Raw genomic sequence first — 230,686 nt, 5'->3', positions numbered from 1 at the left:
GGGGCCGATTTCCGCGTGGGTCAGCGGCTTGTTATGGGAGCAGGTTCAAGCGGCGGCACAGCCGGAACAAATAGTAGGATCCGCGAAGCTGTTCCTGATTGAGCCGGTTCAAGTATTGCAGCGATTCATGGGCGATGTCCCGGGCGCGTTCGGCGTCATTGTCCTCCAGCTTCCGAATGGCTTGCTTCAGCCGGACCGAATCCGCCGAATAGAGGACGGTCCGCAGCGTGCGGAGCAGCCAGATTTTGCGAAGCTGGGACGGGTTGAACCGGCGGTATCCGTTCTGTTCGTCCCGGGACGAGGCGATTAACCCCTCCTTCTCCCAGTAGCGGAGGGTGGAGCGGGGGACATCCGTCTCGGCCGCCGCTTCTCCGATCGTCATCCCTGCGCTGTCCGCGTCCTGCTCGGAAGCGCCGCGTTCTTCCCGCTCGAAGCGGCGAATCGCCTCTTCGGCCAGGCAGCGGTCCCGGTGAAGCAGCGCTTGCGCTTCATTCACCAGCCACAGGGCGGATGCGGTATCCTTGGCTCGAAGCAGCCGCATCGCCCCGGAAGTTACCTCCATTCCGTATCCGGCCGCCATGGCGGCTATGCATTCCAGATAGGCGAGGTGCTCCTCCGTATACTTCCGGTATCCGTTCGGTTCGCGCAGCGCAGGGGGGATGATGCCCTGGGCCTCGTAGTTGCGGAGGGCGCTGGTGCTGAGGTTCAATCGTCTCGCGATATCGATCGGTTTCATCTTGTCACGTCCTCCCCGGCATGTTTTCTTCGGCACTAAAGATTAAAGCTTACTTATAACGTTCTGGCAAGCTGAAGCAATATTGACAGATCATTTTTCGGCAAAGCTTATAATTAGCTTCTATGTTGTACGATGGATTTGTAGATGGATAGCGAGAGAGACATGGAGGAGGAGACCGGATGAGTAGACCGGAAATGAATGAATTCGATCGTCAGGCAGGGAACTTGATTCAGGCAGGTTATCCCGCATTCGTCGGGTTGGATGAGGAGGCGTTCCAGGAGCGGCTTGCGCCCCTGAGGGAGCGCGTTCAGTCGCTGCCCATGCCGGAAGGGATCGAACCTCGGCAAGGGCATGTTCCATACATTATCGTCGTGAGAAGCGATGGCGTGGCCGGGGATAAGGCCATGGAGCAGGTCGAGCGGCAGGGCAAGCGGGGCTTCAGCATTATGGAGGCCGAAGAGCTCCGCCGCTTTCAACCCATCGAGGGCGTTGAGCTTCCTGCCGGCATCGCGTATGTGGCGGCGGACATCGATAGGGGGATGGAGACGCTCAATGTGACGCCGAATGAGGCGCTCAAGACGATAGCGCAGCAGGGCCGCTCTCCGCTTACGATCGAGGAGGGCATTGCGCTTCTTACCCATTACCCGGACATATTGCAGAAAAATAACGGGTTCTCCCTGCTCGCCTCCCGCTGCGGAGACCGCAGGGTCACCGCGCTGTGGATAAGCGGCGGCCGGCCGAAGCTGGGCTGGTGCTGGGCGGGCAATCCGCATACGTGGCTTGGCTCTGCTTCATGCGCCCGCCGAATCGGGGGCTAGAGGCCAGGCGTCTCGGCCCGCCTTTATCCCACTGGCGCGAGGCGTCCCGCCTGAGCAAGCCCGGCCAGTTCGGAGAGCCCGGCAGGACTGGCGCGAGGTGCAGGCCGCGCCGCTTGCGGGTCGGTCCTGAGCCGCAACCGTTCGGGCAGGTAACGTGCGCCCGGCGCAAGGACAGCCGCGGGCAGCTATGGCGCGGGCGGCTTGGGCAGGGACAGCCGGAGCACGGCGCCGGCCTCCGAGGTGGCATGGAGGACGAGATCCCCGCCATTGGCGCGAGCAGCCGGCTGAGGGGCAAGCCCAGCCCGAGGCCTTGCTTTTTCTTGCGCCGGCTGCTGCCGCGGTAATAGCGTTCGAAGATGAACGGGACCTCAGATTCCCGGCTGCCGCCGCCGTTATCCCGGACCTCGATAATGATGTCCACTCCGGCCACCGCGGCATCCACGGCAATCTCAGTCGCCCCGGCTGCCGAGCTGTTCATGATCAAATTCGTCAATATCTGCTTGAGCTGCCCCTGATCTCCCTCACATTCGATATCTTCGTCAGGCAGGACGGCATGCAATGGTATCGAGGCGAACGACGGCAAGGATCGCAACTGCTGAATGATGCTGCGGATGAGCGGGGAGAGCGGTGATGGCCCCTGCTTCCAGAGAAGAGAACTCGAGCAGATCGTCGACCATCGACTGCATCCGCTTCGCTTCTTCGAGCGAGATCTGCAGGAATTCATCGGCTTCGTTCCCCGCGACGACTCGTCCATGCACGGGCTGAACCATGCCGCGAATCGAGGTGAGCGGCGTCCGCAGCTCATGCGACACCCCAGCCAGCAGATCGGTGCGGATCTGTTCCAATTGCTTCAGGCGCGAGGTCATGTCGCCGAAGGAGGAGCTAAGCTCCTTAGCTCCTGCTCCTTGATCCCGTGGATGGCAGGCAGCGCCGGGGAATACTGCCCGTCAATTCCCCATATGTTGTCCAGCAGCTGCTCGCGGCTGAAGCATTGATTGGGATGACGGAGAGGAAAGCGAGCACGCTCCAATCGCGGGGGATAAGCGGCACCGCCTGCTCGTTCAAATAAGCGGCGCAAGCGGTGAAGTCGATGACCAGACTTCCCAGGCGCACGGTCTCGTGATCGGCCATATAGGCGGATCGCCGCAGAACCGCTTGGACGCGGGCGACAACCTCTTCCGGGTCGAACGGCTTCGGAATATAGTCATCGGCCCCTTCCTGCAGTCCCCGCAGCCGGTCCGGCACGGCGCCGCGCGCGGTCACAATGATGACCGGACAGCTTCCATACTGTCTTAGCTGCTTCAGGATCTCCATCCCGTCCTGATCGGGCAGGGTCAAATCGAGAAGCACCAGGTCCGGCCTCCAGGACAAAAAAAGTCCCTCCAGATATCCCAGCGCACTTCATATCGTTCACGCGCCAGATACGCCTGCAGCAAGCGGGCGATGGGCGCTTCATCTTCAAGCAGCAATATTTTTTTCATTACATGACATCCTTTCAAGCTTCATACGTACAGGCTATTGTATGAGCAGACAGGGGAGCGATGCCTTAGGAAAAATGAATCTGGCGGCATCGGTTCCCCTCCCCGACAGCGTACAGGATGAAGGTGTCGGGAAGATGCCAGCGCGCCCGGGCACAAGCAAAACATCCACCCCGCCAGGCAGGGTGGATGTAGAGTCAGGCTTTATTTTTTCTTGCCGTACAAGATCGTGAAGTCGGCGGTAATCTCGGCGTTCTCCATGCGCAGCGCCTGGCGGATCCGCTCTTCCGGCGCGCCCCAGGTCAAGGGCGTCATGCGGATCACATCCTCCAGGAATGCGGGGGCTGCCGGGAGACGATACTGCACCGACTCGGTCCCCAACAGATGAAAATGCCGTAAAAATAGCGCGGCCGTGCGCTCATTATCGTAATGCTGCCTGTCCGTCTGCCGGTACAGCACCTCTCTTAGCTCGCGCAAATAGGCGCTTCCCGGAATGACCTTCGTGATCATCCCGTCATCGGCGAGCAGCCGCCGGAACTCGGAATAATTCGATGGAGACAACAGATTCAAGATATAGCCGAACGTCCGAGCGGCGAACGGGCAGCGGGCCAAATCCGCCACGCACCAGATCGCCCGCGATGATTCTCTCGCTGCGATGCGGATCGCTTCCTTGGAAATGTCGACCCCTGCGCCCAGCAGCGTGACCGCTGTCCGTTCCTCGACTTGGTGCATAATCCGGGCTAAAGCGGATCCTTCTCCGCAGCCTGCATCCAACAGATGCGGCGGTTCCGTGCAGGAGACGAGCTCCCGGGAGATCCGGCCGCCGATCCGCTCCAGCAGCGGTTCAAAAAAGCCGCTGGCGCTTACTCTCCTCCGGGCTTCGAACATCGACTTGCCGTAAGCGCCGCGCGGAGGATGCGGAAGCAGGTTCACATACCCCTGCTTGGCGATATCGAAGCAATGGCCGCGAGAGCAGCGCAAGCTGCCCGTGTTCGCCGTCTGCATCACTTGTATCGGGCCGGAGCAGATCGGGCAGGCCATTATCGCTTCATATTCGGTTAGGAGACGGATGCTCATCTGTTTTTTGCCATAGATAGACATGCCAAAACACCCCATTCATTCGGATTGGTGAATGAAAAAAGGCGCAGAAAAATAAACCCGGGCCATTCGTCAAAAAAATGGCTGAGCCTTCATCCGCACCTCTCATTAACGCAACCGAATGTAGTGGATCATGAATGGGAGCACCCTCTCTGAACATGTTCATAGCCAGGGGCAGGCAGGCTCCTGACAAGAATTTATTATAACATAAGGCTTGGCGCCTCTGCTCGGGCATTCTTCACGGGCGAACGCACGCAAGGGATGGCTTGACACGGCGGGCCTGCTCGAGGATAATAATCTATGTTTAAAAATTTAAACCTAAAACGAAAAGGAGATTAGGTATGGAATCGGCCGGATGCAGCAACAAAGAGCTCGTGTTAGAGAAGTTCCGCTTGGCGACGCCGATTTTTCAGGCGCTGGGAGACGAGAACCGCCAGCAGATCATTATGCTGCTGCTGGAGCAGGGACGCTTGAATGTGAACCAGATTACCGAGAGAATGGAGCTGTCGCGGCCCGCCGTGTCCCATCATCTGAAAATATTGAGACAGGCCGGACTGATCGGGTTCGAGAAGCAGGGCAATGAAAAATATTATGCATTGAGCTCGCGGGAATTCCTGAAGCAAATTAAAGATCTGTGCTTGGCGATCGAGTCGGATTGTTAATTTGTTCTTTTTTGACTATTAGGTTTAAATTTTTAAACATATAAACTTATAACGAGAATGAATTGAACATGGGAGATGTGAAACCAGGATGGGAAAAGAGGATGGAACGAAAACGAAAGCGATGTATTGGCTGATGCTGCTCGTACCTTTCTTTTGGGGAGGCGCGTTCGCGGCGGCCAAGCATGTGATTGCGGAGATTCCCCCGCTTGTCGCGGCGGCGATCCGCTTCGGCATCGCCGGGCTTCTCCTTGCGCTCGTCGTGACGGTGCGGAAGGAATGGCGTTGGTCCGAGATCGCAAGCCGCTGGAAGGGGCTGCTTTTTATCGGCACGGTCGGCATATTTGGCTATAACGCCTTGTTCTTCACCGCGTTGAAATATACGTCTGCGACCAATGGGGCGCTCATTATTGCGGCGATGCCGGCCTTCATCCTGCTCGGTTCCGTCCTCCTGCGCAAAGAGGCGTGGAATCCGCGTGCCGCAATCGGGGTGGCGCTGTCGCTTGCCGGCGTCATTGCCGTCATCGTGAACGGATCCGTCGCGGCGCTCCTCTCGCTGCGCTTGAATTACGGGGATCTGCTGTTCGTGGCGGCGCTGGCGTGCGGGGTTCTGTATGGGCTGACGGGCAAAGCGATCCTGCAAGGCGTACCCGCGCTGCCGGCCAATGCGGTCATGATGCTGTCAGGCTCGCTCCTGCTTGCGGCCGGGACGGTATTCGAAGGAGGCTGGGAACGGGCCGCGGCGATGTCGGCCCAGAGCTGGGTGGAGATGATCTATATGATTGTCGGCGGGACGCTGGTCGGTTATCTTATTTTTAATAAAGGGGTGGAGGTGTTGGGCGGGAATACAGCCAGCATGTACTTGAACCTGACGCCGATCGTGGCGACGCTGACGTCCGTGGCCGTCTATGGCAGCACCGTTACCTGGGAGCAAGCCGCGGGGATGGCCGTCGTCCTGGCCGGGGTATACCTGGCCACCTCCGCTCCCCGCAGACCGGGCGGCAAGCCGGCTGCGAGGCAGGCGGAGATGCAGTGAAATTCTCCAGCATATGGTACAATGCCAGTGAGTCTTTATTTTGGACTGTCCGTCTGGGGCATGCACCTTCACGGCCGTTGCCAGCCGGCATGGGGTGGATGTGACGGCAGCCGATATCGCTTACTATTATGCGGCGGAAGAGCTGGAACGCAAAGGACTGCAGGATATTGAGCATGCTGTGGAGCATATGGAGAAGGCGCAGGCGAACTACATCTGGGACGAATATCAATCGGTAGCCGGATTGAAGCGGACTCGAATGCAGGCGCTGCGCGATTGCGCGGCAGACATGAAGCAGCACCGGAGCGCTATGTGCCGGCCGTGCTGCCCGAGCTGCCGTTCCCGGACGCGGCTTTCGACATGACCTTGTCGGCCCATTTCCTGTTCATGTATGCGGATCGGCTGGATTATGATTTTCACGTGCGGACCATACACGAACTGATGCGCGTAACACGCGAGGAGATTCGCATTTTCCCGCTGGCGGACTTGTGGAACCGCAGGTATGAGCATGCCGAAGCGCTGCTCGACTATATGGACACCCAAGGGTGGGACGCGGAAGAGGCGCGCGTTCCGTATCGCTTCCAGAAGAATGCGGATACGATGCTGAAGCTGTCCCGGAGAGGGTAAGCGGGCAGGGGATCGTCTTTGGCGGCAGGAGGAAGAGGAATGAAGAGAACGGAAATCGCTTTTGACATCGGAACGGTGCCGAGCGCCCTGCGTCCGTATATTGAGCAGGCAACGATCTATGACAGCAGCTGTTCGGAAACGGCGAAGACCTTGTTCATCGAGGGGGCCGAGCAAGCGTTCCTGAAAATATGCGCCGGAGGGAGTCTGGAACGGGAGTGCCGGATGACGCGGTTCATGCATGGTCTTGGCATTGCGCCGAATGTCATCGCGTATGAATCGGACGGGGAGCGGGATTATCTGCTCACCGAGGCCGTGGCCGGGCAGGATGGGGCCGAGGCGGTGCATCTCGAACAGCCGGACAGATTGGCAGCGGTCTTCGGCGACTCGCTGCGCATGCTGCATTCGCTTCCGGCGGACGGCTGCCCTTACCCGCAGCGGACGGCAGAGATGCTGGCGGAGGCGGCAGGGAAGGAGATCGATCCCGGACTTATCCATCGCTTAGCGAATTGCGCCAGCGATAATGTCCTGATTCACGGAGATTATTGCCTGCCGAATGTGATTCTGGATCGCTTCTCGCTTCGGTCGTTTATCGATGTAGGGAATGGGGGAGTCGGCGACAGGCATTTCGATCTGTATTGGGGGTTGTGGACGCTGCGCTACAATCTGAAGACGGACCGCTATCATGAGCGGTTTCTGGACGCGTATGGAAGACAGGATGTGGATGCGGACCGTCTGTCGGATTTCACGAATTTCATTGAGCAGTCAACGTAACAGGGGGTGCTGCCGCTCGGTTTCTCCGTTCGGGTGAGAGCGTGAACATAGGGGGGTTAACGGAATGATGACGCGTAAGCTGGCGAGAGCTTGCGCGTCATTTTTTTACCTGGAAAATGTTATCTTGTAGATGTAATGTTATGAATATAGCAATGGTTAGAAAAACTTCTATCCAACACGAAAGGAGCTGGCACATTGAACATTCGTAAGGTTAGCGCGTCGGACTATGCGGAAGTGATTGCGGTCTTGAATGATTGGTGGGGAGGCAGGCAGATGTCCGATATGCTGCCGAAGCTGTTTTTCATCCATTTCCAGCCCACCAGCTTCATCGCGGAGCAGGATGGCGCCATGATCGGATTCCTCATCGGGTTTCAGTCCCAGACTTATCCGAAGGAAGCGTACATCCATTTTATCGGCGTTCATCCTGAACAGCGCCAAAACGGTGTGGCGAGAAGCTTGTATGAGACATTTATAGGTAAAGCATGTCAACTCGGGTGCGATACGGTCCGCTGCGTCACTTCTCCCGTCAATACCGCCTCGATTGCGTTCCATGCGCGAATGGGGTTCCGCATCGAGCCGGGCGACAGCGAAGCGGGCGGCGTGTCCGTTCATTCCGATTATGACGGGCGGGGAGAAAGCAGAGTCTTGTTTTTCAAAGAAATAGGCAGTCAGTGATGCGGACGGACCGGTGATGGCTCCAGGGGGCGAATCATGGTACGATATGGATATCTTTGTCGAAGGTGGAGTTGGGCTGATGAATAATGTGGCCAAGATTATGGGGATATCGTTCCCCAAGATGACGATGGATGAGACGCTGCACACGCTAGGAAGAAGCGAAAATTGTGGAAGAGATTCGCTCTTGAACGCCTGACTTCTTGATCGTCGCTTTGGGAGCGCCTTATGCCGAGCATGGGATACATCAGCATCGGGAGATGCTGCAAGCCAAGGTCGCGATTGGCGTTGGCGGCAGTCTCGATATGATCGCCGGGAAAGTGAAGCGGGCGCCGCGGTTATGGCCACGGCTCCACGCCGAATGGCTGTATCGCCTCATTCAACAGCCATCGAGATGGCGAAGACAACTGATCTTGCCTCGCTTTGCGGTGAGGGCGCTGTTTTACAAGGAAAAGTTATAATACCTGCCTTTATCTGAATGAGAAGCCTCTGTCGGTGACAGGGGTTTTTGGCGTATATCGGCATGTATAGGTTCGGTATAGGTGCGGTTGTTAATCTATTAACACCGGGAAACATGTGGAAAAAACCTGGGTTTTCGGGAAGGATTGATTTTATTCATTAATTTCTCAACTATCGTGTAAAGGAAGGGGACTCCGATGCGAGCCGTATTGGTTGATGATGAGCACTTGGCACTAAGGGGGCTCAAGGAAATGCTGGAAAGCGATATCGGCGGCATTGAGATTGTCGATATGTGCTCGGAGCCGCGGCAGGTGGTGGAGTTGATGACGAGACACCGCCCCGATGTTGTCTTCCTTGATATCCATATGCCGGAGATAAATGGGCTGAAGCTGGGAGAGGAACTGAAGGCGGCCGTGCCCGGCATCGAGATTGTGTTCGTGACGGGATATGATCGGTATGCCGTGAAGGCATTTGAGCTCTATGCGCTGGATTATATAATGAAGCCCATTGAATCGGAGCGCCTCCGGCGAACCGTCCAGCGGTTGCGAGACCGGCTGCATACAAGTCAAAAGAAGAGATTGGAGATAAATCGTCCCTGCATCTTCTGCTTCAATCAGCTCCGCTTCCAACTCCCGGGCAAGGAGCCTCAGATGTTCAAGTGGCGCACGAGCAAAGCGCAGGAGCTTTTTGCCTATTTGCTGCATCATCGCGGGCGCATGATCGAACGAAGTACACTTATTGAACTGCTGTGGCCGGACTTCGAAATGTCAAGGGCCGTCCAACAGTTGTATGCGACAGTGTACCAAATCCGGCAAACCCTGAAGAATAGCGGAATGGATTCGATATCGATCCAAAACGGAGATTTGGAGGTCGGGTACCGGCTGGAGGTTGGCGATGTCCAGATCGACGTGGAGGAATGGGAACGGCAGCTTAAGCAATTAGATGCGCCCGATCTTGCCCGGATTGAGGGATACGAGCATGTATTGAAGCAATTCGAGGGCAATTATCTTGGAGATTATGAGTACCTATGGGCGGAATACGAAAGGGAACGGCTTCGACAGCTATGGCTGCAGCATGCGAGAAATTTGAGCAGGTTTTATGTGGAGCAAGGAAGGCTGCAGGCGGCTGTTCAGGTCAACCAGCGCATTCAGCAGCAGCTTCCCGATGAGGAAGAGACGTATTTCACCCTAATGATGCTGTACGATGAATTAGGGGACACGGGCGGAGTGGAAGAGCAGTATTGGCTGCTCACGGCTCGAATCGAGGGGGACCTGGAATCCGCCGTCCCGCGCAGCATTTACGCCTGGTACGAACAATGGAGGCAAAAGAACTATGCAATCTAACCCTGTGCATGGCAAGAAATCGGATGCATGCACTCCGTCAAAAGAAAAACCGCCGGACGGGCGGTTCCAGATGAAGACAAACTCCCGCGAAATATAGTAGCTGCGGGAGTTCTTTGTGTTGTTTATCCATATTTCAAATATGAAAATGAAAAATGCCAGATGGGACACCGCTCCTCCACAACCAGTGCATCATCTTTTGAGATTACACAGCAAGAACCAAAGTTTAATTTGGCCAGTCGAACCATTTTACTATCTTATTGTGTAAACTTGCTCTTTTTTTATGCTGGTTTCAGGCAGAGTAAAATTTCATAACATGTAAAAGAATCTATTCATGTTTCTATTATTAAATCCGATTAAGATTATCTATGGAGGTGATAAAATTGAGAATTCCTCTAAAGATATTGTTATCTCAACATTGCGTGTCTGATTGATTATTCACTGTAATACCATATTATCCAATTCAAGCGTATATGCTTCTGTCCGAAGTATAAATGTTGGGCAGATAACAAAAAGGTGGGATTTGGAAAAAATAAAAATTTATTATAGATTTGATGGTGAACCACATCCTGTTAGAATTAACGTATATCGAAATGGGGCACACCCTCGCCACATGCCGCAGCTGATCCTGAACATCGGCATGCAGGCCTCCTTGGCTTTTCTGATCGTGATCAACGGCTTCCACCTATGCCGGATCGGCTTGCCGGGGACGGAGTGGTCCACTTCTCCCGCCGCGAGAAATATCATCATCCGCTGCACCAAGTGATTGGCTGCGCTGCAAATACGGATTGATTTTCCTCAGCGCTCTGGATGGATTGAACGCCAAATCGGTAGCCGATGGCATTTTCATCTGCTGCACCAAAGAGAGAGCTGCGTTAATCCCGCCGCTCTAGTCATCCCACTCCAGTAGCTGTATTATCTCCTGACACTCTAGTAATCTGCTCCACTAAAGCTGCATTATCTCCCGCCACTCTAGTAATCTGGTCACTAAAGCTGTATATTATCTCCCGCCACTCTAGTCATTTGCTCCACCAATACTGCAAAAATGCAGCAATTTCATTGATACGAGGTGGCGAAAATAAGATTGCTGCAAAAATACAGCAATTCGCACACGGCAAGGCATAAATAGTGTTCAACATGGTGAAATAATGTAATTTTGCAGGATTTTCTCGGAATTTAGCCTCTTGAGGTTAAAAATGCTGCGCCTGTGCAGCAATTTCATACGCGGATTAGCTTGCTTCATTCTCAGACTATCTAGCTTCATCCGGAGACTATCTCGCTTCATGCGGACCCATCTTGCTTCATGCGTAGAGCATCTAGCTTCACGCAGGGACCAGCTTGCGCTCTAACCTAACCTGTCCCGCCTTCCCCGGCCTCGCCCTTCCCAAGAAAAAAAGACTGTCGACCGGACTTTGTCGACAGTCTGAAACCGCCCGGACGGGCGGTGAATTATTTTCTGCGATTCCGTAAGCCTCGCGCATTTTTCTTCGGCATCCTCGGCCAGCGACAAGGCTCCACATGCCGAAGCATGGCGTGGAACAGCTCTCCCCATTGCCGCTCCTGCAGATGGCTGATCGGCATCGTCCGGTCGGTTCTCAGCGTTCGCGCCAGCCTCGCAAGCTGAGGGGACGTGAATATCTCCGATAGCGCTGCACCGAACGGCAGAAGCGGATACCGCAGCGCATGCGACGCCAACGCGAGAAACCTCGCATGATGCTTCAGGGGAACCGCAGGGGCGGGTTTCTTGCAGATCGTCACCACCGCCGAATCAACGCGCGGAGGCGGCGCAAAATGGTGCGGCGACACCGTTCGCACCAGCCGGATATCATGCCACATTCTCCAGACGAGAATGCGCGGATCGGTAATCGGAGCGGCGGTAAAGCGTTTGGCCGCTCCTTTTTCGATAATGAGCACGGCCCGCTGCAGCGGCACGGCCGGCTGGTCAAGCAGCTTGCCTAAGATCGGCGTCGTGATCGAATAAGGAATATTCGCTACGACGGAGAACGGAGCCTTAGGCAAGGACGTCCGCAAAATATCCGCCTGTCTGACGCGGATATTGGTTCCTTTCCCCATCTTCTTCTCGATTTTGCCGGCGAGGACAGGATCGCTTTCAATGGCCAGCACCTGTCCCGCTTTCTCCGCAGCCGGGAAGGTAATGGCTCCCGCTCCTGCGCCAATATCCAATATCGTATCGGTTGGCCGAATCCGGGCCAGGTCGATTAATTCGTTGATCACGCGCTTGCTGATTAATAGATGTTGGGCGGAAAAGTTGGAGATCCCGGACTTTTCACGCGGGGAATAGTTGTTTTTGGACACAAAAAAGCACCTCATTCATTCGGATTAGGCAATGAAAAAGGCACAGCACAAATAAACCCGGACCATTTCTTCAAAAAATGGACGAGCTTACCGTTCTGTACCTTTTACTTGCGTAGCCGAATAAATGCGATGCCGTGCATGTGCATGGAAGCAGGGCCTCCCAACTTGAAATATGGTCATAGTATAGCAGGTGCAGATTGACGAATGCAAACGATCGAACCGTGCAGTAAGGAAAGAAGAGGGGGGCGCCCCTCTTCTACATTTTCCTCGTATCACGCTCGGCTTCCTAGAGCTCTTTCCCGAAGCAGGACGAATCTTCATCCAAGTGTTCTATCAAGTTCTCTCTCAACTCAACGAGCCAATCCGGCTCGTTCGCCCATTGTTCCGCCATGGCTCGCCATACGCGGGCATATCCGTACAGAGCGGCGAACCGCCGGCAGGCCGGGAGGAGCGTCTCCAAATCATCCGGGATGGCAAATTCCGAGCGGTAACCGTCTAAAAAGCATTGTTTTGTCGAATTGAAGCTGTCCGGGGACACACAGCCCTGCAAGCTGGCCAACGCTTGTTCGATGTCCATCGCATACCAATGGTACATCGCGTCATCGAAGTCGATGACATGGCAGGAATGCGTTGTCTCATCATAGAAAACGTTATCGTATTCAAAATCATAATGAACGAGTCCAAAATTGCTCTTGGTGACAGGAAGAGAAGCGAAGTACTTCCGCAGCAATTCCGCCTCCGCCAACGCGGCGGCCTCTTCCTGTGCAGAATCGCTGAATAGCTCCTCTATCCAAGTCAATACATCGAGGCAGGACCAGCGCTTGGCCGTTGAGGGAACGTACTCGCTCGATAATTGATGAAGCTTCCCTAACGCTTGACCATAGCAGAACATAATCTCGTCGCTGCAATCGGTCTGGCTGATCTGCACGCCGGGTACACGCTTAAAGACAGAGGCATAGAAGTCTCCCCACGGAGTGCGTGCTTCGACAAGCTCCTCCCCGCCTAACGAGGCGACCGGTTCCAATGCTCCGTAGCCTTTGCCGCGCAAGTATGCAATAAATTCAAGCTCTGCTGCGATGTTCGCCCTGCATTTCTCTGTCGTCGGAGCAAAGCGCAAAAGCCGGGTCTGTTCTTCATATTCGAAGGGATAAATGGCATTGGATGAGATGCGGTAATACTCAAACATATCTAGCGATTCCGGATCGTACTCCCAATTTTTGACGAGCATTTCCGCCAAGTTCACATCATGGAATAAATATTTCAGCTTCAACATTCGTTTGCAGCTCCTTTTAATATTCACGTTTATTTTTCTTGCCTTGCCTCCGTGCGTACTCTCTTGCTCCTCCGGCTATTTCCTTGACCTGTGCCGCATAGCGGTCAGGCTGTTGGATGAGATCAATCTTGTTGAGAAGGATAACGGCTTCCAGCTTCTGATGTCTGGCAATCGTCAGATACCGTTCAATTCGAGGAATGTTGAAATTGCCGTCTACTCCGCACATGATGAACAGGGTATCGAGGTTCGATGCAATGACCTGTTCCTCGGTGACTCCGCCTTCTATCACGCCGTTCTTCATCTTCCGTCCGCCTGATATCGGCATTTTTCGCGAGAAACTATTTTTTCGGCGCATCACCTGATGAATTCGTGCATGGTCTCCATTCGGCTCTAGCCATATAAAATCTCCAACAACGGGGTAATCTGCATGGCTGTGGGCCGTATGCCGGAATTTACCCGTCACCTGGGCGGCCCATTCGCCATGCTCCGACATCACGTGGTATCTGTCATTGTGTTGAGCGATAACCCTCGCCGGAATCAAACCGGGATTTTTTTGCGCGCAAAAAGACCGCAAGGCTAACGCCTGCGGTCTGCATTATCCATATGAGAGGGTAAAAATAAGCATAAGCAAACAAACCCTCGATGTTGTCAGGAAAAATGGGCAGCGATATCCTTAAGTGGCGGCAGACCGACTGCGTCTGCCTTCCATATTCAGTTCAGGATCACCATATAAGCAACACTAGTCGATATAGTCCGGCGTGTCATGCCGATCACTCCCTTCAATAGTAAGGTATTTCCATCATACACCAGAGACGGGGTGGAAGCAATTGCTAGATTCATTTTTGCAAGAGAGCGAATGAAAAAGGAATGGAAAATAAAACCGATAGAAAGTATGATAGGAAAGACAAACCTAAGGGAAGGGTGAGCGGGTTGCACCGAATTAGTAAAATAGCGCGGACAGCGGTCGTAGTGACTGCAGCTTCATGTCTGTTGGCTTCGCCTGTCGATGTGCGCGGAGCCGGAAATCTGGCCTTTGCGGAGGATGCGTCCGGATTTACACGTTTAGCGGCAGGCACCGATGAGATTGATATCGGCTTGCGGACCACTTTCAATACCGGTTTTACAGCTCTCGGAGGCTTCGGGGTCTATCAGGATATTACCTCCCTCGCGACGTATTCGATCGACGATCCTTCCGTTGCCTTGGCGGGGCCGGACGGCAGCGTATACTCCGTCTCCGTAGGGAGGACGGTGCTGCGCGTCTCTTACCAGAATCTATCGCTCGAAATTCCGGTCACCGTATCGGAGAAGGTGCAATGGAAAACGGATCCGCCGAAAAGCCCGCAATCCACGCTTGATGTCTATGCCGGCGTAGATCGGGCACGTCTCGAAGCGCATCGGAAAGCGTCGTTGGACTTAATCAATTCGCTGCGCTCGGCAGCGAACTTATCTGTGCTCAAATTCGACGAGAGTCTCCAAAAAGCGGCGCAAGCTCATGCGAATTATGCGACGGCCCATCGCTCGATGACCCATATCGAGGGGAAGGAGAAGGCGGGCTTCTCCGGAGCTCTGCCTTCCCAGCGCGCGGAAGCGTTCGGTTATCCGAATATCAGCGTGGGCGAGGTCATCGCTCCGACCTTCGATGAGCCTGCCAGAGGAACGCAGTTTCTAATCGATGCGCCATTTCATCGCGTCACGCTCTTGTCGCCGAATCTGGATGAAGTGGGTATCGGAGTAGCGGATGACTATACCGTCATCAATCCCGGAACGAAGAAGTTCGGGGAAATGCTGAAAGATCGGGATATTGTCTACTATCCTTATAACGGTCAGATGGAGATACCAACCTTCTGGCTCGCCAATGAATCGCCGAATCCGCTGTCTTACTACAACCAGCAAGGCGCCAAGGTAGGCTATCCGATCTCGATTAGTACCTCCTATGGAAATAAGCTGATCCATCATTCGGCTGCCATAACCGATGCTTCCGGGAAATCTGTCGATTATTATTTGGTGGATGTGAATAGACAGGGAGCGGATGAGGTCATTCTTCTGATTCCAAAAAAGCCTTTGCAAGGCAATACGACCTATACCGTTACGGCGAGCTTCAGCGAGACGAACAGCTTCAATGAGGAGAAGGGCATTCCGGCAACGGAGTTCACGAAGACATGGACCTTTACGACGACGAAAGCGGCAGCGGTTCCGAACAACCCGAAATCTAAGCAGACGCATTCCTCAAAGTAGGAGAGAGATTTGGAGAGAGATACAGTTGAATTCCATTCCGTGAGAAGCCATTCTTGTCAGACAGCCCTTTCCCGGCCAGCAGCCTCATCTCCTGCGCAAGCATGTTCCGCAAATCATCCGGATTCGGAACCGATCCCCATGAACTCCTCCACTATTTGGAGGTACGGATGGACCGGGAGCCGCAGCGGAGCGGCCGCTTCGGCGTGAAGCACCTCTTCGTATGGTCATGCGGGTAGAAATGAAGCGGGATGAAGTCCGGCAAAAGACGGATTGCTGCGGTTCTGCTCCGCCACTACTGCAAGAATGCGGCAATTTCATTGACACGAGGATGCGGAAATAGGATTGCTGCAAAAGTACAGCAATTACCCTACGGAAAGGCATAAATGGCATTCGAAATGGAGAAATAACGTAATTTCGCAGGATTTTCTCAGAATTTGGCCTCTTGAGGTTAAAAATGCTGCGCCTGTGCAGCATTTTCATGCGGGGACCCGCTTGCTTCATGCGCGGACCAGCTGGCCCTCAACCTGTTCTGCCTTCATCGGCCCCGCCCATCCTAAGAAAAATAACTGCCGACGGGATTTTGTCGACTGTCTGAGGCGGCTTAAGATAGCCGCCCCTCTTTATTTCAGGAGCGTGTATTTATCTTTTCTCTATAATGCGAGTATAGAAGGCCTAATCGTTATCAATTCAACTCGCTGTGCTTCGGTTGATGTCAGAGAGCTTTTTCCGAAGGTCGGGGTTAACTGTTGCCTGCAGTATGCGGACGTTATGCTCAGCTTCTGATTGCAATCTCCAGCAATGGCAGCTTGCGGCCCGGAAAAACCGTCGATTCGATGTCCCCAATCCGTCTGGCTCCCATGCGGAGATAAAAGTTTTCGGCATGCGGGTCGCTATGGAGCGTGACGGCATGAATCCCTAAATCTTTAGCTTTTTCTATGATATGTTGAAGCAACGCTCTGCCGTATCCTTTTCCAATCGCATCAGGCTCAATAAACAGATCGGTAAGCAAGCATTCGCCATTCTCCATTTCCAGACCAACAAAACCTTTCATGCGGCAATCCTCTTCCACCACATATATCAATGAAGAAGCAATTCGTTCGGGTGAGATCGTTAAATCATCGCGGCAGGCTTCCATGAAGTCATCGCTGTATCCCCAGTAAGCCTTGGAACGAAAGGCCAGACCGCTTAAATTACCGGCTTCATCCGGGGTTGCCTTGCGAATCAGCATAAAATCCCTCCTTACTGCAGCAGTAGGCTCATCGTTGTGTTTAATACAGCTTCGTATTCAATTCGTAGCTCTCCAGATTTTCTTTTACCCTTTGCAAAAAACGTCCGCATATGACGCCGTCGAGAATGCGTTGGTCAATCGATAAACATAGGTTCACCATCGAGCGTACCGCAATCATCTCGCCGATGACGACGGGCTTCTTCACGATGGACTCCAATGTTAAGATCGCGGCTTGCGGATAAATAATGGTTGGGCTGGAGGACACGGAACCGAACGAGCCGGTATTGTTGACCGTGAATGTCCCCCCTTGCATATCTTTCAGGACCAGTTTGCCGGAACGGGTTTTTTTGGTTAGGGAGTCGATCGCCAGGGCGAGACCGGCTATGCTTTTCTGATCGGCATGATGGATGACAGGCGCGAGTACGGAATCCTCGGTCCCAATGAGCAGGGACAGGTTGATGTCGCGTTTGACAATAATTTTGTCTGCCGCCCAGGCAGCGTTCATCATGGGATAATCTTTGATCGCGCTAACCACCGCTTGGATAAAGAAGGGCAAATACGTAAGATTAACCCCTTCCTGGCGCAAGAATTCGTCTTTGCGCTTGTCCCGCAGCAATACAAGGTTGGTAACATCCGCTTCGATCATCATCCCGGCATGAGGGATTTCCGCTTTGCTCAGCTTCGTACGCGCAGCGATAGTATGCCGAATAGGGGTGACATCGATAACATAATCGCCGCCTCCGGTGACCTGGGTGCTGTCTTCTGCCCATGGAGTTGGCGGTTGATGAGCGGTCTCATGGTTATCAGCGCGGCGTTGTGGAGCAGTCAAGTCCTCCAAAAATTATCCCTCCATTGTATACCCTGCAAACTAAAAAACAAATTTAGTGTATGCTATTAGTATCAGATACTAAATATGATAACCCAATAATTGGAATGCTTCAACTGCCGAATGCTGCTTGAATCGAAAGCAGATATTACCTTTACGGCAGAAGAAATGATTTTTATGAAGGCGAAAGAAAAGATTGCGCTGGAATGCGGGGACAGCCTGCTTGAGCTGACTCCGGAAGAGATCAAAGTAAAGGGCACCGATATCAAAATGAATCAGTGAGGAGTGAGGGGCCTGTTAGTCACAGGGGCACAACGGCAGTGCGGGGAGCATGGATCTGTCGGCCAAAAATGTGCCGATCAATCCCGGCATGGTAGGAGCGGAAGAAACCGTCCCCAGCGAGGGGGTCAATGTTAGTCTATCCGCTGACGACACCATCGTGCTTCTATGTGAAGGCAGCAGCATCATGATGAGAGGAAAAAATCAGGAAGTTCATATGCGTTCAGACAACGTGCGTCTGGAAAGCCCGGAGAATCCGCTGGATCTCCAGGTGATGGACGCGGATGCCCGGGAGCGGCTCGAAGCCTATGAACAGGCGAAGCTCAACCACTTGCCCATCTTCTCGCCCGATGGCACCTTGATTACCGGCCTAAATATGGACGAACAGTTGCTGTTCGACTACTATATGAAATAAATCCACAAGCCGAATCCGTATGGAACACCGCCCCTCGCGATGTTCGACAGCTGGCGGAAGGAAACCTATGGAAAGAACAAGATGGAGCAGTTCTGGGAATACGTGGGGGCGAGCAGGGAAAATCCATATGACCATGCATGGGCCATAATAATCCCATTTCAGACAAAAAGCTCCTTTTTCTTTATGGCTCTTTATCTGTCATGAGGTGCTTTCCACTGTGAACCGACTAAGGAAGCGAGTTGGTTTCATGCTTAAAGCTTAGAGCTTCAGGGAGCGAACCGGTCTACAATACGTTCCATTGGAGGGAACAGCGACAGGGGAGTATCGCCTGTCACGCGCGGATCGTGAGTATAGATGGTAACCGGATTTCCCTTGTCTGCACGTTTATAAATTTCATGCGCCGGAAAGCCGTCATGGCGTCCCTTAACGGTTACTTTTCCTGTATGGTCAACCGTTACGTCATACTCCCAATCCAGTGGAGAAGCGTCAGGGTTCAAAGGATTGGCCGCACTGCCTTGTATGGAAAACGACGCTGATGTGATCGATATACTCTCATTTGAGATAGTGAGTCCGGAATCAGAGGCATGGCCGAATACTTCTTGTAAAACTTCACCGCTGTTAATATCAATCGTTCTTTGGATGGTCGGACCAGTTGAGCCAAAATGTTTGATTTCTCTGTTATCGAAATCCACGACAATATGCTGTGCCATTTTCGAGAGCTCGGGTTGCTCTTCCGTGAAATAAGTAAAGCTTCTGTTATTGCCATTGAATTGAATGATCGCATTCGCGGTTCGCTTATGCTCTATCCACGCTTCAGGGATGAATCCTGCGAAGCGTATCTCGACAAGGTGTGCCAATTCAACAACCTCCTCTTATTGATTCATTGATAAAACGCCACCCATGCTGTACGGACTCATTATGGATATATTTATGCGGAATGGAAGAGCGGAAGTCGCCTTGTTTTGTCTCCATAATAATCATGTTTCAATCACTCCTTTTCATTCGGGTTATTAAAAATGGAACCAATTTATTTTGTAACGATGCGTTTTACATAAGCCTGCCTTCTCGGCTGTTTTTTGAGAAGCGATATTGCTCTCCATGCAGTCCCACCAGGCAATAATCTGTTTTTCATTGAACTTATGTAATAATAATTTCACGAGTGAGCTCGATAATCCTTGCCGTTGGTAATCTTCAAGCGTTTCCACTCCAATGGCGTGCGTGGAACCATACATGGCTGAGGAAATGGCCAGGCTTGCGACTTCTTTGTTAGCTGTGAGTGCAGCATATCCATAGCCTTTTTCTAAAAAGTTATCGAGGGTCCCCCAATATTGTCCAATGTAAGTCAGCAAAAAGTCGGCATTTTTCATTTCGCCATTCATCAGCTCAAGAGCGAAGGCTTGATCGATTTCCACAGCCTGATAAGGGACGACGTGATTTAGACAGAGGGACTCATGATTGTTCAAATTCGATTTATAAACATACTGAAAGCTTTCATCTATCTTTCGGTTACCGATGAATTGATATATAGCAGGATACCAGTCATCCGTATCCACCGAGAATTCAAAACTGTCTATCTTCTTGTCTCGTAAAAAAGGAATGATGTCATGATCGATGAACGATGCGATGGATTGATTAAAAAAAGTGTTATTAGCGCTCCCCATGAAGTTGAAGCCTTCCAATCCGCTGGACCATACGATGGCGGTTGACGGATTTATTGCGTTGTCTGCCCACACATGTCCCGGATTATTCCCGGCCACGACTCCGGCAAACATCATATCACTGTCCGCAGCAACCAGTTTCGTTGCCAACCATTCGTTTCTTTCCTTTAGAAGAATTATTTTCATCACATCCTATCGGACATTTCATATTTGTTTAGCGGAATCATCGGTAATCGTTTTCAGCTAACGCCCGTCTCTTTGCATTTTGATTCACTCATCATTTGGCAACCTCAACCATTTTTATTATAACAAAAAACCCTTTCCGAATTTGAGGAAGGGTCTAAACACCGATGCATCTTATTTTTAATCCATTCTCACAAGTAGTGAGCAGCTCTCCACATGCACCGTATGCGGAGTGCAGACACTAGAGTTTAACACCTTACATGTTTGCGTTTGAAACTAAGCTGCCCTTTATCTACAGCCTTTTGAATATTTTCGAAAGCGTGTATGAGCTTGCTTTTGGTCTTGTCCCGTTTGACTTCTACCGGGCCTACTGCCTTAGCGGTCTCGACGGCCTTATCATGGAGCGGCAAATAAGATACGGCGACGGTGTACATAAAATTGTTCATCGCGTATTTCGCTCGTTCGGGAGCATCGTGAATCGTGCGTTCTGCCAGATCAAGCATACCGGCAATTTTGTCTTCGGAAAATTCACTATCCGGACGATTCCCCAACAGCCAGCAGTAACAGCTCCAGCCCGCCGACATTCTCAACTCTTCGCCGCTTGCGATCCATTTATCGGCGACCTTTTGCGCGATATCTGCTTCCGCCAGGGTTACGGCAACCACATAATCAGACAGCATGTAAAAATAAGCCCCATCCATCCAACGGTCATAATCCGCTTCCGTCATCGCATTGGGGTCTGCAATGATGCCGGCAAAGTACATAGCGTCGTAGTTCCCTGTCGCGTAAAGCTGCTCGGCCAGAGGCTGATTGATTTTTGTTTTCCTGAAGAGCGGTTTCATCTCGCCTGTCGCCACGCCAAAAAGCGGTTCACGTGCGCCGTTGGCGATGTACATTTTCTTGAGTCGTTCCTTGCCGAGAGCTTCAAGCTCTTGCATCACCATTTCTAAATTCATTGTTGAACACTCCCTTCCTCGGCTGCCGTTAAGATTATGACAATCAATCATTCACTTTTGTCAGCAACACACAACACTCCACATGCGCCGTCTGCGGGAACATGTCCACCGGCTGCACGGAGGCCAGCCCGTAGCCGCCGGCCAGCAGCGTTTTGCAATCCTTCGCCAAGGTGGACGGATTGCAGGAGACGTAGACGAGCCGCTTCGGCTTGGCGGCGAGGATGGCCCGCAGCAGACGCTCGTCGCAGCCGGTGCGCGGCGGGTCGACGACGATGACGTCGGGGCGGTAGCCGTCCTTCACCCAGCGGGGAAGCAGCGCTTCGGCTTCTCCGGCATAGAAGGCGGCGTTCGTGCGGCCGCTGCGCTCGGCGTTCTGGCGGGCGTTGGCGACGGCTTCCGGGATGATCTCGATGCCGCGCACCTCGGCCGCATACGGCGCGAGCCAGAGGGCGATCGTGCCCGTCCCGCAATAGGCGTCGACGACCCGCTCCCGCCCGCTCAAGGCGGCGGCCACCCGCACCGCCTCGTACAGCTTCAGCGTCTGCTGCGGGTTGAGCTGGAAGAAGGCGCGCGGCGACAGCGAGAACTTCACGTCGCCGAGCGAGTCCTCCATCGTCGGCTTGCCCCAGAGGATGCGCGTCTTGTCGCCGAACACGAGCGACGTCTTGCGCGTGTTGATATTGTGCGCGATGGTGGTCAGGCCGGGCACCTTCCGCAGCAGCTCGCTGACGAGCTGGTCGCTCTTCGGCAGCGTCTCCGTTCCGGTGACGAGCGTCAATTGCAGGTCTTCGGACTGGAAGCCGGTCCGCACGATGATCGTGCGGACGACGCCGGTGCGGCGCTTGGCGTCATACGGCGCAATGCGAAGCCGCTCCAGAATCGCCTTGACCTCCTCGACCGTCTGATTGATGCGGTCATGCTGGATCGTGCAGCCCGTAATATCGACGAGCTGGTGGGATTGGGCCTCGTACAGGCCGGCCACAATGCGGCCGTCCCGTCCGGCGCCGAGCTGCAGCTGGGCTTTGTTCCGGTAGTGCCACGGATCGTCCATGCCCAGCATCGGCTTCAGCGGCAGCGCATCCCCTTCGATGCCGGCATAGCGGCGGAACGCCTCCCGCACCAGCTCCTCCTTCGCCCGCAGCTGGCCTTCGTAAGCGAGATGCTGCAGCTGGCAGCCGCCGCAGCGCTCGTACACCGGACAAGGCGGCTGGCGCCGGTCCGGCGATTCTTTCTCGTACGCCGTCACGGCGGCGACGATATGCTTGTCGTGCACCGCGGTCACCTTCGCCCGCACGACCTCGCCCGGAAGAGCGCCGTCGAGAAAGACGGCTTTTTTCCGATAATAGCCGACGCCCTCTCCGTTAATGCCGATCCGCTTGATCGTGACGACGATGCGGTCGCCCGCCTTCACCTGCTCCGCCGAGGCATCGCTCACTCGCGGCCGCGCTCCGGACGCGCCGGGGCGCGGCCCCTTTTTCCAAGCTGTCCGCTCCTTAGGGTTGCTTCCTCTATGACTCCGGTCCGTGCCGGTTCTTCGTTCGTTCATGTCTGGTCCTCGCTCCTGCCTTCAGATTCAACTGCTCTCACTATAGCAAAAAGAACGAAGCAGCGCCAACCGCGGCTTCCAGGCCTGGGCAGCGCGGATGAATCCCGGCAGCGAGCACGAAGGCCCAACGTCTTAGGCTTAGGTTCGATGCCGAACCTGTCCGATGCTGCGGCCGCTAAATGAGGATCGAAAAGCAGGCGAGAATTCAACCTTGCCCTAAGAGAATCCGGCCTGGCCCTCCCAACCGGCTTCCCGTTGGGTTATACTAGAACAATAGCAGGGAGAGCGAGAAGGAGTTCGAGGATATGATAGCAATGGACCTGGACCAAGCGCGGAGCACATTGAAGCGGGTGTTCGGCTACGATGACTTCCGCGAGGGACAGAAGCGAATAATTGAATATATATTGGAAGGAAAAAATACGGTGGGCATTATGCCGACCGGCGGCGGGAAGTCGATCTGCTACCAGATTCCGGCGTTGATGCTGCCGGGCGTGACGCTGGTGGTCTCGCCGCTTATCTCGCTGATGAAGGATCAGGTCGATGCGCTGCACAGCTTGGGCGTGGAGGCCGCGTTCATCAACAGCACCCAGGAGATGGGGGAGGCGGGACGGATTGTGCGCCGGGCGGAGGAAGGGCGGCTGAAGCTGCTCTATGTCGCGCCGGAGCGGCTGGAGAGCGAATGGTTCCGGGAGCGGGCGAAGTCGCTGCCGATCGCGTTCATTGCGGTGGACGAAGCCCACTGCGTGTCGCAGTGGGGGCATGATTTCCGCCCGAGCTACCGCGCGATCGCGCCTTTTCTGAAGGAGCTGGAGGAAGCGGGACGCCCGCGCCCGCTTATGGCGGCCTTTACGGCCACCGCGACGCCGGAGGTGACGGAGGACTTGATCCGGCTGCTCGAGCTTGGGGAGCCGGAGCGGGTGGTCACCGGCTTCAAGCGGGACAACCTGGCGTTCGCCGTGCTGCGCGGCGAGGAGCGCCGGTCGTTCACGCTGCAATATGTGCGGGAGCGGACGCATCAGCCGGGGATCATCTACGCCTCGACGCGGAAGGAAGTCGAGGATCTGTGCGAGATGCTGCGGAAGGCGGGCCTTGCCGCCGGCCGGTACCATGCGGGCATGTCGGACGAGGAGCGCGCGCATATGCAGGAGGCGTTCCTGTATGATGACCTGCGCGTCATCGTGGCGACGAACGCCTTCGGCATGGGCATCGACAAATCGAACGTGCGCTATGTGCTGCACTACAATATGCCGAAGCATATGGAGGCGTATGTGCAGGAGGCCGGGCGCGCGGGGCGGGACGGCGAGCCGAGCGAATGCGTGCTGCTGTTCCATCCGCAGGATATTTTGACGCAGAAATTTTTTATTGAACAAAGCGAAGCCGCGCCGGAGCGGAAGATGCACGAATATAAAAAGCTGCAGGCGATGATCGATTACTGCTACACGACCGGCTGCCTGCAGACGTACATGCTGCGCTACTTCGGCGAAATGTCGGACGAGACCTGCGGCATGTGCGGGAATTGCAAGGATGAGCGCGAGTCGATTGACATTACGACGGAAGCACAGAAAATATTCTCCTGCATCTTCCGGATGCGCGAACGGTTCGGCGTCTCGATGGTCGCCTCCGTGCTGAAGGGATCGCGGAACAAAAAGGTGATCCAATACGGCTTCGAGAAGCTGCCGACGCACGGAGAGATGCGGCATTTGACCGAGAAGGCGATTGCCGACCTGATTTATGTGCTCATTGCGGAAGGCTACTTGCAGTTGAGCGAAGGACAGTATCCGGTCGTCCGTCTGCTGCCGCCCGCGGCCGAGGTGCTGAAGGGGCAGCGCCAAGTGACGCAGCGGGTGGCGACCTCGCTCAAGCCGAAGGCTGCCGGCGCGGTCGACGAGACGATCTTCGAGCAGCTGCGGTTGATTCGCCGCGAGCTGGCGAACAAGGCGGGCGTGCCGCCTTATATCGTGTTCAACGACAGCACGCTGCGGGAGATGGCGGAGCGGATGCCGACGACGGAGGCCGAGATGATGCTCGTCAAGGGCGTCGGGGAAGCGAAGCTACAACAATTCGGCGAGCCGTTCATGGCCTTCTTCCGTCAACGGGAAGAAGAGTCGGCCCGGCTTGATGCACAGGAGGAATGGGCATGATGGATGCTGACAAGCATAACCATGGCGCCGGTACGGGCAGCGTGAATGCGGGGGAAGCAACGCAGCCGCAAGCTGCCCAGGCGACCATCGAAGATTTCATGAAGCTGGATATCCGGATTGGCACGATCGTGGAGGCGTCTTCATTCGACAAGGCGCGCAAGCCCGCGATGAAGCTGCTGATCGATTTCGGTCCGCTCGGCCTGAAGCGCTCGAGCGCGCAGATTACGGTCCGCTATACGCCTGAAGCGTTGATCGGACGCCAGGTTGCCGCTGTGGTCAATTTCCCGCCGCGGAAGATTGCGGGCTTCTCCTCGGAGGTGCTCGTGCTCGGCGGCGTGCCGGAAGAAGGGGATGTCGTGCTGCTGCGGACAGACGATGAGGTGCCGAACGGAACGCCGATTGCCTAGGCCATGGCGCGAGGAGAGCCGGACAGGATAAGGTCTGGCTGAGCTTGCGCGACGATAGAAGGGAGTCAACATGAAAGTCGTACTATCCACATTGAACGCGAAATATATTCATACTTCGCTTGCCATCCGCTGCCTGAAGGCGCACTGCGGGGACGAATTCGATGTCGAGCTGGCGGAGTATACGATCAAGGATCCGGCGATGAATATCGTCTCCGATCTGTTCCGCCGCAAGCCCGATGTCATCGGCTTCTCCTGCTATATCTGGAACATCGAGGAGACGATCCGGGTCATCGGCATGCTGCGGAAGGTAAGGCCGGATCTGCGGATCGTCCTCGGCGGGCCCGAAGTCTCCTATGACACCCAATACTGGATGAATCGGCTGCCCGAGGTGGACTTCATCGTGATGGGGGAAGGGGAGGAGACCTTCCTGCATCTGCTGCGCGAGCTTCGCGGCGACCAGAAGTACCACTTCGTCTTCGGCCTTGCGTACCGCAAAGGGGACGAGGTCCGCATCAATCCGGGCCGACCGAAGCTCGATCTGAACACGGTCCCGTCTCCGCACCGGTTCGCGGAGGATCTGCCGCATCTGGGCAAGCGGGTCGTCTACTTCGAGACCAGCCGCGGCTGTCCGTTCAGCTGCCAATTCTGCCTCTCGAGCATCGAGGTCGGGGTCCGTTATTTCGATATCGAGCGGACGAAGGCGGATCTGCTGTTCCTGATTGACAACGGGGCGAAGCTGATCAAGTTCGTCGACCGGACATTCAACATCAAGCGGGATTACGCGATGGAGATGTTCCGGTTCCTGATCGAGAATCATCGCGGCTGCGTATTCCAGTTCGAGATTACGGCCGACATTATGCGGCCGGAGGTGCTTGACTTCCTGGCGGAGAACGCGCCGCCCGGCATTTTCCGCTTCGAGATCGGCGTCCAGTCGACCAATGATCCGACGAACGAGCTCGTGAAGCGCCGCCAGAACTTCGCCAAGCTGACCCGCACCGTGACGAAGGTGAAGGAGAGCGGCAAAATCGATCAGCATCTCGATCTGATCGCCGGTCTGCCGCTCGAGGACTACGGGACGTTCCGCAAAACGTTCAATGACGTGTTCGCGCTCCGGCCGGAGGAACTGCAGCTCGGCTTCCTGAAGATGCTGCGGGGGACCGGGCTGCGGAACGACGCGGACAAGTACGGGTATGTATACATGGATCAAGCGCCCTATGAAATGCTGGGCAATGACGTGCTGCCCTTCAGCGACGTGGTGCGCCTGAAGCGGCTGGAGGATGTGCTCGAGAAATATTGGAACGCCCACCGGATGGACTATACGATGGAGCATCTGATGCAGGAGGAATTCGATTCCCCGTTCGATTTCTTCCAGGCGTTCGGCGACTTCTGGGAAGAGAACGGGTGGCAGAAGATCGGGCATCAATTGGAGGATCTGTTCGTGCGCCTGCAGGCCTTCCTGGAGGCGCACGGCCTGCGGCGGCCCGACGTGGCGCGCGGGCTGATGAAGCTGGACTACTTCCGCAACCACAAGTACAAGCCGCGCAAGACGTGGTGGGAGACGACCGTGGCGAAGGAAGAAGCGGCCCGCGTCATGCGTCGGGCGGCCGAGCGGCCGGAGGCCGTGTCCTCCGCCTTCGCGGCGCTGGGCTTGAGCGAGAAGGAGCTGCACAAGCATGCCGTCGTCGAGCGGCTTCCCTTTGCATGGAAGGCGGATGCCGTCCACAGGGACGGAAGGCTGGAGATGGAGGACGCCCCGGGCTATCTGCTCGTCGTCTATCAGCAGACGGAAGACGAGAAGCCGCTGCTGTTTTCTATCGGAACGGATGCAGTGAAATGATAAGGATTGGAAGCGCCGGAGGAGTTGCGTCCCCGGCGTTTTTGTGCAATATTATAGAATTTATGAATTCGCAAACTCTATTCGGTAGGCGAAACTGCACGATTTCTTCAGACACGTCTATCCGGTAGGCGAAAATACTGCGCAAATACAGCAATTCGATATGGACGGCTTCACCAAAAAGGGAATCCTGCAAATCTGCAGGAATTTCACCCGTTTCGCTTCGGTTTGAAGCAAAAGGACCTAAAATGATGTAGATTCGCAGCAATTCCTCGGGATGTGGACTCATTGCGCCGAAATTCCTGTAAAATTGCAGCAATTGCCTCTACACGTTCAAGCCCCAGGAGGCCACGATGCCTCCTAAAGGCGATGATGCCTCCTGAAGGCAATGATGCTTCCTGAAGGCAATGATGCTTCCTGAAGGCAATGATGCTTCCAGAAGGCAATGATGCCCCCAGAAGGCAACGATGCCTCCAGAAGGCAACGATCCCCGAGGATCCGGCGCGTCTCTTGGGTCCCGTAAATCAGGCTGTTGAGAAAGTCCAAGGTTTTTTTAAGTGCCGTGAACCGGCCTGAGGCTTGGGGATAGGGCGGTTCCTAGCGAGCGGCGAGCGGCCGCAATCGCCGCTATCTCCCCGGTGAGGACCGCGGCGGACGGGCACGAGCAAAAGCCCGCGAAGGCCCTCTGCAGCATCGCAGAGGAACCTTCCGGGCTTCTTTTTCCCCGGAACCAAGCCATGAGAGCGAGATCAGGCCAAGGTCCTTGCTTATTTCTTCAAATGTTCGTCGAGGAACTTGATCATCGCGTTATAGAACTCGATCCGGTTCTCCTCGTTGTTGAATCCGTGTCCTTCGTTGTCCTTCAGCATGTACTGGACATCGACGCCCCGCTTCTTCAGCGCTTCGACGATCTGATCCGATTCCGCCTGATTGACGCGCGGGTCGTTGGCGCCCTGAGCGACGAAGAGCGGCGTCTTGATGCGGTCGGTATGGAAGACCGGCGAGACGGCCTTCAGCAGCTCCTTGTCTTTCTCCGGATGGCCGACCCGTTCATAGAACATATTGCGGAACGTCTCCCAGTACGGCGGCAGCGTCTCCAGCAGCGTAAAGATATTCGAGACCCCGACATAGTCGACGGCGGCGGCATACAGATCCGGGGTGAAGGTAATGCCGGCCAAGGTGGCGTATCCGCCGAAGGATGCGCCGTAAATGCCGATGCGATCCGGATCGGCGATGCCTTGCTTGATCGCCCACTGCACGCCGTCGGTAATGTCATTTTGAATGTTCCGTCCCCACTGCTTGTTGCCGGCATTCAGGAATTCCTTGCCATAGCCAGTAGACGAGCGGAAGTTCACCTGCAGCACCGCATAGCCGCGGTTCGCCAGCAGCTGCACCTCCGGATTGAAGCCCCACATGTCCCGCGCCCATGGCCCGCCATGCGGATTGACAATAAGCGGCAGGTTCTCCGGCCTTTTATTCTTCGGCAGCGTCAAATATCCGTGAATCGTCAGACCGTCCCGGCTCTTGTAAGAGATCGGATGCATATCGGCCATCAGCTCCGGCTTCAGCCACGGGCTCAGATTGGCCAGCTCCGTCAGTTGATCGGTCGTGGAATCGTAATAGTAATACCGGCCGTAAGTCTTGTCATTCGACACGCTGACGATGAACTTGTTCATGTCCTGGTTGTAATCGTTGATGCCGATCTCGCTTTCGCTCACCTTCAGCTTCGCCATCAGCTTGCGGTACAGCCCTTCGAATTCGCTATCGAAAAAGTGCGGATGAGCCTTGTCTGTCACATAAGCCGCATAGAGCAGCCGGTCCCGCTTCGAATCATACAGCGCATTGGCAATATCGACTTCGGGATGCTCGAAGAGCACCTTCTCGTTCGCTTGCAGATCGAAGCGGACGAGGGCCGCCTTATCCCGTCCTTGATTCGATACGGCGAGGACCGATTGATTGTCCTGCGTGAAGCCAAGCAGGCCCACTTCATCTCCGGCATTCAGCTTCAGGAAGGAGCGGAACTCCTCCTTATCTGAATCGCGGTACATAATTTCGCCCACGACCCCGTCCGATACGACGGCCATCCGGATATTGCCGTTGCGATCCGCAAGCCAGCCCTGGACGTTGCCCGGATTTTTGGCGACGAGCTGGAGCGCTCCTGTCTTGATGTTGAGCTTGTAGACATCGAAGACGGTTTTATTCTCTTTGTTCAGGGTGACGAGAATCTCGTCCTTGACTCCCGACAGCAGGCTGACCAGGCCGGCCTTCACCCCGGAATACGGCGTCAGGTCCTTCTCCTGCGCTCCATTGAAGCTGGACGAGTAAATGTGGAAGTTTTCATCTCCGCCGTTATCTTTGACATACAAGAGCGTGTCGCCTTTCCAGAAAAAGGCCGCGATATCCCGATCCTTGGAGCTGGTGACCCGCTCCGGTTCGCCGCTGCCTCCCATGTTCTTCACGAATACGTTGGCCCGGTTCTCCCACGGCGCCATAAATGTCAAATAATTGCCGTCCGATGAGATCTGGTAGGCGAGACTGCCCGGATTGCGCATGAAGTCTTCGACCGGAATCGGAGCGACGCCCTTATCGCCGATCGAGGCCAGGCGCAGCTTCTTCACGTTGTTCAGCGCGGCGGCCGCTTCTCGCAAGCTGATCGCCTCATCGGCGCGGAGACTGCCGTCGCGATAGCCGTGCAGCAGGCCGAGCGACTTCGCCCGCTCCGCATAGGCGGTCAGGCTGCCCTCTCCGCTGTCCTGCCCGTAGGCGCGCACCAAAATGCGGGCGGCCTCGCCGCGCGTAATCGCGTCTTCCGGGGATGCGAGCTCGCCCTCCCGGATCCAGCCCTCCTCCTGCCCGACCTTCATCGGATCGGCGCCATGCTGGTACGTGAGCGCCGTCACCGCATAGCGGATGAAATCATTGGCCGTAACCTTGGCGGCCAGATCGGCCTTGGCGTCGACAACTCCTGCCGTGACAAGCGAATTCACGCCATGGGCATACCAAGGCGCGGCGGAGCCTTTGTCTGCCCCCATGACAGTCAACGGCATGGAGCATGCCATGACTGCGGCCAGCACAGCCGCTACGATTCTTTTCTTCAACTTGACCCTTCCCCCTTCATGACTATGGAAGATATGCGAACATGCCGCTTTCCTCTTCCATGTTCCATCGGCTTTCCTCCTTCAACGTCAGGCGAGCGTATTGCGCAGCAGCGATTATGTAGAATGGGCTTGACGATGGTATTCCGAAGTCTGCATGCGTCAACACCCAGCAATGAGTATTTTTTCTATTATATCCATCACATCGACCTCGGCGTTGTCAGACTGGGCCGCTCATCTTACTAATACGGGAGACCGGGAGAAAAGTTGAGGGAAATTTTTTCCTGCCGCCTAAACAGCAGCGGCACCGAGCCGTCTGGCCCGGTGCCTCCAACATTATTGCACCGCGATATAAATGTCCACCTGCGCGTCTTCCGGATTGGCGCTTCGCTCGTCATACCGTTCGAAATCTCCGGTGAACGTGCGCGTCATCTCCGAGGCCGACGACCACTTCCAGATGGCCGCCCATGCTTCCGTCACGACTTGGGCCAGGGGCCCGCGTGCCGTCGTAAATACCGCATACTTCGCGGCGGGAACCGTCACCGCCTTGAATCCTTCCGGCAGTGCGGCATCGGTAATGACGCTCGTGCCGATGAGCATCGAATACTCTCCGGACGCCCCGTTCTCGTAGTCATGATAACAGCCGTAAATGACGCCCGGCTCAGCCGCATTGGGGATGCGCGCCAACAGGCCTTCTGTCCAGAATCGCTCCCACATCTGCGGAATGACCGCTTCCGGCGTGTATTCGCGCATATTCGAGGTGCGGGCCGAGATGCCGGCCAGCGTCATCTCTCCGCGCTCGATGATCTTCACCGGCTGCAGATCCGGAACGGTCATCCCCGCTTGATCGGCCCATCGCTTTAGCGTAGGAAGATAGTTTTTGAGCATGGCCCGCGCAGCTTGCTCTTCCATACCGTTCTCGACGACGAAGGGGACGCATGTCTCAATCATCTCTTCCATCGTCATATCCGGCTGCTTGAAGGCTCCGTCTTCATAGCAATAGATGCAGTAATCCTGCACTTTGCCGTTCCCCTTGTCCGTTCCAAGCTGTTCCTCGCTGTGCAGCGGCATTCCGCAGCTTTGACATTCGCGTTGCAAGGTTTGTTCCATGAACACTCACTCCTCATCCTGTGATGGCTGTAGTATACGCCAAGGAACTTGACAACCCTGTGTCAGGTTCGGAAAGAAGAGTAAGATAATCAAGAAGAGAACATGGTAAAATAATGACAGGTATCGTTACGGCAAGAGGACGAGAACGAAGGGAAGAAGGAGGAGCCATGCTTCAGAAATTCGGATTTTCCCAATATGAAAGCAAAGTATACGAGGCGCTCGTCTCCAGCGGCGAGCCGATGGATGCGACGACGGTCGTGAAATATTCGGGCGTCCCCAAAGCGAAAATCTATGAGGTGCTGGCCCGGCTCATCGACAAGGGCGTCGCGTCCGACACGATCTCCGGGAAGAAGAAGCTGTATGCGGCGCTGCCGCTCCAGGTCGTCATCGACAAGCTGGCCCAGGAATTCGAGAACAGCATTGCCCAGCTCAGACGAAGCAGCGAACGCAGGGCTTACGTCGACGATCAGGTGTGGACCATCAAATCGGACACGAGCATTCAGGCTTACGGCAAGCATCTGATCGAGGGAGCGGAGCGATCGATTCTGATCTCGATGTGGAAGGACGACTTCGCGGCCTATGTGCCGCTGTTGGAACGGAAGGAGCGGGAGGGGGTCCGCGTCGAGGCGATGGTGACCGGGTACCATGTGCCGCAGGCCCGGCTGTCGAAGCTGCATACCCTTACGCCGACGGACGAGCATCAGCGGCTGGAGCGGTTCGCGATCATCGTCGTCGACGGCGAGAGGCTGATGTTCGGCGGACTCGACCACGGGAACTGGCAGGCGATGCAGACGGGGTCGCAGCCGTTCGTCACCTTCTTCACGGAGTTTTTCTATCATGATGTCGCGCTGGCGGCCATCTCGCAAAAATATTATGACGAGCTGATGCGGGACGAGGAGATGAAGGCCCTGCTGATGCAGCTTCGGTATTAGAAATGTCGAAAACACTCTTGCACGGCGATGCCGCGGCGGGAGTGTTTTTAGGTTGCATCCTCCCTTCCGCTCAGAAAAGCGGATCATGCTATAATGGAATTATTTGACGACAGAATAGCTCAAAACTAATGATTTCAATTTTTGGGGAGTACTAGAATGGGCCGATTACTGAATCTGAAATGCAATTTACGGCTGAAGATGATTCTGCTCATCAGCCTCTTGATTATTGGAATCTGCGCGATTTTCGGGGTGTTTCTGGAACGGTTTATATGGAAGATGGCCGAGGATCAGACGGGAAAAAGAGCGTTGAATCTGGCGCAAAGCGTCGCGAATATCCCGGAAATTCAAAGCGCTTTCCGCTTGGACAACCCTTCCGTCGTGATTCAACCGATCGTGCAGCCGATTCAGCGGGAGACGGGCGCGGAATTCATTGTGGTCGGGGATACGCGGGAAATCCGGCAGTCCCATCCCAATGCGAGCATTATCGGAGCGAAAATGGTCGGAAGCGATAATGACAGGGCCCTGCTTCACGGCGAGTCGTACATATCCAAGAAGGAAGGAACGCTCGGGTTGTCGATTCGGGGGAAGGTGCCCATTTTCGATGAAGGGAAAATCGTGGGGGTCGTGTCGGTCGGTTTTCTCAATAATGATGTGCACCGCATCGTGGCCGACCACAGCAAATCCCTCTGGCTCGCCTTAAGTCTCATCATTTTGTTCGGGATCGCGGGGGCCGTCTTCATTGCTTCCTATATCAAAAAATTGTTGCATAATATGGAGCCGGAGGAAATCTCTCATCTGTATCTTCAGAAGGAAGCGATTCTGCAGTCCACGCATGAAGGCATTATCGCGGTCGACAATGAGGGGGCCATTACGGCGATGAATAAAGCGGCCAAGGAGATTCTGTTCACGGATATGGCGCGGCAGCAAAGAAATTATGCGGGCGCATCCATTCAACAGATTGTTCCTTCCTTGAACCGGGATGCGCAGGGCAAGCAGAGAAGCCGCTTGGTGAACCGGGAGATGGTGCTGGGCGAAGATGCCGTGCTCGTCAACCAGACTCCGATTGTCAGTGAAAACGCAGTCACGGGGAGCGTCTATACGTTCCGCAAAAAGACGGAGCTGGAAACGGTGACGGAGGAGCTGTCCCGCATTAAGCAATATGCGAACGCGCAGCGGGCGCAGACGCATGAGTATTCGAACAAGCTGCATATCATCCTTGGGCTGTTGCAGAACCGGCGGCATAAGGAAGCGATCGATTTTATTAAAAAGGAAAGCAATATGCAGCAGGCCAGGTTAACGTTTTTAGCGGAAAAGGTAGCGGACCCTCTGCTTCAGGCCTTATTTCAAGGAAAATTCAATCAAGCCAATGAGCTGGGCATCTCCATGGTCATCCATCCGGACAGCCGTCTGGAATGCTTCTTATCGGAGGAGAAGCAGGATGCGCTGTTAACCGCGCTCGGCAACGTCATCGAAAACGCGCTGGAGTCGGTCAGGCACAAGGAGAACGGCCAGCGCAAGGTGGCCATCTTTTTTACGGATATCGGGGAGGATTGTATTTTTGAAATTGAAGATTCCGGTCCGGGGGTGGCCGAGGCGGAGATCCCCCGTATTTTTGAGCAAGGATTTTCGACGAAGCAGGGCAGCCATCGGGGCACGGGCCTGGCGCTATCGAAGCTGATGCTCCATGGCGTTGGCGGCGAGATTTTGTTGGAAACCGGGGAAGGAGAGCTCGGAGGAGCTTGCTTTATGATCATGATGCCAAAGGATGAAAGGGGATTTCGGTGAAGGACTTGTTTTCGGTGCTGATTATCGAGGATGACTTTCGAGTAGCGGATATTCATCGGCAATATGTCGAAAAAACAGCCGGCTTTGCCGTTCCATACATCGCCAAGAGCCGCAAAGAAGCGCTGGCTTATATGGAACGCGGCGAAGCGGCTCCGGATCTCGTTTTATTGGATGTATATATCCCGGATGTCGAAGGGATGAACCTGTTGCGGGAGCTTCGCCAGTCCTGTCATGAGACCGATATCATTATCGTCACGGCGGAGAAGGAAGCCCGGTCGGTTCAGGAAGCGCTTCGCGCCGGCGTGTTCGATTATATTGTCAAGCCGGTGGACGAGGAACGCTTCAGCCTTGCCTTGACAAAATATAAGGAGTACCGTAGCTTGCTGCGCTCCAAGAAAGAAATGGAACAGAGCGATATCGACGCGGTATTCGGACTGCATCGCGCTTCGGGCTCCTCCGCCAGAGCGGATGGGGCGCTCCCGAAGGGGATTGACTCGATCACGCTGGATAAAATTCTCCGCGTCTTCACGCACAAGGAGATAGGCGGAATTACGGCTGTGGAATTAAGCGCCGAGCTCGGCATCAGCCGATCGACGGCGCGGCGTTATTTAGAATATTTAGTGTCCTTGAAGCTGGTACGGACGAAGCTCATCTATGGCACGGTGGGAAGGCCGGAACGAAGATATATCCTCTGTGAAACTTATGAACAAAATCGGTAAAATGAAACCTATCGTTTTTATGGCTGCAATATTTATCGTCCGCTTTATCCGTGATAAATTTCATACTAATCTAAACGGAAGTTTCGTTTACAGCCGATTGTAAACGCATTCATCCGTTGCGGAAGTGCAAGCAGCGCCGCGATCACGGAAAGGGGATGTCATATTGAGTCTGAGCTTGATTGGTCTGATTACGATTTTAATTATTGTCGCCTTGCTTATCAGCGGCAAAGTGACCCCGATTGTCGCCATGGTTATCCCACCAATCCTTGGCGCATTACTCGCGGGGTACAGTTTCACGGAAATCGGCGGCTTTTTTGGCAACGGCGTGAGCTCGGTTATCCAGGTCGCGATTATGTTTATTTTCGCGATTATCTTTTTCGGCATTATGCAGGATGTGGGACTATTTGATCCATTAATCAATAAGATGGTCGCTTTTTCGCGCGGGAGCGTCATTACGGTAAGTGTCGGAACGGTATTGGTGGCCGCGATTGCCCATTTGGACGGCTCGGGCGCCTCGACCTTTTTAATTACGATTCCCGCGCTGCTGCCCGTGTATCAACGCCTGCACATGAATCCGTATCTGCTGCTTCTCTTGGTCGGGGGAAGCGCAAGCATTATGAATATGATTCCGTGGGCCGGCCCGCTGGGCCGAACGGCTACCGTCCTGGAAGCGGATGTTACGGAACTATGGCAGCCGCTCATTCCGATCCAGATCATCGGCATGGCGCTCATGCTTGGATTGGCCGTGCTTCTCGGCATCCGGGAGAAGCGGAGAATCATTCGGAAGTACGGCTCGTTGGAGGTTGCAGCCACGCTTGAAGCGCCGGCCGCAGCCGCGCCGGATGCTTCCGCTTCTGTCCGGACCGGGCAGGCGAACGGCCTCGCTCGCCCCGGGCTGCTGTGGGTCAACGCTTGCCTCGCCATCGCAGTCGTGGGCGTCCTCGTGGCCGGTATTATCCCGGCAGGCCTGGCCTTCATGATTGGGGTAAGCATCGCCCTGCCGCTCAACTTCATCAAGGTGAATGATCAGATGGAACGGCTGCGCGCCCATGCGCCCAATGCGCTCACGATGGCCTCGATTATTCTGGCGGCCGGCTTATTTTTGGGAATACTTAACGGAACCGGCATGCTGACGGCTATCGCGAATGATGCCGTGACGATACTTCCGGGAAGCATTGCGCCTTACCTGCATATTATTGTCGGCTTGCTGGGCGTGCCGTTCGATTTAATCTTGAGCACGGATGCGTACTACTTCGCCCTGCTGCCCGTCGTCGATCAGATTGCTTCCGGCTTCGGCGTCGCTTCGCTGTCCACGGCGTACGCGATGGTAATCGGCAATATCGTCGGCACGTTCGTGAGCCCGCTGTCCCCGGCCTTGTGGCTGGCGCTCGGGTTGGCGGGCCTGGAGATGGGCCGCCATATCCGGTATTCGCTGTTCTGGATATGGGGCATCAGTATTGTTCTTGTCGTTATTGCTCTATTTATAGGAATTATTTAAAGATGAATAGCAGGACTTAATTGTTACTTTTCCATGGACCTTGATTGGCTTGGCGCCGATCAAGGTTTTTGTTTTGGGCCCCCTCAATCCCCAGCAGGCAAACCCGCAACCATTTTCGCTATGTTGCGAAAAAAATCATCCGTTGGCTTCATTCCCAATCCGACAACATCGAGATGATCCCAGGAATCCATCAGGCCCATATCGTTCCATTTTCCGCGCTGCGGCTTTCCGCGGTAAGTCACGATTTGATCGGTTGACCCATTTTTGGGCCCGTTCATGGAAATCGTGCTGACCAGGCCATCATTCGGCCACCAGTTCTGATCGATGGTGACGTGCCCAGGAGCATGATAGGTAAAGGAACCGACAAAAAAGCTGGACGGCAGCAATAACGGGTTCATGAACGCTTTCGGCACATGCCAGCCCAAGAGCGGAACCCGATAGGAATTGTTGGCCGCGATCGAGAAGTAGTAGACGCGGGGCTGCGCCTGTACCCGCTCGTTCAATTCCTTGGCCCCGTCAGGGCTTAAATCCCACTGCGAGCTGTCCTTCGACAGCGTCCAGAATTCGCTGCTTAGGACGCGTTTGGAATAACTGAGCCATGATTCGTCGGGCAGTCGCTTCAACCCCCATTGATCCAATTTGAAATCATATGGAGGGTGTTCAAAGTGACCGACCGCGGCGGCAACCACGCCTATCAACTGGTGGGTATAGGGAGCGACTCCCTCGACGAAATGCGTGAAGCTGGTGCCGTCATGCGGCGTGGCGATGGACACGAGGCTGCTTACATGCGGCAGCGGCCGATCGCTAAATAGCGGCGACAGATCCGATGGGGCGGTCCCATCGCGCTCGGCGGCGTCTCCGTTCTCCAGCAGATGGATCAGCATCCGTGCGGTTTGTCCGCCCATGCTATGCCCGATCAGATGAATCTTCCTCGTCTGTCCCGTATCCGGGTCGATCTCTCCCCATTCCGGATACAGACCTTCATAGGTTCTTCCATACCGGGCGTGCCCGTACATTTCCGAGTGGGCTTTGCCGTAATCCACGGTTCCGCCCTTAATCTGCGCATACAATTCGCAGGCTCGATCCCAATTGCTCGATACCGTTCCTACCGTGGCCGTGAAGACGGAATGCCCGTTTTTACGCAGCTTCTCTTGGATATCGCCGAATCCGCCCCAGTATTTAAAACCAAACATCTCGTCTCTGCCCCAGCCTCCAAATCCATGGACGAGCACGATGGGGTAATCATTGTTGGCATGTGCGGCCTGCGCGCGGGCAGACGGCAAGTCGGCATGAAAAAGAATAGAGTAGAAAAGAAGAAAGAAGAGCGCCACATAAAGTGACAGTTTGCGGTTCATAAACAGCCTCCTTTAATTTGCAATCGCTTTCACTGAGGTTGTTCGCAAATTTCCGTCTTATTTTCGCGGCAATGCTGCTGGATTCATGAAGAAGAACTAGAACTCCTGACGCGAGTATGCATGGGGGACGTGTAACGTGGTGTGGCGGCAACTAGGGTTATGTTCTACATACATATTTACCATATGAACCCAATAATTACAACTATATATAATCATAGCTTCATATCTGATTACGGCAACGCCCCGAGGCTCACTGCCCCGGGGCGGCTTCTGGTTACGATTCGGCTAATGGCGCGGAGGCGCCGGCGCTTGCTTGGCGAGCGGCGGCCGCCTTGCCGCGGAACGGGCGGGTCAAGGAATAGACCGCCACGGCTAATGCTAGGAGGACGATGGAGCAGCCGACCCAGGCGTTGTAGGTGACGGCGCTCTTCTCGATCACCATCCCGCCGACGACCGAGCCGGTCGCGATGCCCAGATGCAGCACCGAGGAGCTCAGGCTCAGCTGGATGTCTGCGGTATCGGGGGCGCACTGCATCAAGTAGCTCTGCTGTCCCGGAGTCAGCGCCCAGCTTAGTGCGCTCCATATCATGACCACGGCCATGAACAGGTAGAACGGCAGATGAGCCGCGAAGGGCAGGATGAACATGATGCAGGCGAAGCTGGCTACGACAGTCAGGATGGAGCGCTTCGTGCCCCATTTGTCCGCAATCCAGCCCCCGAGTCCCCCGCCGGCGACGGCGGCGATGCCGAACAGGAAGTAGGCGACGCTCGTCATCTCCGGGCTCAATTGATAGGTCGCTTGGAGGTACGGGGTCAAATACGCATACAAGGTCAAATGACCGGTCAGCATGAAATAGGCCAGCAAATGCCCGCTTACCAGCTTGGCATTCTTCAGCGAGGCGAACTGGGCGCGAAGCGGCGCCGCCGGCGCCGGCGCGACGGGCTGCAGCGAGAAGAAAATCGCAATCATGGCCACGACCGTGAGCAGCGCGACGAACAGGAACGGCGCTCTCCAGCCGTAAGCATGGCCGATCACCATGCCAATCGGGACGCCCAGCACGAGCGAGCCGCTGACGCCCATATAGATAATTCCGATCGCCCGGCCCTTATACTCGGGCTTCACCAGCTTCGACGCGATCGTAACCGACAGGACGATAATGAGCGAACCGCTCGCGGCGGACAGCGCCCGGGCGGCCATCAACGCCCCGTAATCGGAGCTGAAGGAGACGATCAGATTAGACAGCAGAAAGACGAGCAAAAAGAATAAGTACAGCTTCTTCCGTTCGAACCGCGCGGTCACGTTCATCAATATCGGCGCGGATACGGCGAAGGCGACGGAGAAGATCGTGATCAATTGGCCTGCGGCACTGACCGTAATGCCGAGGTCGGATGCGATCTGGTCAAGCAGCCCTCCGATAATCAGCTCCACCGTGCCGACGACGAAGGCGGCGACCGCCAACATGTATACCCGGAAATTCAAAGGAAACAACTCCAATCTGCATAAATCAAAAAGTTACTACCATTATAGTAACCATGAACAAAGAACACAACAATTAATTTTTTTCCACAGGCGAATTAGGGGCCTTCCGCCGCTGTTGTCAATGACAACGCGCACACGAAGGACTGCCAATCACAAAAAAAGCCGACGAAGAAATTATTGCAGATAGACACGTGCAGGGCTCCTTTCTACAATTAGCGATAACACGGCTGCGACAAATCTAAAACGCTTACATGGCAAGGCTGCGCGACTTTGAACAGATGGAGGCTGCTGCATGGCAAAAATATTTCGCAAGCATTGGCAGATGTATTTGCTCCTTGCGCCCGTTGCGGTTTATTTCATTGTATTTCATTACGTTCCGATGTACGGGGTCCAGATCGCGTTCAAGGATTTTATCGCGACGAAGGGCATTGCCGGAAGTCCCTGGGTCGGGATGAAGCATTTCGAGCGCTTTTATCAGAGCTATTATTTCTGGCGCCTAATCAAGAATACGCTGGGCATTGGATTGTACCAATTGCTGGTCGGCTTCCCGGTCCCGATCCTGCTGGCCTTGATGATGAATGAGATTCGGGGCAAATGGTTCAAGAAGACGGTGCAGACCGTCACGTATGCCCCGCATTTTTTATCGACCGTCGTGATGGTCGGAATTCTCGTCATTTTCCTGTCGCCGGATACGGGGATGATCAATCATCTTATCCGCGCCTTCGGCGGGGAGCCGGTTTCCTTCTTGACAGAGCCGGGCTGGTTCAAATCATTATATGTCTTTTCGGGCGTCTGGCAGCAGATGGGATGGAGCTCCATCATTTATTTGGCCGCGCTGTCCGGGGTCGACCCGCAGCTTCACGAGGCGGCCCGCGTCGACGGGGCGAGCCGGCTGCAGCGCATCCGGCACGTCAATCTTCCGTGCATCATGCCGACTATCGTCATCCTTTTGATTCTGAATACCGGATCGATTCTCAGCGTCGGCTTCGAGAAAGTGTTCCTGATGCAGAATGACATGAACCTGGAGAGCTCGGACGTCTTTGCCACGTACGTCTACCGCAGCGGCCTGCTGGGCGCGCAGTACAGCTTCTCCGCCGCCGTCGGCTTATTCAGCAACATCGTCAACTTCATTCTGCTCGTCAGCGTCAATTTCATCGCGAGAAAAGCCGGGAACACGAGCCTATGGTGAGGAAAGGAGGAGGATTTCAGTGGGGGAGACCCGTGGAGATAAGATGTTCGGCTTCATCAACAGTTTGCTGCTCGTTATGATTTTGTTGATTGTCCTGTATCCGCTCGTGTTCGTGCTGAGCGCGTCCATCAGCAATCCCGCCGCCGTATCGCGGGGCGAACTGTGGCTGTTCCCGAAGGAGATTACGTTTGTCGGTTATCAGAAGGTGTTTCAGAACCGGGAAATATTGACGGGGTACGGCAATACCATCCTCTATACAGTCATCGGAACATCGGTCAACCTGCTGATGACCATATTGGCGGCGTTCCCCTTGTCACGAACCAATCTTCCCGGCCGCAATATTATTATGTTCGCCCTCGTGTTCACGATGTTCTTCAGCGGCGGCCTCATTCCTTCCTATCTCGTCGTGAAGAAGCTCGGCCTGCTGAACAGCATGTGGGCGCTCGTGCTGCCGGGCGCCGTCTCCGTCTATAACATCATCATCATGCGGACTTTTTTCCGCACGAGCGTGCCGTATGAAGTGCAGGAGGCGGCGATGATCGACGGCTGCACGACGCTCCAGATTCTGTACCGCATCATGCTTCCGCTGTCGATGCCGATTATAGCGGTCATGGTGCTGTTCTACAGCGTCGATCATTGGAACTCGTACTTCAGCGCGCTCATTTATTTGACCGATCGGGACAAATTCCCGCTGCAGCTCATCCTGCGCGAAATTCTGATACAGAACCAGATGGATAAAATGGCCGGAGGCGCTTCGGCATTGTCCGAACAGATTATGTACGGCCAGGCGATTAAATATGCGGTCGTCATTGTCGCGAATCTGCCGGTCTTCCTGCTGTATCCGTTCCTGCAGCGCTACTTCGTCAAAGGGATGACGATCGGCGCAATCAAAGGGTAACACGACATATTTGAATATAGGGGGTTGCGTGATGAAAAATCGACGTTATACTGTGCTGCTCCTTGTCTTGATGCTGGCGTGGGCCGCCGCGCTCGCGGGCTGCGGCAGCCCGAGCGGAGGAGGGGGAGAAGACGGCGGCGCCAAGGAATCCGCCGGCGTGAACAAGGAAGGGATGCCGATCGTGCAGGACAGGATCGAGCTGGAGTTCTTCGCGCCGAAGCGGTTCGCGGCCTCGGACTGGAACAACCTGCTGCTCTGGCAGGAATTCGAGAAGATGACCCATATCCATATCACATGGAACACGGTCGATCGCGACAATCTGGTCGAGAAGCGGAACATTTTGCTCGCCGGCGGCGATTATCCGGATGCATTTTACGGGAACCGGTTCACTCCTTCGGACCTGATGCTGTACGGCGAACAGGGCGTCTTTATCCCGCTGAACCAACTGATTGAGGAGTATGCCCCGAATTTCAAAAAGCTGCTGGACGAGAATCCGGAAGTTCGCAAGGCGATTACGATGCCGGACGGCCATATTTATTCCTTCCCTACCATAACCGATCCGGGCTTCACCTCGATGCTGACGGGGGCCTTCATGTGGTACAGCCAGGAATGGCTGGACCGGATCGGGAAGCCGGAGCCTCAGACGACCGAGGAATTTTATGAGTTCCTGAAGGCAATCAAGCAGGCCGATCCGAGCATCATCCCGCTTGGCGGCGGCCCGGGCTGGAATTACCTGGGGAATTACTTGTACGGTGCATGGGGGCTGGGCAATCGCGGCGTATCCCATCCTTATGTGGATGTCGATCCGGCGAACAACGAGTTGCGTTTTTTTCCGGCAGACGGCCGTTACAAGGAGATGCTCCAGTATGTGAACAAGATCTACAGCGAAGGGTTGATTGACAAAGATTTTTTCACCGCCAATGCCGATCAGATTATCGCCAAGGGCTCCCAGGGCGTATACGCCGTGATTGCCGATTACAATCCGGAGGCCGTCTACAGCAATCTGAAGGGCTATGTCGGCGCCTCGGCGCTGGCCGGGCCGCATGGCGACAAAATCTATTCCTATATCGGATCGCCGGTCGGAAGTCCGGGACAGTTCGTCATTACCGACAAGAACAAGCACCCGGAAGCGACCGTGCGCTGGGTGGATCATTTATACAGCGAGGAAGGCATCAAAATGTTCTTCATGGGCTTCAAGGATAAGACGTTCGTGGAAAAAGCCAACGGCGAGATCGATTATACGGACGAGATCAAGCATAACCCGGACGGCTTGACCCAGGATCAGGCGGTGTCGCAATATCTCGTCTGGCCGGGGGTCGGTTATCCGAGCATGCTGAAGCAGGCGTATTTCAAGGGAGCCGAAGGAATGCCCGGATCGATTGAGGCGGCCAAGAAGGTGGAGCCGTACCTCATCAAGGAGATCTGGCCGCCGTTCAACTATACGAAGGAAGAGACCGAGCGCATGACGGTGCTCAAGACCGATATCGAGACGTATGTCAAGGAGATGACGACCAAATTCATTACCGGCGGAGCCTCCTTCGACGAATGGGACAAATACGTGGATACGCTCAACAAGATGGGACTGAAGGAATATATGGACATTTATAAGGCGGGGTATGAGCGCTATCAACAATAACCGATCGGAGGGAAGCTTGGAGCTTGCCGGCTTTTGTCGGCGCCGGTGCGGAAATCTCCGATTGCCAAGAGCCGGCAGCGTGTGTAAGCTGTACTCACGGAATCGCGGGGAAGCGTCAAGTGAGCAGCCTGCACTCTATCACGAAGGGTCTGATGTCAGACGAAAATGCCGCAGATCAGATAACATGGGTGCATGATGGACTGTCAAAGGGGAAGACGTCTCCGTCTTCCTCTGGCGGCCGCTGCCTGAACCGGATGCGGGCGGTCCCGGATGACAAGAGCTGGAGGAGGGCGCGGGCATGAGGATGTGGAGCCGGAGAGTCAAGTCCAGATTTTATAAATATTTCTTTTCTTATATGCTGCTCGTCGTCATAGTGCTGATCATTATGGGCGGGATCGTCTATCAGGGCTTCGTCGCGACGCTGGGAGACGAGATCCGGGACAGCACGGTCGCCCGGCTGACACAGATAAAGGACATTATGGATTCCAAAGTGAATGAGATGAACCGGATGGCGCTCCAGATCTCCTTCAACTCCGTGCTGACACCGTTCATGGTGGAGGAGAACGGCTACGCCCTGTACCGGACCGTGTCCGAGCTCAAAAAATATAAATCCACCAACGCCTTCATCGATGACGTGATGCTGTACTATCCTTCCCAGCACCCCGGCCGGCTGTATGCGGCCAGCGGTACGTACGATGCGGACGAATTTTTTGAATCCGTTTACAAATTCGACGGCTACCGGCTGAAGGACCTGGACAAAACGCTGGAGAGCATGGAAATTCCCGTGCTGCAAGCGCTGCAGACGACGGTTATGAAGGGCGTGCCGCCGCTGCGAAAATATGTCTATATCGAACCGCTGTCGCATAACCGGGACGAGCGCTACGGGGCGGTGCTGTTCTTCATCGAGGAGAGCGGCATCCGGACGATTATGCAGCAGGCGCTTCAGGATTACTATGGCTTCACCTACATCGTCAGCGAACGGCAGGAGCCGCTCTACCGGCTCGAGAACGCCGGAACGAAGGCGGCGGAATCCGCCGTGTGGACCGCGGTTCGGGACGCGTCCGCGAAGGAGGCGGAGGACACGGTTCAGAGCGTGTCCATCGAGGGGCATCCGTATTCTATCGTGCGCATGCAATCGGACCATAACTATTGGTCCTATATTACAGTCATGCCGACCGGCCAGTTCATGAACCGGGTTCAGCAGAGCAAGCGGTGGTTCGAATATACGGTCGCGGCCGTATTTGTCATCGGTCTGATCATTGCCTTCGCCTTCTCGGCGACTAATTACCGGCCGCTGCACCGGCTGGTGAAGAAGCTGGAGCCGCATCATTCGCTGGAGGCGGCGTCCGCGGGAACCGATGAATATGATTTCATCTCCCGCGCGGTCGGGGAGATGGAGGCGCAGAAGGAAGGCCTGCTCCATCGCTTGAAGAGCCAGGCGAGCGAACTGAAGGAGCAGATCATTCTCTCGCTGCTGCATGGCCGCATGATGAGCGGCCCGTGGGAGGAGCGGCTGGCACTCGCATCGATGCGCTTCGAGCACGAGCAGGCGGTCGTCCTCCTGTTCCATATCGATGACTATGCCGGGTTCCAGCGCCTACACTCGACCTCGACCCAGCATTTGCTCAAGTACAGTCTGGGGAAGATGCTGGAGGAGCTCTCGGAGGAAATAGGAATTGGCTATAGCGTGGAGCTGCCGGATAACCGGACCTTCGCCCTGCTGCTCAATCTGGACGAGGCGGCGATGGAGAGCGGGCAGCCGGTCAGGCTGGCCGAGAAGCTGCGGCAGTTCCTCCGCCATTACTGGCATCTGTCGGTCACGGTCGGCATTGGCTCCTGCTGCGAGGATATCGCCCTCGCGCACGGCTCCTTCCTTGAAGCGAGCCAGGCGGTTCGCTACCGCTTCATCAAGGGCGGGGGACGGATTATCCGCTATGAAGATGTTCGTCCGAACCGTCAGAGCCCGTACTGGCAGCCGCTTGAGCAGGAGCGGGAGCTGGTGCTGGCGCTGAGGCAGGCGCGGGGCGACGACGCGCGGCATATCGTCGCCGCCATGCTGCAGGATATCGCGGAGCGGCATATTCCGCTTCGCGCGGCCGAGCTGATCTGCTTCAATCTGGTGAACACGCTGATTAAGACGCTGATGGAGCTCGGCATCGAATCGGATGACCGCTTCCGCGACCTGATTAACGCCCTGGCGACGGAAGAGGTTGAGACGATGGAGGCGCTGGAGGCCTCGATCGCCCGCTTGTGCCGGGAGCTGTGCTTCTATATGGAAGAGCAGACCGCGGTCAAGGGCGCCGGCCTCGCCGACAAGCTCCGCGGCTACGTCGCCGAGCATTACCGGGACAGCGGCCTCTCGCTGGAGAGCATCGCGCAGCAATTCTCGCTCTCGCCGTCCTATGTCACGCGCGTGTTCAAGGGCAGCACCGGCCTGCCGCTGATGCGCTATATCGATACGCTGCGGATGGAGAAGGCGAAGGAGCTGCTGAGGCATACCGATGCTCCCCTGCGTAAGATCATGAGCGAGGTCGGCTACAACGATCCGACGAATTTCATCCGCAAATTCAAGAAAAGCGAGGGCCTGACCCCGATCCAGTACCGGAACGCGGTTCGGGAAGGATGACCGGCGAAAGACGACCAGCTTCCCTTAGCGGAAGCTTTTTTTTGGAGCCGGAGGCCTATTCGGCGGTTGACCGACATGTATATACATGATATCATTTTACTGTAATTTGTATATACAAGTTGTCTGGAGAAAAGAGATTGTAAGCGTTACTAGGGGGATAGATGAGATGATGTAGGTGAAAAATGGAGGACAGGGCGAGGCAATGGAAGTGAAATGATTCACGATCTGATGGTGGAATGGGATAACCTGTGAAAAACAATGCTCCAATTGGGCAGTTGGATAATATTCAGCAAGATCTATACCGCATCAAGAGTTTTGGAGGAGCTAGCGATGGCAATAAAGAGAGAGTCCGTGGAACAGATACTTGAGGCTGTTGGAGGCTCGGACAATATTTCAGATGTTATACACTGCATTACGAGACTGCGATTTTCCTTGCGGGACGAGGGGAAAGTCAATAAAGAAGCGCTCGATCGGAATGACTTAGTGAAAGGCAGCTTTTCGACGAATGGTCAGTTCCAGGTGGTCATTGGCCAAGGAGTCGTGGATAAAGTGCATAAGGAATTGGTGCACATCGCCGGAATGACAGGGACTTCCGCTTCCGCCCCCGCTCCGGCGCGGGGAACGGCGCCTGCCGCCGAAGCGAAAAAGATCAACCCGCTGCAACGGTTCGTGAAGGTGCTGGGAGATATTTTTATTCCGCTCCTTCCGGCCATTGTCACATCCGGCTTGCTGCTTGGGCTTAATAATTTGCTTGTCGGACCGGGCATTTTTTACGCGCAAAAGTCGTTGATCGAAGTGCATCCGGCCTGGGAAGGATTTGCCGACATTGTCAGTTTGATTGCGAGCACCGCATTTACGTTTTTGCCGGGTTTGATTGGTTGGTCTGCGGTGAAACGCTTCGGGGGGAGCCCGCTCCTCGGTATTGTGCTAGGGTTGATGCTCATTCACCCGAGTCTCGCTCCTGCAAGCGACGCGTTAAGCAGCGGAGACATTCCCAGCTGGGATCTGTTCGGATGGTCTATCAATAAAATCGGCTATCAGGGACAAGTCATCCCTGTCTTGCTCTCATCCTTTTTGCTTGCCCGAATCGAACTTTTTTTAAGAAAACGCATTCCCGATTCGATTCAATTGCTGCTGGTGGCGCCCATCGCGCTGCTGATCACCGGCTTTATTACATTTGCGGTTATCGGGCCGGTTACGTTTCATATCGGCAATGCCATTAGCGATGGCGTCGTCTCGATGTTCCATCACTTCGGCTGGCTGGCCGGGTTTATCTATGCCGGAATCGGGGCGCTGCTTGTCATGACGGGGATGCACCATACGTTCCTGGCGCTTGATTTGCAGTTGATTTCGAGCATCGGCACTACCTACCTGTGGCCGGTGATTGTCATGTCCAATATCGCGCAAGGAGCGGCGGCGCTTGCGATGATGTTCGCCAGCAAGGACGACAAATTGCGAGGAACGGCGCTCACCTCGGGCATTTCCGCCTTTCTGGGCGTGACGGAACCTGCGATGTTCGGCGTGAATATACGCTTTAAGTTTCCATTCATCAGCGCCATGATCGGCGCGGCTTGCGCGGGCATGCTGGTGGCCTGGAGACATGTGACGGCTTCTTCGATCGGAATTGGCGGAATACCGGCATTTTTGTCTATCTTCACTGACTTTTGGGGCATTTATTTTATAGCTATGGGCATCGCCGTTGCCGTGCCGTTTGTGCTGACCCTTATCTTTGCCACAGTAAAAGGAACCGGTAAATAAAGAGCAGACAATGGGCAGGCGGACATTGATGCAGGGATTAGGGCGGATTTAAGTAGAGGAGTGTAACCATGCAAGAACCTTGGTGGAAAAGAGCGGCCGTCTATCAAATCTATCCGAAAAGTTTTCTGGATACGACAGGCAGCGGCATTGGAGATATTAACGGGATCATCGCCAAATTGGATTATCTTCGCGACCTGGGCGTGGACGTGATCTGGTTAACCCCGATTTATGCGTCGCCTGAAAAAGACAATGGCTACGATATTAGCGATTATTATGCGATTAACCCGCAGTATGGCACGATGGAGGAGTTCGACAAGCTGTTATCCGAAGCTCACCGCAGAGGGATGAAGGTCATTATGGACATTGTGGTGAACCATACCTCGACGGAGCATCCGTGGTTTCAACAGTCTTGCTCCTCCCTCGATAATCCATACCGGGACTACTATATATGGAGAGAACCGAGCAGCGGACGGGAACCGAACAATTGGCAGTCGAAATTCGGCGGAAGCGCTTGGAACTATGATGAGAAGACGAAGCAGTACTATTTGCATCTCTTTGACGTCACGCAGGCGGATCTCAATTGGGAAAACGCAGGTTTGCGCCGGGAAGTCTATCAAATGATGAAATTTTGGCTCGCCAAAGGAGTCGACGGCTTCCGTTTGGATGTCATTAATTTAATTTCGAAAGATCAGAAGTTCCCGAATGACAGCGGCGAGGATCCGCAGGCGGACGGCCGCAAATTTTATACGGACGGCCCCCGCATTCATGAGTATTTGCATGAGATGAACCAGGAAGTGTTTTCCGTTCATGACACGATGACGGTCGGGGAGATGTCCTCCACTTCGATCGAGGAATGCATCAAGTACACGAATCCCGAGCGGCAGGAATTAAGCATGGCGTTTAACTTCCATCATCTCAAAGTCGATTATCCCGGCGGAGAGAAATGGACGCAAGCCGCGTTTGATTTTATCAAGCTGAAGCAAATCCTGTCGGAATGGCAAACGCGAATGCATGCGGGGCGCGGCTGGAACGCGCTGTTTTGGTGCAATCATGATCAGCCGCGCATCGTATCGCGATTCGGCGACACCGGCAAGTACCGGGTGGAAGCCGCCAAAATGCTGGGCACAACGATTCACATGATGCAGGGGACGCCTTTTATCTACCAGGGCGAAGAAATCGGAATGACGAATCCGGAATTCGATCGTCTCGCGGATTACCGTGATGTCGAGTCGCTAAATATGTACAGCATTTTAAGACAGCAAGGAAAAAGCCATGATACGGTAATGGGCATTCTCAAACAAAAGTCCCGCGATAATTCGCGGACTCCGATGCAATGGAACCGCAGCGCTCACGGAGGATTCACGAAGGGCACGCCTTGGATTCAAGCGGCTCCGAACTATCCGGACATCAACGTAGAAGCTGCGCTGCAAGATCGGGATTCGATTTTTTATCATTATCAAAAGCTAATCCAACTGCGCAAACAATACGACATCATCACCTATGGAGATTACCGGTTGCTGCTTGCGGATCATAAACAGGTCTTCGCTTATGCGCGACAATGGCAAAATGAAACGCTTCTCGTTGTCAGCAACTTTTACCGCGAACCGGTTTCTCTTGCAGCCGGCGAGATCGGGATTTCACCTGCGCATGGGAAATACGGCATGTTGCTGTCGAATTATGCCGATTCACCGGAGGAGTTCCAGACTCTTCAATTAAGGCCTTACGAATCCATCGTGTATTATTGGAGGGGAGAGTAAGACCAACCGGAAGCCAGCTGTGGCTTATACAGGATGTAGGCAGAGCGCCCCGGCACGTCATCCGTTGATTCATGGAATAAAAGGATATATGCTTATAATAATGATATTGCTATTGGAGAAATGGTGAGAAATGGAATGAGAAACAATAAATTTTCCGGGATTTATTACGATCTCGCCACAAAAATTCAATCAGGCGAAATGAAATCCAATAGTTTGCTGCCTTCCGAGCATGAATTAGCCAAGATGTACGACGCTTCCCGCGAGACGATTCGCAAGGCGCTGAACCAATTGGCGCAGAACGGTTATATCCACAAGGTAAGAGGCAAAGGCTCTGTCGTCCTGGATATCGAGAAATTCAATTTTCCCATTTCGGGGTTGGTCAGCTTCAAAGAGATCGCCAACCGGTCAAGGAAGGAATGGCGTACGATTGTGCATGAATTGGTCCTTGCCAAGCCGGACAGCTTTATTCAGAAGGAGCTGAAAATCAACCATAAAACGGATGTGTGGAAGATTGTCCGTTCGCGGGAAATCGCCGGCGAGCGGATTATTTTAGATATCGATTATGTGAATAAGGAATTTGTCCCCACGATTACGAAAGATATTGTGGAGCATTCGCTTTACGCGTATTTCGAGTCGCAGCTGGGGTTGGTCATCAGCTTCGCCAAAAAAGAAATCACGGTGGAGCAGGCGACCGAGGCGGATCGCGAATACATGGATTTAGGCGAGCACACGTATGTCGTTGTCGTCAGGAACCATGTTTATCTGAATGATGCCGCCTTGCTGCAGTATACCGAGTCGCGGCACCGGCCCGACAAATTCCGGTTTGTCGATTTCGCCAGACGCGAAAACATCGGTTTGCCGTTCAAGTGATCGGCAGCCAGCTCTAAGCATGCAGGGGTTGTCCAATGGTCGCGTTTAGCTGCACGGAGACAACCCCGCTTGCTTCTCGCAGCTCGACTTGCCAAAAAACTGCGAACTTACAGTTTTCCTTTGGGAAGTTTCCCCCGTTAAAGGCATTCCTGCAATACCCAGGCTGGTGGAAACTCCCTGGCATCGTTCCCTTCAGGGGCGTGTTGAGGGAATTGCTGCTATTTTACAGGAATTTCAGCTAAATGAGTCCACATCCCGAGGAATTGCTGCAAATCTACATCATTTTAGGCCCTTTTGCTTCAAGCCGAAGCGAAACGGGTGAAATTCCTGCAGTTTTGCAGGATTCCCTTTCTGGGAAAGTCGTCCATATCGAATTGCTGTATTTATGCAGGATTTCGCTTACCGAATAGGCGTATCTGAAAGAAATCGTGCAGTTTTGCGGATTTCGCCTGCCGGATAGGCGTGTCTAGAGAAATGGTACAGTTTTCAGGCCGTTGAACCCCCCCTGTTTTTTGCGAAGGGGTGGAGAAGGTCCATTTTCCTCATCCAAACTTTGGCTCTTAGAGCGTTTTAAATCGATTTTTTCTACCGGGAGAAGAGATCCCCATCACAGGTGAAAAGTCCCATAGACTACTCAATGGCCTGATTTTACGGGATCCAACCGACCGCGTCGGATGCTGGGGGCATCATCGCCTTCCTGAAGCATTATCAGCCTGCTGGAAGCACTATCGGCCTGCTGGAAGCATTATCCGGCCTGCTGGAAGCATCGTTGCCTCCTGGGGCTTGGACGTGCGGAGGAAATTGCTGCTATTTTACAGGAATTTCGGCTTAATGAGTCCCCATCCCGAGGAATTGCTGCAAATCTACATCATTTTAGGCCCTTTTGCTTCAAACCGAAGCGAAACGGGGGAAATTCCTGTAATTTTGCAGGATTCCCTTTCTGGAATAGTCGTCCATATCGAATTGCTGTATTTCTGCAGGATTTCGCTTACCGAATCGGCGTGCCTGGAAAAATCGTGGAGTTTGCAGGATTTCGCCTGCCGGATGGGCGTGTCTAGGGAAATGGTGCAGTTTTCAGGATGGTGGAAATATCCATTTTCCTACTCAAAACTTCTTTCTCAACAGCCTGATATATGCAGGATTCGATGCAATCCCCTCTTCCGCCGCCCGTCTGCGGCCGTCTCTACGCCCCGCATTCGTCACATCTCCCCGTTGTCCCGCCTCCGCCATTCGCCGCTGTCCCGTCTTGCCCCTCCTCATTTTTCATCCCTTTTACTGGTTAGATAACGAAGCTGGCATCAGGTATTCGGATCGGATTATTGAATCACCCGATTAGGTTCATACAGGGAGGAAGTTGGTCATGCATACATTCAAAATCAAACGGATCTATGAGCAGGCAGACGGCAGCGACGGCATCCGCGTCCTGGTGGATCGGATCTGGCCGCGGGGAATGTCGCAAGAAAACGCACAGCTGACGGCTTGGATGAAAGACATTGCTCCAAGCGCCGAGCTGCGCAAATGGTTCAACCATGCTCCTTCGAAATTCCCGGAATTCCAGCGGCGGTATGAAGCCGAATTGACAAGCGCCGCGATACAGGCCGATATCCGGCAATTGATCTCCTGGGTGCGGGAGAGCGATGTGACCCTGCTGTACGCCGCCAAAGACGAGCAGCACAATCAGGCTGTCGTCCTGCAGCGTTTTTTGACCAACCGGTGGCGGGAGATGAGTTAAAGCGGTTGTATCCGGAAGCCGGCGAGCTCCCTGCTTGCGGTATCGGGCCCTCCTTTTTCCGTGGTTACATCGTGAGCTGCTGCCCCCGGTTCAGCCTCCGATCCGTATACAGCACCTTGATCATCAGTCCCATCGAGGCGGCGATAAGCAGCGACGGAATCCAGAAAATCGTTGGCGAGACTCCTTCGATCAGGAGCGGCAGAAAATATCCGATCAAGGAAGCGGTTTGCGAGATGAACACATAGAGACTGGCCCCGAAGCCTGCCCGATGGATGAACATGCGCTGCACATAGCCCATCCCGACGCCGTACAGCACCGAGACAAAGAAGGAATAGAGCGGCTGCACCAGGAAAAAGACAGGCAGCGATCCGCTCATGCTGTACGTCAGATACGTCATCAGCGCGAAGCCGCTGCCGAGCAGCAGTATCCGCTTGCTCCCGTATGTGGCCGCCCAGTATCCGGCCATCGTCATGAACAGCAGCTCGAAGACGGCTTGCGTGCTCCAGATGTAGGACATGAGCCGGGGATCGCGGAACAGCTCGTGCACGACGAGCGGGAGATACAAGCCCCGGATCGCGTCCGCGCAGGAGAGCAGCAGGATGGCGAACAGCATAATGAGGGAGAACGGCTCCCCTGCCCCGGACTTCTTGGCGGTCAGCGGCGAGGCCGTGATCTCCCGGTAGAACAGCAGCAGCAGGAACAAGGCGGCATAGCCCGCCAGATTGCCCCACAGGACGCCCTGGAACGTGGCGGCCAGATACAGATTGGCGCCGAGCAGCAGGCCGGTGAAGAAGCCGACGCTGTACGTGGCGCGGAGCCAGATCTGCGCGATCTCGACGACGCCGGGCGCGAGGCGCGTGAAATGATTGCGCGCCATCGCGAACAATTGCCCCATAATCATGCCCGAAGGCGCGGTAGCGAGCGCCATTCCGACGAGGGCCGTGGCGTAGCCGTCCGCCTTCATATAGATGAGCAGGCCGCCGATGCACAGCAGGGAAGCGATCATCGGAATCGTCTTCTTCCGCTTGATGCGGTCGCTTACGATGCCGACCGTAATCGTCAGCACCATATTGGAGAAGAGCGAGATGGCGAAAATCGAGACGATCTCGATTTTGCCCAGATGCACCGATTCCTGCAAATAGACCGCGTTCATCGGAGCGAGAATCCCGGTACCGATTCCGTACAGGAAAAGGGTGAGCACGAGCAGCCAAGCTCCCGGAATTTTGACAAACACATTGAAATCATGCCATATCCGCATGGAGAGAAACTCCTTCCTGGAAGCGCTTTTAGGTAGTTCAAAAAGTCCGCTTTTGATCGCGAAGCGAGTCAGGAAGTAACTCGGCATCGAATCTTGGATTCACTCTCGAAGAGCTTATGCTTCCGAAGTATGTTTCCTGCGGAAACATTTTAGCTGCTCATGTAGTCTTGCTACACTGCGCTGCTCCTACTCCTTACAAGGTTTGCGCAGCAAAAGCCGCTTCGGAAGCATAAGCCTCAGGTTCAAGCAACCTTCTCGGTGATGAAAGCCGACCCATTTGAACATGAATTGAGACTTTACCTACCATTATGCGGCCAATCTTGCGCGAACGACAAGGATTTATTTTACAGGGCTGTATACGAATTCGGTTATATTGGGAATCGCCTTAACGCCCTTATATGTGTTATACTGGAAATATAAACCGGATAAGACAACGGCGTTTGAAATAAACATCATAGCCCGAACGACAATCGCGAAGCACGCGTTGTCCGCGTCTCCTCATAACCAGGAGATGTGGATAGCGCGTGCTTTTTACATGTTTGGATTTGCATGGAAAGAGCAGTCAAATATGATACAATGAGGAGGAAATCAGGTGAGAGTCGCCAATAGACGGCAAACGGAAAGACTTAATCCGAAAAACGATTTTTTGTTCAAACGGTTGTTTGGCGAGGAGGAAGGGAAGCCGCTTCTAATAAGCTTGCTCAATGCGATACTCCGCCGTGAAGGCGCTCCCCAGATCACCGATGTGTCGATACTGGAGGATACGAAGCTCGCCCGGGAGATAATAGAAGATAAGGAAGCCGTTCTCGATATATTATGCGAAGTCGATGGCCGCGAAAAAGTGAATGTCGAAATGCAAGTGCGCCGCTTTGTGCGTATGGATTACCGGAGCCTGTTCTATGTGGGCAAGCTGCTGACCGAGTCGCTTCACTATGGCGAACCTTATGATCGCATGCAGCGCTCCATTGGAATCAATATTCTCGACCACTACTATCTTCCGCTAGAAAAATATCACAGCACCTTTCATTTATATGAAGACGATGATCGCCACTATATGCTGACAGATATTTTGGAGCTCCATTTTATCGAATGCCCGAAATTCCGGCAGTTGCCCTTTGACCTCCATGATCCGCTGCATCGCTGGCTGCGGTTTTTGGAACAGAAGGCCACTGCCGAACAATTGGAGGAGTTGATGATGTTGGATAAGGTATTCAAGGAAGCCGAGGACCGTCTAGCCCGCTTGGCTAGCGACGCGGAGACGCGCCGGCGCTATGCCCTGCGGGAAAAGGCCTTGCATGATCGCGCCAGCCTCCTGCAGGATGCGCATACGGCCGGGTTCCAGGAAGGGATCGAGCAGGGTATTGAACAAGGAATATATCAAACGGCACGAAACATGCTGAAGGAAGGGCTGGAGACGACCTTCATTAGCCGCATCACAGGACTTGATGCCGCACAGCTTGAATGTGTGAAGGAAACGATGCTGCTTGAGCCTAAGTCGAACGGAACATCGGTGAATTGATCATCAGGCAGCTTGGAGATTTTCAATGGCAGCGCATACCTTTTTACGATATGATATAGGAATGCCGCTTGGCGGCGGAACTATGAAGGAACAGGAGACTGGGTGATAACGTGGTGTCAATTAAAGATGTGGCAAGGCATGCGAACGTATCGGTGACCGTCGTATCGAAAACATTGAACGGATATTCCGACGTTAGCGAGGAAACGAAGAAGAAAGTGATGAAGGCCGTGGAGGAATTGAACTATTCCCCGAATATGGTGGCCAAAAATTTAAAGCAAAAGGTAACGAAATCGATTGCACTGATCTTCTCCAACTTCGAGCGCTCCAGCGGCAAGGACGGCGTCATTTTTCAAATTATGAGCGGTATCTACGAAGCAGCGATGAACTATAAGTATGAGGTCGTCATCTATACGCGCAGTTTATCGGAGCAGCAGGACAAGTCATATTGGCAATTTTGCAAGGAGCATAAGCTGTCCGGCGCGATCATTACCGGTCTGAAGACGACAGACCCCTACTTCCTTGAAATTGTGGACAGCAATTTCCCTTGTGTCGTCATCGATGCGGATATCGTGGGAGAGTATACGGGCTCGATAATGACGGATAATGTGAAGGCGGCCCGGCATGCGGTACAGCATTTGATCGATTGCGGGCACCGGCGGATCGGCATGATCAACGGCCATGACTTCGCTGTCGTCAGCAAGCAGCGGCATGAAGGCTACGTCCAGGCACTGGAGGCCAAGGCAATCCCGTACGATCCGGCATCGGTAGTCCATGCGGATTATTCCGAGGGCATGGCTTACGATATCGCCGATCGTTACGTGAAGGAGAATCCGGAGATGACGGCGGTATTTTGCGCGAGCGACTTGATGGCTATCGGATTTATGAAGCGCTGCCGCGAATTGGGCATCCGCATTCCGGAAGATCTGTCCGTCATTGGCTTCGATGATATTGTGCTGTCGGACTATACGACACCGCGGCTGACGACAATCCGCCAAAATTTCAAAGGCATTGCGATGGCAGCCTTCGACCACGCCGTGCAAATTATCGAACACAAGGAGCGGGGAAAACATATCACCATTTCATATGAGCGAATTGACAGAGAATCGGTAAGGATGCTATAATCGACCCGAAAGCGCTTTCTGCAAGCTTATTATTTTTCACGAAATCGAAAACGATTTCGATTTTTTTATCTGCTATCGAAAACGATTTCGGCTGCAATCTGACACCGACATAATAGAGATTACAACGAGGAGAGAAGACAATGCTTGCGTACCGCAACACATCGCAACCGGACATGAAGCAATGGAGCTTCACCGAGATGGAATTCAACCCGCTGGCTCAAGGCAAGTGCGAATCGATTATGTCGCTGGGGAACGGCTATATGGGGCTGCGTTCCGCGACGGAGGAAGCATACATCGGCCAGACCCGCAATCTGTTCGTCAACGGAACATTCAACCGGTTCGACGAGTTCGAGGTGACCGAGCTCCCGAATGCGGCCGACGTTACCCGGCTCGATATCTATATCGATGGCGAGCGCTTCAGCCTCGACACGGGCAAGACGGCGGAATACGCCCGCAGCCTGAATATGCGCGATGCCGAGCTGACCCGTTCGTTCGTCTGGGAGAACCGGGCAGGCAAGCGGGTGCGCTTTGCCTTTCGCCGCTTCGTCTCGCTCGACAACCTTCACCTTATCGGGATGAAGCTGGAATTGACGCCGCTTGATGAGGATATTTCGCTCCGCATCGCATCCGGCATCGACGCCCAGCTCGGCAATTCGGGCAGTCAGCATTTCCATGAAGGGGAGAAGCGCATCTTCGATAAGACGGTAATGCAATTGATCCAGACGACGACCGAATCGAAGGTGGACTTCGTCCTCCATGCGGCTCACCGCTTCAGCCTGGAGGGCCGGCCGCTCCCTATCGAGCCCAAGATGGAGATCGAACGCCGCAAAATGGCGATGGAGTACGCATGCGAAATCCCTGCCGGCCTCACCTTCGAACTGCAGAAGCTGGCGAGCGTTCACACGAGCAGAGATGCCGGGCATGCGGCGGGTTATGATTTGTCCGTCATGCGGGAGCAAGCCCGCGAAGAGATCGGGCAGGCGCTTGCCGCGGGGTATGACGCCTTGTTCGAGCGCCACCGGCAAGCCTGGGCCGAGGTGTGGGACAAGTACCGATTCCGGATTGAATCGAAGCATGAGTTCGACCTGCTGGCGCTCCGCTTCGCGGTCTATCATCTCGTAGCCATGACTCCGGCGCACGACAACCGGATGGGCATCGGGGCGAAGGGATTGAGCGGCGAAGGGTATAAGGGGCATTCGTTCTGGGACACGGAGATTTTCATTCTGCCGTTCTATATTTACAGCGATCCGGATGTGGCGCGCAAGCTGCTCGAATACCGTTATCAGGGGCTGGAGGGCGCACGGCGCAAAGCGAAGGAGAACGGCTACGAAGGCGCAATGTATCCATGGGAGGCCGCGTGGCCGACCGACGGGGAGGTGACGCCGGTATGGGGCGCCGTGGACATCGTGACCGGGAAGCAGACGAAGATATGGTCCGGCTTCATCGAGCAGCATATCACCTCGGATATCGCATACGCCGTCTGGCATTATTACCAGGCGACCGGCGACCGGGACTTTATGGAACGCTGCGGCTACGAGATGATTTTGGATACGGCGAAATTCTGGGCCAGCCGTCTGGAATGGAATGAAGCGCTCGCCCGCTATGAGATAAATGAAGTGATAGGGCCGGATGAGTACAAGGAGCATGTCAACAACAACGCGTTTACGAACTATATGGCTCACTTCAATATGGAATTGGCGATACGATACTGCGAACTCGTGAAGCGGGAGCATCCGGAGTTGTTCCGGGGCCTGAATGAGCGGCTCGATCTGGATAGCGCCTATGCGGACTGGAAGCAGAAGATCGGGCGAATCTATTTGCCGCAGCCGAACGAAGACGGCGTCATTCCGCAGGACGATACGTATTTGCAGAAGCAAGTCATCGATCTGGCGAAATACAAGGCGCAGCAGAAGGTCGGCACGCTGTTCGAAGATTACAATCTGGATCAGGTCAATGAGATTCAAGTGTCGAAGCAGGCGGACATCATGATGCTGTTCTACTTGCTGGAACATAGATTTTCCGCCCATTTGAAGCGCGCCAATTACAATTATTATGAGCCGAAGACGCTGCACGACTCTTCGCTCTCGTATTCCACGCACTGCATTTTGGCTAACGATTTCGAGGACAGCCGGCTTGCCTATAAGCTGTTCCGCAAGGCGGCCGAGATTGACCTGGGCCCCCATATGCACTCCTCCGATGCGGGCATTCATTCCGCTTCGCTGGGCGGGGTGTGGCAATGCGTCGTGATGGGCTTCGCCGGCATTCGGATGCTCGACGGCGCGCTCCATCTGAATCCGAGGCTGCCGCAGGAGTGGGAGCGCCTAACCTTCCCGCTGTACTGGAAGAATGCGCGCTTGAATGTGGACATTACGCATGATGCGCTGCGGGTCTCCACCGACGCAAATGAGGAACTGACACTGGTCATCCGCGGCATGGAAAAGAGCTTTCTCAACCGGCTTGAAATTCATTTATAAGGTTGCATCATCAACATATTCCTTGTCATGACTAGGGAGGTCACAGAAATGAAAAAATGGTCTGCAGCTCTCGTACTTACTCTGATTGTAAGCCTGTTGGCAAGCGCCTGCTCGTCAGGCGGGAATTCCACCCAAGGAGCGGACGGAGGCAAGGCCGCGGATGTCGTCGAACTGAAGTTCACGACCTGGGGCGAATTAAGCGGCGATTCGGTGGAAGCGAAGCTTGCCGAGGAATTCAACAACACCCATCCGAACATCAAGGTTACGTTCGAGCCGGTGCCGGGCGACGGCTATGCCACCAAACTAACGACCTCGCTGGCTTCGGGGCAAGCGCCGGACGTATTTCTGATTGGGGAAGGCGATTACTTCAAATATGTGGACAAGGGCGTCGTTGAGCCGCTGGACGAGTACATCCAGAGTGACAGCGCCTTCAATGCGGATATCTTCCAGCCGGATTTGTTGAGCATGGGGAAGATCGACGGCAAGCTGTACTATTTGCCGAAGGATTTCAACCCGCTGGCGCTCTGGTACAACAAGCGCATGTTCGACGAAGCGAACATTCCATACCCGACGAACGACTGGACATGGGATGACATGATCAATGCCGCGAAGCAGTTAACGAAAAAAGACGATAAAGGCAAAATCAAAGAATTCGGCTTCAATGCGACCAAATGGGAATATCCGATCTACATCTATCTGTGGCTGCATGGTGCGGACATCGGGAACGAGGATGGAACGAAGGCGGAAGGCTACATGAACAGCGACAAGACGATCGCCGCGATGGAGAGCTATATCGCCCTATCCAAGGGCGATGATCGCGTGTCGCCGACGCCGCAGGATACCGAGACGATGGGCGGAGACTCCTCTATGTTCATGACGGACAAGCTGGCGATGATGATTACCGGCCGCTGGGTGAAGACCGACCTGGACAAATCAGACGTGCAGTATGGATCGGCCTTGATTCCGGCAGGTCCTGACGGCGAGCGCGCAAGCATCATTGCCGCGGCGGGCTGGGCGATGAATGCGAACGGCAAGCATAAGAAGGAAGCGTACGAGCTGATGAAGTGGCTGTCCGGAACGGAAGCGCAGAAGGCGCGTTCGGAGGGCGGCAAGGTTCTTCCGGCGACCGTCGCGGAATTGGATGAAGTGAAAAAGACGGAAGTGGTGGACAAGCCGGTTATCGAAATGATGGATTTCGCCAAAAAGCCAATCTCCATGCGTTCCGCCAACGCGCCGATCTTCACGGAGCAGTTCAACAAAGCCGTCGAGCGGATCCTGCTGGGCGACGCGACGGTCAAGGTAGCGCTGGATCAGGCCGCCAAGGAAGTGGACAGCAAGATCGGCAAATAATCAACGCGGGTGAGGCTTGGCAACAACGCCTCACCCTCCCTTTCATGAGTAAGCCATAAGGATGAACATTCATGAAAAGACTGCGCTTATTCATTACGGAAATGGCCACTCCCGGCAGCGCGTCCATTTCTGATCGCCAAGGAGGTCGCTATGCGCAACTTACGCTCGGAGAAGGCAGGGTATTTATTTATTCTCCCCTGGTTTTTGGGTTTGCTCTTGTTTACATTGGGGCCGATGCTATTTTCATTTGTCCTTTCCTTCAGCAAGTGGGACATCATTACCGGGATCCAGTCGATCGAATTTGTGGGGCTGGATAATTTCGCGGCCATCTTCCAGGATGAGCTGTTCTATCAGTCCTTAAAAGTCACGTTTATCTTTGCCCTCGTCTCGGTGCCGTTATATCAGATGATGTCGCTATTGATTGCGATGCTGCTCAATATGAGAGCGCGCGGCATGAAGTTTTTCCGCTTGATCTTTTTCATGCCGTCCGTCATCCCGGCGGTGGCGGTATCGATGATGTGGATTATGATCTTCAACCCGGAATACGGAATCCTGAACCGGGCGCTGGCCTGGTTCGGCATCGAGGGACCGGCCTGGCTGCAGGATCCGAAGTATGCCCTCGGCGCCTTGATCGTGATGGGCATCTGGGGCATCGGCAATACGATCATCATTTATTTGTCCGGCCTGCAGGGGGTGCCCGAGGAACTGTACGAAGCGGCCGAGCTGGATGGGGCCGGGCGGCTCCGCCGGTTTGCCAGCGTTACGATCCCGATGATTTCCCCGACGATCTTCTTCAACCTGATTATGGGCATCATCGGCGGGTTCCAATACTTTACTCAGGCCTTCGTGATGACGAACGGCGGCCCGCTCAACTCGACGCTGTTCTATAACTTGTATTTGTATAACAAAGCATTCGTCAGCTATGAGATGGGATACGCCTCCGCATTATCGTGGATCTTGTTCGCCATCATCCTCATATTTACATTGATTGTCATTCGAAGCTCTTCCATGTGGGTGTACTACCACGGCGACGACGAGCGGGATTAAGGAGGGAAATCAGAATATGCAAGCCTCACGCCACAAAACCGACATCTCGCGTCTTCTATCCTTATTTCTGCTCATCGTCGGGGCGGCGATCGTATTGGCGCCGCTTCTCTGGACGGTGTCCACTTCCTTGAAGACGCCCGCCGAAGTGTTTATGGATTCGTTTTTGCCGAAGCGATGGAGATGGGACAATTATGCCAATGCGGTTACCGCCATCCCCTTTTTCCTGTTCTTGAAAAACACACTCATCATTTTGATCCCGGTCATGATCGGAACGGTCTTTTCCGCGGCGTTGTGCGCTTACGGATTCGCCCGCTTCCGGTTCAAGGGGAAGAAGCTTCTCTTCCTCATCCTGCTGGCGACGATGATGCTGCCGGGCCAGGTCACGATGATCCCGATGTTTATCCTATTCAAAGAGCTGGGCTGGGTCGATACCTTTCTGCCCCTCATTGTCCCGGCCTTTTTCGGCGGCGGCGCCTTCAACATCTTCCTCATCCGCCAGTTCATGCGCGGCATCCCCCGGGATCTGGATGAGGCCGCCTTCGTGGACGGGGCATCGCGCTGGACGATCTTCACGCGCGTGATGCTGCCGCTGTGCAAGCCGCCGCTGATCGCCGTGTCCATTTTCACGTTTATGGGAGTATGGAACGACTTTCAGGGGCCGCTGATTTACTTGAATACGACGGAAAAATATACGCTGGCGTTGGGCTTGTCCATGTTCAAGGGCTTGTATAACGTCGAGTGGAATATGCTGATGGCCGCGACCGTGCTCATTATGCTGCCGGCCCTTATCGTATTTTTCTTCGCGCAGAAATATTTCATCGAAGGCATCTCCCTCTCTTCTGCGATGAAAGGATGATGCCGAATTTTATGGAGAACCGAGGCGAGCTAACATGACCAAAAGCGTGGGCAACCAGCGTCCTTATCCTATCTATGTGACCGCTGGGGAATACATTAAGGCGATCGGAACGCAGGACGGGCATTTTCCCGATTTCGGCCATCATGTCGCGAATGAGATGGGCGGCATATGGCTGCACCCGATCAAGCTGCTGGACGGCTTCTGGCTGCGCGTGACGGATGCGCGGCGCGGCATTGCCGTATGGGCCAAGGCCGATGAATTCATTACCCATCCATGGGGGAACGAGTTCCGTTACGATCACGGCCTCGGCCATATTCCGGTCTCGATTCGCCGGATCCAGTTCGCGCCGGAGCAGGAAAAAGGCCTCGTCGTCAGCTATGAAATCTGCAATTACGCCAGGGAAGACACCGAACTGGAACTGGAACTGGTCGCGCGTTCCGATTTGCGGCCGGTCTGGTTCTCGGATGAGATCGGCATTCATGACGGGGAACGGGACGCATGGCAGCAAGTGTCGGCGTCCGCCTGTCTGGCCAAGGACAGCGAGCATGAATGGTACGCCATGGTCGGCACCGATTGGGCGAAGCCGGACGTCCGGATCGATCCCGGTCTGATCGGCCCGGAATGGACGAGCGGCAGCGGGGCGGGAATGGCGATGAAGACCGAGGTCGTCCTCCAGCCGGAAGAGCGGCTGCGCTTCCAGGTATACGTGGCGGGCTCCTATTCGTCACGGTCGGAGTGCGTGGCGACGTACGAACGGTTGGTCTCATCGCACCCGGAGCTGCTGGCGGCCAAGCAGCGCCTGTACGCGCGCATCGAGGAACAGGCGCAGCTTCAGATTGAGGGCGAGTCCCGCCTCAACGATATTTTTGCGTGGACGAAATGGAACAATCAATGGCTCGTGCAGCGGGTCGACGGCATCGGCAGAGGGCTGACGGCGGGATCGCCCCATTATCCGTGGTGGTTCGGCTGCGACAACTCCTACGCCCTGCAGGGCGTGGCCGCGATCGGCGACTTCGAGCTGGTGCGCGACACGCTGAAGCTGATCCGCGACACTTCGCTGCAGACGAACGGCAACGGGCGAATTATCCATGAGGTGACGACGATGGGGGCGGTGTCCAATCCGGGGAATACGCAGGAGACCGCCCATTATATTGCGCTTATCTGGGATATGTTCCGCTGGATTGGGGACAAGCAATGGCTGGCGGAGCATTATCCGTTATGCGCGCTGGGGCTGGAATGGCTGCTCGGCGAGATGGATCCGGACGGCGACGGGTTCCCGTCCGGCTACGGGATCATCGAGATCGCCGGCTTGAATATGGAGCTGATCGATTCGGCCGTCTATACGGCGCAGGCGGCCGGGGCCCTGGCTCGGATGAGCCGGGTGCTCGGCTGGGAAGCGGAGGCGGAGCGCTATGAAGCCAAGGCGGCGCAATTGGCGGAAGCAATCAACCGGGTCTATTGGTGCGAGCAGGAGGGACTGTATGCCGATGCGGTGGCGCCGAAGAAGGATGTCGAGCCGAAGGCCGGCTTCATGGCGGCGATGGCGGCCAAGCACGGTGCCGAAGATTACCGGGAGTATATCGACAAGCTGCTTCAGGCGGCCGGGGATGATCAGGAAGACCGCGGCTGGCTGCTGAACAAGAACTGGGTCATCGTCACGCCGATGGAAGCGGGCATTGCCGACCGGGAGAAGGGGAAGCAGGCCCTTGAGCGCATGCGGACCCCTGAATTCATTGGGCCTTACGGGACTTACTTGTCCGGAATGTTCCGGCAGGGCACGATGACGATCTCGACCGGGGCGCATGCGGTGGCGGAAGCGGCGTACGGCAATCCGGACGCGGCGCTCGATCTGCTGGATCGCATGATGAGCACGTTCTCGATGGCCTTGCCGGGCTCGATGAGCGAGATGTCGCCGGATTACGGCTGCGCGGTGCAGGCATGGACCATTTACGCCCTGGCCGTGCCGATTGTGAAGCATTTGATCGGCATTCAGCCGGATGCTCACCGGAACGAGGTGCGGATCGCGCCGGATCTGCCGCAGGCCTGGCAAGGCAAATGCATCACCCTGAAGCGAATTCGCATCGGCGCAGCATGGCTCGATGTAGAGCTGCGCCAAGAGGCGGACGAACTGCGGGCCGGCGTGAATAATGAGCACGGGCTGCGCGTGACCGTGGAATGGAGGGGCAAGGCGATTACGTCCACGGAGCGCGCCATTCAGGTTACGATCTGACGAGACGACCGGGCAGTTGGAGGAGCCATGCATGCGCTTGCGCAGCGAAGTTCCGCGGCAGGCTGTTTGTGCAAATATTTCGGAAGATAATTATAGTACCGATCCGGATCATTTGTTATGGTAGAGATACTTCAACCGAAGTTCCATACCAATTGACAACGCAGATAGCCTGCAAAGAGGTGTTGACGCAATGAGTATCAAGGCAATCTTGCTCGGGGCAGGAATCCGGGGCGCCGAAGTATATGCCAAGCATGCGCTGCAGTACCCGGAAGAACTGGAATTCGTCGCCGTCGCGGAGCCGGATGTGGAGAAACGAGAGGCGTTTGCGCGCTTGCATCAGATCGATGCCGGGCAAACGTATGGAGATTGGCGGGAAGTGTTCGCACGTCCGCGCTTTGCCGATGCGGTATTGATTTGCATGCAGGATCGGATGCACTACGAAGCCGCCATGGCAGCTCTGGAGCAAGGTTACCATGTGCTGCTGGAGAAGCCGATGTCGCCTTCTCCGACCGAATGCATAGAGATTGAAGCCGCCGCCCGCCGCAACCAGCGGGTGCTGACCATATGCTATGTCCTGCGGTATACGCCGTTCTGGTCGGGAATCCGTCAAGTCATCGAGGGGGGCGGGATCGGGAAGGTCGTGAATATCCAGCTGCGCGAAAATATCGGCTTCGGCCATATGGCGCACAGCTATGTGCGGGGGCCATGGCGCAGTACGGCAGAATCGAGTCCGCTTGTGCTCGCGAAGTCATGCCATGATCTGGATATCATCCTGTGGCTGATGAACCAGGATTGCAGAAGACTGACGTCATTCGGTTCCCTCTTTCATTTCAAAAAGGAGAACATGCCGGAGGGCGCGGCCGAATATTGCACGGACGGCTGCATTCACGTGGACAATTGCTGCTACTCGGATTTGAGGTTTTATTTGGGAGAAGGACGCCGCCGCGCGCTGCACTTTACGCGGGACGGATCGGACGAGAGCATTCGGGAGACGATCCGGAGCACGCCTTTTGGCCGCTGCGTCTATCAATGCGATAACGATGTTGTGGACCATCAAGTCATTAACATGGAGTTCGTCAACGGAGCGACGGCTTCGTTCACGCTGTCGGCCTTCACGCATGACAGCACGCGCACCGTCCATATTTCGGGCACGCGCGGGGAGATTCGGGGCAATATGACCGATCAGGCGTTTACCGTCTACGATTTTGTCAGCGGGACGGCGCGGGAAGTTCAGGTTCATGATGAGGGCGGCGAAGGCTGCACACAGATGATGCGGGAGTTCTGCCGGCTTGCCGCCGAACCGGACAACCCCCATGCGATCGAAGCGCTGCGCGGCTCCCTGCAGAGTCATATGATGGCGTTCGCGGCGGAGGAGTCCCGGTTGAGCCAGGGCATGCCGATCGAGATTCAGGAGATGATCATGCGTTATCGGTTATCCTCGGCCAAAACGCTGGCTTCCGCGGGAGTATAGCGGCCTGCACGGGCCTTACTCGAACAGTCCGAGTTCCTTATAGACTCTAAGCGTTACGACACCGTCCTCGGGCAATTTCCGTTCTCGCTGGAACCGCTTGACCGCATAGGTGGTATCCGCGCGGAACTTCCCGTTGCATACGCCCTTGAAGTAGCCCGCGCTTTTTAACCGTGATTGCACCAGCTGCACATCTCCGCCCACGTCGCCTTCGGCTACGACTCTTGGATCATGGTTCAGCCCGCCCAACACATGCCCGTGAATCGTCACCTTCGTGCCGATTGGAACGAGCTCGAACAGCTCGATGACATCCCGGTTGCGCATCCGGACGCAGCCGTGGCTCAGATGCTGTCCGATGGAATATGGCTTGTTCGTCCCGTGAATGCCGTAATTTCCCCATGGGACATTTAAGCCGAGCCAGCGGGGACCGAAGGAGGGCCCCCAATCCTTTCCTTTATATATAATTTTGTACTCCCCGACGGGAGTAGGAGTGGCCGGATTGCCGACGGCAACGGTATAGGTCTTGAATTTTTCACCCTGTGCCCGTACGATCAGCTTATGACGTTCCGGATAAATGTCTATCGAATACAAGCCCTGGTCGGCGACCATCGGAAGCGGATCCTCCGGCAAGGAGGCATCCGCATATGCAGAGAGAGAAGATATTCCCCGAGTCAGACTCAGCAGGACGACCGCCATGGCAAGCATAAGGGCACGGTATCGATAGCTTGGTGTAAAATGCTTCATTTCTGCCTCCGCCGCATCAACTGATCCAAGTAGTTGGAGGTAGTGTGTCCAGATGCTGTAGTTTCATTCAAGGGTCAACCATTCTATAGGCAGGAGGTCTTCTATGAATACGATTCCGGTTGCCGTACCGGCGCAGCCAAGCCTGTTCCTGATTACAGGCATTATGGCATCAGGCAAATCCACGGTCGCACAGCTGCTTGCCGAACGGTTCGAGCGAGGCGTTCATGTCCGCGGCGACGTCTTCCGCCGCATGATCGTCAGCGGCCGGGAAGAGATGCTGCCCGAGCCGTCGGACGAGGCGATCCGCCAGCTTCATCTTCGCTACCGCTTGGCGGCTGCGGCTGCCGATGCCTACGTAGAGGCGGGATTCCACACCGTCGTGCAGGATGTCATCGTCGGCCCGGAATTAAGCACATTCATTGACTTCGTCAAAACGCGCCCGTTATATGTAATCGTCCTCTGCCCGCGGGCGGAAGCCGTGGCGGCCAGGGAGTCGTCCCGCTCCAAGCAAGGCTACGGGATTTGGACCGTGGACGCTCTCGATCGCATTTTGCGCCACGATTCGCCTCGGCTCGGCATGTGGCTTGATACGTCTGATCTTACGCCGGAAGAGACGGTCCGGGAGATCGAGCGCCGGGCATGGACAGAAGCGATCGTCCGGGCGTAGAATAGAGTAGCATGCAAATGGGGAAGCGCAAGGGGGATACATGATGGAACAGTGGGAATATAAGACGCTCAAGATCAAAACGGGAGGTTTTCTGGGAGGAAAGGTTGACGAGCAGGAGTTCGAGGAGGAACTGAACCGGCTCGGACTGGACGGATGGGAGCTGGTGTCCTGCTTCGATACGAATGTGCAGGGCCAGTCCCGGGACGTGATCGCGGTCTGCAAGCGGAGGAAGGCGAGATGACCCGTGTTGAAGAACGGTAAGCTTGCGGTTCGAACGCTTCTGGCTGCCGATGCCCCCCTCCTCGTCCGTTGGCTGTCCGATCCGGAGGTGCTTCGCTATTACGAAGGCCGGGATCGTCCGCATGACATGGACATGGTAAGGAAGCATTTCTATGAGGATCAGGAAGAGATAACGCGGTGCATCATTCTGTACGAAGGACTAGCAATCGGTTATCTCCAGTTCTATCCGCTGTCGAAGGAGAATCAAGCCGAATACGGCATCAAGGAACCGATGAACGGTGTGTTCGGCATGGATCAATTTATCGGAGAGACCGCCTATTGGGGCAAGGGCATCGGCACGAAGCTGATAACGGCGATGGTCAATTACTTGATCGCGCAGCATCAAGCGGTCCGGATCTTGATGGATCCGCAGACGTGGAATGAGCGCGCGCTCCATGTGTATGAGAAATGCGGCTTCCGCAAGCTGGACCTGCTGCCGAAGCATGAATACCATGAGGGCGAGATGCGCGATTGCTGGCTGATCGCTTATGATGCGGCGGATGTAGTCCTGCCCGCTGTGCAATCGGGCGAGCCGGGAGGCATAGAGTATATCGACACGTTCACGGACGCGATGGAGCCCGCAGGCATAAGGACCAGAGACGAGGTCCATGCCGAAGGGCTGTGGCATCAGACGTTCCATTGCTGGATATGGACGCAGGAGAAGGATACGGCCTATCTCCTGTTGCAGCGCAGACATGTACATAAAAAGGATTTTCCCGGCATGGCGGATATTTCGTCGGCAGGCCATCTGGAAGCAGGCGAGACGCCGCAGGACGGCGTCCGGGAGCTGCGCGAGGAACTGGGCATCGAGCCGGAGCCGGGCAAGCTGGTCTATGCCGGCATCATCGCCGACTCCATCCTGCAGCCGGGTCTCATCGACAATGAGTTTTGCCATGTTTTTTTCCATCGCTATCATGGAGCAATCTCCGAGTTCCGCCTGCAGGAAGACGAGGTCGACTCCATCGTCCGGGTCGAAGCGGAAGCGTTCCGCAAGCTCTGCCTCGGCGAGGCGGACGTCATTCCCGCTGAGGAGTTCATCCGGGGAGATGGTGAGCGCGGCGCACAGATCCAGCTGACCATGGGCGATATCGTTCCCCATGAACCGGGTTATTTTACGTTTGTGCTTGATCATTTACAGCGCCTTATTGAATAGCATCGGCTTATCCAGCGGCGGCATGAAGCTTGCTGTCCTTACACGGACTGTCTATACGGCGGTCTGTTTTTTTATAGGGAGAAGCTGCATAATTGAATGGACAGGAACATCAAATGTAAATGATTACATACATTTACAATGATAAAAAATATGTTATGGTTAGAGTGTATTTACCTAAAAAAAGGGGATGATTGGAGTTATGAAGAGGTTGGTAACGATGTTATCCATAGTAGCTCTATGCATTGCCTCGCTCTCCACGATTGCTTCCGCGAACAGTAAATACACCTGGCCCGTACCCGACTCCACGCGAATAACCCAAGGCTTCAAAAGCAACACCCACAAAGGCATCGACATTGGGGCGAAGAAGGCCGGCGCCGCCGGCGATCGAATCGTCGCCTTCTATGGCGGCACCGTAGCCCGATCAGGCTGGTCCAGCAGCTATGGCTGGGTCGTCTATGTTCATCATGTCATCAACAGCACCAACTATCAATCCCGCTATGCTCATATGCATAAGACGCCTGCCGTATCCGCCAATCAGAACGTTGGAAAAGGGGCCACGCTCGGGTATATGGGGAAGACGGGAGATGCGACGGGAGTTCATCTTCATTTCGAGACAAGGAAATGTACGGGCGCCTGCAAAACAGATAATTCCTCCACTCCGGTTAATCCTATCACGAATTTCTTTCCCGAACATGCGGGAAAAGTGCCGAAATCGCTTGTTTATGGGGAGACAGACTCGGAACAAGTGGATGACTTGTTCGATGAGATCTTCTACAGCGTAGAGGAAATTCTGAATATGACCGGGGAGGAGCGGTTATCGAAGGGGATTCCGTTAGAATAGCAATACTTATGAGAATATATTATAGACAGAGGAGTTAACCGATGAAAAAATCGATACTCGTACTCGTTTCCGTCATCTTGCTGCTCACCGCATGCGGCACTGCGCCTTCATCCGCGGGGAAGGAGGGCAAGAAGGTCACGGTTCAGACCGTGCTGCAGGTGATGGAAGAGACCGCGCCCCCGCCGTTGACGAAGGAAATGCTGGAACAGACCCCCGCTATCCCGCTATTTCTATGGCTGCGCGATGTGGAGTCGTGGACGAACGGGCTGCTTCGCTACTCGCAGCGCCTGACCTTGAACGAAGAGGACAAAAAAGCTTTCTTGACTGCGCTGGGCCGCTACTACAGCGAAGAACAAGCCAAGCGCCTGTTCGATTCGTACTTCCAGGCCGGCCCCGAAGGAACCTACTCCTTCAAGGAGCAGGAGACGTTCGGCGTTCTGTCCTCGATTCATTTCGGCTTGAAGTCGAGCAAATCGGAGGCGGACGGTCGCTATCAGATTCAGATATCCGGACAGTATAGCGACAGCCTGGAAGAGCTGGTAGAAGTACAGGTGGAGGAGTCGGTAACGATTCTGGCGGATAAGCTTCTCATCGATCAAGTGGAGGCAGTCCGACCGTAGCAAGGAATGAAGACAAGGGCATGACACGACAACCCAGTGCCGCGGCACTGGGTTTGTTGGCTTCGGGAACCTAGATATACATAATCTAGCAGGCGGGGAAGGATACCTGTTTTTTAATGAATGGAGGATGCCGAATTCGTCACAAGGCAGTTGGAACTGCACCTCGCGCATATGCATCCGGTGTTGTTCCAGCCGGTGCCCGAAGGGTTTCCCGCGGAGATGAGGCTTGAGACTGCCTGATCCTTTCTGCTTGAGATTGCTCCTTTCTTCACAAATGGACCTAAAGACATAGTTATATAGTCGCTGTTCGTCGAAAGAACGTGTAATAACACCTGCGCCAATAGGAACAATTTGCGAACAGAGGATATTCACGGATTGTACAATCCTGTATAGTATGTTTTGGAAAAATACATAATACCATGTTCTGGGAGGTAAACAATTTGAAACGATCGATTCATAAAGGAGCGGCGGCCCTGATTGCCCTCGTGCTGCTCCTCTGCGGAGCTATGCCCGCAGCGGCAGAGGAAGACATTCAATGGGTCGAAGGCAAGGGTCAACAGGTACAGCTCGATAACGGAATCGCTTCCTTTAAGCTCGAAGAGGGCTTGATTTTTCTGGACGGGAAAAATACGAAGGCTTGGAAAAAACAGATCAAGTCGGTTCCGAGCGAGGAAGAAATCGGTGCAGTCATTCCGGATGAGGAGGACTCGACTTGGATTGCGCTCTTCGAATATACCGATTCCGGTTATATCGAAGACAGCGAGAAAGACGACATTGACGCGGATGCTCTACTTGACAGTTATAAGGAAGGAACGGCCGAAGATAATAAGGAGAAGGATCCGAGCATGCATCTGTTCGTCGATGATTGGGATGTGAAGCCGACCTATGATGCGGACACTAACAGACTCGTCTGGTCTTTGCTAGCGCATAATGCGCAGAATGAGAAAATAATTAATTATAATATGCGCGTGTTGACGCGGACCGGTTATATATCGATTATCCTCGTCTCCGATCCCGAGCATCTGCAGGCTGATCGGAAGGAGCTGGAGCAGCGGGTGATGTCTACCTTCCAGGTCACGCAAGGCAAGCGGTATGAGGACTTCGATAAATCAACGGACAAAAAAGCGGAATACGGATTGACCGGACTCGTGCTGGGCGGAGCCGGATTGGCGGTCGCCAAGAAGCTCGGATTTCTGGCCGTGCTGAAGAAGTTCTGGATCGTTATTGTGGCGGCTATAGTCGGCGTGTGGCGTCTCGTCACCGGCAAGAAAAAGAAACAGGAAGAGTCCGCCGAAGCGCAAAATGAGATGCCAAACGATCAGAGCGAATCCGTGCGGGACAACAATACGCCGCCTCCGCCGGCCACCTGACCGAACCGGGAGTGTCCCCAACAATCATGACCGCTTAAAACTTGAATAGAAGAAGGAGCAATGTCCATGACCTCCATGATGAACTACCCGCCGCAAACCGACCTGGACAGCCATGAGCAAAGCGCAAAGCAATTATTCAACAAGGTATGGGAATGGATGGAGAAGACGGATCGCACCCCGGAGGAAACCGATATGATGATCCATGCGGCGCATGCATCGCGGTATCATTGGGGCGTCGTTGGGCGCGAGCTCCAGTTCGCCCGCGGGGAGTGGCAGATCTCCCGCGTCTATGCCGTCGCGGGGATGGCGGAACCGTCCATGTATCATGCCAGACGCTGCATAGATATTTGCCGCAAGTACAGCCTGGGGGCATTCGACACCGCCTATGCTTATGAAGCGCTGGCGCGGGCGGCCAGTCTGATGAACAAGGCCGAAGACGCGGCCGGATACAAAATGAGGGCGGAGGAGCTTGCCCGTCATGTGGACGAGGAAGAGAGGCTGAAGCACCTTCTCGCCGATTTGCAGACGATCTAAAAGAAAGCAAGGAAATACAGCGCCCCTGCGTGCGGGCGGCCGGAGAATGTCTCCAGGCCGCCCGGCGCAGGGGCGCTGTTCCGTGATTCCCTCGCTTCACGGAGCGATTAGATGGCCCAGTTGCCGTTGCGGAACACCGGAACCACGGTGCCATCCTTCAGGATGCCGTCGATGTCCATCTCGGCGGAGCCGATCATGAAGTCAACATGCGTGATGCTGTTGTTGACGCCGTTCGCATCCAGCTCTTCGCGGGACATTTTTTTGCCGCCTTCGATGTTGAAGGCATAGCCGCTGCCGATGGCCAGGTGGTTGGAGGCATTTTCGTCGAACAGCGTATTGTAGAACAAAATATTGGACTCCGAGATCGGAGAATGATGCGGCACGAGCGCCACCTCGCCCAAGTAATGCGAGCCTTCGTCCGTGTCGACCAGATGCTGCAAAATCTCCTGGCCCTGCTCGGCCTCGACATTGACGATGCGACCGTTCTCGAAGGTAAGCTTGAAGTTGTCGATCAGATTGCCGCCGTAGCTGAGCGGCTTCGTGCTGGACACATATCCGTTCACGCCGTCCTTCTTCGGCACGGTGAACACTTCCTCCGTCGGCATGTTCGCCATGAACGGAATCTCCTTCTCGTTCGTGCTGCCGGCTCCTACCCATACATGCTTCTCCGGAAGCTCAATGGTCAGGTCGGTTCCCGGAGCGCGGTAATGCAGCTTGTGGAAATGATGCCCGTTCAAGATATCGACTTTCTTATGTAAGTTGGCGTTATGCTCTTCCCAGGCTTGAACCGGATCGTCCGCATAGAGACGCACGGAAGCGAAAATCGCGTCCCACAGCTTCTCTACCGCTTCTTCGCGTCCCGCGTCCGGAAACACCTTGGCAGCCCAGTCTGCGCTGGCTGCGCCGACGACCGTCCAGCTTACCTTGTCCGCTTGCACCGCCTTGCGGTAATGGTCCAGCGCCTGGCCGGACGCCTTCTGGAAGTTGCCGATGCGCTTCGGATCGATTCCTTTGAGCAGATCCGGGTTGGACGAGACGATGGCGATGAAGGCGGCCCGCTTATCGACGAACGTATTCCGCTTCAATGCTTCGTATTCCGGATATTCCGTGAACATTTCGTCAGCCGCCTTTTCATACTTCAAGCGGGACAGTTCCTCGTCGATCCAATCGACATGGACGTTGGATGCGCCGGCTTCATACGCTTCGCGGGCCACCAGGCGGGCCAGCGGGGCGACCTCGGTGGTGGCCGTCACATACACTTCCTGTCCCGGCTGCACGTTGACGCCGACCTTGACGATGAGGTTGGCATATTTTTTCAAATTCTGTTCGAATGTTGCTGCAGTCATCGGAATCCTCCTCAATATAAAATGGACCTATGTTTTCAATATAACTCATTTCCGCGATGCAATCAAAAGCCGGCGGGACGATAAGCTTGCGATGAATTGAGCCATTTGAAAATATCCTCTCCGCCGCCGCCTTCATCCCATACAGGAACGGAATCTGCTCGAAGCGGTGCTTAGACAGATAGTCGTCTACCGATCATGGAAAAAACGCGATTCCGCATGTCCCCAATAAGCGCCGCGCATCGTTCAATGATGGCCTGATTCCGCGGTATCCTGGCTCGTCGCCCCGGCGTATGGCGGCAGCTTGTCGGCGTATACGGGACGGGAGTTAGCGCGGCCCGCTTGCTGGTCTGAAGCCGTGAATAGGCCAAGAAGCCGGGGAATCCCCCGGCTTCTTGGCTTCGAGCACATATCTATGGTCCGCTCCGCTCGCAAGAGAAGAGCGCTCTGATTGTATCGAATTAAGGGGCAACGGAACGCAATACCGTACAGTCGCCTTCCAGCGCGTAGGCGCCGAGGTTCGCGGGGAGAAGGAAGCATTCTCCGGCCGCCAGCGGCAGCTCCTGATCGGCCCAGCGCAGCGTGCCCGTGCCTTCGCATACGACGAGGATGACGAAGCTGTCCGGCGTCGTGGACAAGCTCCACGGCTGCTTGACGATGCCTTTTTCCACGCGGAAGTAAGGCGATTCCGCCAGCGTCAGCCACTCATTCGGCTTCGCGTTGTCGGTCTTCATCCGGGTCGCGCCTGCGCCTTCGTACGCGATGACATTCAAGGAGTCGTCGATATGGAGCTCGCGCGGCTTGCCGTCCAGGCCCGGACGGTTATAGTCATACAGGCGGTACGTCGTATCGGAGTTCTGCTGTACCTCGGCGACGACGACGCCGGCGCACAGCGCATGCACCGTCCCGGCCGGAATGTAGAAAGAATCGCCGGCCTGGACGGGAACCTCCTGCAGCGCCTCCATGATGCGGCCTTCCGCGATCGCCGCGGCCAAGGCCTCGCGGTCGGTTCCTTCCTTCAGGCCATAGATGATTTTGGCCCCTGGCTTGGCATCGAGCACGTACCACATCTCGGTCTTGCCCAGCTCGCCTTCCGGCAGCCCTTCATAATCGTCGGTCGGATGCACCTGCACCGACAGATCGTCATTGCAGTCAAGCAGCTTGATGAGCAGCGGGAAGCGGCCGTTTTTCTCGGAGAAGCCTTTCTTGCCGAACCATTCTTTGCCGTATTGCTCGCGCACGTGATCGAGGCCTTGGCCGGCGAGCTCGCCATTGATGACCTTCGTCGTTCCGTTCGGATGGTCTCCGATCATCCAGCCCTCGCCGATATGTCCTTCCGGCAGCTCCAGGCCGAATTGCGTCAGCGCGCGGCCGCCCCAGACGCGTTCCTTGAACTCAGGTTGAAATTTCAGTGGGTATGGTGTTGTCATGTTGTCTCTCACTCCCGTTGTCTCTATTTGGTGGTCTTATGGAAAAATTCAAGCCACTCGCCGTCCGGCCCCTTGAAAAAGAAGTAGCGGCTGCCGTCCGGCAGGGTGACGATTTCCTGATCGATAAGCCCGACAGAGCCGAGCGATTCAATGCGGGCGAATTCGGCCTCGATATCGTCGACGGTGAAGGCGATATGGTGAACGATCCCTTCGGCAGGGAGCCTGTCGCTGTACCCTTCGATCAATTCGATCTCCGATTCGTCCGCTCCCGGGAAGCCGAGAAAAGCGAGACGAAGGACGCCGTTCGTATGTGTCAGCGCATGTTTTAGCTTCATGCCGATCACTTCTTCATAGAAGCGGATTGAGGTCTCCAGCTGCTTGACCATGATGCCGGTATGTTCGATCTTGCGGACAGCCGTATCGTTCATCTCCTTGCCGCGGGTTCGGCGCATGCTCTGCGTCCGGAACCGCCCTGTCTTATTTTACCGCTCCGCGCTTCGGGAGCGTGCCTTCTCGACCGCGATGACGTAAGGCGCCTCCGGCCGCTGGAGCATGCGGTAGACGACCGCCTGGCCTCTGGCGGCGGGCAGTCCCTCCGCCCAGGAGCGGACGGCGTCCGCTTCGCGGTCGCCCCCCGCATGGCCCGGGTACACGACGGCGGTCAGCACCCCGCCCGGACGGAGCAGCGTCAGAGCGTCCTCCAGCGCCGTCAGCGTCGTGGACGGCTCCGTCATGACGCGCTTGTCCGCGTCAACCGCCGGCAGATAGCCGAGGTTGAACATGACGGCTGCCGTCGTCCCGTGCCATGCCGGGGGCAAGGCACGGGTCATCGCTGCATGGCTGTGCTGCCGCAGCTCGACCCGCCCGCCGCCGTCCGCGCCGAAGGCGTCCTCCAGACGGCGGCGGGTCAGCTCGAGCGCCGCCGCCTGGATATCGAAGGCCGCCACAGATCCGCGCGGCCCGACAAGCCGGGCGAGGAAGAGCGTGTCCACGCCGGTGCCCATCGTCGCGTCCACGGCGCGATCGCCCGGCTGCACGCGCTCCTTCACGGCCTGCTGCGCGAAGCTGAGTACGGAGAGGAATCCCATGTCAACTCTCCCTCCACAGCTTGCCCTGCCACGTGCCGCGGCGGCGAAGTTCGGCGTCGATCGCGTTCAGCACTTCCCACTTGCGCAGGCTCCACATCGGCCCGATCAAGAGGTCGCGCGGGGCATCGCCCGTCACGCGGTGCACGATCATCTCGGGCGGCAGCATCTCCAGCGTGTCGACGATCAGCTTCACATATTCATCCATCTCGAGGAAGCGGAGCAGGCCCGCTTCATATTGCTTCACCATCGGCGTTTTGCGCATCAGATGAAGCAGATGGAGCTTGATGCCCTGCACATCCATACGGGCAACCGCCGCTGCGGTCTCCATCATCATCTCATGCGTCTCCTGCGGCAGTCCATATATAATATGGGTGCAGATGCGGATATTGTGCTTGCGCAGCTTCGCGACCGCCTCCTCGTAGCAAGCGGTGTCATGCGCCCGGTTAATAAGGTTCGAGGTCGATTCGTGAACCGTCTGCAGGCCCATCTCCAGCCACAGATAGGTGCGTTCGTTCAGCTCGGCCAAATACTCGACGACATCATCCGGCAAGCAATCGGGACGGGTCGCGATGGACAGGCCGACGACCCCGGGCTGCTCGAGGATGACCTCGAAATAGTCGCGGAGCGTATCGACCGGCGCATACGTATTCGTGTAGGCCTGGAAATAGCCGATATAGCGGGCGTTCGGCCATTTCGCGTGCTGCCGGCCGCGAATCGTATTGAATTGAGTCACGAGATCGTTGCGGCGGGAGCCCGCGAAATCGCCGGAGCCCCGCGAGCTGCAAAAGGTGCAGCCGCCGATAGCGATGCGTCCGTCCCGGTTCGGGCAGGTGAAGCCGGCATCCAGCATCACCTTGAATACTTTGCCCCCGAACTGGCGGCGCATCTCGGCGTTCCATGTATGGAACCGCTTGTCTCCCCAATCGAGGGGGACAGGCGGACGTTCAAGCTTCGGATATTTCAATGATGACAAGCCCTTTCTTGATCGAAGTCGCCCTAGGACGGAAGCGGCTGCTTCCGGTTCCGGGAGCGTGCGGCCGCGCCAGGGCGCAAGCCGCCGCCGGCCTGCCGCAGCGCGCTTCGCGGGCGGCAGGCGGCCGTGGTTTTATTGTAGCAGATATCGCCGGAAAAGCGAAGATAAGGACCGTGCGGGCGAGGGGAGGGACGGCACGCACGCTGGTGACGATTATCCGTCTCGCCGGCATGGACGGCATTGGAGAGAGGGAGCCGATCGCGGAGAGAACCGCCATGCCCCGGCCCGCCGCCGTTCCCGCCCGGTTGGCGCCGGAGGCGCGGGGATTGGAAGTGCCGAACCTCCTTTCTGCCTGGGCGGTGCTATGCCATTCCTGCTATGCCATTCGTGCCTCGGGGGAGAGGACAGGCTTCGGGCCGCTTAGCCGCTCTTGCTTCTCGCTTCTCTGATCTTCATCTCGGATTCCTCCTTCAAGACCCGCAGGAACTCGGCGATGTCCATATTCGATTGCGAGAATTTGAGCATGCTGCTTCCGATGTCGACATATTTGTCCCAGGGGCTGATCTTGGCCGGCGGCAGGGCGGGCTTGCGCTTATAGAAGGCGGAGACGTTTTTGCCGTTGAAGATTTCCACGCTCTCGCCGAAACGGCTGACTACGTCAGGGTTGTTGAACAACGGCGGCGCATCGCCGATCTTGGCCAGCTCCGTCTGATGCTCTGGCGACAAATACGCCATCAGCACCCGGAACGCTTCGTCCTTGTGCGGGCTGTACTTGTTGATGACGAGCAGGTTGCTGCCCGCAGGCGGAGCGGCGTCAGGGGCATCCGGCCATACCGGAAGCGGGGCCGCCTCCATGTTGGCGGCGACCTCCGGATCGCCGACGCCCCAGCGAAGATATTCGATCCAGGTGACGATCATGGCGACGTTCTTCTTCGGAAATTCATAATCTGTGCGGGCTTCCGGATCCGGACTCACGATGCCCGGGATGCTGTAAATGCGCTTCATAAGATCCAGGTACTTCGCTACGGCCGGTTCCTTGTCGATCCGCACTTCACCTGTATCCGGATCGGTCAGATTGACCGCCAGCTGCTGCAGCGGCACGGTCACCTCGCCCGAGGCCATGCCCGGCCCCATTTCGAGACCGCGATACGGGATCCCGTCCCGCTCGGCGGTCATCTGCTTCGCCATCTCGATGACTTCGTCCCAGGTCATCCGCTCCCCAGGATATTCGACTCCGAATTTATCGAAGACTTCTTTGTTGTACCAGATGCCGTAAGGGCTGTATTGGATCGGAATGCCCATCATGCGGCCCTGGCCCTCCTTGTCCATGGCGCGAATCGACGCGACGAGCGAATCATCCAGCGTACGGAGGTCGAATCGATGCTTGGCGATCAGAGCGTCCAGCGGTTCGATCATGTCGAGCTCGTAGAGCGGGGCCAGCCCCCAGTTGGCGAAGATGATGTCCGGCACGATCTGCTGCGCGTTCAGCTCCTGCAGCGGCTCCAATTCCGCCCGGGAATCGACGAGCTCCAGCTTCACATTCGGCAGCAGCGATTCAATGCCGCGGTACCGTTCCTCGAAGGCGCCTTCTCCCCAGGGGTACAAAATTTTGATCGTAACCGGTTCCCCGCCCGTCTCTTCGGCAGGGTGGGAGGTCTCCGGCTCATCGGTGGCCGGAGATTCGGCAGCGGCGGGAGCGGTTCCGGCCGCCGGAGGAGGGCTGCCGGAACCGGAAGAGCTGCAGCCCGCGGCGGCAAGCAGGAGGATGAGAAGGACGGGCAGCATCGGTTGGAAGCGCTTTCGCTTATTCATTCACGATGGCTCCTTTTACAGTGGAGGATAAGTGTGGCGGGTCGTGACCGCTACCTTCATTATAGGAAGGGCGCTGTTAATTTAGTGTTAACGTTTGACGGAACCGATGCTTTGCAGATGTCCAGGGAAGCGCAGACAGAGAGACGGCAGCCCGCTCTTTACAATTGCGTGCCCGTCATGCAGAATAGAAGATTAGAGCATACTGAGGTTGGAGGAAAACAGATGCGTTTACGAGGTAAAAAAGGGGCTCCGGAGCTGCTTCAGCAATCGAAGATTGCGATCCTGGACCCTCAATCGGCACGAGGCCGCTGGCATGAGATCTTCGGGAACGGCCGTCCGATCCATGTGGAACTGGGCATGGGCAAAGGCCAGTTCATCAGCACGATGAGCAAGCTGCACCCGGATGTGAACTTCATCGGGATCGATATGTACGATGAATTAATCGCGCGCGCTTGCGAGAAGGCCGAGGCGCTCCGGGGAGAGCTCGGCGTGGACACCGGGGCCAACTTGAGGCTGGTGCGGGCGAATATCGAATATCTGGAATCCATTTTTGCGGAGGGCGAGATCGAGCGCATTTTTCTCAATTTCAGCGATCCGTGGCCGAAGAAGCGCCATGCGCGCCGGCGCCTGACTCACCCCCGTTTTATCGAGAAATATAAGCACGTCCTGAATGAACGCGGAGAGATCCACCAAAAGACGGACTCGGTGGCGCTGTTCGAGTACTCCTTGAATTCCTACGCCGAGGTCGGTCTTCAGATGCGGAACATCTCGCTCGATCTGCACCGGGACGGTCCTCATCCGGAACATGTCATGACGGAATACGAAGAGAAATTCTCGAGCAGAGGCATGAACATTCATCGCGTGGAAGTTCTGGTGGGACGCGAGGCTTACGAGCAGTACCGGGCTTCGCTGCCCTACGGCAACGAAGGACGGAGCGTCCCGCAGCGATAATGCGACAGGTTAGCCGCCGGCCCGGGCGATGCCCGGAAGCCGGCGGCTTTGTCCTGTGCGGCCGCAGCAAAACGCCCGGCCCTGGAGCGAGTCCAGACCCGGGCGGGGGATTAAAATGGATAAGTCAGGCGGAGGAACTGCCGGAAGGCGGCTGCTCGTAAAGCATGCTCAAAATCGCGTCGGCACACGCCTTCGGGTGATAACGCGAGGCATTCAGCTCGAATTCGCGCCGCCGCGAGGCGACTTCCTCATAGCGGTACGCCAGCTTGTTCATCCAATTCGTTATCGTATGAGCGTTCTCGATTCGCTCGCCATATCCTTTTTCCGTAAAGTAATGCAGGTTCTCTTCTTCCTGGCCCGGCAGCGGTTCGTAGAACAGCATCGGAATGCCCTTCGCCATCGCTTCGGTGCAGGTTATTCCGCCCGGCTTCGTCACCAGCAGGTCGGATACGTCCATCAGCTGATCGATCTGCTTCGTATAGCCGAACAGGCGGATATTCTCATGCCGGAATCTCGGGTTGTCCAGCAGGCGCTGGCGGAGCTTCTCATTGTCTCCGATACAGAACAAGAACTGGATATCATTGCGCCAGCGGGTCAGCAGCTCGCTGGAACGGGTCGGGTCAATGAGTCCCCAGCCGCCGCCCATGACGAGGACGGTCGGGAGCTCCTTCAGCCCGAAGCGCCGGCGGATGGCGGCCTTCGTCTTGCGGTCATGGGTCTCCCAGAACTTCGGATGAACGGGGATGCCGGTCACCAGGATGCGATCGGAAGGAACGCCATGGGACTCCAGCTTTGCCTGCACTTCAGGCGTCGAGACCAGATAGCGGCTAACGCCGGGGCTGACCCAGGTCGCATGCGCGTCGTAATCGGTAATGACCGTGCAGAGCGGCACATCCAAGCCCAGCCGCCGCAGCCGCGAGATAACGGCATTCGGAATCGGATGCGTGCATACGATCATGTCCGGCCTCAACTGGCGCATAACCGTCATCGCCTGCGTATAAAAGACGCGATGCAGAGCCATCGTAGTCAGCCTGTTCAACGATTTGTTATATTGGGTCCTGTACATGAAGCCGACCAGCTTGGGCTGCACGCTGACGGTCTTCCGGTAGGCCTCGATAATGAGCGGCGCCGTCCGCGGATTCAAAAAGCTGCCCAGCTCAATCACGCGCGTCTGCACATGCGGGGACAGCTTGCGGAGGCTGACGGCCAGAGCATGCGCAGCTTGGGTATGCCCGGCCCCGAAGCGCTCCGACAGGATGAGAACCCGCTTCTTGCCTTCCTTATCGTTCGTAAAAGCGAAGCCTGCCGGTACTGACCATGTGACAGGTTCCTGCATATAGGTCACCCTTCTATCCTAAGTAATGTTACTTCCTGGTTGGCGAATCCGCGGCCTCATTATGTCCAGAAGGAGACCGTGCCTACGGCCGCCCCGGTTCCGATCAAGGCCCCTGCCAGGCAGTCGGAAGGATAATGAAGGCCGAGATACATGCGCGACATCGCCACGATCAAGGCGACGGGAAGCAGCGCCCAGGTCAAAATCGGAAAGGCCATCATAATCGGCATGACGATCGAAAAGATGGCCGTCGTATGTCCCGACGGGAACGAATGGTCAATAAGAGGCTTGCGAAACGTTCGTATACCGGGCAGCGCCAAGTGGGGGCGAACCCGCGGGTACCATTTTTTGATAAGAAAAACGGGAATATGGCTTACAGCCAGCGCAACCAGACACTGCCAGCCAATCCGGCTCCAAGGGTCAGGCGCGAACAGGCCAAGGATAAGCGAGAATGCGATCGTGAATGTCGCTCCTCCAAGATGAGTCATTGTATAGAGCACCATGTTCATCCAGTGATGATGAAGACGCTGATTAATCCACAGAAACAACTGCCGTTCACGGTATCCAAGCCACGCGATAACACGGGTCAACATGTCACCCCTCCGTTATGCGATAGATTTTGATGCAATCGTAACAACTTTACATTAACAGAAGATAAGGATTTTGTGAATTTTTGATGTACCCCTTCCTTGGAACCGAGAAGCATACTTAATCATATTTATATTTGGTCATAATTTCAATCACATTATGATGAAGACGCATGCCGATTGGCGGCGAAGCTTGACGAAAGATATCCCGCCCCCACAGACTTCTCTTTTGTCTCTAGGACGTTACTCCTGATTGCAGCCACGGGCTCCTGACGGATGTTTCACTTTCGGATGCAACGGGTAACATGGTGATATCTGCAAGTTAGCCTCGTCAGGTTGATTTTGGTCAGCAACCTTTGCATGGGCTCTTACGTTATAATATGATGTAGGCGTATGCCCATGCGGTCCAGGGCAAGGCGGAAGATGCCTTTTTGCTCGGGTTCAGTATCTTTTTTTGACGAAATGGGGGTCCAAAGCCATAATTTCTTAGCATTTGGACGAAAATAAAGAAAATACCCCGTCAGAGCCCGAACGCCTGCCACTTCACGATCATTCTTGCTTGAATATGAAGCAAAGAACGCATGAAAGCCAATATTAGGTTTTTGACAAACGGATGCAAACGTTAGAAAATCGGGATCGACCGTTTTCTGCCGGGGTAAACATGACAAAGGCCTGCCATGAAAAACAAAGAAAAGGCAGGCTTACAGAAAAAGTGAAATATCATCAGGGGTTAAAAGGGGGACACCAACATGGTGGATAAGTTATTTATCGGCTTGCAGGTGTTGTTGGCCGCGCTCGGGGTCTATCAATTCACCTTGTCGCTGTTCGGCATTTACCGTGAAAAGAAACGACGAAATTACGACCCGCAGAAATCGTTCGCCGTCATTGTGGCCGCGCATAACGAGGAAGCGGTCATTGGAGCGCTTGTCGAGAACTTGAAGCAGCTCGACTATCCGAAGGAAATGTATGACATCTTTGTCATTTGCGATAATTGTACCGACAACACGGCGGACATCGTAAGAGAGCATGGCGTGCAGGCGTGCGAGCGCCACAATCCTCATCAGCGCGGCAAGGGCTATGCCATTGAGTGGATGCTGAACAACCTGTGGGAGATGCCGCGCCAGTACGATGCGGTCGTCATGCTCGACGCGGACAATCTGGTCAGCATGGATTTCCTTCGTGAAATGAATAATGATCTGTGCTCCGGCGCGCGTGTCATCCAGGGCTATATCGATACGAAGAATCCGCATGACTCCTGGATTACGGCCGCTTACGGCGTTACTTACTGGTACTGCAACCGGCTGTGGCAGCTGTCCCGCAAAAATCTGAAGCTGGCGAACTTCCTCGGCGGTACCGGAATGTGCTTCGAGAGCCAGCTGCTGAAGGATATGGGGTGGGGCGCGACGAGCCTGGTCGAGGACCTGGAATTCACGGCGCGCTGCGTCATGAACGGCATCAATCCGGTGTTGAATTACAATGCGCGCGTATACGACGAGAAGCCGTTGACGTTCAAGGCGTCGGCACGCCAGCGTCTGCGCTGGATGCAGGGCCACTTTACGGTGGCGCGCCGCTATTTCTTCCCGCTGCTGTGGCAGAGCGTCAAGGAGCGCAATATGGCGAAGTTCGATATGGCGCTCTATACGATTACGGTCTACACCGTGCTGCTGACGTTTCTGATGACCGCTTTCTTGTGGGTGGACGCGGCGATTTTCAACGGGCCGAACGTGGCCACGTTCTTTGAATATTTGCCGTCATGGGTGACGGTCGTCTCGATGGTGCTGACCTGCAGCGTGTTCGTGCTGGCCCTCGTGCTTGAGGGCGTCAAATCGTGGCGCATCTATGCGTCGCTCATTACGTTCCCAATCTATCTGCTGTCCTGGTGGCCGATTACGTTCTATGCGTTCTTCACGCAGAACAACAAGGTATGGAGCCATACCGAGCATACGCGCGTCGTGCGCTTGGAGGAAATGCAGGGCAAGCAGGTGTCCTGACTCGGGCCTGTCCCGGGGCGGAAAGAATGTCTTGACAATGAGTGCGCAAGAGTGATATAGTAGTTGAGTGTTCAAATAGCATATGATTTAGATTAAGCAGGAGCGCCCGCTTCTCACCTGACCGACGCAAGTTGGCTGGTATTGACGATTTGCCGCGTTGGCGGTGTTTCACATGATGATTATCGGTCTATGTGAGGGATGTGGGCTCTTGAGTCCGCATCCCTTTTTGCATACAATATAAGTTTGCAAGGGCGAAGTGGGAATTCGATTATGGAGGTGGCACACCATTAGCAAAGATCATTTGGTTAACGAGGAGATTCGTGCGAAGGAAGTTCGACTGGTCGGTCCGGAAGGCGAGCAGATCGGCATCAAGCCGTTCCGCGAAGCGCTGCAGATGGCTTACGACGCGAACTTGGACCTGGTGAATGTGGCTCCGCAAGCGAAGCCGCCCGTATGCCGGATTATGGACTACGGCAAGTTCCGCTACGAGCAGCAGAAGAAAGAGAAAGAAGCGCGCAAGAATCAGAAGACGGTTGATATCAAGGAAGTCTGGTTCCGCGCGAACATTGACGAGCATGATTTCCAGACGAAGCTGCGCAACGTCTTGAAGTTCCTGCGTGAAGGCGATAAGGTCAAATGCTCGGTCCGCTTCCGCGGACGCGAGATTGCCCATGCGGATATCGGCAAGAAAGTTCTTGACCGCGTTCTGGCCGAAGCGAACGAGCTGTGCATCGTGGAGCGCGTTCCGAAGCTGGAAGGCCGCAGCATGATTATGATTTTGGCGCCAAAGAGCACCTAAGCGACCTGCCGCGCAGGCTAAGGCGGCGGGATGGATGAACACCGAACTTGAGGAGGATAATTGATTATGCCTAAGATGAAAACGCATAGCAGCTTGAAGGGCCGCTTCAAAATTACGGGTACTGGTAAAGTGCGTCGCTACAAAGCGTACCGCAACCATTTGCTTTCCCATAAATCGCAACGCCAAAAGCGCAACCTGGCAACAAGCCCAGTGATGGCAGCAGGCGACGTTAACCGCATGAAGCAGCAATTGAAAAACTTGAAATAAGCAATTCGGAGACATCGAATCGGGAGGTTAATACGAAATGGCACGAGTAAAAGGCGGATTTACGACACGTCGTCGTCATAAGAAAGTATTGAAACTGGCAAAAGGATACTTCGGTTCCAAACACCGCATCTTCAAAACAGCGAACGAGCAAGTGATGAAATCGTTGCTGTATGCATACCGCGATCGCCGTCAACGGAAGCGTGACTTCCGCAAGCTGTGGATCGCCCGCATCAACGCGGCAGCTCGCATGAACGGACTGTCCTACAGCAAGATGATGCACGGCTTGAAGCTGGCTGGCGTGGACATCAACCGCAAAATGCTGGCTGACATGGCCGTCAACGATGCCAATGCATTCAGCTCTCTTGCGGCAGTAGCCAAAGAAAAAGTAAACGCGTAAGCTTGGATTCATCGTGAGCGCCGCACCGCCGGACACGGCCGTGCGGCGTTCGTTATTAGACAAGCCCTGGTTGCGAGCAACCGGGGCTTTTTGCATAGACTTATTCCCAATATTTGCGGGTCGACAGCTGGCTGGCGAGCTGCTTGCTTCCCGCCCGTCTCTTCTTCCGCAGCTCCGCCCGCTCCTGAGCCGATTCGTGAAGCAGCTTCTCTTCCTCGGAGTCGGGGATGACGGGCGGCACGGCCATCGGCGTGCCATGCTCATCCACCGCCACGAACGTCAGGAAGGAAGTCGCCGCGATGGCGCGCTCGCCGGAGAACAGATTCTCCGATACGACCTTGACGAAGACTTCCATGCTCGTTCGTCCCGTCCAGGTTACATACGATTCCAGGCAGACGGAATCGGACTGCAGTATCGGGCGCAGGAAATCAACCGAATCGGTCGAAGCGGTGATTACGTTGTACCGGCAATGCCGCACGGCCGAGATGGAGGCCAATTCATCGATGGCGCTCATCAGCTTGCCGCCGAACAGGGAGTCATGGTTATTGACATCGTTCGGAAATACGCGGCTCGTCTTGAACACGCGGGATTCGCGGCACAGCTTGGGGGCAAGCCTCGATTGATGAACATCCTTATCTTTCTTCACAATCAATCGTCCTTTCCATGCAACAACTCTTCCGCTTGAATGCGGGGCAGCCTGGACGGCTGCCGCTTCTCATCCTTATATTGTACTCCAGAGCGGGGGATAAGCCAAATCCGTGGCAGGGCGGCCGCCCGCAACCGAGGCCGCGGCACAGCCATATCTGGCCGGTTGGAAAAGGAGAATCAGGCGGCGCCCCGTGCGGACACTGCCTTCGGTTTCCGTTTTCATTGGTACGCATTTTCGGTACAATAAAGAGATGCGACTTCGAGAAAAGAGGGAATGTTATGATCGATTTATCCAAAGCGGAAATTCAGCAAATGGTTGTCCATCAGGTCGGAAGCAAGGCCCGCGACGAAGGGGTTCGCGTCTCTCACGCGCTCTATGACGTGCCAAGCGACGAAGTGAAGGCGACGCTGATGAAGTATTTTATTTCCGGCTTCAAATTCGATGCCTTTTACCGCTTCCATCATGAGGCCGAGCTGCCTTTGAATGAGGTATACACGTATGTGAGCCGCATCTTTCAGCAGCCGGATTCCTTTCACGAGCAGTCCGTTCATTTGCTGCATCATTTGTATGAGCAATCCTCCCATCCGCAGATTAAGCCGGGGGAGCTGTATGTCGTTCATCTCAATAATATCTTGTACAACAACTTCAGCATCGACGCCATCGGCATCATGAAATCGGAGCATAAGGACGTCTTTCTTCAGGTGCAGGAGCGCAATCCGGAAGAGCTTCAGGTCAGCATCCAGGAAGGAACGAACATCCGCAAGCTGGACAAGGGCTGCCTTATACTCAACGTGCGGGCGGAGGCGGGCTACTCGGTCGGCATCGTCGATACGTCGGCAGGCAAGAACAACGAAGCGGCCCGGTATTGGCAGGAAGATTTCTTGAACGTGCGGCTGCTGGAGGACGAGCATTATTTGACGGATAAATATATCGAAATGTGCACGCATTTCTACGAGGATGTCATCGCCGCCTCGGCGGAGGAACCGCCGGAGAAGAAGGAGAAGCTGGAGTTCATTCATCATACGATCGAGTACTTCGCCAAGCACGAACAGTTCGAGGAGGAGGCCTTCGCCGAGGAGGTTATTGTGCAGCCGGAGATCGTGCCGATCTTCAAGGCGTACAAGGAGACGTACGAGGAAGCGAACGAGTTGCCTCCGCTGAATGAATTTCCGATTTCCCAGGCCGCCTTGAAAAAGGCGAAGCGAACGTATAAAAATAATATCCGGACCGATACGGGAATCGAGCTGAAGCTCAAGAGCGACAGCTTCGCTTTCGTGGAGAAGGGCTTCGATGAAGAGCGGGGCATGCATTACTATAAAGTTTTCTATAACGAGGAAGAATAGAATCGCGGGGAGGCAGCCCAAGGTCCAGAGCTTGCCAGACCCAGATTTGAGAAGGAAGGGCCATCATACAGACGGGAAAGGGCCGGATAGAATACCTTGTATGGAATCAACCGTGAAGGAGGGATTCGCATGCGGGGTGTTACGAGAGCTCAGGCTTCCAAGCTGGTCGGCAAACGGATCTATGCGCTTCACAAGAACGGATCTGTCGTGTCCGGCAAGCTGATTCGCATTTCCGGGAACCGTCTGGTGCTGGAGCAAGCGAAGGGCAAAAAAGTAAAAACAAAAGCCATCATTCCATTGGTTTTATTCGATCTTCTCGCCATTGGCACAGCCCCATTCGCGTTTGGGGGATTCCCTTACGGGGGGTACGGGGGATACGGGTATGCCGGTTTCCCGTACGGATCTTTTTGGTAAGCCGATACAGTCAACCATCATTCCAAGACGAGCGGGCCACATGAGGATATGGGAGCGGAGAGCCTGGGGGGAACCCCAGGCTTTCATGCTGCCGCCGGACGGATTGGGCGGATGTCAGCGCCTGTCCAGCGGCTTTTCCATCTCGTGGCATGCGATCTGCGCGATGTACCGCTTTACCCGGTAACCATGCCGCTCGTAGAATCGCTGGGCGGCGTCGTTGCCTTGATCTACGTAGACGCGGGAAAGGAGGCAGCGCTGCATGCGCCCGTGCCGTTCCGCCCGTGCCAGAAGCGCGGAGCCGCATCCTTTGCCCTGGGCAGCGCTGCTGACGGCGAGCAGATCGATCAGCAGGATGTCGTTCTTCGCTTGGACAAGCGCGAAGCCGACGGGCTGATTTCTGCGGTTCGCAGCGACATAGGTGACGCCCTTCCGGAGCCGGACCGGAATATCCTTCAGCACTTGGCTCTCTTCCCAGATGAGGTTGGAGTGGGGAAGCAATTCCTCCAGAACAAGGCGGCGAATGATGCGGTCATCGGAAGCGGGGCGCCGAAGCCGGATGTTCATGCCCGATTCCCCCTTTGCTGCATCGCGAATGATGTATTATATGTGCCGCCTTCGTTCCCCGTGCCGATCCCACCGCTCTTTCGGCCTTTCACGGAACCCCGAATAAACGGAATGCCCTAAAACGTTATAGTACGGAAAAAAGCCGAGGTTTTTGCCGATTTCCGGCATTTCGCGAGGCTATGCTGTCATTTTGCCGGATGACCGCTTTACAAATTTTTTTAACACCGCCTCTTGACTCCTGCATATCGTAGGAATATAATGTTTCTAAACATTTGAAAGACATTGACCATATTTACAACGGCAATGAAGAGGACGAAGCATAAGGGCCCTTATGAACAGAGAGCGCATGGAAGTCTTGCTGAGACCGGCGCCATAATCCCTTATAGGCGAGCTCACCTCGGAGCTGTTCTCCTGAACGGATACCAGGCCATGGCCCGGATATGTCAGTAGGGGGAATCGTCAGGCGCGCGTTAGGCGCCCAGAGTATGCGCTGTCCATGCCTGTTATGGACAACTCTATCGGCGTATACTTGCAGAGATTTCATATCGTGAGATGTGGAATGAACATGGGTGGTACCACGGAAGCACAACCTTTCGTCCCTTAGGCAGCGGCAAGCTGCGGGGGCGGAAGGTTTTTTTGTTGTATTTCAAGCCTGGCCAGGCACAACACACCATGACAACCAAGCCCGATTGGAAATCGACAAGGATGCGTAAGGAGGATGGCAAAATGAGCACACACCAAACGGCAATGCGCTCAACGGATGAATTAAAAGAAAAATGGATGAAGCCTGAAGTGATTACAGGCTCCGAAATTTTGCTTCGCAGCTTGTTGTTGGAAGGTGTGGAGTGCGTGTTCGGTTATCCGGGCGGCGCCGTGCTCTACATCTACGACGCGATGCACGGCCGGGAGGATTTCCATCATGTCTTGACCCGGCATGAGCAAGGCGCCATACATGCCGCCGACGGTTATGCGCGGGCAAGCGGCAAGGTGGGCGTCTGCATCGCGACATCGGGTCCCGGTGCTACGAACCTGGTCACAGGCATCGCTACGGCATATATGGATTCGGTTCCGCTCGTCGTCATTACCGGCAACGTAGCGACGACGTTTATCGGAACCGACGCCTTCCAGGAGGCGGATATTACCGGCATCACGATGCCGATTACGAAGCACAGCTATCTGGTTCGGAAAGTGGAGGACCTGCCGCGAATCATTCATGAGGCGTTCCACATCGCGAATACGGGCCGCAAAGGGCCGGTGCTCATCGATATTCCGAAGGACGTGTCCGCGGCAACGACCTTGTTCCAGCCGGTGACGGAAGTGAACATTCGCGGGTATAACCCGACCGTCCAGCCGAACAAGTATCAGGTCGAGAAAATGATGAAGGCCATTGCGGAAGCCGAGTCGCCCGTCATTCTGGCCGGAGCCGGCGTCATTCATTCCGGGGCGCACGAGGAATTGTTCGAGTTCGCGACGAAGACGAAGATTCCGGTGACGACGACCTTGCTCGGACTTGGAGGCTTCCCGAGCGGGCATGAATTGTGGATGGGCATGCCCGGCATGCATGGAACGTACACGTCGAACATGGCTATCCAGCAAGCGGACCTGCTTATCAACATCGGCGCCCGCTTCGATGACCGCGTAACGATGAAGCTGGACGGATTCGCTCCGAAGGCGAAGATTGTGCATATTGACATCGACCCGGCCGAGATTGGCAAAAATGTGCCGACAGACATTCCGATTGTGGGCGATATTAAGTCGACGCTTCAATTGGCTAATGCTACGGCGGTTCACAACGATAAAGCAGACGCGTGGCGCGATCAGGTGCAGAAGTGGAAGGACGAGAAGCCGCTGGCTTTCATTGACTCCGATTCGGAGCTGAAGCCGCAATGGGTTATTCAGATGATTAATGACACGACCCAAGGCAATGCGATCGTGACGACGGACGTCGGGCAGCATCAGATGTGGGCGGCCCAGTACTACCGCTTCAACCACCCGCGCTCCTGGATTACATCCGGCGGCCTCGGCACGATGGGCTTCGGCTTCCCGTCCGCCATCGGCGCGCAGATGGCCTTCCCGGAACGGACCGTCGTCTCGATCAACGGCGACGGCGGGATGCAAATGTGCGCGCAGGAGCTCGCCATCTGCGCCATCCACAATATTCCGGTCAAGGTGGCCATCATCAACAACCGGGTGCTCGGGATGGTGCGCCAATGGCAGGAGCTCATCTACGACAACCGGTACAGCCATATCGATTTGGCAGGCAGCCCGGATTTCGTCAAGCTGGCGGAAGCCTACGGCGTGCGCGGCTTCCGGGCGACGACGAAGGAGGAAGCGGAGCAAGCCTGGACAGAGGCGTTGAACACGCCTGGGCCGGCCGTCGTCGAGTTCGTCGTACGCAAGTACGAGAACGTCTACCCGATGGTAACCCAGGGCTGCACCATTGACCAAATGATAATGGGGGATTGCGAATGAAACCGATGAAGCACACCATCGCCGTCATCGTCAACGATCAGCCTGGCGTACTGCAGCGCGTATCCGGCTTGTTCGGCCGCCGCGGATTCAACATTGACAGCATTACGGTAGGAGCCTCGGAGGAAGAAGGCCTCTCCCGCATGGTCATCGTGACGACCGGCGACGAGCATACGCTGGAGCAAGTAGAGAAGCAGCTGTACAAAATTATCGATGTCATCAAAGTCGTCGATTTGAGCTCTCAACCGATGGTGTCCCGCGAGCTGGCCTTGATCAAGGTGAAGGCGGAGCCGCGGGAGCGTCCGGAGATCCTCGGCGTCGTCGAGACGTTCCGCGCGACGGTGGTCGATATCGGACCGAACACGATCATCGTCCAAGTGGTGGGCGAGTCCCAGAAAATCGAAGCGATGATCGAGCTGCTCAAGCCATACGGCATCCGCGAGATCAGCCGCACCGGCGTGACCGCGATGGTTCGCGGGCAGGCTGCGGACGGGAAGTAACCGATATGTGCCGTGCACGCTCCGGCCGGCTTCGCGATGGCCGCGGGCATTCCCCGAATGAGGGGGTCTCTCAGGGGATAACTCAGGCACAACCGGAACAACCGATTGTCCCTTGAAATACCCTCATTCATTCGGGGTTGATTATTATCTCACTTATTAATAGGAAGAAAGAGGAGGACTCATACAAATGGCAGTTACCATGTATTATGAAAAAGACGCAGATCAAAGTGTATTGCAGGGCAAGACGATTGCGGTTATCGGCTACGGCAGCCAAGGGCATGCCCAAGCGCAAAACCTGCGCGACAGCGGACTTCAAGTGGTTATCGGGCTCCGTGAAGGCAAATCGGCCGACAAAGCGCGCAACGACGGGTTCGAAGTATTGAGCGTAGGCGAAGCGACCAGCCGCGCGGATGTCGTGCAAATCCTCATGCCGGACGAAACGCAGGCGGCCGTATATCATGCGGAAATTGCTCCGAATCTGAAGAAAGGCGCTGCCTTGATGTTCTCCCACGGCTTCAACGTACACTTTGGGCAAATCGTCGCGCCAAAAGACAATGACGTGCTCCTCGTGGCTCCGAAGTCGCCGGGACATCTCGTTCGCCGCACGTATGTCGAAGGCTTCGGCGTTCCGGGCCTCATCGCGATCGAGCAGGATGCGACAGGCAATGCGAAGGCGATCGGCCTGGCCTATGCCAAAGGCATTGGCTGCACGCGCGCAGGGGTGATCGAGACTTCCTTCAAGGAAGAGACCGAGACGGACTTGTTCGGCGAGCAAGCGGTATTGTGCGGCGGCGTCAGCGCGCTGATCAAAGCCGGCTTCGAGACGCTCGTGGAAGCGGGCTATTCCCCGGAAATGGCATACTTCGAGTGCTTGCATGAAATGAAGCTTATCGTCGACCTGATCTATGAAGGAGGTCTTGCGACGATGCGCGATTCCATCAGCAACACGGCGGAATACGGCGACTATGTCACCGGGCCTCGCATCGTAACCGACGAGACGAAGAAGGCGATGAAGGAAGTCTTGTCCGATATTCAGCAGGGCAAATTCGCGCGCGACTTCATCCTGGAGAATAAAGCGGATCGTCCGTTCCTGACCGCGACTCGCCGCAACGAAGCGAACCATCCGATCGAAGTGGTCGGCGGCCAGCTTCGCGAGATGATGCACTGGATCAAGAAGTAGTGATGTGTGTTGCGCCAGCCGGGCCGGACAAGCGGCCGGCCGCGGACTTATAGGCCGGAAGGCGATATCGCACAGCGCCCGCCCGTCGTCAAGGCGGGATGGCGCTGTTCTTTTATGTGCATACACTGGAATAGTAATATGGCGAGAGATTAACGGAGGTGCAGCGATGCGTAAAATTTTTATTTTTGACACGACGTTAAGAGACGGGGAGCAATCTCCGGGCGTGAACTTGAATACGAAGGAGAAGCTCGAGATCGCCTACCAATTGGAGCGCCTCGGTGTCGACCGCATCGAAGCGGGATTTCCTGCGGCATCTCCGGGGGATTCGGCCGCGGTGGGGGCCGTCGCCGCCGCAGTGAAGAATGCGACGATCGTCGGGCTGTCGCGGGCGCGGACGCAGGACATCGATGCGGCTTACCAGGCATTGAAGAACGCGCAGGATCCGTGCCTCCATCTGTTCCTCGCTTCTTCGCCGATTCACCGCAAGCATAAGCTGCGCATGGAGAAGGAACAGGTGCTGGAGACGGCCGAAGCGGCGATTCGCTATGCGAAGAAATATTTCTCGAAGGTGGAGTTCTCCCCGGAGGACGCCGGGCGGACCGAACTCGACTTCCTCTGCCAAGTGACCGAGATGGCGATTCGCGCCGGCGCGACGGTCGTCAACATTCCGGATACGGTCGGTTACTTGACGCCGTATGAGTACGGCAACATTTTCAAGACGCTGAAGGAGAATGTTCCGGGCATCGAGAAGATTCAGCTTAGCGCGCATTGCCATGACGATCTCGGCATGGCGACGGCGAATGCGCTGGCGGCGGTGCTGAACGGGGCCGATCAGATCGAAGGCACGATCAACGGCATCGGCGAGCGCGCGGGCAATACGGCCCTGGAAGAGGTGGCGCTGGCGCTGGAGACGCGGCAAGACTTCTATCAGGCGAAGACGTCGCTTGTCCTGAGCGAGATTGCGCGCACGAGCCGGCTGGTGAGCAAGCTGACAGGGATGGTCGTGCCGGGGAACAAGGCGATTGTAGGCGCCAACGCCTTCGCTCATGAATCGGGCATTCACCAGGACGGCATGCTGAAGGAGAAGACGACGTACGAGATTATTTCTCCGGAGACCATCGGCCTCAAGGAGAGCAAGCTCGTGCTCGGCAAGCATTCGGGCCGCCATGCATTCCGCGAGAAGCTGATCGATCTGGGCTACACGCTCAGCGAAGAGCAGGTCAATGCCGCCTTCGCCAAATTCAAGGATATCGCGGACAAGAAGAAGGAAGTGTCGGACGAGGACATTCGCGCCATGATCGAGGAGAAACTAATCGACACGCCGGAAATGTTCAAGCTGGAAACCGTCTATGTGGAGTACGGCAACCAATCCGTACCGTCGGCGAAGGTTCGCCTCGTCACGATCGACGGCAACGTGCTGGAAGAGGAAGCGAGCGGCAACGGCTCCGTCGACGCCATCTATATGGCGATTGACAAGGCGTCGCAGGAACAAGTCGAGCTGACCGATTACTCGATCAAATCGGTTACGCACGGCAAGGACGCCCTCGGCGAGGTTCATGTTGTCCTGACGCAGGACGGCCTGCCCGCGCTGGGCCGCGGCGTCAGCACCGACATTCTTGAGGCGAGCGCCCGCGCGTACGTGGATGCCCTCAACCGCCTCATCGAGAAGCGCAAGCTCGGCGGCCGGCGCGACAAGATCGGGCTGATCTAATCTTTTCGCAGCCTCATTGGCTTGGGCCCATTCGGCCTTGGAGATGACCTCTTAACAGGGGTCATCTTTTTTTATCCATAAGATACCCCTGATCTGCACTATGTCCTTCCATAGTGGAAAATCGCGAAGAAATGTCTTCCAAATGGTAGACACTTTTCTATGAAAGAAATAGTTTGCGCTTATTTGAAACGATACTATATATAGTACCTTCCTGCGAACATTTCTCTATATACAGATATTTTACCTCGTTAAAAGAATAACCCTTCATGTCCACATTTATATGGACAAATATGCTGTTTTTCCATTCGTAAAGGACAAATTCGGTGTATCCGTCTCTTTAGGTAAACCCCGCTTTAAACTGAGCTCCTACTTTTTTCAGAACCTTCAAATCAATCCCGACTCCATCCGAATGGCAGATAGAGCGAATGAGCAGGTTACGGTGTATGGTCAAGAGGGCAAGAGGAAGCTAACAAGACTCTTCAAGTTGCGAAAAATGTAAAATAAGATAACATGTCTAGTCTCGCCTGAATTAACTGTTGGTTCATACTGGCGTGGCTCGTGAAAAGGGACATGCATTTTTTGCTCAACTTATCTATTTGTCCTTTTATGGCGGCTAATCGAGAGAGAATGTCTTTCAAATAGTGGACACTTTTCTGTGAAAGAGATAGTTTGTGCTTCTCCAATTAAAACACCATATATAGAATTATTTTACGATATAAAAACTATATCTAGAAAGTTGCCTTGTAAGAAGTATAACCCCTTTATGTCCACCTTTGTATGGACATTTATGATGTTTTTCCGCTCAGGAAGCACAATGCGTTGCGTTGCTCTTGGTTACGAAAAGTGGCAGGATAGCCCAATTCGCCCCGATGGTGTATATTGGAATACATTATGTTTTGCAATTACAGGGGGAAAAGTTATGCGCAATGGAATATATTTTTGAGACGAAGCCCAGCGGCTATGAAGATTTTGCGAGCGGAAGGGCGCTGTATAGTGCACGGGGGACGACGGCTTTTCCGGTAAGGCTCGCCAGCGAGATTATGCAGAGATGCTTCCGGCACCTGGAGGGGAAAAGGCATGAAGAGCCGTATGCCGTCTATGATCCATGCTGTGGCGGCGCGTATATGCTTACCGTCGTCGGCCTGCTGCACGGCCACCGAATAAAGCGGATTGTCGCCTCCGATGTGAACCCGGAGGTGCTCGGCATCGCGGAGAAGAATCTGTCGCTGCTGTCCGCGGACGGGATGAGCCGGCGCAAGAAGGAGCTGGCGCGCCTGCTGGAGCAATTCAATAAGCCCTCGCATCGCGAGGCGCTGGAAAGCGTCGAGAAGCTGGCTCGCCTTTTAGCGCACTCCTACATAGAAGAAACCTCCTCGTTTCATCATGATATTACCGCATCGTCCGGCGCGGATTTGCCCGTACAAGCAGGCGGGGCCGATATTGCTCTTACCGATTTCCCTTATGGGGCGATCGTTCATTGGCAGAGCGAGTGCGGCAGTCCGTTGCCCCGTTTTTTTGACAATATGTATGCGCGGCTCGAGCCGGGGCGTTCCGTCATGGCCGTCGTGGCGGACAAGCGCCAGAAACTGCGGCATGATAAATTTAGAAGATTGGAACCTTTCAAAGCCGGGAAGCGGCAGGTTGCCATTTTTGAACCGATAAACAGCTAATCTATAGCTATCAATGCCAGCACCGGAACCAAGGAGGAAGTTGAGTTACGAACGGAAGCGTATGGAGAGGGAGTTCTGCAGATTAACCTCCACCGAAGCGCGTTAAGGATGTTCACCCGGGGCGATCTTGCCTTGAGTTTTTGGCGCTATCCATTTGGCGGAGCGGGAGAGGGGATTGCTGCAATATTACAGTATTTTCTTCTTAAAAAGACTCTTTTCTCCGATAATCCTGCAAATATACATCTTTTTAGCTGATTTTAGGAAATATAACCTTTTATAGCCTGAAATTCCTGTAATTTTGCAGGATTTTCTGTTTTCCCGGAGGATCCCGGCAAAAAGCTGCACGCATGCAGGAATTTGGTATCCCAGCGGGCACGGGCTCTCCCGGGGCTTCTCGAACTCGCCTTTGCCTCTTGTCCCGCCCTTCTTCTTCTCATGTTCCTCCCGGTACCACCACTATGGGATCGTCCCGCTCACCTTATCCTCCCGCGTCCCCGCCGGCATGCCCGGGCACACGAACCCCCTTCCTTTTCCTTCCTCCTTCCCGCGTGCGCTCCCGGCATTTTCCCCGGCGCTTTATCCTTGAAGCTCCCCGCCCCTGTTCATTCCATCCTTTGCAATTGGTGGGGCAGAACCCGAAAAAAATTACCGGAATCCTGTTTCTTAACACCAAATTAACAGGTTTCCTTGTAAGATGACGTTAAACCGGGAGGGATCGTATCATGGCCAATATCTTGTTTAACCATGTGTACAAACGTTACGGCAAATACAAAGAGGTTGCTGTAAGCGATTTCAACCTGAGTGTCGACGATACGGAGTTCATCGTGCTGGTCGGGCCGTCCGGGTGCGGGAAATCGACGACACTTCGCATGCTGGCGGGATTGGAGGATGTGTCGGAAGGCGATATTTACATCGGCGACACGATTGTGAATGACATCCCTCCGAAGGACAGAGACATCTCGATGGTGTTTCAGAACTATGCCCTGTATCCGAATATGAGCGTCTATGAAAATATCGCCTTCGGACTTCGCCTCCGCAAGCAGCCGAAGCATGAGATCGATCTGGCGGTGAAGCGGGCGGCCCGGGTGCTCGAGATCGAGAATTTCCTGGAGCGCAAGCCGCGGGAGCTGTCCGGGGGCCAGCGCCAACGCGTCGCGCTCGGCCGGGCGATTGTCCGGACGCCGCAGGTGTTCCTGATGGACGAACCGCTGTCCAACCTCGATGCGAAGCTGCGCGTCCAGATGCGTTCCGAGATCATCAGCCTGCACAAAAAGATCGAAGTGACGACCATCTACGTCACGCACGATCAGATCGAGGCGATGACGATGGGAGACAGGGTCGTCGTCATGAACCGGGGCGTGGTGCAGCAGGTCGATACGCCCGAGACTATCTACAACCGTCCGGTCAACATGTTCGTCGCGAACTTCATTGGCAATCCGCCGATGAACTTCATCGAAGGGCGTCTGCATCACCATGACGGGCATGTGGAGTTCCATACGCGGAGGTTCATTATCCGCCTTGCCCCACAACATGAAAGCGCTATCAGGAAACAAAGGCTGCTCGATCGGACCGTCATTATGGGAATTCGTCCGGAGCATATCAGCTTCGAAGCCCACCGGATGGAGGCTTCGCCGCATTCCATTGTGACGGGGACGCTCCAGTTCAATGAGTTCGTCGGATCGGACCGCTATTACCATATCGACATCAAGCAGGAGCGTCCGCTCGTCATTCGGGCCAGCGAAGGGATTCACTGTGACGAGGGCACGCAAGTGTCGGCTGCGATCAACATGGAAAAGGCGCTTTTTTTCAATAAAGATACGGAAATGCTCCTGACGGATTGAGGGGGGATGAAGTATGGAGAAGCGGAACTATCAATATCGCCGGCTGTCCGCTTGCGTCGGGCTGGCCCTCGCCGTCCTGCTCGCTGCCGGTCTCGGCTGCGGCCTGCTCCCTTCGGATGACGGAGCCGCAGCCGTGTACGGGGCGGGCGCATCCGCCAGGCCGGGCGGCTCGGAACCGCTGTTCGGCGAGCCGGAGGACAGCCGGATCGAACCGTATTACCAGGAAGTGCTCGGACAATGGAGGCAGGAAGGCGTTCCCTCCGGAACGGAGACGATCGTCATTCCGGCTTCGCGGTATTCGGCCGCCTCGGAGGATGCCGGAATCCGCACAGGTTCCTATGAAGGCGAGAGCGATGCTTTGATCTGGGCCAATCAGCGGGGTTGGATCGAATATGAGGCGGACGTGAGCCGAGCCGGGCTCTATCAGATCAAGGCGGACTATTATCCGCTGCCCGTAGCCGAAGGAGGCGGCCGCCAGCCGGTCATGCTGTCGGCACGCGTCAATGGCGCCTATCCGTTCAACGAGGCGCGGGCGATCGCGTTCGAGCGCGAGTACCGCGACATCCAGCCGCCCCGCTTCGATGACCGGGGCAATCAGATTCGGGCTCAGGTGGAAGAGCTCAAGGGCTGGAAGGAGAAGATGGTGACGGAATCGAACGGAGCCTATTCGACGCCGCTGCTATGGCATTTGAAGCAGGGGAAGAACAAGATTCGGCTGGAAATGCAGCAGCAGCCCGTCGCGTTCCGCCAGTTCACGCTGCTGCCGCCGGACTAGGCGCCGGCGTATGCCGAAGTGAAGGCGCAATATCCGGCAGCCGCCGCCCGGGAGGGGGCCGTGCTGACGATTGAAGCCGAGCAGTACAGCGCCAAAAATTCCACCTCGATTTAGAATGTGTATGACCGCGCTCCTTTTTCCCACCCGGCATCAATGAATGCCATCGTGTACAACACGCTTGGCGGAGCCCGCTGGACGAAAGGCGGGCAGGCGGTCACCTGGACCCTCGACGCGCCGCAGGATGGGCTCTACAAGCTGGCGCTGCGCGCCAACCAGAATACGGTCAAAAATATGTCCGTCTTCCGCACGCTCACGATTGACGGCAAGCTTCCGTTCCGCGAGATGGAGCAGGTGCAGTTCCCATATGATTCCGGTTGGCAAGGAATCACGCTGTCAGATGCGGACGGGGAGCCTTACGCCTTCTATCTCGCGAAGGGACGGCACACCCTTACGATGGAGGCCACGCATGCGCCGTACATGTCCATCATTATCCGCATGGATCACATCTCTCGGGAGCTGCGCGCGATCTTGCTGGAGCTGCGGATGGTGACCGGTAACCGCGAAGACAAGTACCGGGTGTGGAATGTAGAGAAGGATATTCCGGGCCTGACCGACCGGCTAGAGCGAATTCGGGAGCAGTTCGTTCAGCTCCAGGCCGAGATGAAGCAGATCAACCCGAAGACCGACGATGTGGCTCAAATGCTGAAAAACGGGGCCGAAGACATCAAAAGCATTTTGAAGACGCCGAATCAAATCCCTTATTCCCAGGAGCGGATCGCCTCGGTGCAGGAATCGCTCGAGTCGAGCCGTGCCACGCTGATGAACAGCCCGCTGCAGCTCGACCAGATCTACCTGGCTCCCCTGGATGAGGAGCTGTCGCGCATGACCTCGAGCTTCTGGGAAAAGGCCGGAGGCATGTTCCAGTCGCTCGCCTACTCGTTCGAGGACCGGACCGGATTCAGCGATAAGGACGACAGCGTGCTGAATGTGTGGATGATCTGGGGCCGGGATTACGTCGATGAGCTCCAGCATCTGGTCAATGACCGCTTTACCCCGGAGACCGGAATCAAGGTGCATATCAACCTGATTCAGAATGCGCAGATGCTGACGCTGGCCAATGCGTCGGGCATGATGCCTGATATCGCCCTGGGCGTCCCGTCGAACGTGCCGTTCGATATGGCGCTGCGGAATGCAGCCTTGAATCTGAGCGAGCTTCCGGGAGCGGATGAGTTCTTCGCCCGGTACAGCCCGGGCATGCTGCAGCCGCTGTATTATGACGGCGGTTACTACGGCGTGCCGGAGACCGTCAGCTTCAAGGTTCTGTTCTACCGCAAGGATGTCCTGCAGCGGTTGGGACTGAGCGTGCCCGACACTTGGGATGACGTCTATCAGATGCTGCCGACGCTGCTGCAGAACCAGTACAACTTCTATATGGATCCGGCGGACTATACGCCGATTCTGTTCCAGAGCGGGGTCGAGATGTATGCGCAGACCGGATTGACGACCGGGCTCGATACGCCGGAAGCGTTCAAGGCTTACAAAATGTGGACCGATTTCTACAATGTGCAAGGCCTGGAGCGGGTCGTGCAGAGCTTTTACAACCAGTTCAGGCGAGGCGACATCCCGATCGGGATGTCCGATTTCAACATGTACATGCAGCTGCTGGTCGCCGCTCCGGAGATCGCCAATGATTGGGCGATCGCGCCGATTCCGGGCACGAGGCAGCCGGATGGCCGCATCGCGAGATGGTCCGGCGGATCCAACCCGTCGAACGCCATGCTGTTCAAGAGCTCTGCCCCGGAGAAGCAGAAGCAGGCATGGACATTCCTGCAATGGTATACGTCCACCGAGACGCAGACCGAGTTCGGCCTCAATCTGGAGCAGTATCACGGGGAGACGTTCCGCTGGAACACGGCCAATGTGCAGGCCTTCGCCGAGATGCCATGGAAGCCGGACGATCTCCGCATCATCCTTCAGCAGTGGGCATGGACGAAGGAGGTCCCCCAGGTGCCGGGCGGTTATATGACGGACCGCGAGATCGGCTTCGCCTGGAACCGCACCGTGGTCGACGCCGAAAATTCGCGCATCTCGCTGGAAAAGGCGATTAAGGAAATCAAGCGCGAGCTGAGAAGAAAGCAGCAGGAATTCGATATTATCGGACCGAACGGCGAGGTGCGGAAGACGCTTGATCTGCCGGTCATCCAACAACCGTGGAAAGGGGTCGATCAACTTGTCGAATGAAGCACAGCCGGCCATTCCGCAGCCGCTTGCCGCCACTCGTCCGCGGATGGGGAGCCGATTCGGGCGTAAGCTGCATCACCTGCGCAAGGAAATGTGGCGGTACCGCCTTTCCTATCTGTTTATCGCGCCGTTCCTCATCGTATTTACCTTGTTCATCATCGTTCCGGTCCTGACGGGCGTCGGGCTCAGCTTCACCTATTTCAATTCCATCGAGTTCCCGAAGTGGGCCGGATGGATGAACTATCAAAATTTATTTTCGCAGGACGTTATTTTTCTGAAGCATGTCATCCCGAATTCATTCCAGTTCGCGCTGTTCGTCGGCCCGATCGGCTATGTCCTGGCGTTCGTCCTGGCCTGGCTGATCGCCCAGCTTCCGGCGATGATCCGCGTCTGGTACGCGCTGGCGATGTACGCGCCGTCCTTGACAGGCGGCATCGCGATGGTCGTCGTCTGGCAGGTCATGTTCACGGGCGACCGGACCGGGTACATGAACAGCTTTCTGTTGAAATGGGGGCTGATTAACCAGCCGATTCTGTTCACGATCGACAAGGATTACTTGATGATCATCATGATTATCGTCTCCATCTGGTCCAGTATGGGGCTTGGCTTCCTGGCCATCCTGGCGGGGATTCTGAATGTGGACCGGACACTGTACGAAGCCGCCCGCATCGATGGAATCCGCAGCCGCCTGCAGGAGATCTGGTATATCACGATTCCGATGATGAAGCCGCAGATGCTGTTCGCCGCGGTTATGGCCATCGTCGGCACGCTGAAGGCCGGCGGGATCGGCACGCAGCTGTCGGGCATGAACCCGACGCCGGATTACTCCGGGCAGCTCTTCATGAACCATATCGAAGACTTCGGGTTCACCCGCCTGGAGCTTGGATATGCGAGCGCGATATCGATCGCGCTCCTCATTGTCACGATACTGCTCAGCCGGTTCCTATGGATGCTGCTTGGGCCGAAGGAGGATGAATAGCATGGCCTTGTTCCGGCGCATGAGAAGCGCAGTATCGCGCACGTGGTCGCTGTACCGCAGCGACTTCCGCAACCTCGACGGGACGCAGATCGCCCTGCTCATTTTGCTGTCGCTGCTCGCGGTATTTATGCTGCTGCCGCTTGTCTTTATTTTCAACCACGCCTTCAAGCCGCTGCATGAGCTGTTCTTGTTCCCGCCGACCTTCTTCGTGAAGCAGCCGACGATGCAGAACTTCATCGATCTGCTTCATGCATCGCAGGATACGTTCCTGCCGGTGACCCGGTTCATCCTCAACAGCGTCATCGTGACCGTCTTGTCGACCGTGGGCATGGTCGTGCTCGGCGCCCTGTGCGCGTATCCGCTGTCGAAGCATCCGTTCCCCGGGCGGAAGCTGGTGTTCGGCACGATACTGCTGTCGATTATGATCGCCGTCGAGACGATGGGCATTCCGCGCTATATCGTCGTGAAGTACCTGGGCATTATGAATACGTACTGGGGGCATGTGCTGCCCATCCTGGCGCTTCCGGTCGGCGTGTTCCTGATGAAGCAGTTCATGGATCAGGTGCCGAACGAACTGATGGAGGCAGCCAAGCTGGACGGCGCTTCCGAGTGGAACATCTTCACGCGGATCATGCTTCCGATTGTGTCGCCGGCGATGGCCACCATTACGATCCTGTCCTTCCAGACCGCGTGGGGGAATGCGGAGACATCCGCCCTGTTCATGCAGAATGACGCGATGAAGACGCTGCCGTTCTATGTGGAGTCGCTCACGTCCAATCTGGCGAACGGCGTAGCCAGACAAGGCGTGGCCGCCGCGGCATCTCTCATCATGTTCATTCCTAACCTGATCATCTTCCTGCTGTCGCAGCGCAAAGTGATCCAGACGATGGCGCACTCGGGAATCAAGTAGGGTTATTACGGAGGTCATACGATGAACAAGAGAGGGAAGACATTACGGCTGCAACTGCTGGGCATCGCATTGACGCTGGCGGCTATCGTCTTATTTCCTTGCACGGCCGCAGCGGAACCGCCCTACGTCACGTTCAGCAAGGACGGGTATAACCGCACCATACCAAGCCAGGCCGCCTATTATCCGGCGACCGTCATCGGGAACAACATATATATCGAGAAGACGGCCAAAGGAGAAGCCGTCCTGGAGTATTCTCCGCTGAAGCGGCCTCAGGATCTGTTCATTGACGTCAAGGACGAGATCTATATCGCAGATACGGACAACAACCGGATCGTTCACCTCGATCGCGGCGGCGAATTCATCCGCGAGCTGCGCGCCGAGGGGTTGAAGTCGCCCCAGGGCGTGTTCGTCACGAAGGACGGAATCATCTACATCGCGGATACCGGCAACAACCGGATCGTCAAGCTGGACGCGAACGGGGCGGTGCTGGCGAAATATGAACGGCCGAAGTCGAGGTTCATTGAAGGCTCCTTCCCCTATGAGCCGACCAATCTGGCCGTCGACAGCCGCGGCTTCATGTATGTCATCTCGAACGGTAGCTACCAGGGGGTTATCCAGCTTGATCCGGAGGGCAACTTTTACGGCTTCTACGGCACGAACCTGACCGAAGTGACTTTGATGGATCTGGTGCGCAAAATGTTCTACACCGAAGAGCAATTAAGCCGTCAGGTCCGGACGCTGCCGTCGACGATCCGCAACATTCATATTGACGAGCAAGGCTTCATCTATACGGTATCCGCCACGGACAAGGAACAGGTGAAGAAGCTGAACATCCGCGGCGAGAACCAGTGGAAGGACAAAAAATTCGGGCTGGAAGCAAGATTCCGCAATCGCGCCGCCAATCAGGCGGCTGCGCAGAACGGGGAAGAGCAGAAGTCGGGCTTGACCGATATTACGGTCGCTCGGAACGGCAATCTGGTCGCTATTGACAAGCTGTCCAATGCCGTTACCCAATACAATCCGAGCGGCGGCATGCAGTTCTTCTGGACGGGGCCGGTCACGTTCGGCACGCCGCAGCTCGGCATCAGCCAGAGTCCGGTCTCCGTCGCGGCCAATTCGCGCAATGCGCTCTACATCCTGGACGATTCGCAAAATCTGATTCACGTGCTCGAGCCGACCGAATTCGGCATGCTGCTTCAGCAGGCGACGGCGCTGTCCCAGGAGGGCAAATATGAGGAGAGCGAAGCGCACTGGCAGGAAGTGCTGCGGCTGAACGCCCTGTACTCGCCGGCCTATCGCGGACTGGCGCAAGCCGCTTACCACCGCGAGGATTATGAGCAGGCCTTGCGGCTGTTCAAGCTGGCCGGAGACGCGTCCGGGTATTCCGACGCGTTCTGGCAGCTCCGCCTGCAATGGTTCCAGCACAATTTCGCCTACGCGGCCAACGGGCTGCTCGTCCTCATTGTGCTGCTCCTGATCGCCGGCGGCCGCAAGAAGAAGCGGGAACTCCGCCGCAAGGGGAAGCCGCGCATCGGCGCCTCCTGGCTGCGCAAGCCGCTCGTGCAGCAGCTGAAGCAAGCCTTCGTCATCCTGCGGTACCCGATCGACGGCTTCAGCGATTTGCGCTATGCGCAGAAGGGCGGCTATGTCAGCGCCGGCATCATTTTAGCGCTCGTGGCGGGCGTTCTGCTGGCGAAGGAGTATTTCACCAGCTTCGTGTTCATGCCGGTGCCGAGCAATGAACGCAGCAACACCTTTCTGCTCGTATTCGCGGTCACGTGGCTGACCTGGGTCATCTGCAATTACTTGATCGGCAGCATCCGCCAGGGCGAGGCCCGCTTCAAGGATGTGTTCGTCGGCAGCGCGTACGCTTTGTTCCCGATCGTGCTGCTCGGACTGCCCCTGGCCGCTCTGTCGAACGTCATGACCCATAGCGAACAGTCGATCTACAGCTTCTTCGAGACGGGCATGTTCATCTGGTGCGGACTGCTCTTCTTTTGGAAGATTCAGTCGCTGCAAAATTACGGCGCAGGCGAGACGTTCGCCAATGTGTCGCTGACGGCCTTCGCCATGCTCATTGCCTGGGTGCTCATTTCCATCATGATCGGTCTGTCATCGGAGCTGCAGAACTTTATCTATACGATCTATCAGGAGGTGTCGATGTGAAGCAGCCGTTAAGCAGAGCGGACAGTACACGACGAATATTCGCCATCGCCCTTCTCGTGACGCTGACCAGCTTCGTCCTCGTCTCTTATCAGGGCAGGGCCGAGAACAAGCCGGAGCCGCCGGCTTCCGGGAATGCGGCGCCCGCCGCCCGGGACGGAGCCGAGGCCGCAGGCGCGGGGCCAGGAGACAACGGCGCCGCGAAGGCAGCAGCAGCGGAAACCACAGGTGCGAAAGCCGCGGCGGCGAAGGGCCCGGCAGCGAAGACGGAGACCAAGACCAGCTATGCGGACCTCTTCCCGGCCGACGACCAGTTCATTGCGGCGGCGGAGAACGATAAGCTGCAGCTCCTGGTTCACCGGGACACCGGCCATTTCATCGTGAAGGATAAGCGGAACGGCAGCGTCTGGCGCTCGTTCCCCGATGCGGAGGGATGGAATGACCGTGAGAACACCGACATGTGGAAGAAGCATATGCAGTCTCCGGTCTTTATCCGCTATGTCGAATTCAATGTCCGCAAGGATCAGATCAAGGAGACGAACGTCATCGACCAGAAGGGCGTCATCGAGCGGTTCCAAGTGACGGACGACGGCTTCCGCCTTACCTTTTCGATGCCGAAGATCGGGTTCGCCGTTCCGGTCCAAGTCGCGCTCATGGACGACAGCGTCGAGACGCGGGTGCTGGAGGAAGGCTTCAAGGACGGCAAGACGGCCGAAGAGATGAGGCAGTTCGAGGCGGACAACAAGAAGAAAAAGGACAATGACGCCCGCATTACCGGAATCCGGCTGTATCCGTTCCTCGGCGCTTACACCTCGGAACGGGAGAACGGCTATCTGCTCATTCCGGATGGGCCGGGGACGCTGATCCAGTTCCAGAAGGATCGCCCGCCGAACAACAATTTCTACTTCGAACGGTCCTATGGGGAGGATCTCGCTTTCAGCAACAACAACAATTCCTTCTCGACCCGCCAGCCGATCCGGATGCCGGTGTTCGGCATCAAGTCGGGGGACCAGTCGCTGCTGGCCGTGCTTCGGGACGGGGCGGAATACGGCAATGTGCTGGCGGCGCCGTCCAGGTCAATGAACCAATACAACTGGGCGGCGGCGGAGTTCACGTACCGGCAGCGGTTCTTCCAGCCGACCGACAAGCGGAAGCTGAACGGCTTCCAGACGTTCAGCAAGGAGCGCACGACCGGGGACCGTTCGGTCCGTTATTACTTTCTGGACGGGGCGAAGCCGGATTACGTCGGCATGGCAGAGCGCTACCGCCGCCACTTGATGGAGGAGAACGGCATGCGGCCGCTCCAGGCCGAAGACCCGAATATCCCGCTGCAGGTCAATGTGCTGGGCGCCGATTCCCGCAAAGGCTTCCTGTGGGATACGTATGAGCCGCTGACGACGACGGCGCAGGCGGAGGAGATCGTGAACGAGCTGACCGCTGTCGGCGTGAAGAGGATGTCGATTACGTACCAAGGTTGGCAGCGGGGGGGATTCAGCGAATACGGCGGCCGCTTCCCGGTCGATTCGCGCCTGGGCGGCATGGACGGCATGCGCCATCTGGCGGAATTCGCCCATGCGAAAGGGCATCGCGTCATGCTGGATGCCGCTTCCTACACGTACAATAACAACGGGCGCGACGGCTTCCGCAGCAGCCGGGACGGGCTGCAGGATCTCGGCTCCGTCGTCATCAAGTTCACGGAGCGGAACGGCGCCAGCCAGACGTTGGTCAGCCCGCGCTTCCTGGAGAAGATCCTGCTCGCCGATCTGGAGAAGGCGAAGCAGCTCGGGGTGGACGGCATGTCCTACGGCGGGGCCGTGGGAGAATGGGTGAACAGCGACTTCAATCCGCGGTATGCCGCGACCCGCGAGGAATCGCGCCGCATCCAGGAGAACCTGTTCGCGAAGACGAAGGAACTGATCGGCGCGGCGGATGTGACCAACGGCAACGATTATGCCTGGAAATACGTGGACCACGTGAACGGCCTGCCGTACGAGAATTCCTTCGATCTTTTTGTCGACGAGACGGTTCCGTTCGCGCAGATTGCGCTGCACGGACTGGTGACCTATTCCTCCTGGTATGCGAACGTTGCGGACAACTACGGGACGTACCTGCTCAAAAATATCGAGTACGGCTTCATTCCGGCCTTTATGCTCACCTTTGCGCCATCGGAGGATCTCATCGGGACGCGCTCGCTGTACGCTTTTTACAGCACCTATTACAAAGACTGGGCGGTAGAGATCGCGAAGCAGTACAGCCGCTTCAACGAGGCGCTGGGCGATGTGCAGGATCAATTCATCGTCGGCCACCGCGTCTTGGCGAAGGGGGTCGCCGAGACCGAGTATGCGAACGGCAAGCGGATTGTCGTGAACTATAACGATGCGCCGTACGACCGGGACGGCATCCGGGTCGGGGCCAGAGACTTCGCCGTCGTGCCGGGGAGGGGATGAACATGGGCAAAAGAATGCTGAAAGCGAAAACGTCCCGCCATCTGGAGGCTTTGTTGTTCGTCGGTCCGTGGCTTATCGGATTTCTGCTGTTCATGGCCTTCCCGCTCGGGTTCTCGCTCTATATGAGCTTCCACAAAGTGACCGTGCTGCCGACCGGATTGAAGTATGATTTTCAGAGCTTCAAATATTACAGCGAAATTTTGTTCGGCAGCTCCGCCCTGTACGACAACCTGATTCCGTTCTTTCAGGAGATTGTCATCATGGTGCCGATTATACTGGTGTTTTCCTTGTTCATCGCGATCATGCTGAATCAGGATTTTCCCGGCCGGATGCTGTTCCGGGTCGTATTTTTCCTCCCGATCATTTTCACCTCCGGTTACATTTTGACGGAGTTCGTGAACCAGGGGGAGGGCACGCTCGGTTTCCTCGACCGCTTCTCGATTGGAGAATATTTGGATGAAATTCTGAATGGAAGCTCCTGGGCGAAGCCGGTCAAGGACGTATTGAACCGCTTTGTGCTCGTGCTCTGGTATTCCGGCGTTCAGATCCTGATCTTCCTGGCCGGGAGACAGACTATCCCGAAGTCTTCCTACGAGTCGGCCCGCATCGACGGCGCGACGCCGTGGGAGGTGTTCTGGAAGATTACCCTGCCCGCGATGTCGCCGTTTATTTTGCTGAATCTGATTTATACCGTCGTCGATATGTTCACCTTCCCGTACAATCCGGTCATTGAGCTGATCAATACCGGCAATTACGGATACAACAGCGCCTTGGCCTGGATATACTTCGTCATTATCGTCGTATTTTTGTCCCTTGTCCTGTTCCTGTTCCTGCGCATCAACCGGAGCGCGCGCAGGCGCGGATAGCGGGCGGCAGCGAATGGATTCGGCGGGAATGACGGGAGGAGGATGGGGATGATAGGAAAAGTGAATGTCAACGTGAGAGTCAAGGCGGAGCGCTTCAAAAAAAGATGGGCGCGGGACGGCCTGAACACGGTCCGCTATGCCGTGCTTGGCCGGGAAGTGAACCGCGGCCTGCTGTTCAAGCTGTTCATATATTGGATACTGCTCGTCACCTCGTACATCTATTTGAATCCGATCTTCAAGATGCTGGTCAAGATGGTCATGAATGAAAAGGATCTGAACGATCCGACAGTGACCTGGATTCCGCATGAACTGTATTTCGGCCACCTGGAGAAGGCGTGGACGGCGCTCAAATATTCGCAATCGCTGTTCGTCAGCATCGGGATCTCGAGCCTGGTCGCCGTGTTCCATATCATGGCTTGCGGCTTGATGGGGTACGCGCTGGCGCGAATGCAGTTCCCGTTCAAAAAGCTATTGACGTTCCTGCTCGTGCTTGCCTTCATCATCCCGCCGCAGGTCATCGTGCTTCCGATGATCATCATGTACACGAAGCTGGGGCTGCAGGGCAAGCTGTTCTCCCTCATCATCCCGTCCATCTTCGGCTTCGGCATCAAGGGAGCGCTGTTCGTCATCATCTTCCGGCAATTCTATACGACCCAGCCGAAGGAGTTGGAGGAGGCGGCGAAGATCGACGGGGCGAGCGCCTTCAAGTTCTATTGGAAAGTGATGTTCCCGCTCGCGAAGCCGGCGATTCTGGTCGTGTCGCTGTTCTCCTTCGTCTGGACGTGGAACGACACGTATTACCCGCGGATGTTCCTGGGACAGTCCTCGCTCGTGCCGCTGGCGACGCAGATGTCGCGGGTGGATGCCAGCATCGGCAGCATGCTGGCCAGCGAAGAAGCGCCGCTCGTGCTGGTGGAAGCGATCAAGATGTCGGCCAGCTTCCTGGCCTTGCTGCCTCCGCTGCTCATCTTCTTCTTCGCGCAGCGCTCTTTCGTCGAGAGCGTGGAACGTACCGGGTTGGTAGAGTAAATAGAAATCCGCATATTGAACACAGGTTGAAATGGTATCGAGAGCCTGCGGCTGCGATCGATGCGGATTTTTCGATCGGTAGGGCCGGGACTATTCCGATCAGGCGCGCGCGGCCGTGGCCGGCCTGAAGCTGCCGCAGCCGAGCGTCTCGCTGTGGAGATTCGGCGAATGAATACTCGAATTGACAGAGTTTACACTGGAGGGGGATGAATGAAAATGAAGCAGCGCAAAATCGGCTTTCTTCTTATCTTAACATTCGTATTCACATTCATGCTGTCGGCATGCGGCTCCAGCGGCGGCGAGTCCGGGCAGGCTGCGCCGGAGACGGCTTCCGCGAAGGCGAACGAAGGCGTGGAAGGGCAAGGCGAGCAAGCGGCACCGCCCGCCGGGAGCGGCGATCCGGTCAAGCTCATCTTCATGGCGCCGTGGAGCAAGGAGCAGGTGGAGATGCGATTCCTGGAAGGCACGAGGGAGAAATTCCCGCACATCGCGATCGAGGCTACGGGCAAATTCGCCAACGCGGAAGAATTCGACGAGCTGTTCGCCCAGGGCGTCGTGCCGGATATTATCTTGACGACGGACGGGTTCGACGTGCTGAAGGAAAAAGATATGCTCCTTCCCCTGGATGATCTGTTGAAGGAGCGCGACTTCGACTTCAGCAAGATCCGGCCGGGCATCGTGGAGGCCCTGCGCGCCCGCGACCCGGAAGGGCAGGGGCGCTTGCTGGGCATTCCGATCGAGGACGTGGCGGTAGCGCTCCATTACAACAAGGCGGTCTTCGACAAGTTCGGCGCTCCTTACCCGGCCGACGGCATGACCTGGGATGAGGTGATCGATCTGGCCGCCAAGGTGACCGGAGAGCGGGACGGCATTCCGTATCGCGGATTGGCCTTGAGCTTCATGTCTCAGGCGATGACTCAGCTCTCGGCCCACGGAACGGATCCGGAGACCGGGGAGCCGCGCTTCTCGAAGGATCCGGCATTCGCCCGCTTTTTCGAGATGGTGAAGCGGGTAGCCGACATCCCGGGCAATTGGGAGCCGGATATCAGCTATGATTTCACCAAGGGAGACGTCGCGATGAGTCTCGGATTGATCGCGAACACGCTCCCGTACTATTCGGGCGACCTCGACTATGATGTCGTCAGCTTTCCGGTATGGCCGGACCTTCCGGGCGTCGGACCTTCGACGCTGCCGCTGACTGTGGCGATCAGCAAGCAGAGCAAGCATATCGACGAAGCGCTCGATATTTTGCAATATTTGCTCATGGATGAGCAGCAGGTGCGGCTGACCCGCAAGGATGTGCCGTCCGTCTCTTCCGATCAGAGCATTCTCGAGCAGTTCGCCGCCGATGTGCTGGAGCGGGACATGAACGTCAAAGGGATCTATTCGCTTCAACAGGCGAAGCCGGCCTTGTACAGCCCGTTCGGCCCGGATATACTGCTGTACGGGACGAACTATGTCGGTTCCCAGGTGGGGCCGTTCCTGAAGTCGGGAGACGACGTGCCTACGTTCCTCCGCAAAATGGATGACGATTACGCCGCGATCGTGAAGGAAAAGAAAAACAAAAATTAAGATGCGCCAGCAACTGCCTCCGCTCTCCTGCCGCTCACAGGCCACCCCCGTTCCGCATCACGCAGCCCGGCTTCCGCCTTCGCGGTTGAAGCCGGGTACCCGCATATCCCGTTGGGTTCGCTGATTTCGGTTATTGAAGGGAGCCGTTCATATCATGAAAAAGACTGTTTCCATTCTGCTTATCGCCATTCTCGCGATGGCCGCGCTGCTTGCGGGCTGCAGCGGTTCGCGGGCGGAAGAACCGCCAGCCTCCCCGGGGCAGACGGCAACCGGCGATCCTTCCTCCGCGCCTGCGGCCGGGGAAGGCCAGGAGCCGGAAGCGAAGGGAGGGCCGGCGAAGACGACGGAGCCCGCCTATAGAAGCTGACGACCGAGCGCGACGGGGTGAAAGACAAAGGCTTCTCGTTCGGTTACTATTCCCATGCTTTTTCCCAGCTTGGGGTGAATGGCACCGATCCGGAGACGGGGGAAGCGCTGTTTGCGAAGGAGCCGGCGTTCGAGCAATTTTTTGAGCTGCTGGACAAATACCGCAACATTCCCGGGATGATCGATACGAGCGGTTATGCGTACAGCTTCAGCAATGAGCAGAATGTGGCGATGTATATCGGCCAGCTCCAGCATCTGCCGCTCAATAATGCGGTCGAGGGCCTCGATTTCGGCATCGTGTCGGTCCCGGAATGGCCGGCTCGCCCGGGAATCGGACCGACGGCCCCGGCCGTGCCCGTCAGCATCAACAAGCATAGCCGGCACAAGGATGCCGCCTGGGCCGTCGTCGCCTATCTGCCGTCGGAGGCGGGACAGATGGTGCTGTCCCGCGCAGGCAGCCCGCCGACCATGAACAGCGAGAAATCGGTCGAGCAATACGCCTCCATGCATATCGAAGAGAGCGGCAAAACGTACAACATCGCCCCGATATTCGAGCAGAAGCCGGCCCCGATTGCGGTCTATTCTCCATACGGCCCGCTTATTGCCTTCAACTAGGACGACTTCATCCACTTGAAAGCGAAAGATTTTGTCAAGATGCCGGGCAGGGACACAGCGACCTTTTTACGGGAAATGAAGGAGGAGTATGCGGGAATCGTCAAAGATATGGAGGTGAAAAAATAGCGGGGCGGGAGTTCCCGGCATGAAGCCCGAGGCCTCCGCCGGCCCGGCAACGGCCGCATCCTGCCGGGGTACGCAGCGAACTTCCGCGGCAGGATGCGGCGCCGGCCGGAGCGCGTTACCCTTCGCTCCACCGCTTCGCCTCGTAAAGCGTGAGCATCATCGCGGTCTGGAGGAGGGACATCATCACGCTGTAGAGCACGATGATCAGGAGGACCGCAGCCGGGGCCGCGAACCGATTCGCCGCCAAGCTGGCCGCGCCGGAAGCCGCCACGAGCAGCAGGGCCATCGCAAGCGCCGACGGCCAGTTCCGCTTGAAATAATGCGCGCTGCGGCGCAAGGCGGCGTCGAAATGGAGCCGGTCGGCAACGATAGTGAATTCGAGATAGATAAATACGATCCGCAGCGCCGCGAAAGCGAGCAGGGAAGCGCCGGCCCCGATGGAGCCGAAAAGCATAATCAGCAGGGAAGAGACGGCAGCCTTGGCAAGCAGCACCGCGATATTCAGGCCAAGAAACGGCACCCAGAAGACCAGGCTGCTTCGTGCCATCTGATCGGGGTCGGCGATACCGCCCTCGCATGCCGTGGCGAGCGCCTTGATATAGCCGCCCTGGGCGAAGGACCAGACCGCGATGAGAAGCAGCTGTGCCCAGGTGAACGGCAGATTGTACAGGTGCATGATCGAAGGCAGGCCCATTTCCAGCACGATGCGGTAGCTCCATTGGGACGTCAGGTACCAGCCGGACCAGGCGACGCTCAGCGCGAGAATGCCGAGATCGAGCAGCATCGGCACGAAGGCGATGATCGGATTGCGGCGCAAGCAGCGCACGGCTTGAGTAAGCGGCATGGATATCCTCCTCTGTCTCGTGGTCCCGCGGCTTCGGTGTCTCCTTTGCGCGGAAGGGCGGGCGCGCCTTGCCGCAGCCTGGGGCAACGCGCTTATCCGGTTGACTTCGGTTCCGGGAGCCTTATCCAAAAGGTAGAGCCCTTCCCCGGCGCGCTCTCCGCCCAGATCGCGCCCTGGTGCGCCTCGACGAGCGCCTTGGCGATGCTTAGGCCGACGCCCAGTCCGCCGCTGTCCCGGGAGCGCGATTTGTCCGCGCGGTAGAAGCGGTCGAAGATGCGCGGCAGATCCTCCTCGGCGATGCCGACGCCGTCGTCGCGGCAGTACAGGAGCATATGGCCGTTCTCGCGCTCCATCCCGAGGACGACCGTTCCGCCGCGGGGCGTATATTTAATGGCATTGTAGATGACGTTGGACAAAATTTGCGCGACCCGATCGGGATCGACGTCGAGATAAAAGGGAGTCAGCGGCTTGTCGAACACGAAGCGAATCTCTTTTTCTTTCGACAGGAACAGGAACCCCTCATACACGCCCTTCACCATCTGAGACATATTGATTCGCGTCAGATTCAATTCGAAGCGGGCGCCCTCCGCCTCCGACAGCTTCTCCATATCTTCGATGAGGCGGTACAGCCGTTCGATATCGGCCAGAATGCTCAACATATTTTCCGTCGTTAAGGGATAAATCCCGTCAATTATCGCGTCTAAGCGGGAAAGCACCGCGGTAAGCGGGGTCCTCAGCTCATGGGTCAGATCTTGCATTAACTGCTTGCGCCAAGCTTCATGGCGCTCGAGATCGTCAAGCAGGCTGTTGATGGTCCGAATCAGGCCGGCAATCTCTATCGTTCCGCACGGTGGAACGACAATCTTCCTGTTACCGGTAACGACAGCGTCCGACAATTGCCCCGCCCGGCGGATTCCGCGGCTCCAGCGAGAGGCGGCATAGACCGACAGCAGCAGCGCGGCAAGAGAGCAGGCGAGCAGAACATACAGGCTCCGGTGCCGAAGCTGTCGTTCCAACTGCGCGATGGCTGGCGAATGCAAGCCTTGATCGAGGTCATAGTAGGCCTTCAAATAACCGTCGATGCGGCCGTCGATGACGACGGGCAGCTGAACCGTATACGCGGGCGGCGCGGCATGTTGGGGAACGAAATCCGCCCGAATCGTCTCGCCGTCCGGACCGTAATACCGGATCGGAATGGTGAAGGCATGGGCCGCTTCCTGCAAGGCGGCTCTCCATTCGGCATCGTTCGAGAGCAAGGCCGTCTGCTGCCGGACGGCATACAGCAAATGATAGGTGTATTCGGCGGCAGCCTGCCGCTTATACGAGGCCAGTTGTTGCTTCCAGTCATACCTCAAGGCCAGATACAGGCCGGTTAGGGCCGCGAAGGAGAGGCACGCGAGCGCAAGGCACAAAAACGTGCGCGTGCGGAGCCGATATGCATTCCAGCGCGCCATCAATCATCATCCAGCGGGAAATTGAATTTATAGCCGGATCCTATTTTGGTCACAATGTATTGCGGATTTTTCGGATCTTCCTCGATTTTTTTGCGGATGTTGCGGATATGGACGTCCATGACGCGTCCGTCCCCGATAAACCGGTAGCCTTGCACCTCATAGGACAAGTCGTGCCTGCTGAATACTTTGCCGGGCTTGCGGACGAGGATGCTCAAGGTTCTGAACTCGGTAGCCGTCAGGTTGGCGGCCTTGCCGTCGAGAAAGACATCCTCCAGCTCGAAATTGACCATGAACCGCCGGCGGTTGAAATAGATGATGTTGCGGTTCGAGTTGTTCATAATGTTGATTCTGCGCTGAAGGGCATGAATGCGAGCGATAACCTCTCTTGCCCGGAACGGCTTCGTAATATAATCGTCCGCGCCGAGATTGAGGCCGTTGATCATATCGGTCTCCCGCGCCTTGGAGGTGATCATGATGAGGGGCACATTGGACATCCGTCTAATATTCCGGCATACTTCCTCTCCCGGCATGCCGGGAATCATTAAATCGAGCACGATCAAATCCAGCTTGTAGAGCTGGATCTTCTTCATCGCATCCTGTCCGTCGCTTGAGAGGTGCACCTTCCACCCTTCGTTCACGAAATACGATTTGAGAATATCCCGGACGGAAGCTTCGTCTTCGACGATCATAATGTCCATCCCTTTACCCCCTTGAACTTGTAGAGGTTGTTCAAAAACACAAATGAAGCGAAGGTCTTTTCAATTGAAAGGGAAGCGCTTACATCCAAAAATGTGCATGTTTTCATTAATATATGGTATATCAATGAATCGTTTTTTTGTCAAAGAAAAAATGAAATAGGCCAAATGAATACTTGGGCGGGCCTTGTGCGCCGGCCGTCGGCTTCCCTGCGTCAAGCCCGGTATATGTGGTAAAATAGTGACATATCATGCACGCCATATTGAGGAGATGAAGCGAGATGGAACAACAATCTCAAGTCCGTTTGACGGCCTTATCAAGCAAAGGAGGCTGCGGCTGCAAAATAGGTCCGGCCGATCTGTCCCAGGTGCTGCGCCAGCTCCCGAAGACGGAGAAGCATCCGGATCTTCTGGTCGGATTGGATACAAGCGACGACGCCGGCGTCTTCCGGCTCAACGACGATCTGGCGCTCGTGCAGACCGTTGATTTTTTCACGCCGATTGTCGATGATCCGTATTCCTTCGGCCAAGTGGCTGCGGCCAATGCGCTTAGCGATATCTATGCGATGGGCGGCAAGCCGTTGACGGCGCTCAATATTGTCGCGTTCCCGATCTCCAAGCTGGACAAATCGGTGCTTGCCGATATTTTGCGGGGGGCTGGAGACAAGGTTGCCGAGGCGGGAGCGACGCTGGTGGGCGGCCATTCGATCGACGATCCGGAGCCGAAGTTCGGCATGGCGGTCACCGGCCTGATCCACCCGGACCGGGTATTGACCAATGCGGGTGCTCGTCCAGGCGACAAGCTGATCCTGACGAAGCCGATCGGCGTCGGCATTATGACGACGTCGCTGAAGCGGGATCTGCTTCGGCCGGAGGAGATCGAGCTCGTCACCCGCACGATGACGACGCTGAACAAGACCGCCGCCGAGGCCATGGCGGATTTCCGCGTCCATGCCTGCACGGATGTGACCGGGTTCGGCCTGATGGGCCACAGTCTGGAGATGGCCAAGGGAAGCGGAGCCGGGCTTCATATCTACGCGGAGCAGGTGCCTGTCCTGCCGCGCGTCCGCGAGCTCGCGGAGAGCGGAGCGGTTCCCGGCGGAACGAAGAACAACTTCCGCCATGTGCAGGACAGCGTCCGGTTCGATGAACGGCTGGACGAGATCGCGCAGTGGATTCTGTGCGATGCCGTCACCTCCGGCGGGCTGCTGCTGTCTGTCGCGGCTGAGGATGCGGAACCGCTCGTGGCCGCCATGCGGGAGCGGGGCGTCGCGGCGGCATGCATCGGTGAAGTCGTCGCCGAGCACGCGCATGAGATTCGCGTCACCGGCGCGGAAGCCGGCTCGCCCCGTTAAGGCTGGCCGTACAGCATCGCGGCCCGGCATAGCTGCTGCGAATTGATCTGCTGGTGCCCGGCATGCCAGACGACCCGCCCTTGGCGGACGAGCAGAATCTGCGGAGACACATGCGGAATTCCGAGATCCCGCGCCACGCGATCGGACAAATGCGTCTCCTCCACGACCCGGATGACGCCGATCGCGAAGCGGGAGGCAACCTCCGGATAGCGGTTCACGAAATGATTAATCCCGACATGCGCGACCTTGCTCGATCCGCATTGGGAACTGTGCTTATATAAGAGCAGCGGCTTCTCGGCGGATAGGTGAAGCATGCGGGTAAGCTGCTCATCGGATTGAATGATCGGGAGTCCTGACATCGGGGCTTTTCCTCCTTGTTCCGGCCATCGGATGACAGGGCATAGCGGCGGAATACCCGGTTCTAGCCAGGGCGGCAGCGCCATACAATGGAACTGATCCGCGCAGCGATGCATCCGAGGGGGTAGTCTGTTCGTGTGGGACATATCATGGATAACACTGCTATTGCTCATCTTGGCGAGTTACCGTCTGACCCGTCTGATTGTGTTCGATGAGATTCTGTCCTTCGTCCGCCGTCCCTTCGTCGAGGAACGGTTCGAGACGGATGAATCCGGCATGATGTACGCCGTCGTCGATGAGAAGGGCGGCCGCTTCCATGCCTTCATGCGCAAGCTGCTGACGTGCTACTGGTGCGTCGGCATTTGGTCGGCGGCCTTTTTGGTGGCTGGGTATCTGCTCATTCCGGACCTGATATTTCCGCTTGTGCTGCTGCTGGCCATTGCCGGAGCGGCGGGCATCGTTGAATCTTATGTCAAAGGGTGAGTCTTCGGCTCGCCCTTTTGTCTATTGCTCCATGTCGTGCCGGCCCGGAATCAAGTCGAGCGAATCAGCGACAGCAATGCATCCAGGCGATCGGCGAAGGTATGCCCGGCCACGGTCCTCCGGTAGGCCCGGCCGGCTATCTCGTCCCGCGCAGGGCGGTCATGCAGATAGCGGTGGATGAGCTCGGCGCATTCCCTCGGCGAATCGAAGCAGACGATCTCCTCTCCCGGCTGGTAGAACAAGGGCAGATCGGGCCGGTAATCGGTCAGCTGAAAGGCCCGGCAGGCCGCAATGTCGAAGGTCCGGTTATTGATGCTGTGTCCGGGCGCGCCGCTCCGGTTCTTGTCGAGGAGCGGGTCATCCTCGCTCCGGTGAATATTGAGCACGATGCTGGCGCCGTTGAAATATCGGGGCGTCTCCGAGAAGTTCACCCATTTTCCCCGTATGCTTGGCACGCAGCCGGAAGACCAATCCACCGAATCCCAGAAATGGCCGATAAGCTGCACCCGCACATTCCGTTCGACATACCGCAGCATTTCCTTCATAAATCCAAGCCGGTTCTCATACCCTGTACCCAAAAAGCATACATCATGCTGATATGTCGGATGCACCGCGTACGGGCGGAAAATATCCGTATCGGTCCCGAGCGGCAGGTGATGCACTCGGGCGCACCCGCTGCGCGCATAGTAAGGGACGCAGCCCGAATCGATCGTGAACACGTCATCGTATTCCCGGGCTATGGGCAGGGAATTGTCGATGGCATACGGATCATCCACGAACCATGCTCCCGTACGAATTCCCATCGCCCGCACCGTGCGGATGCTCCCGGCCGGAAGAAATGATCTCGGCCCGACCATTGTGAGCACATAATCCGGGGCGGCGCGGCGGATGTCGGGAAGCAATTGGGAATACGGCGTCCGGTTGGACAGAAAAAAAGTGACCTCCTGAAAACGCTGCGTCAAGGCCTTGATAAGCGCATTATCCAATATATCAATCGGCCTCCGATAGCCGGATGCGATGTAATATAGCTTCATGGGCCCTCCTTGCTTGACGGCATGGAAGCCGGAAAATCGTGAGTAAAAAAGGGGGTGGTTGAGCCCACCACCCCAAGCGAACGGCATTCGATTATTAAGGGAACGGATATGGTGCACCTGGGAAGACGTCAGGGCATTGTTGAGGGAAGGTGACAACGCAAGGACTTTCAGGGATCGGGATTTCGGCGCGCGGCTGGCACAATTCGGCTTCTACCATCATTTTGACCGTCGCCTTCACTTGAATGCTCTGGCAAATGACGATATCCACGTTCACGAATGTATTATTGACGATATCCAGCACATCGATCGTCGTCGCTTCCGGTACGATATGGCAATCGATATCGGTTCCCGGAGGGGCGCACAGCAGAACTTTCTCGAAGCGGAGGAAGCTCTTCGTGAACCGGCAATGAATGACGTTCGGCGTGACCCCTGTATTGATGATTGTGACTTCATACGTACCGAACTTCCGCAGCACTACCCGCTGCAAAGTAACCGGTCTGCCGCCTATCGTAACCACCACGTTTTCACGAGTGGATCCGACTTTTTCTTCGCAATTCACGTCAAGAACTCTGGCCTCAATACGAAACGAAAGTGGCAGAGGCAAGCAATCTGAGTCAACCGTGGATTCATCAACTATTTGGGTCGTTTTCAGTACCCAGTCGAATATTTTGGGAACCTCTATACATTCCAGAGAGGGTAAAGGCAAATATTCGGGGGGCGCCTGTTGCCCTTGAACCAACTTGCTCTCCATGTATGTTCCAGGCCTCCTTTTTAGATTTCAAATTCAATTACAGTCTATGGAGGGACCCATAAAAAGGTGACGAAACCCCAGTGTTTTTTTTGGAGGGATGCGGATGGAAAAAGCGCATTACATCCATGATCGAAGCGGTTCGCATTGGATGGGCGTAACGAGCGGCGGCGCGTTGGAGCATATCTTGTACCCGCTGGAAGGGAAGCCGCTCCGGACCTTGCTTCCCGCTCCTTATCCGGTCCGCCGCTTCAGCTTGCTGCTGTCTGACGATCAGTACGATATGCTGCTGGAGACGGAGGACGGATTGTATCATGCCAAGTATCATCCGTTGACCGGGATGCGCCGGGAAGTCCGCATCGCTGGCCGGTCCGGCGGATCGTTTCCGTATCTGTACCGGGATCGTTCCGGCCTCCGCCTGTGCAGCGTCGCCGCCGCTGAGGGACAGAACCGATGCGTAATCCGGATTCCGGCGGAGGGAGCATGGAAGGACGCGGAGATCCCGTTCCCGGATTGCGCTTCCACTGCCATGCAGGTGAGGGATGCGGCTTATGCCGTCAGCGGGGAGGGCCGGCTGTACGGTCTCTTTCATCGGCTGCAGGATAATGGTGAAGTCCATACGCTGGATCTTCTCGAGCTGGAGCCGGGGGCGGATGAGGCGATGTGGCGGAGACTCTTCGCCTCCCGCCAGCCGCAGCAACGGTGGCGAATCTGCCTGTCGCTCGATCGCGGCGGGCGGCCTCATGCGGCCTGGTCCATTCGAAGCGGTGCGGCGGCCAAGTGCTACTACGCCAATGATCGGACCGACGTCCGTTCATGTTCGCCGCTGAAGATTCACTTTGGGGAATGCGTGCCGCAGCCTTATTTTCTGTGGATGGGAGAGCAGGTCTTCCTGCTCTATATTATGGAAGGCAATCGCATGAGTTGTGCCCGCTCTCCGAACAGGGGAGCGGACTGGTCCGCCTTCAGCGACATCCGCCTGGCGCCGGAGGCGAAGCTGCGCATCGTGCAAGGAATGGAGAAGGGGCCTGGCCATGCGGCTCCCCGGCCGGTATTGGGTACCGGCTATCCTCACCTGCGTTCTCTTGGCTTCTTCGATGTATTTCCCCTGCTGCAGCGGGAGCTTCTCTTGACAGACGGGGAGACCTTGTCCTGGATGCCCTCGCATTTGAGCGAGATGTTCGATTGGATCATGGCACAGGCTGACGATGCCGCCCATAAGATACGCCGCTTGGAGACGAATGTGGAGAACCGGCGGCTTCGCCTGGAGGAGCTGATGGCTTGTTACGAACGGCTGCAGGCGAAGGAGCGGTCCTTGCTGGCGGAAATTCATGAACTGCAAAACTGGGCAGGAGCGGAACCGATCTCGCTGACTTTCATATGATAGAAGGACCAGTGTGCCCGGAAAGCGAGGAGGACGATATGGAAATTCAGATCAATGCGAAGCCGCTGTGCACGATAGCCGACGAGTATGTGCCCGACGTGTATCAACTTCTGGGGAAGCATTCATTTACTTTTCATCTGGATAAAAACAAGCAAATCTTGAATGTAGTCAATCCGCTTCATAAATATCAAATCGCGCTGGAGAACAAGGGAGGGAGCGGGGCGTCCCCGCTGCTGCAAATGATGTGCGATTCGTTGAAGCACGCCGGATTCCATGTGTGGATTATCGAGACGGAACAAGATCGCGAACGCTGCTCCGAGGAGTGGGAGAGCGGCAAGCAGAGCATGTGGCTGACGCTGCAGCCGGCCGGCGAGGAGAAGAAGGAAGTCGTCGTGTATTATTTCCTGCATCAGATGAAGGCAAGCCGGCAGCTCGCCAACCTGTTGGTCCAGAACATCGCCAGATACAGCGATATGCCGATTCAGGGTGTGAGCTTTCATTGGAAGAGCGGACTGAGTTATATTTTGCCCCAGCCGGGACAGGCGCTGAATCTGGTCGGGCTGGCTTACGGCGGCTTTGACGGCATGGGGGCAGAGGAGCGGCAGCAGTTAACCGATGGCGTTGTCGGCGCGGCAACGATATTTTTCGGCAAGAAGCCGCTGATGGAACTGATCAAGCAGCTGCGGCTATTGGAAGAGCGCCAGATCGAGGCGGGGTATCCATTGCCTCGGCCCGCCGCGTCCGAGGCGGCGGCGGGCTCCCGGGAGCCTGGGCCAAGCGAGAAGAGCCCGATGAAGAACGGGGAGGCGGGAGCCCAAGGGGCGGATCTCGTCCTCGAACCGGCAGAGGAAGGGCAGGGGGACCCGCCGCGGCAGGAAGGGGGCTCGAAGGAGCCGGCCGAAGAACGGAAGGCGTTACCGGAGCAGGCGGAGTCCGTCCAGGAGGTAAGGCAAGAAGCGCCTCAGCCGGGAATAACCGAACTGAAGCCGATCCGGGCAGAGCTGGCGCAGGCGGAGAAGGCACAGGAGGAGAACGGACAGGAACCGCTCCGGAAGGAACGGGCGGAGGCGGAGGAGGCGCCAGCGGCGGTCCTTCTGGCGCAGCAGGCGGAAGCGCAACAGACGGAAGCGCCGCAGGCGGAAGGGGAGAAGCCCGAGACGATTGAGCGGGAACCCGGCGAAGCGCCGAAGCCTGCATCGGCAAGGCCGGCCACCGGGCAGGCTGCAGGTGAAGAGCCTGAAGGGGCGGCCCTGCCCGCAGGGAACGGGAACCCGGCAGATGAGGCGGAACGTGCTCGGGAAGAGACGGAGGCCGCAGCTTCGCTCCCGGAAGAACAGGTTCATTCCGACATTCAAGCTGAGCAAGAAGAGGCTTCAGCTTCTTCGGGAGAGGCCGCAACGAACGGGAAGGATGACACGGCAGCGGAGCAGGAAGCGAAGCCGCGCACGCCCAATTACTCCATGTTCTTATGGCTCCAATCGCATTCCGGCAACCGGGTGCCCCGGGATCCGGACAGAAAACATCAGCCCCAGCCGTCTTTTTTCAGCTATGTAAGCCAACTGAACCAGTCGCAGCAGTCCGCTGACAAGCGGACCAAGCCGGAGCCGTTTCATATGCTTGCCATGGACAGGGAGAGGAGCCGCAAGCCGTAGCATGGATGCGATTCACATGACGGCTCAAGCCTATCGCGATATGGTTGGCCACTGCATCAAGGAAAAGCCCCTGGAAGCCTGCGGACTGCTGTCCGGCCGCGATGGCATCGCCGCCCGATGCTGGCGCATCCGCAACACGGATCAGAGCCCGGTCGCCTTCGCGATGGACGGCGAGGAGCTGGAGAAGGCCCTGCGCGATATGGAGAGCTTCGGCGAGCAGCTGCTGGGGCTGTATCATTCCCATCCGACCGGTCCCCCCTATCCTTCTTCCTTCGATGTCGAGCATGCGGCCTTCTCCTGCTCGTATCTCATCGTCTCGCTGCGGCGGATACGCCCTCGCGTCCGCAGCTTCCGCATAGCAGAAGGGACGGTCAAGGAAGAGCGGATATTGATTGTCAGCCTATAAAAGGTTGATGTTCGTGTCAGGAATGAACGATGGCTGCGCCGTGCATCGAGTCGGCACGGCTATTTGCCATGCACGGATTGATAGACCTCGGCCGCGAAAGCGAACCCGCTCAGAGGAGGCCCGCCCGAGGAAGGTGAGCCGGCTTGCTCGAAGGAGAAGAGAAATTGGACATCAAGCCCGATAAAAGCCGGATCGAACTGGATCGGGATGCTATAGCAGCGTATTAGCTGCGTTGCCTTGCCGCTGCGCCGATCGGCTGTCCGCGAGCAGAACAGGGACGTGGACAACCGCCCTCCGATATTGAGGTGAAGGGGAGCATCCAGCATATTGAGCTTCTCGATATTGCAGAGTTCGATCTGGAAATGGGTGCGGGTCGGATCGTATATGCAGAAGCGGATCAGAATCGGATGAGGAACTTCCAGCCGGATCGGGTAGGTCTGGGCAGCGAACCCTCTGCTTTCGCTTTGCTTGGGACCGGCGGCCGGGGCGATCAGCTCGGGCATCGGACCCGGGAGGAAGTCGCTGTGGTTATCGACGAGGGAAGCGAGAACGCTTTCTTGCCAAGCCAGCTTGGCCGTATGGACGACATTGGGAGCGCCTCCGGCCAAGAGCTGCGCCGCCGCTGCGGCTCTGTCGGCTGCCGAGATAACGCTGCGCTCATGGCTGACGACCCGTTGAATCGGAATCAGGGGCATGACGGTCTCCTCCTTCAAAACAGGCTGCCATGCCCGCAAAGCGCGAGCATGGCGGAAGTTATGCAGCACAACTTGGAATCGCAAATAAGGGGCGAATCAATTAGATAAGATTCTGATAAATATCGGCGGCAAAGGCGAGGCCGGCCGTGTTGAGAGCGCCGGTCGTAAAGTAGTTCGTTACCTGGAACGAGAAGATGAAGCGAACGCCGATATTGATAGATATCAGTCCAAGAGAAGCCGGAATCGAATAGAAACGGACATTTTGCCAGTTATACGGGTTAGCGACATCCGTCGTCAATCCGGTTGTCGGGTCGAGAGAGCCCGCAATCAAATCGACGTCCAGCCCCGGCACCGGGAACAAGTTGATGCCGAGCGAGGAGACGGCTTGAATGCGTGCCGTTACCGCGTTGTCCGCAAAGACGGTCAGCGCAATCAAGAAGTCATTGATCAGGCCGAGCTGCAGCGGGATCGTAAGCGAGGCGGCGGCGAATCCATGCGTCTCGCCCGGAATAAAGACTGGCTGTGTCCAGACGAATTGCGGATTTGGCGCGGCCGCGAACACGGTATTGTCATTATCGAACTTGGCGAGTTGAGGCCAGATCCTTGGCGCATTGCCGACGTTGACGACATTGGCTGGGGCTCCTGCCAAGAGACTGTTCACGGCCGTTACCCGATCCGGAGCAGAGACGACATTGGCCGTGCTGCTGGTAAGCCGTTGAATAGGAATGAGCGGCATAAGGAAAAACCTCCTTCACTATGTGTTCGAAGGACGGTGGGATGTCCTCCTACGTTACTAATTTATGAAGGAGGGATAAGCTTCGCTTGGATGAATTTACTAGATTCATTCACACAATCTTGTAGGGCACGGCGGAATGGAGTGATGGAAAATGCCGCTGTGAAGATGGGTGTGTTAAAACTACGATTGACATATCATAGCAGTCTGTGAGCGTTGGTTAGTAGACTGTCTTTCTAGTAACCGTTCGCAGCTTCTTCTCGCCTACACCCCATCTGCGATTAGCCGTTCCAAGTGAGGAGAGCGCCAGAGAAGGCCGCAAAAAGCCATCGTGAACAGGGCCGGGAACCGTTGCGGAGCCCGGGCTTGTCCCGCCCCGATGAACGTCGGCAGATGCCGCCCAAGATGATGAATTGTCTCTATATCAGGCAGGCAAGGCATCGCCTCAGGCGGAGCTTGCGGAATGATGTTCTCCGCAATGTTCATTCGTCAATAACATCGTGAGCGCATGCCAATGATCCGCAGATGATAGTCGTTCTGCGGATCAAGGCAGTGCTTCGCCCTGGCGCTACAGGCCCGAGGCGGCAACGATAAAATGAATGGCCTCGTTCAATTGATGGTCCTGAACCGATTCGTCCGGAACGATGATTCCGAGGCCGTGCTGGCTTCGGGCCCGGTGCAGCCGGAGGCGAAGCCGGGTATCCCGGAGGAAGTCTTCTACGGCGGTCAAGACGCCATTTCTCTCCCCGTACTCGTACTCCGCATTATGCACGGATGAATTATGTCCGCTCTCGACCAGTTCATTGACTCCCGGCAGCATGCCCTTGCGGGCGCTCGGCTTCCGGTAAGCTTCGGGAATCGACTCCGGAAAATAATACATATCTCTTCTGCCGTAAGGCCATTCCAAATCATGCAAAAACACGATCGGGTATCGTCCGTGTCCTTCCAGTGCCTTCAGTTCATGATAGACGGTATACCAATTATGATCCCCGTCCAGCAGCGCAGCGTCGCAAGGCCCCATCTGTGGCAGCACGTTCAGACTGAAGTCGGGAATCATGACGAAGGCGCTGCCGAACTGCTGCTGCAGTGCGCCGACATCGAACTGAGGCGAAGGATCGACGGCGACGAGGCGGCCTTGCGGAACCGATCGGACATAGCTGAGAAGATTCAACGTATTCAACCCTTGGGCACAGCCGACCTCGACGATGGTCGCAGGCCGGGCAAGCTCCAGTACAGGGCGTATAATCCCATGCCAAAAATGGATCAATGTCGCTCTCCCTCCATCGTTATCGGGGTGAATATAGCTGGACGAACTCTTCTACTCGATTCGAGAGCATCAGCGGCCAAGCGGCTTGAATCTGCTCCAGCGGCCAGTCCCACCAGGCGATGCGCAGCAGGCCCTCGATGAGATGCGGCGGGAAGCGGTACCGGATGACCCGCGCCGGGTTGCCGCCGGCAATCGCATACGGCGGAATATCCTTGGAGACGGTGCTGCGGGCCGCAATGACGGCCCCATGGCCGATCGTGACCCCCGACAGCACGTAGGAGTCCATTCCAATCCAGACGTCATGGCCGATATCTACATTGCCCTTGGTCTTCGGATGCCCAGCAAAAGAGGAAGCCTTCGGAAAAATCGGATTGAACGGGTAGGTCGTCACCCAGTCGACATTGTGCTCCCCTCCCAGCAAAATCGTAATCCGTGCGGCAAAGGAGCAGAACTTGCCGATGGTCAGGGTCGCTCCTTCCCCCCAGGAGAACACATCGGGGTGACCGTAGCTCCAATCCCCGATGGAGTAGGCGGAATAGGCCGGGTTTTGGTTCATAAAGACGCTCATCTCTTCCATTCCTCCCTCCTACCGGCCTGAAGCCGGCGTGAACCGTCATGAATCCTATCATGCGGATCCGCTGCGCATGGCGAAGGTTAATGCTGGTGGTAGCTGTTTTCTCTCCACATGGCCAAAGCATGGCGGAGCTGCGTCACGACCGGCTCCGGCACCGCGCTTCCCTTGATGCCGACGCCGATGACCGTATGCGGGAACAAGGCTTCCCCGGCATAATCCGTAAGGACCGTATCGAACGGCTTCAAAATGCTGGCGAAGGCTTGCGGCGTGAAGCGCCAATAGTCCTCAGGGTAATCATGTATCGCGAAATTCATCACCGAGCTGATGATGACGATGCCGTTCGGCTTCAGGATGCGATGAATCTCGGACAGCGCAAGCCGCGGATCCTCGACATGCTCCAGCGTGTCGAGCGAGAGCACCATCCCGGCCGTCTCGTCAGGGAGCGCGATTTGATGGAGATCGAGGATGAGATCGACGCCGGTGCCCGGCCGCATATCGCAGCCGACATACGTCTTTCCCGGGAAAAATGGGCGCAAGTCCGCAAATCCAACCTGACCTTCCACCTGATAGGAACCGAATTCATAAATCGGCTCTTCGCAAGGCAAAATCTGTGCGCAGATGCCAACTAAATTTTTGATAATTTGTCTCATGATGCCCTCCTTATTCGCCTGGTCCGGGGTGACGGATCACCCCGGGACAGAAGCTGCTTCATTACTCTATTCAATCGCGGAGGCAACTTCTCTAGTCGTTCGCACAAAAATCCGGACTCTCAAAAACTGCAGTGGATATGAATCGGGTTCAGCACGGGGAAGCGGGCTTCCCCGGCCTCCACTAATCCATGGATGGCAAGCGGACCGTTCCGCAGGCTGTCAAGGGCGCAGGAGACATGGAAGTCGGGCATTTCCAGCCAGACGCCCGGGGGCATCGTCAGCGGTTCAATGGATTGAATAGGGTACTCCCCGGTGACCTTCCCGTTGGCGAACCATTCATCCTCGGCGAATGACCAGCCCGATTTCCGGCCGTCCTTCCCGTAGATGCTGAACGCGGGAATGAGCTGGGGAGACAGAATTTTGCCGCTGATGTCGCAGGAACGGGACGGGGAGACGGACAGGATGATGCGAGGCTGTTCGATCGGCTCTGATCCGGCGTTGCGGAAGAGCATCGTGACGAAGACGGAGACGCGTTGCGCCTCCGTGTCGAAGTCGGTTACGGATTGGAAAAGGCATTCTGCCGCCGGAACGGCAGCTTGCGGTTCGCTCATGCGAGGCACCTCACTTTATATGTAAATTCATGAAGAGGCATAGAGACGCCGAATGCTCAGTTCGCGGGCGGCGTGCCGGCCGCCGGCTGCATAGACGGATCGGCGGGGATGCTTCGGCGGTGCAGCGTCGGGGGGAGCGGGCGCGAATGGGCGGCATACAGGGTCGAACGGAAGGACGCTTCGGCGGTCTCCTTCCCCCTCTGGCTGTGCCCCCCCTCCGCAGGCGGCTGCCGAATCCCGTGCGGGGAGCGTCCGGCGTTCCGGATCGAACGGCGAATCCGAAGCTCCTCCTCCAGGATAGAGAGGCGCCGTTCCAGACTGGCAATCCGGGATTGAACCATCTGCAAGGATTGCCCCAACTGCTCCCGCTCCTCCTCCAAGGGAGCGATGCGGCCCGCTAGCCGCTCGACGGAGGCGAGGGCCCGCTTCGCGAAATGAAGGCTGGAGCGGAAGTCGCGTTCGGCCCGGTAGGCGTCGATCTCCATCCCGCTCAAGCGGATAGCCTCCCGAATGGAAGGGCCGTCCGTAATCCATTGCGGTTCCGGTCCGCCGGAGCTTGCTGCGGTGACCGCGCACCACGGAACCGGATGGACAGAGGCGCTGGAAGAGAGCCGTCCCCAGATGCTTGCCTCAAGATCATAATCCATGCGGCAGATCATTCCCCCCGCCACCCAACTGAAGCGGAGCCGTTCCGGATCGGCGCCGCAGGCGATGAGGGAATCTGGAGAGGAAGGGATGGCGATCGCTTCTTCAGCGATCGTCTGCCAGCTTCCGTCCGCTTCCGATTCGAAGATCGAGAACGCAAGCTGCCCTGCTGAGATTCGGACCAGGAGACAGCGCGGACGCTCAAGTGCGGGAACGCCGCCGGGCGGCAGGCGAACCAGGCGCGAGGGGGCGCCGGCGTCCGCCAGAGGCAGAATCATTCCTTCCCCGGCCGGCTTCCAGGAGCCGGACGCGGAGTCGTAATCCCATCGGCACAGAAGAAGCCTGCCTTGTCTTGCCAGCAGGCCGCACGCCGAGAGAGCGCGTTCGTTCGCCAGCCACTGAATGGCGATGACGCGATCCGCTTCCGCCATTACGGCAGGCTCGTTCCAGTGAATCCCCGTGAGCGCCGCATGATCGGCGCGGGAAGCATACTGGATCAGCAGGTGGAGCCGGTTCGAGCAGCGGACCAGCTTCAAGCCGGCAAGGCCGGAATATTCCCCGGGCAGCTTGCTGGTATGGACCCCCTCCAAATCGGGATGAATCCGGGCGTGCACCAGTTGCCGCTGACGATTGAGATATACAAGATGGACGTAATCCTGATCGTCCTGACATACATCATACATGCCGGCAGCCGCGGCCAGCCGCAGCTCCGCCCCCCGGCCGCACCGGCTGTGCTCCGCCAGCTCGATGACCAGTTCGTTTCCGTCTCGACGAATGACGGATATATGGCTGCCATTTGCTACCCAGTAGCGAAGCTCCATAGCTGCTCCCCCCTGCCCCGATAGTGCTGCTTACTCTTCATCCTATTCAGCGACAGGAAAAATTAGGCTCTCCGGCCCGCAATCCGGCTTGGCTCCGCGGGCGGTGCGGGGGCCAAGGTCATACGCACAGGCAAATGGGGGAATGTGCTAATACACTAATCCCAGTATTATCCGCAAGTGCTGGAGGGATTCTTATTGATACTGATCCAAAGGCTCTACTTGTTGTTCCGATTGGAAGGCGCGCACTTCATTGCAGAATTATACAGGCAGCTATTGAACAAGGAACCGGAACCGCACGGCATCAGGCACTTCACCCGGCTGCTTCATGCCGGCCACAGCAAGCTGTCGATCGCGGTCAGCTTCCTTCGCAGCGGCGAGATGAAGAAGAGACTGGCGCAGGGAGGAGGGGGCTGCAACGAGCGTGCGGCTCTGTGCGACATCTTCTCCAGCCTGATTCTGACCAGGGGAGACGCCGAATTCGTCCGCGATCTGTACGTCGAGCTGCTCTGCCGCGACGCCGAAGACCAGGCGCTCATGCATTATCAACATATGCTGCGCCACGGAAGAAGCCGTATGTCCGTCCTGCTCGGCATACTTGCTTCGCCGGAGTGCCAGGCGCTGCTGGCGCAGCCGGAGTTCCCGCGCCTGAACGGCCCGATTGAGCTTGGCAGCTTCCAGCTGTCTCCGAACGATGAGAGCGGGACGAATCCTTGCGGGCCGCCGGCTCCGCCGCTGCAGCGCAAGGTCTCGATTGTCATCTTGACGTGGAACGGATTGGAGCATACGATGCGGTGCCTCGCTTCTCTGGAGAAGACGGCCCGCCACGACCGGATAGAGATCGTAGTGTTCGATAACGGCAGCACCGACGGCACGCTTCCTTACCTGCAGAGTATCCCCTGGATACGGGTGATCGAGCATGGAGCGAACATCGGATTTACGGCCGGCAACAACCTGGCCATCGCCCACTGCGATCCCGGCAGCGATATTCTGATGCTGAACAACGATATCTTGGCGGAGGAGCCTTACTGGGTGGAACGGCTGCAGGAGACGGCCTATTCGGATCCGAATATCGGCGTCGTCGGCTGCCGGCTGCGCGGCGACGACGGACGGGTGCAGCACGCAGGCACCTATATTTTTGCGGAGACCTGCTGGGGGCAGCAGATTGGCGGGCAGGAGACGGACATCCGCCAATATGCGTCCGCCCGCGATGTGCAGGGGGTTGTCTTCGCCTGCGCTTACGTGAAGCGGAGCATTCTGGAGGAGCTTGGCGGTCTGGATACGGATTATTTCGCTTATTTCGAGGATACCGATTATTGCCTGCGGGCGCTGGAGCGGGGCTACCGGGTCGTCTGCGACGGCCGCGTGACGCTCACCCATTCCCAGAATACGACGACCAAGGTCAACCAGGTCGATTTCTCGGGACTGTTCGAGCAATCGCGCATGATCTTTCGGGATAAATGGCAGTCGCGGCTCGAAGGAAGCTATGAGAAAAGGCTGAATTGGCATTCGATCGTGAATGCCCCGACCGGCTATGCTACATCATCCAAAAATTTGATGATCGCGCTGGACGAGAAACGGATTAAAATGCATTACCGCTATGTGTACGGCCCGGGAACCCCGCATGCCGCGGAAGAGCCTCCGATGAGCGACGATTACCGGATCAATATTTTTCGCATGCGCCATGCCGATCCGAACGCGCCGGAGGTCGTCTATGGACAAGGAGATGTCTTTTACAAAAACGAGGGCAAGTACAAAATCGGCTACACAATGCTGGAGGTGGACGGAGTTCCGGAGGAATGGGTCCAGCAATGCAACCGCATGGATGAGATATGGGTGCCGTCTCAATTCAATGCCGACACCTTCCGCAACAGCGGGGTTAGGGCGCCGATCCGCATTATGCCGCTTGGCGTGGATCCGAACTATTTCCATCCCGGCATCCGCTCCGCGCGCTTCTCGGACCGGTTCACGTTCCTGTCGGTATTCGAGTGGGGAGAGCGCAAAAATCCGGAGGATATGCTGCGCACCTTCGCCAACGTATTCGCCCACGACAATGTCCTGCTCGTATGCAAAATCATGAACGCCGACCCGACGATCAACGTGCTGGCCGAGATCCGCAAGCTGAATCTCAAGCATGCGGAATCGAAGATTCTGATTTTGCACAATCAGAAGCTCCCGTCGTACTTACTCGGAAGTCTGTACCGGTCCGCGGATTGCTTCGTATTGCCGACCCGCGGGGAAGGATGGGGCATGCCGATATTGGAGGCGATGGCGTGCGGCCTGCCCGTCATTGCCACCGACTGGAGCGCGCAGCGCGACTTCTTGAACGAACGGACGGGATATCCGATCCGGGTGAAGCAGCTCGTGCCGGCGGTTGCCAAATGCCCGTACTATGCCAATTTCCGCTGGGCCGACCCCGACTATGAGCATTTGGCGTTTTTGATGAGACATGTATACGAGAACCGGGAGGCTGCGCGGCAGCGAGGGCTGAACGCCGCCCAGGAAGTGATGTCCCGCTGGACCTGGTCGCATGCCGCGCAGCATATTGCCGACCGCATACAATTGATATGAATGGAGAGTGACGGCAATGCGTTATATCGTTGGCATCCCGTATGTCAACCGTCTTGATCTGCTGAACCGGGCGGTGGCCAGCATTCGCCCGTATTGGCCGCATACGTACGTGCTGGATAACTCGGCGGATTCCGAACTGAAGGCCCATCCCTTGTCCAGGCTGGTGAACATCATCCATCCGCCCGTCCCGCTGACCTTCACCCAGTCCATGAACTGGTTCCAGCGGATTGCGGCCGAGCAGGGGGCGGACGCGGTCATGTACATGCATACCGATGCCGAGGCCCATCCCGGAACCCCTGAAGCTTTTCTTCGCGTCTTGACAGACCTGAAGCAGAGCGGGCGGAAGTGGGGGCTGGCCTTGACGAATTTCGATGCGCTTGCGGCCTACAATATGGAAGCGGTCCGGGCCGCGGGGCCGTGGGATACCGTGTTCAGCAGTTATTTCGCGGACATCGACTATCACCGCCGGCTCCGGCTGGCAGGGTATGAGGAGATTTTTACGGGGCTGCCGGTCGATCATCATGAGAGCTCCAGCCGGAAGTCGGATCCGCGCCTCAACTTCCTTATCGATTCGACCTGGCCGCTTTACGAGCGGTATTACGAGCTGAAATGGGGAGGACGGATGGCGCAGGAGACGTACTCGACGCCATTCAATCTGGCCATGTGACAGAGGCTGTCACGAGCACTTACGCAAAGGAGGCAAGAGCAGTGCGCCTGACCGACATCAAGCGAACGTATCAGGCGGTCTACAGCCTGGGCTCGAACTGCTACCCGGCGCAGCGGCTGGAGCGGTATGGCCTGCGGCCCTACAGCGGGGTCATCGATTGGATGTACTCCAATTCGGTTCCGGGGCTCTGCCTGCTGCTTCGCAACCGGTTCGCCGGATTTATGTATTCCGACCATATCGAGGTGGACGGAACGGAGTTCAACGGCCACAACTATTCCTTGCTGGATCGCGTCTATGGGGTGCAGTCGGTCCACGATTTTTTGGTCGCGGACCAGCTGGAGGGCATTGTCCGCAAATATCCGGAATTCCAGGAGAGGCTTCAGCGGAGAATTGCCCGCTTCCTCCGCAATATCGAACAGGCGGAATGGGTCTTCTTCTTCCGGCTGCATGCCTCCCTTGAGGAGGCGGCGGCCTTGGAAGCCGCGCTGGCCGGGATCGTCCGGCACCGCTTCCGCCTGCTCGTCGTCAACCCGGGGGCCGAACGCCGAATCGCGGAGCTCGATTGGCCATTGGCGCATACTTGCGCGGTGGAGGCGCCGATCGCCTGGGATGCGGAGAGCGATCGGGCGTGGAATGAAGTGTTCGCCGGCATCCGCTACGAGACCCCGCTTGGATAAGCGAGCTTGCGGGTTCAGCGGGTTCAGCTGCCGGCCCGCCGTCCGGCTGCTTCAGCGGAGTACAAAGCGCAAATCGCCAGCTTCGATCGAAGCTGGCGATTTGGCATGTTGCCGCAAGCCTTATGCCTGCTGCGTCAGTCTGGCGTGGAACGCGTTCAACAGATTGTTCATGACGCGGGGCCAGTTGTAATGCTTGGCGGTCTCGAACCCGTTGACGACGAGGAATTGGGCGAATTGCGGGTCGGACAGCACCCGGACGATCCCCTGGGCCACGCCATCGGCGTCGCCCTTGTTGACAAGGACGCAGTTCCAGCCGTCCTTGCAAAATTCTTCATTGCCTTCCGCCCTTGTCGTGACGACGGGAGCCCCGCAGGCCATCGCCTCCAAAATCGGGAGCCCGAAGCCTTCGTGGTAGGAGGTCTGCACGAATACTCCGCAGTTGGCATACAGGTAGGCCAGATGCTGATCCTGCGGGTTCGAAAAATGGTGGTGCGGAATACCTGAAATGCCGGGAGGCTCGACCCCGAACGTGACGAAGGAAGCATGCGGGAGCTGGCGGCATGCCGCTGTCACGGCGTGCACGGTGACATCGAACCCCTTCAAATGCTGGCTGCGGCGGCTGCAAGCGAGAATGCGCTGCGGATCGTAGTCGTGAGTCCGATTTGGCTTGTAGATGTTGAAATCGACGGCAATCGAGATGTTGGTGGCGTGCTGATGGAACCGTTCCAGCAGCTGCCGGGTCGTCCAATCGGCGATCGTCAGCATATGGACCGGGACTCGGTACGTTTGGCGGACCCGCTCCTGCATATCCGGCCAATTCGGATAATAGCTTTCTTCAATATCCTGGACGAGATAGAACGGGATGCCGCGCCCGCCTCTGCGCCAATCGCAGCTGTGCCAGACGACAGCCAGCGTCTTCCACCACGTGGCCACCTTGATGCAGTCCATCCGCTTCAGGGTGTGCAGCATCGCCCGGTAATTCGGGAAGCGGCGCACGGGGATGTGAAGCGGGAACCAGGAAGGCTGGCCGTCCAGCGCGAACAGATGAACCTTCACGCCCATCTCATGCAGCCGGTTCACCTGCTCCAGCACATTGCGAATGCCGCCGGACAAGCCGGTAAGCTCCAGTACATAGACAACTTCAAGCTGCGCGCTCATTGGATGTGATAACCTCCCCATTTGGCCCAGAACTTTTTGCGGGCCTCCATTTCTTTGACCCGCCAATAGCGGTTTTTATTCGCCCGCGTCGTCCCGCGCGTAAAGCCTTCATAATGGAGGGCGCAGGCCGCGCCGCTATAGATGACGCGGAAGCCATGCTGCCTGGCGCGGTAGCAGAAGTCGACATCTTCGTAAGCGATGAAGAATTCCTCCGAGAAGAGGCCGATCCGGTCGAATACTTCCTTCCGGATCAGCATCAGGGCGCCTGTGACGGAAGCCGCGTCCTCCACCGCTAGCGCGGGAGGGTAATCGGCGGGCTGGAAGCGATAACGGTGATCGAAATTCCATTTTGGCCCCCGAATGACGCCGCCATGCTGAATCGTCATATCCGGATACAGCAGCCGCGCCCCGACGATGCCCACCTCGGGAGAGAGCCGCATCGCCGCCAGCATATGCTGCAGCCAGCCCGGCTCGTGGAAGATGATGTCATTATTCGCGAGCAGCGCATAGCTCCCGCTGGCATGCCTCAAGCCAAGGTTCACGGTCCGGCTGAAGCCCTCGTTGGTCTCCTTGGGAATGAAGCGGACGTTCATCGAGGCGGCCCAGGCGGCCAAGTCTTGCTGAATCGGAGGCGGGCTGCCGTCATCGACGACAATGATCTCGTATGCTTCATGGGCCGTATTAATGAAGCTGTTGACGCAATGCTTCACCAGATCCGTATGGTGGATCGTCGGAATAATGAGACTTATCATACTGGTGGATTCTCCTTTTACCGGCTGTCTAGTTCCTGCAGTCGCTCCAGCATGCGCAGGGCGCTCGTCTCCCAGGTATACCCTCCGATGACGGTATGCCGGCCAAGGGCGGCCTTGGCCGCAGCTTCTTGCCGATGGGTATGGACGTGGCGCATCAGCCGGCGAAGATGGGCGACGCTCGGCAAGGCCCACAGCAGCCGGGATTGCGACGGCAGGAATGGAGTGAACCGCTCCACATCGATCAAATAACCATTCTGATCGTTGACGAAGTCGAGGTGCGCCGACCAGCGGGTCGTGATGACGGGCAGGCCGGCGGCCATCGCTTCCATCACGGTCATGCTCCAGCCCTCTCCCCGCGTCGGCAAAACGTAGCTGTCCGCGCAAGTATACAGCCGGGCCAGATCTTCCTCTGACCAGGAGTGGACCGTGGACAACAGGATGACCGATTCGTTCGCCCGCCCCGTCAATTGCGAGGCGAGGTTATTGACATAGGCGTGCTGGCGGCCGATCTCTTCAGCCGTCGAGGCGCGCGTCTTAATGATCAGGCAGACGTCTTCGGAAGGAGCGAACTCCGTCAGGAACGCTCGCAGGAGAAAATCAATGCCTTTGCGCTCGTCGAAGGAGCATACCGACAAGAAAGCGTACTCCCGTCTGCCGGGAATCGGGAGCGGAGGCGCGCTCGGGCAATACACCTCGGGATCGACGCCGTAAGGCATGACTCTCAGCTTATGGGCCGGCACGCCGGATTGAATGAAGGTGTTCCGATTGAAGGTGGACGGCACCCATACTTCATCCATCATGGAACAGCGGCGCGCCCAGGTGAATGACAGGCGGTTGCATTCGAACATCGTCATGCCGATGGAATACCGGGCCGGATCCCGGAAAAAGGCGTGAGCCGGGTAATGGAACAGCACCGTATGGCGCTGCGCCAAAGGACGATGCATCAATGCCGTCAGTTGAGCGGTTATGGCTGGCGCCATCGGCGTATGGACCGATTCGGGATGGACGGGGGAGAATTTGGGATATACCCCCCGGCGGATGAATTGCAGCAGCATTTGCCGGTTTGCTTTAGCATATCCCGTCGGCTCGAATAGGGTGCCTATATTGTGGATGGAAGTCTCTCCACTCATCTGCTTCCCTCCTTGGGATGGAGGATGGAATTAGAGATAGCGCTGGAGGTCCTGCTCCTCCAGACGGGCGACCAGCGCTTTGATATCCTGGGTACGGTCTTTGCGGCAGACGAGGACAACATCATCCGTCGCGACAATAATCAGATTTTCCGTCCCGATTGTCGCGATCAGCTGCCCCGGCTTGCCGTGAATAATGCAGCCGCTCGTATCGATGCCTTGATGGAGCCCGTGAATGATGTTCCGGGACAAATCTTGCGGCTCTGCCCGCTCCAGCGCATTCCAATTGCCGAGATCGTCCCATCCGTATTGAACGGGAATCATATAGATGGAATCGCATTTCTCGATGACTCCGTAATCGATGGACTGGTTCTCGATCTGGCTGTAGAGCGAATGGAGCGCGCATTCATCCGGCGAATGCGACGCCAGAACTTCCTTCATTCCCATTAAAATATGGTGAAGCCTCGGCAGATGCTGCTCCAGCAGGTGCATAACGGTGGAGGCCTTCCAGATGAAGATGCCGGTGTTCCAATAGTGCCTGCCGTCGGCGAAGATGCGTCCGGCAAGCGGCAACGGCGGCTTCTCGATAAATTGCTCCACCGCCGTCACTTGCAGCCCGGCCATCGCCCCGGCTTCTTCGCCGGGCGCCACCCGGATATAGCCATAGCCCGTCTCCGGGCGAGTGGGCCGCACCCCGAGCGTGACGACGCAGGCTTCATTGGCGGCGCGTTCGACTCCCGTCTGAAGCGCCGCATGGAATGCCTCCGGATCCGATACATAATGATCCGACGGCAGGGTGATGAGGACCGGATCCTCGTCTTGCAGCAGCATATGCAGCGCGGCCAGGCCGATGCAGGCGGCCGTGTCCTTGGCCATCGGTTCCACGATGATTTGCTCCGGCGGAAAATAAGGAAGCTGCTCGCGGATCAGAGGAACATATTCCGCCAGCGACACGATATGGATATGGTCAAGCGGCACACGGCGCAGCATGCGCTGCAGTGTATCCGCCAGCATGGATTGCGGGTGAAGGATGGGCAAAAATTGCTTCGGGCGGGTGGAACGGCTAAAGGGCCAGAATCGGGTCCCTTTCCCTCCTGCCATGATCAAAGCTTTTACCGTTGTAATGAGAACCACCTCCTGGGAACGGACTTGAAATTGACCTGATATCAGAGAGAATTATTACTACATATGTCCCGGAAGGGAAAAAGGGCACGGCGATCGTCCGGCGGATAGCGGCGCGCTGCCGTATGAGATCAGGCATGGCTGTCTATGATAAAATAAGGTAGAGTAGATTCAGAGCATCTTTACGCTTGCAGACGAAATACGAGACAGACAACTAGAGGTGAAATCATGCAGGATATATCATTGGAGCAATGCCTGGCGAAGCGCGCCGCCGGGGCGACGCTGGTTGATGTTCGTTCTCCGGGAGAGTATGCGGAATTCACCATACCGGGGAGCATCAATATTCCGTTGTTCACGGATGAGGAGCGGGCCGAGATCGGCACGATATATAAGCAGGAGAGCGTGGAGGCCGCCAAGGAGCGCGGACTGGCCATCGCCTCGGCCAAGCTGCCCGCGCTCTACGCGCAGTTTCGCGATTTGAAGGGCCCGGCCGTCATTTATTGCTGGCGCGGCGGGATGCGGAGCCGCACAATGGCTACCGTGATGTCGCTGATGGGGCTGAAGACGTTCCGGCTTCTCGGCGGCATCCGTTCTTATCGCCGTTGGGTGCAATCGACGCTTGCCGAGTATCGGCTGCAGGTTCCGTGCATCGTGCTGGCCGGCCATACCGGGACAGGCAAGACGCAGCTCCTGGAACGGCTGCGCGAGGACGGATATCCCGTCCTGGATCTGGAGGGCTTGGCAGGGCACCGCGGTTCCATCTTCGGGCATATCGGGCTTGAGCCGAACAATCAGAAGAAATTCGAGGCGCTGCTGCTCGATGAGCTGCTGAAGCTGGAGGCGGAGAATCGGCCCTATCTGCTGATCGAAGGGGAGAGCCGCCGAATCGGCAAGGTCGTGCTGCCGGAATTCCTGGTGGAAGCGAAGCGCGCCGGGACCGTCTTCACCGTGCGCATGCCGGTCCGGGAGCGCGTCCGCAATCTGATGGCCGACTACCAGCCCGATCAGCATGCGGATAAGGTGAAGGAATCGTTCGAGCGGATTCGCCGCCGCATGCATACCCCCGCGGCGCGCGAGGTGGAGTCCGCGCTGGAAGACGGCCGCTATGACGACGTGGCGGCGCTGCTGCTGGAGTATTATTATGATCCGCGTTATGAGCATGCGGCTCTCCAGTACGACCGGGAGCCCATCGTCATCGATGCGGCGGATACCGACGAAGCCTATGCGAAGGTGGTGCCGCTGCTGCGCGGATGGAATGTGCCGCAGGCCCGTTCCGTCTAGCGGAGGGAAAGCGGGCGGAACGGAAGAACAAGCAGGACAAGCCCGGCGGAGAGGAGAGCGGACAGGCGCTTTTCCCGCCGGGTCTTCTTTGGATCCAGGGATCCGGCTTATAGGCGATTCCTATCGTAACGATAGGTTTTATATACTTCCATCAATCGGCCGCTTTATGTTACAACTAAAGAAATGATGATGACACGAGGAGTGACTGGCATGGCGGAAGTGAAGAAAATCGCGGTAATCGCCGGGGACGGCATCGGCCCGGAGGTCGTCCGCGAAGCGGAAAAAGTATTGAAGCGCACGGAGGAGCTGTTCGGCTATGCCTTCGAGACAAGCCACGGCTTGTTCGGCGGCATTGCGATTGACGAGAAGGGAACCCCGCTTCCGGAGGAGACGCTTCAGATGTGCCAAGCGGCGGACGCGGTGCTGCTCGGGGCGGTCGGCGGCCCGAAATGGGACAACAATCCGAAGGAGCTTCGTCCGGAGACCGGGCTGCTCGGCATCCGCAAGGCGCTCGGCTTGTTCTCGAATATTCGCCCGGCCGTCATCTTCGACTGCTTGAAGGATGCTTCCACCCTGAAGCCGGAAGTGCTGGAGGGAACGGACCTCATCGTGGTGCGCGAGCTGACCGGGGGCATCTATTTCGGCGAGAAGCTGCGCCGCGAAGGCGAGCACGGGCAGGAGGCGGTCGATACCTGCGTCTATAATGTGCAGGAAGTGGAGCGCATCGTGCGCCAGGCGTTCGAGATTGCGCAGAAGCGCCGCAAGAAGCTCGCTTCGGTCGACAAGGCGAACGTGCTGGAGACATCCCGCCTCTGGCGCGAGACGGTGAACCGCATCGCTCCGGATTATCCGGATGTGGAGCTGGAGCATGTGCTCGTCGACAACTGTGCCATGCAATTGCTGCGCCGGCCGTCGAGCTTCGATGTCATCGTGACGGAAAATATGTTCGGCGATATTTTGAGCGATGAAGCCGCCATGCTGACGGGCTCTATCGGCATGCTGTCCTCCGCCTCGCTCGGGGAAGGCAGCTTCGGCCTCTACGAGCCGGTTCACGGCTCCGCGCCTGACATTGCGGGCCAGGGCGCAGCGAACCCGATCGCGACCATTCTGTCGGTTGCGCTGATGTTCCGCCTCACGTTCGGCTACGAAGATGCCGCGCAATCGATTGAGAACGCGGTTAAGGAAGTGCTCGATGCCGGTCACCGCACCGGGGATATCGCGACCGACAAAGCAAAGGCGATCGGGACGGCCGCGATGGGCGATTTGATTATCGCAGCCATGAAGCGTGCCTGAACGGGATTGGACTAGGACAATGCATAGGAAGGCCTGCCTGTTTTCCGGCAGGAGGCAGCCATGGAGGCATGCGATTCTTGTATCTGCCGGGTACAAGGGTTGCATGCTTTTTTCGTTCTTTCTTGAACGAAGCCGAATGAGAATATTTTCCGCCTGCAGGGTTAACCGTTTCCTGTTGTTGTGCTATGATAGCGGTATCATTTTATCCAAAAGACGGGAGAGGATCCAGGTGGAGCAGGCAAGCTATGCACGGCGGGTATTCGTATTGGGCATGGATGGAGCGGGCAATTTTCTTCAGCGGTTGAACCGCTCGAAGGTTGCCGCCCTGGCAAGACAGGAAGGGGTCATGACGCTCGGCGCGATGACCGAGCTGCCGACGATTAGCGCGGAGTGCTGGGGCGCGATGCTGCACGGCGTGACGCCCGGCAAGCACGGTTATGACAACGAGCGCGCCGGCGCCGAGAGATATCCGCTCGACTCGGCTTATCCGTCCTTTTTCCGGATCGCGCGGGAGCATCACCCGGAGTGGACGCTCGCCTCGTTCACCGCCTGGACGCCGATTAATTACGGTCTGGTGGAAGAGGGAATCGGCGTGCATAAGCATTGCGCCCCGGATGCGGAGCTGACGGATGCGGCTTGTGAATATATCGGAGCGGCGGAGGATGTCCGCCTGTTCTATATCGCCCTGGACGCCCCCGATGCGCTTGGCCACCAGAGCGGATACGACACGCCGCCGCAGCATGAGGCGATTGCAGAGGCGGAGGAGCGGCTGCTCCGGATTGTGGATGCCATCGATCGCAGGGGGTGGCGGGAGGACAGTCTCCTCCTGTTCGTCACCGATCATGGAGGCGGCGGAGAACATGCATGCAATCACGGAAGCGATCATCCGATGGATCGGACAATCTTCTGGGCGGCAGCCGGAGCGTGCGTCAATCCGAACGCCAATCTGGAAGGCTTGACCTTCAAGGATACCGCCGCCGTCGTGGCAGCGGCTCTCGGTCTGCCGATTCCGGAGAGCTGGGATGCCCGCGTGCCGGAATCCTTGTTCAGGGGCTAGCCGATTAGCGAACATATGACATAGGAGGCATGCAGGCTTTCTTTATAGAGCGCGGCCGCTCAATCGCGCTTAACGGGCGAATGAGCGGCGCGTCATGTCCGACAGCGCCTGAAGGAGCTCCTGGGCCGCATTGTCGGGGGTAAAATGCGCCATCGTATGCTGCTTCGCGATCTGGCCCTTCAGGGCCGCCTCGTCATAATGAGACAGGACATGGCGCAGAATGCGCTGAAGCTCGCTGCCCGACGGCTCCGCCCAGAGTTGATCGGCTTGATACCCGCCGTAGTAATGCTGCGGCTTGACGGGCGTCAGATGATAAGGAATGACATAGCTGTTGTATTCATTCAAAAAGTCCATGTGGCCGCCCCATCCGGTCGTAATGACAGGAACGCCTCTCATCGCCGCTTCCAGCACCGGATATCCGACGCCCTCTCCGCGGCTGGGCAGGACGAAAGCATGACAGCTCCGGTATAACGCGTCCATTTCCTGCTCGCTGCGCAGCTCAAGATCAATATAGACCGGAGCGGGAACATGGGGAAGCCGCTGCTCCTGCTTCAGCCGCTCGACTTCATGCAGCACGTCCGCGTTGCCGGCCGTTTTGACGATGAGACAGACTTGATCGTCCGCCGTGAACTCCTTCCAGAATGCCTTCAACAGCACATCAATCCCCTTGCGCTCAATCCAGGAGCAGACGCTGAGGAAGCGGAACGGGGGCAAGGCGTGAATATACGGCGGCGGAGTCTGCGGCGAAGGCGGACGGTACGGCTCCATCAGACACGGCCGTATGTAAATCAAGGGCACCGTAACGCCTGAATTGCGGAATACGCCGATATTATGCGTGCTTGGCAAAAATACGCCGTTCATTTGATTGGCCTGCCGAACCCAGGAGTCCGGTATTTTCGAGGTCTCCCAATAGGTGAACCCGAAGGAGGGACGAATTCTTCTCCGCCACAGATCCGGAATGTAGTGATAGATATTGATCCGCCGGCCGGCTGACGGCGGCTTGGCCTGAAGATGCTCCAAGACCTCCCGCTGCTCCCGCGGAAGCTCGATCGGAGGAAGAGCGGAATGGCTGACGAGCTTCACGTCGGCGCCGCGAGCGTGGAGAGCCATGACATATTGCCTTGTCGCCTTCGCATAGCCGGTCGAATCGAATGCATTGCCGTGCCACACAATTTGTGCCATCGAACGATACCTCCCTTACTTTTTCGGACGCAGTATGTTGAAGTCAGGTCCGCCTTATGCGTTGACTTTTTTCGAGATGGATCATGCCTGCTTTGTGATGAAGCCCCTTGCCGGAGATGGCTGCGGCAGAAGTTCTATTATTGTATACACGCGGCATGGAGGATGACGCTGTCCATGCATTTTCGGGCTCTGCCCCGCATAGTCATTAAGGATGCTGAGGTTGGAATTCAGTTCATGGGTTATACGCAGCGAGGAGGACCGGCGACATGAAGATTGTGATTTGGTGCGCAAATCTGATTTCCGTAGGCGGGGGAGCCCGGCTGCTGTCGAATTTGCTGCCTGCCATGGCCAGGCAAGCGGGCATCGAGCGGGTCAGGCTCGTCATCTCCGCCGAGACGCGTTTCCGCGAAAGGTTGAACGGCATAAGCTATCCGAATATGGAGATCGCCTATTTCAGCGGAAGCATTCAGTCCGCCGAAGGGCAGGCCCTTCTTCAGGATACGCATGTCGTTTATTTTTTTTGGCCGCACGGGCCCGAATATGTTCCGATTGGGATGCCGACGATCTGTACCTTTCATGATACGACGGTGCTTGATTATGTGCCCCCGTTTTTAAGCGGCTCCGTCGTGACGCATGTCTGGAGGGCCGCCAAGGAATGGTTGGACAACATGACATCGATCGTCGTCTCCTCCCATCATGTCAAGGGCAGGCTGATTCAGCATTTCGGCCCAGCGTGCGAAGCCGCCACCGTGATTGAGCATGCGATAGTGCCTGCCCCGACATTGGCGGCAGGGGAATTGAGCCCCGGCCTGTCTGCCCGTATCCCGCAGCAATATATTTTGTACCCGAGCAATATTTCTCCGCACAAGAACCATTACAATCTGCTCCTGGCCTACTCCCGGGTTCGCGAAAAGCATCCGGTTCCGCTTATTTTGTTCGGGCACAATACGGAGCTGCTGCGGAGCGTGCCGCCGTTATGGCCGGATCAGGTGTACATTCCGACGCTGGTCTCCCTTATCCGCCGGAAGGGTCTGAGGCTGGACGAACATATTTATCCGCTTGGCTTCGTCCCGGATCACGATGTCATTCCGCTCGTGCGCCAGGCCCAGGCGCTAGTTATGCCGAGCCTGTCGGAAGGCGGCGGCAGTTATCCCGTGGAAGAAGCATTGAAGCTGGGCGTGCCGGTGCTGTGCTCCGACATCCCTGTTATGCGCGAGCATCTGTCGAGGCACAGCGCCGAGGTCGTCTGGTTCGACCCGGAATCGCCGGACGCTATCGCCAGAGCGCTGGAAGAGCTGTTCGCCAATTACGCGCACTACAAAGCTTCCGCGATGGCCGGGATTCATGATCCTTCCGGGACATGGGACGACATCGCCCTTAAATATATTCTTGTCTTCCATCGGGCTTACCAGAAATATCACGGCCTGTAAGGGCGGAGGGAAAGGCCGGCGCTCCTCAACCGCCTGCCGCCGCGACGTGCTGGATAAGGGCGTAATATTCGGCGGCGACATCGTTCCAGGAACGCTGCATCGCATGGAATATCGCGGACTGCTGACGCGGCAGCAATTGATTTCGATGCAGCCACAGCCCGCGGATGGCGGCCTCCATTTCCTCCAGCGAATAGGGATTGAAGGCCAGAAATCCTTCCATATCCTGTATCAGTTCGTTCGTGACCTCCAGCTTGCTGACCGCTGCCGGAGTTCCCATCGTCAACGATTCCAGTATCGGGAACGGGCAGCTGCCTTCGAACAGCGTAGGGACAATGGTGCCGGCAGCATATTGGTACAAGGAAGGAATATGGGATTTCGGGATACGGCCGATAAAGCGGATGCTGCTGCGAATTTCCTCGTTCTGGCATTGCTGGAGAAGCTGCATCACTTCGGCCCGCTTCGGGTTGTCGCTCAAATCGTCCGTGAACACGAGACGCAGGCGGGATGCGAATCCGTCCGGCGAATGCCTGTACCGAAGAAAGGCTGCGATGAGGCGCTCGAAGTTTTTGTGAAGACGGAGCACCGTCGGGAACACCATATAAGGATCGAAGAGCTGGTACGCCGCCCGGAACGCCGCTTCGGGAACAGGCGGGAAGGACTGGTATTCGCTGGCGGGCGGAGCCAGACGAATGACATGGGTCTTGGCCGGAGGCATTCCTCCCAGGGCGACGGCATGATGCATACGGACATATTGCGAGCTGGATACAATGGCCGCAGCCCGCTCCATCACATAATAAGCGGCGCGGTTCACCCGGTGGCAGAAGTCAGGCTGGTAGGCATAATATAACTCCGGAAATTGATGATGAACGAGATCATGCAGGCATAGAATGTACGGCTTCTTCAGATGCAGGGCCAGATCGAGAGACACGATCGGGACGATCCAGATGTCGGCGGGGACATGATCGTTGATCCACCCCATGTTATTGGAGCCGACAATCCGGCAGCGGCCCGGAAAGCGGGCATTCAGGCTCTCGAACGTGCTGCGGGTATCGCCTTCATTGAAATGCGTCACCGCAATGTGAACGACCGTGTCGTGGCGTATCGTCAGCAAGCCTTCGATAAGCCGGTACAAAAATCGTCCGATCCCTTCGCCGTCGAGGGCGAGGGGATGAGGATAGCCCAGGAAGATGCCGATCTGTGTCACGGGAATGCTCCCGCTCCATCCCGCCGCAGCCGGATGCGGCTGCAGCGGAAGGGGAGGGAGAGCCGGTCCGGCAAGGAGCCCCCGGCATTCCTCGGACAAGACGAAGGTGCGCAGCAGCGTCTTGCGCGGGGTTCCGGAAGACAGCGTGCGCGAATGCCCCTCCATCCCAATCGGATCAGGGGCACGCCCAAGCAGTTCTGCATATAAAGAGTGAAGGAAAAAGAGCGGTTCAGCAGTATAAAAGGAGTGAATCCGGCTGGCGATAGTGCCTTGCTGCCGGGGAATCAGCGTGATGGCCGGCCGGTGATACAACTGTTCGGCTTCTTCGCTGCACAGCACGCTTAACGCGACGGTGAACTTGCCTGTCCGCATGGATAGAAGCGCGCCGTAATGCTGCAGCTCGGCTTCGCCCGGTTCCCGGTGAAGCATCTGAATGTATAAATGCCTGATAAAATCATTCCCTTCCCGTCTCATCAGCTCATATAAATGATGAATGATTCGGTAATGACGGCTCAACCTTCTCCCTCCCTTCGTGACTTAGGATTCCTTGTCTATTGCGCGCTGCAGCTTGCCGCCAATCCAATGAATGTCTTCCCCGGTCAATTCGCCATGGCTCGGCAGGTTGATCCCTTGCGCGGCGATTCGGTTCGCGACCGGGAACTCCGCATGGGGCTGCAGATGCTGATACGGCGGAAGAATGTGCATCGGGTAGAAGAACGGTCTCGTCTCGATGCCATCCTCCTTCAACCGCTCCATGATCCGGTCCCGCTTCGCTTCCGAGCACCCCTTCAACACGACGCTCATCATCCAAAAGACGTTTTTGGACCATACCTTCTGGACCGGCAGGGTGATTCGTTCATCGTACTGAAGGCAATCGTAGTAATGCATCGCAACCCGAATGCGCTGCTGGATATGCCAGTCGATATTTTCCAGTTGCGCGCAGCCGATCGCAGCCTGGATATTTGTCATGCGGTAATTGTAGCCGATGACCGTATGCCAATATTTACGGGATTTATCCATGCCCTGCCCTTTGAACAGGCGAATTTTCTCGGCGATCTCGTCATCATCCGTAGTGATGATGCCGCCTTCGCCGGTCGTAATGATCTTGTTGCCGAATAAGCTGAAGGCGGCCGTATGGCCGAGAGAGCCCGCTCTTCTGCCTTTGTATTCGGCGCCGATGGCTTCGGCGGCATCCTCGATGACAAATAAATTATGCTCTTGGGCCGCTTGCATAATCGGATCCATATGAACGGGGTGACCGTACAGATGGACGGCAATAATGCCCTTCGTTCGGGGCGTAATCTTCTCCACGACCGCCTCCGGATCCATATTCCACGTCTCCGGATCGGAATCGACGAACACCGGTGTCGCTCCGCAATACGCGACCGCATTGGCCGTGGCGGCGAAGGTCAGCGTCGGAACGATCACTTCGTCCCCCGGACCGGCACCGTGCGCGATGAGTGCCAGATGGAGCGCAGTCGTGCCATTGCTGCAAGTTATTGCGTGCTTCGTCTGACAAAAAGCCGCGAATTGCTGCTCGAACATGCCCAGATAAGAACCGTTGGATGAAATCCACGTCGAATCGAGACAATCGGCTACATATTTTTTTTCATTCCCGTTCAGAATCGGAGCTGCTATAGGATAATATTTCTTCATGTATCTCCCTCCGACATTCAAGACTGCTTAACAATCAAAATGCTTGATGACGCGGGCCGGCACCCCTACGGCGAGGCATTGATCGGGGATATCCCGGACCACGACGGCGCCTGCCCCCAGAACCGACCATGCTCCGACCGCCGTGCCGTCAATCACTTGGGTTCCGGTACCGAGGAAGGAGCCTTCCCCGACCCGCACATTGCCGGATAAATGGCTTCCCGGAGCGATATGGCATGCTTCTCCGATAACGGATTCGTGATCCACCGATGCGCCGGTGTTGATGATGGCGAAATCCCGGATGCGGGCTTCCGCATTCACCACGGCCCCGGGCATGATAGCGATGCCTGACCCAAGGCTTGCCGATGGGGAGATATAGGCGTGCCGGCTGATTGCGTTGATCAGGGTATAACCGATGTTCGCGGCGGTTCGGGCCATCTTCCAGCGAATACGGTTGTCGCCGATGGCCACGAATGCCTGATGGACCCCTTGCGCATACAGCTCCGGCAGGATCGAATCATCGCCCAAGACAGGAACTCCGGCCACGCAGCCGCTTCCGTCCGCGGAAGTGCAGCCGACAAGGTCGACGGCGGGATCGGCTCGAAGAATGTCGATGATGACTTTTGCATGCCCTCCCGCTCCGATCACGATCGTCCGTTGGCTGTCAGACAAGGCTTATTCCTCCTGTCAATCGTTTGGATATGGTATGTGTATGATTGGAAGCTAGCAGAAGATTAGGCCATCGGTAGCGTGGAAGGCAAAATAGTTATTTGTCGATAGAGGAGGGGAATGTTCAGGACAGCGTGAAGACGGCATTCAGGCGTCTAGATTCCCGCCATATGAAGCACGCGCTTCAGCTTCTCGATGTCTACGATCAGGTTGTCGGCCCCGCCGACCGGCTTCGGCGGCTGCTCGATATCGCAGATGATTTCATAGTAATTCATAGAGGCGTGATTGCTGATTTTCCAGAAATAATCATCGACCACGGTGACGGGCGACAGTTCGATCATCGTCGTGCCCGGATTGCAGAACGCCACATTCACATTGCCGCTTCCGAACGGGGCCACGATGGCTTGAGCGGAAGAATAGATGGAAATTTTGTCTTGCATGGACAGCGGAGTGAGCACGATGCGGGTAAACCCTTTCTCGGCCAGTACCTGCATGACCTCCTCCTCATTGACGACAAAGCGGGCATGTGCATCCGCCCGGCTGACATATATTCGCTCATACCCTGGCCGGGGCAGGATGTGGCGGTCATCTCTCAACCGCTTGCGGATGAATTGATAGGCCCAGCGCGGGCTCTTGCCAAGGATGACCGGGACGGCGGGCACGACCAACTGACGAGCGACGAGATGATAATCATTGCGGTCGACTTCAATCAATTTGTCCATCGGGAAGCCGAGCATTTGCAGCGATTCATATTGGAACGAATGGGTCAGCTTTCCGATCAAGTATTTATCAATGGCGATGCCGCTTTGCTCCAGCAGATGAATCCGCGGCAGAATGTCGAAAAACCAATGGCCGTAAATGGCCTGCGTAAAAGCGACCCCGGGAATGTTCCAGCCCCATATCAGGGTGGCTACGGTCTCCTCCGTATATTCCGCCGGAGGAAGCTCAGTGAACGGATAAGGATAGGCATACTCGACATCGAGCAGCCGCTTGTGATCGGGGGTGACGACATAACCGTTCCCCGTCATGATCCGCCCTTCCGGAATGACCGCCACGAAGGCTTCCTCGAAATGACATGCCGACGGCCAGCGCTTCGCGTCTTCCCCGTTGGGCGCAGGCAGATGAATCGTTTCCTTCGGATAAATGACTTTATACCTCTCACGCACAAGATGAGGGTCAGCGGCAAAGCCGGCAGCCCAGTCCCGTGTCCGCAAATAAAACTGATCGGGTATCGTATTCATATTTCAAGCCCTCCTCCTGCTGCTCATCGTCGTCAGGTGCCGCAGCACCGGCAAGGTCATGCATCACACTTGTCCTGCGGCATAGTTCGCCACCAACGCGTCCTTGTTCTCAATCAGAGGCAGCCAGTTCGCCGGGCATCCTTTGGGGAACAGGACGCCGAGCCCGTTCGAATGGGGGAACGCGATATGCGGATGCTCCCCGAGCTCTTCCCAGAACCGGTATACGCCGAAATCCCGCAGGCGGACCGCAGTGTCATGAAAGAGGACGATCCCGTTCTCGGCCAGCTTCGGATACCATGTCGCGTAATCGTGATGAACGGCCTCGTAGGTGTGGTAGCCGTCGATATGAAGCACATCGATGGACCCGTCGGCGAAGAGATTCGCCGCCCCGTCGAAATCGCTCCGCACCAAGGTGCCGATCAGCGGAAATTCACGGGCGGTAACGGCTTGCACCGCTTGATAGACGACATCGTCATAGCTGCCGACATGCGGGTCTCCCTTCCAGGTGTCGACAGCGAAGCAGCGGGCCGCAAGCTGTCCGTCCTTCACCGCTTGGCAGAAGGTAAAGAATGAGGTGCCGTACAGCGTGCCCAACTCCACAATCGTTCGGGGCAGGGCAAAGCGAACCAGATCATACGCAAAGCGGCGATGGCCGGACCAGGCTCCATGCGTCATGAACTCACGCGGCAGCTCCGGCGCGGAATCCGCGGCAAACACAGGCTGATGATAGGACCAATGCATCGCAAAGCACACCACCTTCAGAGATAATAGACGGATTGAGATAGACTATGCAGGCAGGAGAGAGGCGGAATAGGGCAACTGAGAGAAGAGAGACACACAATTTTGAGAGAGAAGCGGGGGCGGTACCGGGGCTTTGGTGCAGGAGAGGATAAAGCGGCATTCAAGTGGCATAATAGAACCAAATAAGAATCATGCGAAAAAATCTTAGAAGATGTTATAAATCGGCACATTTTGAGACAGCTCAAAGGAGGAAGCGGATATGCCGGAACGTTTGGTCGGCAGACCTGCGCCAGAATTCAACATGGAGACAGCGAATGGGGACGGACAAGGCTTCGGCTCCGCTGCGCTGTCCGATTACCGGGGCAAATGGCTCGTCTTATTCTTCTATCCGCTTGATTTCACTTTCGTATGCCCGACAGAGCTTACGGCTCTCAGCGGCGCAGCGGAAGAATTCAAGAAGCTGGACACTGAAATCCTCGGCGTGTCCGTCGACTCCGTGCATTCGCACCGGGCGTGGATCAACACGCCCGCCGATGCCAATGGCCTCGGCCGCCTGAATTTCCCGCTTGCTTCCGACATCACGAAATCGGCTGCCCGCGACTACGGCGTCCTCATTGAAGAGGAGGGCGTAGCGCTTCGCGGTCTCTTCATCATCGACCCGGAAGGCGAAGTGAAGTATCAAGCCGTAAACCATAACAATGTCGGACGCAGTGTGGACGAGACGCTCCGCGTGCTGCAAGCCCTGCAATCCGGCGGTCTGTGCCCGAGCGATTGGAAGCCGGGGGACAAGCATCTGGCTGCCAACTAATCGAAATGGAAATATACCGGTCCCGCGGCAATCTGCCTGCGGGACTTTGTTGTATCGGGCTTCTGCCGCCAGAGAGAATGAGAGGCCCCTTGCAGCGGCGCTTCTGATGAGGCGCGACTAAATGCCGGCCATATGAAGCACGCGCTTCAGCTTGTCAATGTCTACGATTAAGTTGTCAGCTCCGCCGAGCGGCTTCGGCGGCTGCTCGATATCACAGAGCACCTCGTAGTAGTTCATCCCTGCGTGGTTGCTGATTTTCCAGAAGTAACCATCCATAACCGTTACAGGCGTCAGTTCGATCAAGGTAGAGCCTGGATTGCAAAACGCCGTATTAATGCTTCCGCTTCCGAAGGGAGAGACGATAACCTGGGCGGAAGAGTAGATGGATATTTTGTCCTCCATGGACAGCGGCGTGAGAACAATGCGGACAAAGCCCTTCTCGGCCAGCACTTGCATCACTTCCTCTTCATTGATGACATGACGCACGTGCGCATCCTGCCGGCTGACATAGATTCGTTCATAGCCGGGACGGGGAGGAATGGAATGAGCGTCTTTCAGGCGGGAGCGGATGAACTGATTGGCCCAGCGGGGACATCCGCCCAGAGCGAACGGGACGGCAGGCACGACCAGCTTGCGCGCGACCAGATGGAAGTCGTTCCGGTCAACTTGAATTAACTTATCCATCGGAAATCCGAGCATTTGCAGCGATTCATGTTGAAAGGGGTGAGTCAGTTGGCCGATCAAATATTTGTCGATAGCGATCCCGCTCTGTTCCAGCAGATGAATTCGGGGCAAAATATCAAAAAACCAATGCCCGAAAATGGCATGTGTATAGGCGTAGCCGGGAATATTCCAGCCCCATAACAACGTGGCCACGGTGTCTGTCGTATATTGCGGCGGAGGAAGCTCGTTGAACGGATAGGGATAGGCAAGTTCCACGTCAAGAAGCCGGCGATGGTCGGGGGTAACGACGTACCCGCACCCGGTCATGACCCTTCCTTCCGGGATGACCGCCACGAAGGCCTCATCGGTGTGGCATAGCGGCGGCCAACGGGGCGCGTCCACTCCTTTGGGGGCAGGCAAGACGACGGTTTCCTCCGGGTAAATGATTTTGTACCTCTCTTGAAGCAATGAGAGATCATAGGCGTAACCGGCAGCCCAATCTCGCGTCCGGTGATAGAAAAGATTCGGGATCGTACTCATTAATCCGGCCCTCCTTGAACAGATTGGCTGTTGCCGCAGCGGGACGGGCAATCGCGACAGGAGTTCATCTACGCTTGTCCCGCTGCATAATTCGCCACAAGCGCTTCCGGGTTAACGATCAGCGGAAGCCATTCGGGGGAACACCCTTTTGGGAACAGGACGCCGAGTCCGCATGAATGAGTAAATGTGATATGGGGATGCATCTGAAGCTCTTCCCACAGTCGGTACACGCCGAAATCTCCGGTCCGTATGGCGGTATCATGGAACAATACGATTCCGTTCGGGGCCAGCTTCGGAAGCCAGGTAATATAGTCATTTCGAACCGCTTCATAGGTGTGATAGCCGTCAATATGGAGGATGTCGATGAAGCCGTCGGCGAAATAATTCGCCGCTGCGTCGAAATCGCTCCGCACCAAGGTGCCGTTGTGCGGAAATTCGCGGGCCGTGACGGCTTGCACGGCATGGAAGACGCTGTCGTTATAGACGCCGACATGCGGATCGCCCACCCACGAATCGACGGCGAAGCAATGAGAGTTCAGTTGTCCATCTTTGATTGCCTGGCAGAAGGCGAAGAACGAGGTGCCGTACAAGGTGCCCAATTCCACGATGATGCGGGGACGGGCGAAGCGGACCAGATCATACGCGAACCGGCGATGGCCGGACCAGGCTCCATGCGTCATAAAAAGTTGCGGCAGCTCCGGCGCCGAATCCGAGGCGAACACGGGCTGGTGAAAGTGCCAAATCATTCTGAAACACCGCCTTTATAGAAGAATAGAGTCATTGAATAGAGTATGCAGGGGCAGAAGTGGCGGCAAGGGCAGCTAAAAGGGGGGAGATGCACAATTCGGACTCGCCCGGCCGCGACGAAAAGAGAGAAAATCGTCAGGAGGAGGGCTTGACTCGATCCCGGAAGCGAAGGGAAGCACCAAGCCGTGGATCGCGATAAGGTTGGGGCCAGCAGAGGCAAGACGGCTGCGAGCCGCCAGCTTTGCTCCGGAGTCTCTGTCCTAATCAAACCGGAAGCCGGACGGTAAGCATCGGGGGGAATGAATCGAACGGAGACCATATGCGCGCGGGACTTTGCCGTATTGGGCTTGTCTTGAGAAGGGAAGGAATGCCATACTAGGTATATCAAGCATGGGAGGTGTTACGATGGAGCAGCGCGCCATCACAGCGGAAGATTTATACCGGTTCGTATGGTTAAGCGATCCGGCCGTCAATCCGCAGGACGGGAAGATTGCCTATGTGGCGAAGCAGGTCAATGAGGAGAAGAGCGGATACCGCTCCCGCATACATATTACGGCCGCAGACGGAACGAAGAGCAAGGCATTTACGCACGGGGAGCAGGACAGCGCGCCTGTCTGGTCGCCGGACGGGACGAAGCTGGCCTTCCTGCGCAAGAAGGGCAAGCGCCAGCAGATCTGGACGATGGCGGCCGATGGCGGGGAAGCGGAAGCCCTGACGGACGCGGAGTTCGGCGTCAGCGCATTTGAATGGTCGCCGGACGGTGCCCGCCTGTTGTACACTTCAAGCATCGATCCGGCCGGGAGCGAAGAGAAGGAGGAGCAGGAAGATGGCAAGCAGGCGCCTGGCAAGCAGGCGCTCGTCGTCGACCGGCTGAAATGCAAGGCGGACGGCAAAGGCTTGCTTGACGGCAAGCGCACGCATTTATTTGTCTTTCATCCTGAATCCGGCTCGACCGTTCAATTGACTTCGGGAGATTATGATGTCCATGATTTCGCCTGGTCGCCGGACGGCGTCCATGCCGCCTTCGCCGCCAAGCGCGTCGAGGATGAAGCGGTCGACCCGGATCTCGTCTTCACGCAAGACATCTTTATCGTGAACTGCGAGGACGGCGGTTGCCGCCGCGTGACGGAATCCGGTCTTGTCATCGGGAAGCTCGCCTTCTCGCCTGATGGGGACACGATCGCGTTCTTCGGCCATGACCGCCAATATGAGAATGCGACCTTGATCCGCCTTTATGCCGTACCGGCCGCGGGCGGGGCCACCGTGTGCGTAACCGCCGAACTCGATCTGTATCTCGGCAACGCGGCCGTGACCGACATGAAGGCCGGCGGCTCTTCCGCTCCGGTCTTCACGCCGGATGGCTCCGCCGTCTATTCGCTCGTCTCGGCGGAAGGAAGCGTTCAGCTCGCACGCTTCCCGCTGGAGGGAGGATATGAGGTGCTGACCTCCGGCGATCGGGAGATTACCCAATTCACCGTGACGAAGGACGGGCAACGGATCGTCTTCATCTCGTCCGATCCGCTCCAGCCCGGAGAGCTGTTCATCAGGGATACGGGAACGGGCGAAGAGCGCCGGCTGGCCGCCCCGAACGAAGACTTCCTGGCGGAGCTGAAGCTGAGCCGGCCGGACTCGTTCTGGGTCGAGACCTCCGACGGCTGGAAGGTGCAGGCGTGGATCATGAAGCCTGCAGGCGTGTCCGCGGGCGGCAAGGTGCCGATGATCGTCGAGATTCACGGCGGCCCGCATACGATGTACGCGAATTCGTTCATGCATGAATTCCAGCTGCTTGCGGCTCAGGGCTATGCGGTTCTGTATACGAACCCGCGCGGCAGCCACGGCTACGGACAGAAATTCGTCGATGCCTGCCGCGGAGATTACGGCGGGAAGGATTACGAGGATATTATGGAGGCGCTGGATCAGGCCATCGCCCGCTACGATTTCGTGGATGAAGGGCGGCTCGGCGTTACCGGCGGCAGCTACGGCGGCTTCATGACCAACTGGATTGTCGGCCATACGAACCGCTTCAAGGGCGCCGTCACCCAGCGCTCGATTTCGAACTGGTTCTCTTTCTATGGCGTCAGCGATATCGGCTATTATTTCACCGAGTATCAGATCTGCGCCCAGCCGTGGGAGGATCCGGAGAAGCTGTGGAAGCATTCACCGCTCGCTTATGTAAATAAGGTGCAGACGCCGCTGCTGATACTGCACGGAGAGGACGATCTGCGCTGCCCTATCGAGCAAGCCGAGCAGCTCTATGTGGCCTTAAAGCGCCTGGGCAAGACGACCCAGCTGGTGCGGTTCCCGGGCGCCAATCACGATCTGTCGCGCAACGGGCATCCCGAGCTGCGCGTAGAGCGGCTGAATCGGATTGCCGGCTGGATGAAGCAATACGTCTAGTTGGGGGTTGCATCGAATCCCCCAGGATGTCCCGGCCCGGCACGATATTCCGGATGAACGCAGGGCGTCTTGCATACCGGCACGATATTCCGGATGAACGCAGGGCGTCTTGCATACCGGGACGATATTCCGCATGAACGCAGGGCGTCTTGCATACCGGATCGATATTCCGTGTGAACGCAGGATGTGTCGCATACCGGATCGATATTCCCGCATGAACCGCAGGATGTCTCGCATACCGGATCGATATTCCCGCATGAACCGCAGGATGTCTCGCATACCGGATCGATATTCCCGCATGAATGGCAGGATATGCCGCATGCCGGATCGATATTCCGCATGAATGGCAGGATGTGTCGAACCCCGGCACGATATCTTGCGGGATGATGAGCAGGGAGCGAAGGGGCCGACCGTGAAGGCGGAAGCGGGAAACGGCGGAGGAAAAAATGGAAGCCGGAAAAGCGGCAGAGGATGATGAGCGGAGTAAAATCCTGCGCCAATGCAGCAAATTTCGTTATTTGGTGGGCAATTGGATGGAATTCCTGCTAAACTACATTATTTTCATCCATTTTTGTCTAATATCCATCAGATATCCGGAAATTGATGCCGTTTTGCAGGAAGTCTTCTAAAGGAGCACACGTCATAAGGAAAAACTGCATTTTCGCAGTTTTTTTGGGCCAGTCGAGCTGTCCTAAGCGGGGATGGGGCTGTCTCTTGAAGATAAAAAGCGATAGCCTCATCCTCTATTAGGCCAACCGGAGATTACGGGTTGGCCTTTTTTCATCCGTGGCGGGGCCGCCGGGATATGATGCCCGCTTGCAGCGCTTGTCCACGGAGCGCCTGCCGCTACGGCCGCGGCTTCCCTTCTGCCGTCCACGCGGGCCGCACCCATAAGGCCGTCACGTCGGGGAAGGCGAACGGATCGAATTGAATATCCCGCAGCATCAGATCGAAGCGGTGCCGATGCCGCGGATGATACAGAAAGACGAGCAGCCTGTGGTCTTGGATGTAGCGGATAATGTCATCGCCAAGCGCTTCCCCCGCAGGAGGAGGCGCTTGCTTCATCCGTTCCAGCAGCCCGTCGATGGGTTGAATATGCTCGTCAGCCATCCATTTCCGAAAAGGAAGCACCGGATTGTGAAAGGCTCCCATCATGGACAGAACCGGATCATGCGACGAGACGTATCCGGACAATATCAAGTCCATGCGCTCTTCGCGAGAGCCGTCATACAGCTCGTCAAGGGCATACGGATGAAGAACCAGATTGATCCCGATCCGTGCCGCCCGCCGCTTCAGCCAGCGCCCCTCCTCCCATGCCGAGGGCAGATCGAGCAGGGACAGATGCACCTCCTCGCCCTTGTAGCCGCTCTGGGCCAGCCAATGCCGCGCCTGGCGCAGGCTCCGCGCGAACGGCTTGCTCTTCCCCGGGACAAAATGCGAGGCCGGGACGAGCCCGCTTCGATCCAGATCGCGCCACATCGCCTCCACGTCGCATAGCTCATGAATGGCGTTCCGCAGCGCCTGGTCCCGCATCCGTCCGGAATGCCTCGTATTGAACAACAGGAAGCGGAAGCCTTGCTCGACCCGCTCCTCCACGGCTACAGGATCCGTCTCCCCGCCTTCGCCGCCGTCTCTCCTAGCTTCGGGTTGTGCGCCAGTGCCGGCCAGGTGGTAGCCGATCTGATGGGCGGCCTCCGGCCGCACATGCCAAAATTGGACGGTGTCAATATAAGGCCGCAGCCCGAAATACTCATCGAACGCTTCCAGCACCGCTTTGCGCCGATTGCATTCCGCGAGCACATACGGACCGGTTCCGATGAAATGCCGGCCATGAACCGGGGCGTCCGCCGCGACGATCGTCGTCGGCGCCGCTGCCAGGAATCGGCCGAACAACGGATTCGGGCGCTTCAGAGCAATGCGGACGGTGAGCGGGTTCATGCAGTCGACGGCGTCGATGTCCTCCGCCAGCCACCGGTTGGCGCAGTCCGGTTGCATCAACCGCTCCAGGCTGAACTTCACGTCGCCGCTTGTCAGCGGCCGGCGGTGATGGAAGCGGGCCTGCTTGCGAAGATAGAGGGTCCACGTCCGGCAGTCCGCGTCCGTCTCCCAGGCGGCGGACAGATGAGGGAGCAGCCGATCCCGCTCCGCATCGTACCGCAGCAGCGTGTCGCCGATGAGCGAGACGAGCATCAGATCGTACGTAATGGATGCCTGGGCCGGATCGAGATTCGTCACGGGCAAGGTTACGATCGCCTCCAGCACATCGGTGATCGGGTCAGGGGCCTGCAGCCCCAGCAGCTCTTGCATCGGCCGCAGCAGCTGACCGCTCCACTGCTTTGGACAAGGAAGCTGGAGAATATGCATCAGCAGCTCCATATTTTTGGCATGAAGACTATGCCGGATCGCCGCGTTCAGATCTTCTTGAAAATCGGTGCGGAACCGGAGCTCGGAACAATGGCCCCTGCCTCGGCCGGGAATGTAGGCGCAGATGCCGTCCTCTTCCAGTTTTTTTAATTTGCGCTTCGCCTGCTTGGCGCTGCATGTCCAGACGTCGGCCAGCTCATCCAGACGGAGCCGCACGCGGCGCTCCTTCTCGCGCGGGTAGAAACGGGCGCGCATCTCCAAATAATCGGGGTTCATGTTTCACCTCTGTCGCAAAAGGGGACATTTGAAACATGATTATACCCTTTTTTCCGCTTTTGACAAAGGAGATAATAGAGGGGCAAGTTGCTTAATTTTGCACATTTCGAGGGATGAAAGGAGAGAGGACATGTTTGCAACAGAGCGAATCAAGCTCCGCAAAATGACGGAGCAGGATATCAGCGTCTATCATAAGTGGAGAAATACGCCGGAAGCGATGTACTGGACGAACCCGGCGATGGACGTATACAGCGAGGAGGATACGGCGGGGTTCGTGAGGAATGTCATTCTTGGCTCCACGGCTTCCAAAACCTATGTCATCGCGGATGCGGCGGAAGACAAGCCGATCGGCGTCACTTCGCTTATCGCAATCGATGAGAAGAACCGCAATGCCGAGCTGATTATCGATATCGGCGAGCCGGAGTACTGGGGGAAGGGATACGGACGGGAGGCGCTCTCGCTGCTGTTGCGCTACGCCTTCCGCGAGCTGAATCTCCACCGCGTGTCGCTGCGGGTGTTCAGCTTCAATGCAAGAGCCATCGCCTTGTACGAGAAGACGGGCTTCCGCCGGGAAGGCGTCTCCCGGGAAGCGTTGTACCGCGACGGAGCGTGGCATCATATTATTCATATGGGCATCCTGCAATCGGAGTTCACGGACTGAGCCGGCGGCCGGAACCGCAGCTTGCGGGGAACCGGGATGTCTGCTTGACAGGGCACGTGAAGTGGAAGCTTAACGTGATGGCAGCCTGACGGAAGGGGAGAGAACACCCTGCCGTCAGGCTGCTTTTTCCTCTGCGCGAAAATGGGATCAGGAGCAAGCCTGCGAAGCTTGGAGCTGCTCGTATTTCGCGACATATTTGAGCACCGTGTCGATATAGGCCGCATGCGACCAAGTAAGCGGAGCGACCGACACGGGGCTTCCGTCATACGGATCGAGCTGTTCCGGAAGCAGACCGCTCGGCAGGCTGTGATCAGCGACCCAGCGGAGCGTGCGGCGCGCTGATGCGAGCTGTTCGAGCGAGGTCGCGATCGCGATGTCATAGCAAGCGAACCAGAGCGTGCAGATGATCCACGGGTTGCCGGGCGCCACCTCCATGTCGGAGCAGCGCTGGAAATAATAGTCGCCCCAATAACGCGCGATTCCGCCTGTGGCGCTGCGCACCGACAAGGCCTCTCTCAAGGAGCGCATCGTCGAGGCGACGCGCGGATCGTCCGGCGGCAGCACGCCGAAGGCGTAGATGCCGAAGATGCTGCTCTCGGGCGTCATGTCCTGCCGCCATTGGCCGTCTACCCGGTGCAGCCCGCGCGCGAACCGGCCGTGTTCCTCGTTCCACAGATGCCGCAGCATTCCGGCCTTGATCTCCTCCGCTCCCCGCGCATAGGCGTCGGAGCGCTCGTCGTCGCCGAACAGGGCGGCGAAGCGTGCGGCCGCCGTCAAGCCTCCGTACACGGCGGCGGAGGTGAAGGTGAAGATGCCGTACCGCTCTTCCCACAGATCGTAGCTCGGGCGGGGAAGGCCGAGGCGGTCGTCGCAATATTCGAGCAGGAAGCGCGCCGCCTTGCGGATGAAGGTGCGGTAGAGCGATTGCGGCAATTCGATATCTTCATGGAGCTCATAATCTTGCCAGAGCGCGTGCAGAACGAGCGCCGTCTCATCCTCCTGAATGGGAAGCTGCTCCTGGCCGTCATGCAAATACGGATGCCAGCTGGAGCCGACCGTCCCGTCCGGATTGTATTTATGAAGCAGATAACCATCTTCGGTCAAGGCGTCCGCACAGAAGCGGAAAAAAGGGGCGATCATGCCGTGATAGCCCGCGGCGGACATCGCCTGCGCGACAAGCGCGCCGTCTCTCGGCCACATGTAGCTGTAATGATCGCGGTTGAACTGCATGATGTCCGTATCATTGGCGGCGATAATCGCGCCGTTCACGTCCGTCTGGCTGCGGACCGCCAGCAGGCTCTGCTTGTATAGCCGCACGAGATCCGGCTCCAGATCGGCGAACGGCTTGCTCCGCTTGTTCGCCCAGCGCTGCCAATAGGTCCGCACCCGATCGATCAGCCTCCCGGGGTGGCTGTCGGCCACATAGCGGTCCAGACGCTTCACCTCTTCCAACCGGCTCCCGGCGCTGAACCAGTAATAGGCTTCCCGCGTCTCGCCGCCCGGGACGATCAGGCGCAGGCTGAACGTGCTGTCCACCGAGCCTTGCGCGATCGGATTGCCCATCAGATGGCCGTCCTCCGCATCCTTCCACGTTCCTTCGGCCTGATGGAACCGCTTGATCCCGGTCGTATACTCGTGGGTTCCGGCCGTCGTTCCCTCCGCTTGGGCGGAGCAGCCGTTGAACATGAAGTAGCTGTTTTTTTTGTAGTGGAACAGGGCCCGGTTATCGGGGTAGTACGCGGCGGTATCTCCCACCTCGGTCTCGTTAATGGCCAGATCCTGATGAAAAAAAATCCGAATCTCCCGCGCCCTATCCGCCTCATTCCGCAATTGAACGCGCCGCAGAAAGATGTTTTCCCGCTGGTGGACCGCATCGTTGATCCGCAGCATCAAGCCGAGGCCGTCATGCCAGGCCTCGACCTCGGTCACGAGGGAGTCTTCGGCATAGGCCGGCCTGACGCGCCAGGCGCCGTCCTCCAGCCAACTGAACCGGCCGTCCGCCCAGAGGCCGGTGCGGCAGCGGTAGCCGCCGACATGATTGACCTGCCCGACATAGGGATAATAGATATCCCGGATATTGCATCGATCGTCCAGGTTGACAAGGAACTTGCCGTTGCCTACGACAAGGGGTCTCGGCATCGTATCACTTCCTTATAAGAAGCTGCGTCTTCGCCAGCCGGTTCGCATACTGCCGGGCCAGGCGGCGCGCGGTATCCATGCTGTCCGCCTGGGCGACGATCTGGAAGCGGGGCTCCTCGGCGTCGGGCAGGATCAGGATCCATCCGTCCTCGGCCTGAAGCCGGATGCCATCGAGCAATTCGGCCCGATGCTTCCCTTGCCGCACCCATTCGGTGATGCCCCGCAGCAGCGGCCCGGTCTCCTCCCGGCGGCACAGAATCTCCTCCTTCGCCATGCACAGCGAAGGAAGCTGCTCCTGCAGTTCGCGGAGCGTTCTTCCTTCGGCGGCCGCGCATTGGATGAGCAGGCCTGCCGCATACAGCGGATGGGCCCCCGGATGAAGGGGCAGGCCGGAGGTGGCTTCCATCTGGGCGTGGAGATCCTCCTTCGTGCGAACAATGTCCAGCAGACTCCCTTCGGCGGCGGCTTCGACGGCGGCGGACGCGCTGACCGGGATGCCCAGAGAAGCCCGGACGCCGCGCAAGGCCAGTGCCCGCACCATCAGCGGAAGCAGCGCTTCCGGTTCATGCAGGCCGCCGTCCGGCGTCATGACCTGCAGCCGATCGCCGGCGTCCCAGACGATGCCGAAGTCGGCTTCGAGGCGGCGGAGCTGCTCCATCACAGCGGCAGGGCTCGACGTCTCCGCCCGGAGATGGATTCGGGTTCCGCCGAGCATGGCGGCCCAGGCCTCGATCTCGGGCGCGTGAGCGGCAGGAGCGTGCAGGACGAAGGTGTAGTTCGCCGCCGCGATCGACTCCAGATCCAGCTCGCGCTGCAGCGCCGCGATATAATCCGCCCGAGCGTGGGCATACGGCTCGAGTCTGCCCAGCCGATCGACCGCGCCCCTTGCATAATCCTCCTGGAAGTAGGCCTGCTCGATTTTGCGCCCGGCAGCGCTGGAGAGGGGCCGCCCCTCGGCATCCATCCAGCAGAGGACGCCCCGCTCGGGGCCGCCCCCTGCGGCCGGCGGGCGCAGCCCGATATGCACCGCCCCGGCTGCGCCGAGCTTCCGGATCGCGTACCGGGCGCAGGCCGCCGACACTTCGCCGATGTCGGTCACATGCACGCCGGCGGATCGGAGCCCGGCGGCGAACGCGGTCTGGAGCAGGGCATCGAAGTCATGCGGGCCGCGGGCCAGCACGACGGACGACCCCGCCGGCAGCGCCGAGCCATAGGCGGCCGCAAGCTCTCCCGCGAAGGCGGGCGTCAGATCCGCGTTCGGCGTGCCGCAGACGAGGCTCCCGCGGAAGAGGGAGGCCGGCGCGTCCTCGCTCCAGATCAGCGAGGCGTTGACGGTGCGCAGGCGGTCGACGCGCTTCCCCGGCCACAGCTTGACCTCCGGCCGGATGACCGACTTGTCGCCGAGCGCGCAGCCGCTCCCGATGACCGCTCCTTCTAGTATGCGGACGTCCTGCCCGACCTGCGTCCGATCCATGATCAGCGCTTCCTGCAGTTCGGCGCGGCTGCCGATGCTGCAGCCGTTCCAGACGATGCTGCGCTCCAGTGCGCCGTGCGGGTAGACGACATTGCCCGAACCGAGAATCGTATACGGGCCGATGGAGCAGGAAGGGTGAAGGGTGGAGCCCGCGCCGATGTAGGACGGTCCGATCAGCCGGATTCTCGACGGCAGCCGCACGCCCTGCTCGACGAACAGGCCCGGCATCGGTTCGGCCGCCTGAATGCGGACGGCGACTTTGCGATCGAGCATGTCGTACTGCGTCTGGCGGTACTGCTGAAGCGTCCCGATGTCGGACCAGTATCCTTCGGCCGCATAGCCGTAGAGCGGCTGCCCTTCCTCCAGCAGCCGCGGGAAGAGCTGGAGACTGAAGTCGTAGCTGATGCCGTCCGGAATGCGTTCCAGCAGCTCCGGCTCCAAAATGTAAATGCCCGTATTGACCGTATCGCTGAATACCTCGCTCCAGCCCGGCTTTTCCAGGAAGCGGGTCACCCGCCCCTCCTCGTCGGTCATGACGACCCCGTATTCGAGCGGAGAGGCGACGCGCGCCATCACCATCGTGGCAATCGCCCGCTTCTGCCGATGAAATGCGATCGCGTCCCGCAGATCGAAGTCGGTCAGCGCGTCTCCGCTGATGACCAGGAACGTCTCGTCGAGGAAGGAAGCGGCATGCTTGACGCTGCCCGCGGTCCCGAGCGGACTCTCCTCCTCGAAGTAATGGAGTCTCACGCCGAAGTCAGACCCGTCGCCGAAATAATTGCGAATGACCTCGGGAAGATACTGCACCGTCACGCCGATCTCGTAAATTTCGCAGCGCCGCAGCAGATCCAGCGCATATTCCATGCAGGGCCGGTTCAAGAGCGGGACCATCGGTTTCGGGGTATGCAGCGTGAGCGGGCGCAGCCGGGTACCTTTGCCTCCGGCCATAATTACGGCTTTCATCAGGGACTCACTCCTTCGTATACTTCTCTCGTCGAGGCGGCGATGGCGCGCCAGTCGTAATGCCGGCGCACGGTTCGGACGGCTTCCGCGGCCATGCGGGAGGCCCGTTCCGGATGAAGCAGCAGATCGGTCACATGCCAGGCCAGCGATTCGACCTGCCCGGGCAGCGCCTTGTAGCCGTCGACCCCGTGGCGGATGATCTCGCCGAGCCCGCCGGTGTCGGAGACGACGACCGGGGTGCCGAAGCGCATCGCTTCGAGGGCGACGATGCCGAACGGTTCGTACAGGCTGGGGAAAACGCAGACACGGGCCGCCCGTATGTATGCGTCGCGCGTCTCATCGTCCACGAAGCCGAGCAGACGGACCTGCCCCGCGAGCCCGCGAGCCTCGATCCGGGCGGACAGCTCCTGCTTCATCGGTCCCGTTCCCGCGATGAGAAGCTTCGCGCCGGGCACGGCTTCCCGAATCTGCGGCATCGCATCGATCAGCACGTGAACGCCTTTCTCGTAGACGAGCCGGCCGACAAAGAACAGCATCGGACCGTAGGCTTCCGATTCATGCGCCGGAGGGAACGCCGTCCGCTCCATCTGTCTGGAAGGAGCTTCGCCGTCCTCCTCCTCCTGCATGGCGACTCCGTTCGGAATCATCGAGATGCGGCTGGGCGGCAGCTCGAAAATCCGCTGCACCTCGTCCTGCATGGCCGAGCTGCAGACGATGACATGATCGGATTCCGCGGCGAGCCGCTGCTCCATGCCGTGAATCCGGCGCTGCAGCCCGCTCTCGATCCGCCCGTGGTTACGCCCGTATTCCGTCGCGTGGATCGTGCTGATGAGCGGCCAGCCGTATGTTTCCTTCAGATCGTGTGCCGCCGGATAGACGAGCCAATCATGCGCATGCATATAATCGAAGCCCAAGCCTTCCCGCACGAGCGCATCCGCGCTGTCGCTCAGGGCAGCGTTCATCTGGAAGACCCAATCCATGAACGCGGGAGGAGTTAGCGGAGCCAGCATCGCCGCGCGGTGGACATGGACGCCGTCCATCCGTTCGTACGCCGGAGAGCCGGGGACCTCGCGGGTCAGGACATGCACTTCGCAATCCCTGCGCGCCAGATGGCGCGACAGGTCGTAGACGGCGCGCGACAGCCCCCCGACGACGAGCGGCGGGAACTCCCACGCAAGCATCAGCACCCGCGCGGCCGGAACCGGGTCGTCCCTCCGGACGAAGCGCCGCTCCGCGGCGCTCTCCGCCTCGCCGCGGAGCAGCGTCCGGTAATCGAGTCCCGGAAAGCACGGATAGTCCGCTTCCCACTGGCGGAGAAGCTCTGCCTCCTCCTGCCCCTCCATGACGGCGTCCAGCAGAATCCGGCAGCGGCGCAGATGCTCCCGTGTCCGCGCTGCCGCATATTCCGCCACCGTGCCGGCATCGATAATGAACGCCCAATCGCTGCTTGCGGCAAGCATCCATTCCTTCAGCGCCCGGTTCATCATGCCGTCGAGCACCGGATGCGGACCGGCCTGCTTGCGGAGCCGTTCCGAGGCCTGCAGCAACCGGTCCTCCGCTTCATGCAGCAGCGGATAGATCCAATCGCCGCGCTCCTGCAGCCATACTTCGCCGTAACCTCCGCGGCCCCAGCTTCCGAACGGAAGCTCGGCCTCGGGCGACGGCGCCAGCTCCGCTTCGGCATGCGCCTCCCCCAGCGTGACGAAGGCGAGACCGCTCGCCTGCCCCGATTGCCGGTCATGCAGCTCCCGGAAGAGGGCTTCGAGCCAGAGCGGCCCTTCGTACCACCAATGGCCGAACAGCTCCGCATCGTAAGGACAGACCGCGACGGGGATCCGGTCCATGACGGCCCCGGCCTCCCGAAGCTGCCGCTCGCGGCAGTCGAGGAAGTGGCGCGCATGCTCCTGGGCCTTGGCCAGAGCCCGATCCGGACAATACGGCGCCTTGGCCGCCTGCGCTCCGGTAATCCGGTAATATTTAAACCCCGTATTGAGCCGGCTCCCGTCCTCCAGCAGATAGGGGCGGATATAGTTCCACTCGGCTTCGTCATGCCAGCCGAGGTCGAAGCCGATATCCCGGTAATATTCCCGGTAGTCGGCATCGCCGGGATAGCCCTCGCGGCTGCTCCACACTTGCCGGGACGACTCGGGATCCCCCGCGAAGGCAGCGATGCCCCCCGTCGTCATGACAGGAGCGTACGGCAGGGCGGGCGGAGCCGGGTTCGCCTTCGCCCAGGTATCGTACGCCACGGCGACGTAGCGGATGCCGCAGGCCTGGAGCTGGCGCGCGAGGGCCGGGGAATAGGCGCATTCGGGCAGCCACAGCCCCGCCGGCCGCCGGCCGAGATGGCGCTCCGCTTCCTGAAGCCCGGCCTCCAATTGGGCGCGAACCAGCTTCTCCTGCTTCACGTAAGGTAGGAAGGCGTGGGTCGCGGCGCTGGTGATGCACTCCAGATAGCCCCGCTCCATATAATGGCGGAACCCGCCGATGAGACGCCCCTCCCAATCCCGGTACAGCGCTTGGTACCGCCGCCAGCGCTCCAGATACATGGCGGCGGCTTGCCGCAGCGGGCCCTCTGCCGACAGCCGCTCGATCTCGGAGGAAGCGAGGCGGATGGATTGGGCCAGATGCGCTTCGAACCGTTCGTGAAGGCGGCGGTCCTCCATCATGGCAAGTAAAGTGGGGGAGAGCGAGATCGTCAGCCGGAACGGGACGCCGTCCCGCTCAAGCTGTTGGAACCGATCCAGCAGCGGAAGGTACGTCTCCATCACGGCTTCGAAGTACCACCGCTCCTCCAGCGTGCCGCTGCGATCCGGATGGCGCACATAGGGCAGATGGGCATGGAGAAGAAGAGCGATCCGGCCCGTCTGGGCGGAGGAGGTACGCTTGCAATGCGGAACAGTTGTGCTCATGCGTGGACTCCTTCATGCTTGGAATATAGCGTATATACGGAAAATTGCTCGAACAGAGAGCCGCCCCCGGCCTTGGGCGCCATGATTCCGGGTGACGCGGGATGGAGCCGGGCCGAATGGGAATAGGCATGCGCGGCCATTGGGATGCATAGAATGGAAGAACGGACAAGCGGCACGAAATGGGAGTCGTCATCCAGAATGCCGAAATCGGCCGCATGGGCTCCTCCGGGCAGCACGGGACGAAGATATGCCGAAGCCGCTTCCTGTTTCTGGACTCTGGAATCGCGGCAATCGTGAAAGGGAAGCGGCGAATCCCCGCTCCCGGACTGCAGCCGTTCAGGGAGCGGCGCGGCGTAGAGGCGGATGTTTTTCCTCATCTCGCCCCAGGGGAGCCCGTAATGCCGTTCCGCGGCAGCGCGTCTGCGCGGGGAGATATGCCAGTAGGCGAACAGGGTGTCCGGGTCCTTGACCATCAGATGAATGGCGGACGGGCGTTCGCGGGTCGAATGGGAAAGGTCATTGCGAATAGAAATAAGATGGCCCTCCTTTCGGTAATATAGGGGTGAAAACGGACGATAAAACGGATGATAATCGGACCACACCCTAATACTATCCGACTGTAAACCAGAATATTCCAAATTAAAAAGGGGATAAACAAGTGTTTCATTTTCGCGGCCAAAAGGTATACATACATGAAGGGCCCTAATTTGATCTGCTGCCCCCATCGACAGATAAGGCTCTTTGACCGCTTGCTTCCGTGCGCGAGCGAACCGTTAACTGGACGACATCGTCATAGCGATTCTCTGAACGGAGCAGCCGCTCGTACCAATGCGGGGAGACGGAGCCATAGGCGTCCGTCCGCCCGGTTGCGTAATGAATATAGAGCTGCCCGTTTGCTTCGTCATACTGGACATAGTCAATCTGCTTCGAACCAATGAACAGCATGTTAGGCTTCATCGGCGAACCCCCCTTGAAGAACGTCAGTGTCACATCTATATGCCGGAAGAGCGGGTGATTAGACGTGACAGGCGTGTGGAGCGGACGTGGGACGTTAGGAGGAACTTCACAGTTGTTGAAGGAATTAACGGCTTCCTTATCGAATAAGCTAACAAGACGACGGAGAGATGACCGTATTCAGAAGCCTTGCATTGATGCCGAGGAGGGAGAACATGAGTTTCTGTTGTGGAGCAAGCATGATCGGAACGAAGGGCACGCTTCAGCATTACCGCACTCGCATACAAAATGTTCCCCTGTTGCTGTGTCCGGTGTGCCACCGTATCGAGGTGCATTTTCTCGTGGAAAATGAGTACGAAATCCTGGCGGAGTATGCTCAAAGCGATGGGGTGGAGGAGGTGAATTTCAAGGACTACGTCTCGACGGACGACAGTCAGCTGTTCGAGAACTGCATTAACCATGAGAATGACGATCCGCTCGAGCTGGTGCGGAATCAAATCGACAATGCGCTCGATTTGCTGGCATTGGCCAAGCAGTGGAAGGATACGCAATGGGAATCGCAGCTGAAGCGGCGACTCGCTCTCATGAGCCGGCGCAAGGCGCAGCTCATGAAGCAGTAGCAGAACAGGATGGGAGCCGGGCTAATGGATGAGATCGACATAGGGGAAGGCGACACGCGGTCGTTCGGGACCGTCGCAGGCACAGCTGCGATGACGGGGCATCGATACCTGGCCGGGTCGCCTTTTTAGTATGGGGCCGTGGACACGCATCCTTTAAGTTACTTTTATGGGATACGAGTTTTTTAGTACATTTTCGACATTATCTAGGGTTGACGTTTTTGCCAAAAGTTTACTATGATGGAACTGTTGGAATTGAACTTGCCGAACGGAACAGGTTGCCGTAAATGAGGTGAGTCCCGCATGAATTCGATAAGCGCACAGGAAGAGTGTATACGGTCGGAATGGAAGCTTCGATATGTCAAAGGACTCAGGCGTTATATGCTGTGCGGCGGAATAAGGGAGTTGAACCTTGCACGCGAGACTGCCCGTGCCGCTCCGCTGACTCCGGAGAATGTATGGAGCTTTCACGAGGAAGCTATGTTTACCGTGCAGTCCCATGTTGAGGCGGATGAAGCTATGAAGATGATGCATCGTTCGTTTCTGTATTTCATGGAATGGATTACGGCTAATAAGGCAGAACAGGGAAGCAAGGAGGGGATCACATTGGTACTAGACCCGATTCGCGAACCTTGGTTTCGGTCCGCACAGGCATTGTACTCCACCCAGATGGCGCGCAATAAATATGAAAGTGTGCTTCAGCAAATGGATAGCGGCATAGTATTGTTCGATAGCAGCGGCGTTCTTTCGTTTATCAATGTGGAGGCCGCCAAGCTGCTCGACATTCCCCGCAAGGCGCTCATCGGCTGCAGTCTGCGGGAACTACTGTTCCATCCTCTGATCAAAAAGGACAAGCGTAAAAAAATATTGCGGCTATACAAAGATACCATTTTGACACGTAAGCGCTATCATGAATTCTCTGACCGGAATGACAGGCATTACTTGATTACCGTTACTTACGGGGATCAGATGGATGGCGATTTTTTATTCAGCATCAAGGATGTATCGGATTTCAAGCGGATAGAGCAGACGGCGTACCAGAACGACAAGCTGGCGATACTGGGCAAGATTGCGGCGGCCATCGCCCACGAGATACGGAACCCGCTCACGTCGATTCGAGGATTCATCCAACTGCTGCGCCCGCATCTGATGCATCTGGGCAAGGAAGAGTATGCACGAATCATTCTCGCGGAGATCGACCGCGCGAATGACATCATATTTGAATTTCTGAATTCATCCAAACCATCCGCCCCAATGACCTCAGAAGTTCCCATCTCCTCCCTGCTCCGCGAAGTCGTACTCCTTACCGAAAGCGAAGCGTTGATGAAAGGCTGCGAAATCGAGCTGGAAGAGGATCCGCACGGCGACACGCATTACGTCTCGATCGACGTGAAGCAGATTAAGCAGGTCATTTTGAATATTATCCGCAATGCGATTGAAGCGATCGGACACGTGCAGGAAGATCGGCAGGGCCGGATTCGCATCACATCGGAGAAGGAAGGCAGATATGTCGCCATCCGGATACGGGATAATGGAATCGGAATGGAGCAGAAGACGCTGGAGCATCTATTCGACCCCTTTTTCACGACGAAGGCGGAAGGCACCGGCTTGGGGTTGTCGGTCAGTTACCGCATTATTAAAAATCATGGGGGGATTATTGACGTAGACAGCAAGGCGGAAGAATGGACGGAATTCGTCATCAAGCTTCCTTTGGTCACACCGTAATCACCCGAATCAGATCCCGGCGGCACCGTTCAAGGGGAGACAGAAAAAGTCGCCATGGCCATGCCCGAATCATCGAAGATATGATAGTATTAATGCTATGGGCACTTCATTATAAGTAAAAGGGATGATACATACGTGAACTTATCGAATGTAGCTTGGCTGGACAAGGTAACCATTCAGACGGCAGCGAAGGCTGCTGCCGGCATTGAAGCGGACGGCGTCGTCGTCATCGGATCCCGCTCCGAGCTGGAGCAAGCTTCCGGGTTCCCGGGAGCGGAGGCTTGCCAGGCCGCGGTGAAGGCCGGGCTGTTCGAGGCGGGCTGCTGCAAGACGTATGTCGCGGCGACAGGCCAGGAGAAGGCTCCCGTCCTGATTGCGGTCGGCCGCAAGGATGAGGCGCTTACGACGAAGCAGGTACGCCTGATGCTCGCGGAAGCTGCGCGCGAAGCGGTCAAGCTGAAGCTGTCCCGCATCGCGGTAATCGTGCCGGACGAGCTGAAGAAGGCAGCCGGCGAAGAGGCGGCCGCGATGGCGCATGTCATGGTGGAGGGCTTCTTGCTCGGAGCATACCAGCGCGTAACGTACAAGAAAGACGCGAAGCCAATTCACTGCGTTGAAGCATTGACGCTGGCCGGAGAAGGCCTCGACGAGAAGGCCTGGAACGAAGGCGCCGTTCGCGGACAAGCCTATGCGTACGGAACGACCTTCGCGCGCGATCTGACGAATCTGCCCGGCAATGTGCTGTACCCAGGCCGCCTCGCCGAGACGGCGATGGAACTGGCGAAGCAGTTCGGCTTTGAGGCGCATGTGCTGGACGAGAAGGAGATCGAGGCGAAGGGCATGGGCGCTCTGCTGGGCGTCGGCAAAGGCTCGTCCAACCCGCCGCGCATGATCGCCTTGAAATATCAGGGCAAGCCGGAATGGACGGATGTGTGCGGTCTGGTCGGCAAGGGCATTACCTTCGACACCGGCGGCATCTCGCTGAAGCGCTCCGCCAATATGGACGAGATGATCTGCGACATGGGCGGATCCGCGGCCGTGCTGGGCGCGATGGCGGCTATCGGCCGCCTGAAGCCGCAGGTGAACGTGGTCTGCGTCGTCGCTTCGGCCGAAAATATGCCGGCAGGCAACGCGCTGAAGCCGGGAGATGTCCTCACTTCGTACAGCGGACGCACGATTGAAGTGTTGAACACGGATGCGGAAGGCCGCCTCGTGCTGGCGGACGGCATGACGTACGCCAAGGAACTGGGCGCGAGCAAGATTATCGACGCGGCAACCTTGACGGGGGCCGTAGGCGTGGCGCTCGGCAGCATCTCGACGGGAGTCGTGACGAACGACGATGCCTTCTTCGCCCGCTTCCGGGAAGCGGCGGCGCGCACGAACGAATATGTGTGGCAGCTTCCGTCCCACCAGGAATATTGGGATATGCTGAAAAGCGACGTAGCCGACGTGCGCAACGCCATTCCAGGCGGCGCAGGGACGATTACGGGCGGACTGTTCATCGGCACGTTCGCGGACGGTCTGCCATGGATCCACCTCGACATTGCGGGCACGGCCTTCCTGAGCAGCGGCCGCGGGGTCGATCCGAAGGGCGCTACCGGGGTCATGGTCCGCACCATTACTGAATACGTACTGTCGGAGGCGTAAGCCTCTGCCGTTCGACATGACGGGATAGAATAGCCGGGGCCGGCGCAGAGTCGGCCCCGGCTTTTTTTGTGTTTCTGCGGTTCGAGTGCAGGGGAGAGGCGTGGCGGCTCTTGGCTCTTCGCAGGTCCGGATCGAGTGGGGGCCTGCTCCCTCTGCGAATGCCGTCTGGGTATGAGGCGATAGTGCGAGGCAAGCAGGCGGTCTTGTTATGGATGCGGTACGAGTAGGTGGAACTAGTTGGTCTTGTTGCGGATGCAGTACGGGTAGGTGGTACTAATTGGCCTTGTTGCGGATGCAGTACGGGTAGGTGGTACTAATTGGCCTTGTTGCGGGTGCGGTACGGGTAGGTGAAAGTAGTTGGTTTTGTTGCGGATGCGGTACAGGAGGGTGGCGACTAGTTGGTCTCGTGCCAAATACAGTCTGGGGGAGTGACGATGAATTCTTCTCTACACGGATAGGCAAGTTGATGCAAGGCTTTCGCTTTGTGGTGCGTCGCGATTGCTAGGTATCCTGCAAAAATGCAGCATTTTACTGGGTTTTTAGCGAAAAATGATGATATTCCTGCAAAAGTGCAGATTTTTCGCCCTTTTTGCCTCGAATCGATGCTGAATGAGGAAAAATGATGCAGATTTCAGGCTGTTGAGAAAGAAGTTTTGAGCAGGAAAATGGATATTTTTACCGGACGAAAACTGTACCATTTCCCTGGACACGCCCATCCGGCAGTCGAAATCCGCAAAACTCCACGATTTCTCCAGACACGCCGATTCGGTAAGCGAAATCCTGCATAAATACAGCAATTCGATATGGACGACTTTTCCAGAAACGGAATCCTGCAAAATTACAGGAATTTCCCCCGTTTCGCTTCGGTTTGAAGCAAAAGGGCCTAAAATGATGCAGATTTGCAGCAATTCCTCGGGATGTGGACTCATTAAGCCGAAATTCCTGTAAAATAGCAGCAATTTCCTCCGCACGTCCAAGCCCCAGGAGGCAACGATGCTTCCAGCAGGCCGATAATGCTTCCTGAAGGCGATGATGCCCCCAGCATCCGACGCGGTCGCTTGGATCCCGTAAAATCAGGCCATTGCGTAGTCTATGGGACTTTTCACCTGTGATGGATCTCTTCTCCCGGTAGAAAAAATCGATTTAAAACCTTCTGAGAGCCAAAGTTTGGATGAGGAAAATGGACCATCTCCACCCCTTCGCAAAAAACAGGGGTTTTCCAACCGCCTGAGATTTGCAGGAATTCTTTTTTCCAATAGAAGGGGATGAACCAAAACTGCATTATTGCAGCATTCAACGAGTGAGAATTGCCTTATACACCACCAGTAACGAGTCGTACTGTATACCCTTGGATGAGCACTGAACCGCACTGTGCACCATGGATGAACACCGAATCGGACTGTACACCATGGGTGAGCACTGAACCGCACTGTACACCCTTAAATGAGCACCGAACCGCATTGTACACCACCGGAGAAGCAGCGAATCGCATGGTAAAGTGCACGGAACGATTATTGAACGGCGTAGTGCAGAAGCAGGACGAGATCTGAGCTGCGTTGTCGCATGTACGATGGGGACGAATCGTGTGTTCCGCAGTATAAGATTAGTTGAATTCGGCTGTGCGGCGTTGTGTGAACGATTGCCGAAGTGAATGATACGGAAGGGATGGCGGGTGCCGAAGTGCATGATGCGGAAGTGGATGGCGGGTTCCGAAGAGCCGTCGCAAGTGCCTGGCTGGTAAGAGGCTAACACGGTACTAGTACGGGAAGGTAAGTTGCCGAAAAGAAGCCCGTCCATGTCCCGGCAAGCCGCATCTACGGGAGGGGCGACATGCGATCACGATCAGGGAGCCTTATGTGCTGCCTCCGCGAAAAAGAAAGGGAGAGGCGCTTGGCGTCTCTCCCTTTTCCAGTAGGTGAAAAATGTGTGTTATCCCGCAGGCGCATGCGATTGCTTCTTGGCGGGCCGGCGTGCTGCCGGGGGACGGGAGGCCGGCTTGCGCGATTCCAGGGCCGCTTCCCGCCGGGTGATCAGATTGTTGGCGATAAGCGCGCCGACGATAAGGAGCGAGCCGATAATTTCGGCCGCCGAGACCGCGTAGCCCTGGATGACCGAGATAACGAAGGTCGTCGCAGGGACGAAATTAATGAACAGCATGCCGTTCACCGAATTGAGCAGTTGAATGCCCTGTATCCAACTCAGCAGGGCCATCAGCCCGGCGACGACGATCATGAACAGCAGCTCCGGAATGATCCGGACCACCCCGGATGCTTCCGGGACCTCGATGAGGCCGAGAAGCGTCAGGCCGAGGACCGCAGCCATCATCGTCGAGGCTCCGTAGATGCAGGTCAGCGTAGAGAAGCGAAGCGCCGACCAGCCGGAGAATTGGCCGCTGCCGACGGTGAAGACGACCCATCCGATAACGCCGGCGAATACCGACAGAAGGGGCAGCAGCTTCAGACCGCCGTTCGCGAAGGCGGTGAAATCGCCCTTCGTAACGACGAAGAGCACGCCGATGAAAGCGACGGCCACGCAGCCCAGGGTCCGGATATTCGGACGCTTGCGGGTCAGCGACCAGACAAGAAGCACGGCGAGCATCGGCATGAACGATTCCATGATCGACGCGAGCAGCACGCCGGATTTGCCCAAGTGATGCTGTCCCCAGAAGACGCCAAAGTTATATACCATAAAAGCGAGTGTTCCCAAACCCCACAGCTTCATGCCATGGCCTTCGGTTCGGAATGCTTTTTTGCCTTCCTTCCAGGCAAGCAGCAGAACCAGCAGCACGGTAACGGCGCTGTAGCGGATGCCGGAGAACCAGAACGGATCGATATGATGCAGCGCGCTCTCGGCGACCGGGAACATCGCTCCCCATGCGATTGCGGAGAACAAACAAAATAAAGCGCCTTTCCAAAAACGGGACTTGCTCATGATGTCATTCACTCCTGTATGCACTATCCGAATTAAAGCAGCTAACCTACATCTTAGTGCGGTCCAGCTATCTTGTAAAACAATTGAAAGTGATTTAAGATATCACTGATAATGATAGCTGAGTCAGCATGAGATCGGAGGGACAAGCCAGCGATGGAAATCAGCGATATACACATTTTTTTGGCTGTCGTCGAGCATGGTAGCGTCAGCCGGGCGGCAGAGGAGATGGGCTATGTCCAGTCCAATGTGACCGCCCGGATTCGCCTGATGGAGCAGGAGATCGGTTATCCGCTCTTCCACCGCCACCGCCGGGGCATGACCTTGAATGCGGAGGGGCGGAAGCTGCTCTGCTATGCGGAGCGAATGGCTTTGCTGATGCAGGAGATGAAGAAGGCATTCCAGGATCCCGATGATCCAGCCGGGTCTCTGCTTATCGGATCGATCGAGACGGTCGTCGGGCTGCCTGATATTCTCAGTCTGTTCTACCGCAATCATCCGAAGGTCGATATTTCTCTTGTGACGGGCGTAACCGAAAAGTTGACCGAAGAGGTGCTTGACTATAATTTGGATGGCGCGTTCGTCTCCGGGCCGGTGAACGCGGCCAATATCGAGATGATTCCGGTGTTCGAGGAGGAACTGGTTCTTATCTGCGGACCGGATGCATCGGAGGGCGAGCCCGGCAAGCCGCTTCCGTTCCGGGAGCTGCTGCATCTGCCGCTGCTCGTCTTCCGGCGCGGCTGCGGATACCGGGCCCAGCTCGAACGATGGCTGCAGCACGAAGGCATTCAGCCGACGAAGGTAATGGAGTTCGGCACGCTGGAGACGATCATCGGGACGGTCGCGGCCGGACTCGGCATCACCGTCGTGCCGCGGGCCGCCGTGAAGAAGCAGGAGGCGGAGGGCACGCTCCGCGTCTTTCCGATCCCGGCCCCGTTCAACAAGGTGTCTGTCGTCTACATCCGCCGGGGAGACTCTTATCTGGGCAGCGTGGAACGGAGGTTTATTGAAGCAATCGGGGCGATTCGAAGCCGGCGAAGCGCGTGAAGCGAACGTGAACAAGCTAATGAGCGAATAGGGGACGAAAGTCCGGGCAGTACGTCAAGACGAAGCTGCTTGAATCGAAGAAGGAGCGGCCCGTGGCGGGCGCGCTCCTTTTGGCTTCTATTCGGTTCGCTTTTGCTCCGGCTTCGGAGCGGAAGCGCAGCTTCCGGACGGGCAGGAGCGATTCAGGGCGCATGAGGCGCAAGCGCCCTGCTTGCTTTTGCGGATATGCCGGATCAGCGTCCAGCCGGCGTAGCCGAAGATAGCGGATACGAGGGCAATTTCGAACCAGGGCATTACCATCATCCTTTCTTACAGGTAGCCAAGCCAATGACCGACGGTCGTGACAACCAGCCCCACGGCATAGGCGAGGACGAGCGAATAGCCGATCGAGAACCAGGTCCACCGCCATGAAGCCGTCTCCTTGCGCAGGATGCCGACGGTCGCGAGACAAGGGACGTACAGCAGCAGGAACACGCAGAATGTATAAGCGGACAGCGGCGTGAAGGCTTGGAAGATCTGTGCCTGCAGCATCGCCGCATCCGGCGCATGATAGATGATGTTCATCGTGGACACGACGATTTCTTTGGCCAGGAACCCGGTCAAGAGCGCGGCTCCGGCTTGCCATGTCCCGAAGCCTAGCGGTGCGAGCAGCGGGGCGAGGAAGCCGCCGATCATCGCCAGGAAGCTGTCGTCCATCTCTACGCCGAGCCCGCCGGGACCGGCGTAGGTGAGGAACCAGATCAGGACGGAGCCGCCGAGAATGAAGGTGCCTGCTTTGCGGACGAAGCCCTTGCCCTTCTCCCATGTGCTCCGGAACAGCGTCTGCCATTGCGGCATGCGGTAAGGCGGCAGCTCGACGATGAAGATGCCGTGCTCTTCCTTCATCAAGCTCTTCGTGAACAGCTTCGCCAGCAGCAGCGACAGCACGATGCTGAGCAAGTACAGACTGAGCACGACGATCGCCTGATGCGCCTGGAAGAACACGCCGGCGAACAGCGCATAGACCGACAGCCGGGCGGAGCAGGACATAAGCGGGACGAGCAGCGTCGTGACCAGCCGTTCCCGCGGCTGGTCGATGGTGCGTGCCGCCATGATGCCCGGCACGTTGCAGCCGAAGCCGATGACGAACGGGATGAACGCCTTGCCGTTCAGGCCGGCCGCTTCCATGAGCCGGTCCATGACGACGGTGACCCGGGCCATATAACCGGAATCTTCTATGAACGAGATGAAGAGGAAGAGCAAGAAGATTTGCGGCACGAACACCAGCACGCCTCCGACCCCGGCGATAATGCCGTCCTCCAGCAGCGCATGCGTGAAGGAGGAGGCTCCCGCCGCGTCCAGCAGCGCCGCTGCTCCATCGGTCAGCGGCCCGGAGAAGAACGCGTCCAGCGCATCCGACAACGGCGTGCCGAGCCAATCGAAGGTCACTTTGAAGGTCAGGAACATGATCAGGAAAAATATCGGAATACCGAGCCACCGGTTCGTGACAATATTATCGAGGCGCTCTGTCATGGTCCGGGCCGGACGCTGCTCCACATGGACCGACGAAGCGATGGCCTGGCGGATGAAGTCCGTCCGGATGCTGCGCAGCCGCTGCGGAAGATGGAGCGCGGCGCCGCTGTCCTGCAAGCGTTGCTCGGCTTCTTCGAGAATACGCCCGATTTGGCGGGCTTGTTCGGCGCCGACCCGCTTCTGGACAGATTGGCGAACCGTCTCGTTCTTCTCGATATACTGCAGTGCCGTCCACCGTACCGGAACGGCATCATCGCCGGGTAGAAGCGCGGCGATCCGCCCGATTGCCCGCTCCACCTCATCGCCGTAATTCAACTCCAGCGGGCTGCGCGGTTCGCCTGTCTGCTCAAGCCGCGATGCCGCGGTGCCGCCTGCTGCGGGCCCGCGAGCCGAGGGCTGCGAAGATGCATCTTCGGCTGCCTGCGGCTGCAGGCGCTCCAAAATATGGGCGATGCCCTGCTTCTTGCGGGCGTTCACCGGAATGACCGGGACGCCGAGCGCGGCGGACAGCTTCGCGGAATCGATATGAATGCCTCTTCCGGCCGCCACATCCGTCATATTGAGGGCGACATATACAGGCACGCCATACTCCAGCAGTTGTACAGTCAGCATAAGGTTGCGTTCCAATTGGGAGGCGTCCACGACATTGACAATCGCGTTCGGGCATTCGTCGAGCAGGTATTGCACGGCGACGCTCTCATCTTTGGACATCGGATGAAGCGAGTAGATGCCCGGCAGATCAATCAGGGCGCCTGCCTGACGATGCAGCCGCCCCACCTTTTTCTCCACGGTTACGCCTGTCCAGTTGCCGACGTATTCGTAGGAGCGGGTCAGGGCGTTGAACAGGGAAGTTTTGCCGGTATTCGGATTGCCGACCAGCGCGGTAGTCTGAGCGCTCATACCGCATGCACCCCGATACGACGGGCCTCGCTGCGGCGAATGCCGATCAGCTGGCCGTTCGCTCCGAGCGTAAGCGGTCCGCCGAGCAGGCCGGCGTGCATGACCTGGACATGCGTGCCTTCCTCGACTCCGAGCTCCATCAAGCGCCGGCAGACAGCTGGATTGGCTTCGGACAGATCGCAGATACAGCCTGTCTGGCCAGGCTTGAGTTCGCATAGCGGGGTCATTGCTAGAGCAGGACGGGGAAAATGAAGGCCCATCGTGTTCATCCTTCTTTCTGTGCGCGGAATATAGTTGACAAATGGTAATGAGAATCTTTATCAATTGGTAATCGGATTTTATCACAGCCATGTCCCGGAATTCTGTGATTTTGATCATGGCCAAAAGAAAGTGACCTGACATTTTCTGAAGCATGTTTCCTGCGGAAACAATTTTGCTGTCCATGCAGTCTTGCCTGCGGCGCTCCCGCATCGAATGCAAGCCATCTTCCCAATGCTCGAACACCGGCCTTTTTGAACACGCGTTTAGCTATGGAATGATTGTAAAAAGTAGAATCGCGATGGAGAAAGAAGCTGGATTTCCTTTACTTTGAGAGGCGTTCTCTATTAGAATAGAGAGAAAATTATTTTTGAGAAGGAGATAGCGGGATGAAAACGAATCATTGTAAAATTATCGACTGCACCATTCGCGACGGCGGTCTCGTCAATAACTGGGATTTCAGCGTCGAGTTCGTGCAAAGCTTGTATGCCTCATTGAACGAATCGGGCGTCGATTATATGGAAATTGGCTACAAAAATTCGCCGAAATTGCTTAAAGGCGCTGATGAAGCAGGCCCTTGGCGATTTTTGGATGACGATTTCCTGCGTAAAGTCATTCCGCAAAAAGGAACAACCAAGCTGTCGGCGCTCGTTGATATCGGGCGGGTGGACGAAAATGATATTTTGCCCCGTTCCGAGAGCATGCTCGATCTGATCCGTGTCGCTTGCTACAGCAAGGACGTCGACAAAGCGCTTGATCTGATTCAGCTTTTCCACGATCGGGGTTATGAGACAACCATTAATATTATGGCGCTCTCCAACGTGATGGAGAACGATCTGATTGAAGCCTTCGCCATGATTAAGGACAGCCCGGTAGACATCGTCTATATTGTCGATTCCTACGGCAGCCTCGATCATAACGATATACATTACCTGGTGCACAAGTTCAAGGAGCATCTGCCGAACAAGCGCCTGGGCGTGCACACGCACAACAATATGCAGCTCGCCTTCTCCAATACGCTGGTGGCGGCAGAGCTGGGCGTCGAGATTCTGGATGCCTCAGTCTACGGCATGGGACGCGGAGCGGGGAATTGCCCGACCGAGCTGCTCCTGACGCATCTGAAGAATAGCCGATACCATATGCGTCCGGTGCTCGGCTTCATCCAAAATTATATGCTGACTACGCGCGAGAAATGGGAGTGGGGTTACCTGATTCCTTATCTGGTCACCGGAACGCTCGATGAACACCCCCGTTCTGCGATGGCGCTGCTCGCCTCCGACGAGCGTGACCAATACGTCGAATTCTACGACCGCATGACGACGCCGGAAGTCAGTTTTTCCCAGAAGAAGCCGGAATAATGAAATAACATGCAGACGGCCCGCTCCCAAAACAGGGATGCGGGCTGTTTTTTCATGACGCAATGCTGTGCGGGGCGTTCTTCAATCGTTCGTCAATCCATGCGGATATATTGTCTTTGGCCCGTTTTCGCATTGTAGTATACCTGGTATTTATAACCGTCGCGCGGATCGATAAAAATTTCCTTGGTCGGAGCATAATCGGCGTTGATGCCGATCGCGTCGCGAGGATTGTCGACTTGCTTGTACCGCTTGTCATAATAGGTTTTGCCGATGATGATGAGGATGATCAGGCCAAGCAGAGGGAGCCCGTATACGACTAACGCCGTACCTATCACTACCCACATAAGGTCCTTACCTCTGAGCCGGTCTCAGCTTGACGACCGTTCCGTAAGCCACGATCTCGCTCATATTCTGGGCGACGTCGCCGCTGTCGAAGCGCATCATCGTGATGGCATCCCCGCCCATCGCGTGCGCGTTCTCGATCATCCGATCCATTGCCTGACGCCGGGCATCCTCGATCATCTGGGTATATTGCTTGACTTCGCCGCCGACCAACCCTTTCAAGGAAGCCATAATGTCTCCGCCGATGCCGCGGGCGCGGACGACGACGCCAAATGCGGTGCCAAGCACTTCAGTGACTTCATAGTTTGGGATATTTTCGGTTGTTGCAACGATCATGCTTACCATCTCCTTCGCGGGGCAAATGTATGCATCCACCCTATATATACCTAATACGCCGCAACTTGACTTGCGTTTCAAGGCGGCGATTGGCGCAAGTTCATTGTAAATCATAGTATACTCAAAATGAATAGCGGATTGCCGCAGATTTTATTGGAATGCAGCGCTAAATTGGTTATTATGGATACTAGATGACAACAATGTGGCTTGCAGGATGACGATGACAATGAGGAGAGAAGGATATGAAAGTCAGTATTTTTGATGTGGCCAAAAAAGCTGGCTTGTCTGTCGTAACGGTATCCCGTGTCTTGAACAATGCTCAAACTGTTCGAGAAAAGAATCGCCAAAAGGTTCTGCAGGCGATGAAAGAACTGGACTATCACCCGAATGCGGCGGCACGAAGCTTGGCGAAAGGCAAAACCGGAGTCATCGGCATGATTGTCACGACGCTTCAGGACTCGTTCCTGGACAGCATCGTGCAAACGGTGTCTTCGCTGTTGAAGGATCACGGATATTATCTTGCCTTGTCAGTCGCGAATTATCCCCAGGAGGAAGGCGTGGGGAGGGATTTTATCGAGGAGGACCGGGTTGATGGATTGCTCCTCCTGTCGCCGATTCATGAATTGTCCTACTTGACGGAGCTGCGGAACCGGAATATTCCGTTCGTGCTCATCGATCATCAGACCGTGCAGCCGGACGTTCACGGCGTCACCGTCGACAATTTTACCGGAGGCTATGAAGCGACCCGCCATCTCGTCGAACTGGGGCATCGTTCCATCGCCCATATCCAGGGACCGGACTTCTTCCTCAGCTCGATCGAGCGGGAGCGCGGATTCAGGCAGGCGCTGGCGGAAGCAGGCTTGGAGCCCTTCGCGGTGGAGCCGGGCGAGTTCTCGATTGAATCCGGTTACCAGGCGGTTCGCAAATGGCTGAATCAAGGGCAGCTGCCGACGGCCTTGTTCGCCGCCGACGACTTCACGGCGTTGGGCGCAATCAACGCGTTGACAGAAGCGGGGCTGCGGGTGCCGGAGCATATGTCGATCGTCGGGTATGACGATCAGGTTCTTGCCTCCGAGCTGCGGCCGCGTTTGACCACGATGCGTCAGCCGGCCGTGCAGATCGGGAAGGCGGCGGTGGACATGCTCGTCAAGCAGATGAACGGCGTCTCGCTCACCAACCGGACCGTCCGTCTCAATTCGGAGATTATCGTCCGGGAATCGACGGCAGCGCCGCAATCGCAATGAGAACAGTCACGGCCATCGTCTCATTGTCTGCAGGCAGGCGGCATGAGCTCCCATGCGGGATCTCATGCTTTTTTGCTGGGAAGGGGAGCGGGACAAGAACGGCAGACGGGAGCATCATCCGGCGGGCCAGAGTCTGGACGGCAGAATGAGCGGGGGGATGCGCAAATGAGCGACAAGATGATTAAGCGGTTGATATTATGGATTCCGACATTGACGATCGGGCTATGGGAATATGTCAGACATTCCTTTTTGCTTCCTTATTTGTCGATGGACATGGGCAATATATTGGCTCCGATCATCGTGTTCATCGTATCGGCGACGCTGCTGACGCGCCTGTTCAAGAAGCTGGACGATACGCAGGCGACGCTCCGGCGGGAGCAGCGGATGACGGCGGCGCTGGAGGAACGGGAGCGGCTGGCCCAGGAGCTGCATGACGGCATCTCGCAATCGTTGTTCATGCTGTCGGTCAAAATCGACCGGCTGGAGTCATGCCCCCCGGAGGAGAAGCAGGGTCAGCTGGATAAGCTCCGTCAGACGGTCCGGCATGTGTATGACGATGTGCGGCAAGCGATTGCCAACCTGCGGACCGTACCCCAGGAAAAGGATTTTACCTGGTCGCATCCGTTCATGCAGATGATCGAGGATATTCATAAAGATACGGAGTGGGAGATGGATGTCGCCTGGTCCATCCCGGAAGAATCGCTGACGATTAAGGAGAAGATTGCTTTGTTCTCCTGCGTGCGGGAAGCATTGACCAATGTGAGGAAGCATGCGGACGCGAAGCATGTGCGAGTCATTGGGCGGCTCCATGGGGATGGCTTCGAATGCGAGGTGCGGGATGACGGCACGGGGTTCGCGGGCGATCCTTGCGCCGCGGCCGGGAAGTACGGATTGAAAATGCTCCGGGATCGGGCCAGGACGCTGGGCTGGCATTTCGAGATGAGGCGGGAGTCCGGACAGACGATTATGCGCGTCTCGAAGCGCGGTGCCGCCGAACGGCTGGCCGGGGCGCGGTAGGATCAAGCGAGAGGAAGGGGATGAAGAATATGGGAGGACAACCGGTGTTCCGCGTGTTGATCGCAGACGATCATGCGCATGCGCGGGAAGGGATGCGGGATATATTGGCGATCGATCCCTCCTTCGCCATCGTGGGCGAGGCGGTGAATGGAGAAGAAGCGATTGCGATGACCGAGACGGTCATGCCGGATATGATCCTGATGGATATCTCGATGCCGGTGATGGACGGGCTGGAAGCGACCAAGCATATTAAGGAGCGGTTCCCTTATGTCAAAATTGTCATGGTAACCGTATCCGACGATATTACCCATTTGTTCGAGGCGTTGAAAAAAGGAGCCCAAGGCTATCTTCTCAAAAACTTGCAGCCATCGGCATGGCACGAGTATTTGCGGGCGATCGCCATTGACGAGGCGCCCATGTCGAAGGAACTGGCTTTTCGCATTTTGCAGGAATTCTCCACCAAGAACAGCAAAGCGCCGGCGCATTCCCCGCTCACGATGCGGGAGCGCGAAATATTGGAGCGGGTGGCCAGGGGCGAGTCGAACAAGGAGATTGCCGCCCAATTTTCTTTATCCGAGCATACGGTCAAAAATCATCTGAAAAATATTTTGCAGAAGCTTCATCTGGAGAATCGCGTGCAGTTGACGCGGTACGCCCTGGAGAACGGCCTCGTCGACTCTTAAAGAGCGATGCGGCCGTCATTTTCCCGTGACCCGGGCGGTTCGGGATGGCTGATTTTACCGGTTCATTTTTTTGTAAATTGGCTTGCATGATACTCAACTATATGGTATATTAATTCTTGTCAAAAGTTACTTTGTTTCGGGACGTAGCTCAGCTTGGTAGAGCACCTGGTTTGGGACCAGGGGGTCGCATGTTCAAATCGTGTCGTCCCGACCATCTGTTGTTGATTGGACACACTCGGTCAGTTTTTGCGGGATCTGGGTGTGTTTTTTGGCCTCTGCGGGTGTAGTTCAATGGTAGAACGCTGGCTTCCCAAGCCAGCAGCGTGGGTTCGATTCCCATCACCCGCTCCAATTTTTTCTTCATAACCTTTTACTACTTTTGCCTTGGTCGCTGCGACCGGGGCCTTTTTTGGTTTTCAGGCCATGCTGCATAGGCGGATACGAGAAAAACCGCTTCCCGATAACCTGCCGGTCGGGAAACGGCTGCTCGTCATGCTTCATTTTCGATGCCGGAGCCGCCGGGATGGCGACTCCGGTTCTTCTTATAATGCTTGCTTGCCTGCCCGTTCGCGCCAGTAGTTCAGCAAATCCTCCAGCGTCCGTTCCAGCGGGATCTCCGGCTTCCAGCCCGTCTGCCGGGAGAATTTGGTGTTATCGCCCAGCAAAATCTCCACATCCGACGGCCGCATCCGGCTCGGATCCGTAACGATGTCGATGTTGACACTGCTGAAGGAGAGCAGCAGGTTCAGCATCTCGCGAATCGTGACGCAGGATCCGGAGGCGATATTGTAGCATTCGCCGGGTTCGCCTTTCTCCAGAGCAAGCCAATAGGCCCGCACGACATCCCGCACGTCGGTAAAGTCCCGCTTCGCGTTCAGGTTGCCGACATGGACGACCGGCGCCCGAAGCCCCTTCTCGATCTCGGCAATCTGCTTGGCGAAGTTGGACGTCACGAACTGCTCGCCCCGGCGAGGGCCCGTATGGTTGAAGGTACGGGTGCGAAGCACATGCAGACCATAGCTTTTGAAATATTGGTAACCAAGATAATCTTGTGCTGCCTTGCTCACAGCATACGGACTCAGCGGCCGCAGCGGGTTGTCCTCGGTAATCGGCGTCTCGTGAGGCTCGACATGGCCGTATTCTTCGCTGGAACAGGCGATCTGGATCTTGCAGTCAAGATCGTGGCGGCGGACCGCCTCGAAAATATTGAGCTGCCCCGCCACATTGTTCGTAATCGTATCGACGGGAGAATTCCAGGAGGTCGGGACGAAGCTCTGCGCCGCCAGATGGAAAATCAAATCCGGCTTTTCCTGCGTCAGCAGCGTCTCGACCGAGAACGGATCGCGCAGCTCGCACTCGACCAGATGAATCATGGATTCGATATGGCGGATATGCTCCATTCGGCTCCGGTTGCGGATCGTTCCGACGACCTCAACGCCCCGATCCAGCAAATATTCCGCCATATGGCTTCCGACAAACCCGGAGACACCGGTAACCAGCGCCTTCATGTAAGGGAATCACCTCTCTCATATAGTTGCGGCATGGGGGCGGAGATTGCTGGCTCCGCTCGCCCGGCACATACCTAATCATCAGATGCCACATCTTATGGGATTCACCTATAAAAGGCCACGGCATTCGTACCGGTTTCTGATTTTTTTGCCTAGAGGGCTGCGTCATGCTCCCGCTCAATGTCATTCGCGTCGCCGTCAGGAAGGAACTTCGCGACATCAGGCGGAATGCCATGCCGCATGCAGTAGCTCTCCTTCGTGTCGCCGGGCAGCGCCTCGGTGCTGTCCAGGAGCAGCCGGAGCGCGAACTCGTTCGCCTGCCGCTCGAATTTGCCGACGGAGAACAGCGTGTTCCGCTCGATGAAAAAATGGCCGGTTCCCGTATGCAGCCGGTCGTGGGCGAGCTCATGCGCGCAGACGAAGCGCTGCCACTCGAACGGCAGATCGGTATTGATCACGATATAGCGTCGGCGCAGCTTGCGGTAATAGAATCCGCGCGTCGAATTGCCGAGCCGCGCTTGCTTGACGATTATGTTCAGCCGCTGCGCCAGTTGAAAAGGACAGTTCGTTTTGTATTTCCGAATCAGCTTGCTTACGATGTTCTCAACATCCATGCCATGCACCCCGCGGTTTCAAGGTTCGAATGTTCATTCCGTTCGCTTCGGCTTCCGTTTGTTCCTCTTCTTCGCATCCCAGAACAAGGCTTCCAGCACTTGAATCACCCGTTCGCGGTCGTCTTCGTCCATCGGCACGCCGTCGAACATCACCTCCGGATCTTCCTCCAGCATTTTGCGGAAATCACGCTTGTCCTTGGCGGTGGCCCATTCCGGTATCGTGCCCGCCGCATGCAGCGCGAGCGGGTTGTCCGTCCGCCCGAGCAGATAGTCGGCAGAGGTGTGCAGCATATCGGCCAGGCGTCCGATAATATCGCTCGGCGGCGTCGTGCGTCCCGCTTCATAGTTGGCCACATTGGCGCGCTTCATCCCGAGCGCATGGGCGACGTCATCCTGGGAGAGGCCGTGCTTCAAGCGGAGCTGCTTGATTCGTGAACCCATCACTTCTCTGTTCTTGCCAGTCATCGTTATCACCCTCGTCCTTTAATATATGAGCATCAATTCATCGTTGACGCTCACTTCGGCGGTATGGTATGCTTGCAGTATAACATTGCGAACATTTGTTCTCAACAGTTTGGTGCATGTTGTTGAAAATATATTTCTTTCAGTATAGATCGTTATTGTAAATAACGAAAGAGGTCTTTTTCCTAGGTTGAGGGGATTTGGGATGGTTGGTTTAGACAGCCAGCATGAACCCTTATTATTTTCTGATTGTTGTTTTTAATAACTTTTTAAAGTTTTTTATATTTATTTTATTTTATAAATAACGAATTGGGGAGTGGTTCACGATGTTGGCAACCATTAATCGGGCAGAGACGCGCAAGCGGGTGGAATCGGTGTTGGCTGTGGCGAAGCTGTACCGCAAGGCCGGTGCCGTACGGCGGGAGATGCGGACGACGCTGGCTTATATTCCCCGTTATCACGGCACGACGCACAAGGTCGGGAAGCCAGTCGAGGAGACCGCGGTCCACAATGTTGAGAGGGAGCAATATATGAAGACCGTCCATGACAATGTGACCAAGGCGATTGCCCATCTGGGCGAGGCGGAGCGGGGCGTGATCGAGCGCTGCTACCTCAGCCCGCAGAACAGCACGCCGGATTATTTGCTCTGCCATGAGATGAATGTTAGCGAACGCACCTTCCGCCGCATCAAGGCACGCGGGGTAATGGAGCTGGCTTTCCTGCTCGGGCTGGAAGTGTATGCGGAGTAGCGGTAATAGGATGTGGGATCAAGAAGTGTATATTACTGATGTACCGATCGCTAGATCGAACCAACGCTCGTTGCGGATTTCCGTGACGGGCGTTTTTGATCGGCATGAATGAGTTGGTGCAATGGAGCTTCCTGAACTGGAAGTGAACGGCTGTTTTGAATCTTCCCGAATGCCATGGCACCGTCAATCCGTCTCAGGCCTGCCGCCTGTCCTCGATTTGGCCGGATGGTGGCACGCAGACGGGCGGCTTCCGGTGATAAGATAGTAGTGTGAAGTGGTGTGCCACCGGACCCGCGGTTAAGGCGGAACGTGGACAAGCCATGAGTAGAGACCATTCGGATGATGATTCCGGGTGGTCTTTGTTTTTGGAGAGGATGCAGTGACTGCTTCACAGGTACGCCGGATTGCAGGGGGGGAGAAAATGTGCACAGTGCCGAGATTCGGCAAGGCGTGATGCGGCGGCTTGAGGAGATCTTCCCAGGTATGCCGGTGCTGGATGCCGAGGCGGCAGCGGACGCGATTGCGCCGTACTGCGCCCTCCGTCTTCGCAGCGGCAGCAGGCAGCGCATAGGGGAGCGCCGCTATGCGGCAGCGTGGCAGGTGGAGGTCGACTATGTGCCAGGAGAGACCGGGGAACGGCCGCATCCCGACGAGGTCGCCGACGCGCTGTATGACGCGCTGGAGTTCGTCGACTTCGGGAAGATGCGCTGCCGCGGCGCCGAGATGAGCCACGAGTACCCGGATCATCTACTGCGCTTCCGGGTGCAGTATGCGCTCACGCTGCTGCGGGAGCGGGAGGCGGGCAGCAAGATGGAAGCAATGAAGCAGGAGGGGCGGATTCGAGATGAGCATTGATGGGCAAGAGACGGCTTACACGAAGGCGCAATGGCTGGAAGCGAAGGCGGACAGCGGACGGGAGCGGGATATGCTGCATGCGCTGCTCCGCGAGGACGGCATGTATACGAAGGCGCAGGTTGCTGCGCTGCTGTACCAATTTATGATTCAGGAGGTATTGTGATGGCTGGAGGAACATGGATGACGCAGAACAAAGTAAGACCGGGCGTATATGTGCGCTTCGACTCGGAAGCGGGCCCGATGGGAACGGTGGGAGAGCGCGGGGTTGTGGCCCTGCCGCTGAAGTTGAGCTGGGGACCAGCCCGTCAGGTGCTGGAACTGCCAGCCGGAGAGACGACTTTCGAGCTTCTTGGTTATGAGGTGACGGACAAGGCGCTGCTGTTGGTGCGCGAAGCATTCAAGCGGGCCAAGACGGTGCTGTTGTATCGGTTGAATGAAGGCGCCAAGGCCCAGGCGACTCACGAGGGATGGAAGGCCATTGCCCGCTGCGGCGGCGTTCGCGGGAACGACATCGTACTCGTCGTACGTCCGAACGTTCTCGACGATACGAAGATGGACGTTATTACGAAGATCGCGGGTCGCGAGGTCGATCTTCAGACCGTCGCCCAAGCAGAGGAGCTCAAGGCCAACGCTTGGGTGGAATTCGAAGGCAGCGGAGCGCTGGAGGCGATCGCGGGCTTGCCGCTGACTGGCGGCGAGGACGGCGCGGCGACGAATGAAGACCATATGAACTTCCTGGATGCGCTGGCGGTGCAGGATTTCCATGCGGTGGCCCTGCCGTCGGAGGAGAAGACACTTGCTTCCGTATATACCGCCTTCATCAAGCGGATGCGCGAGGAGGAAGGGAAAAAGGTTCAGGCGGTGCTGCCGAACTATCCGCTGGCGGACAGCGAAGGCGTCATCAGCGTGAAGAACGGAGTCAAGTTAGCGGACGGCACTGTGCTCGGCCCAGCCGAAGCGTGCGTGTGGGTGGCTGCCGCTACGGCTGCGGCGGCAATGAATGAGTCACTCACCTATACCGCGTATGAAGATGCGATCGACGCGGACGTGCGGCTGACGAACCGCCAGGTCGAAGCCGCACTGGAGGCGGGCGAGTTCGTATTCGTCCATCAGCGGGGCCGCGCGGTGGTCGAGCAGGATATCAACAGCTTTACGTCTTATACTCCGGATAAGGGCCGCGTTTTCTCCAAAAACCGGGTCGTTCGAGTGCTTGACGGCATTGCCAACGATATGAAGCAGTTGTTCGAGACGTCCTATGTCGGCAAGGTGAACAACAACGGCGACGGCCGCCAGTTGTTCCGCGGCGAATGCATCGCTTACCTTGACCAGCTCGTGCGCTTGTCCGCGATTCAGCCATTTGATGCGCAGACCGATGTACAGGTCACAGCCGGCGATACGAGCGATAGCATCGTCATTCAACTGGCGGTGCAGCCGGCAGACGCCGTAGAGAAAATTTATATGAAAGTGAAGGTGAAGTAACATGGCATTGTTGCAGGCGAAGGATACGATTTCGGGCCGCGAAGGCCGGGCATTTGCTCAGATTGACGGTAAAAACGAGGAAATGTTCTATGTGAAGACGCTGGAGGCGAAGATCGAAAAGCAGAAAGCGGAAGTCAAGGTGCTCGGCAGCCGAAGCGTGCAGCATAAGGCAGCGGGCTGGACGGGAACCGGCAGCATGACGATCTACTATATGACGCCGCTGTTCCGCAATATGATGCTTGATTATATCAAGCATGGCAAAGACACGAACTTCATTATCCAGATTACGAATGAAGATCCGATGTCCTCGATTGGCACGCAGACGGTATGCTTGAAGAACGTCAATCTGAACAGCGTCGTCATGGCGAAGCTGGATACGGAGAGCGACGTGTTGGAAGAGGAAGTCGAGTTTACGTTTGATGACGTTGATATTTTAAATAACTTCAATAGCATTTCGTAATTATAAATAACATTCGAGGTGAGAGCAGCAATGAGTTCATTGCGATATTTTTTGGCCCAAAATGCGGAGGCGAATACGGAGACGGCTTATGTCGTCTCTGCCCGCTTCAAGGATGAACAGGGAGAGCCGGTGCCATGGCAGCTTCGCAGCATCAGCGAGGTCGAGAACGAGCAGTGCCGCAAGGCCGCGACCAAGCAGAAGAAGGGCAAGGGAGGTACCGTAACGCCGGAGATTGATTTCAATGAATATACGGCGAAGCTGATCGTGGCGAGCGTCGTCTTTCCGGATCTGAAAAACTCGGAGCTGCAGCAATCGTATGGCGTCATGGGCGCGGAAGCGTTGCTTCGGAAGATGCTCCTGCCGGGAGAATATGCGGCGTTGCTGCAAGAGGTTCAGGAACTGAATGGCTTCAATCAGGACATGAACGAGCTCATTGATGAAGTAAAAAACTAATCCGGGAGGGCGACGGCGAAGCGAACTATGCCTATTACGCCCTCCACAAGCTTCGCATTCTGCCGCATGAGCTGCTCGCTCTGCCCGAGCGCGAGCGGGCAGCCATCTATGCGATGATCGACATCCGCGTGGAAGAAGAACGCCGCGCGCAGCGCAAGATGAAGAAGCGGTAGAACCAAACGCAGATTGTTGAGCCTTCTCTTTTACCCAATGAGCAAGTATAGGGAAGGCTTGCCGTCTGCCGGGGAAAGGAGGAGAGTTCATGAACGAGAAGCAGCTTATCATCTTCAAGCCGCCACAGCCGCCGGCTCCTGTCGTGCTCCCCCAGCGTGTCAACCGCATGCGGAACGATTGGAGCTTCGAATTCAACCCGATGCTGAAAATGATGGGGATGACGCATCTGAGAATCATGGCTTCGATTGATGAAGTCGTGAAGAAGTCATTTCATTCGATGACAGAGTCATGGAAGCAGCTTGCTGCGCACGCGGGCAAGGAATGGAGCGATGCGGCTCACAGCTTCACAAAAGCGGTTGAAGCAGCAGGCGCCTCCGCAGTGGAAGCAGGAGGGGCCACAGAAGAGAAAGGCAAGGAACAGCAAAAGAAGAAGGGCAAGGATAAAGAAAAGATAACGGTTGGGCAGAAAATGAAAAACGCGGCCCTTCCCTTATTGAACGCGCTCCAGACGATGGGCGCCCAAGCGATTCAGAATGCGGCTGCGGCGGAAGATTTCCGTTCCCGCTACCAGGCGCAATATGGCAATGCGCAGCAGGGAGCGGCGGTGTTCGAGACGATGAGGTCCCAAGCGCTCAAGTCGGGGCGTGATGTGAACCAGTCATTGGAGTCCGGGCTTGTGCTGACTTCGATATCGAAAAATGCCAATGATGTCACTAAGATGAATGAAATGGTCCAGCGCTTGGCCGCCTTCCGGCCGAACGAAAATGCCGCCGGACTTGCAGGCTCGATGAAGGAGGCTTACTTCGGGAAGGCGGATGGCCTGCTTGGGCAGTTGAATCTGCCGATCAATGAGGACCTGCAGAATAAAATGGAGTCCTTCGGCCAGACCGGGAATTTGGACGGTTTCCTGGAGGCCTTCGATGAACTGATAACCAAGGCCGGGATGAGCCAGGAATCTCTTGCTCTTTTGATGGAAAGTCCGGTGAAGCAATGGGAGCTTGCCGTCAATCGCTTCCAAGGCATGCTGGCCTTAATGGGCGAGACGGCCATGATGGCGTTCGGCCCCGTACTGGAATTATTGAATCAGGCATTTGAGGAAGGGCGGTTCAACGGCTTTTTCGAAGCGATTCATGGCGGATTAAGCTTGCTTGGATCCATCACGGAAACGGTCGTGGGCTTTCTGCTGGAAAACTGGAGCCTGGTCGAAAATGCCCTCGTTGCCATCGGCATCGTTGTTGCCGCGGTCGCTGCGATCTGGCTCGTTCAGTGGCTGATTGCGGCTTGGCCGATTTTTGCGATAGTAGGAGCGATTTTTCTAGTCTTAGAAATATTAAATTATTTCGGTGTGTCTACAGGAACCATAATTGGTGCTATTATAGGCTACTTTTTTGCTCTCGGCGCATCAATCAAGAATGTCATTGCCTTTGCATGGAATCGTATAGTGGCATTTGGGGAGTTCTTTGCAAATATATTCAAAAATCCCATTTATGCAGTAAAAAAACTATATTACGATTTGTTTAAAGACATTGTAGAATTCTCTTTTAACGCGATTAATTCGATCATTCGTGGCATCAACAAGGTCATTACTTTTATAAATAAATTAACTGGCTCCACATTTGAGACAGTTAACGAGTGGAGCACGGATTGGGTAGAAAAAATGAAGCCCACAGCGGACGGGGATGATTTGGTTGATCTTTCAGACTACCGCATGGAGCAGACTAACATAGCGGATGCGTTTCAAAAGGGCCAGGATTTCATAACTAAAAATAGTGGCTTCACAAGCGATTTGATGAAGAAGGCAGCCGATCCCGGCCCAACAGGAACAGACCAGTTCAAGCCAATCGCCACGGGCATGAATGCGCCGCAAATCTCGAAGGTAGGAGAAGTCGGCAAAATCGGCAAGGTTGAAGGCGAGGTCGACATTTCCGACGAGAAGCTGATGATGATGCGGGAGCTGGCGGAGATGGACAGCATTCAGAACTTCGTGACGCTGACCCCGACGGTGCAGGTGTCCACAGGCGACATCCACCAAGGCTTTGACTTCGATACGCTCATCAACCGGATCGAACAGAAGCTGGAGGAAGAGTTCGTCTCGACGGCGGAAGGGGTGTACGGCTGATGAATGAGTACCGCATTTTTCTGAGCATCAACAATCAGGAGCAGGTGATGGAGCTGCCCGTCAACCCGCCGCAGCTGCAGGTAAGCGAATCCGGGAATCTGTCCTCGTTCGACATTATCGGACTGGGCGAGGTGAACGCGATTCAGCCGATGAAGCTGGCCGAGCTGCAATTCAGCAGCCTGTTCCCCGTAGGGCCGGCCCCATATGTTCATGTCCCTCCTGAGCGGCTGCTCCAGCCGAAGGACTATGTCGAGATGCTGCGCGGCTGGATGAAGCGGCAGCGCCCGATCCGGTTCGTGCTGACCTCGCCTTCCATGCGCATCAATCTGGCGATGGTCATCGAGAAGTTCACATGGTCGGAGTCGTCGGGCAGCGTAGGGGATATCGATTATGAGCTCGGTTTGAGGGAATATCGCTTTTTCCATGCGCATAAAATGACGAAATCCGCGAATTCGAACGTGAATAGCAAAGTCACGATTCAGAAGGCTCCTCCAGAGCGGCCGGATGAGCGCATGATTCCTTCCACCTATACGCTTGGCCCGGGCGAATCGCTATGGGCGGTAGCCAGACGATTTTTCAATGATGAGAGCAAGGCTGTTGAGATTCAGCGCCTGAACGGCCTTCGGAGCGATGAAGTCAAGGATCTGGAGCAAGGCCGGAAGCTGCGGCTGCGGTAGGAGGTGTAGGCATGATCGAAGTCATTATTGATAACCGCAATAAGACGATGTGGGATATTTCCGAGCTGATTACCGATATGACCTGGTCGACGTCCCGTTCCGGCAAGCCGGCTAAGATGTCCTTGACTTATGTATCCGGAGCGCTGTTCCAGAGCCGTAAATTCACCGTCAACAATGGCGATGTCGTGCGGGTGAAGGTCGACGGCAAGCCTGTATTTTACGGATATGTGTTCACCATCGAGACCAGTGAGGACGATAAGGTGAAGCTGACCGCCTATGACCAGATCCGGTACTTGCTAACGAACGATACGTATGTGCTCGAAAATGTGACGGCCACGGATCTCATCAAGCGGATAGCGAAGGACTGCGAGCTGAAGATCGGCGATCTGGCCGACACGAAGCATGTCATTCCTCTCGTGATGGAGGATAACAAGAAGCTGCTCGATATCATCTGCCGCGCGCTGGCTAAGACGTTGATTGCGACGCGCAATATTTTCATCTTTTATGACGACTTCGGCAAGCTGACGCTGCGGGATGCGAAAACGTGGACAACCGACATCATTATCGGTGAAGAGAGTCAGATGCGGGGGTTCTCGCACAAGCGGTCGATTGACGATGAGACCTACAACCGCGTGAAGCTGTTCCGGGACAACAAGGCGTCGGGCAAGCGCGAGACATTCATTATGCAAGACAGTGCGAACATCGCAAGATGGGGAAGACTGCAGTTGTCCGAAAAACTCGATGAGGGCATGAATGACGCCCAAATCAAGGAGCTTCTCGCCTCCTATATGAAGCTTCACAACCGCGAGAAAAAAACATTAAAAGTAGACGCCGTAGGGGATGTGCGCATTCGGGCCGGAATGTACATCCCTCTTTATTTGCCCGAACAACAGATTCAGCAATATATGCTCATCGATGAATGCTCCCACGATTGGGACGGTTCGGGACATAAGATGTCACTAACATTGAAGGTGATCTAGATATGGGGATGCTGGATATTATCAAAAAAGCCGGAGTGGGCGCCGTCGAGGCCTCCAGTCCGGTCTCGCTGCTGTTCGGCGAGGTGTTGAGCGCCGCTCCGCTCCGCATTCAGGTCGATCAGCGGTTCTCTCTTCCTGCCAGCGCCATTGCCGTAACCGAGCAGTTAACGGAGTATAAGGTACGGATCGGCACGGAGGAGGTCGTCATCCGGCAAGGGTTGAAGGCCGGTGACAAGGTGCTGCTCGCCCGCGCGCAGGGCGGCCAGATGTATATTGCTATCGACAGGGTGGTGGGTCTGTGATTCCACAAGTGCTGATGGATATGGAGGATACTTTTGAAGTTGCCGAGGCCAGCCAGCCGACAAGGACCTACCGAATTGATCGCAGAACGGGAAGGATTGCAGGTATAACCGATGGCCTGGATGCGATGAAGCAGGCGATAGACAAGCTGCTTCAGACGGAACGGTATGAGCATCTCATCTATAGTCCGAATTACGGAACCGAGCTGAGAGCGAATCTCGGGTATGGCGCGGGGTTCGTTCAATCTGAATTGGAACGGGCGATTACCGAAGCGCTGATGCAGGATGACCGGGTGCGGAGCGTGACCGCATTCGAATTCCAATCGGCGAAGGATGCCATGCTGGTTAGCTTCACGGTGGAAACGACGGAAGGGACGGTGCAGACGATGAAGGAGGTGACCGTCAATGGATAATGGAATTGGAGGACAAGAGCGCATCCAGGAAACTCCTCGTTATGAGGATATTTTGGCGCGCATGCTGGAGCGGGTTCCCAATGCGGTGGACAAGCGGGAAGGCAGCATCATCTACGATGCGCTCGCGCCGGTCGCGGCCGAATTGGCGCAGTGGTATCAAGAGATGAGTCTGAACCGCGAGCTATCCTATGCCGATACGGCCACAGGCGCTTATCTGGAGCGCCGCACGGCCGAGTTCGGCGTGCGGCGGCTGCCCGCAGTCGCCGCTAAGCGCCGCGGGAGATTTTACGCTGCGGACGGATCGCCGAAGAGCGTGCCGATCGGCAGCCGTTTTGCGATCGAAGATCTGACATGGCGGGTAACGGCATCGCTGACCCCTGGGGAAAGCGAGCTGACCTGCGAGACGGAGGGAGCGGACGGCAACCGGCTCTATGGGGAACTGACGCCGATCGACTATATCGCCGGGTTGGCGCGGGCGGAACTGGGGGACATTCTCGTTCCCGGGGAGGACACGGAATCCGATGACGCGCTGCGAGCTCGCTATCTTGAAGCGATTAACGAGCAGCCGTTCGGGGGCAATGTGTCCGACTATCGGACGAAGCTGACCGTCATGCCGGGCGTAGGCGGAGTGAAGGTGTTTCCGGCCTGGCAAGGGGGCGGGACGGTGAAGTGTACGCTCATCTCGTCGGATTATCAAGTTCCGTCTGCGGAACTGATTGCCGAGGTTCAGGAGCAGACAGATCCCAAGGCGGCGGCCGGCATGGGCGGAGGCTTCGCTCCCATCGGGCATCAGGTGACGATTGCGGCGGTACGTCCCGTGGAGTTGCAGGTCGAGACGACGCTGCAGCTCGACAAGGGAATGACGCTTGGCCAGGTGCAGGGCGCCGTCGAGCAGGTGCTGCAGCAATATATGCATCTGCTGCGGGAGTCGTGGAAGGACGAGGAGAAGCTGATCGTCCGCATCAGCCAGATGGAAGCCCGCATACTCACCGTGCCGGGGGTGGCGGATGTGAGCGGCACGACGCTGAACGGAGCCGCGGCCAATCTGGAGCTCGCCGAGGAGGAAGTGCCTGTGCTGCGGGAGGTGAAGCTCCATGGAGCGTAACTATTGCTCCTATTTGCCTCCCTATTATGAGGGCATTCGCGAATTCGAATGGCTGGGAGAGACCGTCGATGCGGAGCTGAAAGGCGTGGCGGCCGGGGCCGAAAAATGGCTGAACGATCAATTCGTGCTCACGGCGGGCGAGGCTTCGGTGAAGCGCAGGGAAGAACAGCTCGGCATTCAGGCCGACCCGGCACAGGAGTCGTTGGATTTCCGGAAAAAACGGATCATGAACCGTTACTCGACCAAGCCGCCGTTCACGGTGCGGTACTTACAGGAGCGGCTCGACTTCCTGCTAGGCGCCGATCGGGCCAAGGTGGAGCTCGACGTCGGGCGCTTCGAGCTGACCGTTCGGGCGAAGCTGACCGATGCGGCGATTTTCAAGGAAGTGGAGCATACGGTGCGCTTCATGAAGCCGGCCAATCTCTTGTATCGGCAGGCCACATCCTTGTCGGAGCGGATCGAGGTACAGGAGCATTTGAGCCGTATCCCGCTTAACCGCCGGACGAAGCTGTCGACGGGCTGGAGACTGGGACGGACGCCGTTTGCCGAATGGGGACAGGAGGTCGTATTGAAATGATTAGTTCTATTTTATTGGAGGAAATGGCGCAGCACGTCAACCGTAGAATCGCCAAGGTCGTGCTGAACCAATCCGTGGAAATTACGGATTTTCAGATCAAGGATGTATCGGAACAGGAAGTGCTGATGGAATACATCATTCCTGCCGGCGCGGCGGAGACCGTGACGCTGATTGAACTGCAGGATGAAGCCGGAACGGTCCTGACCTCGAATCCGGTATACATTCCGCTTACAACCGATACGCTCATCAAGCATCCAATCGCAATCAGGGAGGTGGCCTAGATGCCATACGAGGCAAAGACCGACTGGAAATACGACGACCTCGTCACCGAGAAGGACATGAACCGCATCGAGCAGGGCCTGAAGGACGCCCATGTCCCTGCCTACGAGCCGTTGACGCTAAACCCCGGCCTCCAGGTGGTGGAGGTCGAGAACGACACGCCGTTCCGGATGGGGGAGGTGAAGGGGCGGACGTTGGTGAATTTGTTGGGGCGTGCGGGGGCCTGCGATAACGCAGAATTGTGGACCGACTACCAGACAACACATACGATAGACCAGACGCTTTGTGTATCACCAAAGGGAGCAAGCGGAGGTTCAGCTGTAACTAAAACCAAGGTTTTGTTTGAAGCAGAAAAGTTCTATCTCCTGATAGGTAAAGCAAAGGTGGGGACAGCTACAACTGCGAGCTTATCTGTATCTGGATATATGGAAGATACCAAAACCCAAGCCGCTAGCAACAAAGAGTTTCAGGTCTTGTATAAAGCAATTGCAAACTTTTCAACTCCTGACACTCGGGGGATTAATGCAAACGTGATCGGTGGTGACGGGGTAACTGCATATTTTGATGATGTGCGACTTTATGAGATATCGGAAGCCGAATATGAAATCATCGTTAGCATGACACCAGAGCAAGTTGCAGCGACATATCCGTATGTTGATGGCATTACCAATGTAACCAATCCATACACCATCGTAACGGGAGGTAATCTGCTGCCGCCGTTTACTGATGGGTGGTATGCCTTAACCGATACTCATTTAATGCTTATCTCGCCCTATGAAGCTGTTATGCAAATATCTACATCTGCACAAACAGGCATCCACATACCTGCATTTCCCGTTTTCCCAAACACAGACTATACTTATTCAGCTGAACATAATGCAGGTTTGAATATTTTTGGTGTGGAATCTGGAACGGCTTTAGTATCTAATTTTAAAGGCAGTCAGGTAACCTTTAATACGGGAAATAATACACGCATAAACGTGGCATTTGTAAACGGTGATTCAGCGGGAGGGACACCGGGGACATACAGCATTAAAAATCCAATCCTTACCGTTGGTACCGAACCGAAGCCTTTCGCGCGTCAGCAACGTTCCACGCTCGGCTTCGAAACAGAACTGGCCGCTCATCCAGTAGACGGCAGCAATCCCGATACGCTCTTTATGGGAGACGATGGGCTGCCGTATGTGTTGGAGCAGTGGGGGAAGGTGATGCCGAGAGGAGAATACAATTACCGTTACGCATCGCCGCAAAATGGATACAAGTCTGTTATCGCCGAATTAGGTCTAACCAACTCATTGGTCCACGGCGACCTACGCGGCGTTGCCATAGTTACAAAATACAACGGCGTCCGTCTGCAGAAAGGCTCCGCAACTTCGGGGCCGGATAGGTTCGATTGGGATGGATCAAAAGGAAACGTGTACTTTACCATTTCCAACTCAGACAGCGGGTGGGGGCCGGATTACGAACCATCTCGGGAAGAGATTAAGGCGTATTTCTTAGGTTGGAAAATGTACGACGCGACAGGCGCAGATTACAATGATCCGACTGGCGGAATGTCGAAATGGTGGCAAAAATCAGACGGTAAAGGCGGAAGAGTTTCGGGAACTCAAGTATCGACAGTTCCGACCACTCTTGTTACGGATACTGAGTGGCAACCATACCGCCTCCAATATTTGAAGGCGAAGCCAACCGTCGAACCCGTCCGGAATTATGAGTTGGGCGCCAAACTCTCCGCAGGCTCGAACATGGTCGAGGTCGGCAGCGGCATTGTGATTCGGGAACTGACGAACCCAAGTAAAAATGTTGGATGGGGACATGCCGTGATTAACCGTGTTGATGGTTCAAATGGGCATCTGAAGAATAGGGTAAAAAAAATGTATGATATCTACAGGAACACGAAGACAGATACTACTTGGGAATACCTGAATTCAGCTCAAGAACCTTATGCATACGGGCTTTCAGCAGCACGCACGGAAGCACAATATTTTGACCCAACCGCAATCTACCTCGTCACCTATACGATGCTTGATCCAACGCTTGCGGCTCCAATCAGCGGCACCGTGGCGGCGAATCTGCGCGGAACTGTATCTGAGCTAGTTCGAGCGGTAAACTTGCTTGAGTCCGAGATTTCCGTCATTGACGCTCCGGTCAAATCAGTAAACGGCAAGACAGGTGATGTAGCGCTGACTTCGGATGATGTCGGGGCTGCAACCAGGGCAGAGTTTAATGACTTGAAGAAAAATGCAGTAGGTAAGAATGGTGATTCTGTCATTGAAGGGATGCTGTCAATGTCCAAAGCTGATGGCCCCCATCTTCAGCTTGTTGGAGCTACATCATCTTTTGGTGAGTGGTATGTAAACAACGAGCGAAAAGGTTGGTTCGGAGTTGGGAACAGAAATGAACCATCCACTATTCGATTGGCAAGCGAAAAGGGGCCGCTCGTTATGCAAAGTACCACGGACGCGGTTCATATTCATGGTCCGGGAGGGGTTTTTCTTGAAGGACGTCGTGTTGTAGAGGAACTCGATTTGGTAAAGCAATCTGTCGTTGACGGTAAGGGGATGATAGCGGAGACTGTCAACGGCAAAGGCGGCGGGCCAGTGTCCGCAAATAACACATTCCCCGAACTGGCCGCTGGGATCAATCGCATTAGTACGGGCGGGTACTATCCTATATGGGTCGATGAAAAAATAACTGCTGAATATCAAATAAGAAACATAGACTTGGTTACCATAACCAACCCTAAGATAGTGATTTTTAGCCCCCTAGAAAACGTCAGTAATACGTGCTCCTTCGAGATAAAAAATCATTACGGTGTTAATTGGGGAGACAGTCAAGCGTATGCCAGTCTGCAAATGGTAGATGATGCGGAGCGTAACATACGCCTACACCACATGGAGACTAACTCCTCCACGTCATACTCAAGCATACGCTTGCTGGAAAATGCTACATTCCGGCGCGACCTGCCCCATACAGTCTCCATTGAAAAAGGGTGGTATAATGACGACCCGCTGGAAGAGCGTTGGTACATGATACCGAGAGACTTTAACTTCAACGGTCCTATAAAAATCAGATTAGCGCTAAAGTCAGCCAAATTTGTAGGCAGTTCATCGTACCCTGAATATATTCAGGCAGTGTTGCGAGGAAACATTGTATGGGCATAGCTCCGCGAAAGCGGGAATTTTCAATAGGATAAGTCCAACGGTATGATTTCAAGTCCCTGATTTATGAGAAATGGAAATTTTCCTTGGCGTGCAGCAGGATCAATCCTAAAAAAGGCATCACCAAAAAAATTATAGAAATTACCATAATTTGGCCAAGAGTCAATAAAGGAATGTCGTTCGGGTTAATTCTCCCTACCTTTCACCTTCCTTCAGGGCGTATAGAGGTGGTCGTTGCGTAGCAGCACGTCGACCAGACGCACAAGTTTTCTTGCTGTTAAGACGAGGGCACGTTTGTGTTGATGCTTAGGGACTTTATTGAATTTCTTCCGGTTGTACTCCCCGAATTCCGGGTCGCGGTTTTTTAACGAGTTGGCAGCTTCAGCAAGGTAATAGCGAAGGAATCGGTTGCCGGAACGATTTGAAGGCATTCTATGTTCCTATAAAGGACTGGAAAAAGACTCAAAACTGCCTTCAGGAAATACTATACGAGGAGGGATAACGATGTATGTTATTTACGATGGGCGGAGTAAAAGAGTAGAAACAATTACTACAATCCTACAGAGGAGCAGATGTCGGAACCGGGGCTACACGTCGAAGGGGAGAGACCGCAACCGGATCATATTCTAGGCTTGCGGTCTGTCCTTAAAATCGACGTGGAAAAGGCTCAATTTTATTATGACTATGAGCGCCCGGACACACTGGAGACTAAAGTTATGGAATTGTTAAAGGAAAACGTCGAAATCAAATTGGCCCTTGCCGAGCTTGCCGAGATGAGCGTAGAAGGAGGTGAGAAGTACTGGTAATCATTTACTGCGGCTTGATTAAAAAGGCATTGAAAACGATCGAAGACGTACCGCTGCGCTGGAAAGCAGCCGTACAGGAAAAACTTGAACAAGAAGCATAAGCGCTATGCCATAGAGCAGGCGCTATTTCGTATTATGAGGTCAGCCAATTAATTTGGTTGGCCTTTTTTATAAGTTTCAGTATGATGGCGGTAGCCGGGAGAACGTGGCGAGGGTAGGAAACCCCGACTTATAAACTGTTCTCTCACTACCCCCAACGTTTGAACTGGCAGGGACGAAATGATCTCGTATAACAAGCGATGCTATGGAGTTGGAACCATCGTGGGAGTTGACCGGCTATTCCACAAACGGAGGGAGAATAATGAACCCTGTTGTAGGAGTTGATGTGGCGAATGGTGAAAGTCAGACCCAAGCTTTTACGAGTAAAGGAGAGCCTTGTGGGAAAAGTGAAAAGGTATCTCATTCATTGCAAGGATTAGATAGGTTCGATCAGGTTCTTTCCCAACTGAAAGAAAAGACCGGAGAAACAACGTCTCATCTTAGAAGCAACAGGAAGTTATCACCGCGTTCTGATGAAGTATTTAGAACGAGAGGGATACCCGGTCATAGTGGTCAACCCGTTACAGGCGAAGAAGTTTAGAAATAAGCACTTGCGAAAGGTTAAAATGCTCACGACGCCTGGTACTTGGCTGAACTGTATTACCGTGAAGAATGGAATCTGAACCGTTTACAGGAGACTAACTCAGCGGATTTACAACATCTAACAAGGCATCACGAGTTCATTACCGGCATTTACGTACAGGCCAAATTGAATATTCGAGAATGTTAGAAGAGGTATTTCTGAACTATACGAACGTATTCTACCACCTGTATTGTAAGACGTCATTGCACATATTAAATTGCTGTTTATCAGAGAATTGGACATCTGAGCCCGGTATAGGAGAAATTGAAGAGAGGATTGGGGAAGAGGTCAGTAATTCCCATTCTATATCTTGGGTACGCGATAAAGCTAAGTGCCTTGTAAGGGAACTCGAACAGAACCCCATAAAGGAAACGAGCATAGGGCAGCAAGTGGCATTACATAGCGTAGTGGGAATAGTCATCCAGTTCCAAGAGAAGTTGGAATTTCTGGAAAAAAGATTGCGGATAGCGCAGAATCGATTCCAGCAGTGAACTGGTTTAATCTATACCTGGAATAGGAGACAAGCTCGCAGCAAGCCTTTTAGCTGAGAACGGAGATGCCACACCATTTAGCAATGCCAAAGAACTGGTAGCCTATGCAGGGTTGGATCCTGCCGTATACGCATCAGGGAAGTTTGTGGCCAGTGCGGATGATTCCGGCCGACTGGGAGGACTTATTGTCAGCACCGGCACGCTGCCGCTGGTAGCCGTATTCGGCCAAGGCGATTAGCAGCAAGGGTTTTTGTGGACGATGGTGCTGGTCGCCTCGGTTTCCGTCGTCTTGTTCTTCATCACGTTCGTGAATACGCGCGAGCGGGTGCAGACGGCCAATGGCAGCCAGGTCGTCCCGTTCAAGGAAGGCGTCAAGGCGTTAAAGGGCAATGTGCCGTGGTGACTGCTAATCTTCCTTAGCGTGTTCTTTTGGATCGCGTTCACGAGCAAGGGGCAGTCAGCCGTCTTTTTCCTGAAAATATAATCTTGGCCGCGAAGATCTTGTTCCGCTCGTGAATGGCTTGAATGTGCTCCTTGTGGCCGGTATCGCGTTTGATGCCCATGCTGGCGAAGCGGATCGGCAAGCGCAATACGGCCTTGCTCGGGATGGCGGTGGGCGCCGTCAGTCAACTGGGCATGTACGGGGCGGCGCTGGCAAGCTCGATTCCGTTGCTGGTCGGAGCCGTAGTGGCCGGCAATGCCGGCCTCGGATTGACCGCAGGCCTTATGTATGCGATGCTGGCCGACACCGTTGGTTATGGGGAGTGGAGATCCGGCGTCAGAGCTTAAGGGCTGCTGACTGTCTTAAGCTCCTTCGGGGTCAAATTGGGCATGGGATTCGGCGGCGCTTTGGCGGCATGGGTTCTGGCGATCGGCCATTATGTGCCGAACCAGGAGCAGGCGGCATCCGGCCTGGCAGCCATTTAGTTCAATTTCGCCTGGATCCCGCTCATCTGCTTCATGCTATGTGTAGGACTGCTTTTTTTTTCTACCGGTTGGAAAATGTCGAGCCGCGCATGATCCAGGATCTTGAAGCAAAGCGTCGTCAAGGCGGGAAGGCCGCCATCCAAGCTTGAGGGCCCATGGGGAACATAGGGCTGCGGATGGGTCTATACCGATGCTCTCCCGTTGCTCTCGAAGGAACCCACAAAGCCCGCCCGAACGCCGATGCGTCCGAAGCGGGCTTCCGTTATGGCTTCGCCTATATCGTCTGCAGCACAAAATGCATGACGAACAGAAGCGAAATGATATAGAACAGGGGCTTGACTTGGCGCCCTTTGCCCACCGCCAGGTGGAACAGCGCGTAGCTGATGAAGCCGATCGCGATTCCGTCCACGATGCTGTGCATCAGCGGAATGAACGCGATGATGAAGAAGGCGGGAAGGCCTTCCTCCAGCCGTTCGAAGGAAATATTCCGGACGGCGGGCATCATCAAGCCGCCAATGAATATCAGGATCGGCGCTACCGCCGGATCCGGAACGAGCGTGATGACCGGCATCGCAATGAATGTCAACAGGAACAGCACTCCCGTGACGATCGAGGTCCAGCCCGTTCTTCCGCCGGACGAGATGCCGGCAGCCGCTTCCACGGTCGAGACGGTCGGACTTGTGCCGAAAATCCCGCTCAAGAAGACCGTGACCGCATTCGCCTGAACGACGCGCTGGAACCGCTCCTGTCTGCCGCTCATGTTCAACTGTGCGTTAATCAGTCCGACGCTCTCGAACACGATGACAAGCGTCAGCGAGAATACGGCGACAATCAAGGTCATGACGGGTAAGCCCTTTACAGTCAACTGCCCGAACACATCCCCATAGGTGGACCAGGAAAAGCCTCCGCCCCCGGCCGCCGCATTCGTCGGCACGGCTCCGAACAGATAGGCGAGCACCGTTCCTCCGATAATCGCCAGCAGCAGATTCCCCGGAACCTTGCGCATGTACAGAATGCATGTTAACGCCAAGGTCAACAGCGTAACCAGCACGCTCGGATCGGCAAACGATTGCACCGCAATCATAGAGGAGCGATCCGAGACGATGACCCCGCCCTTTTGCAATCCGATCAGGACGAGCATGAGACCGATTCCGACCGAGATCGCTTCCTGTAATGAAGCGGGAATGGCCGTTCTCAGCTTCTCGACGAGCGAAGTCATGCTAATGGCAATAAAGCAAATGCCGGATATCGCGGTGACGGCCAGCGCTTGCTGCCACGTCAGCCCCATGCCCTGAACGAGCGTGTACGTGAACATCGCGTTGATTCCCATCCCCGGCGCGATGATCAGGGGCGCTTTGCCCCACCAGCCCATAATGAAGCAGCCGATAGCGGACGCGAGCACGGTGGCGATAATACCGGCTTCCTGCGGAATCCCGGCATCCGCCAATATCGATGAATTCACAATAATAATATAGACAATCGCAAAAAAAGACACGATTCCCGCTAACAGCTCCCGCCGCCAATCGCTTGGATTCAGGCGGACAGCTGGATTAGGCGAAGCATTCTCCTTTGCATGCGACGGTCTCTCTCTTTCTTGGTGGACCAATCGAATACCTGCTTTCCATCGTAGCCCCTCACCCAACCCTTTCATGAATATGAAAGATAGACGGCATGAAGCCGCTATTGCGCTTATTGTATCACATCCTCGAAGGAAATAAACAAGAGGAATTTCACTTCCTGTTAAAAGGATAGTCTGCGGTCGATTGTCGCTGTTGTTTTTTGAGAGAGGGGAGATCGGCTTTCCTGTTAAAAGGGAGAGACGTCATTCTGTAATTCCTTAGCAGCACTCTCCCATCCGGTCAGAAGGGGATGCCCATGGCAATGGAGTCATCCACATCAGCTAAAGGCGGAACCGTTCGCATGAAAGAGTACTTTCGCTGCATGAGAACTGCTGCATCTTCTATTGGTCTGCAAGATTCATAGGAAACATTGGGGGCAATCTCTCGTCTACAACATATGCCGATGGGGTTCCACCCTCCACGGCAGCTTGTATGGCGGCTACGAATTGTATGCGGGACATTCACTTACAGCTTCGTTAGAACTTCACCGGTTCCGTAAAAAATGCCCGCCCAACCGGGCGCTTCAGATTGAAGACAAACTCCTTCGTAATACTGCAGTCGCGGGAGAGGTGCAATCGGTCTTCCAGAGCCAGGTCGCCATTTTTGCAGATTGACGGGTTCAGGCGATACATTTTATAACAATCACGGTTCGTTGTTTCGTAAGACAGTACCGCATTGCCTGGACATAGGTAACAGTTATCGTGATCATCGTACACGTATTCATGCTTTTTAAAGAAGTTTTCTTTCGTTTGAGGACGGGTATAGGGCAGGACAGGACGAATCTCTCGTTCTTGCAGGGTTTTGTAAATAGCTGGCGTCTAGCAGCCTGCATCCGTTGCAACCGCTTGGTAGCCGGAAACAGATGAGCAGCCTCTTCGAAAACATCTTCGAAGACTTGCTGTCATGAACATTTCCAGGTGTTACTTTAACCCCGAGTACAAACCCGTTTCGACAGAGGCAGAAACTGCAATAATCCCGCCGCTCTAGTCATCCCACTCCACTAAAGCTGCATTCTCTCCCGCCGCTCTAGTCATTTGCCCCACCAATACTGCAAAAATGCAGCAATTTCATTGACGCGAGGTTGCGAAAATAAGATTGCTGCAAAAATACAGCAATTACCCTACGGCAAGGCATAAAGAGCGTTCAAAATGGCGAAATAATGTAATTTTGCAGGATTTTCTCGGAATTTAGCCTCTTGAGGTTAAAAATGCTGCGCCTGTGCAGGAATTTCATACGGGGGCTAGCTTGCTTCATCCGCAGACTTTCTAGCTTCATGCAGGGAGCAGCATACCCCCAACCTAACCTAACTTAACTTAACCTAACTTAACCTAACCTAACTTAACCTAACCTAACTTAACCTAACCTAACCTGTCCTGCCTTCCCCGGCCTCGCCCTTCCTAAGAAAAAAAGACTGTCGACAGGCATGGTCGACAGTCCGAAACGCCCGCGCAAGCGGGCGCTTCTCTCTTACGGTTACACCGATATCGAATGCAGGGAAGCTTTGTTGCGGCTTCCGTGCAGCAGCTTCGCCTGGGCGGCGGCGATGCGGGCGAGCGGGACGCGGAACGTCGAGCAGCTTACATAATCGAGCCCGGTCGCATGGCAGAACAGGATCGAGTCGCGCTCGCCGCCGTGCTCGCCGCAGATGCCGGTCTTGAGCTGCGGATTGGCGGCAAGGCCGCGCTCCACGGCCAGCTCAATCAACTGGCCGACCCCGGACGTGTCGAGCACCTGGAACGGGTTCGCCGCCAGCACGCGGCGGTCGACATAGTGGGCCAGGAACTTGCCCTCGGCATCGTCACGGCTGCAGCCGAACGTCATCTGCGTCAGATCGTTCGTGCCGAACGAGAAGAAGTCGGCATGCTCGGCAATCTGGCCTGCCGTCAGCGCCGCGCGCGGCACTTCGATCATCGTGCCGATGCGGTATGCACAGTTGCGCCGCTCCGGACCGAGCACCCGCTCCGCCGCGCGCTCGATCAGCTCGCGCAGCAGCTTCAGTTCGGCGGCATGGCCGACCAGCGGCACCATAATGTCAGGCTGCACGCGCACGCCTTTGCGCAGCATGCGGGATGCGGCGAGGAAGAGCGCCTCCGCCTGCATCTCATAGATCTCCGGGAACAGAATGCCGAGCCGGCAGCCGCGCTGGCCGAGCATCGGATTCAGCTCATGCAGCGAACGCACCTTGGCGATCAGGCGATCCAGTTCTTTCCGTTCGCGGGCCGTTCCGGCTCCGGTCGCTTTCCACTCGGTCTGCCGGACGACAAGCTCCTCCAGATTCGGCAGGAACTCATGGAGCGGCGGATCCAGCAGCCGAATCGTGACCGTATAACCGTCCATCGCCTCGAAAATGCCCTCAAAGTCCTCCTGCTGCAGCGGCAGCAGCCGCGCGAGCGCTTTCCGGCGCTCCGTCTCCGATTCGGCCAGAATCATCTCCTGGACGATGCGCAGCCGATCCGCGGACATGAACATGTGCTCGGTCCGGCAGAGACCGATGCCTTCGGCCCCGAGCGCACGCGCCTTCGCGGCGTCCGCGGGCGTGTCCGCGTTCGCATAGACGCCCAGCTCGCGTTCGCGGTCGGCCCATTCCAGCAGCTGCTGGAACTCATCCGACATCTCCGCGGCGACGAGCGGCACGGCTCCGGCGATGACGCGGCCCGTCGCGCCGTCGATCGACAGCAGGTCGCCTTCGCGGAACGTGCGCCCGCCGATGGCGATGCGCTTCCGGGCGAAGTCGAAGCTGACGTCCTCGCAGCCTGTGACGCAGGGTTTCCCCATGCTGCGGGCGACGACGGCCGCGTGGCTCGTCATGCCGCCCCGGCTCGTCAGCACGCCTTCCGCCGCGAGCACGCCGTGAATATCCTCCGGCGTCGTCTCCGGCCGGAGGAGAATGACGCGCTCGCCGGCGGCGGCCATCCGTTCGGCCTCGTCGGCGTCAAGCACGATGCGGCCGGAGGCCGCTCCCGGCGAGGCGGGCAGTCCGGTCGCCACGGTGTCGATCGCGGCATCGGGCGCAATGGACGGGTGCAGCAGATGCTCCAGCTGCGCGACATCCATTCGCAGCAAGGCTTCCTGCGCCGTGATCAGCCCTTCCTGCACGAGCGCGGCAGCGATGGCGACGGCGGCTTGCGCCGTCCGCTTGCCGGCCCGCGTCTGCAGGATGAACAGCTTGCCGCGCTCGACCGTGAACTCGATATCCTGCATGTCGCGGTAATGGCGCTCCAACTGGCCGGCGGCTTCGACAAGCTGCCGGTACAGATCCGGCATTTCCTCCGCCATCTTGGCGATCGGCTGCGGCGTCCGGGTGCCGGCGACGACGTCTTCCCCCTGCGCATCGGTCAAATACTCGCCGAACAGCAGCTTCTCGCCTGTCGACGGATGGCGGGTGAACAGCACGCCCGTCCCGCTGTCCGCGCCGCGGTTGCCGAACACCATCGACTGGATATTGACTGCCGTGCCCTCGTCATCGGAGAGCTGGTGCAGCTTGCGGTACACCTGGGCGCGGTGATTGTTCCAGCTTCGGAACACCGCCTCGATGGCCAGCCGCAGCTGGACATGCACATCCTGCGGGAACGGCGCTCCGGCTTCCTCCTCCAAATATTGCTGATACCGCCGGACAACCTCGCGCAAGCCGTCGGCGGAGAGAGCCTGGTCCGTCCGCGCGCCGCTATGCGCCTTGACTTCGGCGAGGATGCGCTCGAATTCGCCCGATTCGACGCCGGATACGACATTGCCGAACATATGAATGAGGCGGCGGTAGCAATCATAGGCGAAGCGCTCGTCGCCTGTGACGGAGGCGAGGCCTTGGACGGTCTTATCGTTCAGCCCAAGATTGAGAATCGTATCCATCATGCCGGGCATGGAATGCACGGAACCGGAGCGGACGGAGACGAGAAGCGGATCGCGGGCGTCCCCGAACCGCTGGCCGCGCATCAGCTCGACGGCCTGCAGCGCGGCGCGAACATCGTCCATCAGGCCGTCCGGCAGCCGATTCTCCGCATAGTAGGATCGGCACGCTTCCGTCGTGATGGTGAAGCCGGGCGGCACCGGCAGCCCGATGCGGGTCATTTCCGCAAGATTGGCTCCTTTTCCGCCCAACAGCGCTTTCATGCCGGCATCGCCATGCCGGAAGTGACAGATCCAATTCGGCTTCATTCACATTCGCCCCCGATTTTGTCGATTTTGGAACAGACGGCGCAGTCGCTGCACCGGTGATAGTACACGATCACTTTCTCTGTATCGATTTCCTCCAAAAGGGTACCGCAGCGTTCGCACAGAATGGTGCCCAGCATTACCGGGCAGCTGCCGTTTTGCATGAGCCTTTCACTCCCTCCAGCGCAACGTGACGGGTCAAGTCGACGACCCGGGCCGCGTAGGCCCATTCGTTGTCGTACCAGGCGAGAAGCTTGATGTGGGTGCCATGAGCGATAAGCGACATCCCGTCGACGACGGCAGATTTGTCGTTGCCGATGAAGTCGGTGGAGACGAGCGGCTCGTCGCACCATTCGAGATAACGATCATGCCCGTCGCGGATCGCATGCAGGAAGGCGAGCCGGACATCGTCCGCGGTCACGGAAGTTTTCACTTCGGCCGTCAAATCAACGAGCGAGACGTCCGGCGTCGGCACGCGCACCGAGATGCCTTGCACCGAATTCGCCAGATGCGGCAGAATCCCGGCCAGCGCCTTGCCTACGCCGGTGGTCGTCGGGACGATGGACTGCGTGCATGCCCGCGCGCGGCGCAAATCTTTATGCGGATTATCGAGATGCTTCTGATCATTGGTGTAGGAATGAATGGTGGTCATCCAGCCGGATGCGACGCCGAACGAGCGATCAAGCAGATGAAGCAGCGGCGCGAGGCAGTTCGTGGTGCAGGATGCGGCCGAGACAAGATGATGGCTTTTATCGTCGTACATATGCTCGTTGACGCCCATCACGATCGTCAGGTCGAGGTCTTTGCCTGGGGCGGTAATGACGACTTTCTCCGCGCCGGCTTCAATATGTTTGGAAGCGCCCGGGCGATCGGTGAATTTGCCGGTGGCATCGATGACGGTATGAATGCCGAGCGGCTGCCAAGGCAGCCGGGACGGATCGGCTTCTGCCACGACCTCAATGGGCGTATCATTAATAAGGAGCGTATTGCCTTCAGCGGCGATGTTCGCGTTCCATTTCCCGTGAATGGAATCGTACTTGAGCAGATGCGCGATGGTGGCAGCGGGATAAAGAGTGTTCACGGCCCGGATGGCGATCGGTGAATGCGCTTCATCCATAGCGCGGCGCAGCACGAGACGGCCGATGCGGCCCATGCCGTTGATGGCAACAGGTAAAGCCATTGTAGAATTCCTCCTTCAAAGTGGAACCGTATTTGGTTTCTTTTTCATGATACAGTATATCACAATAAATAAATGATGTGTAATATATAATCGCATATTTTTAATATAATACGTCATAATAAGAATGAGGCTTTCTTTTTTCAAATACTGTCTGTGTAAATGACATGCTGAATAAAATGAGCAGACGGACGGATGGGGGAGCGGAGAAAACAGCTGTGATGTCCTGTTTCTCGATGGTTCGGAATCAATCAGATCTCAGAACGGGGAACTCCGCGAATGAGACTTGCAAAACAGCGTCGAGTTGACTATAATACTTGAAATGTAATGCGTTGACATTAGGCAACAGCATTGGTTTGAACCTAACGCATACGTATCCATGCAACTGCCAAGATGGAGACAAGTACGCAGCACCGCTTCCCAGGGAGGATGCGCCGCCGATTGAGAGCGCGTCTGAAGACATGGACTGCCGAAATTCACTCCGGAGCAGGGCCTTGAACGGCAGGCACCGCCTGTGCCAGTAGGGGCTCCCGGCGAACGACCCGTTATCGTCGTATCAAGTGAGACAGTTCGCGGCCTCGGCCATGCCGAAGCGCGTGATGTCTAATAAGGGTGGTACCACGGCCTTCTCGTCCCTTGAGACAGAGAAGGCCTTTTTGTTTTTAATATGGATTTTTGCTGAAAATGAAAGGGAGGTTGACACCATGAAAGAGCGTTTGCAGGCGTTGCGCGCCGAAGCGCTGGAGAAGCTGCAGCAAGTGAAGGATGCGAACAACTTGAACGAGCTGCGCGTCAAATTTCTTGGCAAAAAAGGGGCGCTTACTGAAATATTGCGCGGCATGGGCAGTCTGAGCGCGGAAGAGCGTCCGCTGATCGGCCAGGTGGCGAACGAGGTGCGCGGAGCCATCGAGCAATTCATCGAAGAGAAGCAGGCCGCATTCCAGCGCGAGGAGACGGAACGGCGCCTTCAGGCGGAGACGATTGACGTTACGCTGCCGGGCCGCCCGATGGCCCAGGGAGCGGTACATCCGCTGCAAAAGGTCATTCAGGAGATTGAAGACATTTTCATCGGCATGGGGTATACGGTAGCGGAAGGACCGGAGGTCGAGCATGATTACTATAACTTCGAGGCGCTGAACCTGCCGAAGGATCACCCGGCCCGCGATATGCAGGATTCCTTCTATATTACGGAGGAGCTGCTGATGCGGACGCAGACATCGCCGGTTCAGGTGCGCACGATGGAGAAGATGAAGGGCGAGGTGCCGGTCAAAATCATCTGCCCGGGCCGGGTATACCGCCGCGATGACGACGATGCGACGCATTCGTTCATGTTCCATCAGATCGAGGGCCTTGTGATCGGCGAAAATATCCGGATGAGCGATCTGAAGGGCACGCTTCTTCAGTTCTCGCGCGAAATGTTCGGTCCGCATATGCAGATCCGGCTCCGTCCGAGCTTCTTCCCGTTCACGGAGCCAAGCACGGAGATCGATGTCACTTGCGTGAAATGCGGCGGCAGCGGCTGCCGCATCTGCAAGCAGACCGGCTGGATCGAGATCTTGGGAGCGGGGATGGTTCATCCGCGCGTGTTGGAGATGAGCGGCTACGATCCGGAGAAGTACACCGGATTCGCGTTCGGCATGGGCGTAGAACGGATTGCGATGCTCAAGTACGGAGTGGATGATATCCGTCATTTCTATACGAATGACTTGCGGTTCTTGCAGCAATTTGCTCGCATGTAAGCCGGAAGGGACTACTTCTCACAGGAAAGGAAGCGAACGGCCATGAATGTATCCTACCAATGGTTATCCGAATATATCGATCTGTCCGGCGTGACCGCCGAGGAATTGGCGGCGCGGATGACGGAAGCCGGCATCGAGATTGATGTCATCGAAAATCGCAACAAAGGAGTAAGCGGCGTCGTTGTCGGTTACGTGCAATCCAAGGAGAAGCATCCGGACGCGGACAAGCTCAATGTCTGCCAGGTGGATGCCGGAACAGGCGAAGTGCTGCAGATCGTATGCGGGGCCAAAAATGTGGACGCCGGCCAAAAGGTGCCTGTTGCGCTGCTCGGGACGGTCATGCCGGGCGGCATGAAGATCAAGAAGGCAAAGCTGCGCGGCGTCGAGTCGCAGGGCATGATCTGCTCGGCGAAGGAGCTGGGCATGAACGACAAGCTGCTGCCGAAGGAAATGCAGGAAGGGATTCTCGTCCTGCCGGAGGGCACCGAAGTCGGAACGCCGATCGCGGATGTGCTCGGTCTGAACGACCATGTGCTGGAGCTGGATCTGACGCCGAACCGCTCGGACTGCCTAAGCATGCTGGGCGTGGCTTATGAGACGTCCGCGCTGCTCGAGCGCCCGCTCCGCCTGCCGGAGACCCAGGTCCAGGAGGACGCTGCGCAGGCATCGGATGCGATCCGCGTCAGCATCAGCGCAGCCGACGGATGCGCTCATTATGCGGCCCGCTATATCCGCAATGTGACAATTCAGCCATCCCCGCTGTGGCTGCAGAACCGGCTGTTGGCGGCGGGCGTGCGTCCGATCAACAATATCGTGGACGTGACGAATTTCGTCATGCTGGAATACGGTCAGCCGCTGCATGCGTTCGATGCCGACCAGTTGAACGAAGGCACGATCGACGTCCGTTACGCGCGCGAAGGCGAGACCCTCGTGACGCTGGATGGACAGGAGCGGAAGCTGGAGCCGCATATGCTCCTCATTACGGACGGATCGAAGCCGATCGGGCTCGCGGGCGTGATGGGCGGCGCCAACTCGGAGGTAACGGAGCGGACGGCCAACATTTTGCTGGAATCCGCCCATTTCGCGGGAAGCGTCGTGCGCAGAACGTCCCGTCAGCTCGGGCTTCGCTCCGAAGCGTCGCTCCGCTTCGAGAAGGAAGCGAATCCGGAAGCGGTCATCCCGGCCTTGAACCGCGCGGCCGAATTGATTCGCCAATTGGGGAACGGCACGGTCTCCGCAGGCATCGTCGAAGAGATCAAGCAGCGTCATGAGCGCCCGGTCGTCACGCTTACGCTAGGCAATACGAACCGTCTGCTCGGCACCTCGCTCCATCCGCAGGAAGTGAAGACGATTCTGGACCGGCTCGGCCTCGAATCGGAACCGTCCGGCGACGCATTCCAGGTGACGGTTCCGGGCCGGCGCGGCGATATTGCGCGCGAAGTCGATCTGATTGAGGAGGTTGCCCGCATTTACGGCTATAACCGGATTCCGACGACGGCGATCGAAGGCGTGACGACGCCGGGCCATCTGACGAATCCGCAGCGAATCCGCCGCGCCATCCGCCAATTGCTGACGGACAACGGGCTGCATGAGACGGTGACGTACTCGTTCACGCATCCGGCGGAAGCGAAGCTGTTCCCGGCGGTGGCGGCGGATGCCGTTCCGGTCAAGCTGCTTATGCCGATGAGCGAGGAACGCAGCGTGCTCCGCACGAGCCTGCTGCCGAGCATGCTAGATGTCGCGGCGTACAACCGGAACCGCAAATCGGACAACATTCAGATTTTTGAATTGGGCAGCTTGTACATGACGCCGCAGGAAGCGCTGACGGAGATTCCTCAGGAGGAGCCGGTGCTTGGCCTGCTGTTGGCGGGCGCGCGGCGGGCGCCGCAATGGAATATCGCGGAGGAAGCGGTCGATTTCTATGATGTGAAGGGGATTGTCGACAGCTTGGCGGCGCATTTCGGCCTTGAGGGACAGATCCGCTATGAGGCGAACCGCCCGCAAGGCTTGCACCCCGGCCGTTCGGCGACGATGTATCTCCAGGCGAACGGGGAAGAGCAGCGGCTTGGCATCATTGGCCAATTGCATCCGGAGGTGCAGCGGGAGAAGGATCTGGGCGACACTTATGTCGCGGAAATTCATCTGAAGCCGTTGATTGAAGCGGCTTCCGCCGATATCGTCTACAAGACGCTTCCTCGCTTCCCTGCTGTCGATCGCGACATCGCGATCGTCGTCGATCGCGGCGCGGCGGTCGGCGAGCTCGTGCAGACGGCGAAGGACGCGGCGGGAGAATGGCTGGAATCGGTCCGCGTATTCGATGTCTATACCGGGGATCGGATTGCGCCGGACAAGAAGAGCGTGGCGATCTCGTTCACGTACCGCCATCCGGAACGGACATTGACCGACGAAGAGATTACGGAGATTCACGGACGTGTCGTATCCGCCCTGGAAGCCGGATTCGAAGCGGAGCTCCGCAAATAGAACGATAACAAGCAAGCGGATTGCCGTCCCTTTGGCCTCATGGGGGAGCGGGCAGTCCGCTTTTCTGTCCTCCTCTCGCAGCAACGCTTTCCTCTCGCGGAGAGGCCGAACCGTTTGCGTCTGCTTTGAGGCGCTTTTTTCGTAAGGAAAAACAAGACATTTCTGTTGAAGTGCGTGTTCAAAAATCCGGTTTACAGCACAGGGAAGATTGCTCGAATTCGAAGGGATTGCTGCCGAAGCGGGTTTTGCTTCCAAAACTTGCAAATAGCAGCGCAGTGCAGGGGAGACTGCAGGAGCAGATAAAATGTTTCCCCAGGAAACATACTGTGAAAGCATACGCTTATCGAGAATGAGTGCGAGTTTGATGCCGAATTTCTTGCGCGAGCTGCTGCGTGATCAAAAGCGGACTTTTTGAACAACCTCTAGAATCGGAGAAGGAAATGATGCTTGTCATGCCGAACCTAATAGGGAAGCAAGTATAGATAATGTCAGCGCTTGGCAGCATCAGGAAGGCCAGGGCGACATGAAGGCAAGGAGGACGCAAGGATGACCACTCCGGACAATAAGCATCGGGTTACGGTTGACATATATGGAACGCAGTATAAATTGGTAGGAACCACGAGCAAGGAATACATGAGAAACATCGCCGCTATGGTAGACGAGCGCATGCGCACCATCTCTGACGTCAATTCCAGATTGGATACGACGCGCATCGCCGTCCTTGCGGCTGTGCATATTGCGGAAGAAGTGCAGAAAATTCAGGATGACCATGCGCGGATGAGTCAGTCTCTGCAGGAGCAGGAACAGGCCGGCCAGGAGCTGACCCGGGAGCTGGAGCGGGTGAAATCCCAATCGGAACGGGCCCTGGAGGAGCTGCGTAAGGAGACGGGAGCCCAAATTAAGCAGCTTCAGCAGTCGTTGACGGCGGAGAAGGAGAACACCGAGAAGCAGACGGCCGGTCTGCGCGCGGAGACGGCCAAGCTGAAGGAGTCGAACCAGCAGCTGTCGGAACAGAAGAAGCTGGCTGATGAACGGCTTCAGAAGCTGAGCCAGCAGTTCAAGGAAGCGGAACGCAGCATGCAGTCCGCGGCGGCGCGAGAACAAGAGGCGAAGCGCAAGCTGCAGGAGCTGGAAGGCAAGTGGAAGCAGGCGGTGGCGGAGAAGGAGCAAGCGGCCGCGAAGCACGAACAGCAGATGAAGCAGAAGCTGTCCGAACAGGAGCGGAGCTGGAGCGAGAAGCTGGCCGCTCAGGCGAAGAGCTGGCAGGCCAAGCTGGAAGCCGGCGAGCAAGCGTGGAGCGAGAAGCTGAATGCCCAGGAAGCGGAATGGAAAGAAAAGATCGCGGCGGCAGAGCGGTTGGCTGAAGAGACCGCAACGATCTGGGAGGAACAGCTTGCCGAGCAGACCGCCGCTTGGGAAGGCCAATTGGCGGCGCAGGCAGCGGAAGCGGAAAAACGGGCGCGCCGGCGGGAAGAGCAGGCTAAGCAGCAGCTCGCCGAACAGGCGCGGCGGCATGAAGAAGAGTTGAACCGTCGCCTGAGCGAGCTGACGGAGGAATATAAGGCTGCCCAAGAGAAAGTCCGTCAGGAGGCGGAAGTCGAGCGGCAGCAGCTCGAGCGCGGCTTCCTGGAACGGATGGAACGCTTGAAGGAGCAGCAGCAGGAACAGTTGGCCGCCGTCAAATCGGGGCATGCGCTCCAACTGAAGCAAGCCGAGGCGAAACTGAAGGCGGAGCGAGAGGCTTGGGCCGCGGAGCACGCAGCCTTGGTGGAGCAGGCGAAGCGCGAAGCGGAGGAACAAGCGGCTGCCGAGCTGGAGAAGCTTCGGGCGGAAATCGATCGCTTGCACGCGGCGCAAGAGGCCGAGCGCGGGCAATGGCTTGAAGCGCATCAAGAGGAGCTGGAGCAGACCATCGGCGAATGGCAGGACAAGCTGAACCGTCTCCAGGCGGCTCATGCGGAGGAGCTGGAAAAGGTGCATAATCGCCATGCCGAAGATGTGGATGCGATGACAAGCCTTCAGCTCGAAGCGGAGGAAGAGCACGCGAAGGCGCTGGCCGAGGAGAGAACGCTGCGCGAGGAAGCGGAAGCAGGAGCGGCCGAGGCAGCGGAAGAGCACGCGAAGGCGCTGGCCGAGGAGAGAACGCTGCGCGAGGAGGCGGAAGCGAGAGCGGCCGAGACAGCGGAGGAGCACGCGAAGGCGCTGGCGGAGGAGAGAGCGCTGCGCGAGGAAGCGGATGCGAAGCTGGCGCAAGCGGCGGCGCGCATCCAGCAGCTGGAGGGCCGCCTGAGCCGGGCGGAGGAGCTTGATCGGGCCCGACAGGTGGAGATGGAGCGCCTGATGCGGGTTCGCGACGAGGCCCATGCGAATGCGGCCGAGCTGCAGCAATCGCTCTCCGACGCGATGGAGATGCTGCAGCAGGCCGAAGATCGCGAGCGCGGCCTGCTGAAGCAGGCGGCCGAAGAGCGGGAAGCGGAGCTTGCGGCCTCCAAGCGGGAGCTGGAGGAACGGCTCGCGGCCGAGCGGGACGCGTGGCGTGCGCAGACCGAGCAGGCTGTTGCCGCGTTGCGGGAGCAGCATGAAGCGGAGCGCAGCGCATGGCGCGCGAAGGAAGCGCAGGAGCAGCAGGCTTATGATGAGCTGATCGCGGAGCTGGAGGAGAAGAACCGGCAGCTGGAAGCGAAGGCGATCGATTGGAAAGCGGCTGTCGAGACCGTCCAAGAAGCGCAGCAGGAGGCTGCCGCAGCGGTTGAGACGGCCCAGCGCGACTTGTTGGAAGCGCGGGAGCAGACTGCCCGCTGGGAAGCGGAATGCGGGCGTCTGGAGGCGGAATGGCAGGCCAAGCTGCAAGCCCGCGACGCGCACTGGCAGGAGCTGGAGCAGAAGTGGGAGCAGCGAGAGGAACAGTGGCAGGAGCATTTCGAGCAATTCCAGGCTCGGGAGCAGGAATGGAAGCGGATCGAAGCCGCTTGGCAAGCTCAGGCCGACGAATGGGCAGAGCAGGAACAAGATTGGTCCTTGGCGTTCAAGGCCTGGAATGAAGAACGGGATGAACTGCAGCGGAGGCTGAGAGAGGCGGAATCCGAGCTGCGCAGCTTGCAGGCGGCCGAGCAGAGCGGCCAGGAGCAGCTTGAGGAGCTGAAGCAGATTCAGGAGCAATTCGAGGTGCTGTCGCATCAATTCCGGCTGTCGCAGGTGGAGCGCGATATGGAGCGGCAGCAGGCCAAGGAGACCGAGGAGGCCTATCTTCAACTGAAGGACGAATACCAGAAGCTGCAGAGCGAGTTCAATGAATGGCTGGAATTGATAGAGCAGGACGTTAATTAACACTGTGGTTCAAGAAGCGGCCTTTTTGAACCATACGAATAAAGGAAACAAATATGGATATAGACTTCTTGGAAATTTTGGATAAACTGCGGGGCGACATCGCGAATGCTTTCGCCGCCTGGAACGGGCTGGATTATGCACTGGCGGCGGCAGCGGCGGCATCGGTGGCATGGGGAGCATGGCGGGGCATGAAATCCCAGCTTCTGTCCCTCATTGGATGCATCGTCTCGTTCATTGTCGCCTCGCGGTATTACGAAGATTTCGTGCCCTGGGTGCGCCGGCGGCTGTTCTCTCCGGATGGGGGGAGCGGCGACGGAACGGGAGGGATGACGTCTTCCCTTTCCCCGGCTTTGATGGACACGGTGCATGCGGTAGTCGCGTTCATTCTGCTGTTCGCCTTCGCGATGGCGGGGCTGTGGCTGATCCGGTTCGCGGTTCAGAAGCTGACCGCTGCACAGCCGGTGAGGGCCGTGGATCGGCTGATCGGCGCCCTATTGGGCTTAGTGCAATTCGCTTTTCTCTGGTGCATTTTATACGTGATGCTCCGGGCTTGGCCGGCCGGCGCTCTTCGCGATTGGGCGGCAGCGTCCGCGTGGATGGAGTGGACCGGGGCATGGATGCCGGATGCGATGGCGCAGGCCGTCACCTGGGCCAGATGGCTGTAAAAGGGGACGGTACATCCGTCTCTATCCAACCGGGCGCGCCGCATGCAAAAGCCGCCGTCTCCCCGAAGGGCAGGACGGCGGCCTCTGTCTGCCTGGCGCGGCCGGTACGTTTAATCGACGATCAGCTTCGCGCGCATGTCCTTGTGGCCCGGCCCGCACAGGATAGTGCAGTAGAATTCATAAGTACCCGGCTTGTCGGGCTTGATGACTTGATCGGTCTGGTTCGGGTCCAGCTTCAGGCCCAGTTCCTTCACTTCAAGGCCGTGATTGCCCTTCGCTTCCAAAATGACGCGAACGGATTCGCCCGCCTTGATATGATATTCCGGCTGATCGAATTGGTAATTGGTCGCTTGGATGACCAATTCGGCATCCGCGCTTTCGGTCGCGGCCGCTGGCACTTGCGGTCCACCGCATGCGGTCAGCCCAAGGTGAAGCAAAATGGCGGCTCCTATTGTCCATCGCATCCTGCGTCTCATGCTCATCCCCCTTATCAGTCCAGTGTAGCGGATGCATTGGCGGATTGCCAAGCCTATTCAGACAACAAATTCCGTCAATGCTTGCAGACCGGCTGACGAGGGGGAGAGTATGGACTTGGAAAAGGATTGCAGTCCGGGTTACGATTCTTTACCGGCTTCGAACGGAGTCGCTATCGGGATGAACAGGTCGATCAACCCGATAACCAGCGCGGCCAGAATGGCGCCCAGAATGCTGACCGATACGCCGCCGACGAAAAATTGGGCTACATATATGACCAAGGCGCTGGCCAGAAAGCCGACAATTCCGCGTCCGAACGGCGTGACTTTTTTGCCGAAGATACCTTCGACAATCCAGCCGAACAATGCGATCACCAAGGCCAGGATCAGGGCACTCCAGAAGCCGCCTACGGAAAACGCCGGCACAATCCAGCCCGTGACCATCAATACAATTGCCGCGACGATAAATCGAACGACATGGCCGAGAAAATTCATGGACTTTCCTCCTTACTCGTTTGAAAGGGTGTAGGCTGTGCAACAATTAGTGTAACCTTTTCCTCGATAAACATTAGTGGCAGGTTCAGACATCATAGCTATCAAAAATGAGTTTCGTTATAATGGACACCGAGAGGAGTCGAACTGGTTGTGGATTCAAAAATATTGAGTACGATGGATTACCATAAAATACTGGCCTCCCTCGCCAAGCATGCGGCTACGGGGCTGGGAGAGCAGGCCTCGCTGAAGCTGAGGCCAAGCTCGGACTTCGAGGAAGTCAAGCGGCGTCTCCAGGCTACCGACGAAGCGATGACGGTCGAGCGCCTCAAGGGCGGGCCGCCGTTGGCGGGAGTCAAGGATATTCGGGGAGCGTTGAAGCGGGCGCGGATTCAAGCGATGCTCAGTTCCGCCGAGCTGTGGGATATTTCGGCCCTGCTCTTCGCGGCGCGCCGGACCAAGCGCCATATTGCCGCCGTGCATGAGGAAGAGGCGATTCCTCTGTTGCATGATTTGGCCGAGACGATTAGCGATCAGAAGCAGCTGGAGGAGGAGATCCGCCAATGCATCGACGAGCAGGGCGAGATTCTCGATCAGGCCAGCTTCGAGCTGGCGGCCATTCGGCGGGAGCTCCGGATCGGCGAGACGCGCATCCGGGAGAAGCTCGAGGCGATGATTCGCTCCTCGAACGCGGCCAAAATGCTGCAGGAGCAGCTGATTACGATCCGCAACGACCGGTACGTGATTCCGGTCAAGCAGGAATACCGGAGCCATTACGGCGGCATCGTCCATGATCAATCCGGTTCCGGCGCGACGCTGTTCATTGAGCCGGAGGCGATCGTGGCGATGAACAATAAGCTCCGGGAGACCAAGCTCCGGGAGGAACGGGAGATCGAACGCATTTTGTCCCGTCTGACCGAGCAGGTCGGCCTGCTGGCCGATGTGCTGGAGTATGATACCGGGGCCGTGGAGACGCTGGACTTCATGTTCGCGAAGGCCCGCCTTGCGCGGGAAATGAGGGCTTCCCTGCCGCGAATGAACGACCGCGGCTTCCTGAAGCTGCGGAAGGCCCGCCATCCGTTGATTCCGGCCGATCAGGTCGTGCCGATCGATGTGGAATTGGGCAATACGTATACGTCGATACTGGTTACGGGCCCGAACACCGGCGGGAAGACGGTTACCTTGAAGACCATCGGGCTGCTGAATCTGATGGCGATGTCAGGCCTGTTCATTCCTTCGGAGGATGGCAGCCAGATGTGCGTCTTCGATGCGATCTATGCCGATATTGGCGATGAACAGAGCATTGAGCAGAGCTTGAGTACGTTCTCCAGCCATTTGACCAATATTATTCGCATTTTGGAGCAAATGACGCCAAAGAGCCTTGTCTTGTTGGACGAGGTCGGGGCCGGTACGGACCCGGCCGAAGGATCTGCCTTGGCGATTGCCATTCTGGAGCATATTCATCGGCTGGGCTGCCGAATGGTGGCTACGACGCACTACAGCGAACTGAAGGCCTATGCTTATGAGCGCAAAGGCGTCATCAACGCCAGCATGGAATTCGATGTCCAGACGCTGCGACCGACTTACCGGTTGCTGGTCGGGGTTCCGGGCCGAAGCAATGCATTCGCGATAGCGGAGCGGCTCGGGCTCCCGAAGCCGATTATCGATCATGCGCGCGGCGAAGTGACGGAAGAGGATATGCGCGTTGAGACGATGATCGCGTCGCTGGAGGACAACCGGCTGAAGGCCGAGGCGGAACGGGAAACGGCCTCGAAGCTGCGCATGGAGCTGGAAGCGATGCGGCAGAAGCTGGCCCGCGAGCTGGAGAAGCAGGAGGCGGAGCGGGAGAAGCGGCAGGAGCAAGCGGAAGAGAAGGCCCGCGCCATCGTGGACAAGGCCCGCCGCGAAGCCCAGGAGATCATTGCCGAGCTGCGGCAGCTGGCGATGGAAGGCGTTCAGGTCAAGGAGCATATGCTGACCGAAGCGCGGAAACGGCTGGATGAGGCCGCGCCCGAAGCCAAGCTGGCCGCCAAGCCGAAGCGGGACGCGAAGCCGGTCCGCCGGATTGAAGCGGGAGACGACGTCAGGGTGTACAGCTTGAATCAGAAGGGCAGCGTCGTCGAGCTCGCCGGCGAAGAAGCGGTCGTTCAGCTCGGCATCATGAAGATGAAGGTGCCGCTCGACGATCTGGAGCTGCTCTCTTCGGCGAAATCCGCCGCAAAGCCCGTGCAGTCAGGCGCGAATGTGAAGCGGACCCGGGGAGACACGGTCCGTTCGGAGCTCGATCTGCGAGGGGCCAACCTGGAGGAAGCCTTGATGGAGGCCGACCGCTTCCTCGATGAAGCGCTGCTCGGGAATCTGGGGCAGGTCTATATTATTCACGGCAAAGGAACCGGCATCCTCCGTTCCGGAATTCAGGAATTTTTACGCAAGCACAAGCACGTCAAGAGCTTCCGTCTCGGCAGCTTCGGAGAGGGCGGAACGGGAGTGACCGTGGCTGAGTTGAAGTAAAATATCTTGGGACCAAAGGGGGAGCACCGTGGAAGTGATGATTGAACAATGGCTGAGCAATCCTTACGTATCCATGATTGCTTATTTTTCCGTAGTCGTGCTGGCTTTAGTTCTGCTATTGTCCATTTTCGAGCTGGTGACGGGATACAAGTGCTGGGAGGAGATCCGGAAGGGAAACCTCAGCGTTGCGATGGCCACGTCCGGTAAAATATTCGGGATATGCAATATTTTCCGCTTCGGAATCGTGGCCAGGGATTCCTTGTACGCGTCCCTGCTGTGGGCTGCGCTCGGATACGTGCTGTTGCTCGCCGCCTACTTTTTATTCGGCTTCTTGATGCCTTATTTCCGGCTGGATGAAGAGATCGAAAAGGATAACCGGGCCGTCGGACTGTTGGCGATGATTATTTCCATTTCGCTGTCCTATATCATCGGGGCGAGCATCAAGTGATGCCGCCTCACGCCGCGGGTTGATCTCCATGACGTCTGGGAGGGATACGGAATGAAGTATTTATGGGGCGCGCTGTTTGCGCTGGCCGCGATCTTTTTTATTATCGGGATTATTTATTGGAGAAATATAGGGTGAAAAGGAGTGTATGCCGATGAGCGAGACCGGCAAAACAATATGTCCCTGGTGCGATACGGAGATTGTCTGGGACGAGGAATTGGGCCCGGAGGACGAATGTCCGCATTGCCATAATGAGCTGAACAATTACCGCACGCTTAATATCGAGCTGGAAAAGGAAGAAGACGAAGGGTCCTCCGCCGGAGAGCGGGAGGAAGAGGAGGAGCCGGAAGAGAAGGGCTGGTCCAACTTCGGTTGGGACGATGGCGGCGTGCTGTACAGCGACGCGGCTACGCTTCGTTATCAGGAAGGCGTCGACCAGATTCTCCACAGCCAGGAGGAAGTTCCGGAATGCCCGCACTGCCGCGAATATATGCTGCTGGCCGGTAAGGAGACGGTGTCGGGAACGGGCTTCAAGCCAGCCAAGCCGGAAGTGCTGGCTGCGCCATTGCTTGAGCCGCCATTCGACGTGAATGTCTATGTATGCACATCCTGCTTCCAGGTGTCCAAATTATTGGCTGCGCCTTATCGCGAAGCGATGATGGAAAATGTGAGAAATGCGAAAGTTAAATAAATAAGACGCCTGCTTTGGGGCAAGTTAAAAGCTGTAACCACATGGCTACCAGCTCTGAAAGCGGGGAGGGTTCACCTTCGTGAAAGCGCGTCTTGACGGCCAGTCTTTGCTGCTCTTGGTCGTATTCGGTCTATTTTCGTTGGCGAACGCCCTGTCCGGGACGTTCGTCAATGTTTTTTTATGGAAAATGAAATCGGATTTCGCCTTTATCGGCTGGTTTACTTTTACCCAGCAGGCGGCTATGACGATCATGTTCTATGTTGCCGGAAAATGGGTGAAGGAAGGCAATAAAATGAATTGCCTTCGGCTGGGCATCGGCTTGTCCGCCTTGTTTTACGCCTCGGTTCTCTGGCTCGATAAGGCTGCGGCTCAGTATATGCTTCCGCTCGGCTTGGTGCTCGGCGCCGCCAACGGAGGCTTCTGGCTGGCTTACAATGTCATTTATTTTGAGATTACGGAGGCGAACAACCGCGATTTGTACAATGGCTGGACGGGCTTTATCGGTTCCTGCTGCGCCATGATTGCCCCATGGGTATCCGGACTGCTCATCTCCGGGCTCGGAGGGGAGCGGGGGTACACGGTAATTTTCACGGCGTCGCTAATCGTGTTTGTCACCGCAGGCATATTCAGCTTTTGGCTGCACAAGCGGCCGCCGGAAGGAGCATACCGCTGGTCGCTGCCGTTTACGGCTTGGAAGCCGAAGCGCAGCCCGTGGCGCGCCGCGCTGCCGGCGCTGGCCGCCCAAGGGGTTCGCGAAGGCGTATTCTACTTCCTGGTCGGGCTCGTCGTCTATATCACGACCACCAACGAGCTGAAGCTGGGGAACTACACGCTCATCACTTCGGCTGTCGCGCTGGTCAGCTTCTATCTTGCCGGTCGGCTGTACCGCGCTTCCTATCGGGCCCCGGGCATGATCGCGGGGAGCGTGGCGATGGCGGCGGCCATTGTCCCTTTGTTTATCCAAGTGAACTATGCCATGCTTATCCTCTTCGGCGTTATCACTTCTCTATTCTCCCCGTTGTTTATCGTGCCGATGACCTCCTCCACTTTCGACATCATGGGCCGGGACGAAGAGTCGGTCAAGCAGCGGGTGGAGTTGACCGTCGTCCGCGAATTCGGTCTGTTGGCCGGAAGGCTGCTGGGCATCGCGGCTTTTATTGCGCTCGTCAGCTGGCGCTCAGGGCAGCCGGCTATCGTGAGCTTCCTGGCGGTGACCGGGAGCGTGCCCATTCTCAGCGCTTTGTTCATGCAGCGGCTTGTCAAGCAGGGAGCGAAGCCGTAGCGTGCCCGTTCCTTCCTTCCGTTCCCTCTCGGCTGCGGGAAGGGGCCCTCTCCGGCTCCTTCCGCTTCTCCAGCGCCCCTCCCGTCAGGCCATGATCTGCAAAATTCCTTTACATATTTTCCTTGGCGGCGACTCATACTACACATGATTACCAACACTTTCCCGGTTGAAAGGAGCAGGAACATAACTATGCCATACGGACAACAAAGCCATCTTTCGATGAAGCCGCTATCAGCGAAAGAACTGGAATATATCGTAGATTCCATTTCCAATGAAGAATTGCTGATCAAGCAATGCGCGGCCACGGCGGCGAGCACGAATAATCCCGCCATCCAGCAGACGCTGAGCCAGATGGCGTCGGCGCATCAGCAGCATTTGAACTTGCTGGTGCAATCGCTGCAGCAGCATGCCCAGATCGCTCCGTCCCACGCCCAACAGCAGTCCCAGTCCCAATAACGACGACCGACAGGAGGTTATGACCATGAATGGCACTTCGATGAGCGGGTTTTTGCCCGAGAAAGATTTGTTACATACGATTCTGAATGACTTGAAGCGGACGTCAAGAGAATATGCGACAGGCGTAACGGAGGCGGCTTGTCCTTCCGTTCGCCAGATGTTCACCGATCTGACGAACAGCACGCTGCAGATGCAAGGCCAGCTGTTCAACCTGATGCAGCAGCAAAATATGTATTCCGTCGCCTCCCCGGCCCTGCGGGATGAAGTCAACAAGCGGCTGCGCGACCAGGAGCAGACGATGCAGAAGGCGAACCAGTTCGTCCAGCAGAAGCTGCAAGCGCAGCAGGGCTACGGCGCAAGCTACTATGGACAGGGCGGATATCAGCAGCAGCCGCAGCCAGCGCAGCAGGCTCCATACCATCCGCAGCCGCAGCATCAAGTCTCGTACCAGACGCAGTCGTCCACCAGCCGCTCCTCCGATTATCTCTCTTAACGCGCCGTCAGACAGCCGTTTTTCCGATTCTATGGAAAGGCGGCTGTTGCTTGTTCCGGCAACCGCGCCTGACATATGTTTGTGCTGGTGTGGATCGGCAAAAAGGTGTATCATATTGAAATATCAATAATATACCGGCTGATTTGCAGGCACGTCGAGGGAGGCAATGGGAATGACAGATTTAAGCTCGCTTGATATTGAAATACTCAAATTGTTGAAAGAGGACGCCCGCCGTTCCCCGGACCTAATCGCCACGATGCTGGGGGTTCAGGTGGAAGAGGTTCAATCGGCGATTGCTGAAATGGAGCGAAAGCATGTGATTGTCAAATATTCGACGGTCGTGAACTGGAGCAAGGTCGATGACGAGATGGTCACGGCCCTGATTGAAGTCCAGATTACGCCGGAGCGCGGCCGCGGATTTGAAGGGATCGCCGAACGGATCTATCTGTTCCCGCAGGTGAAGGCGGTCTACCTGATGTCGGGTTCTTATGATCTGCAGGTCGAGGTTCAAGGCAAAAGCTTGCGCGAGGTCGCGTCGTTCGTCTCGGATAAGCTGTCGCCGATTGAAGCGGTTCTGTCGACCAAGACGCATTTCATCCTCAAAAAATACAAGCAAGACGGCATCATCTATGAAGAGCGCGAGGACGATCAACGTCTCGTCGTAACCCCGTGAGAGGTGACAGAGCATGATTAAGGAAGAGGAGAAGCAGGGGACGAACCGTTCCATGCATCAATACATTAATCCGCTGGTCCGGGATATTCCGCCTTCCGGCATTCGCCGGTTCTTCGATATGGCGGTATCCAGCAAGGATATTATCACCCTTGGGGTCGGAGAGCCGGATTTCTGCACGCCTTGGCATGTGCGCGAAGCCTGTGTTTATTCTTTGGAGCGGGGACGCACCAAATATACGTCCAACGCGGGGATGCCGGAGCTGCGGGAGGAGATTGCGAAATATTTGGATGAATCATTCAAAGTTGCGTATGATCCTGCCGATGAAATCATTGTAACGGTCGGCGGTTCGGAAGCCATCGATCTGGCGTTGCGGACGCTCGTGTCTCCGGGCGACGAGATTCTCATTCCTGAGCCAAGCTATATCTCGTATTCGCCGATTGTCTCGATCGGCGGCGGGGTACCGGTCGGCATCGAGACGTTCGCGAAGGACAACTTCAAGCTGACCGCCGAAGGGCTCCTGGCGAAAATTACGCCGAAGTCGAAAGTGCTCATCCTCTGTTATCCGAGCAACCCGACAGGCGGCATTATGACCTATGAGGACTGGCTTCCGATCGCGAAAATCGTGGAGGAGAACGATCTCATCGTCATTTCCGACGAGATCTACGCCGAACTGACCTACGATCAGAAGCATGTCAGCTTCTCGTCCGTGCCGGGGATGAAGGATCGCACGATTCTGGTCAGCGGGTTTTCGAAGGCCTTCGCGATGACCGGCTGGCGGATGGGCTATGCCTGCGGCCATAAGGAGCTCATTTCGGCTATGCTCAAAATCCATCAGTATACGGTCATGTGCGCCCCGATTATGGGCCAGATCGCCGCGCTGGAGGCATTGAAGCACGGGCATGAAGAGAAGGATCGCATGGTCGAGTCGTACAACCAGCGGCGGCGCCTTATCGTCAAGGGGCTGCGCGACATCGGGCTTGACTGCCATGAGCCGCAGGGCGCCTTTTATGCCTTCCCTTCGATTCAATCGACAGGGCTTACTTCCGAGGAATTCGCTCATCGGCTCCTGTTCGAGGCGAAGGTGGCGGCGGTGCCGGGAGACGTATTCGGCTTGGGCGGCGAAGGCTTCATCCGCTGCTCCTACGCGACCTCGGTCTCGCAATTGAATGAAGCGCTGGATCGAATGGGGCGTTTCCTCGACAAGATTAAGCATGAAATGTGAAAAAAATTCAAATAGAACTAAAATGAACTAGTTTTCTTTTCCTTCATCTGGTATAATATAACATGTCTCGCGTGACAATCCCATCAAATGGCACAGATGGGCGATGGTGGGGCTTCGAGGATCCAGCTGCGAAAGGAGGAAAGGGCTTGTTTTGTTCGAACTACACCTTGACGACTTATTCACGTAGTTTACTGAGAGAAGATGGATCTCATCCCAAATGGTCGGGCAAAACAAGAAACGTTTCGTCCAAGATGCTTGCTCTGGAACAGGAGATAAGGATTTTGCGCAAGCAAATGGAGCAGATGTTTCAAGAAGAGCAGTCTTTCACGGCTGAGAGCATGATTGAAATCAGCAGCATGCTGGACTTGAAGATTAACGAGTACATGAAATCGCTCGGCAAGCGATCTTAACATACCGAAGACCCTGAGGGGTCTTCTTTTTTTGCTTATGCCGTTTGTGATATAGTTGGGGGTAGACGGACAGACATGCTGGAGAAAGGGGAACACATCGTGCGGAAATGGGGATGGATGGGGATGGTGCTCGCACTGGCGCTCGTGCTGGGAGGCTGCGGGCCCAAAGCGGACATATCCGTATTCATGATGTCGACGACAACGGTGCCATCCGAATTGACCGAGGCGCTGAAGACGGAATTGAGTCAGAAATTGGAGGGCCGGTTTACAGTAGACGTGTTCGCGTCGCCGATGTACAATTTGCAGAAATTATTTGTCGAATATGCGGCGGGCGATAACGGCGTGCATGTCGTGCCCGAGGAAGACGTCAAGTCGATGAGCAAGCAGGGCGGCCATATCCCGTTGGATGACTATTTCGACAAGGACAAATATGAAGAAGGCTATTTTGACGGCATGGTGCTGGAAAAAGCTCAAAAGGGCTATATCGAGCATCAGGAGAAGCATTTATATGCGCTTCCCGCTGAGAAGCTGCCGCTTCTCAACAAGCTCGGGATCACAGAGAAGGGCTTGTTCGTCGCGATTCCGGTACGCACGCCGGATGTAGAGCGGTCCATACAGATTTTGAAGCTGATGGAGGAGACGAGATGAAGGCCGGCAGATGATGCGGACGGATGGAGGGAGTCAGTGTGATTATCGGGATTTCCGGGGGCCATGGCAGCGGGAAGACATCGTTCGCGTTGTCCTATGCGGCTGGATTCGGCCGTGAAGGGCTGTACCTGTCGACCTTACATACAAGCCTTCCCGATGGCATGCCCGATGCTTCCCGCTGCCGGTGGCAGCATCTGCCGGCGGGGGAAGAGCTGCCGGGACTTCTGCATCGGATTAACGAAGAGTCCAATCCGTTCCGCTCGGAACGGAGGGTCGTGGTCGTGGACAGCGCGACCGCCTATCTTGAAGGTGTCCATGCGCAGCTGTGGAAGAAGCGTCCGGATGTCGAACATGCAGAATATGACGCCATATATATAGAGGAGATTGCGGCCGCCCGCAAGCGGCTGGAGGACGCTTTGCTCGCTTTTCAGGGGAAGCTGTTCCTCATTACGAACGATCCGCCGGCTTACACGCCGTTCACGGATCCGAAGGAACGGAGCTATATTATCGAGCACGCGGCTCTTAATCGGGAGATTGCGCGCCGGAGTCATCAATGGTTCCGGCTGGAGGCAGGGATGCCGAGGGAGGTATCGGCCATGAGGTTCAGAGGCTGATGCCCTCCCGTCCGGCCGTAACGGGATACGGACTAGATGCTGCGCCCGTGCGGCGTCAGCACGCAACACAAGGAGGAAGACAGATGAGAATCTATACGCGGACAGGGGACGAAGGAACGACATCGCTTATCGGAGGCCGGGTATCCAAGGATCATTTGCGGGTGGAGGCCTACGGCGAGCTCGATGAATTGAATTCGTTCATCGGCTGGGCGGCGGCATGCTGCCAGGGAGATGCTTATGAGGAGATCCGCCAGCAATTGATCGAGATCCAGCACGAGGTATTCGATTGCGGATCGGATGTCGCCTATGCGGAGAAGAAGCAGGGCGAGGTGGTCTATAAGGTGCATGCGGAGCAGGTGGAACGTCTGGAAGGCTGGATCGACGATCATAATGCGCACACGGAAGCGATCCGCAAGTTTATTTTGCCGGGTGGCAGCGAGGCGGCCTCGGCGCTTCACGTGTGCCGGACGGTGTGCCGCCGTGCCGAGCGGCGCCTCGTGACCTTGGCCCGGGAAGAAACCGTGCACCAGCAGGTGATGAAATATGTGAACCGGCTCTCGGATTACTTCTTCGTCGCCGCCCGCCGGGCCAATGCGATTGCTTCGGTTCCGGATGAAGAATATGTGCGGAGCGCGGAGGTTTTCCGCCGCAAATCGCGTCATGACGGGGCCTAGCGGACGGAAGCTGGCCGCGGAGCTTGAATATGTCGTGCCGGAAGCCGACGAAGGGATTCAGCTGCGGGCCGTGCTGCGCTCGCGGCTGAATCTGTCGCGGCGGCTGTTGACCCGGCTGAAGACGACGGAAGCGGCCATTACGGTGAACGGGCTGACGGAGCGAAGCGGCAGGCCGCTTAGCGTGAGAGAGCGCCTCCATGCGGGGGATGTCGTTCATGTGCGGATCGAGGAGGAGGCGGTCGAATCGATCCCGCCGGAGCCGATTCCGATTGACATCGTATACGAGGACGACGATGTTCTGGTACTGAACAAGCCGGCGGGGATCGTCGTCCATCCGACGAGAGGCTATCCGGGGGGCACGCTGGCGAACGGGGTAATTCATTACTGGCGCGCCAAGGGGGAACTGACCCGCTTCCGGCCGGCGAACCGGCTCGATCAGGAGACCTCCGGCCTGCTTATCGTCGCGAAGCATGGCCATGCCCATCATCAGCTCGCGGATCAGATGCAGACGGATGACATCTGGAAAGGATATGAGGCGTTCGTCTATGGCGTCCCTTCGCCGCTGGAGGGGACCATCCGGGCTCCGATCGACCGGGACAAGACGGAGCCTCATTTGCGTGTCGTGACAGAGGATGGCTATGATTCGATTACCCATTACCGGACGCTGGAGACGTACGGAGAGGAAGCATCCCTCGTATCCTGCCGCTTGGAGACCGGGCGAACGCATCAGATTCGCGTTCATATGAAGCATATCGGCTGCCCGCTGCTGGGGGACAAGTTCTACGGCGGCGGGCAGCCGGAATCGCCATGGCTTGCCGGAGCGCTGGAGACGTTGAACCGGCATGCGCTGCATGCCGCCGAGCTGCGGTTCAAGCACCCGATGACAGGGGAGGCGATGCATTTCAAGGCTCCGCTGCCGGATGATCTGTTGGCGCTGCGGGAACGCTTGCGGCATGGGCGGCAGCATTGAAATGAGGGGCTGTGGGCCGGTTAGCGCTGGATTCGGGCGCTGGTACTGGCAAGGAGGACGGCCAGGATATAAGTGAGAAACGCCAATAACGGGTCTGCACCGACCTGAACGGAGAAGGAAGGGGTTGGAAGTCGTGAAGGTAACGGTCTATCATTATTCGAAATGCGGCACTTGCCGCAAAGCGATTCAATGGCTGAAGGAGCAAGGGCTCGAATTGGAGCTGGTTCCGATCCTCGATCAGCCGCCAAGCGAGCGGGAGCTGGAGGAGATGATCGATCGGAGCGGCCTGGAGCTGAAAAAGTGGTTCAATACGAGCGGGGAAGTCTACAAGGAGTTGAAGCTGAAGGACAAGCTGCCTCAGATGAGCCGCGAGGAGCAGATCAAGCTGCTTGCCTCGAACGGCAAGCTCATTAAGCGCCCCGTCGTGACGGACGGCAAGCGGGTAACGGTCGGTTTCCGCGAAGAGGTATACCGCGATACGTGGACGACCGCGGCCAAGCATGGCTGATACCGCCGGCGGGAATGGCTGTCAGCTTGGGCCAGCTTGGCTTGTTGGGCCTGATTGCCAGGTTGGGGCCTGCGGCGCCGGCGGAGCCGGGAGGAGCCTATCTGTGCTATAATGGAGAGCAGTGTCAGAAGTATAGAAATATAGCAATTCTGTCAGGCAGAGTTAGAAAAGGGGGACGGGAATGATGTGGGATACGGACATGATGTCCGAACCGGCCGAGCCGCGCATGCTGCTGGTGGACGGGATGGCTCTGCTGTTCCGGGCGTATTACGCCAGCGCATACGGCGGGTCCATCCGCCGCATGAAGGACGGCACGCCAACCAATGCCGTCTATGGATTCATGCGGTACTTCTGGGATGCGGTCAAGCGGTTCGAGCCGACGCATATCGCCTGCTGCTGGGATCTGGGGAGCAAGACGTTCCGGGCGGAGCAGTTCGATCAATATAAGGCGAACCGGGCCGATTGCCCGGACGATCTGGTGCCCCAGTTCCAGTTGATCCGCGACGTCATGGACAGCTTCCATATTCCGAATGTGCAGGCCGAAGGCTACGAGGCCGATGATTGCATCGGCACGCTGTCGCGGCTGTTCCGCGATGAGATGGAAGTGTATGTCTTGACAGGCGACCATGACATGCTTCAATTGGTGCATGAACGGACACGGGTCGTCATCATGAAGAAGGGACAAGGCAACTATGCCGTCTATTGCCCGCAGACGCTGATGGAAGAGAAGCAGCTTACGCCGGAGCAGATTATCGATGTGAAGGGGCTGATGGGCGATCCGTCGGACAACTATCCGGGCGTTCGCGGAATCGGCGAGAAGACGGCCCTCAAGCTGATTCAGCAGTATTCGTCGATAGACGGGATTCTTGCCAATATGAGCTCGCTCCCGGCAGGCGTCCGCGCCAAGATCGAGTCCGATCTGGAGATGCTCCATCTGTCGCGGCGGCTGGCGCGCATCCACTGCGACGCGCCGGTCGTATGCGAAGCCGATCAATGCGTGTTCCGGCCGCAGCGGGATGCGGTCGCGGCCATGTTCGAGCAGCTTGAGATGACAAGCATTCTTCGTCTGATCGAGACGGCCTAACGATTCGGCGTTCCGCTGCCGATACAATAGATAGCGAGATACGCATCGAATGACTAGAAGACCCTGTCCTCCCTGTACCCGGAACTCTTTAGAGGGAGAGGCGGGGTCGAATTGTTGGGGGAATGAGAGAGTTGAATCAGGACAATGTATGCCGGGCTCCTTCGGAACGCCGTGCGGGCCGATGGCGTTCCTGCCTTGCGGGCTTGATCGCATTCAGTCTGTTATGGGTGTGGACGCCGGGAGCGAAGGTCCAAGACGGCCGCCCTGCGGCGTCTGGCGTGGTCGTCGCGGCAGCCAAGCCCGCGAACAAGGTAAGCGTTTCCGTGAAGCGGGTCTCCCTCGGCCGCAAAGTCTTCCGCGTGACCACGGTACGCGTGCCCAAAGGAATGAAGCCGCATGTCTCCTTCGGCAAGGACCGCTTCGGCACGACCGCGACGCTGGCCCGCACCGCGAAGCGGACCGGAGCGAAGGCGGCGGTGAACGGAACCTACTTCGAGGCCTATGGAGGCCGTCCCGAGCCGTATGGCACGATTATCAACCGCGGCCGGGTCGAGCATACGAGCAATTACGGCACGGCCATCGGTTTCCGTCCGGACGGGCGGGCCGTGATGGACAGCCTGCGCATCGAGGTTAGCGGTCAAGTGACGGACGCGGACACCGAACGCACTTCGTCCTGGCATGCCTATTTCGTCAACCGAACGCCCAAGCGGGACGGCAGCGCGGCCGTATTGTACACGCCGCTGCGAGGCAGTTCGCTCGGCTTCGCCTACGGACGGGCCGTCGTCGTTCGCGGCGGCGTCGTGAAGAAGGTGACGGCCGGCCGCAATGTGAGCATTCCGAAGGACGGATATGTGCTTGTCTTTACGGGGACGGAGAAGCCGATGGCCGATCGGTTCCATGTGGGGGATAAAGTAACGATGTCGATTCGTTATACGGATAGGCTGGGCCATCCGATCGACTGGGACGACGTGCAGGTGGCGCTGGGCGGCGGTCCCCGTCTGGTGAAGGATGGCAAGGTGGCATTGAATCCGCGGGCGGAAGGCTTCAAAGAGGACAAAATATTGTCCAAGTCGGCGATGCGGAGCGGGATCGGCATCCTGCCCGACGGATCGATACTGTTGGCCACGGTTCCCTCCGCGACAATGAAGCAATGGGCGGAAATATGGAAGAAGATGGGTGCCGTACAAGCGATGAATCTGGACGGCGGAGCTTCGGCAGGATTGATGGCCAACGGCCGGGTCGTCACCAGACCGGGACGGGAGCTGAGCAATGTGCTCTGGTTCTCCGAGTAAGCAGTACGCCCGTTCCCGGCCATCGCGGAATCCAATCAGTCGGTAAAATGCGCCGCGCCGACGACGAGGGACAGGAATTGGCGCAGATCGGCGGCTTCTTCGTCGGTCAAGCGGTAGAAATGCTCCAGATAGCCTTCCTCCTCCAGGTCGTCCTGTCCGAGAATGGCGGTCAGGCCGCTCTGAAGATCGGTGACGAGCGTCTTGCCATAGAAGCGGGAAGTCGTCGTAAGGGCGAGATCGAAACGGCGCATGCTGCCGCCGATGAAGGTAACGAATCTCGTGGACGTGGCTTCGGTATGATCGGCCAAAAAATCGAGTTCATGTGCGCTCATGGGACAAGCCTCCTTGTATCGGTAACGCTATCATTATACCGCACGCATCTGAAAAGGCCATAATCAATTGACAGATTCTGTAGTCATGCTATAATCTAGATAAACTCATAACTAGGACGAGGAAGCACCTCTTCATGATGCGCAAGCCGCATTGGGAGAGGTGCTTTCTTTTTTTGCGTTCCCAGCTATGAGGGGCATTTGAGAAGCGAGAAGGAGGAAGGTAGATCATGCAGGTTGTATGGATGGTGAGATTGGAGCGAAGCATGGAGGAGGAAGGAAGCGATAAGCGGCCGAAGCGCGGCGGGAAGCGGAAGGAAGATTCACCTGCGGCTCCCTTCGGGCTCCTGACTGCGGGCGAGGAGCAGGGGCAATGGATGGTGCTGTGGGAGGCGGATGGCGCGGAGCCGGAGATCTGGTTCGAAGGCGGCGATTGGGCCGAGATGCGGGCATCGCTGCGGCGGGGCATGGCGCGGCTCATGAGTGCAGGTTACCGGCTGTCGCTCGGCTTCGTTCCGGAGGCGGACATTCATGAGCGCCGCATGCGGGAACAGCAGGAATGGATCGCCTGCTATGCCGATCTCCATCCGAATACGGAGGTGTATGATCGGCTGGCCCAATGGCGCAGGGAAGCGGCCACGCGTCTGAGACGAGCTCCGTACTGGATCGCGTCGAACCGGATGCTCCGCATGGTCAGCGCTTATTTGCCGCAGAATCTGGAGGAACTGGAGCAGATTCCGGGCTTCGGCGCGGTAAAGGTACGCGACTTCGGCGCAGAGATTATTCAGATTACGAAGCAGTACGACCGCACGACGGACTTCCCGCTCGACTGGGTGGCCGCTGCCGTCAGCGAGCCTGAATTCGCCAGATGGGTCTATGCGGAATGGGAAGCGAAGCAGGCGAATGAGCTGGCCAAAATATCGGAGCGCCGCCTGCTGATGGAAGGGCTGCAGCAAGGGATGGGGATCGGGCAGCTGATGGAGCGATTGCAGGTGGATCGGCGCGAATTGATTATGCGCATCGAGAAGATTGCGAAGGAAGGCGGCGCCTTTGAGCGGCTGGCCGAAGAGGAACTGGCTTCGATGCCTCCCGCCGAACGCGAAGCGGTTGAGTCGGCCCTCATTGAATTGGGGGACGAGTACATCAAGCCGATCTATATCAAGGCGTTCGGCGAAGCGGCGCTGGAACTGCCGGCTTCCGAGCTGCAGACCAACTATGAACGGATACGCTTCCTCCGGCTTCTGCACCGCAGACGGAAGAGCCGGGAGGCGCGGCAGGCTCAGGCCGGGTAAGCGGGAGAGCGGGAACAAGCCCGCCTCCCTTGTTGGGGGAGGCGGGCTTGGAAACCAACCTGTATCATATAAAGGCCACTTGCGGAACCTTTTATATCCAGTCCTTTTTGCGGAACAAGTAGAACATCAGGGCACCGAGTATGAGCATAAAGCCGATAATATAAAGCGAGCCGTAGGCCCAGTCCATGAATGGAATATAATCGAAGTTCATTCCGTAGATGCCGGTAATGAGCGTCAGCGGCATGAAAATCGTCGTAATCGCGGTAAATACGCGCATGATGTCGTTCGCCCGGTTCGCGATGCTGAGCTGATACGATTCTCGCAAGTTGCCCATCAGATCGCGGAAGGTCTCGAACGTCTCGGAGACTTTGACCGCATTTTCATAGATATCCCGGAAATACTTCTGCAGATCATCGTCGATGAGACGGAGATCCTTGCGGTAGAGGACCAGCAGCACTTCTTTTTGCGGCGCCAATCCTTTTTTGAGCCATAGAATCTCGCTGCGAAGACTAATGATTTCGTTCAGGTGGGCCTTCTTGGCGCTGACGATCAGTTCTTCCTCCAAGGTGTCGATCTTGGCTTCGATCCGATCGGCTAC

At 56.7% G+C, this 230,686-nt stretch carries 217 protein-coding genes, 2 tRNA genes and 3 pseudogenes (1 of these 222 cut by a window edge); 138 read left to right on the top strand and 84 right to left on the bottom strand.

The features are described from left to right. Positions 1-31 precede the first annotated feature (31 nt). On the bottom strand, positions 32-736 hold the full coding sequence (locus L6439_RS21715; RefSeq protein ID WP_213469263.1) for a MerR family DNA-binding transcriptional regulator: 705 nt from the start codon (positions 734-736) through the stop codon (positions 32-34). Between the two features lie 179 nt (positions 737-915). Between L6439_RS21715 and L6439_RS21710 the strand changes: the two genes are divergently transcribed. Beyond that, positions 916-1,554, top strand: a complete 639-nt coding sequence (locus L6439_RS21710; RefSeq protein ID WP_168178601.1) for a DUF5701 family protein — start codon at positions 916-918, stop codon at positions 1,552-1,554. Here the strand turns inward: L6439_RS21710 and L6439_RS21705 are convergent. The 5 genes from L6439_RS21705 to L6439_RS21685 all read right to left on the bottom strand — a co-directional run bounded on the left by L6439_RS21705 (position 1,445) and on the right by L6439_RS21685 (position 4,133). Beyond that, the gene (locus L6439_RS21705) at positions 1,445-2,032 is read right to left on the bottom strand and encodes an ATP-binding protein (RefSeq protein ID WP_237096947.1); all 588 of its coding nucleotides are present in this window, start codon (positions 2,030-2,032) and stop codon (positions 1,445-1,447) included. The two genes, L6439_RS21710 and L6439_RS21705, sit on opposite strands and share 110 nt — an antisense overlap. Before the next feature lie 61 nt (positions 2,033-2,093). After that, positions 2,094-2,420 (bottom strand): histidine kinase dimerization/phospho-acceptor domain-containing protein, encoded by a 327-nt coding sequence (locus L6439_RS21700; RefSeq protein WP_213469261.1) that lies wholly within the window; start codon positions 2,418-2,420, stop codon positions 2,094-2,096. Positions 2,421-2,445: 25 nt separating this feature from the next. Then, positions 2,446-2,925, bottom strand: a complete 480-nt coding sequence (locus L6439_RS21695; RefSeq protein WP_237096586.1) for a response regulator transcription factor — start codon at positions 2,923-2,925, stop codon at positions 2,446-2,448. Beyond that, positions 2,889-3,035: a response regulator transcription factor gene (locus L6439_RS21690; protein WP_168178581.1), complete on the bottom strand. Its 147-nt coding sequence runs from the start codon at positions 3,033-3,035 to the stop codon at positions 2,889-2,891. The genes L6439_RS21695 and L6439_RS21690 overlap by 37 nt, the downstream gene beginning before the upstream one ends. Before the next feature lie 201 nt (positions 3,036-3,236). After that, positions 3,237-4,133 carry a putative RNA methyltransferase gene (locus L6439_RS21685; RefSeq protein WP_213469260.1) on the bottom strand — a complete coding sequence of 299 codons (897 nt, stop codon included), beginning with the start codon at positions 4,131-4,133 and terminating at the stop codon, positions 3,237-3,239. A 338-nt stretch (positions 4,134-4,471) separates the two neighbouring features. On the opposite strand from L6439_RS21685, the gene L6439_RS21680 reads away from it, so the two are divergent. From L6439_RS21680 to L6439_RS21640, 9 genes and pseudogenes are all read left to right on the top strand, one after another. Further along, positions 4,472-4,792, top strand: a complete 321-nt coding sequence (locus L6439_RS21680; protein ID WP_168178599.1) for an ArsR/SmtB family transcription factor — start codon at positions 4,472-4,474, stop codon at positions 4,790-4,792. 88 nt (positions 4,793-4,880) lie between these two features. Then, the gene (locus tag L6439_RS21675) at positions 4,881-5,825 is read left to right on the top strand and encodes a DMT family transporter (RefSeq protein WP_213469259.1); all 945 of its coding nucleotides are present in this window, start codon (positions 4,881-4,883) and stop codon (positions 5,823-5,825) included. A gap of 40 nt (positions 5,826-5,865) precedes the next feature. Next, complete coding sequence (locus L6439_RS21670; RefSeq protein ID WP_237096585.1) at positions 5,866-6,186, top strand: hypothetical protein; 321 nt, start codon at positions 5,866-5,868, stop codon at positions 6,184-6,186. Then, complete coding sequence (locus L6439_RS21665; RefSeq protein WP_237096584.1) at positions 6,099-6,449, top strand: class I SAM-dependent methyltransferase; 351 nt, start codon at positions 6,099-6,101, stop codon at positions 6,447-6,449. Before L6439_RS21670 ends, L6439_RS21665 begins: the two co-directional genes overlap by 88 nt. A gap of 39 nt (positions 6,450-6,488) precedes the next feature. Continuing rightward, positions 6,489-7,220, top strand: coding sequence for an aminoglycoside 3'-phosphotransferase (locus tag L6439_RS21660; RefSeq protein WP_213469258.1), 732 nt, complete (start codon positions 6,489-6,491; stop codon positions 7,218-7,220). A 195-nt stretch (positions 7,221-7,415) separates the two neighbouring features. Further along, positions 7,416-7,895 (top strand): GNAT family N-acetyltransferase, encoded by a 480-nt coding sequence (locus L6439_RS21655; RefSeq protein WP_172879022.1) that lies wholly within the window; start codon positions 7,416-7,418, stop codon positions 7,893-7,895. 152 nt (positions 7,896-8,047) lie between these two features. Then, positions 8,048-8,353, top strand: a pseudogene (locus L6439_RS21650) (WecB/TagA/CpsF family glycosyltransferase); the annotation flags it as partial. Between the two features lie 195 nt (positions 8,354-8,548). Further along, positions 8,549-9,694, top strand: a complete 1,146-nt coding sequence (locus L6439_RS21645) for a response regulator (protein WP_168178596.1) — start codon at positions 8,549-8,551, stop codon at positions 9,692-9,694. Between the two features lie 610 nt (positions 9,695-10,304). After that, positions 10,305-10,457 (top strand): hypothetical protein, encoded by a 153-nt coding sequence (locus L6439_RS21640; protein ID WP_213469257.1) that lies wholly within the window; start codon positions 10,305-10,307, stop codon positions 10,455-10,457. Between the two features lie 683 nt (positions 10,458-11,140). Here L6439_RS21640 and erm read toward each other — a convergent pair. The 3 genes from erm to rsgA form a co-directional block, all read right to left on the bottom strand. Next, positions 11,141-12,007: a 23S ribosomal RNA methyltransferase Erm gene (gene erm, locus L6439_RS21635; protein ID WP_237096583.1), complete on the bottom strand. Its 867-nt coding sequence runs from the start codon at positions 12,005-12,007 to the stop codon at positions 11,141-11,143. A 286-nt stretch (positions 12,008-12,293) separates the two neighbouring features. Next, positions 12,294-13,280, bottom strand: a complete 987-nt coding sequence (locus tag L6439_RS21630; RefSeq protein WP_213469255.1) for a phosphotransferase enzyme family protein — start codon at positions 13,278-13,280, stop codon at positions 12,294-12,296. A 16-nt stretch (positions 13,281-13,296) separates the two neighbouring features. Next, positions 13,297-13,581: a GTPase RsgA gene (gene rsgA / locus L6439_RS21625; protein ID WP_237096582.1), complete on the bottom strand. Its 285-nt coding sequence runs from the start codon at positions 13,579-13,581 to the stop codon at positions 13,297-13,299. A 629-nt stretch (positions 13,582-14,210) separates the two neighbouring features. On the opposite strand from rsgA, the gene L6439_RS21620 reads away from it, so the two are divergent. Together L6439_RS21620 and L6439_RS21615 are read left to right on the top strand one after the other, a co-directional pair. After that, positions 14,211-15,515 carry a CAP domain-containing protein gene (locus tag L6439_RS21620; protein WP_168178592.1) on the top strand — a complete coding sequence of 435 codons (1,305 nt, stop codon included), beginning with the start codon at positions 14,211-14,213 and terminating at the stop codon, positions 15,513-15,515. 53 nt (positions 15,516-15,568) lie between these two features. After that, positions 15,569-15,751: a hypothetical protein gene (locus L6439_RS21615; protein WP_213469253.1), complete on the top strand. Its 183-nt coding sequence runs from the start codon at positions 15,569-15,571 to the stop codon at positions 15,749-15,751. A 536-nt stretch (positions 15,752-16,287) separates the two neighbouring features. Here L6439_RS21615 and L6439_RS21610 read toward each other — a convergent pair. Further along, the gene (locus tag L6439_RS21610) at positions 16,288-16,743 is read right to left on the bottom strand and encodes a GNAT family N-acetyltransferase (RefSeq protein WP_168178590.1); all 456 of its coding nucleotides are present in this window, start codon (positions 16,741-16,743) and stop codon (positions 16,288-16,290) included. Between the two features lie 40 nt (positions 16,744-16,783). Further along, positions 16,784-17,476 (bottom strand): annotated as a pseudogene (locus L6439_RS21605) (2-oxo acid dehydrogenase subunit E2); the annotation flags it as partial. Between the two features lie 424 nt (positions 17,477-17,900). Here L6439_RS21605 and L6439_RS21600 point away from each other — a divergent pair. Next, positions 17,901-18,263 carry a hypothetical protein gene (locus L6439_RS21600; protein WP_213469252.1) on the top strand — a complete coding sequence of 121 codons (363 nt, stop codon included), beginning with the start codon at positions 17,901-17,903 and terminating at the stop codon, positions 18,261-18,263. A gap of 266 nt (positions 18,264-18,529) precedes the next feature. Here L6439_RS21600 and L6439_RS21595 read toward each other — a convergent pair whose 3' ends face one another. From L6439_RS21595 to rlmD, 4 genes are all read right to left on the bottom strand, one after another. Beyond that, a complete protein-coding gene (locus L6439_RS21595) occupies positions 18,530-19,120 on the bottom strand; it encodes a DUF3238 domain-containing protein (RefSeq protein ID WP_213469251.1) in 591 nt (196 codons plus the stop codon). Positions 19,121-19,273: 153 nt separating this feature from the next. Further along, a complete protein-coding gene (locus tag L6439_RS21590) occupies positions 19,274-20,071 on the bottom strand; it encodes a GNAT family N-acetyltransferase (RefSeq protein WP_213469250.1) in 798 nt (265 codons plus the stop codon). A 281-nt stretch (positions 20,072-20,352) separates the two neighbouring features. Further along, positions 20,353-21,060: a DNA alkylation repair protein gene (locus L6439_RS21585; RefSeq protein WP_213469249.1), complete on the bottom strand. Its 708-nt coding sequence runs from the start codon at positions 21,058-21,060 to the stop codon at positions 20,353-20,355. Between the two features lie 43 nt (positions 21,061-21,103). Beyond that, positions 21,104-22,606, bottom strand: coding sequence for a 23S rRNA (uracil(1939)-C(5))-methyltransferase RlmD (gene rlmD, locus L6439_RS21580; RefSeq protein WP_237096581.1), 1,503 nt, complete (start codon positions 22,604-22,606; stop codon positions 21,104-21,106). Positions 22,607-22,911: 305 nt separating this feature from the next. Between rlmD and recQ the strand changes: the two genes are divergently transcribed. From recQ to L6439_RS21565, 3 genes are all read left to right on the top strand, one after another. Next, positions 22,912-24,747: a DNA helicase RecQ gene (gene recQ / locus L6439_RS21575; protein WP_213469248.1), complete on the top strand. Its 1,836-nt coding sequence runs from the start codon at positions 22,912-22,914 to the stop codon at positions 24,745-24,747. A 98-nt stretch (positions 24,748-24,845) separates the two neighbouring features. Then, the gene (locus tag L6439_RS21570) at positions 24,846-25,154 is read left to right on the top strand and encodes a tRNA-binding protein (RefSeq protein ID WP_237096946.1); all 309 of its coding nucleotides are present in this window, start codon (positions 24,846-24,848) and stop codon (positions 25,152-25,154) included. A 70-nt stretch (positions 25,155-25,224) separates the two neighbouring features. Continuing rightward, positions 25,225-26,991 (top strand): B12-binding domain-containing radical SAM protein, encoded by a 1,767-nt coding sequence (locus tag L6439_RS21565; RefSeq protein WP_213469247.1) that lies wholly within the window; start codon positions 25,225-25,227, stop codon positions 26,989-26,991. Here the strand turns inward: L6439_RS21565 and L6439_RS21560 are convergent. The 3 genes from L6439_RS21560 to L6439_RS21550 form a co-directional block, all read right to left on the bottom strand. Next, positions 26,966-27,277, bottom strand: a complete 312-nt coding sequence (locus L6439_RS21560; protein WP_213469246.1) for a hypothetical protein — start codon at positions 27,275-27,277, stop codon at positions 26,966-26,968. The genes L6439_RS21565 and L6439_RS21560 overlap by 26 nt on opposite strands. A gap of 478 nt (positions 27,278-27,755) precedes the next feature. Continuing rightward, positions 27,756-30,086 (bottom strand): S9 family peptidase, encoded by a 2,331-nt coding sequence (locus tag L6439_RS21555; protein WP_213469245.1) that lies wholly within the window; start codon positions 30,084-30,086, stop codon positions 27,756-27,758. 333 nt (positions 30,087-30,419) lie between these two features. Further along, positions 30,420-31,193 carry an effector binding domain-containing protein gene (locus L6439_RS21550; protein WP_168178579.1) on the bottom strand — a complete coding sequence of 258 codons (774 nt, stop codon included), beginning with the start codon at positions 31,191-31,193 and terminating at the stop codon, positions 30,420-30,422. Positions 31,194-31,360: 167 nt separating this feature from the next. On the opposite strand from L6439_RS21550, the gene L6439_RS21545 reads away from it, so the two are divergent. The 4 genes from L6439_RS21545 (at position 31,361) to L6439_RS21530 (ending at position 36,127) form a co-directional block, all read left to right on the top strand. Continuing rightward, complete coding sequence (locus tag L6439_RS21545; RefSeq protein WP_168178578.1) at positions 31,361-32,125, top strand: TrmB family transcriptional regulator; 765 nt, start codon at positions 31,361-31,363, stop codon at positions 32,123-32,125. Between the two features lie 156 nt (positions 32,126-32,281). Further along, the gene (locus L6439_RS21540) at positions 32,282-33,910 is read left to right on the top strand and encodes an ATP-binding protein (protein ID WP_168178577.1); all 1,629 of its coding nucleotides are present in this window, start codon (positions 32,282-32,284) and stop codon (positions 33,908-33,910) included. Next, positions 33,907-34,629, top strand: coding sequence for a response regulator (locus tag L6439_RS21535; protein ID WP_168178576.1), 723 nt, complete (start codon positions 33,907-33,909; stop codon positions 34,627-34,629). The genes L6439_RS21540 and L6439_RS21535 overlap by 4 nt, the downstream gene beginning before the upstream one ends. Positions 34,630-34,792: 163 nt before the next feature. After that, positions 34,793-36,127 carry a CitMHS family transporter gene (locus tag L6439_RS21530; RefSeq protein WP_168178575.1) on the top strand — a complete coding sequence of 445 codons (1,335 nt, stop codon included), beginning with the start codon at positions 34,793-34,795 and terminating at the stop codon, positions 36,125-36,127. Between the two features lie 83 nt (positions 36,128-36,210). Here L6439_RS21530 and L6439_RS21525 read toward each other — a convergent pair whose 3' ends face one another. Then, on the bottom strand, positions 36,211-37,482 hold the full coding sequence (locus tag L6439_RS21525) for an esterase/lipase family protein (protein ID WP_213469244.1): 1,272 nt from the start codon (positions 37,480-37,482) through the stop codon (positions 36,211-36,213). Positions 37,483-37,756: 274 nt separating this feature from the next. Next, entirely contained in the window at positions 37,757-38,944 is a 1,188-nt protein-coding gene (locus L6439_RS21520) for an MFS transporter (RefSeq protein WP_213469285.1), read from the bottom strand. Between the two features lie 310 nt (positions 38,945-39,254). Between L6439_RS21520 and L6439_RS21515 the strand changes: the two genes are divergently transcribed. The 9 genes from L6439_RS21515 (at position 39,255) to L6439_RS21475 (ending at position 51,428) form a co-directional block, all read left to right on the top strand. Beyond that, the gene (locus L6439_RS21515; RefSeq protein ID WP_213469243.1) at positions 39,255-40,151 is read left to right on the top strand and encodes an ABC transporter permease; all 897 of its coding nucleotides are present in this window, start codon (positions 39,255-39,257) and stop codon (positions 40,149-40,151) included. A gap of 19 nt (positions 40,152-40,170) precedes the next feature. Beyond that, the gene (locus L6439_RS21510; protein ID WP_237096580.1) at positions 40,171-41,049 is read left to right on the top strand and encodes a carbohydrate ABC transporter permease; all 879 of its coding nucleotides are present in this window, start codon (positions 40,171-40,173) and stop codon (positions 41,047-41,049) included. 31 nt (positions 41,050-41,080) lie between these two features. Then, positions 41,081-42,685, top strand: a complete 1,605-nt coding sequence (locus L6439_RS21505) for an extracellular solute-binding protein (RefSeq protein WP_213469242.1) — start codon at positions 41,081-41,083, stop codon at positions 42,683-42,685. A gap of 298 nt (positions 42,686-42,983) precedes the next feature. Continuing rightward, positions 42,984-45,311, top strand: a complete 2,328-nt coding sequence (locus tag L6439_RS21500) for a helix-turn-helix domain-containing protein (protein WP_213469241.1) — start codon at positions 42,984-42,986, stop codon at positions 45,309-45,311. Positions 45,312-45,641: 330 nt separating this feature from the next. Continuing rightward, entirely contained in the window at positions 45,642-47,069 is a 1,428-nt protein-coding gene (gene treB / locus L6439_RS21495) for a PTS trehalose transporter subunit IIBC (RefSeq protein WP_213469240.1), read from the top strand. Between the two features lie 68 nt (positions 47,070-47,137). Continuing rightward, on the top strand, positions 47,138-48,826 hold the full coding sequence (gene treC, locus L6439_RS21490; protein ID WP_213469239.1) for an alpha,alpha-phosphotrehalase: 1,689 nt from the start codon (positions 47,138-47,140) through the stop codon (positions 48,824-48,826). A 135-nt stretch (positions 48,827-48,961) separates the two neighbouring features. Continuing rightward, positions 48,962-49,696 (top strand): trehalose operon repressor, encoded by a 735-nt coding sequence (gene treR, locus L6439_RS21485; protein WP_168181705.1) that lies wholly within the window; start codon positions 48,962-48,964, stop codon positions 49,694-49,696. Positions 49,697-50,527: 831 nt separating this feature from the next. Continuing rightward, positions 50,528-50,983: a hypothetical protein gene (locus tag L6439_RS21480; RefSeq protein WP_213469238.1), complete on the top strand. Its 456-nt coding sequence runs from the start codon at positions 50,528-50,530 to the stop codon at positions 50,981-50,983. A gap of 73 nt (positions 50,984-51,056) precedes the next feature. After that, on the top strand, positions 51,057-51,428 hold the full coding sequence (locus L6439_RS21475) for a DUF488 domain-containing protein (RefSeq protein ID WP_168181219.1): 372 nt from the start codon (positions 51,057-51,059) through the stop codon (positions 51,426-51,428). Positions 51,429-51,492: 64 nt separating this feature from the next. On the opposite strand, the gene L6439_RS21470 is transcribed toward L6439_RS21475, so the two are convergent. Further along, a complete protein-coding gene (locus L6439_RS21470; RefSeq protein ID WP_213469237.1) occupies positions 51,493-52,686 on the bottom strand; it encodes an MFS transporter in 1,194 nt (397 codons plus the stop codon). Positions 52,687-53,278: 592 nt separating this feature from the next. Here L6439_RS21470 and L6439_RS21465 point away from each other — a divergent pair. From L6439_RS21465 to L6439_RS21430, 8 genes are all read left to right on the top strand, one after another. Beyond that, a complete protein-coding gene (locus tag L6439_RS21465) occupies positions 53,279-54,205 on the top strand; it encodes an Rpn family recombination-promoting nuclease/putative transposase (RefSeq protein ID WP_213469236.1) in 927 nt (308 codons plus the stop codon). Positions 54,206-54,315: 110 nt separating this feature from the next. Next, entirely contained in the window at positions 54,316-55,326 is a 1,011-nt protein-coding gene (locus L6439_RS21460) for a LacI family DNA-binding transcriptional regulator (RefSeq protein WP_213469235.1), read from the top strand. Between the two features lie 140 nt (positions 55,327-55,466). Next, the gene (locus L6439_RS21455; protein ID WP_213469234.1) at positions 55,467-57,800 is read left to right on the top strand and encodes a glycoside hydrolase family 65 protein; all 2,334 of its coding nucleotides are present in this window, start codon (positions 55,467-55,469) and stop codon (positions 57,798-57,800) included. A gap of 48 nt (positions 57,801-57,848) precedes the next feature. Further along, positions 57,849-59,150, top strand: a complete 1,302-nt coding sequence (locus tag L6439_RS21450) for an ABC transporter substrate-binding protein (protein WP_213469233.1) — start codon at positions 57,849-57,851, stop codon at positions 59,148-59,150. A gap of 150 nt (positions 59,151-59,300) precedes the next feature. Continuing rightward, positions 59,301-60,197: a carbohydrate ABC transporter permease gene (locus L6439_RS21445; RefSeq protein ID WP_168181213.1), complete on the top strand. Its 897-nt coding sequence runs from the start codon at positions 59,301-59,303 to the stop codon at positions 60,195-60,197. Positions 60,198-60,213: 16 nt separating this feature from the next. Then, on the top strand, positions 60,214-61,053 hold the full coding sequence (locus L6439_RS21440) for a carbohydrate ABC transporter permease (protein ID WP_168181212.1): 840 nt from the start codon (positions 60,214-60,216) through the stop codon (positions 61,051-61,053). A 34-nt stretch (positions 61,054-61,087) separates the two neighbouring features. Beyond that, positions 61,088-63,283: an alpha-L-rhamnosidase-related protein gene (locus L6439_RS21435; RefSeq protein WP_213469232.1), complete on the top strand. Its 2,196-nt coding sequence runs from the start codon at positions 61,088-61,090 to the stop codon at positions 63,281-63,283. A gap of 190 nt (positions 63,284-63,473) precedes the next feature. After that, positions 63,474-64,754, top strand: a complete 1,281-nt coding sequence (locus tag L6439_RS21430; protein ID WP_213469231.1) for a Gfo/Idh/MocA family protein — start codon at positions 63,474-63,476, stop codon at positions 64,752-64,754. Positions 64,755-64,769: 15 nt separating this feature from the next. Here the strand turns inward: L6439_RS21430 and L6439_RS21425 are convergent, their stop codons facing one another. Next, positions 64,770-65,456: a L,D-transpeptidase family protein gene (locus L6439_RS21425; RefSeq protein ID WP_213469284.1), complete on the bottom strand. Its 687-nt coding sequence runs from the start codon at positions 65,454-65,456 to the stop codon at positions 64,770-64,772. A 142-nt stretch (positions 65,457-65,598) separates the two neighbouring features. On the opposite strand from L6439_RS21425, the gene L6439_RS21420 reads away from it, so the two are divergent. From L6439_RS21420 to L6439_RS21385, 7 genes are all read left to right on the top strand, one after another. Next, a complete protein-coding gene (locus L6439_RS21420; RefSeq protein ID WP_213469230.1) occupies positions 65,599-66,162 on the top strand; it encodes an AAA family ATPase in 564 nt (187 codons plus the stop codon). Positions 66,163-66,205: 43 nt separating this feature from the next. Further along, positions 66,206-66,403: a DUF4177 domain-containing protein gene (locus tag L6439_RS21415; protein WP_213469229.1), complete on the top strand. Its 198-nt coding sequence runs from the start codon at positions 66,206-66,208 to the stop codon at positions 66,401-66,403. 3 nt (positions 66,404-66,406) lie between these two features. After that, entirely contained in the window at positions 66,407-67,594 is a 1,188-nt protein-coding gene (locus L6439_RS29530; RefSeq protein ID WP_306434352.1) for a GNAT family N-acetyltransferase, read from the top strand. Positions 67,595-67,811: 217 nt separating this feature from the next. Further along, positions 67,812-68,435, top strand: a complete 624-nt coding sequence (locus L6439_RS21400; RefSeq protein ID WP_213469228.1) for a M23 family metallopeptidase — start codon at positions 67,812-67,814, stop codon at positions 68,433-68,435. A 41-nt stretch (positions 68,436-68,476) separates the two neighbouring features. Further along, entirely contained in the window at positions 68,477-69,055 is a 579-nt protein-coding gene (locus L6439_RS21395; protein WP_213469227.1) for a hypothetical protein, read from the top strand. 440 nt (positions 69,056-69,495) lie between these two features. Beyond that, the gene (locus tag L6439_RS21390) at positions 69,496-70,425 is read left to right on the top strand and encodes a DUF2167 domain-containing protein (protein ID WP_237096579.1); all 930 of its coding nucleotides are present in this window, start codon (positions 69,496-69,498) and stop codon (positions 70,423-70,425) included. Positions 70,426-70,491: 66 nt separating this feature from the next. Beyond that, the gene (locus L6439_RS21385; RefSeq protein ID WP_168181205.1) at positions 70,492-70,959 is read left to right on the top strand and encodes a hypothetical protein; all 468 of its coding nucleotides are present in this window, start codon (positions 70,492-70,494) and stop codon (positions 70,957-70,959) included. Positions 70,960-71,066: 107 nt separating this feature from the next. On the opposite strand, the gene L6439_RS21380 is transcribed toward L6439_RS21385, so the two are convergent. The 5 genes from L6439_RS21380 to mnmL form a co-directional block, all read right to left on the bottom strand. Next, positions 71,067-72,305: an aminopeptidase gene (locus tag L6439_RS21380; RefSeq protein ID WP_168181204.1), complete on the bottom strand. Its 1,239-nt coding sequence runs from the start codon at positions 72,303-72,305 to the stop codon at positions 71,067-71,069. Between the two features lie 458 nt (positions 72,306-72,763). After that, positions 72,764-73,732 (bottom strand): type I phosphomannose isomerase catalytic subunit, encoded by a 969-nt coding sequence (locus L6439_RS21375; protein ID WP_213469226.1) that lies wholly within the window; start codon positions 73,730-73,732, stop codon positions 72,764-72,766. Between the two features lie 23 nt (positions 73,733-73,755). Beyond that, complete coding sequence (locus L6439_RS21370) at positions 73,756-74,184, bottom strand: VOC family protein (RefSeq protein WP_237096578.1); 429 nt, start codon at positions 74,182-74,184, stop codon at positions 73,756-73,758. 30 nt (positions 74,185-74,214) lie between these two features. Next, positions 74,215-74,820: a tRNA 5-(aminomethyl)-2-thiouridylate-methyltransferase MnmM gene (gene mnmM, locus L6439_RS21365; protein WP_213469225.1), complete on the bottom strand. Its 606-nt coding sequence runs from the start codon at positions 74,818-74,820 to the stop codon at positions 74,215-74,217. A 1-nt stretch (position 74,821) separates the two neighbouring features. Beyond that, entirely contained in the window at positions 74,822-75,784 is a 963-nt protein-coding gene (mnmL, locus tag L6439_RS21360; protein ID WP_168181200.1) for a tRNA modification radical SAM protein MnmL/YtqA, read from the bottom strand. On the opposite strand from mnmL, the gene L6439_RS21355 reads away from it, so the two are divergent. Then, positions 75,784-76,242, top strand: a complete 459-nt coding sequence (locus L6439_RS21355; RefSeq protein ID WP_168181199.1) for a hypothetical protein — start codon at positions 75,784-75,786, stop codon at positions 76,240-76,242. The genes mnmL and L6439_RS21355 overlap by 1 nt on opposite strands. Here the strand turns inward: L6439_RS21355 and L6439_RS21350 are convergent. Continuing rightward, positions 76,214-77,605, bottom strand: a complete 1,392-nt coding sequence (locus tag L6439_RS21350) for an ABC transporter substrate-binding protein (protein ID WP_168181198.1) — start codon at positions 77,603-77,605, stop codon at positions 76,214-76,216. The two genes, L6439_RS21355 and L6439_RS21350, sit on opposite strands and share 29 nt — an antisense overlap. 222 nt (positions 77,606-77,827) lie before the next feature. Between L6439_RS21350 and trmB the strand changes: the two genes are divergently transcribed. After that, entirely contained in the window at positions 77,828-78,556 is a 729-nt protein-coding gene (gene trmB, locus L6439_RS21345) for a tRNA (guanosine(46)-N7)-methyltransferase TrmB (RefSeq protein WP_168181197.1), read from the top strand. A gap of 124 nt (positions 78,557-78,680) precedes the next feature. Here trmB and L6439_RS21340 read toward each other — a convergent pair whose 3' ends face one another. Together L6439_RS21340 and L6439_RS21335 are read right to left on the bottom strand one after the other, a co-directional pair. Next, entirely contained in the window at positions 78,681-79,892 is a 1,212-nt protein-coding gene (locus L6439_RS21340) for an MGDG synthase family glycosyltransferase (protein WP_172879011.1), read from the bottom strand. A gap of 59 nt (positions 79,893-79,951) precedes the next feature. Then, complete coding sequence (locus L6439_RS21335; RefSeq protein ID WP_374043200.1) at positions 79,952-80,479, bottom strand: phosphatase PAP2 family protein; 528 nt, start codon at positions 80,477-80,479, stop codon at positions 79,952-79,954. A 746-nt stretch (positions 80,480-81,225) separates the two neighbouring features. Here L6439_RS21335 and L6439_RS21330 point away from each other — a divergent pair. The 4 genes from L6439_RS21330 (at position 81,226) to rplT (ending at position 83,930) form a co-directional block, all read left to right on the top strand. Continuing rightward, the gene (locus L6439_RS21330) at positions 81,226-82,467 is read left to right on the top strand and encodes a glycosyltransferase family 2 protein (protein WP_168181195.1); all 1,242 of its coding nucleotides are present in this window, start codon (positions 81,226-81,228) and stop codon (positions 82,465-82,467) included. 301 nt (positions 82,468-82,768) lie between these two features. Then, positions 82,769-83,266 carry a translation initiation factor IF-3 gene (gene infC, locus L6439_RS21325; protein ID WP_168181221.1) on the top strand — a complete coding sequence of 166 codons (498 nt, stop codon included), beginning with the start codon at positions 82,769-82,771 and terminating at the stop codon, positions 83,264-83,266. Between the two features lie 66 nt (positions 83,267-83,332). After that, positions 83,333-83,533, top strand: coding sequence for a 50S ribosomal protein L35 (gene rpmI / locus L6439_RS21320; protein ID WP_006677982.1), 201 nt, complete (start codon positions 83,333-83,335; stop codon positions 83,531-83,533). A 37-nt stretch (positions 83,534-83,570) separates the two neighbouring features. Continuing rightward, the gene (gene rplT / locus L6439_RS21315; RefSeq protein WP_006284825.1) at positions 83,571-83,930 is read left to right on the top strand and encodes a 50S ribosomal protein L20; all 360 of its coding nucleotides are present in this window, start codon (positions 83,571-83,573) and stop codon (positions 83,928-83,930) included. A gap of 100 nt (positions 83,931-84,030) precedes the next feature. Here the strand turns inward: rplT and L6439_RS21310 are convergent, their stop codons facing one another. Next, on the bottom strand, positions 84,031-84,582 hold the full coding sequence (locus tag L6439_RS21310; RefSeq protein WP_168181194.1) for an acyl-CoA thioesterase: 552 nt from the start codon (positions 84,580-84,582) through the stop codon (positions 84,031-84,033). A 275-nt stretch (positions 84,583-84,857) separates the two neighbouring features. Between L6439_RS21310 and L6439_RS21305 the strand changes: the two genes are divergently transcribed. Continuing rightward, complete coding sequence (locus tag L6439_RS21305) at positions 84,858-85,922, top strand: nucleoid-associated protein (RefSeq protein WP_168181193.1); 1,065 nt, start codon at positions 84,858-84,860, stop codon at positions 85,920-85,922. 129 nt (positions 85,923-86,051) lie between these two features. Further along, the gene (locus L6439_RS21300; RefSeq protein ID WP_168181192.1) at positions 86,052-86,336 is read left to right on the top strand and encodes a 50S ribosomal protein L33; all 285 of its coding nucleotides are present in this window, start codon (positions 86,052-86,054) and stop codon (positions 86,334-86,336) included. 114 nt (positions 86,337-86,450) lie between these two features. Here L6439_RS21300 and L6439_RS21295 read toward each other — a convergent pair whose 3' ends face one another. Then, entirely contained in the window at positions 86,451-86,900 is a 450-nt protein-coding gene (locus tag L6439_RS21295; RefSeq protein ID WP_168181191.1) for a GNAT family N-acetyltransferase, read from the bottom strand. Positions 86,901-87,626: 726 nt separating this feature from the next. On the opposite strand from L6439_RS21295, the gene ilvB reads away from it, so the two are divergent. From ilvB to L6439_RS21205, 18 genes are all read left to right on the top strand, one after another. Further along, positions 87,627-89,372 (top strand): biosynthetic-type acetolactate synthase large subunit, encoded by a 1,746-nt coding sequence (gene ilvB, locus L6439_RS21290; RefSeq protein WP_168181190.1) that lies wholly within the window; start codon positions 87,627-87,629, stop codon positions 89,370-89,372. After that, positions 89,369-89,869, top strand: coding sequence for an acetolactate synthase small subunit (gene ilvN, locus L6439_RS21285; protein ID WP_168181189.1), 501 nt, complete (start codon positions 89,369-89,371; stop codon positions 89,867-89,869). Before ilvB ends, ilvN begins: the two co-directional genes overlap by 4 nt. A gap of 187 nt (positions 89,870-90,056) precedes the next feature. After that, complete coding sequence (ilvC, locus tag L6439_RS21280) at positions 90,057-91,049, top strand: ketol-acid reductoisomerase (RefSeq protein WP_168181188.1); 993 nt, start codon at positions 90,057-90,059, stop codon at positions 91,047-91,049. A 166-nt stretch (positions 91,050-91,215) separates the two neighbouring features. Next, complete coding sequence (locus tag L6439_RS21275) at positions 91,216-92,760, top strand: 2-isopropylmalate synthase (RefSeq protein ID WP_213469224.1); 1,545 nt, start codon at positions 91,216-91,218, stop codon at positions 92,758-92,760. A gap of 655 nt (positions 92,761-93,415) precedes the next feature. Next, the gene (locus tag L6439_RS21270; RefSeq protein WP_213469223.1) at positions 93,416-93,703 is read left to right on the top strand and encodes a hypothetical protein; all 288 of its coding nucleotides are present in this window, start codon (positions 93,416-93,418) and stop codon (positions 93,701-93,703) included. Further along, entirely contained in the window at positions 93,687-94,430 is a 744-nt protein-coding gene (locus L6439_RS21265) for a hypothetical protein (RefSeq protein WP_213469222.1), read from the top strand. The genes L6439_RS21270 and L6439_RS21265 overlap by 17 nt, the downstream gene beginning before the upstream one ends. Before the next feature lie 722 nt (positions 94,431-95,152). Next, positions 95,153-96,271, top strand: a complete 1,119-nt coding sequence (locus L6439_RS21260; RefSeq protein WP_172879001.1) for an ABC transporter ATP-binding protein — start codon at positions 95,153-95,155, stop codon at positions 96,269-96,271. A 13-nt stretch (positions 96,272-96,284) separates the two neighbouring features. Next, positions 96,285-97,046, top strand: coding sequence for a carbohydrate-binding protein (locus L6439_RS21255; protein ID WP_237096577.1), 762 nt, complete (start codon positions 96,285-96,287; stop codon positions 97,044-97,046). Between the two features lie 153 nt (positions 97,047-97,199). After that, positions 97,200-99,287: an extracellular solute-binding protein gene (locus L6439_RS21250; RefSeq protein ID WP_237096576.1), complete on the top strand. Its 2,088-nt coding sequence runs from the start codon at positions 97,200-97,202 to the stop codon at positions 99,285-99,287. Then, positions 99,277-100,266, top strand: coding sequence for a carbohydrate ABC transporter permease (locus L6439_RS21245; RefSeq protein ID WP_237096575.1), 990 nt, complete (start codon positions 99,277-99,279; stop codon positions 100,264-100,266). The genes L6439_RS21250 and L6439_RS21245 overlap by 11 nt, the downstream gene beginning before the upstream one ends. 1 nt (position 100,267) lies before the next feature. Beyond that, the gene (locus tag L6439_RS21240) at positions 100,268-101,176 is read left to right on the top strand and encodes a carbohydrate ABC transporter permease (RefSeq protein ID WP_213469221.1); all 909 of its coding nucleotides are present in this window, start codon (positions 100,268-100,270) and stop codon (positions 101,174-101,176) included. A gap of 21 nt (positions 101,177-101,197) precedes the next feature. Then, positions 101,198-103,342, top strand: coding sequence for a YIP1 family protein (locus L6439_RS21235; RefSeq protein ID WP_213469220.1), 2,145 nt, complete (start codon positions 101,198-101,200; stop codon positions 103,340-103,342). Continuing rightward, complete coding sequence (locus L6439_RS21230; protein ID WP_213469219.1) at positions 103,339-105,786, top strand: DUF5696 domain-containing protein; 2,448 nt, start codon at positions 103,339-103,341, stop codon at positions 105,784-105,786. The genes L6439_RS21235 and L6439_RS21230 overlap by 4 nt, the downstream gene beginning before the upstream one ends. Before the next feature lie 2 nt (positions 105,787-105,788). Beyond that, a complete protein-coding gene (locus L6439_RS21225; protein WP_213469218.1) occupies positions 105,789-106,652 on the top strand; it encodes a carbohydrate ABC transporter permease in 864 nt (287 codons plus the stop codon). Positions 106,653-106,700: 48 nt separating this feature from the next. Further along, the gene (locus tag L6439_RS21220) at positions 106,701-107,681 is read left to right on the top strand and encodes a carbohydrate ABC transporter permease (protein ID WP_213469217.1); all 981 of its coding nucleotides are present in this window, start codon (positions 106,701-106,703) and stop codon (positions 107,679-107,681) included. 210 nt (positions 107,682-107,891) lie between these two features. Beyond that, positions 107,892-109,253: an ABC transporter substrate-binding protein gene (locus L6439_RS21215; RefSeq protein ID WP_237096574.1), complete on the top strand. Its 1,362-nt coding sequence runs from the start codon at positions 107,892-107,894 to the stop codon at positions 109,251-109,253. A 154-nt stretch (positions 109,254-109,407) separates the two neighbouring features. Next, complete coding sequence (locus L6439_RS21210; protein WP_168180079.1) at positions 109,408-109,620, top strand: hypothetical protein; 213 nt, start codon at positions 109,408-109,410, stop codon at positions 109,618-109,620. Between the two features lie 17 nt (positions 109,621-109,637). After that, positions 109,638-110,234, top strand: coding sequence for an extracellular solute-binding protein (locus L6439_RS21205; RefSeq protein WP_237096573.1), 597 nt, complete (start codon positions 109,638-109,640; stop codon positions 110,232-110,234). Between the two features lie 241 nt (positions 110,235-110,475). Here the strand turns inward: L6439_RS21205 and L6439_RS21200 are convergent, their stop codons facing one another. From L6439_RS21200 to L6439_RS21190, 3 genes are all read right to left on the bottom strand, one after another. After that, entirely contained in the window at positions 110,476-111,204 is a 729-nt protein-coding gene (locus L6439_RS21200; protein ID WP_213469216.1) for a hypothetical protein, read from the bottom strand. A 92-nt stretch (positions 111,205-111,296) separates the two neighbouring features. Continuing rightward, on the bottom strand, positions 111,297-112,658 hold the full coding sequence (locus L6439_RS21195; protein WP_213469215.1) for a sensor histidine kinase: 1,362 nt from the start codon (positions 112,656-112,658) through the stop codon (positions 111,297-111,299). Next, entirely contained in the window at positions 112,658-113,356 is a 699-nt protein-coding gene (locus tag L6439_RS21190; RefSeq protein ID WP_213469214.1) for a response regulator transcription factor, read from the bottom strand. The genes L6439_RS21195 and L6439_RS21190 overlap by 1 nt, the downstream gene beginning before the upstream one ends. A 278-nt stretch (positions 113,357-113,634) precedes the next feature. On the opposite strand from L6439_RS21190, the gene selD reads away from it, so the two are divergent. Further along, complete coding sequence (gene selD, locus L6439_RS21185) at positions 113,635-114,708, top strand: selenide, water dikinase SelD (RefSeq protein ID WP_168180083.1); 1,074 nt, start codon at positions 113,635-113,637, stop codon at positions 114,706-114,708. Here the strand turns inward: selD and ytxJ are convergent. Next, complete coding sequence (gene ytxJ / locus L6439_RS21180) at positions 114,705-115,067, bottom strand: bacillithiol system redox-active protein YtxJ (protein ID WP_168180084.1); 363 nt, start codon at positions 115,065-115,067, stop codon at positions 114,705-114,707. The genes selD and ytxJ overlap by 4 nt on opposite strands. A gap of 133 nt (positions 115,068-115,200) precedes the next feature. On the opposite strand from ytxJ, the gene L6439_RS21175 reads away from it, so the two are divergent. Then, positions 115,201-115,548 (top strand): DUF1360 domain-containing protein, encoded by a 348-nt coding sequence (locus L6439_RS21175; RefSeq protein WP_213469213.1) that lies wholly within the window; start codon positions 115,201-115,203, stop codon positions 115,546-115,548. A 50-nt stretch (positions 115,549-115,598) separates the two neighbouring features. Here the strand turns inward: L6439_RS21175 and L6439_RS21170 are convergent, their stop codons facing one another. Both L6439_RS21170 and L6439_RS21165 read right to left on the bottom strand, forming a co-directional pair. Next, on the bottom strand, positions 115,599-116,582 hold the full coding sequence (locus L6439_RS21170; protein ID WP_213469212.1) for a CgeB family protein: 984 nt from the start codon (positions 116,580-116,582) through the stop codon (positions 115,599-115,601). 94 nt (positions 116,583-116,676) lie between these two features. Then, entirely contained in the window at positions 116,677-117,333 is a 657-nt protein-coding gene (locus tag L6439_RS21165) for a BMQ_0737 family morphogenetic spore coat protein (protein ID WP_168180087.1), read from the bottom strand. Between the two features lie 103 nt (positions 117,334-117,436). Here L6439_RS21165 and L6439_RS21160 point away from each other — a divergent pair, with 103 nt between their 5' ends. Genes L6439_RS21160 through L6439_RS21150 form a run of 3 tightly spaced genes read left to right on the top strand, consistent with a single transcriptional unit; the run spans position 117,437 to position 120,772 of the window. Beyond that, complete coding sequence (locus L6439_RS21160) at positions 117,437-118,714, top strand: carboxylesterase (RefSeq protein ID WP_168180088.1); 1,278 nt, start codon at positions 117,437-117,439, stop codon at positions 118,712-118,714. 38 nt (positions 118,715-118,752) lie between these two features. Further along, positions 118,753-120,366, top strand: a complete 1,614-nt coding sequence (locus L6439_RS21155; RefSeq protein ID WP_213469211.1) for a prolipoprotein diacylglyceryl transferase — start codon at positions 118,753-118,755, stop codon at positions 120,364-120,366. A 1-nt stretch (position 120,367) separates the two neighbouring features. After that, the gene (locus L6439_RS21150) at positions 120,368-120,772 is read left to right on the top strand and encodes a M67 family metallopeptidase (protein WP_213469210.1); all 405 of its coding nucleotides are present in this window, start codon (positions 120,368-120,370) and stop codon (positions 120,770-120,772) included. Positions 120,773-120,831: 59 nt separating this feature from the next. Here L6439_RS21150 and L6439_RS21145 read toward each other — a convergent pair whose 3' ends face one another. The 8 genes from L6439_RS21145 to L6439_RS21110 form a co-directional block, all read right to left on the bottom strand. Then, positions 120,832-121,467, bottom strand: a complete 636-nt coding sequence (locus L6439_RS21145) for a histones H3 and H4 (protein ID WP_168180091.1) — start codon at positions 121,465-121,467, stop codon at positions 120,832-120,834. A gap of 100 nt (positions 121,468-121,567) precedes the next feature. Continuing rightward, on the bottom strand, positions 121,568-122,203 hold the full coding sequence (locus L6439_RS21140) for a hypothetical protein (RefSeq protein ID WP_168180092.1): 636 nt from the start codon (positions 122,201-122,203) through the stop codon (positions 121,568-121,570). Positions 122,204-122,464: 261 nt separating this feature from the next. After that, positions 122,465-122,686 (bottom strand): hypothetical protein, encoded by a 222-nt coding sequence (locus tag L6439_RS21135; RefSeq protein WP_213469208.1) that lies wholly within the window; start codon positions 122,684-122,686, stop codon positions 122,465-122,467. Positions 122,687-122,768: 82 nt separating this feature from the next. Then, complete coding sequence (locus L6439_RS21130; RefSeq protein ID WP_168180093.1) at positions 122,769-123,467, bottom strand: class I SAM-dependent methyltransferase; 699 nt, start codon at positions 123,465-123,467, stop codon at positions 122,769-122,771. A 19-nt stretch (positions 123,468-123,486) separates the two neighbouring features. Then, positions 123,487-124,035 (bottom strand): CatB-related O-acetyltransferase, encoded by a 549-nt coding sequence (locus L6439_RS21125; RefSeq protein ID WP_213469280.1) that lies wholly within the window; start codon positions 124,033-124,035, stop codon positions 123,487-123,489. 86 nt (positions 124,036-124,121) lie between these two features. Next, on the bottom strand, positions 124,122-124,691 hold the full coding sequence (locus L6439_RS21120) for a class I SAM-dependent methyltransferase (protein ID WP_213469205.1): 570 nt from the start codon (positions 124,689-124,691) through the stop codon (positions 124,122-124,124). 119 nt (positions 124,692-124,810) lie between these two features. After that, complete coding sequence (locus L6439_RS21115; protein WP_213469203.1) at positions 124,811-125,302, bottom strand: D-Tyr-tRNAtyr deacylase; 492 nt, start codon at positions 125,300-125,302, stop codon at positions 124,811-124,813. A 56-nt stretch (positions 125,303-125,358) separates the two neighbouring features. Further along, complete coding sequence (locus tag L6439_RS21110; protein ID WP_213469202.1) at positions 125,359-126,768, bottom strand: transcriptional regulator; 1,410 nt, start codon at positions 126,766-126,768, stop codon at positions 125,359-125,361. Positions 126,769-126,963: 195 nt separating this feature from the next. Here L6439_RS21110 and L6439_RS21105 point away from each other — a divergent pair, with 195 nt between their 5' ends. From L6439_RS21105 to L6439_RS21095, 3 genes are read left to right on the top strand one after another with little or no spacing between them, the layout of a single operon-like run. Beyond that, positions 126,964-129,336, top strand: a complete 2,373-nt coding sequence (locus L6439_RS21105) for a DUF4214 domain-containing protein (RefSeq protein ID WP_168180097.1) — start codon at positions 126,964-126,966, stop codon at positions 129,334-129,336. 16 nt (positions 129,337-129,352) lie between these two features. After that, the gene (locus tag L6439_RS21100; RefSeq protein ID WP_168180098.1) at positions 129,353-130,003 is read left to right on the top strand and encodes a glycosyltransferase family 2 protein; all 651 of its coding nucleotides are present in this window, start codon (positions 129,353-129,355) and stop codon (positions 130,001-130,003) included. A 41-nt stretch (positions 130,004-130,044) separates the two neighbouring features. After that, the gene (locus L6439_RS21095; protein WP_213469200.1) at positions 130,045-130,680 is read left to right on the top strand and encodes a DUF1796 family putative cysteine peptidase; all 636 of its coding nucleotides are present in this window, start codon (positions 130,045-130,047) and stop codon (positions 130,678-130,680) included. A 120-nt stretch (positions 130,681-130,800) separates the two neighbouring features. Here L6439_RS21095 and L6439_RS21090 read toward each other — a convergent pair whose 3' ends face one another. The 4 genes from L6439_RS21090 to L6439_RS21075 are packed head-to-tail and all read right to left on the bottom strand — an operon-like array spanning position 130,801 to position 134,818. After that, positions 130,801-131,838, bottom strand: a complete 1,038-nt coding sequence (locus L6439_RS21090; RefSeq protein ID WP_168180100.1) for a glycosyltransferase family 4 protein — start codon at positions 131,836-131,838, stop codon at positions 130,801-130,803. Further along, entirely contained in the window at positions 131,835-132,590 is a 756-nt protein-coding gene (locus L6439_RS21085; RefSeq protein WP_213469199.1) for a glycosyltransferase family 2 protein, read from the bottom strand. Before L6439_RS21085 ends, L6439_RS21090 begins: the two co-directional genes overlap by 4 nt. 17 nt (positions 132,591-132,607) lie before the next feature. After that, entirely contained in the window at positions 132,608-133,720 is a 1,113-nt protein-coding gene (locus tag L6439_RS21080; RefSeq protein WP_213469198.1) for a glycosyltransferase family 4 protein, read from the bottom strand. A 30-nt stretch (positions 133,721-133,750) separates the two neighbouring features. Next, positions 133,751-134,818: a mannose-1-phosphate guanylyltransferase gene (locus L6439_RS21075; protein WP_168180103.1), complete on the bottom strand. Its 1,068-nt coding sequence runs from the start codon at positions 134,816-134,818 to the stop codon at positions 133,751-133,753. Between the two features lie 249 nt (positions 134,819-135,067). On the opposite strand from L6439_RS21075, the gene mnmH reads away from it, so the two are divergent. From mnmH to L6439_RS21060, 3 genes are all read left to right on the top strand, one after another. After that, positions 135,068-136,120: a tRNA 2-selenouridine(34) synthase MnmH gene (gene mnmH / locus L6439_RS21070; protein ID WP_168180104.1), complete on the top strand. Its 1,053-nt coding sequence runs from the start codon at positions 135,068-135,070 to the stop codon at positions 136,118-136,120. 210 nt (positions 136,121-136,330) lie between these two features. Continuing rightward, a complete protein-coding gene (leuB, locus tag L6439_RS21065; RefSeq protein WP_213469197.1) occupies positions 136,331-137,413 on the top strand; it encodes a 3-isopropylmalate dehydrogenase in 1,083 nt (360 codons plus the stop codon). Positions 137,414-137,642: 229 nt separating this feature from the next. Beyond that, positions 137,643-138,470, top strand: a complete 828-nt coding sequence (locus L6439_RS21060; RefSeq protein WP_213469195.1) for an alkaline phosphatase family protein — start codon at positions 137,643-137,645, stop codon at positions 138,468-138,470. Between the two features lie 69 nt (positions 138,471-138,539). Here L6439_RS21060 and L6439_RS21055 read toward each other — a convergent pair whose 3' ends face one another. Continuing rightward, positions 138,540-139,652, bottom strand: coding sequence for a glycosyltransferase family 4 protein (locus tag L6439_RS21055; protein WP_213469194.1), 1,113 nt, complete (start codon positions 139,650-139,652; stop codon positions 138,540-138,542). A gap of 266 nt (positions 139,653-139,918) precedes the next feature. Here L6439_RS21055 and L6439_RS21050 point away from each other — a divergent pair, with 266 nt between their 5' ends. Continuing rightward, a complete protein-coding gene (locus tag L6439_RS21050) occupies positions 139,919-141,082 on the top strand; it encodes a glycosyltransferase (protein WP_168180108.1) in 1,164 nt (387 codons plus the stop codon). Between the two features lie 25 nt (positions 141,083-141,107). Here L6439_RS21050 and L6439_RS21045 read toward each other — a convergent pair whose 3' ends face one another. The 5 genes from L6439_RS21045 to L6439_RS21025 form a co-directional block, all read right to left on the bottom strand. Then, positions 141,108-142,802, bottom strand: coding sequence for a DUF4214 domain-containing protein (locus L6439_RS21045; RefSeq protein WP_213469192.1), 1,695 nt, complete (start codon positions 142,800-142,802; stop codon positions 141,108-141,110). A gap of 21 nt (positions 142,803-142,823) precedes the next feature. Beyond that, positions 142,824-143,942 (bottom strand): DegT/DnrJ/EryC1/StrS family aminotransferase, encoded by a 1,119-nt coding sequence (locus tag L6439_RS21040; RefSeq protein ID WP_168180110.1) that lies wholly within the window; start codon positions 143,940-143,942, stop codon positions 142,824-142,826. A gap of 27 nt (positions 143,943-143,969) precedes the next feature. Beyond that, positions 143,970-144,611 carry an acetyltransferase gene (locus tag L6439_RS21035; protein WP_168180111.1) on the bottom strand — a complete coding sequence of 214 codons (642 nt, stop codon included), beginning with the start codon at positions 144,609-144,611 and terminating at the stop codon, positions 143,970-143,972. Positions 144,612-144,763: 152 nt separating this feature from the next. After that, positions 144,764-145,849 carry a glycosyltransferase family 61 protein gene (locus L6439_RS21030; RefSeq protein WP_168180112.1) on the bottom strand — a complete coding sequence of 362 codons (1,086 nt, stop codon included), beginning with the start codon at positions 145,847-145,849 and terminating at the stop codon, positions 144,764-144,766. 63 nt (positions 145,850-145,912) lie between these two features. After that, complete coding sequence (locus L6439_RS21025; protein ID WP_168180113.1) at positions 145,913-146,590, bottom strand: class I SAM-dependent methyltransferase; 678 nt, start codon at positions 146,588-146,590, stop codon at positions 145,913-145,915. A 259-nt stretch (positions 146,591-146,849) separates the two neighbouring features. On the opposite strand from L6439_RS21025, the gene L6439_RS21020 reads away from it, so the two are divergent. Continuing rightward, the gene (locus tag L6439_RS21020; RefSeq protein WP_168180114.1) at positions 146,850-147,398 is read left to right on the top strand and encodes a peroxiredoxin; all 549 of its coding nucleotides are present in this window, start codon (positions 146,850-146,852) and stop codon (positions 147,396-147,398) included. A gap of 117 nt (positions 147,399-147,515) precedes the next feature. On the opposite strand, the gene L6439_RS21015 is transcribed toward L6439_RS21020, so the two are convergent. Next, a complete protein-coding gene (locus tag L6439_RS21015) occupies positions 147,516-148,601 on the bottom strand; it encodes a glycosyltransferase family 61 protein (protein WP_168180115.1) in 1,086 nt (361 codons plus the stop codon). Between the two features lie 68 nt (positions 148,602-148,669). Next, the gene (locus L6439_RS21010) at positions 148,670-149,347 is read right to left on the bottom strand and encodes a class I SAM-dependent methyltransferase (RefSeq protein ID WP_168180116.1); all 678 of its coding nucleotides are present in this window, start codon (positions 149,345-149,347) and stop codon (positions 148,670-148,672) included. A gap of 406 nt (positions 149,348-149,753) precedes the next feature. Between L6439_RS21010 and L6439_RS21005 the strand changes: the two genes are divergently transcribed. Further along, entirely contained in the window at positions 149,754-151,745 is a 1,992-nt protein-coding gene (locus tag L6439_RS21005) for a S9 family peptidase (RefSeq protein ID WP_168180117.1), read from the top strand. A 446-nt stretch (positions 151,746-152,191) separates the two neighbouring features. Beyond that, on the top strand, positions 152,192-152,374 hold the full coding sequence (locus L6439_RS21000) for a hypothetical protein (RefSeq protein WP_168180118.1): 183 nt from the start codon (positions 152,192-152,194) through the stop codon (positions 152,372-152,374). A 217-nt stretch (positions 152,375-152,591) separates the two neighbouring features. Here the strand turns inward: L6439_RS21000 and L6439_RS20995 are convergent, their stop codons facing one another. Continuing rightward, the gene (locus L6439_RS20995; protein ID WP_213469191.1) at positions 152,592-154,385 is read right to left on the bottom strand and encodes an ABC transporter substrate-binding protein; all 1,794 of its coding nucleotides are present in this window, start codon (positions 154,383-154,385) and stop codon (positions 152,592-152,594) included. A gap of 130 nt (positions 154,386-154,515) precedes the next feature. Between L6439_RS20995 and L6439_RS20990 the strand changes: the two genes are divergently transcribed. After that, complete coding sequence (locus L6439_RS20990) at positions 154,516-155,046, top strand: GNAT family N-acetyltransferase (protein ID WP_172878997.1); 531 nt, start codon at positions 154,516-154,518, stop codon at positions 155,044-155,046. A 147-nt stretch (positions 155,047-155,193) separates the two neighbouring features. Here the strand turns inward: L6439_RS20990 and L6439_RS20985 are convergent, their stop codons facing one another. The 5 genes from L6439_RS20985 to L6439_RS20965 all read right to left on the bottom strand — a co-directional run bounded on the left by L6439_RS20985 (position 155,194) and on the right by L6439_RS20965 (position 163,491). Beyond that, a complete protein-coding gene (locus tag L6439_RS20985; protein ID WP_213469190.1) occupies positions 155,194-157,185 on the bottom strand; it encodes a glycoside hydrolase family 15 protein in 1,992 nt (663 codons plus the stop codon). A gap of 4 nt (positions 157,186-157,189) precedes the next feature. Further along, a complete protein-coding gene (locus tag L6439_RS20980; RefSeq protein WP_213469189.1) occupies positions 157,190-159,622 on the bottom strand; it encodes a sugar phosphate nucleotidyltransferase in 2,433 nt (810 codons plus the stop codon). Further along, positions 159,622-162,534: a 1,4-alpha-glucan branching protein domain-containing protein gene (locus tag L6439_RS20975; RefSeq protein WP_213469188.1), complete on the bottom strand. Its 2,913-nt coding sequence runs from the start codon at positions 162,532-162,534 to the stop codon at positions 159,622-159,624. The genes L6439_RS20980 and L6439_RS20975 overlap by 1 nt, the downstream gene beginning before the upstream one ends. After that, positions 162,531-163,136 (bottom strand): DUF4912 domain-containing protein, encoded by a 606-nt coding sequence (locus tag L6439_RS20970; protein ID WP_168181312.1) that lies wholly within the window; start codon positions 163,134-163,136, stop codon positions 162,531-162,533. The genes L6439_RS20975 and L6439_RS20970 overlap by 4 nt, the downstream gene beginning before the upstream one ends. A gap of 100 nt (positions 163,137-163,236) precedes the next feature. Beyond that, positions 163,237-163,491, bottom strand: a complete 255-nt coding sequence (locus L6439_RS20965) for a KTSC domain-containing protein (protein WP_168181313.1) — start codon at positions 163,489-163,491, stop codon at positions 163,237-163,239. A 212-nt stretch (positions 163,492-163,703) separates the two neighbouring features. Here L6439_RS20965 and L6439_RS20960 point away from each other — a divergent pair, with 212 nt between their 5' ends. The 3 genes from L6439_RS20960 to L6439_RS20950 all read left to right on the top strand — a co-directional run bounded on the left by L6439_RS20960 (position 163,704) and on the right by L6439_RS20950 (position 167,477). Continuing rightward, entirely contained in the window at positions 163,704-164,108 is a 405-nt protein-coding gene (locus L6439_RS20960) for a hypothetical protein (protein ID WP_168181314.1), read from the top strand. Between the two features lie 549 nt (positions 164,109-164,657). Beyond that, positions 164,658-165,830, top strand: coding sequence for an ATP-binding protein (locus L6439_RS20955; protein WP_374043201.1), 1,173 nt, complete (start codon positions 164,658-164,660; stop codon positions 165,828-165,830). A 135-nt stretch (positions 165,831-165,965) separates the two neighbouring features. Continuing rightward, positions 165,966-167,477 carry a leucyl aminopeptidase gene (locus tag L6439_RS20950; RefSeq protein WP_213469187.1) on the top strand — a complete coding sequence of 504 codons (1,512 nt, stop codon included), beginning with the start codon at positions 165,966-165,968 and terminating at the stop codon, positions 167,475-167,477. Positions 167,478-168,016: 539 nt separating this feature from the next. On the opposite strand, the gene L6439_RS20945 is transcribed toward L6439_RS20950, so the two are convergent. Together L6439_RS20945 and L6439_RS20940 are read right to left on the bottom strand one after the other, a co-directional pair. Continuing rightward, positions 168,017-168,406, bottom strand: a complete 390-nt coding sequence (locus L6439_RS20945) for a hypothetical protein (RefSeq protein WP_213469186.1) — start codon at positions 168,404-168,406, stop codon at positions 168,017-168,019. 1,000 nt (positions 168,407-169,406) lie between these two features. After that, the gene (locus L6439_RS20940) at positions 169,407-170,408 is read right to left on the bottom strand and encodes a DMT family transporter (RefSeq protein WP_168182328.1); all 1,002 of its coding nucleotides are present in this window, start codon (positions 170,406-170,408) and stop codon (positions 169,407-169,409) included. A gap of 153 nt (positions 170,409-170,561) precedes the next feature. On the opposite strand from L6439_RS20940, the gene L6439_RS20935 reads away from it, so the two are divergent. Continuing rightward, complete coding sequence (locus L6439_RS20935; protein WP_213469185.1) at positions 170,562-171,452, top strand: LysR family transcriptional regulator; 891 nt, start codon at positions 170,562-170,564, stop codon at positions 171,450-171,452. 117 nt (positions 171,453-171,569) lie between these two features. Here L6439_RS20935 and L6439_RS20930 read toward each other — a convergent pair whose 3' ends face one another. Genes L6439_RS20930 through L6439_RS20920 form a run of 3 tightly spaced genes read right to left on the bottom strand, consistent with a single transcriptional unit; the run spans position 171,570 to position 174,124 of the window. Further along, a complete protein-coding gene (locus L6439_RS20930) occupies positions 171,570-171,746 on the bottom strand; it encodes a FeoB-associated Cys-rich membrane protein (RefSeq protein ID WP_237096570.1) in 177 nt (58 codons plus the stop codon). A 15-nt stretch (positions 171,747-171,761) separates the two neighbouring features. Next, entirely contained in the window at positions 171,762-173,864 is a 2,103-nt protein-coding gene (gene feoB, locus L6439_RS20925) for a ferrous iron transport protein B (protein ID WP_213469184.1), read from the bottom strand. Further along, on the bottom strand, positions 173,861-174,124 hold the full coding sequence (locus L6439_RS20920; protein ID WP_213469183.1) for a FeoA family protein: 264 nt from the start codon (positions 174,122-174,124) through the stop codon (positions 173,861-173,863). The genes feoB and L6439_RS20920 overlap by 4 nt, the downstream gene beginning before the upstream one ends. A 387-nt stretch (positions 174,125-174,511) precedes the next feature. Between L6439_RS20920 and L6439_RS20915 the strand changes: the two genes are divergently transcribed. Next, positions 174,512-175,480: an aldolase catalytic domain-containing protein gene (locus L6439_RS20915; RefSeq protein ID WP_213469181.1), complete on the top strand. Its 969-nt coding sequence runs from the start codon at positions 174,512-174,514 to the stop codon at positions 175,478-175,480. 92 nt (positions 175,481-175,572) lie between these two features. On the opposite strand, the gene L6439_RS20910 is transcribed toward L6439_RS20915, so the two are convergent. Both L6439_RS20910 and L6439_RS20905 read right to left on the bottom strand, forming a co-directional pair. Then, the gene (locus L6439_RS20910) at positions 175,573-175,824 is read right to left on the bottom strand and encodes an HD family phosphohydrolase (RefSeq protein WP_213469179.1); all 252 of its coding nucleotides are present in this window, start codon (positions 175,822-175,824) and stop codon (positions 175,573-175,575) included. A 7-nt stretch (positions 175,825-175,831) separates the two neighbouring features. Continuing rightward, positions 175,832-176,158, bottom strand: a complete 327-nt coding sequence (locus L6439_RS20905) for a YbjQ family protein (protein WP_119794202.1) — start codon at positions 176,156-176,158, stop codon at positions 175,832-175,834. Between the two features lie 242 nt (positions 176,159-176,400). Here L6439_RS20905 and L6439_RS20900 point away from each other — a divergent pair, with 242 nt between their 5' ends. From L6439_RS20900 to L6439_RS20880, 5 genes are all read left to right on the top strand, one after another. Further along, entirely contained in the window at positions 176,401-177,402 is a 1,002-nt protein-coding gene (locus tag L6439_RS20900; RefSeq protein WP_168182321.1) for a LacI family DNA-binding transcriptional regulator, read from the top strand. Positions 177,403-177,567: 165 nt separating this feature from the next. Further along, positions 177,568-178,419 (top strand): sensor histidine kinase, encoded by an 852-nt coding sequence (locus L6439_RS20895; RefSeq protein ID WP_213469178.1) that lies wholly within the window; start codon positions 177,568-177,570, stop codon positions 178,417-178,419. A 29-nt stretch (positions 178,420-178,448) separates the two neighbouring features. Next, the gene (locus tag L6439_RS20890; RefSeq protein ID WP_168182319.1) at positions 178,449-179,102 is read left to right on the top strand and encodes a response regulator; all 654 of its coding nucleotides are present in this window, start codon (positions 178,449-178,451) and stop codon (positions 179,100-179,102) included. 137 nt (positions 179,103-179,239) lie between these two features. Then, a tRNA-Pro gene (locus L6439_RS20885) sits at positions 179,240-179,316 on the top strand. Positions 179,317-179,379: 63 nt separating this feature from the next. After that, positions 179,380-179,453: transfer RNA gene (locus tag L6439_RS20880), tRNA-Gly, on the top strand. 191 nt (positions 179,454-179,644) lie between these two features. On the opposite strand, the gene L6439_RS20875 is transcribed toward L6439_RS20880, so the two are convergent. The 3 genes from L6439_RS20875 to L6439_RS20865 all read right to left on the bottom strand — a co-directional run bounded on the left by L6439_RS20875 (position 179,645) and on the right by L6439_RS20865 (position 181,689). Next, positions 179,645-180,610, bottom strand: coding sequence for a GDP-mannose 4,6-dehydratase (locus L6439_RS20875; RefSeq protein WP_168182318.1), 966 nt, complete (start codon positions 180,608-180,610; stop codon positions 179,645-179,647). Positions 180,611-180,762: 152 nt separating this feature from the next. After that, positions 180,763-181,224, bottom strand: a complete 462-nt coding sequence (locus L6439_RS20870; RefSeq protein WP_168182317.1) for an ImmA/IrrE family metallo-endopeptidase — start codon at positions 181,222-181,224, stop codon at positions 180,763-180,765. A gap of 33 nt (positions 181,225-181,257) precedes the next feature. Next, positions 181,258-181,689, bottom strand: a complete 432-nt coding sequence (locus tag L6439_RS20865) for a helix-turn-helix domain-containing protein (protein ID WP_197259518.1) — start codon at positions 181,687-181,689, stop codon at positions 181,258-181,260. 323 nt (positions 181,690-182,012) lie between these two features. Here L6439_RS20865 and L6439_RS20860 point away from each other — a divergent pair, with 323 nt between their 5' ends. The 6 genes from L6439_RS20860 to L6439_RS20835 all read left to right on the top strand — a co-directional run bounded on the left by L6439_RS20860 (position 182,013) and on the right by L6439_RS20835 (position 185,682). Then, complete coding sequence (locus tag L6439_RS20860; RefSeq protein ID WP_213469177.1) at positions 182,013-182,435, top strand: ArpU family phage packaging/lysis transcriptional regulator; 423 nt, start codon at positions 182,013-182,015, stop codon at positions 182,433-182,435. 423 nt (positions 182,436-182,858) lie between these two features. Beyond that, on the top strand, positions 182,859-183,290 hold the full coding sequence (locus L6439_RS20855) for a phage tail terminator family protein (protein WP_213469176.1): 432 nt from the start codon (positions 182,859-182,861) through the stop codon (positions 183,288-183,290). After that, on the top strand, positions 183,280-183,453 hold the full coding sequence (locus L6439_RS20850) for a hypothetical protein (RefSeq protein ID WP_213469175.1): 174 nt from the start codon (positions 183,280-183,282) through the stop codon (positions 183,451-183,453). Before L6439_RS20855 ends, L6439_RS20850 begins: the two co-directional genes overlap by 11 nt. After that, on the top strand, positions 183,453-184,769 hold the full coding sequence (locus L6439_RS20845) for a phage tail sheath family protein (RefSeq protein WP_168182313.1): 1,317 nt from the start codon (positions 183,453-183,455) through the stop codon (positions 184,767-184,769). Before L6439_RS20850 ends, L6439_RS20845 begins: the two co-directional genes overlap by 1 nt. Before the next feature lies 1 nt (position 184,770). Continuing rightward, on the top strand, positions 184,771-185,229 hold the full coding sequence (locus tag L6439_RS20840) for a phage tail tube protein (protein ID WP_168182312.1): 459 nt from the start codon (positions 184,771-184,773) through the stop codon (positions 185,227-185,229). A 30-nt stretch (positions 185,230-185,259) separates the two neighbouring features. Continuing rightward, entirely contained in the window at positions 185,260-185,682 is a 423-nt protein-coding gene (locus L6439_RS20835; protein ID WP_213469174.1) for a phage tail assembly chaperone, read from the top strand. On the opposite strand, the gene L6439_RS20830 is transcribed toward L6439_RS20835, so the two are convergent. Next, a complete protein-coding gene (locus L6439_RS20830) occupies positions 185,679-185,861 on the bottom strand; it encodes a hypothetical protein (RefSeq protein ID WP_168182310.1) in 183 nt (60 codons plus the stop codon). The genes L6439_RS20835 and L6439_RS20830 overlap by 4 nt on opposite strands. Positions 185,862-185,944: 83 nt before the next feature. On the opposite strand from L6439_RS20830, the gene L6439_RS20825 reads away from it, so the two are divergent. The 9 genes from L6439_RS20825 to L6439_RS20785 are packed head-to-tail and all read left to right on the top strand — an operon-like array spanning position 185,945 to position 195,469. Continuing rightward, positions 185,945-187,975: a phage tail family protein gene (locus L6439_RS20825; RefSeq protein WP_213469173.1), complete on the top strand. Its 2,031-nt coding sequence runs from the start codon at positions 185,945-185,947 to the stop codon at positions 187,973-187,975. Then, complete coding sequence (locus tag L6439_RS20820) at positions 187,975-188,652, top strand: LysM peptidoglycan-binding domain-containing protein (protein ID WP_213469172.1); 678 nt, start codon at positions 187,975-187,977, stop codon at positions 188,650-188,652. The genes L6439_RS20825 and L6439_RS20820 overlap by 1 nt, the downstream gene beginning before the upstream one ends. Positions 188,653-188,663: 11 nt before the next feature. Beyond that, complete coding sequence (locus L6439_RS20815) at positions 188,664-189,632, top strand: XkdQ/YqbQ family protein (protein WP_111152379.1); 969 nt, start codon at positions 188,664-188,666, stop codon at positions 189,630-189,632. A 2-nt stretch (positions 189,633-189,634) separates the two neighbouring features. Beyond that, positions 189,635-189,934, top strand: a complete 300-nt coding sequence (locus L6439_RS20810; RefSeq protein WP_213469171.1) for a DUF2577 domain-containing protein — start codon at positions 189,635-189,637, stop codon at positions 189,932-189,934. Beyond that, the gene (locus L6439_RS20805) at positions 189,931-190,344 is read left to right on the top strand and encodes a DUF2634 domain-containing protein (protein ID WP_213469170.1); all 414 of its coding nucleotides are present in this window, start codon (positions 189,931-189,933) and stop codon (positions 190,342-190,344) included. The genes L6439_RS20810 and L6439_RS20805 overlap by 4 nt, the downstream gene beginning before the upstream one ends. After that, complete coding sequence (locus L6439_RS20800; RefSeq protein ID WP_213469169.1) at positions 190,337-191,449, top strand: baseplate J/gp47 family protein; 1,113 nt, start codon at positions 190,337-190,339, stop codon at positions 191,447-191,449. The genes L6439_RS20805 and L6439_RS20800 overlap by 8 nt, the downstream gene beginning before the upstream one ends. Further along, entirely contained in the window at positions 191,439-192,026 is a 588-nt protein-coding gene (locus tag L6439_RS20795) for a putative phage tail protein (protein ID WP_213469168.1), read from the top strand. The genes L6439_RS20800 and L6439_RS20795 overlap by 11 nt, the downstream gene beginning before the upstream one ends. Beyond that, on the top strand, positions 192,023-192,307 hold the full coding sequence (locus tag L6439_RS20790) for a ketopantoate hydroxymethyltransferase (RefSeq protein WP_168182303.1): 285 nt from the start codon (positions 192,023-192,025) through the stop codon (positions 192,305-192,307). Before L6439_RS20795 ends, L6439_RS20790 begins: the two co-directional genes overlap by 4 nt. Beyond that, positions 192,308-195,469 (top strand): hypothetical protein, encoded by a 3,162-nt coding sequence (locus L6439_RS20785; RefSeq protein ID WP_213469167.1) that lies wholly within the window; start codon positions 192,308-192,310, stop codon positions 195,467-195,469. Positions 195,470-195,678: 209 nt separating this feature from the next. Here the strand turns inward: L6439_RS20785 and L6439_RS20780 are convergent. Then, positions 195,679-195,888: pseudogene (locus tag L6439_RS20780) on the bottom strand (IS110 family transposase); the annotation flags it as partial. Positions 195,889-196,286: 398 nt separating this feature from the next. Between L6439_RS20780 and L6439_RS29775 the strand changes: the two are divergent. The 6 genes from L6439_RS29775 to L6439_RS20765 all read left to right on the top strand — a co-directional run bounded on the left by L6439_RS29775 (position 196,287) and on the right by L6439_RS20765 (position 198,234). Beyond that, positions 196,287-196,373, top strand: coding sequence for a CD1375 family protein (locus tag L6439_RS29775; protein WP_369009957.1), 87 nt, complete (start codon positions 196,287-196,289; stop codon positions 196,371-196,373). A gap of 260 nt (positions 196,374-196,633) precedes the next feature. Further along, positions 196,634-196,912, top strand: coding sequence for a hypothetical protein (locus tag L6439_RS20775; protein WP_237096569.1), 279 nt, complete (start codon positions 196,634-196,636; stop codon positions 196,910-196,912). Beyond that, entirely contained in the window at positions 196,845-196,994 is a 150-nt protein-coding gene (locus L6439_RS29770; RefSeq protein ID WP_369009956.1) for a hypothetical protein, read from the top strand. Before L6439_RS20775 ends, L6439_RS29770 begins: the two co-directional genes overlap by 68 nt. Positions 196,995-197,458: 464 nt before the next feature. Further along, entirely contained in the window at positions 197,459-197,683 is a 225-nt protein-coding gene (locus tag L6439_RS29765; RefSeq protein WP_213469278.1) for a transposase, read from the top strand. Positions 197,684-197,695: 12 nt separating this feature from the next. Further along, a complete protein-coding gene (locus L6439_RS20770; protein WP_213469165.1) occupies positions 197,696-197,848 on the top strand; it encodes a hypothetical protein in 153 nt (50 codons plus the stop codon). 152 nt (positions 197,849-198,000) lie between these two features. Then, complete coding sequence (locus tag L6439_RS20765) at positions 198,001-198,234, top strand: MFS transporter (RefSeq protein WP_237096943.1); 234 nt, start codon at positions 198,001-198,003, stop codon at positions 198,232-198,234. 412 nt (positions 198,235-198,646) lie between these two features. Here the strand turns inward: L6439_RS20765 and L6439_RS20760 are convergent, their stop codons facing one another. From L6439_RS20760 to gap, 4 genes are all read right to left on the bottom strand, one after another. Continuing rightward, complete coding sequence (locus tag L6439_RS20760; protein WP_237096568.1) at positions 198,647-199,978, bottom strand: NCS2 family permease; 1,332 nt, start codon at positions 199,976-199,978, stop codon at positions 198,647-198,649. A 1,486-nt stretch (positions 199,979-201,464) separates the two neighbouring features. After that, positions 201,465-204,143, bottom strand: a complete 2,679-nt coding sequence (ppdK, locus tag L6439_RS20755) for a pyruvate, phosphate dikinase (RefSeq protein WP_213469163.1) — start codon at positions 204,141-204,143, stop codon at positions 201,465-201,467. Further along, positions 204,140-204,304: a GapA-binding peptide SR1P gene (locus L6439_RS20750; protein ID WP_213469162.1), complete on the bottom strand. Its 165-nt coding sequence runs from the start codon at positions 204,302-204,304 to the stop codon at positions 204,140-204,142. Before L6439_RS20750 ends, ppdK begins: the two co-directional genes overlap by 4 nt. Further along, entirely contained in the window at positions 204,280-205,320 is a 1,041-nt protein-coding gene (gene gap, locus L6439_RS20745) for a type I glyceraldehyde-3-phosphate dehydrogenase (protein ID WP_168181228.1), read from the bottom strand. Before gap ends, L6439_RS20750 begins: the two co-directional genes overlap by 25 nt. A 701-nt stretch (positions 205,321-206,021) precedes the next feature. On the opposite strand from gap, the gene pheS reads away from it, so the two are divergent. The 4 genes from pheS to L6439_RS20725 all read left to right on the top strand — a co-directional run bounded on the left by pheS (position 206,022) and on the right by L6439_RS20725 (position 213,529). Next, positions 206,022-207,056: a phenylalanine--tRNA ligase subunit alpha gene (gene pheS, locus L6439_RS20740; RefSeq protein WP_168181229.1), complete on the top strand. Its 1,035-nt coding sequence runs from the start codon at positions 206,022-206,024 to the stop codon at positions 207,054-207,056. A gap of 42 nt (positions 207,057-207,098) precedes the next feature. Beyond that, the gene (gene pheT / locus L6439_RS20735) at positions 207,099-209,537 is read left to right on the top strand and encodes a phenylalanine--tRNA ligase subunit beta (protein ID WP_213469161.1); all 2,439 of its coding nucleotides are present in this window, start codon (positions 207,099-207,101) and stop codon (positions 209,535-209,537) included. Positions 209,538-210,083: 546 nt separating this feature from the next. Beyond that, positions 210,084-212,864, top strand: coding sequence for a cell division protein ZapA (gene zapA / locus L6439_RS20730; protein ID WP_213469159.1), 2,781 nt, complete (start codon positions 210,084-210,086; stop codon positions 212,862-212,864). 53 nt (positions 212,865-212,917) lie between these two features. Continuing rightward, positions 212,918-213,529: a CvpA family protein gene (locus tag L6439_RS20725; RefSeq protein WP_213469157.1), complete on the top strand. Its 612-nt coding sequence runs from the start codon at positions 212,918-212,920 to the stop codon at positions 213,527-213,529. A gap of 110 nt (positions 213,530-213,639) precedes the next feature. On the opposite strand, the gene L6439_RS20720 is transcribed toward L6439_RS20725, so the two are convergent. Together L6439_RS20720 and L6439_RS20715 are read right to left on the bottom strand one after the other, a co-directional pair. Beyond that, complete coding sequence (locus L6439_RS20720; protein ID WP_237096567.1) at positions 213,640-214,005, bottom strand: cupredoxin domain-containing protein; 366 nt, start codon at positions 214,003-214,005, stop codon at positions 213,640-213,642. 138 nt (positions 214,006-214,143) lie between these two features. Beyond that, a complete protein-coding gene (locus tag L6439_RS20715) occupies positions 214,144-214,497 on the bottom strand; it encodes a phage holin family protein (RefSeq protein ID WP_087445079.1) in 354 nt (117 codons plus the stop codon). Between the two features lie 150 nt (positions 214,498-214,647). Here L6439_RS20715 and L6439_RS20710 point away from each other — a divergent pair, with 150 nt between their 5' ends. From L6439_RS20710 to L6439_RS20635, 16 genes are all read left to right on the top strand, one after another. Beyond that, on the top strand, positions 214,648-217,005 hold the full coding sequence (locus L6439_RS20710; protein ID WP_213469156.1) for an endonuclease MutS2: 2,358 nt from the start codon (positions 214,648-214,650) through the stop codon (positions 217,003-217,005). A gap of 28 nt (positions 217,006-217,033) precedes the next feature. Beyond that, positions 217,034-217,453 (top strand): DUF350 domain-containing protein, encoded by a 420-nt coding sequence (locus L6439_RS20705; protein WP_168181234.1) that lies wholly within the window; start codon positions 217,034-217,036, stop codon positions 217,451-217,453. 151 nt (positions 217,454-217,604) lie between these two features. Next, the gene (locus L6439_RS20700) at positions 217,605-218,141 is read left to right on the top strand and encodes a hypothetical protein (protein ID WP_213469155.1); all 537 of its coding nucleotides are present in this window, start codon (positions 217,605-217,607) and stop codon (positions 218,139-218,141) included. A gap of 79 nt (positions 218,142-218,220) precedes the next feature. Continuing rightward, complete coding sequence (locus tag L6439_RS20695; protein ID WP_168181236.1) at positions 218,221-219,423, top strand: MFS transporter; 1,203 nt, start codon at positions 218,221-218,223, stop codon at positions 219,421-219,423. Positions 219,424-219,612: 189 nt separating this feature from the next. Next, on the top strand, positions 219,613-219,879 hold the full coding sequence (locus L6439_RS20690; RefSeq protein ID WP_168181237.1) for a hypothetical protein: 267 nt from the start codon (positions 219,613-219,615) through the stop codon (positions 219,877-219,879). A 25-nt stretch (positions 219,880-219,904) separates the two neighbouring features. Then, complete coding sequence (locus L6439_RS20685) at positions 219,905-220,372, top strand: spore coat protein (protein WP_213469154.1); 468 nt, start codon at positions 219,905-219,907, stop codon at positions 220,370-220,372. Positions 220,373-220,544: 172 nt separating this feature from the next. Next, positions 220,545-221,045, top strand: coding sequence for an Lrp/AsnC family transcriptional regulator (locus L6439_RS20680; protein ID WP_168181239.1), 501 nt, complete (start codon positions 220,545-220,547; stop codon positions 221,043-221,045). A gap of 13 nt (positions 221,046-221,058) precedes the next feature. Further along, the gene (locus L6439_RS20675; RefSeq protein WP_168181240.1) at positions 221,059-222,267 is read left to right on the top strand and encodes an aminotransferase class I/II-fold pyridoxal phosphate-dependent enzyme; all 1,209 of its coding nucleotides are present in this window, start codon (positions 221,059-221,061) and stop codon (positions 222,265-222,267) included. 281 nt (positions 222,268-222,548) lie between these two features. Next, the gene (locus tag L6439_RS20670) at positions 222,549-222,677 is read left to right on the top strand and encodes an aspartyl-phosphate phosphatase Spo0E family protein (RefSeq protein ID WP_006677464.1); all 129 of its coding nucleotides are present in this window, start codon (positions 222,549-222,551) and stop codon (positions 222,675-222,677) included. A gap of 99 nt (positions 222,678-222,776) precedes the next feature. Continuing rightward, positions 222,777-223,325: a hypothetical protein gene (locus L6439_RS20665; RefSeq protein ID WP_237096566.1), complete on the top strand. Its 549-nt coding sequence runs from the start codon at positions 222,777-222,779 to the stop codon at positions 223,323-223,325. 38 nt (positions 223,326-223,363) lie between these two features. Continuing rightward, complete coding sequence (locus L6439_RS20660; protein WP_168181242.1) at positions 223,364-223,939, top strand: bifunctional adenosylcobinamide kinase/adenosylcobinamide-phosphate guanylyltransferase; 576 nt, start codon at positions 223,364-223,366, stop codon at positions 223,937-223,939. Positions 223,940-224,022: 83 nt separating this feature from the next. Then, entirely contained in the window at positions 224,023-224,613 is a 591-nt protein-coding gene (locus tag L6439_RS20655) for a cob(I)yrinic acid a,c-diamide adenosyltransferase (protein WP_168181243.1), read from the top strand. Then, positions 224,600-225,583: an RluA family pseudouridine synthase gene (locus L6439_RS20650; protein ID WP_213469153.1), complete on the top strand. Its 984-nt coding sequence runs from the start codon at positions 224,600-224,602 to the stop codon at positions 225,581-225,583. Before L6439_RS20655 ends, L6439_RS20650 begins: the two co-directional genes overlap by 14 nt. A gap of 133 nt (positions 225,584-225,716) precedes the next feature. After that, positions 225,717-226,091 carry an arsenate reductase family protein gene (locus L6439_RS20645; RefSeq protein ID WP_213469275.1) on the top strand — a complete coding sequence of 125 codons (375 nt, stop codon included), beginning with the start codon at positions 225,717-225,719 and terminating at the stop codon, positions 226,089-226,091. Between the two features lie 184 nt (positions 226,092-226,275). Continuing rightward, positions 226,276-227,175 carry a 5'-3' exonuclease gene (locus tag L6439_RS20640; protein WP_213469274.1) on the top strand — a complete coding sequence of 300 codons (900 nt, stop codon included), beginning with the start codon at positions 226,276-226,278 and terminating at the stop codon, positions 227,173-227,175. Positions 227,176-227,306: 131 nt separating this feature from the next. After that, positions 227,307-228,467 carry a phosphodiester glycosidase family protein gene (locus L6439_RS20635; protein WP_168181246.1) on the top strand — a complete coding sequence of 387 codons (1,161 nt, stop codon included), beginning with the start codon at positions 227,307-227,309 and terminating at the stop codon, positions 228,465-228,467. Between the two features lie 35 nt (positions 228,468-228,502). Here the strand turns inward: L6439_RS20635 and L6439_RS20630 are convergent, their stop codons facing one another. Beyond that, positions 228,503-228,799: a DUF3055 domain-containing protein gene (locus L6439_RS20630; protein ID WP_168181247.1), complete on the bottom strand. Its 297-nt coding sequence runs from the start codon at positions 228,797-228,799 to the stop codon at positions 228,503-228,505. A 227-nt stretch (positions 228,800-229,026) separates the two neighbouring features. Here L6439_RS20630 and L6439_RS20625 point away from each other — a divergent pair, with 227 nt between their 5' ends. Continuing rightward, the gene (locus L6439_RS20625) at positions 229,027-230,088 is read left to right on the top strand and encodes an HRDC domain-containing protein (RefSeq protein WP_168181248.1); all 1,062 of its coding nucleotides are present in this window, start codon (positions 229,027-229,029) and stop codon (positions 230,086-230,088) included. Positions 230,089-230,179: 91 nt separating this feature from the next. Here L6439_RS20625 and corA read toward each other — a convergent pair whose 3' ends face one another. Further along, a protein-coding gene (corA, locus tag L6439_RS20620) for a magnesium/cobalt transporter CorA (protein ID WP_168181249.1) crosses the window boundary here: on the bottom strand, positions 230,180-230,686 show its 3' portion. 429 nt of this gene lie beyond the right edge of the window; only the last 507 of its 936 coding nucleotides appear in the window; its start codon lies beyond the right edge, outside the window; it ends in the stop codon at positions 230,180-230,182.

The organism is Paenibacillus dendritiformis (assembly GCF_021654795.1).
Classification (GTDB): domain Bacteria; phylum Bacillota; class Bacilli; order Paenibacillales; family Paenibacillaceae; genus Paenibacillus_B.
The sequence above is the reverse complement of the archived record's forward strand: the minus strand, read 5'-3'. Positions and strand labels throughout refer to the sequence as shown.

Bases quoted from the DNA above. Each gene is read 5' to 3' on its own strand.
- L6439_RS21715 (WP_213469263.1), bottom strand. From the start codon at position 736: ATGAAACCGATCGATATCGCGAGACGATTGAACCTCAGCACCAGCGCC.
- L6439_RS21710 (WP_168178601.1), top strand. From the start codon at position 916: ATGAGTAGACCGGAAATGAATGAATTCGATCGTCAGGCAGGGAACTTG.
- L6439_RS21705 (WP_237096947.1), bottom strand. From the start codon at position 2,032: ATGAACAGCTCGGCAGCCGGGGCGACTGAGATTGCCGTGGATGCCGCG.
- L6439_RS21700 (WP_213469261.1), bottom strand. From the start codon at position 2,420: ATGACCTCGCGCCTGAAGCAATTGGAACAGATCCGCACCGATCTGCTG.
- L6439_RS21690 (WP_168178581.1), bottom strand. From the start codon at position 3,035: ATGAAAAAAATATTGCTGCTTGAAGATGAAGCGCCCATCGCCCGCTTG.
- L6439_RS21685 (WP_213469260.1), bottom strand. From the start codon at position 4,133: ATGTCTATCTATGGCAAAAAACAGATGAGCATCCGTCTCCTAACCGAA.
- L6439_RS21680 (WP_168178599.1), top strand. From the start codon at position 4,472: ATGGAATCGGCCGGATGCAGCAACAAAGAGCTCGTGTTAGAGAAGTTC.
- L6439_RS21675 (WP_213469259.1), top strand. From the start codon at position 4,881: ATGGGAAAAGAGGATGGAACGAAAACGAAAGCGATGTATTGGCTGATG.
- L6439_RS21660 (WP_213469258.1), top strand. From the start codon at position 6,489: ATGAAGAGAACGGAAATCGCTTTTGACATCGGAACGGTGCCGAGCGCC.
- L6439_RS21645 (WP_168178596.1), top strand. From the start codon at position 8,549: ATGCGAGCCGTATTGGTTGATGATGAGCACTTGGCACTAAGGGGGCTC.
- L6439_RS21640 (WP_213469257.1), top strand. From the start codon at position 10,305: ATGCCGCAGCTGATCCTGAACATCGGCATGCAGGCCTCCTTGGCTTTT.
- L6439_RS21630 (WP_213469255.1), bottom strand. From the start codon at position 13,280: ATGTTGAAGCTGAAATATTTATTCCATGATGTGAACTTGGCGGAAATG.
- rsgA (WP_237096582.1), bottom strand. From the start codon at position 13,581: ATGAAGAACGGCGTGATAGAAGGCGGAGTCACCGAGGAACAGGTCATT.
- L6439_RS21610 (WP_168178590.1), bottom strand. From the start codon at position 16,743: ATGCTGATTCGCAAGGCAACCCCGGATGAAGCCGGTAATTTAAGCGGT.
- L6439_RS21600 (WP_213469252.1), top strand. From the start codon at position 17,901: ATGGATCTGTCGGCCAAAAATGTGCCGATCAATCCCGGCATGGTAGGA.
- L6439_RS21585 (WP_213469249.1), bottom strand. From the start codon at position 21,060: ATGAATTTAGAAATGGTGATGCAAGAGCTTGAAGCTCTCGGCAAGGAA.
- rlmD (WP_237096581.1), bottom strand. From the start codon at position 22,606: ATGAACGAACGAAGAACCGGCACGGACCGGAGTCATAGAGGAAGCAAC.
- recQ (WP_213469248.1), top strand. From the start codon at position 22,912: ATGATAGCAATGGACCTGGACCAAGCGCGGAGCACATTGAAGCGGGTG.
- L6439_RS21570 (WP_237096946.1), top strand. From the start codon at position 24,846: ATGAAGCTGGATATCCGGATTGGCACGATCGTGGAGGCGTCTTCATTC.
- L6439_RS21565 (WP_213469247.1), top strand. From the start codon at position 25,225: ATGAAAGTCGTACTATCCACATTGAACGCGAAATATATTCATACTTCG.
- L6439_RS21560 (WP_213469246.1), bottom strand. From the start codon at position 27,277: ATGAGTCCACATCCCGAGGAATTGCTGCGAATCTACATCATTTTAGGT.
- L6439_RS21550 (WP_168178579.1), bottom strand. From the start codon at position 31,193: ATGGAACAAACCTTGCAACGCGAATGTCAAAGCTGCGGAATGCCGCTG.
- L6439_RS21545 (WP_168178578.1), top strand. From the start codon at position 31,361: ATGCTTCAGAAATTCGGATTTTCCCAATATGAAAGCAAAGTATACGAG.
- L6439_RS21540 (WP_168178577.1), top strand. From the start codon at position 32,282: ATGGGCCGATTACTGAATCTGAAATGCAATTTACGGCTGAAGATGATT.
- L6439_RS21525 (WP_213469244.1), bottom strand. From the start codon at position 37,482: ATGAACCGCAAACTGTCACTTTATGTGGCGCTCTTCTTTCTTCTTTTC.
- L6439_RS21520 (WP_213469285.1), bottom strand. From the start codon at position 38,944: ATGTTGGCGGTCGCCGCCTTCGTCGTCGGCACGGTGGAGCTGATTATC.
- L6439_RS21515 (WP_213469243.1), top strand. From the start codon at position 39,255: ATGGCAAAAATATTTCGCAAGCATTGGCAGATGTATTTGCTCCTTGCG.
- L6439_RS21505 (WP_213469242.1), top strand. From the start codon at position 41,081: ATGAAAAATCGACGTTATACTGTGCTGCTCCTTGTCTTGATGCTGGCG.
- L6439_RS21500 (WP_213469241.1), top strand. From the start codon at position 42,984: ATGAGGATGTGGAGCCGGAGAGTCAAGTCCAGATTTTATAAATATTTC.
- treB (WP_213469240.1), top strand. From the start codon at position 45,642: ATGGCAATAAAGAGAGAGTCCGTGGAACAGATACTTGAGGCTGTTGGA.
- treC (WP_213469239.1), top strand. From the start codon at position 47,138: ATGCAAGAACCTTGGTGGAAAAGAGCGGCCGTCTATCAAATCTATCCG.
- treR (WP_168181705.1), top strand. From the start codon at position 48,962: ATGAGAAACAATAAATTTTCCGGGATTTATTACGATCTCGCCACAAAA.
- L6439_RS21480 (WP_213469238.1), top strand. From the start codon at position 50,528: ATGAGTCCCCATCCCGAGGAATTGCTGCAAATCTACATCATTTTAGGC.
- L6439_RS21475 (WP_168181219.1), top strand. From the start codon at position 51,057: ATGCATACATTCAAAATCAAACGGATCTATGAGCAGGCAGACGGCAGC.
- L6439_RS21470 (WP_213469237.1), bottom strand. From the start codon at position 52,686: ATGCGGATATGGCATGATTTCAATGTGTTTGTCAAAATTCCGGGAGCT.
- L6439_RS21455 (WP_213469234.1), top strand. From the start codon at position 55,467: ATGCTTGCGTACCGCAACACATCGCAACCGGACATGAAGCAATGGAGC.
- L6439_RS21450 (WP_213469233.1), top strand. From the start codon at position 57,849: ATGAAAAAATGGTCTGCAGCTCTCGTACTTACTCTGATTGTAAGCCTG.
- L6439_RS21445 (WP_168181213.1), top strand. From the start codon at position 59,301: ATGCGCAACTTACGCTCGGAGAAGGCAGGGTATTTATTTATTCTCCCC.
- L6439_RS21440 (WP_168181212.1), top strand. From the start codon at position 60,214: ATGCAAGCCTCACGCCACAAAACCGACATCTCGCGTCTTCTATCCTTA.
- L6439_RS21435 (WP_213469232.1), top strand. From the start codon at position 61,088: ATGACCAAAAGCGTGGGCAACCAGCGTCCTTATCCTATCTATGTGACC.
- L6439_RS21430 (WP_213469231.1), top strand. From the start codon at position 63,474: ATGAGTATCAAGGCAATCTTGCTCGGGGCAGGAATCCGGGGCGCCGAA.
- L6439_RS21425 (WP_213469284.1), bottom strand. From the start codon at position 65,456: ATGCTTGCCATGGCGGTCGTCCTGCTGAGTCTGACTCGGGGAATATCT.
- L6439_RS21420 (WP_213469230.1), top strand. From the start codon at position 65,599: ATGAATACGATTCCGGTTGCCGTACCGGCGCAGCCAAGCCTGTTCCTG.
- L6439_RS21415 (WP_213469229.1), top strand. From the start codon at position 66,206: ATGGAACAGTGGGAATATAAGACGCTCAAGATCAAAACGGGAGGTTTT.
- L6439_RS21400 (WP_213469228.1), top strand. From the start codon at position 67,812: ATGTTATCCATAGTAGCTCTATGCATTGCCTCGCTCTCCACGATTGCT.
- L6439_RS21395 (WP_213469227.1), top strand. From the start codon at position 68,477: ATGAAAAAATCGATACTCGTACTCGTTTCCGTCATCTTGCTGCTCACC.
- L6439_RS21385 (WP_168181205.1), top strand. From the start codon at position 70,492: ATGACCTCCATGATGAACTACCCGCCGCAAACCGACCTGGACAGCCAT.
- L6439_RS21380 (WP_168181204.1), bottom strand. From the start codon at position 72,305: ATGACTGCAGCAACATTCGAACAGAATTTGAAAAAATATGCCAACCTC.
- L6439_RS21375 (WP_213469226.1), bottom strand. From the start codon at position 73,732: ATGACAACACCATACCCACTGAAATTTCAACCTGAGTTCAAGGAACGC.
- L6439_RS21370 (WP_237096578.1), bottom strand. From the start codon at position 74,184: ATGCGCCGAACCCGCGGCAAGGAGATGAACGATACGGCTGTCCGCAAG.
- mnmM (WP_213469225.1), bottom strand. From the start codon at position 74,820: ATGGGATTCCTCTCCGTACTCAGCTTCGCGCAGCAGGCCGTGAAGGAG.
- L6439_RS21355 (WP_168181199.1), top strand. From the start codon at position 75,784: ATGATGACAAGCCCTTTCTTGATCGAAGTCGCCCTAGGACGGAAGCGG.
- L6439_RS21350 (WP_168181198.1), bottom strand. From the start codon at position 77,605: ATGAATAAGCGAAAGCGCTTCCAACCGATGCTGCCCGTCCTTCTCATC.
- trmB (WP_168181197.1), top strand. From the start codon at position 77,828: ATGCGTTTACGAGGTAAAAAAGGGGCTCCGGAGCTGCTTCAGCAATCG.
- L6439_RS21340 (WP_172879011.1), bottom strand. From the start codon at position 79,892: ATGCAGGAACCTGTCACATGGTCAGTACCGGCAGGCTTCGCTTTTACG.
- L6439_RS21330 (WP_168181195.1), top strand. From the start codon at position 81,226: ATGGTGGATAAGTTATTTATCGGCTTGCAGGTGTTGTTGGCCGCGCTC.
- rpmI (WP_006677982.1), top strand. From the start codon at position 83,333: ATGCCTAAGATGAAAACGCATAGCAGCTTGAAGGGCCGCTTCAAAATT.
- rplT (WP_006284825.1), top strand. From the start codon at position 83,571: ATGGCACGAGTAAAAGGCGGATTTACGACACGTCGTCGTCATAAGAAA.
- L6439_RS21305 (WP_168181193.1), top strand. From the start codon at position 84,858: ATGATCGATTTATCCAAAGCGGAAATTCAGCAAATGGTTGTCCATCAG.
- L6439_RS21300 (WP_168181192.1), top strand. From the start codon at position 86,052: ATGCGGGGTGTTACGAGAGCTCAGGCTTCCAAGCTGGTCGGCAAACGG.
- L6439_RS21295 (WP_168181191.1), bottom strand. From the start codon at position 86,900: ATGAACATCCGGCTTCGGCGCCCCGCTTCCGATGACCGCATCATTCGC.
- ilvB (WP_168181190.1), top strand. From the start codon at position 87,627: ATGAGCACACACCAAACGGCAATGCGCTCAACGGATGAATTAAAAGAA.
- ilvN (WP_168181189.1), top strand. From the start codon at position 89,369: ATGAAACCGATGAAGCACACCATCGCCGTCATCGTCAACGATCAGCCT.
- ilvC (WP_168181188.1), top strand. From the start codon at position 90,057: ATGGCAGTTACCATGTATTATGAAAAAGACGCAGATCAAAGTGTATTG.
- L6439_RS21275 (WP_213469224.1), top strand. From the start codon at position 91,216: ATGCGTAAAATTTTTATTTTTGACACGACGTTAAGAGACGGGGAGCAA.
- L6439_RS21265 (WP_213469222.1), top strand. From the start codon at position 93,687: ATGGAATATATTTTTGAGACGAAGCCCAGCGGCTATGAAGATTTTGCG.
- L6439_RS21260 (WP_172879001.1), top strand. From the start codon at position 95,153: ATGGCCAATATCTTGTTTAACCATGTGTACAAACGTTACGGCAAATAC.
- L6439_RS21255 (WP_237096577.1), top strand. From the start codon at position 96,285: ATGGAGAAGCGGAACTATCAATATCGCCGGCTGTCCGCTTGCGTCGGG.
- L6439_RS21250 (WP_237096576.1), top strand. From the start codon at position 97,200: ATGAATGCCATCGTGTACAACACGCTTGGCGGAGCCCGCTGGACGAAA.
- L6439_RS21240 (WP_213469221.1), top strand. From the start codon at position 100,268: ATGGCCTTGTTCCGGCGCATGAGAAGCGCAGTATCGCGCACGTGGTCG.
- L6439_RS21235 (WP_213469220.1), top strand. From the start codon at position 101,198: ATGAACAAGAGAGGGAAGACATTACGGCTGCAACTGCTGGGCATCGCA.
- L6439_RS21225 (WP_213469218.1), top strand. From the start codon at position 105,789: ATGGGCAAAAGAATGCTGAAAGCGAAAACGTCCCGCCATCTGGAGGCT.
- L6439_RS21220 (WP_213469217.1), top strand. From the start codon at position 106,701: ATGATAGGAAAAGTGAATGTCAACGTGAGAGTCAAGGCGGAGCGCTTC.
- L6439_RS21215 (WP_237096574.1), top strand. From the start codon at position 107,892: ATGAAAATGAAGCAGCGCAAAATCGGCTTTCTTCTTATCTTAACATTC.
- L6439_RS21210 (WP_168180079.1), top strand. From the start codon at position 109,408: ATGAAAAAGACTGTTTCCATTCTGCTTATCGCCATTCTCGCGATGGCC.
- L6439_RS21200 (WP_213469216.1), bottom strand. From the start codon at position 111,204: ATGCCGCTTACTCAAGCCGTGCGCTGCTTGCGCCGCAATCCGATCATC.
- L6439_RS21195 (WP_213469215.1), bottom strand. From the start codon at position 112,658: ATGGCGCGCTGGAATGCATATCGGCTCCGCACGCGCACGTTTTTGTGC.
- L6439_RS21190 (WP_213469214.1), bottom strand. From the start codon at position 113,356: ATGGACATTATGATCGTCGAAGACGAAGCTTCCGTCCGGGATATTCTC.
- selD (WP_168180083.1), top strand. From the start codon at position 113,635: ATGGAACAACAATCTCAAGTCCGTTTGACGGCCTTATCAAGCAAAGGA.
- ytxJ (WP_168180084.1), bottom strand. From the start codon at position 115,067: ATGTCAGGACTCCCGATCATTCAATCCGATGAGCAGCTTACCCGCATG.
- L6439_RS21170 (WP_213469212.1), bottom strand. From the start codon at position 116,582: ATGAAGCTATATTACATCGCATCCGGCTATCGGAGGCCGATTGATATA.
- L6439_RS21165 (WP_168180087.1), bottom strand. From the start codon at position 117,333: ATGGAGAGCAAGTTGGTTCAAGGGCAACAGGCGCCCCCCGAATATTTG.
- L6439_RS21160 (WP_168180088.1), top strand. From the start codon at position 117,437: ATGGAAAAAGCGCATTACATCCATGATCGAAGCGGTTCGCATTGGATG.
- L6439_RS21155 (WP_213469211.1), top strand. From the start codon at position 118,753: ATGGAAATTCAGATCAATGCGAAGCCGCTGTGCACGATAGCCGACGAG.
- L6439_RS21150 (WP_213469210.1), top strand. From the start codon at position 120,368: ATGGATGCGATTCACATGACGGCTCAAGCCTATCGCGATATGGTTGGC.
- L6439_RS21145 (WP_168180091.1), bottom strand. From the start codon at position 121,467: ATGCCCCTGATTCCGATTCAACGGGTCGTCAGCCATGAGCGCAGCGTT.
- L6439_RS21140 (WP_168180092.1), bottom strand. From the start codon at position 122,203: ATGCCGCTCATTCCTATTCAACGGCTTACCAGCAGCACGGCCAATGTC.
- L6439_RS21135 (WP_213469208.1), bottom strand. From the start codon at position 122,686: ATGAACATTGCGGAGAACATCATTCCGCAAGCTCCGCCTGAGGCGATG.
- L6439_RS21125 (WP_213469280.1), bottom strand. From the start codon at position 124,035: ATGAGCGTCTTTATGAACCAAAACCCGGCCTATTCCGCCTACTCCATC.
- L6439_RS21120 (WP_213469205.1), bottom strand. From the start codon at position 124,691: ATGAGACAAATTATCAAAAATTTAGTTGGCATCTGCGCACAGATTTTG.
- L6439_RS21115 (WP_213469203.1), bottom strand. From the start codon at position 125,302: ATGAGCGAACCGCAAGCTGCCGTTCCGGCGGCAGAATGCCTTTTCCAA.
- L6439_RS21110 (WP_213469202.1), bottom strand. From the start codon at position 126,768: ATGGAGCTTCGCTACTGGGTAGCAAATGGCAGCCATATATCCGTCATT.
- L6439_RS21100 (WP_168180098.1), top strand. From the start codon at position 129,353: ATGCGTTATATCGTTGGCATCCCGTATGTCAACCGTCTTGATCTGCTG.
- L6439_RS21090 (WP_168180100.1), bottom strand. From the start codon at position 131,838: ATGAGCGCGCAGCTTGAAGTTGTCTATGTACTGGAGCTTACCGGCTTG.
- L6439_RS21085 (WP_213469199.1), bottom strand. From the start codon at position 132,590: ATGATAAGTCTCATTATTCCGACGATCCACCATACGGATCTGGTGAAG.
- L6439_RS21080 (WP_213469198.1), bottom strand. From the start codon at position 133,720: ATGAGTGGAGAGACTTCCATCCACAATATAGGCACCCTATTCGAGCCG.
- L6439_RS21075 (WP_168180103.1), bottom strand. From the start codon at position 134,818: ATGGCAGGAGGGAAAGGGACCCGATTCTGGCCCTTTAGCCGTTCCACC.
- mnmH (WP_168180104.1), top strand. From the start codon at position 135,068: ATGCAGGATATATCATTGGAGCAATGCCTGGCGAAGCGCGCCGCCGGG.
- leuB (WP_213469197.1), top strand. From the start codon at position 136,331: ATGGCGGAAGTGAAGAAAATCGCGGTAATCGCCGGGGACGGCATCGGC.
- L6439_RS21055 (WP_213469194.1), bottom strand. From the start codon at position 139,652: ATGGCACAAATTGTGTGGCACGGCAATGCATTCGATTCGACCGGCTAT.
- L6439_RS21050 (WP_168180108.1), top strand. From the start codon at position 139,919: ATGAAGATTGTGATTTGGTGCGCAAATCTGATTTCCGTAGGCGGGGGA.
- L6439_RS21040 (WP_168180110.1), bottom strand. From the start codon at position 143,942: ATGAAGAAATATTATCCTATAGCAGCTCCGATTCTGAACGGGAATGAA.
- L6439_RS21030 (WP_168180112.1), bottom strand. From the start codon at position 145,849: ATGAATACGATACCCGATCAGTTTTATTTGCGGACACGGGACTGGGCT.
- L6439_RS21025 (WP_168180113.1), bottom strand. From the start codon at position 146,590: ATGCATTGGTCCTATCATCAGCCTGTGTTTGCCGCGGATTCCGCGCCG.
- L6439_RS21020 (WP_168180114.1), top strand. From the start codon at position 146,850: ATGCCGGAACGTTTGGTCGGCAGACCTGCGCCAGAATTCAACATGGAG.
- L6439_RS21015 (WP_168180115.1), bottom strand. From the start codon at position 148,601: ATGAGTACGATCCCGAATCTTTTCTATCACCGGACGCGAGATTGGGCT.
- L6439_RS21010 (WP_168180116.1), bottom strand. From the start codon at position 149,347: ATGATTTGGCACTTTCACCAGCCCGTGTTCGCCTCGGATTCGGCGCCG.
- L6439_RS21005 (WP_168180117.1), top strand. From the start codon at position 149,754: ATGGAGCAGCGCGCCATCACAGCGGAAGATTTATACCGGTTCGTATGG.
- L6439_RS21000 (WP_168180118.1), top strand. From the start codon at position 152,192: ATGGAAGCCGGAAAAGCGGCAGAGGATGATGAGCGGAGTAAAATCCTG.
- L6439_RS20995 (WP_213469191.1), bottom strand. From the start codon at position 154,385: ATGAACCCCGATTATTTGGAGATGCGCGCCCGTTTCTACCCGCGCGAG.
- L6439_RS20990 (WP_172878997.1), top strand. From the start codon at position 154,516: ATGTTTGCAACAGAGCGAATCAAGCTCCGCAAAATGACGGAGCAGGAT.
- L6439_RS20985 (WP_213469190.1), bottom strand. From the start codon at position 157,185: ATGCCGAGACCCCTTGTCGTAGGCAACGGCAAGTTCCTTGTCAACCTG.
- L6439_RS20980 (WP_213469189.1), bottom strand. From the start codon at position 159,622: ATGAAAGCCGTAATTATGGCCGGAGGCAAAGGTACCCGGCTGCGCCCG.
- L6439_RS20975 (WP_213469188.1), bottom strand. From the start codon at position 162,534: ATGAGCACAACTGTTCCGCATTGCAAGCGTACCTCCTCCGCCCAGACG.
- L6439_RS20965 (WP_168181313.1), bottom strand. From the start codon at position 163,491: ATGAAGCCTAACATGCTGTTCATTGGTTCGAAGCAGATTGACTATGTC.
- L6439_RS20960 (WP_168181314.1), top strand. From the start codon at position 163,704: ATGAGTTTCTGTTGTGGAGCAAGCATGATCGGAACGAAGGGCACGCTT.
- L6439_RS20955 (WP_374043201.1), top strand. From the start codon at position 164,658: ATGGAATGGATTACGGCTAATAAGGCAGAACAGGGAAGCAAGGAGGGG.
- L6439_RS20945 (WP_213469186.1), bottom strand. From the start codon at position 168,406: ATGAGTCCACATCCCGAGGAATTGCTGCAAATCTGCATCATTTTAGGC.
- L6439_RS20940 (WP_168182328.1), bottom strand. From the start codon at position 170,408: ATGAGCAAGTCCCGTTTTTGGAAAGGCGCTTTATTTTGTTTGTTCTCC.
- L6439_RS20935 (WP_213469185.1), top strand. From the start codon at position 170,562: ATGGAAATCAGCGATATACACATTTTTTTGGCTGTCGTCGAGCATGGT.
- L6439_RS20930 (WP_237096570.1), bottom strand. From the start codon at position 171,746: ATGCCCTGGTTCGAAATTGCCCTCGTATCCGCTATCTTCGGCTACGCC.
- feoB (WP_213469184.1), bottom strand. From the start codon at position 173,864: ATGAGCGCTCAGACTACCGCGCTGGTCGGCAATCCGAATACCGGCAAA.
- L6439_RS20920 (WP_213469183.1), bottom strand. From the start codon at position 174,124: ATGGGCCTTCATTTTCCCCGTCCTGCTCTAGCAATGACCCCGCTATGC.
- L6439_RS20915 (WP_213469181.1), top strand. From the start codon at position 174,512: ATGAAAACGAATCATTGTAAAATTATCGACTGCACCATTCGCGACGGC.
- L6439_RS20910 (WP_213469179.1), bottom strand. From the start codon at position 175,824: ATGTGGGTAGTGATAGGTACGGCGTTAGTCGTATACGGGCTCCCTCTG.
- L6439_RS20905 (WP_119794202.1), bottom strand. From the start codon at position 176,158: ATGATCGTTGCAACAACCGAAAATATCCCAAACTATGAAGTCACTGAA.
- L6439_RS20900 (WP_168182321.1), top strand. From the start codon at position 176,401: ATGAAAGTCAGTATTTTTGATGTGGCCAAAAAAGCTGGCTTGTCTGTC.
- L6439_RS20895 (WP_213469178.1), top strand. From the start codon at position 177,568: ATGAGCGACAAGATGATTAAGCGGTTGATATTATGGATTCCGACATTG.
- L6439_RS20890 (WP_168182319.1), top strand. From the start codon at position 178,449: ATGGGAGGACAACCGGTGTTCCGCGTGTTGATCGCAGACGATCATGCG.
- L6439_RS20875 (WP_168182318.1), bottom strand. From the start codon at position 180,610: ATGAAGGCGCTGGTTACCGGTGTCTCCGGGTTTGTCGGAAGCCATATG.
- L6439_RS20870 (WP_168182317.1), bottom strand. From the start codon at position 181,224: ATGGATGTTGAGAACATCGTAAGCAAGCTGATTCGGAAATACAAAACG.
- L6439_RS20865 (WP_197259518.1), bottom strand. From the start codon at position 181,689: ATGACTGGCAAGAACAGAGAAGTGATGGGTTCACGAATCAAGCAGCTC.
- L6439_RS20860 (WP_213469177.1), top strand. From the start codon at position 182,013: ATGTTGGCAACCATTAATCGGGCAGAGACGCGCAAGCGGGTGGAATCG.
- L6439_RS20850 (WP_213469175.1), top strand. From the start codon at position 183,280: ATGAGCATTGATGGGCAAGAGACGGCTTACACGAAGGCGCAATGGCTG.
- L6439_RS20845 (WP_168182313.1), top strand. From the start codon at position 183,453: ATGGCTGGAGGAACATGGATGACGCAGAACAAAGTAAGACCGGGCGTA.
- L6439_RS20840 (WP_168182312.1), top strand. From the start codon at position 184,771: ATGGCATTGTTGCAGGCGAAGGATACGATTTCGGGCCGCGAAGGCCGG.
- L6439_RS20835 (WP_213469174.1), top strand. From the start codon at position 185,260: ATGAGTTCATTGCGATATTTTTTGGCCCAAAATGCGGAGGCGAATACG.
- L6439_RS20825 (WP_213469173.1), top strand. From the start codon at position 185,945: ATGAACGAGAAGCAGCTTATCATCTTCAAGCCGCCACAGCCGCCGGCT.
- L6439_RS20820 (WP_213469172.1), top strand. From the start codon at position 187,975: ATGAATGAGTACCGCATTTTTCTGAGCATCAACAATCAGGAGCAGGTG.
- L6439_RS20815 (WP_111152379.1), top strand. From the start codon at position 188,664: ATGATCGAAGTCATTATTGATAACCGCAATAAGACGATGTGGGATATT.
- L6439_RS20810 (WP_213469171.1), top strand. From the start codon at position 189,635: ATGGGGATGCTGGATATTATCAAAAAAGCCGGAGTGGGCGCCGTCGAG.
- L6439_RS20800 (WP_213469169.1), top strand. From the start codon at position 190,337: ATGGATAATGGAATTGGAGGACAAGAGCGCATCCAGGAAACTCCTCGT.
- L6439_RS20795 (WP_213469168.1), top strand. From the start codon at position 191,439: ATGGAGCGTAACTATTGCTCCTATTTGCCTCCCTATTATGAGGGCATT.
- L6439_RS20790 (WP_168182303.1), top strand. From the start codon at position 192,023: ATGATTAGTTCTATTTTATTGGAGGAAATGGCGCAGCACGTCAACCGT.
- L6439_RS20785 (WP_213469167.1), top strand. From the start codon at position 192,308: ATGCCATACGAGGCAAAGACCGACTGGAAATACGACGACCTCGTCACC.
- L6439_RS20775 (WP_237096569.1), top strand. From the start codon at position 196,634: ATGAACCCTGTTGTAGGAGTTGATGTGGCGAATGGTGAAAGTCAGACC.
- L6439_RS29770 (WP_369009956.1), top strand. From the start codon at position 196,845: ATGAAGTATTTAGAACGAGAGGGATACCCGGTCATAGTGGTCAACCCG.
- L6439_RS20765 (WP_237096943.1), top strand. From the start codon at position 198,001: ATGCCCATGCTGGCGAAGCGGATCGGCAAGCGCAATACGGCCTTGCTC.
- ppdK (WP_213469163.1), bottom strand. From the start codon at position 204,143: ATGAAGCCGAATTGGATCTGTCACTTCCGGCATGGCGATGCCGGCATG.
- L6439_RS20750 (WP_213469162.1), bottom strand. From the start codon at position 204,304: ATGCAAAACGGCAGCTGCCCGGTAATGCTGGGCACCATTCTGTGCGAA.
- gap (WP_168181228.1), bottom strand. From the start codon at position 205,320: ATGGCTTTACCTGTTGCCATCAACGGCATGGGCCGCATCGGCCGTCTC.
- pheS (WP_168181229.1), top strand. From the start codon at position 206,022: ATGAAAGAGCGTTTGCAGGCGTTGCGCGCCGAAGCGCTGGAGAAGCTG.
- pheT (WP_213469161.1), top strand. From the start codon at position 207,099: ATGAATGTATCCTACCAATGGTTATCCGAATATATCGATCTGTCCGGC.
- zapA (WP_213469159.1), top strand. From the start codon at position 210,084: ATGACCACTCCGGACAATAAGCATCGGGTTACGGTTGACATATATGGA.
- L6439_RS20725 (WP_213469157.1), top strand. From the start codon at position 212,918: ATGGATATAGACTTCTTGGAAATTTTGGATAAACTGCGGGGCGACATC.
- L6439_RS20720 (WP_237096567.1), bottom strand. From the start codon at position 214,005: ATGAGACGCAGGATGCGATGGACAATAGGAGCCGCCATTTTGCTTCAC.
- L6439_RS20715 (WP_087445079.1), bottom strand. From the start codon at position 214,497: ATGAATTTTCTCGGCCATGTCGTTCGATTTATCGTCGCGGCAATTGTA.
- L6439_RS20700 (WP_213469155.1), top strand. From the start codon at position 217,605: ATGAGCGAGACCGGCAAAACAATATGTCCCTGGTGCGATACGGAGATT.
- L6439_RS20690 (WP_168181237.1), top strand. From the start codon at position 219,613: ATGCCATACGGACAACAAAGCCATCTTTCGATGAAGCCGCTATCAGCG.
- L6439_RS20685 (WP_213469154.1), top strand. From the start codon at position 219,905: ATGAATGGCACTTCGATGAGCGGGTTTTTGCCCGAGAAAGATTTGTTA.
- L6439_RS20680 (WP_168181239.1), top strand. From the start codon at position 220,545: ATGACAGATTTAAGCTCGCTTGATATTGAAATACTCAAATTGTTGAAA.
- L6439_RS20675 (WP_168181240.1), top strand. From the start codon at position 221,059: ATGATTAAGGAAGAGGAGAAGCAGGGGACGAACCGTTCCATGCATCAA.
- L6439_RS20655 (WP_168181243.1), top strand. From the start codon at position 224,023: ATGAGAATCTATACGCGGACAGGGGACGAAGGAACGACATCGCTTATC.
- L6439_RS20650 (WP_213469153.1), top strand. From the start codon at position 224,600: ATGACGGGGCCTAGCGGACGGAAGCTGGCCGCGGAGCTTGAATATGTC.
- L6439_RS20640 (WP_213469274.1), top strand. From the start codon at position 226,276: ATGTGGGATACGGACATGATGTCCGAACCGGCCGAGCCGCGCATGCTG.
- L6439_RS20630 (WP_168181247.1), bottom strand. From the start codon at position 228,799: ATGAGCGCACATGAACTCGATTTTTTGGCCGATCATACCGAAGCCACG.
- L6439_RS20625 (WP_168181248.1), top strand. From the start codon at position 229,027: ATGCAGGTTGTATGGATGGTGAGATTGGAGCGAAGCATGGAGGAGGAA.